The sequence below is a fragment of the Bacillus sp. GM2 genome, from assembly GCF_056155945.1.
The window spans coordinates 1,446,543-1,641,645 of sequence record NZ_JBRKSZ010000008.1 but is presented as its reverse complement, the minus strand read 5'-3'; the positions used below and the strand labels follow the sequence as shown (position 1 = coordinate 1,641,645).

Here is a 195,103-nt window from a genome sequence, read left to right as displayed (position 1 = left end):
CTCAAACCGACGTATTAATCGATTGGCTTGCTCCCTACTCATGCCTATGTGCTGAAGCCACTTATCAAACAAGCCATCATACTGATTTGTTCCTGAAAGTTCATCTCTCGCTTCCGTTAATTCTCTGCCTAGTTCTGTGTAAGCTTTTCCAACAATTTCTCGCATGTTATTTTCTTTCTTGCGTAGAAATGCTGCTGTGCTAATATCTAAATCTCCATAGTTAAACGTTTCGATTTCGTTCGTCATTCCAAAACCTCCTTCACAGGATAATACCCGCGACTTTTTAAAACCGCACAATAATTTCTAAATTTTTTCTTCCTTCACTTTTATAACGTGTATGACACACTCAATTTTGGGACATCATTTTCGAAATTTTTCCGCCCTCACTTATAACTGCGAAACCACTTTCGGATTGGCACACGTTTTTCTGTGTTCATTATTAGTTGCGTAGAAACCTTTCAGATCGGACATCGTTTTTAGACAAAAAAAAATAACCCCGCCTTAAAAGACGAGGTTAATTCATTACACATCGAGCTTGTCGTTTTTACTCGCTTTATTAAACTGTTCGATTACTACATCATCTACGTAGTCAAGATATACTTGCGTTGATTCTAAGTCGGCGTGACCTAGTATTTTTTGTAACGACCGAATATCGCCCCCGTTGCGCAGGTAATTGATTGCGAAAGTATGACGAAGACTGTGAATGCTCGCCCTGCACTCGTTTTTCAAATTCGCTAATTTAGCATACTTATCTGCCCGCTTTCTTAGATGATCCTTAGATACTTCCTCTCCGTATTGATTAACGAAGACTTTTCTCACGGCCCCAAAATATTCGGTTGTCTCTATGCGGAGCTGTTTTAGAATCTCCGCAACTTTGTCCGTCATGGGAACCATTCGATTCTTTCGGTTCTTATTAATCGCCCCCGGGAGCATGAGTACCTTATTTTCAAAGTCGATATCATCTGGATTAAGACCTTCCAACTCATTCGAACGAAGGCCGCATTTTAACGATACATAGAACGCTACGTAATCGCGGAAACCAGCATAAGTATCCTTGTCAATTACACCAAAGAAACGCCTTACTTGCGAATCGGTCAGGCTCTTTATTTTCGTTTGATCGACACGCAGTTTCGTAATTTTCTTGGCGGGGCTTTCGTTTATGATTTCTCGCTCCACCATTCGGCTAAATATCGACTTGATGCCGCCAAGCCTAATATTAATCGTAACTGGTGATAGCTTGCGTTGCTTTAACATTATCGTGATATAACTACGAAAATGATCTTCGCTAACAGACGTTACAGGGTCCGTCATACGAATCCCTGTTACTTCCGTAAATTCGTCGAAATATCTTCGATAGTCATTAATCGTTCGATCGCGGTAGTTCTCGGTTGTAAACACCAAAACCACCGCATCTAGAGCGTCTTTAACGGTCATATAAGACGGTCTTAGCTCCGTTTGACTTACATCGCGCCGGTACCTAACGCCTTGCTTTCGTCTAATTATCACCATACAAAAAAGCCTCCCGAAATATTATTCCGCAAGGCATTCGTAGAAGACTCGAACCAGTTCGATATAGGCGACACGAAATCCGCTAAAAACGTCATTCCGTTTCTTCCTAGACCGTGTCCTTCCGCTACACTTTTCGCTTTAACGGACCGTCGGAAAACGTTGATATGACGGGGTTAAAACGTGAAAACGCGCTCGGAGGGATTCGAACCCCCGGCAGACGTGGTACCGGAAACCACCGCTCTATCCAGCTGAGCTACGAGCGCACAATATGATTTTTTAACGTCAGCAATTTATATTATAAGGGCTGTTCTTTAAAAAGTCAATCACAATCTCTTGCTCGAAACAATGCAGGTTCAGATTATACTCGATTTCTTACTTCGTCCGTTGTTTTGACAAGGCAGAGAAGCAGCATGGCTACAGCGCAGTCTTTTCTCTCGTCCAGATAAAATCTGTGAGCGGCAACACCTCCGAGAAACCACCATAAAAGAAATACGATCAGCTTTGGTTTCTTCTTATTTTGGAACCCTGAACGCTCTTGTCCGCGTTCACATATATAACCGGCTTCCTTTTTTCCTATAAATTAAATTGAAGATCAATGGACTTAGACCCCATTTTTCTATACTTTCCTCTGTAAAGTTGATCTTTTGTTTGAATGTCCTTTAAAATGGGAAAAATAAACCCCAGTATGTCTTTTTAATGAAGGCGGCTTTTTGTTTGACCTTTATTGACCAAAAATGTATGATTAAACTACATACTTACCTTTTAAGGTGAAGGAGGAGCATTATGAATTTAATACCTACAGTCATTGAACAGACGAACCGCGGGGAAAGAGCGTATGACATTTACTCACGCTTGTTGAAAGACCGTATCATTATGCTGGGATCAGCAATCGATGACAATGTTGCGAACTCCATCGTATCTCAGCTTCTATTCCTTGAAGCCGAAGATCCAGAAAAAGATATCAGCATCTATATTAACAGCCCTGGCGGCTCTATCACAGCCGGCATGGCGATTTATGACACCATGCAGTTCATTAAACCTCAAGTCTCTACGATTTGTACGGGAATGGCGGCATCTATGGGTGCGTTCCTTCTCGCAGCCGGCGAGAAAGGGAAGCGCTACGCTCTTCCAAACAGTGAAGTCATGATCCACCAGCCGCTTGGCGGAGCGCAAGGTCAGGCAACAGAAATCGAAATTGCCGCGAAGCGCATTCTTTCATTGCGTGACAAACTGAACAAAATTCTTGCAGAGCGCACTGGACAACCGCTTGAAGTGATCGAGCGCGATACTGACCGTGACAACTTCAAAACGGCTGAAGAAGCAAAAGAATACGGCCTGATTGATAAAGTGCTCACACGCAATATCGACGCACAGAAGTAAACAGCAAAAAAAGCTGCCGAAGTCATCGGCAGCTTTTTTATGTTACCGTACCTCCGCTCATTATGTAAGAGTTTCTATAAATCCTTCCACTTTTTCTCGAGGACAGGGTAGTGATAATCATTCATGTTCCCGATCAATTCCGCGGGGCTCGCCGAAGCATGAATCAGCTGAAGGTGCGATTCATTCGAAAAGCCTTCTTGAACGCTGTATTCGAGCATTTTAAGAAGTGGGTCAAAATAGCCGTTCACATTGTAAAGTCCGATCGGCTTTTGATGAATGCCGATCTGGGCCCAGCAAAGCACTTCAAACAGCTCTTCAAACGTACCGAAGCCTCCGGGCATCGCGATAAAGCCGTCAGCTAATTCACTCATTTTCGCTTTGCGCTCATGCATGCCGCTCACTTCGATCAGCTCTGTCAGCTGCTGATGAACGATTTCCCCTGTAAAAAGTCCTTTCGGCATAACGCCGACAACTTCCCCGCCGTTTTTCAATACGGTATCCGCAATCACGCCCATCAATCCCATTCTCGATCCTCCATAAACAAGGCGAAGCCCCTTCTCGGCAATATAAACACCAAGCTCTGCAGCTTTCTTCTTGTACGCCGGGTCCGTCCCCATATTTGATCCTGAATATACGCATACCGTTTTCACTTTCGCTCACTCCAACTCCATATATTGATAAAAGCAATTAACATTGTACTATATATTGTTTGTTCCATGTGCGATAATATAATTGAATTTCTAAATGGGAGTGTAGACTTATGACAATCACAGACGCGGAGCAATGGACAAAGACATTTTATCGGAAAAGGGGATGGAGCGAATACGGACCTTTCATCCGGATGGGATTTTTAATGGAAGAGGCCGGTGAACTGGCGAGAGCGGTCAGGGCATACGAAATCGGAAGAGACCGTCCTGATGAAGCAAAACGGCCGGCTGCTGAACTGAAAAAGGAACTGATCGAAGAAATGGGCGATGTGATGGGGAATTTGATTATGCTTGCCGGCATATACGATGTTTCATTGGAAGACATGATGGATGCCCACCGCCGCAAACTGACGAAAAGATTTGCAGGAGAGCATCATGAAGATCAATGACCGCCTTTACGGCGAGGCAGATTTGGAGCCTGTGCTGACAGACCTCATTCATTCAAAAGCCGTTCAGCGTCTAAATGGGATTCACCAAGGCGGAGCATGCTTTCTCGTCAATCCCGCATGGAACATCAGCCGCTGCGAACACAGCATCGGGGTTATGCTTTTGATCCGCAGGCTTGGCGGAAGCCTTGAAGAACAAATTGCAGGTTTGCTTCACGATGTTTCCCATACGGCATTTTCCCATGTGGCTGATGATGTATTTAACATGGAAAACGAAGATTACCATGAACAGATGTTTCGGCAATGGGTCAAGTAATCTGATATCCCCTGGATTCTGGATACATACGGATTCAAAGATGAAGATATCTTATACGATGAAAAAAAATGGACGCTGCTGGAGCAGCCGGCTCCTTCATTATGTGCGGATCGCATCGATTACACGCTTCGCGACTCTTTAGCCTACGGGTTTGGCGACCAAGAAGAGATTCGACGATTTTTAGAAACCGGACTGACCGTTGTCGAAGGCGAAATCTGCTGCACTTCGACAGAGCACGCCGAATGGTTCACCCGCCTTTACTATCAAGAGGTAATTGACTTCTTTATGAATCCCCTCAATGTATATGCGCTCTGTACACTCAGCCAAATGCTGAAAAAGGCGCTTGACATGCGTATCATCACGGGACGCGATTTTTTCAAAACCGACACGGAACTGCTTGCGATGCTAAAGCAAAAAGCGTGCTTCCGGGAAACGCTTGAAAGGCTCAGTACAGCGAGCCAGAGCGTTAAGCAAGGAGACGAAGACGATTTTACTTTTCATCAAACTTTAAAGGTAAGATGGATCGATCCAAAAGTCGCCGTTAACGGAAGAAAAGTCCCCGCCTCCACACTTTCAAAAGACGTCCTTTTGATGAAAGAAACGGCAATAGCCACAATGAAAAAAGGCACATATGTAAAAGCCGCCGAATAAAAGCAACCGCCTGCTTCGGTCAGCCCGGAACAGGCGGTTTTCTTCAGTTATGTCACGTCAAATATTTGTTCAGGCCTGTCGACAAAATGCTTTTTGCCGATTTTATGAAACAGCCCTGTTTTATGAAGAAGCTCACGCGGCTGCTGCTGCAGCCCGACAATCATCACTTTGCCGTTTTGCTGGTGGACACGGTTGACGATCGTCATCAAGCTGCCTTCTGCGGAAGAATCCATGTAGTCTACTTTGTTCATAAGCAGGATGAGGAGTTTTGGCGGGTGGCCTTTGTCCAAAATTGAATCCTCCAATGAATTCGATGAGCCGAAAAACAGCGGGCCTTCAACAGAATAAATGCTGACAGAGCGGTGGAATTTCTTTTCTTCCGCTGCAGCAGCCGACTGGACGATCGATTCAGACACATCCTTTTTAATGCGGAACGATTTGCTCATTCTGACGATAAAGGTGATGATCGCCAGCAGGATCCCGGCCGCCACTCCAAATACAAGGTCCTGCCAAACCGTTAAAAGAAATGTGACGACAAGCACGGCAGAGTCGGAATTCTTAATTTTCAAAATGTTTACAAACTCTTTCCGCTCACTCATATTCCAAGCGACCACCATTAAAATCGGCGACATGCTTGCAAGCGGGATAAGGGAAGCGTATGGCGCAAACAAAAGCAGGACCAATAAAACAAACACGCCGTGCACGATCCCTGAAATCGGAGAAGCAGCACCCGTTTTAATATTGGTTGCCGTACGGGCAATCGCGCCTGTCGCCGGAATTCTGCCGAACAGCGGTGCGGCAATGTTCGCAACCCCCTGGCCGACAAGCTCTTTATTGCTGTCATGCCTTGTTCCCTTCATATTGTCTGCCACCATCGCGGAAAGCAGCGATTCGATTCCGCCGAGCATCGCAATCGCAAGAGCGGGAGGCAGCAGGTAAATGATTTTTTCCAATGACAATTCAGGAAATTGAAAGCTCGGCAAGCTGCGCGGAATTTCGCCGTAAGCTGAGCCGATCGTTACCACCTGTTCAGGAAACATCATCGTGGCCATGACCGTCGATACAAGCAAGCCTGCAAGCGCTCCCGGCACTTTCGGCAGAATCTTTGGCGTAAACAGCACAAAGAAGAGCGATACGACAGCCGTCAAAATGCTGTAGAAGCTGAGCGTGTTCAGGTTGATGACAACCTCTCGCATATTCATATAAAAACTCTCATGCTTCTCAACATTCCTCAAACCTAAAAACTTGGCGATTTCTCCGGTGAAAATAATCACTGCGATGCCGGCCGTAAACCCGATGATCACCGGCCGCGGAATAAACTTGATAATCTTGCCGAGTTTTAGCAGCCCTAATATGACGAGAATCACTCCGGCCATAAAACCGGCAATCAGCAGATTCTCAAATCCGTATTGGAGCACAATAGCGAACAGGATCGGAACAAAAGCGCCTGTCGGTCCGCCAATCTGGTATTTCGACCCGCCGAGAAGCGAAATCAAAATACCGGCGACAATCACTGTGTAAAGACCGTGTTCCGGTTTCACCCCCGAAGCTATGGCAAAAGCCATGCCAAGCGGAATTGCGACGACTCCAACGACCATTCCTGCTACAATATCTTTTTGAAACCGTTTAAGGCTGTATCCTTCAAATCTGCCTGAAAAACGTAACATTCAATCTATCCTCCCCATTTCCGAAAGCAAAACGTCTTCACGTGAATAACCATCTTCCACAACATCCAAACGGCCGGTCTTTGGATCAATCACCAATCCGTGCACCGGAACGTCTGAAGGCATCAGCGGATGATTCCGAACCATGTTCACGCTGTGGCTGACGCTGTCTTCAACGCTGTCAAAGCCCGTCATCCATGTGTCCAAGTCGATGCCTGAATGCTGCAGGAGTTCGAGACAGCCATCATCAATCCCCCGCTGTTTGGCCTTTTGAAGGATAGATGAAGCGTTCAGGCTTGCCATACCGCACTCATGGTGGCCGATCACGCAGACTTCTTCAGCCTGCAGCTCATAGACAGCCACAAGAATGCTGCGCATGACGCTTCCAAAAGGGTGAGAAACAACGGCCCCCGCATTCTTAATGATTTTTGCGTCTCCATTTCTTAACCCCATTGCATGATGGAGCAGTTCTAATAAACGCGTGTCCATACATGTCAAAATCACAAGTTTCTTCTCCGGAAATTTTGTCGTTTCATAAAACTCGTACCCCTTTTCCTCTACAAAAGACTGATTTCGCTTCAAAATGGAAGTTAAAATCGCCATTTCTCTCTCACTCCTTTTCATAGTCATATGACCTTGATATTGTTACAGCCGAATTATAGCACATGGTTTTTCGATTTGGATTCGAATCAAAAAATTCACTATAAATGTACTGAATATTTTAAAAAGTCTAATTTTATATCTTTCTAAAATAATAAAATCTACACTGTTCTTCACCTATAAAAATAGAACTGGAAGCAAAATAGAACATCTAATATTTGGATTTATAGTTATAAAAATGCATTAAAATAAATTAAAAAACTGAAATAAGTATCTATGATTTTCTAAACAACAATAATTGAGCTGATAGTCCTGCGTTTATTCGGAACAGACTTTGATTTTTATAGAAGCCGTTTTTCCTCTATAATAGAAGCAGATGATACGCGGAAGGAGAATGCAGATGAAACCGTTTGTATATGTCACAAAACCGGTCCCAAAAGAAATCGAAGAGATGCTCGCCGAACACTGCACATATGAAATTTGGACTTCGCGCGAGCGCATTCCCAGATCGACCCTGCTCGAAAAAATCAAGGAAGCAGACGGTCTTTTAACCTCAGGGACAAAAATCAACCGTGAATTATTATGCAATGCGCCGAAGTTAAAAATCGTCAGCAACAACTCCGTCGGCTATGACAACTTTGACATTGAAGCAATGAAAGAAAAATCGGTTATCGGCACTCACACACCATACATTCTTGACGGCACAGTCGCAGACCTCGCTTTCGGTCTGATCCTTTCCTCAGCGCGGCGAATCGCCGAGCTCGACCGCTACATCCGCGATGGAAAATGGACCAAATCAGAGGATGATGAAAGCTTGTTCGGATGCGATGTCCATCACCGGACGCTCGGCATCATCGGAATGGGACGAATCGGAGAACAAGTCGCCAAACGGGCGGCCTTGGGTTTTGATATGGAAGTGCTCTATTACAGCCGCAGCCGCAAACCCGACACAGAGAAAAAAACCGGCGCGGTTTATACGGGCTTTCATGAATTGTTGGAACGCTCGGATTTCATTGTTCTGATCACACCGCTCACAGATGAGACATACCGCCTTATCGGCGAAGCTGAATTCAAAAAAATGAAACCGTCATCCATTTTCATCAACATCTCCCGCGGCAAAACCGTTGACGAACAAGCGTTGATTCAAGCGCTGAAAGAAGGATGGATTAAAGGAGCCGGACTTGATGTATTTGAAAAGGAGCCGATTGAAAAAGACAATCCGCTCCTAAGCCTTTCCAATGTGACCCTCGTTCCCCACATTGGATCATCCACTCTTGTCACACACGTCAACATGCTGAAAAGCGCCGTCCAAAACCTGATTGACGGTCTTCAGGGCAGACAGCCAAAAGATATAGTCAAAGAACTGAGATGACGCACATTCTTACATTCAGGCCCGGAATGTTTTGCCGAGCTCGCGTCCTAAACCAAAATAGTGTCTAAAAAGATAAATTAAAGGCCCCCATTTTTGAGGATCGATGTGGTGTTCCCCTTTTATAATCGCTTCATGTGCGTGCACATGAAGCACTTTTGTTTCAATGACGGCAAAATACGGTGAATGTTCTGAAATGCGGATATTGACGGCTTCCGCTTCAATTTGAAGCGGACAATCGGCGACTCTGTCAGGTTTCACCGCCAGGGAATCTGCTGCCGTAAATCCGCCGGCTGCAAACTTTTCTTTAAGGTATGTAAAGCCGAGCCGCTTTTTTTCTTCCGGAACGCATCGTTTGCCGGTATAGGAAGCGAGCCGTTCTACATTGCTCCATAAAGATGAATCCGGCACATTGATGACACATCCGGCTTGTCTCTCTAAATTCTCCAATGCTTTGCCGCAGGTGCTGACGCCGAGTACGATCGAATCCCCAAGCGCCCAAGAAGAGGAAAGCGGGCTGAGATTCGTGGAACCGTCTTCGTTCAGCGTGCTGAGCAAAATGACGGGTGTTCCGTAGTATAAAATGCTTGGCTGAATAATTTTGCTGTTTAGATGCATATCGGTCTCCTCCTTTTATGCTTTTATTGTAATTCTCCAATATTTCAATTAACATCGAAGTATCGATTACATTTTAGGAGGAAGTGTCATGACCGTGAATCCGAATATCGCCGAGGTCGCCAAGCTTGTCACCGATCCGTCGCGGGCCGCGATTTTAACCGCATTGCTTGATGACCGGTTTTATACAGCTACCGAGCTGGCCGGATATGCGGGAATCAAACAGCAGACAGCAAGCTTTCACCTTTCCAAACTGCTTGACGCCGAAATGCTGACATGCCGGAAGCAAGGACGGCACCGCTATTACCGGCTCAAAGATGGCAAAGTTGCACAATCGCTGGAAACTCTGCTCAACATAGCCCCCCCTGCTGAAATTCGCTCTTTCCGGCAGTCAGCCGAAGATCGGGCGGTCAGAAAAGCGCGGACATGCTATGATCACTTGGCTGGATCGCTCGGCGTCACACTTGCGGAGCGGCTCGTGGAGATGGGCGTGTTGAAAGAAGAAGAGACGGCTTTTACCGTGACTGAAGAAGGAGAATTATTTTTGAAGGAACTTGGCATCGATGTTGGGGAAGTCAAAAAGAAACGGCGCTCTTTTTGCCATAAATGCCTGGATTGGAGTGAAAGGCGGCATCACATTGCCGGTGCCCTGGGCTCCGCACTGCTCGACGCTTTTATCCGCATGGGCTGGATCGAGCGGCGCCCGCGCACACGGGCCGTTGCAGTCACGCCCGCGGGCGCAAAGGAACTTTACCGCCTATTTCACATTTCCATTGAAAAGAACTGATGAAAAGCAGTTGGTTTTTTCTTCAAATCTTGACTGACATTCCGGGAGTCAAATAGGAAACCGCGGCGATCCGTTCCCGTCCTCGGGTTTCATGGAAAATTTACAATACTATAATGATTTCTGAGCATGTTTTGAGGTACAATTCAATATGATTACAGACGGAATAGAAATGAGGAAATGCAGCTGTTCAATCCCATGAAGGCACATTCTTCATGTTTATGCTATAAAGTCTAAAGATGGGGAGGACTTTATCCGTGAAAAAAATATTATCCACACTTGCGCTTGGGATTGTTCTCGCGCTCGGCTTTCTGGCGGGGAACCTTTTTACAAGCTCAGCTGAAGGGCCGCATGCAGAAAAAGGCAGCACCGTTCAGTCAAATGAGGTCATTAATACGTTTGAAGGTGTTGCAGACTATATCGTGAAATACGGCAGGCTGCCTGACAACTTCATCACAAAAGCAGAAGCGGCAAAATTAGGGTGGGACCCGCAAAAAGGCAATCTCGCAGAAGTAGCGCCTGGAAAAAGCATCGGCGGCGATATCTTTCAAAACAGAGAAAAGCTGCTTCCAGATGCGGCCGGACGCGTATGGAGAGAAGCCGACATCAACTATACATCGGGATTCCGGGGGTCAGACCGGATCGTCTATTCCAGCGACAGACTGGTTTATAAAACAACTGACCACTATAAAACGTTTACGAGAATGAGATGATCATATGAAACAAGTCACTTTAAACGGAGACAAGATCACGAGTGTATCAGACCTTCACCAAACATTAAAAGAACAGCTGGAGCTTCCGGACTACTATGGCGAGAACCTTGACGCGCTGTGGGATTGTCTGACCGGCTGGGTCGGCATGCCTTTGCTGATCGAGTGGAAGAATATCGAAAAAAGCCGGATTTACTTGGGCGATCAAGCCGAAGCATATTTGCAGCTTTTTCGCGAAGCCGAAGAAACTCTGGACGGCTTTCAGCTGAAAACAGAAGGATAAAACAGAAAACGAGCGGGCGCTGCAGACAGGCGTCCGCTTATTTAATTGATGCGCGCAGTGGTGCTTCAGTCAAAAAATGCTTGAACGAAAATGTTCTGGAAATCTCCGGCGTTCACATCTTCTTTCGTCAAACCGCTTCCGGTTTGCTTTGTGAAGTGATCCTTCGACAAAATTAACTTTCCGTCCTTTGTCAGCTTGGAAGCGAGCGGGTTTTTATTAAAGGGAGACGCTTCCTCATCGAAAATCGCATCCCGCACGCACGCAAGCGCCGCTTCATCGATTGGCGTCAGCGAAAATGCGTAGCCGGTCTGCCACCCCTCTCCCTTATCCATTTCAAGAAGGTAATCTCCTTTATCTGTCTTTGTTTTCCTGATACGGTAAGCTCCTGTTTTTGAGGTGATGGGTTCACCTGAGAACGGAACAGGGGCAAGCGGCAGGTTGATGCCGAATCCAGTATCAAGCAAATAGGTTTCATCGCTTTCCCGCAGAATAACGGCGACATGCGTTCCCGTCAGCGCCCACGCCTGCTCTTTTGCATTAAATACCGTTCCGCGGACCATGTGAACGGAAAAGCCGAGCTCTGTCAGCACATAGTAAAGAAAAGCGTTCAAATCATAGCATAAACCGCCCCTTTTATTGTTCAGCAAGGCTTCCGTCAGCTCTGTTTTCGTCATCGAAATCCGTTCGTTTCTTAAAACCGCGCCATTTTCAAATGGAAACTGCAAAGCCAGCAGCGATAAAAACTCGGGCAAGTCGGCAAATGTCACCTGCTGACCTGGCTTGTATCCAATCCTCTTAAACAGCGAATCGAGCATCGTCGTCATCGGTAATTCTCCTTCCGCTTATCAATGAGAAAAAGCCAAACCTCATAAAGGTTTAGCTTCTTTCTCTTGAACATATGCAGTCAGTGCATCAAGGGCATCTTGTTCATCGGATCCGTCAGCGATCAGCGTGACTTCCGATCCGGAGCTGACAGCAAGGCTCATCAGCCCCATGATGCTTTTGGCATTCACTTTTTTATCTCCCTTTTCCAGAAAAATATCTGATTGAAAACGGTTGGCTTCTTGAACAAACAATGCCGCTGGGCGCGCTTGAAGCCCTGTTTTTAAAAGAACTTCCACTTTTTGTTGAACCATACGATCTCCCCCATTCCCTATTTTAAAGAGACAGATTGTCCTGAACGCAGCTGCTCAGCTATTTCATCCAGTTTCCTAAGTCGGTGGTTGATGCCCGATTTGCTGATTTTTCCGCTCGACACCATTTCCCCGAGTTCCTTTAATGTTACTTCCTGATAATCAATGCGGAGCTGAGCGATTTCCCTCAGCTTTTCCGGCAGCGCATCAAGCCCGATTCTTTCGTCGATCAGCTTGATGTTTTCCACCTGCCGCAGAGAAGCGCCGATCGTTTTGTTTAAATTGGCGGTCTCGCAATTGACGAGCCGGTTGACCGAGTTTCTCATATCGCGCACGATCCGGACGTCTTCAAAGCGGAGCAGCGAATTATGCGCGCCGATCACATTCAAAAACTCGGTGATTTTTTCGGCTTCCTTCAGATACGTGATGTATCCCTTTTTCCGCTCAAGCGTTTTGCTGTTTAAATGGAACTGATTCATGAGCCTGCACAATGAATCATTATGCTCTTTGTACAGCGAAAAAATCTCGAGGTGGTAAGAAGATGTCTCGGGATTGTTGACAGAACCCCCGGCTAAAAATGCCCCTCTCATATAAGACCGTTTGCAGCATCGTTTTTTGACTAAGTCTTCGGAGATGTTTCTGGCAATGACAAAGTTGTCTCCGAGTATTTTCAAGTCCTCGAGAATCGGCTTGGCATTTTCGATCAGGCGTACGATGTAGACATTGTTTTTTTTCAGTCTCATTTTCTTTCGAACGAGCAGTTCAACGGAAACATCGTATTGTTTCTTCAGCAATGTGTAAATTCTTCTGGCGATGGCCGCGTTCTCGGTCTGGACGTCGAGAACCACTTTTCGGTTTGAGAAAGACAATGAACCGTTCATCCGAATGAGGGCAGAGAGCTCTGCTTTCGCGCAGCAATCCTTTACTTCAAGGTTTGTAAGTTCTTTTTTCGTTTCCGATGCAAATGACATATTATAGACACCCCCATTCCAAGGCCTGCTATTCTTTTAACAAATCAACAAGTAGCGAAGCGACTTTATGTGTATCATGACGGATCACGCCATTCTCGTATGTCACAATCTGATCTTTGATGACCTCAAGCCCCATCGCAGACAGATCATCAATATTAAACTGGACGGGCTGTGCCTGCTCCTTCGCATAGCGTTCCCGAATGTCGTCCGGGATTTCCTCATTGTTGACGAGGATCGTATCGATAAACGGACCGCCCATATGCTGGTTAAGCGCTTTTACATGGTCTGCCGCACTGTAGTACAGCGTTTCTCCCGGCTGGGTCATTACATTGCAAATATAAACTTTTTTTGCCGGGGCGTTTAATATCTCTTCCCTTATCTTCGGAACGAGAAGGTTCGGCAAGATGCTCGTATACAGGCTTCCGGGGCCGAGAATAATCAGGTCGGCGCCGCGGATCACGTCAATCGTTTCCGGAACGGGTTCGATTTTTTCAGGGGTTAAAAACACCCGTTTAATCCGCTTCCCGTAAGACGGAATCGTCGATTCCCCTGATATGATCTGTCCGTCATCCATTTCCGCATGAAGGACAACGCTGGTATTGGCCGCGGGCAGAACCCTTCCTCTCACATTTAAGACTTTGCTCATTTCAGTGACGGCGTGAAAGAAATCACCGGTTATATTCGTCATCGCCGCCAAAATCAAATTTCCCAATGAATGGCCGATTAAATCGCCGCCTTTAGAGAAGCGGTGCTGGAACAGGTCTTCAACAAGCGGTTCGACATCAGACAGTGCAGCGAGGACATTTCTGACGTCCCCCGGCGGGGGAATTTTCAGCTCGTCGCGCAGCCTCCCCGAGCTTCCGCCGTCATCTGCGACTGTCACAATCGCCGTGATGTCTACCGGCTGCTGCTTCAATCCTCTGAGCAGTACCGAAAGGCCAGTTCCTCCGCCAAAGATTGCGATTTTTTTCTGATCTGCCATGCTATTTTCTGCTTTTCTTCTCGATGTCCCGGTGAGTAACATGAGTATAGTAGTCCTTTTTAAAATAATCGGCAAGGTATTCAGCCAGCGTCACAGAACGATGCTGTCCGCCGGTGCAGCCAATCGCGATGACAAGCTGGCTTTTTCCTTCTCGCTTGTATGACGGAAGCATAAAGCTCAGCAGCTCGGTCAATTTTTCAAGAAACTTTTGCGTTTCGTTCCATTTCATCACATATGAAGATACTTCCTGGTCTTTCCCCGTCAGCGGCCTCATGCTGTCGATATAGTACGGATTGGGAAGGAACCTTACGTCGAACACTAGATCAGCGTCGATCGGCAATCCGTATTTAAACCCGAATGACATCACATTCACAGTAAAGGTATGTCCGTGATCTGCCGCAAAATGCTGGACGATTTTTTCGCGCAGGTCTTTCGGCTTCATATCGGATGTATCATAGATGATTTGAGAACGGCCTTTCAGCTCTTCGAGAAGCTCCCGTTCCGTTCGGATGCCCTCAAGCGGCAGGCCAGTTGTCGCAAGGGGATGGGACCTTCTTGTCTCTTTATATCTTGAAACGAGAACCAAATCCTTGGCATCTAAAAATAAAATTCGCGGGGTAATCCAGGATGTTTCCCCAATCTCGTCAAGCGCTTCAATCAGGCTGTCAAAAAACTCGCGGCCGCGCAAATCCATAACAAGGGCAACTTTGCTCATTTTTGAACTTGATTCCTTCATCAGCTCCAAAAATTTCGGCAGCAAAGATGGCGGCAGATTATCGACACAGAAAAAACCGAGATCTTCAAAGCTTTGAATCGCCACTGTTTTTCCTGCCCCTGACATTCCGGTTATGATCACAAGCTGTATATCATGGCCTCCATTCGCATTCATGCTTCTCTCCCCCTCTTATGTTTATTCGCCTTGCGGGTCGAGGCGATAGGACAGCAATTCAAAGTCAGGCGTATACGTAAAGGTGCCGTGAAGCAGTCCTTTGCCTTTCAGCATAAAATCCAGAATATGGACGTCGCCCGGCGCCATCGGCAGGCTCCCGACGTCTCCCGCCTGATGCCACCTGATGATGCCCTCTTCCGATTCTTCTACATGTTTACCTGTATAATGATCGGCGACGAATGTGAACATCATCCATTCAGATACGACCTGATCATTTTCTTTTATGATAAAGGTGAATATCCCTTTCAGCTGCGGGTTCAGCACATACAGGCCCGTCTCTTCGCGGTATTCCCTGATGACGGCGTCCCTGACGGTTTCCCCGCTTTCCATTTTGCCGCCGGGGGCTACCCACCAGCCTCGTCTGGGCTTTTGCAGCAACAGGACTTTATCACCTGATGTCAGCACACAATTCGTCACTCTTTGCAAAGTTGTCACCCATCCTTTTATTCCTTCAATTCTTTTTTCTATTATACCGTTTCCTGTCCCCGCTCACAATGAACATGCAGTTCCGCCGCGAAAATCGCTTTTTTCCGGACTGCTTTAAGGCTTTTTCCGGGTAAAACTTAAAGAAACGGCTTTTTCAGCGAATGGAAGCGCTTGCGAAAACCGTTCTTTTATTCTATTTTACAGCAAAAATGGACGTTTCAATATTGAAATTTGAACAACTTGTGAAATTTGTAAAAATTTCTCTTTAAGGAAAAATAAAACAAAAAAAGGACACGGATAAGATCATCCGTGCCAATAAAATTCATTATAAAAGGGGGTCAATTACTATACCCATCATAACGAATAATTGTTTCACTGGTGTTACAGGGCGGTTAAATCATGATGACGATAAAAATACGTTATTTTACAGCCTTTTCTTTCTCTTTCAGCTCTTCTATATAGTGCTGAACGCTCTGTGCGGCAATGCTTCCGTCGCCTGTTGCCGTTACGATTTGGCGAAGGGTTTTCTCGCGGATATCGCCCGCTGCAAAAATACCTTCGACTTTTGTTTCCATCTGTTCATTTGTCACGATGTAGCCCTCTTCATTTGTAATGCCGAGGTTTTTGAACGGCTCTGAAAGCGGGAGCATGCCGATGTAGATAAAGACGCCGTCAGTCCGGAACTCTTCTTCTTCGCCCGTGACCGTATCGACCAGCGTTACTTTGCCGACCTTTCCGTCTTTTTCATGAATTTCCTTGACCGTCTTATTCCAGAGAAAGTCGACTTTTTCGTTGTCAAACGCGCGCGCCTGAAGAATGCTTTGCGCTCTCAGCTTATCGCGGCGATGGACGATTGTTACTTTCGAAGCGAAACGGGTTAAGTACACGCCTTCTTCAACAGCGGAGTCTCCTCCTCCGACAACGACCAGCTCTTTGTTTTTAAAGAAGGCGCCGTCACAAACCGCACAATAAGAAACGCCGCGGCCGCCAAGCTCTTTTTCGCCAGGTACGCCGAGCTTCTTATATTCGGCGCCTGCTGTGATGATGACCGCGCGCGCTTTAAATTCTTTTGATCCCGCTTTGACGATCTTATAGTCTCCTTCATCGACGACTTCTTTAATATCGCCGTACGCATACTCAGCGCCGAACTTTTTCGCATGTTCAAACATTTTATTTGAAAGCTCGGGTCCCAGAATGCTTTCAAATCCCGGATAGTTTTCAACATCCTCCGTATTGGCCATCTGTCCGCCCGGAACGCCTCTTTCAACCATCAAAGTCGACAGGTTCGCCCTTGACGTATAAACGGCTGCCGTCATTCCCGCAGGACCTGCTCCTATAATAATGACGTCATACATTTTTTCTTCTGACACAATGTTCACTCCTTCATGAATCTTATGCTTGCAAGCAGTGCATTCCTGTTAAATAAGATTCCCTTCTTATAACTTCCTTACCCATATCCTATAAAATATCATGAATAATCGCTATTTTTTTGCTCACATAATAAAACAGGCTGAACAATGAAGTTCACACCTGTTTCTATAGATGCTCTTTTAATGTACGTTCATACTTTGAAAGCGTTCTGGGCGATATTTGGAAAATTTTAGCGGTTTCGGCTTTTGTCAAACGCTCCTGATGCTCCGTCTTCCAAATGTAATAGATCGCTGCCGCAAGCCCGCCGGCATTTTTCAGCTGAAGCCCGTAAGCCCTGATCTGCTGAATGACATGGAAAATCCAAAAGCACATGGCCTCCTGCTCCATCGCCGACTGATCCGCTTGTTCAATCGCTTTTGCAGTCCTGTAAGCAAGTAGCGCGTCTTTTGAATCAACGGCTGCACCGCTTTCCCCGTAAAGCACAAGTCTGACAAACTGATCTTCAAACGGCGTTTTTGCCATCTGTGAATCAAGCACCGCTTTCAGCTGGGCTTTTTCCCCTTTTCTTCCGCTGATATAGTACGCGGCAAGGCGCTCCTCAAGCGGCCGCTGGACAGGTTTCTTTTCCTTCCGTTCTTTCCACGGCTCCATGCGGGCGTCATCCGGATACTCTTCCTGCATCTTTTTCCATACAGACCGGGCAAATTGAGCGCGGCCGGTGTAGTAAGCTGAGCAGGCGAGCCAGTAATAAAAGGTCTCATCCCCTTCAAATCCCATGCGGTAGAGTGATTTCAGCCATTTATAGCCGAGATCGTATCTGCCGACGAGGGACAGCGTGGCGCCGAGCTTATACCTTTGCTCAAACAGCATCGGATAAACATTGGAAAGCTGTTCGGAAAGCGCCTCGACCTTATCGTCCCGTCGTTCATAGTGATAAAAAATAAGAAGATTGCAAAGCGCATGCAGGTTTCCATGGCTTTTTTCCAAGACCGAAAAAATCGTCGTTTTGGCTTTCTGAATGTCTCCGGCATAAAAATATGCCAGTGCAAGGTTGTTGTAAGCTGACCAAAACTCGGGGTAATCGGAAGTGATTTCTTCAAGCATCACGATCGATTCCTGAAGCTGTCCATTTTCCAGCAGTGATTTCGCCCGATCCTGTTTCAGAATCAAGTCGTCCTGATCAAACTGCGAATAGCCCTCATCTTCCTCTCCCATATCCAATAAATCAAGGAGCTCCGCATTTTCCTCGCTGAACTCGCCGTCCGGGTCTTCTTTTAAATAAGTCTCCGCTGCTTTATAGGCTTCGTGAAAAAGGCCGAGGTGCGCATAGTTGTTGGCTTTAAAATAATAACATTCAGTCATTTTTTCGTTGATGTTCGTCAGGATAAAGTCCAAAAGTTCATTTGATTGCTGGTAAAATCCCATTTCAGTGTAAATAACAGCAAGTTGGGACAGCATTCCCGTGTTTTCCGGTTCAAGAAAAATCGCTCTCTGAATGAGCTTGCTTGCGCGGGATAAATTGCGTTCTCTATATGCTTTGAGCCCTTTATGATAAAAATATTGCCCATCTTGGAACAGTTGGACAATTCTCGAATCTTTATGGTGTTCAGAAGTGTACTTTCCCACAGATACCCTCCATTTCAAACTATATACCGTGAGTAGTATAACATAGTTTCCAGCAGGCTTAATAGGCCAAAAACAAGTTTCGAGAAAATTCTCTTCATTTTCCACATATGGTTTTTTCACCATTTTATTCCTGACGTTTGGAGCACTGGAGCGCATAGGGCTTTCAGAAGGTTCAAGGTAGGTTTTATATCGGAAGTATGCTTCTTATTTTAACCAGGGCAAAATCTTTTTTTAGCACTAGATAGTGACGAATATACGTTCCCATTGTATGATCATAGAAAGGGGGTTCATCATGTGAAAAAAAGCGGATTAATACAATTGAAGCATTTCTCGGAAGAACATTCAGCTGCGCTTCTCGAATTCGAGCTTCCTGAAGAACAGCATCGATTTACCGCGCTGCCGAAAGAGGTTTTAAAACAGACGGACGGTCAGTTTCCAATCGTAATTTTAAACGAAGGCGAACCCGTCGGATTTTTTATCCTGCATGCGACCGAGAGGGTAAAAGACTATTCGGACAACCCGGACGCCATGCTGTTAACGGCGCTATCCATCGACAGAAAGCACCAGGGAAAAGGTTTTGCAAAAGAAGGAATGCTCAAGCTTCCTGCATTTGTCGCCAAGGAGTTCACCCATTGTCATGAAATCGTGCTGGTTGTGAACGTGAAAAACACCGCGGCCCAGCACCTGTATGTGAAAGCCGGATTTGCAGACACAGGGGAAAGAAAAATGGGGCCGATCGGAGAGCAAATCGTAATGAAATTAAACACGGGAAAACACCCAAAAGGCAGTTAGCTTTTTGGGTGTAAGCAATGCGCTTATGATTCAGAGCCTTCATAGCGCTCTTTCAGGACGCCAAGCACATCATCAAGCGGCAGGGACTGCTCCCTCAACAAAACGAGCAGATGGTAAAGAAGGTCAGCCGCTTCCCATCTCAGCTCTTCAGAATCCCGGTTTTTTGCAGCGATAATGACTTCCGCCGCTTCTTCGCCAACCTTCTTCAAAATCTTGTCAACGCCTTCACGGAACAAATATGTCGTATATGCGCCTTCAGGCATTTCAGCCTGCCGTTTAGCAATCACCGTTTCAAGTTCATTGATGATGTCAAAGCGGCCGCCATCAGTCTGTCTGATATGTTCGCCGGGCGAAAAACAGCTATAGCTTCCTGTATGACAGGCCGGTCCCGCCGGTTCGACCAGCACGATGAGCGCATCCTGATCACAGTCAAGCCTGATGTCTATCACACGCTGAATGTTTCCTGACGTCGCTCCCTTATGCCAGAGCTCTCCTCGCGATCTGCTGAAAAACCATGTCTCCTTCGTTTCCAGCGTTTTTTCAAACGATTCTTTGTTCATATAAGCAAGTGTCAGCACTTCCTTGCTCGCTGCATCCTGGACAATCGCCGGGATCAAGCCGGCTTCATTAAATGTCAACTCGTCTGCCTTGATCATCTTACATTCACCCCGCGCTCTTTTAAATAAGCTTTTACTTCTTTTACAGATGTTTCTTTGTAATGAAAGATAGATGCGGCAAGAGCCGCGTCCGCCCGCCCTTCTGCAAATGTATCATACATGTGGCCCGCATGACCTGCGCCTCCGGATGCAATGACGGGGACTGAAACAGCTTCTGACACAAGCTTTGTGAGCCTGCAGTCAAATCCGTTCTTTTCTCCGTCTGCATCCATGCTTGTCAGCAGGATTTCACCGGCTCCCCGCTGAACGGCTTCCTTCGCCCATGAGACGGCCTCAAGGTCCGTCTTTTTACGTCCGCCGTGTGTATAAACATAATACTGATCAGCTTCCGGATCGAATTTTGCATCAATCGCGACGACAATGCATTGAGAGCCGAAAAAGTCAGCGCCTTCCGTTATCAGCTCCGGACGGAGAACGGCAGCCGTATTAACGGAAACTTTGTCGGCTCCGGCCCGCAGGATCGTTTTCATCTCATCCAACCGATTGATGCCGCCGCCGACGGTAAACGGGATCGCCAGCTTGGCCGCCACTCTTTCAACGACATCAACCATCGTTTTTCTCCCCTCGTGGGAAGCCGAGATATCGAGAAAAACAAGCTCATCTGCGCCTTCATGATCATATACTTCAGCCAGTTCAACCGGGTCGCCGGCATCTTTCAATTCAACAAATTGTACACCTTTGACAACGCGTCCATCTTTTACGTCCAAACACGGGATGATTCGTTTTGTGATCACTTTGCCGCCACCCTTTCAAGCGCTTCAGCCACGGTAAATTGGTTGGTATAAAGAGCTTTTCCGACAATAGCGCCAGAGACGCCTTCCGCAGTCCGGGAAGCGAGCGCCTCAAGATCGTCGAGAGAGCTGACACCGCCGGAGGCAATGACTTGTTTGCCGGTTGCTCTGGCAAGCTCCACTGTACTGCTGATATTCGGTCCTGACAGCATTCCGTCAGTCGCAATGTCGGTAAAGATAAAAACTTCCGCACCTTCATTCGCAAGCTCGCGGCCAAGCTCTTCCGCTCTAACGGAGGAGGTCTCAAGCCATCCTTCAGTTGAAACAAATCCGTCTCTTGCGTCAAGACCGATTGCGATATGCCGGCCGTAAGCTTTCAGCATGTTTTTGACAAACTCGGGATTTGATACGGCCGAGCTGCCTAAGATCACCCTTTCAACACCTTGCGACAAGTAGTCATACACGTCTTTTTCGGTCCTGATGCCGCCGCCGATCTGCACTTTAACGTTGAGTTCATCAGCAATGCTTATGACGTGGCTGTCGTTCACTTTTTTGCCTTCCCTTGCCCCGTCCAAATCGACAAGATGAATCCAGTCTGCCCCCGCTTCAGCAAACCGGGAGGCCATATCCAGAGGGGAATGACCGTAAATCGTTTCTTTTTCGTAATCTCCCTGGATGAGCCTGACGCATTTGCCGTTTCTCATGTCAATGGCAGGGTATACAGTAAACTCGCTCATTTTTTCACCTCCTGTTCTTGTGTAAGCTGCTTGAAACGCTTTAAGATCGACATGCCGACCGCACTGCTTTTTTCCGGATGGAACTGGGCGCCGTATACATTGCCGAAACCGACGACAGCAGGTACACGCACACCGTATTCGGCGCTGGCAAGCAAAGCTTCCTCTTCGATTCCGCAGACATAATACGAATGAACGAAATACGCATACCCTTCTTTCGTCTTTGGCAAAAGCGGAGAGTCGCGGTGGACCGTGAGAAGATTCCAGCCCATGTGAGGCACTTTTAAGCGATTTCCCGCTTGATCACGGTCTTTCAGTTTAACGATTTTTCCTTTCAAAAGGCCGAGTCCTTTTGACGCCCCGCGTTCTTCGCTTTCTTCAAATAAAAGCTGCATACCGAGGCATATGCCGAGAAGAGGTTTTCCTTCACTTACGGTATCTTGAATAAATGTTTTCAGGCCGGTCTGGCTTAAAGTCTCCATCGCATCCCGAAAAGCTCCGACTCCCGGAAGGATATAGCTGTCCGCTTTCATAAGTTCATCCGGATGCTCGGATACGAAATAAGGAGCATCGATCCGTTCAAGCGCTTTAGAGACGCTGTACAGGTTTCCCATTCCGTAATCTATGACACCGATCATTTACAGCATTCCTTTCGTTGACGGAATTCCTTTGACCCGCGGATCGATCAATGTCGCTTCATCAAGCGCACGTCCCAGCGCTTTAAAAACCGCCTCGATCATGTGGTGGGTATTCGTACCGTAATGAACGATGACATGAAGATTCATTCGCGCTTCCAGCGCAAACTTCCACAAAAATTCATGGACAAGCTCTGTATCAAATGTTCCGACTTTCCGGCTCGGGAATTCGGCTCTGAACTCGAGGTGCGGCCTGTTGCTCAGATCAATCGCAACCTGGGCGAGCGCTTCGTCCATCGGTACCATGCTCGAACCGTAGCGTTTGATTCCTTGTTTATCTCCGAGCGCTTCCAAAAGCGCCTGTCCGAGACAAATACCGATATCTTCCGTCGTATGGTGGTCGTCGATTTCAACATCGCCTTTCGCTTCAACTGAAAGGTCAAACTGCCCGTGTTTTGTAAATAAATCGAGTATATGCGTCATAAACGGGACATCCGTTTGAATATCCGCTTTCCCTTCTCCGTCAATATGAAAGGATAATTTAATATCAGTTTCATTGGTTTTTCTTGCCCGTTCGGCTTTTCTCATCAGTCTTCCTCCCGGTTTCTGGATTCAATTGCTCTTGCATGTGCTTCAAGCCCTTCCAATCTGGCAAAGGCCGCAATTTTCTCAGCATTCGCGCGGAAAGCTTCCCTGCTGTAGGAAATGATGCTGGAGCGCTTTTGGAAGTCTGTCACATTTAGCGGGCTTGAAAATCTGGCTGTACCGTTAGTCGGCAGGACATGATTAGGGCCTGCAAAATAATCGCCCACCGGCTCTGAACTGTAGCGGCCCAGGAAAATGGCGCCCGCATGTTTGATCTGTCCCAGCAGCGCATCGGGTTGAACTGTTAAAATTTCCAAATGTTCAGGAGCGAGCTCATTGATGACGGAAACTGCTTCATTCATCGTCTCTGTAACATAGATCAGGCCATAGTTGTCAATCGACTGCCGTGCAATCTCTTTTCTCGGAAGATGTTCGAGCTGTCTGTAAACCTCTTTTAAAACGGATTCGGCAAGCGTCTCTGAATCGGTGACAAGAATGCTCGATGCCATCGCATCGTGTTCAGCCTGTGAAAGTAGATCTGCGGCGATTTCCCGGTAGTTTGCCGTACTGTCAGCGAGTATGGCGATTTCACTTGGACCCGCGATCATATCGATATCAACCTGGCCGAATACTTCCCGTTTAGCCAAGGCGACGTAAATATTTCCGGGTCCCGTAATTTTATCGACGGGGGTAATCGTTTCCGTTCCGTAAGCCAATGCGGCAATCGCTTGGGCACCGCCCATTTTGTAAATCTCTGTGACGCCAAGCTCGGCGGCAGCCGCCAGCACTCCCGCCGACAATTTGCCGTCTTTTCCCGGAGGTGAGGCAAGGACAATGCGATCGACGCCGGCAACAAGCGCCGGAATAACATTCATCAGGACGGATGATGGGTAAGCAGCCGTTCCGCCGGGCACGTACACTCCCGCTGAATCAAGCGGCGTGATTTTCTGGCCGAGCATCGTTCCGTCCTTGCGGTGGTAAAACCATGAAGATGCGAGCTGCCGCTCATGATATTCTTTAATGTTAAAAATCGCCGCCCGAATAATCTCGAGATCGCGTTTTTTGAGCGTGGTGTATGCTTCCTTGATTTCCTCTTCAGAAACGTGAAAGTCGGCCACATCCGCTCCGTCAAATTGCCTTGTGAATGCGGAAACAGCTGAATTCCCGTTCTTTTTCACTTCTTCGATAATGCCGCGGACTGCTTTTCTTTGTTCTTCCGTTCCGGCGTCAATGGTGCGCTTTAGTGAAACCGACGTATTTCCGCTGATGGATTTGATCTTCATTTTGCTTTTTCCCCTTCCACAATAAGAGAAAGTTTTGAAGCCATTTCATCGATGACTGCGTCTTTCATTCGGTAGCTGACAGGATTTACGATGAAACGCGACGTGATGTCGCAAATTTTTTCGGTTTCAACCAGACCGTTTTCCCTTAAAGTCTGTCCTGTTGATACGATATCAACGATTCGGCCGGCAAGCCCGATCAAGGGAGCGAGTTCAATCGAACCGTTGAGCTTGATGATTTCCACTTGTTCTCCCTGCTCCCTGAAGTAGCTTGACGCGACATTTGGATACTTGGTCGCAACCCGGGGCGCAACGCTGTCGGCCGCCGTCTCTGGCAGGCCGGCTACGGCAAGACGGCATTTGCTGATGTTTAAATCAAGAACCTCGTAGACATCGCGTTCTTCTTCCAGCAGCACATCTTTGCCGGCGATTCCGACATCGGCCACCCCGTGCTCGACATATGTTGTGACATCCATCGGCTTGGCGAGGATAAAGCGAAGGTTTTCTTCAGGCACTTGAATGATCAGCTTTCTCGAATCGTCGAATTCTTCAGGGAGCTGATAGCCTGCTTTTCGAAGCATATCGGCAGCTTCCTCAAATATCCGCCCTTTCGGCATCGCAATCGTCAATTCCTTACCCATGCTTCTCTTCCTTTCTGGCCCCGATAAAATAGGTCACGTTTTGAAAAGACTTTGTCATTTGGTCAATATCTCCGATTCCCGCTAAGTCCTGTATGACGACTTTTTTGCCTTTTCTTCGCTCTTCTTCGGCAAATTTGATCGCCTCTTTTCTCTGTTCCGTGCTGAAGATGACGACATCGATTTTTTCTTGCTCTTCCGCCGGCTTCAATGCTTCCAGCAGCCTGTCAGTCCTGATGCCGAAACCGGTTGCCGGAGCGGGTGAGTCGAAGCGGCCGAGAAGCTGGTCATATCTGCCGCCGTTTCCGATCGGAAAGCCGACGTTTTCAGCATAGATTTCAAACAAAACGCCGGTATAGTAGCTCATATGGCTGACCATGCCTAAATCGAGCTTAATGTCGTCCGTGCAACCATAGTCGCCGAGTGTCTCCCAAAGCGTCTTTAGTTCTGAAACTGCGTGTTTTCCTTTTTCAGAATCGATGATCGATGCCGCCTTGCCGCACGTTTCAATACCGCCTCTCAACTCCAAAAGCTCGAGCAGCCTGCTTTTATCAATTGAGGATAAATTGAGGGATTTTACATGCTCCCGGTAGCCGACATAGTTCTTTTCGTATAAATAGCGCCGCAGGACATGAGCCCTTTCTTCATTTCCTAAAACCTCCACAAACAGGGCGTCTGAAATTCCGACATGGCCGATCGAGATTTTAAATGAAGTCAGGCCGGCATTTTTAAGCGAAAAAATGACGAGTGCAATCACTTCTGCGTCAGCGCTTGTAGATCCATCGCCGATCAGTTCGACGCCGACTTGCTCAAATTCGGCGGCACGTCCGCCTTCACGCTCCTGTGCCCTGAACACATTTGCAGCATAGCCCACTCTGAGCGGGTGATCATCTTTGTGAAGTTTTGAGGCCGCTACCCTTGCGATCGGAGCCGTCATATCAGGTCTTAACACGAGCGTCTGCCCCTCCTGATCAAGGAGTTTAAACAACTGCTGATCCAATATGGCCGACTGCACACCGACCGTATCATAAAATTCAAGGGCCGGTGTCTCCATGAACTGATACCCCCACAAAGCCATCACCTCTGTTAATGAAGAGCGCACCTTTTTCTTTGTTTCGTAAAGCACAGGCAGCGTATCCCGCATGCCATGCGGTTTTTCAAACATAAACATCTGCACTTGCACCCCCATAACCGTTTGAAGGAAAATTCCGAATCCTTTAGTTCGCTAATATGATAATATGCTAACAGATAAAAGAATCAAAATCAACAGCCGTTCTTAAAATAGACTCCGGACTGTATGGGAAATGATAACTTTTATGTAATGAACATCTTGATGTTATAATATAAACGATCGCAAATCTTTGCCTTAACCAAACCAGCAAAGGGAAGACAGGAGACTCAGAATGAAATTTTTCAAAACTCTTTTTTTTATTTTTTTCGTAGCAGCTCTTATGACCGCCGTTCTTATACTGTTTTCTAAAGATGCGTTAAGCCCGTTAGCCGAAATGCTGCACAGCAGCCATAAGAATGCAGCTGACAATAAAGAAGTACATCAGCCGCTTGACGTCCCGCTGATCAACCAAATGGACTCGCCGAAGCTTTATAACGGCTGCGAAGTCGCCAGCCTGGCGATGATCTTAAACTACAGCGGATATCATGTCACAAAAAATGAGCTTGCCAATGAGGTGAAAAGAGTGCCTCTGCACTATGAAAGCGGCTTAAAGGGAAATCCTAACGACGGCTTTGTGGGAGATATGGAAAACGGACCCGGACTGAGTGTCTACCATGGCCCGATTTACGATTTGGCCTATTCATACGCAGGTACTAAAGCTGTCGATTTGACGGGAAGTGAGCCGGAGAAAATATATGAACAGCTGAATCAGGGAAGACCGGTTTGGGTTATCACCACTGTTCATTTCAGTCCAGTCAACGATATGGAAACATGGAATACGCCGTCAGGTAAAATCGATGTGACGTACAGCGTTCACAGTGTTGCCGTGACAGGCTATGATGAGGATTACGTTTATTTGAATGATCCGTACGGATATAAAAACAGAAAAACAGACAGAGAAAATTTTGAGAAATCATGGACACAAATGGGCAGTCAGGCGATCGTGATCGCCGCTTAAAAAGGCAGATTAACCCCTGCCTTTTTTAGTTCTTTCAACCCCTATTAAAATAAGCCTCTTTACCCTTTCATCACATCCAAAATACAGAAAAAAACCTCATTGCACGTGTTCAATTTACTGTTTTTTCATAATATTCAAATTATTTGTTTACTTTTCAGCAAGCTCGCATATATGATAGTACCGAAATAGGTGTCTCATCTTATTGCAAAAGGTCTAGAAATTGCTTTCATCTAAGGGAGACAAATCTGTTTTGAACAATATTTCATGAGGAGGATGAAAATGATGAAGAGATTAGCAGGTACGGTTATTTTGTCAGGTTTGCTCGTCTGCGGGTTTGGACAGGCTCTGCCCGAAAAAGCCTCGGCCGCCGAGGTCGTTCACAAAACGATCGTAGTCGAACAAGGACAAACGTATGACGGGAAAGGCAAGCGGCTGATTGCAGGTCCGGAGCTGGGGGACGGAAGCCAGCGCGAAGATCAAAAACCGATTTTCAAAGTGGAGAATGGCGCAACGCTCAAAAATGTCGTGCTTGGCGCTCCTGCTGCTGACGGTGTTCACACTTATGGTAACGCTTCTATAAGCAATGTTGTTTGGGAAGATGTCGGCGAAGATGCCCTGACTGTCAAAAGCGAAGGAAATGTCACGATTAACGGAGGATCAGCCCGGCTTGCCGCGGACAAAATCTTTCAGATTAATAAAGCGAGTACATTTACCGTGAAAAATTTCACTGCGGATCAAGGAGGCAAATTCATTCGCCAGCTCGGAGGCTCGACATTTAAGGCAGTGGTCAATATTGATAACTGCACGATTACAAACATGAAAGAGGCCATCTTCAGAACCGACAGCAGTACAAGTTCCGTTACGATGACAAATACAAGGTACTCAAAAGTCGGAAAGAAGTGGATCGGTGTGAAGCATATTACGGAAAGGAACAATCATGAATTTTAACTTTGATTGCAAATAAAGGCCCCCGTTCTTTATTCAGCGGGGGGCTCCAACCTTTTTTCCATTTCTTCTTTTGTATAGATCAGCCGCATCGGATTGCCGCCGACAAAAGCGCCCGGAGGCACATCTTTATGAACGAGCGTACCGGCGGAAATGACGGCGCCGTCTCCGATTTCGACGCCTGGAAGGATCGTCGTATTGGCTCCGATCATGACTTCATCGCCGATGACAACCTCGCCGAGCCGATATTCTTTTATTAAATACTCGTGCGCCAAAATGGTCGTATTGTAGCCGATCACGGTGTTACGCCCGACGGAGATCTTTTCAGGAAACATGATATCCGGCATGACCATTAAAGCAAATGAGCATTTCTCTCCGATTTTCATCCGCAAAAACGTCCGGTACATCCAATTTTTCATCCCAAGAAACGGCGTATAGCGCGCTGCCTGAATGACGATAAAGTTTTTGACCACTTTAAAAAATGGAACCGTCTGATAGATGTGCCATAAGGAATTGGAGCCGGACACCGGATAGCGCTTCGTTTTTCTCAAGCTTTCTCCACCTCAAGAATGCGAAGGAGATCGCTCATTTGCTGGAGCATAAAATCAGGCTCGTGTTTAGCCAGGCTTTCTTCTCCTTTAATCGTCCACGCAACGCCTGCTGTTTTCGTTCCGGCGTTCTTCCCTGCTAATATATCGTGGTAATTATCACCGATCATGATGGCTTCTTCCGGACGGCTGCCAAGCTTGGAAAGGGCGAGCAAAACAGGCTCGGGATCTGGCTTCGGCCGCTTGACGTCATCCAGCGTCACAACCGTCTCGAAAAAGGCATCAAGCCCCGTCAGTTTAAGCCCCATGATAACGGTGTCCCGCAGCTTTGTCGTGACAATCCCGAGCTTATACCCTTCTTCCGCGAGACGTTCCAGCGTCTCGTAAACCGTCTCATACTCGGTTACCAGTTCATCATGCATCTGATGATTAAATGTCCGGTACATGGTGATCATTTCTTCAGCCTTATCCTTTTGAATGCTTGAGAACGTTTCATAAAGGGAAGGTCCGATGAAAGCAAGGACATCCTCCCGTTTATAGCGTCCCGGTGCATAATGGTCGAGCGTGTGCAAAAATGAGGCGATGATCAGCTCATTTGTATTGATTAGCGTTCCATCCAAATCAAATAAAACCGTATTAACTTTCATACAAAGCTTCCTTTCTGCGAACGGAATAACCCGGCTTTCTCCAGATGCGCGAAATCGCGATCGTCAGCAGAATCGCGGTTACAAGCCTGATCAACAAAAGAGGCCAGACCGGAATGCCGAGCGGGATAAATACCAATGTGTCTTCCACAACCGCGTGACAGGCAACGAGAAAAATAAACGCGAGCGTTACATCTCTTTTGCTGACGCCGTCTTCTTCGACCGCTTTGATCATAACGCCGGCCCCATATGCAAGGCCGATCGTCAGCCCGGCAACCATCGTCATTGAGGTGTTCTCTTTCATGCCGAGCATTCTCGTCAGCGGTGCAAACCACTTTGAAAAAGTATGCAGCCAGCCAAGGTCTCTCATATATTGAATGATGATCATCAGCGGTATCACGATGGCTGCAAGCTGAAGGACGCCAAGACCCGCCTTGGTGACGGCTTCAAGCGCAATTTCAAGCCAGCCGGAAGGAGCGGCGCTTTTCGCAGAGATCAAGCCGTATTGGGCCGCATCCTGACCGCCGTGCCAGACAAGGTTAATGATAAAGGCCGAAAAAACGGCGAGGCCGATGCGCACAAGCAAAATAAGCCATATTTTAATTCCGACCCTTGATGCAACGGTCGATTCGATAATCAAATTGTGGCAAAACGACAGCATCACCGCTAAAATAAACACTTCTTTAACTGTCAAATCAAGCGTTAAAATCCCCGCAATTCCGGCATACAAGTTCAGCATGTTGCCGAGCACAAGCGGTATCGCCGCTTCCCCTGACAACCCGAAAATTCCCATCGCCGGCGTGATCAGCTTGATCAACCAGTCCATCACCGGTGTATGCTGAAGCAGGCTGACAATCAGCGTGACAGGAAAAATCACTTTTCCGAGTGTCCACGTCGTTTTCAGCCCCGCCACAGCTCCGGCTTTTAAAGTTCCCTTCATTGCTGTCTCCCCTTTGTAAAATCGCTACATCTCCTGATACCGTTTAATCTCTCGCCCTTTGAAACGTCTGTAGGCTATCAGCGCAGCCGCACTGAGGATCAGGACGATTGAAATCACCTGGGCGATGCGAAGGTTCGCCGTCAGCATCAGACTGTCCGTTCTCAGGCCTTCGATATAGTAGCGTCCCATCGAATACCAAATGACATAGATTAAGAACAGCTCGCCTCGCTTTAAATTCGCTTTTCTTAAAAGAAGCAGAACGACTACTCCCGTGAAGCTCCACAGCGATTCATACAAAAAGGTAGGCTGGTAGTACTGCCCGTCGATGTACATTTGATTGATGATAAAATCAGGCAGGTGGAGGTTTTCTAAAAACGCTCTTGACACCGCCTCACCGTGCGCTTCCTGGTTCATAAAGTTTCCCCAGCGGCCGATCGCCTGACCGAGCAGGATGCTTGGAGCAGCAATATCAGCCAGCTTCCAAAACGAAAGCCCTTTGACCTTCGCATAAATGATTCCCGTCAGTACGGCGCCGATCAGTCCGCCGTGGATCGCAAGGCCGCCGTTCCATATTTGAATAATTTGGTCCGGGTGTTCACTGTAATAGCCCCATTGAAAAATGACATAGTATGCCCTTGCACATAAAATCGCAATCGGGATCGCAAAAAGCACCAAATCGACAAAGGTGTCCTTATGCAGCCCCCTCCGCTCGCCTTCCCTGACCGCCAGCCACAAGCCCAGCAAAGCGCCAAGGCCGATGATAATGCCGTACCAATGGACAGCAATCGGCCCCAGGTGAAAAGCAATCGGATTTAAAGGTTCAATCGTTTCATTCATATTGTCAGCTCCTATTCTTCAAGCTCACCATCTTCAATCACATCCGCAAGCTTATGGGTAAATTGCTCAGCGGCATTCAGACCCATTCTCTTTAGTCTGAAGTTCATTGCGGCCACTTCGATGATGACGGCAAGATTTCTTCCCGGACGAACCGGAATTGTCAGCTTCGGAACGTCTGTATCAATAATTTTCATTGTATCTTCTTCAAGCCCTAAGCGGTCATACTGCTTTCCTTGCTCCCAAAGCTCCAGGCTCATGACAAGAGTAATCCGTTTAAAGCTTCTGACCGCCCCCGCGCCAAATAACGTCATGACATTGATAATACCAAGGCCTCTGATTTCCAGGAGATGCTCAATTAATTCAGGCGCGCTTCCGATCAATGTATCCTGGTCTTCCTGTCTGATCTCAACGCAGTCATCCGCTACAAGGCGATGGCCTCTTTTGACAAGCTCCAAAGCCGTTTCGCTTTTTCCAACGCCGCTCTTTCCGATAATGAGCACCCCGACGCCGTAAACATCGACGAGGACGCCGTGAATCGCAGTTGTCGGAGCCAGCTGGCTTTCAAGAAAATTCGTCAGACGGCTTGTCAGGCGCGTCGTCTTTAACGGGGATCGAAGCACAGGCACGCCGTTTTCTTCGGAAGCCTCGATGAGTTCAGGCGGAATCGGCAAATCACGGGAAAGGATGATCGCCGGTGTAATTCCCGTGCATAACGACAGCATCCGCTGCTTTTTTTCTTCCTCTGGAAGCTTTTCAAAAAAGGTAATCTCGGTCTTCCCAAGCAGCTGAACCCTCTCTTTTGGATAGTATGTAAAATAACCAGCCATTTCAAGGCCCGGTCTTGATAAATCGCTCATCGTAATCGGGCGGTTGATCCCTTCTTCTCCGCTGATGAGCTCAAGCTTAAATTTATCCATCACATCTTTTGTTCGAACTTTCGGCACGATTGATGCACCCTCCTCTTCTCAGATGAAGAACTAGACATTCAGCTTTATTCTATCACTTTCAAAATGAACCTAAAACATTTTTTGAAAATGGCCCCCCTTGACACTTCGGTGAAGTCTTCTTTTCCCGGGCTTTCTTTCAAAGCGAAAAATCAGTAGTATGTAAAGAGGAACGCGAAAAGGAAGTGAAGAACCGTTGAAATACAATATCCATGATACCACCGTGCTGAACGAAGACATTTTGACCCCGGAAGAAAAAGAGACATGGGTTCTTTATATGAAAGTACTGACCGCTGCCGGCCTGGGGGATGTCTCCGAATGGATGAAGCTCGATCTCAGCATGCCGCAAATGAAAGTTTTAATGCTTCTGAACAACCACGGCACACTGAAAGTCTCTGAAATCGCTGAAAAAATGGGCGCTTCCCTTTCAAATATGACCGGACTGCTCAGCCGCCTTGAACAAGCGAACTTCATCAAAAGAACACATTCCGAGCAAGACCGGAGAACAATTGTTGTTGAACTAACCGAAGATGCAAAGGGGATTTTTCGAAGCCTTTACAAAAAGGGCCACGAAAAGCTCAAAAAGGCGCTCCAGAAACTGAACGAACAGGAAAAAACCCAAGTGAATGAAGGCCTTACCATTCTTGAAAAAGCGTTAAAAGCTGACGATGAATAGACAAGCTGCCCGGAAAACGGCGCAGCTTTTTTTGTTGAAAAATTTCTTTTGACAAAATGTGTTTTTTTAAGGATGATTAAAATAGTTCACTCAAAGTGAATTATTCATTTTAAATTAATAAAAAAGGAGGATATATGGTGTGAACCAAAAGTGGGCCGTATTATTATTTACGATCGGCGTGTTTATGGCTGCTTTAGACAATGGCATCATTTCAGCCGCACTGACGACAATCAACGATTCTTTTCAAGTATCCCCCTCATGGGGAGCTTGGGGCATCACACTTTATACGCTCGGTTTGGCAGTCAGCGTCCCGATCGTCGGAAAGCTGTCTGACCGGTATGGACGTAAAAAGCTGTTTATCATCGAAGTCTTGCTGTTTGGCGCCGGTTCGCTGCTGGTTGCATTGAGCCAAAACTTCCCGATGTTTTTATTGGCAAGGCTGATTCAGTCGCTTGGCGGCGGCGGAATCTTTATTATCGGAAGCTCGCATATTCTCACTGCGCTGCCTAAAGAAAAACAGGGAACCGCACTGGGGCTTTTAGGTGCGATGAACGGCATCGCGGCAGTGCTCGGTCCGAATATCGGCAGCTTTATTTTGGATATGACCGGAAGCTGGCACTGGCTGTTTTTGATCAACCTTCCGATTGCCGCAGTGCTGATCATTCTCAGCGTTCCATTGATGAAAGAAACAAAAGGGGGAACACAGAAGCCGCTCGATCTGGCCGGAACTGTGCTGTTGTCTCTTGGGATTTTAGCTGTGATGTACGGAATAACGAATATAAACGGACAGCACATGTCTGCCGTCCTGTCCGACCCAAAGGTTTACTGTTTTCTTCTGATCGGCTGCGCGCTGTTTGCAGGACTCATCTTTTATGAAAAACGCATAGAACTGAAAGGCGGCGACCCGATACTTGCCTACAGCTTATTAAAAAACAAGGTGTTTCAATGGACGCTTTTTATCGGATTTTTATCCGGCGGACTCTTGGCAGCCGTTATTTTCATTCCTGCATATGCGGAACAATATTTGCATGTCGCTCCTGAAAAAGCGGGGTATTGGATGACGCCTCTGGCGCTGGCTTCAGGAATAGGAGCAGGGCTCGGCGGAATGCTCGCCGATCGGAAAGGACCGGTAAAAGCGGCATGGCTCTCGGGAATCATTTCGTTCGCCGGGTTTTTACTCTTATCCGTCTGGGTGACAGAGAAGTGGGAATTTGTTTTGGCAAGCATTATCGCAGGGGTCGGTTTTGGTTTTCTGTTTGGCGCGCCGTTAAATATGCTTGTATCAGAGGCAGCAAAACAGGATTACGGGACAGCGCTCGGCACATTATCGCTCGTCAGGCAGATGGGGATGACCTTGGCGCCCGCGCTGTATGCGGGATATATAACGGCCGGCTACGAAAATATCGGCACACATATCAAACATAAGCTGAATGATGCAGGGATGCCGATCAAGGGGTTTACAGGCGGTAAGTCGGACGTATCGCATCTGAACGAATCACTCAGCCAGATTTCCGACCCAAAAGTAAAGGACATCATAAGCGAAGCGATCCATGAAAGTGTGGGAACGGGATTTTTTAACCTCTACTTCACAGCCGCCGTCCTTTCCCTTGCCGTCATCGCTTCTGTCAGCATTTTATCGCTTTACAGAAAAAAACAAACCGACACGGCAACCCGTCTGAAAAAAGATGTGACAAACTAAAAAGCATTTGCTCCCCTTAGGAAAACAAATGCTTTTTACGTTCACAAATGAATACCGCCGCCAGCCAAAAGCCGATTACAGCAATTGGGAGGTTTTTTATACATGACGGCTCAAGTGTCGCTTGCTTTAACATCATGCCGGCCGGCGGAAGGCTCTCCGACAATTGCCGCCGGGCTGAGCCCGCCCCTGCTGTTTGGTCTATTAAAAAGGATTTCATGCCGTCATCTTTTGTCGTCAATTTCCACATCTGAGACCTGCTTTTGCCGCCGTATTGATCAGAAGCTGCGGCGTACCAGAAATAGGTTGTATTCGGCTGTAAATCCTTCCATGTCACTGAGGCCGTCTTTCCGCTTTTCACCGTTTTTGCTTTCCCAATTTCCTTGTTCGAAAAGACATTCAGCTCAAAATAATCGGTTTTAACCTTTTTCTTCCGCGGTTTCAGATCCGTTTTGATATTGAACTCGTCTTTCGGGCCGAATTGGTGCGGATCATAAAAATTATAGTCGTCGAGATATGGCGAATACGTTTTGACATGGATCGTGTCATGCTTCGGATCCACATGAAGAATTCTTAAATAACCTTGGCCTCCTTCAGGACCGCCCTGATAGTCGGCAAGCATTTGATACACCTTGCGATCCGGCTTGCCGTCCCCGTTATCATCAAGCCTGTCGACTTTTAAGTTGGAACTGTGATAGTGGCCGCTCAACACGGCGATCACATTCGGATTCCGCTTGATGATCTGTTCAAATATTTTCTCCCCGATTGGACTTCTGCTTCCGCTGACAAGCAAAAACTCGTGAAATGACAAAATCGCTTTTCGGTCGGGATGGCGTTTCAGAACATCATCTATCCACTGCAGTTCTTTTTTTCCGATTCCCCACCCCATCGACACCATGATATAGTCGTTTCCTCCGCTGGAAATGAGGTCGTAATGCCCTTTGTTATTCTGATAAGACCCGCCGTAATGCGGTTTTTGTTTAAAACGTCTTTCCCCGAAGTACTTGCCGAATTTCAAATAAGACCGGTCTTTATGGCTGACATCGTGATTGCCCGCCAGCACGCCGTAAGGAACTTGATTGTCGTCGAGGACTTTCATGAACTGATCGGCACGCTTCCATTGCAGCGGCTGATCCGCTTCATCCACAAGATCCCCCGTATGAAAGACGTACTGAATGTTCAGCTTGTCCTTTTGTTCGGCGATCCACTTGACCTGACGTTCAAAAATGTGCGGATAGCTTTCCGAATAATATTGCGTATCAGACATCCACACAAATGTATAGTCATGTTGCGAAAGCTGAATTTGATCCTGAATGATGATGCTCGCCTTGGATTGTCGGACATAATCGGCAGCTTTGATGCTTCCTTTGAGGGTAAAAGGTTTGTCATCCTTTGCAACATGGAATGTCAGCGTCTCCCACCTCTTGCTGGACCAATTCCAGACGAACATGGAGACTTTTCTGCCGGGAAGCGAACTCCCGCGCCACAGCACTTCCACCTTGTCGTTCGGCCCCGTATTTTCATCCACTTTGACATCAAAGCGATGGTACGGAAACTTTGTTGTTGATGACGTTTCAAAACCTTTTCCGTCAGGTGCGGACATGCCGCTGCGCTCTTCTTTTGTCAGCGCCTTTTCCCCGCTGACCGCAAAGCTTTGCGGAGGTTCCGTCACGCTTTCGTTCGCTGACACGTCAACATGCTCTTCGTCTTTTACAGTGTACTGAAACCCTTGATGGAATGACACTTTCATCTTATCTTTTGTCGGGTCCTTGACGCGGACGGCCAGCTTAGCCTGTGTGCTGCCGGGGGCATTTTTGACCTGGGCGGGCTTGTCCGGCTTTTCCTCTTTAATATAAAATGCCTTTTTCACGATTGACAGGTTGCCGGCGCTATCCTCCGCTTTTATTTTCAGTTCGTGCTTTCCCGCATCCAGGCCGGCAGAAGATATAAAATAGGGAAGCGCTATTTTTTTGCCGTCAAGAACGGCTTTTATGCTTTTCACACCGCTCCATTTATCGTGTGCGGCCGCATTGATCTCAAACGAACCTTTATACGTCCTGCCGTCTTTTAATGACGTTTTGATCTCAGGGCCTGTGTTATCGATCGTCACCCTGCGGATGAGCCTTTCTTCGCCATTCTCCGCTTCAACGATGTGCGGCCCTTCATCCCAGGCGCGTGTATGCCATTGACTGGCAAGCGATGTAAACTTGGCTTCCGGAATCGAAAAACGGAATTCATACCATTCGCGCGCCCCTGGACCGTCTCCGGCCGGAAGCTCGGCTTTCGGATCGTCGTACCGCTCATCGCGGATGGTGGTTCCATCCGCTAAGATAAGGCGGGGGTTCTTGAGGACAAAATCATCCCTGTTTTCTTCTGCAGACTGTTCAAATGGGGTTGACTTCGTGCCTGAACGAACTTTAATCGCAAACGGCTTTCCTTTTTTAAATTCCTCCGGAGAAACGGGAACCGTAATGGTCGTATACCGGCGGCGCGAATCGTCAAAAACTTTTTGAACCCTCCTGCCGATCGTTACAGCATTTTTAAAATACAGATTTGTTTGATTGACATCGAAGGCAAAGTAGGCTTTTTTTTCAAGCGCTGATTCACCTTTTTTTTGTTCAATTCCGTCAATCCGAATTGTCATTTCAGAAGGCGGCTTTTCTGATGTGGCTTTCAGCAGCATTTTTCCGGAAACGGTTCCGCCTTCGTTTACATTCAGCCTGAGTCCCTTCAAAATCCGCTGTTCAAGCGGTATCGTTTTCTTTTCAGTCGCCGTAACGTTTGATCCATCGCCGGCCCGCATATAGTATTCCACTTTTTCTTTGCCAATGAGCTCGGCAAAATAGATATTGTGGCGGTACAAACCGTCATTGCGGCTTTTTTCAACACGGACTTCAGTAAACGGCTCATCATCATTCATACGGTAGAAAAACTGCGCCTGTTTCACTTGCCGATTGTCTTTCATATCAGCTAAGAGCTGGATCGTTTCACCCGGTTTTACCGCTTGATGATCCGTCATATCATGGATCGCCGGCTTTTCTCTGTCAGGCATGACCGTCACCGTCTGTGAAGGAACCTGCGCCTTCAGGAGCGAACCAGGAGACGGTTTTTCTTCCCCGGCCGATATCATTTTCATATGCTTCGTTCCGTCCAGCGGATATCGATAAAGAAGCGCTTTATTTTTAGTGACATCGGTTTTATCCGGCTTGTTTTGATAACGGGCGGATGCGACCTCTTCCCCGCTGTTTGTACAGATGATCACTTCCCTCGGCGCCGTATTCGCCATGCCGCTCCCTTTGAGAACAGATAGCGATTTCCCTTCACGAAGGTGAACACCGTAATGCTGATTGAAGTCATCTTCTGTCAAATGCCCATTTGAGCGGTTTTTTACCCAAAACACGTGTGTTTGACCGGAAGGAATCGTCACATCATCGCGTTCAAAAGGCCAGACGGTGTCTGATTCCTTACCCTTTTCAGGATGTCTGTATTTAATTTTGTAACTGTTCAGATGAACAGCTTTATTGGTATTGTTATAAACTTCAATAAATTCATAGCCGTCCTTTGCACCGGTGTTTGACGTGTCGACAGCCATTTCCGTGATCAACAGCTCCGGAAACTTTTGTGTATCCGTACGTACGCCTTTCAGGGCGACAGTATACACATCCGTCTTCACAGAGGAACCACCGGCTTGAGCCTCAATGTAATACTTGACTTTGTCGGATGCTATGGATTCGCTTTCCAACTTGGCAATATAGCCGTTCTGTTTGCCCGGCTCCACTTCCATCGGAATCGCCCGATACGGCAATTCGTCATGCTGCTTGTAATACAGAATGACCGTGTCGGCGGCCGCCTCCGCGGAAAAATACAAGTCGTCTCCTTTTTTTACTTGTTCAACAGAAGTATGCCTGATGGCCGGTGAACGAGGCTGAATGCGCTCTTTTCCCGCCGCGGACGAAATCGGCATCTGTAAGGCAAAAAGCAAAACTGCGGCCAGAAACAAAAGGGTTTGGCGATTTCTGTACTTTTTCATCGTCTACCTCCCTTTCGTATTTTGCCTTTACAGATCATTTTTATGAAAGAGACATCCGTGCAAAAAAAAGAAGCCTGATGATTCATCAGACTTCAACTTATTTTTTGGACATCGGTTCGATAATTGCTTTTTGAATGAGCAAGTGGAAAACCGATAGGACGATCGACGCAAAAATGGCTGTCCCAAAGCCGTCCAGGTCAAAACTGTCCCCCATAATGGATGCGGTCATATAAAGAGTAATCGCATTGATGATAAATAAAAATAAACCTAACGTAATCACCGTGACAGGCAGCGTCAAAATCACCAGCACCGGCTTCACAAACATATTTAAGATCGATAAAATCAAGCTTGCCGTAATGGCTGCTCCGATGCTTCTGACGTGAACCGCATCAAAGTAACCGGCAATGACAATTAATAATAAGGCATTGACAAGAACGTTTATAATCCATCTCATCATCTGTTGACGTCTCCTTCATTCGGCACAAGGAATACCCAGACAATATAAATCAGCAGGACGGGAACTCCGGTCGAAAATATAAATAATAGAACCGTAATGATTCTCAGCAATGACGCATCCATATTTAAATATTCAGCAAGACCTCCGACGACCCCGGCAATCTTTCTGTCTGTTTCGGATCGAAATAGCCTTTTCATTGTATCACTCCTGTGTATGGTTTAAATGGATCGATCCTGTCTTCGATTCCAAAAACACGGTCATGCTATGATCATGATTTTGATTTGCTTTTAGGTACATTTCCTTCTGGATTGTCTCGTTTTTTTCCTTTAAAATTTCTGCATCTGAAAGATCATGAGACAGAGAACCGAGATTGCTTTTCAGCTCCGCTGTAACAGCGCAGTCCCGGGGAACATTCAACTCTACGCTTCCAGTCGTTGTTTTCACATATGCCGTCCGGCAGTGCGGATTTTTGACTGTTGCCGCGATATTGCCGTTAAAGCTCTGCAGGTCAAGCGCCTCGCATGAACCTTTAAGGTCGATCAATCCATTGATGGTTTCCGCTTCAATCTCTCCGCAAGTATGGTCGGCTAGTTTGATTTGTCCATTTGCAGTTTCCAATGAAGCTTTTCCTGCCGTGAGAGCAGAGAACGACAGCACGCCGTTCGTCGTTTTGGCGGACAGCTCTTTTACGTTTAAATGTTCCCCTCTGACCGGGCCGTTAAACAGTTTAAAGCGGATTTTGCCGTACTCTTTGTCCGGTATATAGACGGTAAGGTTGGTCTTCATCGTTTTTTTCTCGGTACGGATCATGAACTTATCGCCTTCCACACCGCAGTCGATATGCTGGAGAAAAGCCTGCCTTGCTTCATCCTGATTTTCAGCCCGGTACACTTTTGCCTGGCATTCGACTCTGATGTCGGAATCGCTCCATGGTACAAGGTTGACGCTGCCGTTGGCAAGCTGAATATCCAGAGTCGAAAAATCAGTGTCTTTAAACTGGAATATATGCTGGACATCGTACGAGTGCCCGAAATTCAAATCCAAGTCTGCTTCTTTTACTTTTTTTACAGCGGTATCAATCCATTCGAACAGTTTTGAACCGATCGAAGGCTTCGGTTCTTTTTTCTTTTCGCCGTAGAAGTCCTCCGAATCAATGACATCCTCAGACAGGGCTGTCACCTTGCTCTCGGTTTCCTTGTAGTCTTCTTCAAGTTTTTCGATCAGGATCAGCGCCTCTTTTGCAGACAGCTTTCCTTCCTCGACCAATTTTAAAATTCGTTCTTTCTCATGCTTCATGAAAAGCTCCCCCGTTCTCCTTCTTTTAGGCCTGAGTCAGCATTTTAATCCCTTGAACTACGTTCCAGACCACAATAATCAAACTGATGATCCCGAAAAAAACGAAACCTCCGATCATGAAAATGACCGCCAAATAACCGCCGTCACCAAAGATAAGCGTACCGCTTATCGCGCCTGCTGCCAATATGACTACGCTTATAAACGGAATAATATGCGAAATAAGCGAACGCATCGCATGCTTTTTCGTTTCTTGATCATCTGTTATAAAATACGCTGCGATTGGCAAAATAAGCGCGGCAAAAAAAACACTAAAATAACAAATTGAAGAAATCAGCGCGTTGTTTCTCGTCATACATAACACTCCTTATGATGTAAACCGTTCTTTGTGAGTCTAATGTACAGTGACCTTATACTTAGTTTACGTGTATCATGGCCTTTAGGTTACATTTTCATTCGATCGGCGTGCGTCAAACTTCGCAAATTGATTTTTTTAGATTTTATGAATAGATTCTTTTATTATAACCCTTTAAAATATGTGGCAAAGCCAATGAAAAGGAGCGAGCGTTATGAAACAGAAATCGGAAGTATACGCCTCATCCGCCTCCCAGCTTCTTAGTCTGATTCAGGAACAAAAAAGGATGAATCAGGAGATCGTGAACCGATTGGAATCGTTCAATTCCGCTCCTCCGCTTTCCAGCGAAATCCGCTATTTAAAGGTTCTGCTGAACAGCAGCAGCACCCATATTTTAAACAGTATGAGTGAAGCGACCAAACACATCAGCCGGACTGAACGTTAACCGTTTTCATGATATTTCAACCAGATTTCCGTCGGGATCTCTGATATAAACCGAAACGACCGGCCCTTCAGCGCCCATTCGCTCTGCGGGGCCTTCTTCAATTTTAATGGACAGCCCCTCCAGATGACGAATCACATCATCAATGCCGGCATTTGTATGAAACACAGGTCTGCGGAGCCGGGCATCGGGTGCTGTGCCTTCGGCTCAAACTATTTTCCGGCTTCGTGGAGGTTTATTTTTTGCCTGCCGAATGTCGCGCTTTTCTTCCTTCTCGAAAAGTGACCGCATTCAACCCCGGCACACGGCTGTAAAAATCACATGTCGCATCAATGTCTTTTACAGTCAGTACCAAATGATCCATGCGATCGATCTTCATCACCCCATCCCCCTTTATTGTTTGTTTTTTTACGTTATAACAGCTATTGAATAAAAGAGCAATGAAAATCTTTTTGAACAAAGCTTGCCGCGGATCATTCGGCCATTGAAAAAGCTGCCGACGTGACATCGGCAGCTTTTTCTTTACGGTCTGACAGCTTCTTTTTCTTTAAGCCGCTTCTTCATTCTGTTTTTGTCGCGTTCAATGATCGGTTTTAAATAACGGCCGGTATATGACCCTTCGACTTTCACGACTTCTTCGGGAGGTCCGGCAGCCACGATCATTCCCCCGCCGTCTCCGCCTTCAGGACCCAAGTCGATCAAATAATCAGCCGCTTTTATAATATCTAGATTGTGTTCGATTACAAGCACGGTATCTCCATTGTCGACCAGGCGCTGCAGAACGGCCAAAAGCCTTGCGATATCATCGACGTGCAGTCCTGTCGTCGGCTCGTCCAAAATATAAAGGGATCTTCCCGTTGAACGGCGGTGAAGTTCAGATGCCAATTTGACCCGCTGCGCTTCTCCCCCGGAAAGCGTTGTAGCCGGCTGTCCGAGCGTAATATAGCCAAGACCGACATCATAGAGGGTCTGCAGCTTGCGCTTGATTTTCGGGATGTTCTCAAAAAATTGAACGGCATTCTCGACCGTCATCTCAAGCACGTCAGAGATATTTTTGCCTTTGTACGTAACCTGAAGCGTTTCACGGTTGTATCTCTTTCCGTGGCAAACCTCACAAGGAACGTATACATCGGGCAGGAAGTGCATCTCGATTTTAATGATTCCGTCGCCTTTGCAGGCCTCACAGCGTCCGCCTTTGACGTTAAAGCTGAAGCGCCCTTTCTTGTATCCTCTGACTTTCGCTTCATTCGTCTGGGCAAACACGTCGCGGATGTCATCGAACACGCCGGTATATGTGGCCGGATTTGACCTCGGCGTCCGGCCGATCGGAGACTGGTCAATATCGATCACTTTATCGAGGTGCTCGATTCCTTTTATTTCTTTGTATTCTCCCGGTTTCGTCTTAGCCCGATGCAGCTTCTGAGCCAGCGTTTTGTGGAGAATTTCATTAACGAGCGTGCTTTTCCCTGATCCCGATACCCCGGTAACAGCTGTGAACACGCCGAGCGGAAATTTCACGGAAACATTTTTCAAGTTGTTTTCCTTTGCCCCTTTTACCTCGATAAAGCGGTTGTCAGGCTTTCTTCTCTCGGCAGGAAGAGGAATGAATTTTTTCCCTGAAAGATATTGCCCTGTCAGAGATTGATCATCGTTCATCACTTCTTCCGGCGTTCCGGCGGAGATCACTTCTCCCCCGTGTACACCCGCGCCGGGCCCGATATCGATTAAATAATCGGCGGCAAGCATTGTATCCTCGTCATGCTCGACGACGATCAATGTGTTTCCGATATCCCTCATGTTTTTGAGCGTCTCAATCAGGCGGTCGTTATCGCGTTGATGAAGACCGATTGACGGCTCATCAAGGATGTAAAGGACACCGGTCAGCCTTGAGCCGATTTGCGTTGCAAGCCTGATCCGCTGCGCTTCTCCCCCCGACAGAGTGCCGGCTGCGCGGCTGAGCGTCAAATAGTCAAGCCCGACATTGTTCAAGAATCCGAGCCTTTCTTCAATCTCCCGCAAAATGAGGTTGGCGATCTTCATGTCTTTTTCCGAAAGATCAAGTTCACGGAAAAATTGAAGGGCGTTAGCTACCGACATTTCGGTTATCTTACCGATGTGAAGGCCGTTAATCAGCACGGCGAGGGATTCCTTTTTCAGACGGTAGCCTTTGCATGAAGGGCACGGCTGATTAGCCATATATTTTTCCATCAGTTCACGAACGTAATCCGAGCTGGTTTCTTTATAGCGCCTTTCGATATTGCGGATGACGCCTTCGAACTCAATGTAGTTTTCCCGGACTTGTCCGAAGTCGTTTTCATATCTGAAATAAATCTGCTCGCCTCCGCTGCCGTAGAGGATTTTCTCAAGGTGGTGCTTCGGCAGGTCTCTGACCGGAATATCCATATCGATTCCATAGTGGCTGCATACCGCTTCAAGCAGCTTCGGATAATATTGGGAGCTCTGCGGTTCCCAAGGTGCAATCGCATTCTCCTTTAGAGACAGCTCATCGTTTGGAATGACGAGCTCTACATCGACTTCCAGCTTGGACCCGAGGCCGTCGCAGCTCGGACATGCGCCGAACGGGCTGTTGAAAGAAAACATCCTCGGCTCCAGTTCCCCAATTGAAAAACCGCAGTGCGGACAGGCATGGTGCTCGCTGAACAGCAGCTCTTCCTGCCCGATCACGTCGATGATCACACGGCCTTCGCCGAGGCGGAGCGCCGTTTCGAGCGAGTCTGTGAGACGGGCGGTTACGCCTTCTTTTATGACGATGCGGTCGACGACGACTTCGATCGAATGCTTTTTATTCTTTTCGAGCTCGATGTCCTCTGAGAGGTCGTTCATTTCGCCGTCGATCCGGACTCTCACATAGCCTTGTTTTCTGATTTGTTCGAGCACTTTCACGTGCGATCCTTTTCTTCCCGAGACGATCGGCGCAAGCACCTGGATCTTCGTCCGCTCGGGATAATCCAAAATTCTGTCCGTCATCTGTTCGATCGTTTGCGAGGTAATTTCAATGCCGTGAACAGGGCAAACCGGCTTTCCGATTCTGGCAAACAGCAGCCGGAGATAATCGTAGATTTCCGTCACCGTTCCGACTGTCGACCGGGGGTTCCGGCTCGTTGTTTTCTGATCGATGCTGATCGCCGGCGACAGGCCTTCAATCGCATCGACGTCGGGTTTGTCCATCTGTCCTAAAAACTGGCGGGCATATGCGGAGAGAGACTCGACATAGCGCCGCTGCCCCTCTGCATATATCGTATCGAACGCAAGGGATGATTTCCCTGATCCCGAAAGACCTGTCAAAACGACAAGCTGATCCCTCGGAATAGAGACATCGATATTTTTCAGGTTATGGGCCCTTGCACCTTTCACCTCAATTCGTTTCGTTGCCATTTTCTATTCATCCTTCCGATTTTAACTCTAGGAGCAAGTCGCGAAGCTCGGCGGCGCGTTCAAAGTCAAGCGCTTTTGCCGCTTCCTTCATGTCGCTTTCCATTTGAGCGATCACTTTTTCCCGCTCTTTCTTCGTCATCTTCGAAAGCTTCGGCTCCTCTTTCACTTGATATTCTTCCTGGTCTTCAGCAGCATGAGTTGCCCGGATGACGTCCCTGATCTTTTTGTTGATCGTTTTCGGCGTAATGCCGTGTTTCTCATTATAAGCCTCCTGCTGTTCGCGGCGGCGCTTCGTTTCATTGATTGCGATTTCCATCGAGTTGGTGATTTTGTCGGCATACATGATTACGCGGCCTTCGGCATTTCTGGCGGCGCGGCCGATCGTTTGGATGAGCGAGCGTTCGGACCGCAAAAAGCCTTCTTTGTCTGCGTCAAGAATGGCGACGAGTGAAACCTCAGGAATATCGAGTCCTTCCCTCAGCAGGTTGATGCCGACGAGAACGTCATGCTTGCCGAGGCGAAGGTCGCGTATGATCTCGATCCGCTCCAGCGTTTTAATCTCTGAATGCAGGTACGTGACCTTGATACCGATTTCCTTCAGATAATCCGTCAAATCCTCGGACATTTTTTTCGTCAGCGTCGTGACGAGGACGCGTTCATTCCGCTCGATTCTCTGCTGGATTTCACCGATCAGATCATCGATCTGCCCTTCAATCGGCCTTACCTCAATAATCGGATCGAGCAGCCCTGTCGGCCGGATGATCTGCTCTACCATTTCAGGCGTATGCTCAAGTTCATAAGGCCCCGGCGTAGCCGACACATACACGATGTTGTGAATGTGCTTTTCAAACTCTTCAAACCTGAGCGGACGGTTATCCAAAGCGGAAGGCAGCCTGAATCCGTGATCGACGAGAACCTGTTTTCTCGCCTGGTCTCCGTTGTACATTCCTCTGATCTGCGGTATGGTGACATGCGACTCATCTATGACCATCAGGAAATCATCCGGAAAGTAATCGAGCAGCGTATATGGAGTCGAACCTGCCGGACGAAGCGTCAAATGTCTTGAATAGTTTTCGATGCCCGAGCAAAAGCCCATTTCGCGCATCATTTCCAAATCGTATCTCGTCCGCTGTTCCAGACGCTGCGCTTCAAGGAGCTTGCCTTCTTCACGAAGCGCTTTGAGGCGCTCTTCCAGCTCCTCTTCAATGTTTATGATCGCTTTCTTCATCTTTTCTTCCCGGGTGACGAAGTGGGAAGCCGGGAAGATCGCGACGTGTTCCCTCTCCCCTAAAATTTCGCCAGTCAGGGCATCCACTTCCCTGATCCGTTCGATTTCGTCCCCGAAAAATTCAACTCGGACGCAGTGCTCATCCCTTGAAGCCGGAAAGATCTCGACGACATCGCCGCGCACCCTGAATGTTCCGCGCTGAAAATCGATGTCATTCCGCGCATATTGGATGTCAACGAGCTTTCTGAGCAGCTCATTCCGCTCGATTTCCATTTCCGTTCTGAGCGAGAGCACCATTTCCCTGTATTCCTCAGGAGAACCCAAGCCGTAAATACAAGAGACACTCGCCACAATGATGACATCTTTGCGTTCAAAAAGAGCAGACGTGGCAGAGTGCCTTAATTTATCAATCTCATCGTTAATGCTGGCATCTTTTTCGATAAATGTATCAGTCTGGGGCACGTAGGCCTCAGGCTGGTAATAGTCATAATAGCTGACAAAATATTCGACTGCGTTGTTGGGGAAAAATTCTTTAAACTCGCTGTAAAGCTGTCCGGCGAGCGTTTTGTTGTGGGCGATGACGAGAGTCGGTTTGTTGACTTCTTTAATCACGTTTGACATCGTAAACGTCTTTCCTGTACCGGTCGCCCCCAAAAGCGTCTGATGCTTTCTGCCTTCATTGATCCCTTTGACAAGCTGATCAATCGCTTTCGGCTGATCCCCCTGGGGCTGATAATTCGAGACTAATTCAAAGCGGTCTTTCACAAAAAAGCCTCCGTTTCTTTACGAAATCTTCCTGTTTATTATTTTAACACACCCGAAGCAAAAATACGAACTAAAGTTCGGTTTCTGTGTTTTCCCACAAAAGCCGGCCCTTCCTGATCTATCAAAAAACCCCTCCTTTTTGTCATCAAAAGCAGGGCTTCACGGTAATCATTCTTACGGTTTCTATGAGTCTTCCTTCTTTTCGCCCGCCTTTTTCGCCGCATAGAGCGAACCGGCCACGAGCGAGACGATATCAAGTCCTACAATAAAAAAGGTTTCCGTATAACCTTTTAAATATGAAGCGAATAACAGCGCTGCGGTCAGCGCAATCCCGACGTAATGGTTATAGGTCACCCTTGTAAAAAACAAGACAAGCAAGAAAGGAAATATCAGTGCAAAAACGGCTTTTGTAAACACAAAAACCCTCCTCACGTTTCTTGATCTTATTCGATTATATTAAAGAACAAAGAAACGGACAAACATGGACACTCATTCATTTTGTCCATTATCATGCCGCGTTATTCGGAATCAGACGTTAAAAGGCGAAAAAGAACGAGATTCCGGCGGCCAGGAGGTTCGGCATGGCGAAAACGGCGAGTGCGTTTGCCAGTTTGCCGTTCCACTCCCTGTGCTCCTTCGTTTCCGAATCGTGATTTCCCCTGAACCGATCACCGCTGACAAATACACCGGAGCATAAAGCAGACAGCAGAATCGCGCCTAGTCCGGCGGCTCCCGAAACTTTAAAAATCAACGTCCAATCCCCGGCCGCAGCCGAAATCAATACAGCTATCAAACAAACAAAAGCACCGGCGAGAAAAGCCTTTTTCATCAATCATTCTCCTTCAATCAGTTCTATCCATCATCCTAGCGGAACGTTTTGTAAAAGACAACCGAAAAGTTTCCCCAAAAGGAAAAGCAAAAGCGCCCGAAAAAGCGGCGCTTTATTAACATCAATTATTCTGTTTCTTGTGAGGCGGCTGCCTCGGCATGCTTCATCGCCGCATCCTCTTCTTTTACAAAGATGATGCCAAGCTCATGATGCTCTCCTTCATATGAAGCTCTTTGTTCAAAACGAATTTCATTGTTTAAACCGACGACTTCAAGTTTGAAGAAAGCACGGTTCTTCTGAAGCGCTTCGTAGAAATCCGCCGCGTTTTTCACTGCAGTCCCGTTGACCTTCGTGATGATTTCGCCGATCTTGAGACCGAGATCGGCTGCCGGAGTGTTCGGAATAATCCCGAGCACCACGAGCCCCTGGTCTCTCTTTGAAAAATGGAAAGGGGCGGAATTGTCGTTCATCCGCTGCTTCCAGGATAAAAAGGCCCTTCCTGCGATCGCTGCTCCGGCGGCAAGGGCGGCAAGCGGAGTCCACCATATGCTTCCGGCCGCGATCAGCAGAATGATGATGCCAAGCACGCTGATGCGCTTCGCTGTAATTTTAATGCTTTCAATCGGAAGCGATCCTTGAACCCTTTGGCCGAAGCCGATGAAATACGGAATCCACAAGAGCTCAAAGCCGCCGTTAAATGACAAAACAGGCCACCACGGAACAGATGATTCGATCGCATGTCCCGGAATAAGAATAAACAACGGCAGAAGCCAGGTTCTGCCCGCAATCTGCTGTCCGATCGGGAGACCCCTTGTGCTCATGACAATCGCAGGGGACGTTTTGATATGTGCCGTTTTATAGACAAGCACTCCTTCCGCCACCAACAGAAGTCCGAGCAAGACGGCAGCAGCCGACCAATTCGCGAGGGACAGCTGCGGCAGAAACGCGTCAAGCGCTCCGAAACCGGTGTATTCAATACATAAACCAACGACGATGCTCACGCCAAGCGTATATGCCGCTGACAGCAGACTCTGTCTGAAAGTTAAAGCTGCGGCAACGCTGACCGCCGCTATTAAAACCAGCATGCCCATCGGGAGATACAGCCCCAAGCCGAACGAAACAATGGACAGTACAAGTCCTGCCAGAAGTCCCTTGGAATATGTAAATTTGAACTCGTCATAAATATCTTCAATACGCGTATGGAACGTCTTTCTTTCACGTTTGATCCGGGCATAGCCGTAAGCAAGACTCATAATCATCATAAAATAGAAGAGCGGGTGCAAAAAGAACAATCCTGCTCCTTTTAAAAGTTCAATTAAGCTTTCTTCAACTGACAAGGGAACGTTCACCGCCTCAGCCAAGCATTTCAGGCCGCCTTCAACACGGCAGCTTTTTAACGTTGGATATTTTAAGGAAACCCAGCTTGTCTAAAGCGTCGGCACGAGGAAATGACGGGCGGCCGTTCAGGCGGGATGCCTGAGCCGTCAGCCGCAGAAACTTTCGTCATGATGCTTAAACGCCGGTGCTTTTCATGCGCATTCGTGACGACAAATGCTGGCACCTTTAGGCAAGCTGGTGCATTTTATTATTATTCTAACAAATAATAAAATGCTTGGGTATGGTAAACGTGAGGTTTATTTCTCCTGGCTCATCCAAAGCGTCACATTCGACAAAGAAAAATCTTTCAGGTAATGATTGACCTCGACATCAAGAATATCTCCTATCAGCTGCATTGACCGCTTGATGTCGGTCAGATTGATGCCGAGCCGCTTGTGGTTGTCCATCAAGTAGTTGAAATAAAGTTCCGCGCAATCCTCATTAATATCTTCCACACTTTCGACCGAAGTGTAGTTCACGAGGTATCTGCTGAACAGCATAAGCAATCCTACTGCCTTTGTAGCGGAAAACGTAACGTCTTGTGATCGAACTTTTAACTGCTCCACTAATTCATAGTATTTTTTCTCTCTCACAATACTTGCCCTTTTCAATCGTGTACCCCCATTTATTATTTATATATAAGAAAAGCGCTAGCGTCAGACGACTCCACCAACAGAGACGAAGAACGCAAACAGCGCTAACATTCTCCGCAAAAAAAATGCACACATTATAATTCTTGAAAAAGCTTTGGTTCTATATTAAAAAGTTTTCCTATGTTATACAACTTGCAAAAGTTACATTTTTACTGCATCTTTACATCCTTATAAAGTCTCCCATATACTTATGTTATCGGGTCAATTCTATTCATTATGAATGTTTTTTTTATGAAAAAGCAAAAATTTTAGGTAAAAAGATTGAGAATTTACTTTCTGAGAATAAAAAAAGTGAGGACATCCTGTGCCCTCACTTTTTGTTAAACAGCACTTTTAATGCGGCTTGCAGCTGAAGATCGTTCTTTTCATCCATCTTTTTCTCCTCAATCCGCAGGTTCATTGTATTTGCCGTTTTTTGGTCAATGATCCCTGTTTGCTTCAGCTTGTTTGCTGCCTGAAACGCCATGACGGCTTTTTTTGTGCTTTCATTGTAATAGCCGTCTTCCCGGCCGGGGACAAACCCGAGTCCTTTCAGCAGGAACTGCGCCCGCTTAATTTCATTGTTGTTCATATCCGGCTTGAGGGGTTCTTTCAGCTGTAAAGGCCCCGCCGAGAAATATGCAGGCTGCGTGACTGGAACGGTCGGCTGAATGCCCTGCTTATGGATCCAATTTCCTTTAGGTGTCAGCCATTTGTACAGCGTCAGCTTAATATTGCTACCGTCTCCCATCGGCACCGCCTGCTGGACGGTTCCCTTTCCAAAGGAAGGATCGCCAACCACGTCGTAGCCCTCGGCTTCTTTTAATGCGCCTGCAAGAATTTCCGAAGCCGAAGCGCTGCCCTTGTCCGTGATCACGCTCACAGGGTATGGTTTTTTCTCTTTTAATTTTGAGAAGTATTGTTTTTTATTTCCGTTTCTTTCGGCGATTTGTATATACGGATGATCTTTTGTCACAAAATGTTTTAAAATGTCTTCCACGCTTTGCAAGTACCCGCCCGGATTTCCTCTTACATCCAAAACGAGCCCTTTTATTCCCTTTTTCTCAAGCTTTTTCAGTTCAGCAGTAAAATCTTTTGCCGTATGTTCGGAAAAGGAAGATATTGCGATATAGCCGACAGGTTTATCCTGTACTTTCTTTATGGAAGCAAACACCGTTTCCAGCGGGATTTCATCGCGCTTAATCGTAAATGTCAGCTGGTCTTTCATTCCGGGTCGGTGAACTTTCAGTGTAACCGTCGATCCCTTTTTGCCTCTGATCTTTAATACGGCGTCATTCAAATCCATTCCGCTCATGGAATCGCCGTCGATGCTGATGATTTCATCGTTCGGCTTTAATCCGGCTTTCTCTGCCGGAGACTGTTTAAAAGGAGAAACGATAATGATTTTTCTGTCTTCCATTCCGATTTCTGCACCGATTCCTTCAAAAGAGGAATCAAGGGAATCTGAAAACCGCTTTGCCGTCTGTTTATCCATATAGACCGAGTATGGGTCATTCAATGTTGAAAGCATGCCCTGTATGGCTCCTTCCAACAGTTTTTCCCTGTCGACCTGCTCCACATATTCATTTGAAATCAGGTCATATGCTTTCTCAATTTTCTCCAATTCGTTTCTAGCGGTGCTTTTGGCTGCAGCTTCTTCAGCCGCTGATGCTTTTGAAACGACATCATGTAACGGAATCGGGCCGGCGCCTGTTACCAAGCCGCATAACAGGCTGAGCGCAATGATGAGCCGCACAATCTTCTGATTCATCCTATACCTCCTCTTCTGCCTGCACTATGTTTTGTTGCTTGATGTAGTATGCGCCAAAACCGCCCGTATCATGTAATCGATTTTCCATTCCACAGCAAAAAAAGCTGCCGGAGTGCTGGCAGCTTTCGCTTATATGGTCCTCACGCGCTTGATGATTTCTTCTGTCACATCATCCGTCGTACTTGAACCGCCGATATCAGGCGTTAAGTAGCCGCTCTTTAGAACGTCTTCAATCACGTCAAGCAATCTTGCACCGAGTTCTTCTTCCCCGAAATGATCGAGCATCATTTTTGCCGTCCAAATTTGGCCGATCGGATTGGCGATTCCTTTTCCGATGATGTCCGGAGCAGAGCCGTGCACAGGCTCAAACATAGATGGATATTTGCCGTTTACATTAATGTTGGCGGCCGGCGCCACACCTATGCTTCCCATAATCGCCGCCCCGATATCGGTCAAAATATCGCCGAATAAATTGCTGGCAACAATGACGTCAAGCTTCTCTGGCCTCGTTACAAAAAAGGCCGACAGCGCGTCAATGTGCTGCGAATCTGCGGTAATATCGGGGTAGTCTTTTGCCGTGTTCTCAAAGACTTCATCCCAAAAAGGCATTGAATAAACGATTCCGTTCGACTTTGTTGCGCTTGTGACATGCTTTTTCCGCTTAGCCGCCAACTCAAAAGCAAAGCGCATCGCCCTCTCCGCCCCTTTTCTTGAAAAAACGGCATTTTGAATGGCGATTTCATCTTCATCCCTGAAGATTCTGCCTCCGATCGAGCTGTATTCCCCTTCACTGTTTTCCCTGACGACAAGCAGATCGAAATCTTTTGGGTTGGCCAGCGGAGACTTGATTCCTTGCAAATATTTCGCAGGTCTAATGTTGATGACCTGTTCAAATTCGCGGCGGATTTTAATGAGCAGCCCCCACAGGGAAATATGGTCGGGGACAAGCTTGCTGTTTCCTACAGCCCCAAGAAAGATGCTGTCGAACTCTTTCAGCTGCTCCAAGCCGTCATCAGGCATCATTTCCCCGTGTTCCAAATAATACTCACAGCTGTATGGAAACTCCGTAAACCGAAATGAGAGTCCCCCGTGAACATCCGAAACCGCTTTCAAAACTCGTTGCGCAGCAGGTACGACTTCTTTCCCTACCCCGTCACCGGGTATGCTGGCAATGTTGAATACTTTCATTGGATCATCCCCTATTTCAAATTGTCGACTGTCGACAGTTGTCACTTTCATTCTATACCTTGTGTTATTTTCTGACAAGAATAAATTTTGAGAAAAACCCAGTTTGAATAACAAAAAGCCGATTCAGTCCATCTCCGGACGAATCGGCTTTCATTTTAAAGCGGTATATAATTGACCGGATCAACAGCATTGGATTTCGCGTTGTTCCAAAGGCCTTTATGAATTTCAAAGTGAAGATGCTGCCCGTAGGATTGGCCTGTATTTCCCATCGTTCCGATCACTTGTCCCTGTTCAACACGCTGGCCTGTCTGCACTTTAATTGAAGACATGTGAGCGTAGACCGTCTGATATGTTTGCCCGTTGATGTTATGGGTAATAAACACAACATTGCCGTAGCTGGACGAGTAATGGGCGTTATAGACCGTTCCGGCGGCGGCCGCATAAATCGGAACGCCTGAACCGCGCTTGGCGATGTCTACGCCGAAGTGATTTCCGAGCGAACGCTTTCCGAACCCGGAAGTAAATGTGCCGGAAGCAGGGCGGATAAAGCCTGAGCTGCTTGGTGCCGACGGTTTAGAAGAAGAGGCTTCCGATTGGCCGCTTGCAGCCCGGCGGCTCGCTTCAGCTTCCTGCTTTTTCCGATGCGCCTCTTCAGCTTTGATCGCTTCATCCTGACGCTTTAAAATTTCTGCTTCATTTTCGAGTGAACCAAGTTCTTCATGCGCATGATCTTTATCTTGCTTCACTTTTTTCATGACGTTTGCTTTCTCTTTTTGCTGCTTGTCGAGCGTCTTTTTTAAATCTTCCAGGTCTTTGAGCGCTTTTTCAAGGCTTTCAAGGTCCTTGCTCAGCTTAGTTTCCTTTTCCTCGACAAGCTGAAGATCGCGTTTTTGCTCTTCCATCAGGTCTTTATCAGCTTCTACAATTGTCGAAACCGCACCCGCGCGGCTGATGAAATCCCCGAAGCTTTTCGAGCCGAGAAGCACATCTATGTATTGAACAGAACCGCCGTTTTCCTGCATTGAGCGAACACGGTCTTTCAATATTTTATTGCGTTTCTCAATCTTTTCTTTAAGCTTTTTTATTTGCTTTTTCAGCTCTTCGATGCTTTTCTTTGTTTTATCGATTTCTTCATTTTTCTTTTCCAGCTTTTCATTCGTGTCCGTCATCTTACGGTCGATTTTCTCGATCTCGCTTCTCAGGCTTGCTTCCTTTGATTCAAGCTCTGAAAGCTCCTGTTTCGTTTTTTCGAGTTTTGACTCGTTTTCAGATTTTTTGCTTTGAACGTCGCTCTTTTTTTTCTCCAAGTCTTCATAAGCTAAAGCATGGTTGCTTTTTAAGGGAATCAGCACTGCCGACGATCCGAGCACAGCGGTCAGCCCCAGCGTCATTAGCTTTCTTTTCAACCTTGGTTCCTCCTTGCCTTCAGAATCAAGGGAGCCCGGCGCTTTGCAGGCATCCCAGCTTTAAACATGATACAACCGGCGAAAGCGCCGGTTTAAACTTTTAAGAATTTGCGAATCGACATCAAGCTTCCCCATACACCGATAACGGCTCCGATCAGCACCAGGATCGCTGAAATCTGGAAGACGAACGGATTGTACGGCAAGAGCTGTATGAAAGTGCCTTGAACTTTCGGAGCGATCCACTGAACGGCATGATGATACGTTCCGAGCAAAATAGCGATCGGAATGATAGAACCGCATACACCCAAGAGCAAACCTTCAATGAAAAATGGCCAGCGAATGAACCAGTTTGTCGCACCTACAAGTTTCATAATCTCGATTTCTTTGCGTCTCGCAAAAATCGTAATTTTGATCGTATTAGAAATTAAAAACATCGCCGTAAACAGCAGGCCGATGACCAATGCAATCCCGATGACTTTGGCGACATTGCTGATTTTAAACAAGCGGTCTACCTGCTCCTGTCCGTATGTCACCTTATAGACATTGGTCAGCTTCTCAAGCTTCTTGGCAGCTTTCGGTGTGTCTTGAGGGTCTTTTGTTTTTACGACAAATGCATCGTTCAGCGGGTTTTCCTGCTCGAACATCGCAAAGAATTTCCCGTCTTCCCCAAAGCTGTCTTTCAGGTTTTTGAGTTCTTCATCTTTAGATGAGTATTTGACACTGCTGATTTCCGGTATTTTCTTTATTTCTTTTTCCAATGTATTTTTTTGATCCTGGTTGGCCGTTAAGTCAACCAGCACTTTGACTTCGACTTCTTGTTCGGCTTTTAATGTCATATTGTATACGTTCAGCATGATGACCATGAACACGCCGACCAAGATAAGTGTAACTGTTACAGCACTGATGGATGCGAAAGTCATCCACGCGTTTCTCCCGAGAGATTTTAAGCTCTCGCGCAAATGCCGTCCGAGAGTTCTAATCATAAGAACCATACTCCCCTCTAGCTTCATCACGCACAATGACCCCGTCTTCGATTGCGATGACCCGTTTCTTCATGGTGTTTACGATTTCTTTGTTATGAGTCGCCATAACGACTGTTGTTCCGCGGTTGTTGATCTCTTCGAGCGTCTTCATGATTTCCCAAGACGTCTCAGGGTCAAGGTTTCCCGTCGGCTCGTCAGCGATCACGACATCAGGGTCGTTGACGATTGACCGCGCAATTGAAACCCGTTGCTGTTCTCCTCCGGACAGCTGATCAGGAAATTGCCTTGCTTTGTGCTTCAGCTGGACAAGATCAAGCACTTCAAGCACTTTTTTTCTGATCACCTCTGGGCGCTCCCCGATGACCTCTAAAGCAAATGCAACATTTTCAAACACCGTCAGCTTCGGCAGCAGTTTAAAGTCTTGGAATACAACGCCGATTTTCCTTCTGATAAAAGGAATCTCTTTTTCTTTGAGCTGCGCCAAATTTTTATTGTTTATGACAATCTTCCCTTTGGAAGGCTTTTCTTCGCGGTAAATCATTTTAATGAAGGTTGATTTTCCTGCTCCGCTCGGTCCTACAACATAAACAAATTCCCCGGGATATATAGAGATGCTTATTCCGTTCAGCGCCGAGACCCCGTTGGAATAAGTCTTATATACATCTTTTATTTCGATCATGTAATCACCTAATCTTTTATGTTTATACGGTCATACTCTTCGAAAGGGCCTGTCGTTTTGTGTCCCCTGCCAATTTCACGATAAATGGTATTAATTCAAGCCCTTTTTCAACAACACCCATTATACGTCAAGATTAGACAAAATGATATTACAGTTTTGTTTCAATGCCGACCTAAGTTATAGGAAAAACGCAAAATCAGCCAAAAAATTTGTACTTTGGGCCTTATTTAAGACAAAAGAACCCGTTAATTCCGTTTTCCCAATAGGCAAAAAGACCTTTTCAACAAAAAAAGAACCTTTTTCACCTGAACGTGAAGAAGGTTCTTTTCGCCTCCTGACTGGCAAGGCATGCTTACTTTTTCTCTGAAAGCCACTTCGCGACCGCTTCAGCTTCTTTTTCATCTACAAGATTGCCAGGCATTCCGCCGCGGCCGTTGACTACAATGTCCTTAATTTCGCTTTCCTTATACTTGCCGCCAACTTCCTTCAAACTCGGAGCGGAACCGCCGGCCAAATCCTTACCATGGCAGCCTGTGCAGTTTTGCTGGTAAATCTCTTCCCCGTCGGTTGCAGTTGCTTGCCCGCCTGTATTTTTCTCTTTGCTTTCGTTGTTATTGCCGCCGCAGGCAGCCAGCACAAAAGAAACAGCCATAAACAGAGTAAACAGCTTCATTTTCATTTTTTCAAGTCAGCTCCTTTAACAAGTCAACCTTTATTATAACCTCGATTATGCGCGTTTAAAACCCTCGCCAAGCACCTCTGAAGCATCCATCGCAATGACAAATGCAGACTCATCAATGTGTTTTACGAGTTGTTTCAGCTTTGTGAACTCGGTCTGGCCGACCACGCACATCAAAATAGGCCGCTCATCATCTGTATAGCCTCCGACCGCTGATATTTTCGTAATCCCCCTGTCGATTTTATTCAGTACCGCATGTCGAACTTCCTCTTCCCGGTTCGTAATGATCATCGCCATTTTGGAACGGTTCAATCCGACCTGGATGACATCGATGGTTTTGCTTGATATATAAACGCCAAGCATAGCATAAAGTCCCTGTTCGATGTTAAAAACAAACATCGCGGACAGAACGATCGTTCCGTCAATCAGCGCCAAACATTTGCCTTGCGACAGCCCGGTGTACTTATGAATGATTTGCGCGGCCAGCGCAGTGCCGCCTGTCGAGCCCCTTCCGAGAAAGACCATCCCGATCCCGACTCCGATGCCGACACCGCCGAAAATGGCGGCCAAGAGCGGATTCTCTGTCGCCGGAGCAATGTCCCGCGTCACGTATACGACAAACGGGAGAAAAACAGACCCGACAAGCGTCTTGATGCCGAATTTTCCTCCGAGTACCAGAACCCCGGCAATAAATAAAGGAATATTAAATGCCCATTGCACATAGGCGGCTTCAAAGCCGAACGATTGCAAAATGGTGCTGATGCCGCTGACTCCGCCGGCTGCAATCCGGTTGGGAAGCAAAAACATATTAAATGTCACAGCGACGACGGCTGATCCAAACAGGATATAGCCGTAGTCACGCAGCACCGTAAACAATTGATATCTCGTTTTGTCCATATTCATGTCTGTCATCCTCCGCACGATTCATTACCAATCGAGAGTATAGCATTTAGCATACTGTAAGTAAATAACAGCCAAATAACGTATTAATTGAATAAAGCGGCAGAGGGACAAAGCTTCTTACGGCTTAAGCTGCCCAGATTCAGGCAATTTTCCCCGCAAAAAAGGCACATCCTCACAATGTGGATGCGCCTTTCTTCAATTTAGGAAAGCTTGGAACGCAAATATGCGTCAATGAAAGAGTCAATGTCTCCGTCCATAACCGCCTGCACGTTCCCCATTTCCGTGTTGGTTCGATGATCCTTCACTAGAGAATACGGGTGGAAAACGTATGAGCGGATCTGGCTTCCCCAGCCGATTTCTTTTTGTTCGCCGCGAATTTCGTCCAGCTGTGCCTGCTGCTCCTCGATTCTGCGCTGATACAGCTTCGATTTCAGCATTTTCATGGCACGTTCGCGGTTTTTAATTTGTGATCGCTCTGTCTGACAAGTGACGATGACGCCTGTCGGCAAGTGGGTGATCCTGACGGCGGAGTCTGTCGTATTGACGTGCTGGCCGCCGGCGCCGCTTGCCCTGTACGTATCGACTTTAATATCTTCCGTACGGATCTCAATGTCGATTTCTTCGTTGAATTCAGGCATGACATCACAAGACACAAACGACGTGTGCCTGCGCCCTGAAGAGTCAAACGGAGAAATTCTGACGAGCCTGTGCACGCCTTTTTCGGCTTTTAAATAACCGTAGGCATTGTGGCCTTTAATCAGGAGAGTGACAGACTTGATTCCCGCCTCATCTCCTGGAAGGTAATCAAGGGTTTCCACCTTGAATCCGCGGCGCTCTGCCCACCTGGTGTACATTCTGAGAAGCATTGAACCCCAATCCTGTGATTCGGTGCCGCCGGCTCCCGGGTGAAGCTCAAGGATCGCATTGTTTTTATCATAAGGCTCGCTTAACAATAGCTGGAGCTCAAATTCATTAAACTGCTTTGTTAAGCTTTTCAGCTCGTTGACCAGTTCATTTTGCAGGTCCTGGTCAGGATCTTCTTTTAAAAGATCATGTGTCATTTGCAGTTCTTCATGAGACTCGCTTAAACTTTTGTACGTGTTGACATAGTCTTTTAACGCATTCGCTTCATTAATGATCGTCTGCGCTTTCTGCTGATCTCCCCAAAAGTCGGGGTCAGCCATCTGCTCGTCTAATTCGCTGATTCTTGCTTCCTTTGTTTCGAGGTCAAAGAGACCCCCTGAAGTCCGCTAACCGAGTAGCCATATTTTCAAGTTCCTGTCTGATTTCTGCCAATTCCATTATTCTTTCACCTCATCATATATTTCAGCCGATTCAAAATAAAAAGAGGCTAGCACCTCTTTTTATTCTGTTCTTCCGCAGCAGTTTTTATATTTTTTTCCGCTTCCGCAGTAGCAAGGATCATTGCGTCCGATATCCACCGCTTTGCGGACCGGTTTTTTCTTCGCTTGTTTTTCCTCATCGCCTTCTTTCGGCTGATGGGCTGTCGTCTGTCCTTGAATGACCTCTTCGCGCTCAAGGTTGTTTTCGATTTCAGCCTTCATGACGAATTTGGCTACATCATCTTCAATCGCCGCGATCATGTTTTCAAACATTGCAAAGCCTTCCATCTGATACTCGCGGAGCGGGTTTGTCTGAGCATAAGCGCGCAGATGAATTCCTTGCCGCAGTTGATCCATCGCATCGATGTGATCCATCCATTTCGTATCCACTTCGCGGAGAACGATGACTTTCTCAAATTCGCGCATTTGTTCAGAGCCGTACCGCTCTTCTTTCTCATCGTATTTCGTTTTGATGCGGTCGTAAATGAGCTCTGTAATCTCCTCGGGCTCTTTTCCGAAAATGTCGCTTTTCTCCACTCCACCTTCATCAAGGAAATTCGCATTTACAAGCTCCACAAGGCCGTCAAGATTCCACTCTTCAGGCAGATCTTCCTTCGGCGTATATGAAGCAACAGCCCGCTCGAGTGAAGCTTTAATCATATTTTCGACGATGGAGCGGAGGTTATCGGAATCGATGACCTCAAAGCGCTGTTTATAGATGACTTCGCGCTGCTGGCGGAGCACGTCATCGTATTGCAGAAGCTGCTTACGGGCATCAAAGTTGTTGCCTTCCACACGCTTCTGTGAAGATTCGACCGCTCTTGAAACCATCTTGCTCTGTATCGGCGTCGAATCGTCCATTCCGAAGCGGTCAAGCATCGCCATCGTCCGCTCTGCGCCGAAGCGTTTCATTAATTCATCTTCCATGGACAGATAAAATTGGGTGATACCAGGGTCCCCCTGACGGCCTGAACGTCCGCGCAGCTGGTTGTCAATCCGCCGTGATTCATGGCGTTCCGTACCGATGACGGCCAGTCCGCCAAGCTCTTTTACACCTTCGCCAAGCTTGATGTCCGTTCCGCGGCCCGCCATGTTGGTCGCGATGGTGACCGCGCCTTTTTGCCCGGCATCTTCGATAATCTGAGCTTCCCGCTCATGGTTTTTCGCGTTCAACACTTGATGCGGGATTCCTTTATTTTTAAGGAGCCTTGATATCAATTCAGATGTTTCAACCGCAACCGTACCGACAAGTACCGGCTGTCCGACCATATAGCGCTGGGCGACATCCTCTGCAACAGCTTTAAATTTTCCTTCCATGGTCCGGTAAATTAAATCCGGTCGGTCATCGCGGGCAATCGGCTTGTTGGTCGGAATCGTAACAACCTGCATGTTGTAGATGTTGCGGAATTCTTCTTCTTCCGTTTTTGCGGTACCCGTCATTCCGGCCAATTTTTCATACATTCGGAAATAGTTCTGGAAGGTGATCGTCGCGAGCGTCATGCTCTCATTTTGGATCTCAAGGCCTTCCTTCGCTTCAATGGCCTGGTGAAGTCCGTCGCTGTAGCGGCGGCCTTTCATCAAACGGCCTGTAAAAGAGTCGACGATAACGACCTGACCGTCTTCGACGACGTAGTCGACGTCTTTATGCATCGCCGCATGGGCTTTCAGCGCCTGGGCAATATGATGGTTTAAGGCGACATGGCGGACGTCAAACAAGTTTTCGATGCCAAATGCCTTTTCAGCTTTTGTCATCCCCTCTTCAGTCAGCTGAACGCCTTTTGTTTTCACATCGTATGTGTAGTCCTGATCCGCTTTTAGCGTGCGGACAAACGCATTGGCCTGAACATAAAGCTTGGTGGATTTGGCCGCTTGTCCAGAAATGATGAGCGGCGTTCTTGCTTCATCGATCAAAATGGAGTCGACTTCATCGATGACCGCAAAATGAAGCGGGCGCTGAACCATCTGCTCTTTATAAAGCACCATGTTGTCGCGCAAATAGTCAAAGCCAAGCTCATTATTCGTAGAATACGTAATATCTGCTGCATAGGCTTCACGCTTCTCGTCTTTTGACAGGCTGTTCAGGTTTAGGCCGACCGTCAGCCCGAGAAACTCAAAGATTTTCCCCATCTCTTCAGCGTCGCGGCTCGCCAGGTATTCGTTGACCGTCACGACGTGAACGCCTTTCCCTGACAGAGCGTTCAAGTAAACGGGCATTGTGGAAGTCAGCGTTTTACCTTCCCCCGTTTTCATTTCGGCGATATTCCCTTCATGAAGGGCGACGCCCCCCATCAGCTGAACCTTAAACGGAAACATGCCTGTCACGCGCCGGGAAGCTTCCCTGACAACGGCAAACGCTTCAACCAAAAGATCGTCAACCGTTTCGCCTTTTTCAAGGCGCTCTTTGAACTCGATCGTCTTTTGCTTCAAAGCTTCGTCTGAAAGCTTCTCTATATCTGCCTTGAGCGCATCAATCTCGTTCGCTTTCTTTTCATAACGGCTGAGCGTGCGTTTTGTCGGATCAAACACTTTATTTAAAATTCCAAGCATAGAATAACGCTCCTCTTTAATTTCCTTGTTTAAGCATGAGTAAACAGTAATTTTTATATATGCAATATCATATCATACCTTTTGTCATTTCCAAACAATTTACCGCGGGGGAACGGAAAAAATCCCCTCTGCGGAAGATCCGGGAGGGGACTCGATATATTTATTCGTTCGGCTCGATCAAACCGTATTTCCCATCGTTTCTTCGGTAGACCACATTGGTCAGATTGGTTTCGGCGTTCGTGAATACAAAGAAGCTGTGTCCAAGCATATTCATTTGTAAAATCGCTTCTTCATTATCCATCGGCTTTAAATTAAAGCGCTTTTGACGGACAACCTGCGGCTGTTCATCCTCAATGTCTTCCTGCACGGCCGTTCCGATGCCGTTTCCTTCTGCAAAAACATGCTTCGAAGAACCTTTTTCGCGGAATTTCCGGTTAACTTTTGTTTTATGCTTGCGTATTTGACGTTCCAGTTTGTTCGTTGCGAGATCGATTGCATTGTACATATCTTCGTGGTGAACTTCCGCACGGAGAGAGAGGTCTGTCATTGGAATTGTCACTTCCACCTTTGATTCCTGATCATTGTAGAATTTTAAGTTGACGTGAACAATCGCATCAACGTTATTTTCAAAATAACGCTCAAGCTTTCCAATCTTCTTCTCGACGTGTTCTCTTAACGCTGGTGTTACCTCAATATTTTCTCCTCTGACGTTGAACTCCATCAAAAGAACGCCTCCTTTATATTAAGGATATGTAAATATATTTCGTCTTTTCCCTGCTGAATTCCTGCATAAACGTAAAAATTATGTGAAAAATCCGTGAATTTTGACGAAGTTTGTCTCCTGCCATCTGAGCCCCTTTATTAAATCTTAAATATATTCACATGCGGATAAAATAAGAACAAAAAATAACGGCATACACCTGCAGAATCCTGACAGATGTATGCCATTAATGGATGACATAAGGTTTCATGCATTGGTGGATCGTTTTCATCCATTCCCGATAAAGCGGTAAAAAGTGATGGATCAAGTCATGCTGAAATTCAGCAGACGGATAATTGTAGTAGATCAAGCTGTCAAACTCACGGAAGACTCTGTCAAAAAAACGAATCGAAGATTTGGCACAGCTTGTCTCCAAAATCGACAGCAAAACAGCGTGCGACGAATCCAACTGAAAAAAAGCATAGATTAAATCGTTAAAAATCCGCTCTCCTTCTGTCTTCGCCAAATCTTGATTCGCTTCTATTAAATAGCAAAACCCCTCTTCAATCGTAAACAAAAGCTGATAATAAGTCGTTAAGAGCATGTAATCGTCGGTGCTTGTCAAAGCGATCACCTATTTGCGCTTGTCATAATATGTGCCGTCAATCGTCATGTTGGCGTACGGATTGATATAGGAATGATGCATGGCACGCTTCTGCTTCGCCTGAAGCAGCTCCTGCTTGACAGCCTGCTGCAGCCTTTTCAGTTCGGCCATGATCAATGGCTCCATATCCGTCACCTGCTGCAGCTGCCGCTTTTCCGTCTCAGAAAGAGGCGGCTTGATCTCGCGGATCAAGCCATCGCGTTTTTTAAGAAAATCTTCAATTGCCTGAACCAGCTCGTCGCTTTCCGGGGCGCCTTTTATTTGAGCGAGCATATGTTTTGTTTCGCTGTAGAGCAGCTCAATCTTTTCCATTATGCCAGTCCGCCCGATCCGAACCGGCCCTGCCGTTCAATTTGAAGCGCCTGCTTCCAGGCATCGCGTAAATCTTTGACATACCCTTCGACTTCCGCCACGATATCTTTGTCATTGTTAATGTTTGCTTCAATCAGGCGGCGGTGGATATACTCGTACATCGCCCCCATCGAAGCGGCCAATTCGACTTTCCGATCAAGGGTGATATTGAGCTCCTGTATAATGTTTTGAGCTTTGACAAGGTTCGTATTTTTCGTTTCCATATCCTCTTGTTCAATCGCCTGTTTCGCCAGCTTCATAAATTTAAGGCAGCCGTCAAATAGCATAAGCGTCAATTCTCCAGGAGTCGCCATGTTGATTGAATTTTGCTGATAAGCTGCATACGGATTGTTTAAAGCCATTGTTGATCCTCCAAATTACAATTATTGTCCAAGCAATTGCGCCAAGTATGTCGATTGTTCATTCATTTTTTGAATCGCTTTTTCCATCGCCGTGAACTTTGTATAATAGCGATTTTCGATTTGTGTCAGGCGGTTATTCATGGACGAAATATCAGATTCAACTGTATTCAAGTTTTTCCCGATTGTAAATTGATTGTTTGCCATTGCTGAATTTCCGGCTTTATCTTCAATCTGCTTCTTCGTATCGGTCAAAACCGTCTGAAGGCGTCTCATGATGCCTTTTTCATTGTAATTTTCCGTGCTGCTCGTTCCCGCCATAAAGAGGTTTGCCACACTGTCAGGGTCTTCTTTAATTTTCGCTTTCAGCTTTTCTTCGTTGATCTCTAAATGACCGCGCTGACTGTATACGCTTGATGTCGTAATTCCAAACTGAGTGAGCTGCAGCGATTCGCCGTTCACAGAGACATTCGAATAAAAATCTGTCCTCATTTGATTGGTGGCGCCGCTTAAAATCGTGTCGCCCCTTAACAATCCGCTTTTCGCTTTTTCTTCCCACAGCTCAATTTGCTTTTCCGTCATATCTTTTTTCTGTTCTTCTGTCAGCGGCGTATAGTCGCGGTATTTCTTTTCCGTGAGCTTGCCGTTGACCATATCGATCAGTTCGTTGTACTGTGTGACAAAGTCTTTAATCTTTTCATAAATCCCGTCAACATCAGTCGCTACATCAAGCGAAACGGGGCTGTTTGTCGTATTCTTCAACTGATATGTCACATTATTAACGGTAAAGTTGTTCGTTGTCTTCTCAATCTGCAATCCGTTGATGACAACTTCGGCGTTTTGGCCGGCTTGGCTGGCTGTCAGCTTGTTGTCGGCATCAAGCGCAAATCCGAGCTGATTGGACATAAAGCTCGCCGTCGCATCATCAGCTGCCTGTATGCTGCCCCCTGCGCCGGTTGCTTTTGATGTGAAAGCGATCGTTTCTACATATTCAGAACCGTTATAAATCTTTTCTTTCATAGCGGTTACGCCCAAATTTGATTTGTTGACTTTGGAAACGATGTCATCCAGCGTATCCGTGCTGCTGACGCTGATTTCAACTTTTTTCGCAGTCGTTTCTCCAGGTGCTGTCACTTGGAAAGTTAGCGTTTGATCGCTCCCGGTATACCCTGAAAGGCTGGAAGATTTATAGGTGGCCGCAGTCGCCAGCTTGTTGACTTGGATCGTGCCTGACGCCGCATTCGTGGTGCCTGTTGCCGTAACCGCCGACTCGTCAGAGCTTGTCACCTTTTTCGCGCCGTACGTGCTGGGACGGAGCATAAGGTTGATGGATTCCTGCAAATCTTTAATTTTCGTATTGATTTCACGATAGCTGTCGCGCTGCCATTCCAAAGTCTGTTTCTTTTGAGTAAGCTTATCAAGCGGGACGCGCTCCGTCTTCATTAATTTGCTGACAATGTCGTCTATATCCATACCTGAAGCTAATCCTGATATTCTGATCGCCATTTCTTTAACACTCCTGTTCTATGTAGTTTTATCGACAATTAATCCCATAAATTCCGCCATCGCCGCATAAAAATCGAGCCACTCCTTTGGCGGAATCTCGCGGACGACTTCCTCTGTCCGATTGTCCACGACCTTCACATAATACTCTCCCAATTTTTCGTGAAGCACAAACTGTAGGTGCACCTGCGACGGCTCCAAAAGGTTGTTTGCGCCTTGTATGGTTTTTTCAAGCTGAGCAAATGTAAATTCTGCAGCGTCCGTCTGCTGCGGGCGTTCCACAGCTTCATACTGTTTATTCAACATCTGTGTTTTGTAAGCATCAATAATGGGTTCTAAAGATGACAATCTATTGATCGACAATTTTCACCATCCCCTATGCTATGATCTAAAACTTATATCGGCTAAGGGCGAATGAGATTAAATATCTTTATGGAAAAAAATTATGAGAAAAGACAAAGTGGTTTAATTAAAAAAAAGAATCCCTGCAAAGGATTCTTGGATAAATGTAAAAAAGACCTTGGCAAAGGCCAAGATCTTTTTAAAATTAACGAAGCAACTGAAGAACGTTTTGCGGCTGTTGGTTCGCTTGAGCAAGCATAGCTTGAGAAGCTTGAGAAAGAATGTTGTTCTTTGTGAACTCGCTCATTTCTTTAGCCATGTCAACGTCGCGGATACGAGACTCAGCAGCTGTCAAGTTTTCAGAAGAAGCACCAAGGTTGTTGATTGTGTGCTCTAGACGGTTTTGTACCGCACCAAGTTTAGCACGTTGTGCAGATACTTGGCTGATCGCATTGTCAACGATTTTCAATTGGTCATTGAAACCAACATCTGGTTCAGTAGCTGCGTTATCAGCAAACTTTGTTACATTAATGTCACTTACTGAATGGCCAGCTGCGATTGTTCCGTCATCTTCTTTGATTCCAAGAGCGCCAGCACTCATATTTTCAATATTTACAGAAATTTGTTGTTTTGCGTTAGCTCCAATTTGGAAAATTAGAGATTTATTATCTGCCGCTGGGGCTGCTGGATCTGCTGGATCTGCTGGATCTGCTGGATCTGCTGGATCTGCTGGTGCTTTGAAAGTACCATCCAACAATTTTTTACCGTTGAATTCCGTACGTTCTGAGATGCCGTCAATTTCGTCTTTTAATGCTTTGATCTCGTCTTGGATAGCTGTTAAATCCTCAGTTTGTTGTGTTCCAGTGTTTCCAGCTTGAACAACTAGTTCACGAACACGTTGAAGGATTGAGTGAGTCTCAGTCAATGCACCTTCAGCTGTTTGGATAAGAGAGATGCCGTCTTGAGCGTTCTTAGAAGCCATTTCAAGACCGCGGATTTGTCCTCTCATTTTTTCAGAGATTGCAAGACCTGCTGCGTCATCTCCGGCACGGTTGATGCGAAGACCAGAAGAAAGCTTCTCCATGTTCTTTTGGCTTGCGCCGTTGTTTGCTGACAGACGGTTCAGCGTGTTAAGCGCTGCAATGTTGTGGTTGATTCTCATTGTGTATTTCCTCCTTGAAATGTGTTTGATTGCACGTCCATGTGCATGTTTGAAGCATTCAGGCTGTCCTTCCTGCTACATATTTTATATCGGAGGTGCCTTGAAATTGTTTATAGCAAAAATAAAAAAATCCTCACTTTTTTTGTGAGGATAATTTCGCAAGCAAATCGTTTGAGATGGAAGCGGCCCGACTGTTTTCTTCCTGGATCGCCAAATAGATTTCCTTGCGGTGAATTTCGATATGCTTCGGCGCGTCGATGCCGATTTTCACCTGATCTCCGTCAACGGATATGATTTTCACTTCGATATCGTCTCCGATTTGAATCGCTTCATTGAGCTTGCGGGATAAGACTAGCATGCTTCCCCTCCTATCGGCTGCTTTGTCAGATAAGAAGAGTCATGCAAAATCACTTGCTTGGCAAGCATCTTTCTGCGGTTCACCACTATCGGCGCCATCAAATTGGCCGTTGATTTCTCGAATGGCTCTTCGATCGTTAAAATCGCCATTACTTCAACGTCTTCGGCAGATTCGATTTCAAGAAGTTCAACCGTCGTTTCATCAAGATCAAAGCCATAATCTTTGAAAAAGACGAACGGACTGGCGACAATGAATGCCAGCTCTTCCGACTGCACCGACTGAAGGACGACGAACGGCGAATCCTCGGAAAGCGGCAGGATGACGAACTTCTTCTCCCCTGTAAATCCAGGCAGGCCGTTTTTAAACACGATTGTCTGTTCTTCTTGAATTTGCGTTTCTCCGTGATACTTTGTTTTAATGATCATCATTCACGATCCTTTGCTGAATTACTTTTGTTTTGGGTATTCCACATCTATTTTTACCTCCGGATATTGGAGCATGTCAACCTTCACACTGCCCGGCGTATAGTTAACAACCGGTTTATTCGGCGTTGCTTCGATGATAGGCTTGCGCGGCGTCGCTTCAATGATCACTTTAGCCGGTTCGTATGCGATTTTCACCCTGTCAAATGACGGCGTAAAATGAACGCCGATTTGAATCGGTTCAGGCTCGCTGTTCCGCCTCGCCTGGTCTGCAAGCGGATTGCCTTCGATTTCGATCCGCATCATTTCGTCTCCTTCTTCAGCGGTCCGTGCCATTCCGGCGAGCCAATCCTGATAGCCCTGCTGCGCCCCTTCTTCAATCCTTTTAAATATATGCTTTCTTTCTAACTCTTCCCAAGCTTTTGTCTGGTCAATCGTGAGCTTTGAAGGGGTGGTTGTAATCTTCAGTTCGGCCGGCGGCTGCTCGATTTTCAAGTCAGCGCGCGGCTGTTCCATTTTCAAATCTGGCGGCGTCGTTGTTAAACCGATGCGGCCGGGGATATTTTGCATGATCAGCCTAGGCATCTCCATTATGATATCCTCCTTTTGCTGAAAAAAAGCAACTCGGATAGAGTTGCTTTTATCTTAAAAAGTCAACCAGTGTCGGCTGAACGATTTTCGCATTTACGGCAAGTGCAGCTCTGTGAACCGATTGCTGTGTAATAAATTCAGTAATGATCTCCTCAAGCTCAACATCTTCGTTGTCTGACAATACCTTTGTCGCCGTCTCTTCCTGTTCGCTCAGCCGCGCATTGATCAATTCGAGCCGGTTGTAGCGCGCTCCGATATCAGACCGCTCATTGCTCATCTGATTGGAGAACTGGTCAATGTCTGAAAGGGCGTTTTCCATTCCTTCCATTGTTCCCGCTTTTAAGGCATTTTCGAGAGACTCAATCATTTCAAAGACGTTTTGTCCGCTGCTTGATTGTCCGCCGAAAGCCGAAATCGGATTTGAGTTTACATTTAAGGTTGCGTTTGGCGAAACATTGATGAGAACGTCAGAGCTGCTTGTATAGTTTTCAAAATTGTATGTGTAAGTACCATCGGCGTTTTTTGTGATCGGAGCGACGTCAGAGTTCGTTCCGTTAAAAAGGTAGCGGCCGTTGACCTGCGTATTGGCGATCTGAATCAGCTGGTCTTTCAGTTGGCCGATTTCGACCCCGATCGCATTTAATTCATCCTTGCCGTTTGTACTGTTTTGAGCCTTAACGGTCAGCTCCCTGATTTTCGCCATGATATCAATGCCTTCTGTAATGTTCGTTTCCGTGTTTTCAAGCCATGTAAAAGCTTGGGAGGCATTGCTTTGATATTGTTTAACCTGGGACAGCTGTGTATTGTACTTCAGGCTTTTCATCGCGACGACGGGATCGTCGGATGCCTTTGTGATCTTTTTTCCCGAAGAAATCTGGGATTGAAGCTTATCCAGTTTTCCATAGCTTGAATTGATGTAGCGCAAAGAATTTTTTGCAATCATCCCTTGGGTTACCCGCATGAATCTCTACCTACCTTCCCACGACACCCATGCCGTTAATAATCTTATCGAGGACTTCGTCCTGCAGCGTAATCATTCTCGCAGCCGCGTTATAAGCATGCTGGAATTGGATCATGTTCGACATTTCTTCGTCTAATGATACGGCGCTAACAGACTGTCTGTTCAATTCAGCAGTGTTTACAAGCGTTTCTGTATTTTTGGCCAGCCTGTTTGTTTCCTGAGCTTTTACGCCCATTTCACCGATGATGCCTGCGTAATAATCTAAAACGGTCGTCGTTTTGTCACCGATTTGAATTTTCTTGGTGAAGACATTAGCGAGATTTGTCGCGTTGGCGTTGTCGCTCGCTTCACCATTCAGCGATGCGGCGACTTTATCGCCTTTTGAATTCATGATCTCATCGGCTACTTTGATTTTGCCGGCGGCTCCCTTTGCAGGCTCAGCCTCTCCTCCGGTAAATTCAAAGAAAATGCCTCCCGGTTCTCCCGATGAAGTAAACCCGCTTTGATGGACTGCATTAAACTCTTTCGCAAAAGCAAGCGCCATCGTATCCAGATCTGCGAGCATTTCGGGATACAAACCTTTTTCTTCACCGTTTGACATATATCCGTAAGATTCGATTAAACCGAGCAGGGACCCTTTGCTAGTAAACGAATCGATGCCGATGTCCGTCCCGCCGAGGGAAACGCCCGTCACAAGGCCTGTATCGTTGTCGTAATTCACTTTGACAGTTTCAGTCGTGAAGTTTGGCCCGTCAAGAACCTTGCCCAGAGACTGGCCGTTTACGTCAAGGACTTCTATTGACACAATGCCTTCAGCGGTTGCGAGTGGATTGCCGCCGGTTTTCGCATAGCTGACTTTGATATTAACCATTGAAGACAGTTCATCAAGGAGCTGATCACGCTTATCGTACAAATCGTTCGGGAGATAGCCGTTCGGCTCGACTTTGGCGATTTGCTCGTTCAAGCTGTTCAGCTGGGACAAAAGCGAGTTAATCGTCATCACATTTTGATCAATCTGGTCGCCTAAATTTGATTGAACGGTTGTCAGCGATTCATACAGGGTTTTAAATGTCTCAGCGACCGCCTGCCCTTTTTGTGCAACAACAGAAGCAGCGCTCGGTTCGTGGGCGTTGTTCGTCAATTCCTGAATGGAATTCCAGAATGAATTCAGAACTTTGTTTAGTCCGGTGTCGTTCAGTTCATTCATAATCCCTTCCATTTGGTTAAAAGCGTCCACTTTTGCATTGTAATAGCCGGCCTTTGTATTCTGCGTCCTGTATTGATAGTCCAGAAAGCTGTCCCTAACCCTTTCAACCGAACCGATTTCAACGCCTGTACCCATCTGGCCTGCAAGTCCGACAGAGTCTCTTGATACGGACGGATAAGGGGTTGATGCTTTAAATGTAACACGCTGTCTTGAATACCCTTCGGTATTGGCGTTGGATATATTGTTTGCTGTCACGCTCAGAGCTGATTGCTGCGCGGACAAGCCTCTTTTTGCGATTTCCAGCCCTAAAAAAGTTGGATTTGTCATCTTTTTCACTCCGTTCTAAGCTTTTGAATCGAATAAAGAAAGCCGTTTTGTCCCGCCTGTCTGGTTTGGCTGCTGCTCTTTTCCGTAATTCGAACCGCCTTCATTCGGAAGGAGCATATCAAATGTAAGCGAGATAAATTGAAGCGACTGAAAAGTCAGCTGCTTGTTCAAATCGTTCACATCCTTCAAACGGGTGACGAGCTGTGAGAGCTTGGCATACAGCTGTTCCAGCACCTTTTTCTCGCCGCCCGCAGCTTTGCTGATACATGCGCTGATCGTCGCGTCCGAGCTGCCGATACAGCTTTTAGTTGCTTCAATGCGGGACTGCTCCGTTTGTTCAATGGCCTGCACATACTTTTGTTCTTTCGTCACGATTTCTGAAAGTGCCTTTATTTCGTTCGTCTTCAGCGCCTCCGTTTTTTGTTCCGACAGAGACAGCAGATGTTCATGCAGCACGCATAAGCGCTCCAGCTCTTCAATCACCCGTTTCACTGAACTGACTTCCTCCTTTTATTGCTGTTTATAAAAATTGACCATTTTTTCAGCTATGCCTTTGCCGTCAACTTTGTACGTTCCATTCTCCACGGCTGCTTTCAGCTGGGCAATTTTCTCCTGACGCTCCTTCATTAAATCAGGGCCTTTTTGCAGCTCCTTTGCTTTCGCGGAAATCTCAACTTTGTCTTCCGGCTGGGCTGCTCCCTGTGAAGAAGCTGTTTGTTTTTCAAATGATTTATGATAAGGATTAACAGGTTGTGTTCCATATTGGTTGATCTTCATGGGATTCCTCTCACTTTCCGCCATAGTTATCTATGATCATACTCATTTTATCGTCTGAGCTTCAAGTTAGTTTAGGGAATCAGTCATTTTTGGGCATAAAGGTATAGTACGTGCCTTTAGAACTATTATTTCTCTCTCTTTCAAGCTGCTCCAGCTGGTCTAATTGACTCATTTGCGATGCCAAATCCTGCTCGCATGACATGCAATAACGTCCTTCCCGAATAAGCGTGCCGCACCTTTCGCACGGATAGCCGAGATTCGGGAAATTAGAGATTTGAATGCGTTTCTGTCTAATAAACTTCAATATTAACTCTTCTTCGACACCTGTTTTTTCTACGATCTGAAACATCGTGGACTGCCGGTTTTCCTGTTTTTTCAGAAATTTATAAACAATTTCATACGCGCGCTCTTCTTCTTTCAAGCATGAAGCGCAAACGGTTTGAAAACTGCTTTTCATAAACAATGCGTTACATCTTGGACAATTCGCCAATTGACTCATAAACTTTGACCCCTATCCTTAAATTCTATTTTTTATATCGGCAGGGAAGAAAAATGATTTAGCTTCTAATTAATGTATATGATGATACAGATTTTGCTTCTCCGGATGTCATCAGGCAATCAGCGGCATGATGAAGGGTCGCTCCTGTCGTATACAAGTCGTCAATCAATATGACATCCAGATTCTTTACTGACCCCTTTTCGGTTCTAAAAACGGTTTTTGGCTTAATTCGCTCTTTCCTGCTTTTTTTGGATTGTTTTTCATTTTCGATTCTGATCAAGGGATGAATAACGGGTATTTGTAATAAGGAAGCAAGACGCTCCGCCTGATTAAATCCCCTCTCCGCTTTACGTTCTTCACTGAGAGGTATCGGAACTAAAACAGACGGGCTGCGGCGGAAGTATTGTTGAAAAGCGCTGATAAATGAAGGGGCAAAAGCGAAGACCAGTTCAGCATCACCTCTGAACTTAAAACGGGCAAGGACTTCTTTCATGAAAGTATTGTAGAGATAAACAGAGCGGTTTTGCCTCAAAAGAGAGCGGGTTAACGGATTGGCCTCCCATTTTGCGCAGTCACCGCACAGCTCTTCGCTCCCCTGTGGCCGTCCGCACTTAGGGCATACGGTTCCTTTGATCTCGATAAAGTTCTCTTTACATTCCCTGCATATTTTCTCTTCTGATCGTAAAAAGAAAAAAGAATGCCATGAGAGAGAATGTAAAAGAGGCGCTGCACAAATTAAACAATTCAGTTTATTCCCTCCCTCTTCGATTGCTTGCGCAAAGCGGGTTTTCATTCACCTTTCTGGCAGCTTCAGCCAAGGTGACAAGCATTGATGTATTCTTTTGTTTGTCAACGAGCTCTGCTTTTATGTAAGCCAGCTTCGACTGATCTGTTACATATTGCGGTTTTACTGCATTTAAAGCCAAGGCGAGCACATCCTCCCTGCACCTGCTGCACGTACAGCTCATGTGCAGCTGATCGATATACTGATCAAACAACTCTTCCAAAACAGCTTCTTTGGCGTTGACTAGCATCCGGCACCGCTCCTCATTTTATATTCATAGGTATACTTTACCATGAATATCAGACTAGTCAATCAACATTTCCTTTTTAGACATTTTATTCATGTTTTGAATATGACGTCGTGCCGCATTCATCGACTTTGTCCTGCCGTAATGAAAGAAACAGACGTCTCCATCTGTGTGCTCGGGATGCCTGCCGGCTCTTCCCGCCATTTGGACGAGGGCGCTTTCGGTAAAAACCGCCGACTCTGCCCCCAATACTCCAACCTGCGCTTTTTTGACGGTCACTCCTCTTTCCAAAATCGTTGTTGTCACGAGCACCTCAAGCTTACTTTCCCTAAACCGGTTCACTTTTTCATTTCTGTCAGGGTCATCGGCATAAACTCCTTCAGCGCGAAATGTTTCCTTTTTCAGCACACTGACCACAGATTTAAGAACAGGGACAGAGGGAACGAATAAAAAAACCGGTTGCTGCAGTTCTTGGTGCTTAAAAAGCCATTTTTTGAGGCGAAAAGGAACTTTTCTTCGTTTCAAACTCTTTACCAAATCAATGTAGGTTCAGGCAAGGGGCTGCGGTGGAATCTCGCGGGAATACGGACGGTGTCCAGCTTTCCGCTCTCAGCCCTTTTTTTCATATCTGCTGAAGGCGTGGCAGTTAAATAGATGTGAGCGCTTTGCCGTTTTGCCGATTTTTTAACAGCGTATTGCAGCGTGTTATCAATAGAATACGGAAAAGCATCCACCTCATCTATGATGATCACGTCAAATGCTTCTTTATAGCGGAGCAGCTGGTGGGTAGTTGAAATGATAAGCGGCGAGAGATTCCCAACGTCTGAGCTTCCTCCGTACAAAGCGGCAATTTCCACCCCTGGAAAGGCTTGGCGAAACCGCGGAGCAAGCTCGAGTACGACATCGGTTCTCGGAGTAGCGATACATACTGTCAAGCCGTTGTTCAGCGCGAATTCGATCCCTTGAAAGAGAAGTTCTGTTTTCCCCGACCCGCAAACCGCCCAGACCAACAGTTCTTCTTTTCTTCGTATAGCATTGATAATGGATTTGGCCGCTTTCTCCTGACCTGCTGAAAGCGCGCCTTTCCACTCCGTATGAACAGGCGCCCATTTATGGCTGACATGCATGTGCCAAGTCAACAGAGGCGTACAATCGCTCACCCTGCCCATCATGACGCAGGATCGGCAGTACACGCAGCATTTACTGCACCGATAGCAAGGATACCGGGCGAAAAATGAGCGTTCGTGCTGGCCGCACCTCAAACAAATAAAGCCTTTCTTCGTTTTTTTAATACCTTCCTCCGTTTTTATCAAGCCTTCTTGGATATGCCAATCAACGACGGATTCACGAAAAGGAAGTTCGCTTTTCAGAAGGTGGCGCTGCTCCAAACATGACCGCAATTCACGGGTATAGAATGCCGGTTGTTCGATGTGAATCACCTCCAATCTGCCATTTAGTATCTATCATCCATGGTTTCTTGTAAAACAGTCAAAATCTAAAAATCTCCCTTCAAAACAGTTGAAAAAAAAAATCTCCGTTTTGCAAAACGGAGATTGGCTTTTATACTGTATACCAGGCGATACCCATCGCTCCTTCACCAAGGTGAGTGCCGATCACAGGCCCGAAATAGCTTTTATAAAATTCGACATGTGCATATTGCTTCGACAATTCTTCGATTATTTGATCGGCTTCTTCTTCACGGTTGGCATGAATCACAACCGCTCTCAGCGGCTTTCCTTTCTCGGCATCTTCGCCAAAAAGCTCAAATAAACGGTTCATCGCTTTTTTTCTCGTCCGGATTTTCTCGTAGGGAACGATCAGCTTGTTCTCAAAATGCAAGATCGGCTTTACTTTTAAAAGGCTTCCGACAAAAGCCTGGGCGCCGCTCAGACGTCCTCCCCTTTGCAAATGTGAAAGGTCGTCAACCATAAAATAAGCCCTCATCGAGGTTTTCATATGATCCAAGTGGCGGATGATTTCCTCAGGAGCCGCTCCTTTTTCCGCCATCTCAGCCGCCTCGATCGCATAAAAACCCTGAGCCATGCAGCTGATTTCCGAATCAAACGGATACACTTTAATTCCTTCAAGCATACCGCTTGCTGATACAGCGCTGTTGAATGTTCCGCTGATGCCGCTGGAAAGGTGGATGCTGATGACCGCGTCATATGTTTCACCGAGTTTTTCATAGAGAGAAATCAACTCGCCGTAGGCGGGCTGGGAAGTCGTCGGGAGATTTTCGTGGGCTTTTACTTCTTTGTAATAGTCCTTCCAGCTCATATCGATCTCTTCCCTGTATGAAGTCTCTCCAAAGATCACATTGAGAGGTATCATATGAATATTGTAGCGGTCACGCAGGTCTTTAGGTATATATGCCGTACTGTCTGTTACTACTGCTGTTTTCATGAAATAAACCTTCCTTATGAAAGATACTCTTTTCTATTCTAAAAGAAAAAGCAGCTTTTTTCATTATAAAGTTTAATTTTCTGCCAAAAGAAAAGACCTGCCTTATGGCAAGTCCATCTTTATCTCATTTCTACCCAGCCGTTTTTAATGGCTACAACAACAGCCTGCGTTCTGTCGTTTACATTCATTTTTTGAAGGATGTTGCTGACATGGTTTTTAACCGTTTTTTCACTGATAAATAATGATTCGCCGATTCCGCGGTTGCTTTTTCCATCCGCCAGCATCTGCAGTACCTCGCATTCCCTTCTTGTGAGAATGTGAAGAGGTCTCCGGATTTCCGGATACACCTCATGCTGAGCGTGAGATGATACACCGCTTGTTGCAAGACGGCGGAATTCATTCACAAGATTGTGTGTAACCTTAGGATGCAGATAAGATCCGCCTTCAGCTACTACTTTCACGGCTTCGATCAGCGTATCGGCATCCATTTCTTTCAGCAGATAGCCCCGGGCTCCTGTTTTTAATGCATGTGTAACGTAGTTTTCGTCATCATGGATGGATAAAATAATAACCTTTGATTCCGGATACAAGTCGACCAGTTGTTTTGTCGCTTCTACTCCGTTCACATTCGGCATATTAATATCCATGATAACAACATCAGGATGGTAGTGCTCGACAATGCGAGCCGCTTCATCTCCGTCGTCTCCTTCGGCCACTACCTCAAAGGTAGGTTCGAAATCCAAAATCCGTTTGACACCTTCACGGAATAACTGATGATCGTCAATAATTACAATATTTACTTTAGTCACAAGCTACGCCTCCCCATTCTCATTGTTAAACACACCTCTTTTATGGTCAATATGTCTTTTGTCTCTATTTTACAATTATCTTTACAAAGACAGTGGAACTTTAATCAATATAAATGTCCCAAGACCTATTTTCGAATCGATTGTCATTGAGCCTTCGAGCAAATCGACTCTTTCTTTCATACCTAGCAGACCGAAAGATTTGTTCTTCTTGCCTTTTACTTCTTTTAAGTCAAAGCCGTTTCCATTGTCTTTGATAATCAGCGTCACAAAATCTTTTGTCACTTCTACTTTAACATGAATTTCAGTTGATTCGGAGTGTTTTAAGGCGTTTGTCACCGCTTCCTGTGCAAGCCGGAATAGTGCAACCTCAAACCGCGGTGCTATTCTTCTTTCTTCGGATTCTCCGATGCATTGGAAATGAATCTTTGCTTTTCCATGATAATCTTCGATCGTGTTCAAGTATTTTCTGAGCGTCGGTATCAATCCCAAATCGTCTAAAGCCATCGGCCTTAAATCATAAATGATTCTTCTGACTTCATAAAGAGCATTTCTGACGTTTTGCCGGAGGTTTTTAATTTCCTGAAAGCCTTCTTCTGTTCCTTTGTCTCTGAAGATGCGTTCGATCAGTTCAGATCTCATCATAACGTTGGCCAGCATTTGCGCAGGACCGTCGTGGATTTCCCTTGAGACCCTTTTTCTTTCTTCCTCCTGGGCTTCGATAATCCGCAGTCCGAAATCCTGCTTGGCCTGCGCATCTTCAAGGAGAACGCCGACCTGGCGCAGATCCTGATTTAAGTAGTTTAAGACGACGGTAATCTGACTGACAAGCCCTTCTGAACGCTCGATGATTTCTTGAAGCCCCAAAAGGCGCCGTTCCAGATCATCACGCTTCTCTCTCAGCTGCTTTTCCCGCTGCTGGATCATTGTCAGTTCAACCTGCAGTTTGTGGGCTTTTTCATAAGCTTCGCGAATCTCTTCTTCACTGAATTTATGAAAGTTTCTGCTGACCTCTGACAAGCGGTTCCGCGCATGGCGGGCATGCACTTCCAGCCTGTCTCCAAGATCGATGACTTCGTTGACCTGCTGTTTAATCTGTTTCAGCTCTTCTACCAAGCCTTCGTATTGCTGGCGGGACTGCTCTCCGATTTGAAAGACTTCATCCTTGCTCCCGTCAACCGTTTTTAACATCTTCATAATGATTGAATCTAAAACTTTGGAGTCCATTTTGGAAACGCTCACCCATTTTCCCTCCGTAACAGCATTGTCATTTAGTTTTATCATAAATTTCATTGAACTGAAATTCGTGTCGAATTATAATGAAAGAATGCGTATTCTGGTTTTTTTATGGTTACCGATCCATTTCTATTTAATCATAACAAAATACGCGCCAAAATTCTAAGTCTGTTCGATTTTTAGGAGAACAGCCGCAGGCTTGTCAGGAGGTAAGCAGGCATGCTGCAAAGCTATCTGACTGTTGCAGGTGAAGGGACCCATGAAATCGTGATTGAAAAATCCCGGTTTATATGCCACTTGAGCCGCGTCAGTACTGAAGAAGAAGCACAGAACTTTATCAACCACATAAAAAAGCAGCATTGGAATGCGACGCATAATTGCTCGGCTTACGTCATAGGAGAAAATGATCAAATTCAAAAAGCGAATGACGACGGAGAACCGAGCGGGACAGCGGGCGTACCGATGCTTGAAGTTTTGAAGAAACGCAACCTTAAAGATACATGCGCCGTTGTGACGAGGTATTTCGGCGGCATTAAACTCGGCGCAGGAGGATTGATAAGGGCTTACGGAAAATCCGTGTCAGAGGGGCTGAACCATGTCGGCGTTGTCGAACGAAAGCTGATGCGGGTCATGCACACCACTGTGAACTATACATGGATCGGCAAGCTTGAAAACGAGCTTCGCGAGTCCCCTTATCAAATAAAAGACGTTCACTATGCAGACGATGTCGAATTTGAAACGTATGTCAAGGAAAGCGAAAAACAGGCATTTACGGAATGGATAACCGAATTAACAAATGGCAAGAGTGAGAATAGAGAAGGCATTCAAGTCTATTTGGAAGAAGCTTTTAATAATTAAAGGAGAATCATCTTATGGCTGAGCGTATTAAAGTGAAAGTGCGGAAAAAAAAGAATAAAAAGAGAAGGCTGATTAAACGGTTTATAGTCCTTATGCTGCTCGCACTTCTCGCAGTCGGCGGAGTGGGCATATATAAAATTATAAACACGATTTCCGCGGCTGACGGCACTTATGATGAGCTTGAACGCGGAGAGAAGTCGAAGCTCAGGGACGATGTTGTTGATATTCAAAAAAAGCCGTTCTCGATTCTTTTTATGGGGGTTGAAGATTATTCGACAAACGGCGAGCACGGCCGGACGGATTCCCTGATTGTCGTGACGCTCGATCCTAAAAAGAAGTCGATGAAAATGCTGAGCATTCCGCGGGACACAAGGGTTCATTTGGCCAGCGACACAACCGGCACAAAAACAAAAATTAATGCGGCCTATGCAAAAGGCGGCAAGGATGAAACAATTGAGACGGTTGAGGATTTCCTCGGAATCCCGATCGACTACTATGCAACGGTCGATTTTGACGGGTTTAAAGATGTCATCGATGAAATCGGCGGAATCGATATTGACGTCCCTTTTGATTTCAGCGAAAAAAGCGATGTCTCCAAATCCAAGAGAATCTATTTTAAAAAAGGGAACATGCATCTAAATGGAGAGGAAGCTCTTGCCTACGCAAGGATGAGAAAACAGGATAAGCGGGGAGACTTCGGGAGAAACGACAGACAAAAGCAAATCTTAAAAGCCGTTCTTGATCAAATCTCAAAACCGCAAAACCTCGCTAAAATTGATAAAATAGCCCAAAAAGCAAGCAAAAACATTCAGACAAACTTCAAAATCACACAGGCTCTGGCGCTTCAGCAAATCTACAGCGGCTTTGCTGGTGATGATATAAAAACATTAAACATCACAGGAAAAGATCTTACGATCGCTGATGTTTACTACTTTGAGCCTGACCAGCAAAACCTGGCAAACGTGCAAAATGAATTGACCCATCATTTATACCCGGACTCAACCGCTGATTCGAGCGGAACATCGTCTGAATCTTCCGCACCCGCTGACGGGACAGACAGCTCAGCTGAATCGTCTGCTGCTTCTTCTTATTGATCGGCTCTGTTGAATGTGAAAATTCATAATCGAATAAAAATGAAGGGGAACTCTTTATATATTAAGGGTTCCCCTTTCTTTTGAAAAAGACAAATGATTGATAACACTTTGTTTTAAATAGTTATACTGTTTTTCGTTGGTATCTGAGAATGCCTCGTTTCTATTTGAGGGAACATCCATATACAGGATGTCTTCTTTGAATTGGGAAACCGTTAAATCATATCTTTTACCATTGATAACATTATAAAAATGCCACCCTTCAGGCAGCCTTGTTTTCCTTATTTCTCCACCTAATAGATCATTTACAATTAAGGCGGTTACGCCGCATTGTCCCTTTGCAGGGTTATCCTGACTCCATTTTGAACTTGAATCTGAAGACCAGGATTTATACAGTGCGTTCATTATTTGTTCGATCTGTCCAAGGTGATGATCATCCATAAAAAATCCTCCTTTTCATCGAGTTTTAGTTAGTCAACCAACCGCTTATGGGGCTTCCCGAAATGCGGTAATAATAAAACCCCTGGAATCCAGGGGTTTTTGTGCACATTAATTCCTCTTCACCATCCGCCTGTAAAACTTCGTAAAGGGCTTGTACTGCTCATTTACAAGGCCTGTCACTTCTGCGATGATCTGCATGAACAGGATTAAGCCGAAGATGATGAAGATGGACACCCAGAGCGTCGCGGTTTTTAAAAGAATGGCGCTCAGGCTGAAGACGACGCCAATTAAATAAATGACGATGACGGCTTTCCGATGGGACAGGCCAAAGGCCATCAGCCTGTGGTGAATATGCGATTTGTCGGGTGCCGAAATCGGCTGCTTGTTTAAAATCCGCCTGATGATCGCGAATGTCGTATCAAATATCGGCACTCCTAATATAATGATCGGAATGACGACGCTGAACAGGGTCACGCTTTTATACAGCCCAAGCAGCGACAGAACCGAAATCACATACCCCAAGAAGAGCGAGCCCGTGTCTCCCATAAAAATTTTCGCCGGATGGAAGTTATAGAACAGAAAGCCGACCGTACTTCCGATGACAACCAGCGATAGAGAGAAGATCAAGATTTTATCGGCAGAAAAAGCCATGACGGCAATCGTCGAAAGGCCGATGACGGATATACCCGCAGCCAGTCCGTCCAATCCGTCGATTAAGTTGATGGCATTTGTGATCCCGACGATCCATAAAATCGTCAGAGGATATGCGAGCCATCCCAAATCAAAGCGAAGATCCCAAAACGGAATCGATAAAAATTCCATTTTTAAGCCTGTACTGACGATGATGCAGGCTACTAATATTTGAACGATAAATTTAATTCTCGCGCTTAAATTATGTTTGTCATCTACAATGCCTAAAATGACAATCATAAAAGCACCGAGTGTAATTGCTGTTATTCTGTTTTCATAAAGGCCGCCGGCAAACGAACCGGTCAATACTCCTATAAAAATGGCTAAACCGCCCATTCTCGGCATTACTTTATCATGTATCTTTCGTTTATCCGGCTGATCCACGACCCCGGATTTGATTGCTAGACGTTTGACAAGCGGAGTAATAATTAAAACAGTAATGAGAGAGACAAAAAACGCAAGTACAGTGCGTTCATAAGACATAAGGAAGTCTCCTTTTTAAATGAAGTCTGGTCGTATTAAAGATCATACCTTTTCATTATACAATTTCATTATTTATTATAACAAGCTCCAGCCAAAAGAAACATCATGAATTAATATCCCCCGCCGCAAATTATGCATCTTTATTCAAGTTCAATTGATCAAGCATCGTTAAAAATAAATGATGCCAGTCTCTTTCACGTGCGATCTTTTTGCGCAGTTCCACATGGGAGACATCTACATGCGCAAGCTCCAGCTCTTTACACACCGCTGTAAATTTAGCGGGGTCGTTTCCTGTAAGATGACGGTAAACGTGTTCCTGTTCAACCTTTTTTGTTGAAGGGAGGTTCATGCCGGCGACAGGCTTACCGGCAGCCAAAAATTCAAACAGCTTTAAAGGGAATACCGCATTATTATATGGCGACGGTTTATACGGCATGATCCCGATATCCACTACATTCATATAAGACGGTACTTCCGACGGCGCAGCGGGCCCCGTCCAAATGACATTTTCTTCTTCAAGAAGCGCTTTAAAATCTTCGTCTCCGTTTGTCCCGTCAGGACCGACAAATAAAAACGTCCACTCTTTTTTGGTTCTGGCCGCTTCTTTGATGAGCTTAAAATCGAGCTTCGGCTTGATTCCGCCGATAAAGCCGAGGACGGTGCCTTCCCTTCCGTTTAATACATCCGCTTTTTGCTTATTTTCCGCAAACAAGCTGTATTCCACACCATTTTCGATTGTAAAAACCGGCTTTGTCTCTCCTTGAAGCCGGTCTGCTACGTTTTGGTGCAAATATTCAGAAGTGCAAAAAATCGTATCTGCAGCTTTAATGATTCTGCCTTCAGCTTCAAAAATAACCTTTTGCCTGAATCCTGAGACAAGGCTTTGGCTTCCGCTGATCGGCGCCGCCCACAGGTCACTGCAGTCATAGATGACCTGATCCCACTGATAAAGCGATGACAGCAGCGGAAAACCGGGGAATGTGTACCATAAGCACACCTTTTCCCCCTGAACGTCTTCTTTCAGCCGGTCAAGCAGCGGCTTCAGCTTGCTTTGATAAAAAACATCCTTGTAGCGGGCAAACCTGAATATTTTCTTTTTCAAAAAATCTTTGACTGCAAATTGCTTGATTCCGTTGTCAAGCAATGTAAAAGTTTCGCGGGAAGGATTTTCAGACGGACAGACCCAAATGACTTCCTTCGTCTCCTTGCGGCCGGCTAAAAACTCAGCAAGGCGGTGCCTTCTGTATCTTAGCTGATCCTGCCCCCATTCACCTGTCGCTACTATGACGTGTATGACTTGATCTGCTTTCACTTTCAATCACCTTTTCTGTCAATGCCGTTATAATCTTTTCATGACTGCGTTCTTAGCGTAATGGAAAAAGCACCATGTCGCTTTCATCAAGTGAAGGCGTTCGATTTCCCTGTACACATACCAGGTTTTTCGCGCCGCCTTCCACTTGTTTCTGGAGATCGATGTTTCAACGATGCGGTATTCGGCGAGGGGTTCGTTCAGACCGAATGCCTTGAATCCCCGCTTTAATACGGACAGCCATGTCGCCAAATCCTGACGGGTTCTTATATTCGGCATCCGGATATCACCCGTTTGCTCTCTGTCAATCATCACCGTCAAACAGCCGATAATCGTATTTTTTAATACATCATCATATGTAAGGCTGACGGGTGCATGAATGGTTTTATGAAGCGGTTCGCCGTCTTGGCTGATCAGCTCGTATGCCGTAAATGTGAAAGCATGCTGATGCTTCCTCATAAAGTCAAGCTGCTTATCCAGCTTTTCTGCTTTCCACAAATCATCGCTGTCCAAAAAGGCGACATAGCGCCCTTCGGCTTTGCTGAGCGCCGCATTTCGAGCCGCTGCAGCGCCTTGATTTTCTTTCAGAAAAATGGCATGGATCCGCTCATCATCTTCTTCATAGCGCTTCAAAATGTCTCTTGTCCCATCTGTTGAGCAATCATCGGCAATGATCATTTCCCAGTCGGAAAACGTCTGATTTAAGACGGACTGAATGGTTTTTTCGATAAATTCCTCCGCGTTATAGGAAGGCGTAATGACAGAGATTAAAGGTTTTTGCCTCGTCATGGTCCTGATCCACATCCCCAATTAAAAATTTAACGTTCTCTGAATACTTCCGGAACGACAATGATAAAAAACGACAGCGCTAAACCGATCAGTACGCCTAATACCGCTCTTTTTTTAGGCGACATGCCGGCAGCCTGGTTATCCAGCACGATCAAAGGCTCAATTTCTTCAGCAGCCTTCATATCAAGCTTGCTTGTTTCAAGCTCATACAAAAACCGCTGTTTGTCAACTTTGGAATCAGCGCTGACTGTTTCGTCTTCAAGCGCCTTAATATTCTTTTCAATGACTTCTTCTCTTTTTGAGAACAGCGCCTTATCGCCTTTCATATAGGCATCTTTAATTTTTCCTAAAGTATCCAATGTTTCCTGTTTATCAGGCCCTGTGTAGCTTAAGTTGAAAAGTGAATCCGTTCTGATTTCAATCGCCAGATCGTCTTTCAATTGCGCCAGATCCTCTTCCGGCATATCCGGGAAAATGTCCTTTAAAAAAGCTTCGTTTTTCAACAGCAGCGGCACTTGCTTTGCATTGTTGTACTTCGCTTCTCCATAGTTCCCGGTTGATATCGTTACAGTAGCCGTGTAATTAGATGGAGCAACGCTTCCCTTCGGCATAAAATAGCCGACAAGACCAAGAATAAGAGGAAGCGCAATAATCGCCACAATAAACTTTTTCACTCTACCAGCAATACGTTTGATTAAATTCATCACATGAATTTCTCCCTGTTTTTAAATTCGATTTTCAAAAATCACCTATACTGTTCGGTTTCATCCGTTCCGCAGACTCTAAAGGTATTAACCGTCGCAATCACAAGCGCGAGGAACACCCAATGGAAATATAAATTCGAGACGGAACTCGGACTGATGCTTGACACAAGGAAGGCGACGAGCGCGGCTGTCAAACCTTCAATAAGAAGCTTTGGCCGTCTTCCAAGCGATCTTTTATAATATCTGTAAAGCACGGTTATTAAATAAATGTACATCGTTAAATAACCGAGCATCATCACCACTCCAAAATTCGTCATGATCTCAACGAGCCAGTTATGAACCTCCACGACCCGGTCCGTATCGAACAGTGCATGATGCTCCAAATAATATGGCACATTGCCGGCGCCGACGCCAAATCCGTAAGTATCCAGCACATAATGCCCGGCGTTTTTCAACAAATTCGCCCTGGCGACATTGGATGGCAGCGGCTCGCTGAAATCGTGTGCGGTTTGCGGAGCCAAAAAGTATGTATAAAAAGCTCCGGTAATCTTTCCTGCAAACAGTGTGACAAAAGCGATACATCCTGCAGCTGCGGCGATGAGCGCCCATTTTTTAAGCACCTTCGGCAGCAAAATGAACACATAAACGGCAAGGCCGGCTATGACCCCCAGGATGCTGGCTCTTGATCCAGTCAGGAAAATCAAGTATGCCGAACAGAACGCAAGGAGCAGCCCCGCTATTTTTAAGTAGCTGTTTTTAATGTTTTTGAAAAAAGATAAATAAAAGAAAAAGCTGATGGACAGAAATGTCGCAAAGTCATTCTGGTTGAAAAAAACGGATGTCGGATAGTGCTGTTTATAGTGCGGCCCGTTATAAAGGGTCGAGCTCGGCAGGTGGTTTAACGTAAAGTGATTGTAAAACCCGATGACCATTAAAAATACGGTCATGACAAGCCATATGTAATAAAACGCGAGAATACGATCCATTTTTTGAAAAAACATGACAACCAGAAAAACAAAAAACATTCCCATTGCCAATAGGAACAGATATTTTATGCCATCAGTGGCAGACTTGACCCATAGCAGCGAAATCAGTCCATAGCAGAACCAAAACGCGAAAAACATCAGAATGCCTTTGACATGCACCTGCTTCCACTTTTCAAGGTGCTGGCTGCCTTTCAACATTTCCGCTATGAATAAGAATCCTGCCAGAATCAGAAGTATTCGATATGGAAACAGGCTGAAAAAGCCCAATTTAATCGCAAAAAAAGCATTGTTGGCAAAAGTTGCAGCGATGAGCAGATATAATACGGGCATCAGCAATTGCTCGGACGACAAATACTTCCGGAGCACAACGATCACAGCCAGCGCAATCAAAATTAGACACGCCAGCAAGATTTTTTTTGAATTGGACTGGGCCAATACAACGAATGCTAACCCTGCGGTCAATGCGGCGAGCCAAACCAGAACATTGACCGCGGAACGTTTGAGACTCATTTTTCCCCCTCCTTCCGCTTCTTTCTGGAAAAGGGCTGCCGACATCAGCCAGCAGCCAGTGATTTACGTATTCATTTCTTTTTTATAATATGAAATGGTCTTTTCCAGTCCTTCAGCAAGCGGCATTTTTGGTTCCCAGTTTAAGATTTTCTTTGTTTCTTCATTACACAGTGTGCTGTGGCGGATATCCCCCGGCCGTTCATCTTGATAAATCGGAGAAAGCTCAGAGTTCGTCGCTTTTTTCATCTCTGTAAACAGCTCATTGACCGTGATGGAAAAGCCGTTTGAAACATTTAAACAAACGTTTGATTGAGCTTTTAGCGCCTTTACGTTGGCAGAAGCTACATCACCGACATAAATAAAATCGCGTGATTGTTCTCCGTCTCCAAAAATTACCGGAGCCTTGCCGCTGGTCAGCAAATCGGAGAAAATCGATACAACGCCGCCCTCTCCTTTTGCATCCTGGCGCGGCCCGTACACGTTGCTGTACCGCAAAATGCAATACTCGGTTCCATATAGATCATAAGCCAGTTTTAAATAGTTCTCCACTGTAAGCTTCGTCAGCCCGTAGGGTGAGCCTGGGTTTGTTTGGTGACGGGTGTCGACAGGCAGGTAATCCGGATTTCCATAAACAGCCGCTGATGATGCAAAGACGATCTTTTTCACATTGCATTCACCAGCTGCTTTAATGATATGGAGCGATCCTCTGATATTGATGTTTTCATCATTTAAAAAATCGCTGACAGACTCCGCTACGCTTACTTGTGCAGCTAAATGAACAATATAATCGGGATCAATGCTTTTGATGACGTCGATGACTTCCGGCTTCGTGATATCCTGCTCATAAAAGTCAATTGGGAGACCGTCAATGTTGGAGCGGTGTCCCGTAGTTAAATTATCAAGAATTGAAACCCGGTAATTTTCTTTTAGAAGCTGTTCAGCAATATGCGAGCCGATAAATCCGCATCCGCCTGTCACTAGTACTTTTTCCATTGTTATCCCCCCGTTGTTTATACGTTGGTCAGGATTCCTTCTCCCTGTACTTCCGGCCGTCCGATTGAATGGTAGATCATGCCTTCGTTTCTCATTTGTTCAATTTCAAATATATTTCTTCCATCGATTAAGACGGGGTTTTTCAAAGCAGACTTAAGTTTGGCAATATCCATGTTCTGTACTTCCGGCCACTCCGTCAATATGACGCACGCATCCGTATCCTGAATCGTCTCATACAGATCTTCGCTGTAAACGGCTTGATCGCCGAGAAGCTTTTCTGCTTCAGGTACAGCAATCGGATCAAACGCTTTGACTTTAGCACCGAGGCTTCTCAGCATCGGAATGACATCCAGAGACGGCGCCGAGCGCATATCGTTAGTATTCGGCTTGAATGCCAGCCCAAGAACCGAAATGGTCATGCCGTTTAAATCGCCGAACACATCAAGGAGCTTTTGCACAATGTGGGCGCGCTGCTTTTGATTCGTCTCGATGACAGCTTCAATCAATTTAAAAGGATAACCGACTGACTTCGCGATTTGCAATAAAGCCATCGTGTCTTTAGGGAAGCAAGAGCCGCCAAAGCCGATTCCGGCTTTTAAAAATTTACTGCCGATTCTGCTGTCGAGTCCGACGCCTTCAGACACCTTGGATACATCAGCTCCGACCCTTTCGCAAATATTCGCGATATCATTAATGAACGAGATCTTTGTAGCCAAAAATGCATTTGCAGCGTATTTAATCATTTCTGCACTTTCAAGGTTAGACTTGACGATTTTCGTTTGAAATGGCTTATGAAGCTCTTCAATAATGGCAGCAGCCTTTTCGCTTGTCGCGCCGATGACTGCTCTTTCCATATTCATCGTATCGTAAATAGCTGTTCCTTCACGAAGGAATTCCGGATTCGACACGACGTCGAAAGGGAATTCCCCTTTTGAATTGCGTTCTATAATGGCTTGTACGAGCTTTCCTGTTCCAACAGGGACAGTGCTTTTGTTGACGATGACTTTATAGCCGTTCAGGTGCTTCCCGATCATTTCGGCAACGGATTTAACAAATGTCAGATCCGCTTCCCCTGTTTCCGACATCGGTGTACCGACTGCAATATAAATAATCTCAGCTTCTTCAATCGCTTTTGGAATATCAGTAGAGAAAAATAAGCGATTTTCGTTTACGTTTTTATCCACAAGTTCTTTTAGGCCGTTTTCATAAATCGGCATCACTCCGGCTGAGAGTCCTCTTATTTTTTCAGCATCAATATCGCAGCAGACAACCGAGTTTCCCACTTCGGCAAAACAAGTTCCAGACACCAGCCCGACATATCCCGTTCCAATGACAGCGATTCTTTTCAACATTATCATTCCCTTCTTTCAGCTGACCCTTCAAATCCAATAGCTTGATTTAGGTAATGATCTTTATCTCTTTCTATTGAAAAAATCTGGGTTTTTCGTTTTCCCAATCCTTATTTTTATTAGCTTAGACGCAAATAAATGGGTTTAAACAGTATTATATTCAACATTCATACGCATATTAACCGACAGACCCCAACTTAATTTTTGTTCTTGACAACATCCCCATACACATCCAGCAGCTTTCCGGCATTTTTAAAGGCGTCATAATCCTCGTGCACCGTTTGATACAGCTCTTCAGCGATGGCTTCTTGCCAATTGCCGCCTTCCAAATATCCCTTGACAGCTTCTGTTATGCTGGAAGCCGAGCGCGGCTTGATCAGCAGGTGTTCATGCTTTCCGAATAAAGACGGAACCCCCCCGACCGCCGTACAAAGCACCGGGACCTTGAGAGCGAGCGCTTCAATGACAACAGTCGGCATCCCTTCAGAATACGAAGGGAGCACAAACAGATCTGATGCAGCCAGATATTCTGATATCTCATGGTTTGCGACCTGCCCCGTCAATACTGCTTTTTCACCGGCGATTTGACGGATGTTCTGCTTCTCCGGTCCGTCGCCGATGAATACAGCTCTGTAGCTGTCATCAAGCTGCCTGACCGCTTCTGCCAGCTCGGCTACTCCCTTTCCCTTCACCAAGCGGCCGACGAACGTCAGCAACTTTTTGTCTTGCGGCAGGCCGAGTTTCTCCCTCAATTCAAGTGTTGAAGCGGAGGGCTTTTGAAACCGGTCCAGGTTGACTCCAATAGGAAGCACCGAGCTTTCAGCACCGGTCATTTCTTTCGTTTTGGCTTTCAGCGCTTCGCTGACAGCCAATACTTTTGCTGCGGAATGCACAGCTGTTTCAAATGCTCGAAAAGCGCCTTTGCTGTAATGGGGATAAATATTGACATCGCTTCCGTGCAAAGTCAGAACATAAGGAACCTTCAGCTTCTGTGAAACAACGGCAGCGGCACCCCCGGATGGCATCGCGAAATGGGCATGGATAAGATCCGGCGCAAGCCCGTGCTTCTCGATCGTCCTCAATACAGACTTTGCGATCCGGCGATGCGGCTGAGCCCATTTTAGCTGTCCAGGCAAAGCCGTATACGGCGGCCTGTAAACCGGGATGCCTTTTCTTTCTTCATATTCCGGGACTGTTCGCACTTGACGGTATTTTTTTTTCAGCAGCCTGAGAGGAGCAGGATTCACAGGCAATGGACATATGACCGTCACATCAACGCCCTGCATCTGCAGCGCCTGAACCTGTGTTTCATGAAAAACGCCTTCTCCCGGCCTTTGACTGCTTGGATAAACGCTGGTAATCCAAAGAACCTTCAATGATGAACCGCCCTTTCTGCTGTCATCTTCCTAATTGGGCCCTCATAGCCCGCCGATAAAATTTGCCGACCAGAAAACCGTAAAAAATCCCGCTGATCCCGACGGAAACTGCCAGCTGAAGCATGGCGCCGTGAAGCAGATGTCTGCTGCCGACGCTCAAGACAAGAGCCAGCAATGCCATGAGCAGCGTCAAGGCCAGCGGTTTTCCAACGGTTCTGAAATATTCGCCCAGCTTCAGCTGGATGACATATTTGAGCAGCCATCTGCCGATAAAGAAATTGACCAGGCTGATCGCTGCATATGTCCAGGCGGTGATCGTCAAATCATTCGTTAATACCGCCGCGTAAAGAGACAGCCCATAAAGGAGCATGATCCCGCTGTCCCAATAAAATGCCAGGTCTGCTCGCCCCTTCGCCAGCAAAACCGATCCGTTCGGATTCATCAGAACCCTGAGCAGCCCGACAATAGCGAGGATGTTCAGAACCGGTACGGCCTGCAGCCATTTTTCTCCGAAGACGACTTCAACAAATAAATCTGAAACAGTCGTCAGTCCGATCAGGAGCGGGAATGAAATCAGCGCGAGAAGCTTTGTCATATTTAAAAAGCCTTCGCGCAGTGTTTGGTTGTCCCCTTGATTCTTTGAGAAGACAGGAAACGCTACCCTTGTTACGATCGGATTGATTTTTAATACGGGAATCGTAATAATCTGATACGCCAGGTTATAGATTCCCAATGCTTCCGCACCGAGAAACCGCCCGATTAAAATCATGTCGATATTGGCGCCAAGCCTGTTTACAAGCCTTGAAGCAAGCTGAAACGCGCCGAACGAGAAAAATTCTTTCACTTCCCCCAATGCAAAGACGAAAGAAGGACGCCATTTTTTTAAATATACAGCAAAAAACATGATGCCTTTAACCGAATTAAGAAAAACTTGTGACAATGCATAGGCCACAATCGGATCCATCAGAAAAACCAAAACGAGCAGGAGCACAAAAGACAAAACGGTGACTCCCGCTTCTATTTTGCTCAGCACATTAAACTTCAGATCTTTTTGCAGCATATATTGATACTGCTGGCCGACCGGGGCGATTAAAAACATGACGGCCAAAATCCGCACTAGAAAAACAAGTTCGTCCCGCTGATAAAAGTCTGCGATGAACGGACTCAGGAAAAAGAGGCCGATAAACAAAAGGATGCCCGTTAGGATATTCAGCCAATACAAGGTCGATAATTGGCGTTCACTGATGTTCTCCTTTTGAATTAAAGCGGCCCCGAATCCCATATCGAGTACAATTTGTGTGAAAATCGTTACGGTGGTCAGCATTCCGACCAAACCGAATTCGGCAATTGTCATGATATTGCCGAGCAGTGCAAACTGTATAATTTGAATGACCGTGACGATCAAAGTTGAAACACTTGTCCATTTTGCACCGCTTAATATTTGTTTCGTAATGGTAGACATAGCATATTCCTAACTTCCTCGTATTATCTGGCTCCTTCGCCAGTCAATACTACTTTAATCGTTTTCAGCATAACCTTCAAATCGAGAAGAAACGTTAAATTCCGAATGTAATACAGATCGTGCACCAATTTTTCTCTCGGACTGATATCATAGCCTCCGTTCACCTGCGCAAGTCCCGTTAAACCCGGCTTAACGATTAAGCGGTTTTTAAATCCCGGAATTTCGTGGTGAAACTGAGCGGTAAACATCGGTCTTTCAGGCCTTGGCCCCACAATGCTCATGTCTCCGGCCAGCACATTGATCAACTGCGGAAGTTCATCGATTCTTGTTCTTCTTATAAAAGACCCGACTGCAGTGATGCGCGGATCATCCTTCTGAGCCCATTTCGCACCGGATTTTTCTGCGTCAATTCTCATAGAACGCAGCTTGATCACCTTGAAATGCTTCCCGTCTTTTCCGACGCGTTCCTGCCGGTATAACGGAGAACCCGGTGTTTCGATACAGATTAATATACAAAACAGCAGAATAAACGGCAGTGTAAGAGCGAGCCCAATCAAGGAAAGGACGATATCCATTATCCGTTTCATATATAAATAACGTACTGCTTTTTTAGATAGAGCACAGGAATAAGTTTGCTGGCTTGAATATTCATTGTACATTCTTAAACTTTTGTCGATACTCACTAGCATACACCTCGATTAGTATGTTACTGTTTGATCTATTCGTCAGTGTAGCATACGAACGTAAACACAATGTAAAGGAGTTATTAAAATTAGTAAATTCGTTGATTTTTTGTTAAAAATGCACCGCCTCCGTTTTATCTTTAATTTCACCAAAAATATCATACTATATAATAAAGACAAAACAAAGGCAGCATAGGCAATTTTTCGAAAAACGAGTTTTCTGTTTATATTTTAATAGTAAGCAACGATTCCGTCGTAAATCGCTTTAGCGCCTTTTTCTTTGTAAGTCGAGCTTTTGAGTTTTGTCGCATCGCTTACATTGCTGATAAACGCAAGTTCAACAAGGCAGCTTGGCATTTTTGATTCCCTGATGACATGGAAGTTGCCGATCTTTACACCGCGGTTTTTTGTATTCAATGCAACATAGAGACGGTTTTGAATCTCGGTTGCCAGCCGTTTGCTGTTGGCAGATTCATATGTTGTATAATAGTAGGTTTCTGTTCCGGAAGCAGCTGGCGTTGCCGAGTTTGCATGGATGCTGACAAACAAATCCGCATGATTTGACTGCGCTTTTGACACGCGCTGTGCGAGCGTCAGGTAAGTGTCGTTCGTTCTCGCCATAATTGGCAGAGCACCGCCGTTTGATAGTTTCGTATTAATTAATTTTGCAACATCAAGGTTCACGCTTTTCTCATATAAACCGTTGCCGACGGCACCGCTGTCTGTACCTCCGTGCCCTGCATCAATGAAGATTTTTTTGCCGACGATCGGATTCTTCAGCTGTGACACGACATTGGATTGAAGAGAAACCGTTCCGCCAAGCACAGTAAACGTCGTCATGTTTTTGGAACCGATCACTTCTCTTGTCGGTGTCGGCAAAGATGATGCATTCGTGAACATCATCGGACGGTTTTGCTTAGCCGCCAGAACAGATCCTGTTAATCCGTCGGCATACGCATAGCCGTTGCTGATGATTGCATTCTTGGCAGAAGAATAATATTTCTTGACGACATTGGCCGCGACTTCATAGCGGTTGCTGCCGCCGATCCGCGTCGGAGAAGCAAGCTGTTTGTAAACGCTGCTGGAGATGCTGACTTCACCGCCTACGACAATGGTCGATGTTGTTCCTTTGCTCTTCATCGCATTTTTTGTCGCTGTCGGTATGGAATTCGACGATGTTAAAAGAATCGGGATACCGTTTCTCGCGGCATATGCGCCGATCGCAAGGCTGTCAGCATAGGCCGTCCCGTTTGCGATGACAGCTTTCGAATTGCTCGGCAGCTTATTCGCAATATTCGCCGCAACCTCGTAGCGATTCGCTCCGCCGATGCGTTCGACAGATGACACACCAAGCTTTTTGATCTCGCTTACGACACCGTTTTGAACGCTGACGGTTCCGCCGATTACGATCACTTTGCTAGGTTTTAATTGACTGATTCGGTTTTTAGTGGCCGTTGGCAGTTTAGACGCTTCCGTTAATAGAACAGGCGCGTTGTTTCGATAGGCAAATGGAGTCGCTGAAAGGACGTCTGCATATGCCTTTCCATTTGCAACAATCACAGTGCTTGCACTTGTCCACCCCTGCTTGGAAACGTTCACCGCAACCTCATATCGGTTTGCACCGTCTAATCTTGTGACAGAGTTGGCCGCAAATACATTAGGCACAAACAAAAAGAACCCTAACAACAACATAGGTACAGCTTTAAGAAAAACCCTCAAAAAAATAACCTCCAAAAATGTAAATGTTATGTTTTCCCCTGAACATGAACAGAGGAGGCACTGCTGCCTCCTGTTCAAACTCTATTAATAGCTTGATAGAGTCGTATTTGGATAGTAGAAACTTAAAATCTTCTTGTAATCGTGCCCGGCAGCAGCTCTGGCATTTGCTCCGTACTGACTCATGCCGATGCCGTGTCCGAATCCTTTACCGCTGAGAGTAAAAGCGTTCGTATTGCTGGATACAGAAGCATACGTGCTCTTCATATTCATGCCGCCCAGCATCGATCTTAATTGAGTCGTCGTCACGGAAATCGTCGCTGTTTTTTCTGAAAGTTTTCCGTTTGATAGAACATAGCCATTTGATTTTTCTTTAACAAAGTAAGAAAACTTCACCTCTGCTGTTTTCGGCCGCTGACCGGCAGTTTTTGCGCTGCTCAGGGTCAGGCTTGAGATTTTCGTAATCTTAATAGATTCTGCACTAGGATATTTATTGGTAATAAACCAGCTTTTCAGTCCAGACAAATAGGCGGAGTTCGTTTCATTTGTCGTATTCCACCATGTGCCAGGGCTGCTCAGGTTTAAGCCGCTGGTATTGATCTGCGTCCTATTCAAGGAAATCGACCAGCTGTTTTGCGGGTCATATGTATCCGCTTTGGCAATTAAATATGGCACACTGCCGCCCCATACCTCTGCGCTTGCTTCCGTATATCCCCCGTTGCTTGACGAGTAAACGGCTGAAATCAAATTGCCGTTATATTTTAAAACTTGTCCTTTTGTGGCATTTACAACGCTGGATGTCTTCGAATTCCAGTCGTATCCTCCGTATACTTGAAACGCCTGCGTATCGGCCACTACTTTTCCTGCGGAACCGACCGAATAAGTTCTCGCCGCCACCGCTTGGGCTTTTAACGCTTCCGTCTGCCAGCTTGCCGGCATTTCGTGCGGCACAACACCTTTTAAATAATCTTCGAACGGAATGTTTTCGTTTATCGGCCGAACATATTTGCTTGATTCAATCGTAAACTTCATCTTGCCTAAATAAGGCCTTCCGTTGATGCTGATGGAATTTGACGTCGAATATTTTTTAGGTGATGCCGTAAATGACGTTCCAAGCGTTTTGACGGCTCTATTATTTTTATAGAGCACAAGCTTTCCGCTCGACACGTTAACAGAGTATCCGTCTCCGGTAAACATATCTGCCAGGCTATTTTTCAATGAATCCGTGATCGAGGTGGTCCCCCCAAGCAAAGCAAAAGACTGTGTTCCTTTTTTCGCGACTACATCTGCAACAGGAGTCGGCAGGCTGCCCGCTTGGACAAGCAGCAAAGGATGCTTTTGTTTGGCAGCAAGGACGGAACCGGCCAGCGCATCCGCAAAAGTCGTTCCATTAGACATGAAAACCTTTGATGCGTTCATGTTAAGCGTGTTGACAATGTTCGCTGACACTTCGTATCTGTTCGCTCCGCCGATGCGGGTAACAGCCGCTTTTTTCTTTAATGTGTTTTCAACGCCTGTGCTGACACTCAACGGACCGCCGACGATCGTAACCTTGCTCGGAATATTGTAATCGCTTCGGATTGTATTATTCCCTGAGAGCAGTATCGGATAACCGTTCATTGCCGCATAAGGCGCGATAGACAGAGCGTCGGAAAAGACTAAGCCGGTGGCAACAATCGCTTGGCTGTAGGACCCCATCCGGCTCGCGATGTTTTTGGACACATCATAGCGGTTGGCGCCGCCGATGCGGTCAATTGCCCCATACTTTTTCAGCGTGTTTTCAACATTTTTGGAAACGCTCGTTGTTCCCCCGATAATTAAGATATTATCAGGCTTCATCTTGGCAATTTGAGTTTCGGTTTTCGCCGTCAGCGTACCCGCATCCGTTAATAGAATCGGCGCATCGTACTTCTTTGCAAGCGGAGTTGCAGAAAGCGCGTCCGCAAAAGCGTCCCGATTGACAACCACGACAGTGCTCGGGTTCGTCCATCCGGCAGATGCGACATTGTTTGCCACATCGAAGCGGGTCGCCCCGCCGTACCGTTCTGTCGCGGCGATTCCCGAGCCCGGAATTTCGTATGCGCCGGTAATGCTGACATCAACGCTTGATTTATTGCCTAAATAATTGCTTAACTTTACCGAAATGGTTTTGTCGGCAGCCTGGGCAGATTGCGTAAACATCAGAGCTGCAGCAGTTACTGACGACAGAAGCAGAAGCTTCATCTTTTTCAAAACGTTATGAACCCCCTTGATTCAGCTATTTATTTTGTTTCGATGCTTTTCAGCTCCAAAACGCCATTTTCGCCTTTTGTATATTGGACTTCGACTTTTTTGCCTTCTTCAATGGAATTGACTTTGTCTTGAAGATCTTCACCGACTTGAAGCGTTGTTTCTTTGCCATCGATGTTCACCGCTATTGTGTGGCTGTCAGCCAACCCTGCAAATGAACCTTCTTTAGTTATGGTTTCTTCAGATGCCGCATTTTTATTGTCTGAGCTTGACTTGTCCTCCGATTGGCCCGAAGTGCCGCAGGCTGACAACAAAAGCAGCATTGATAATGTTAGAACTATGAGTTTTTTCATCTTCTTCACCTCTCCCTTTTTATCGACAAATTCCAACAGATTCTTTAATTATAGCGAAAAATTTTGCAGATTGATTGGTTTTTTTGAAACATTTTTCTAATGATTTCGTCTATCCAAAAGGACACATATAAGTTTTTGTTGTTTTCGAATTGTGAGAAACTTATAATCAAAGTAGACTATATAAAAGGTGAGGGCTATATGAGAGCTGAAAAGAGAAAGAAAAAGAAAAAAATTCTATATACCATTATCGCTTTGCTTGGAATTTTTGTCCTCTGCACAGGCAGTTATGCCTATTATTTATGGAATAAAGCGGCATCTACTGTGGCGAGTATTCATGAAAATATTAACAAGTCAAAAAAACGCGATTCAGAAGTTGATATTGATAACCATGACCCGTTTTCCGTGCTTCTCATGGGTGTCGATGAACGGGACGGTGATAAGGGGCGCGCAGACTCCCTCATTTATATGACGGTGAATCCGAAAACGAAAACGACTGAAATGGTCAGCATCCCGAGGGATACGTATACTGAAATTATCGGTAAAGGCAAATTGGATAAAATCAACCATTCATACGCATTCGGCGGTGTTCAAATGACGGTTGACACGGTTGAGAACTTTCTCGACGTTCCAGTCGATTATTTTGTTAAAGTGAACATGGAAAGTTTCAGGGATGTCGTAGATACGCTTGGCGGCATTACCGTGAACAGTACGTTCGCTTTCAAATATGACGGCTATTCATTCGGCAAAGGCGAGATTACGCTGAATGGAAAAGAAGCGCTCGCTTATACGAGAATGAGGAAAGAGGACCCGAACGGCGATTTCGGGCGCCAGAACAGACAGCGTCAGGTTATCGAAGGAATCATTAATAAAGGCGCCAATATATCATCCATTACGAAATTCGGAGATATGTTCAAAGTAATCGAAAACAACGTTAAAACGAATCTCACGTTTGACGATATGTGGGATATTCAATCCGGCTATAAGGAAGCCCGCTCAAAAGTCATTCAGCATGAGCTGAAAGGCGACGGCACAAAAATCAACGGAATCTATTATTACAAAGCCGATGAAAGTTCCCTGTCCGACATTACCGCCGAATTGAAAGAAAGCCTTAATAAATAAAAAAAGCTTCCTGAAAAGGAAGCTTTTTTTATTAATCTTTAAACATGTCAGGCCTCGCGCTTCGGTATCCGTACCGGTAAAGAAGCGCCTCCGCAATTCGCCGCGAAGCCTGTCCGTCCCCGTACGGGTTTGAAGCCCGGGACATTTTGCGATATTCATCTTGATCGGTCAACAGCTGTTTAGTCAGCTGATAGATCTTATCTTCTTCCGTGCCTGCCAGTTTAAGCGTCCCGGCCTGAACGCCTTCAGGGCGTTCCGTCGTATCGCGAAGCACGAGGACCGGCTTTCCGAGCGACGGCGCTTCTTCCTGCACCCCTCCCGAGTCGGTGAGGATGAAGTGAGCTTCAGCCGCAAAGTTGTGAAAATCGATGACTTCGAGCGGCTCTATCAGATGGACTTTATCCAAATCGCCGAAATGCTTTGCAGCCGCTTCGCGAACAGCGGGATTGAGATGAACGGGATAAACAACCTGTACGCCGTCAAATTCTTCGATGATCCGCCTGATCGCTTTAAACATGTTTTCCATCGGCTCCCCTAAATTTTCACGGCGGTGGGCGGTAAGCAAAATCATCTTGTCATTCCCGATTTTTTCAAGAACGGGATGTGAATAGCCGTCCCTCACTGTTGTGCGAAGTGCATCAATTGCGGTATTTCCCGTGACGAAAATCGTCTCCGGGTCTTTATTTTCGCGGAGCAGATTCTGTTCGGCCTGCTCTGTCGGCGCAAAATGAAGATCGGCAATCGATCCCGTCAGCTGCCTGTTCAGCTCTTCGGGAAACGGCGAGTATTTGTTTCCGGTTCTGAGCCCCGCCTCTACATGGCCGACGGAAATTTGGTGATAATAAGCGGCAAGACCTCCCGCGAATGTCGTTGTCGTATCACCGTGAACAAGCACAATGTCCGGTTTGATGGACTGAAACAGCTCGTCCAGCTTCACAAGCGCATTAGACGTAATTTCAGCCAGCGTTTGCCTTTCTTTCATGATATTCAAATCAAAATCAGGCTTTATGTTAAAAGCTTCAAGCACCTGGTCAAGCATTTGCCTGTGCTGGGCTGTAACCGTCACATAAGACTCAATGTCGGGGTATTTCCTTAATTCAAGGACGAGCGGCGCCATCTTAATGGCTTCAGGGCGCGTGCCGAATACTGTCATGACTTTTAGTTTCTTCATTTTTCTATCACCTGTTTTCTGTATGAACAGCTTTTTTACAAAGAAAGCTTTGCCTATATTTTTCTCGCAGGAGCCAGATTTCTTTTTAATACGTTTGTTATCTCAACATAAAACATATATTTATAAAACCGCAAACCTACCGATGGATAATGAGAATTCTCTTTATTATACAACATCTTTATGCTTTATACCTGTTTACACTTGTTTAAGAATTGTTTTTCTTATATGATGAGTTTGTAATTGTAATTTTCCGGGGTATATCATACATATATTCAGCATACTCTCCGCTTGCTAAGCGTATTTTTTCTGGCTGAGTAGAAAACATAGTTTAAGGAAGGTGTATTGAGTTGAAGAAAGTTCGTAAAGCCATAATTCCCGCAGCAGGCCTTGGAACACGTTTCCTCCCTGCAACGAAAGCGATGCCTAAAGAAATGCTTCCAATCGTTGATAAGCCAACCATACAATATATTATTGAAGAAGCTGTCGAAGCCGGCATTGAAGATATTATCATCGTAACAGGTAAAAGCAAACGAGCGATTGAAGATCATTTCGATTTCTCGCCGGAACTCGAACGAAACCTTGAAGAGAAGGGTAAAACCGAACTGCTTGAAAAAGTAAAAAAAGCGTCAAATCTCGCTGATATCCACTATATTCGCCAAAAGGAACCAAAAGGACTCGGGCATGCCGTTTGGTGCGCCCGAAACTTTATCGGGGACGAGCCGTTCGCAGTGCTCCTTGGAGACGATATTGTTCAAGCAGAAAAACCTGGTCTTCGCCAGCTGATGGACGAGTACGAAAAAACTCTCTCATCCGTTATCGGTGTTCAGCAAGTCCCTGAAGATCAAACACACCGCTATGGGATCATTGATCCTCTGACAAACGAAGGACGTCTATACCAGGTCAAAAACTTTGTTGAAAAACCAAAACCGGGCACGGCACCGTCTAACCTTGCGATTTTGGGACGGTATGTCTTTACTCCTGAAATTTTCATGTATTTAGATAAACAGCAAGTCGGCGCGGGCGGAGAAATCCAGCTGACAGATGCGATTCAGAAGTTAAACGAAATCCAGCGCGTATTCGCTTATGACTTTGAAGGCAAACGCTATGACGTCGGAGAAAAACTCGGCTTTATCCAGACAACTCTCGAATTTGCCATGCAGGACAGCGAACTGAAGGATTCTCTAATTCCATTTATCCAAGACCTTTTAGCAAAGGAAGAAATATAAAATTCCAAAATAAAACTGGCAGGGATTGGATCGCTGCCAGTTTTTTTATTAGTGTACAGAAGCAACACTCAGACTATGCTCATTATTATCGATAATAAACAGTTGAGTTTTTGTCCTAATTATATACCGGTTCTTGCTCTTATCTAAAATTACTTGATCATCTTTTAGCATTAAAGACTTGGGAGAAACTTTCTGAATATCGTGAAATATAACTGTAGTTGCCTTTTGATTTTCTAAAACATAACTTACATTTTCATACCTAAGATAATAGCCGTTCCTTCCATCTTCAAAGTTTTTTTTCGTTACCCCTTTTAAACCTTCCTTTAATACTGTCTCGTCTTTCCCTAGAAAAGAGAGTAAATACTCATAAGAAGCTTGAGCATTTTCATTGAAATACGGCTTAAAAGCGTTTACTAATAGGTTAGCTTTTGATTTTTCATTCCCCAGAGTAACACCATTTTTAGTAACAAAGTAATTTTTTTGATTGAAATTGATTTTTGCAACTTTTTTATTTTGAGAAATAAGGGTCACTTTTGTTCCAAATTTTAAAGAAACCTTAGTTTTGTGTTTCGCTTCTTTATCACTATATGTTTGAAGGTCTTCAGTTAACACATATCCAGTTTGATTTACCTTCGTAAAACGGCTTGTTTTTTGCTCTTGATGTTGTTCTGTTTTCTTTGCTTCATTTCCCGGAATAGCGCCAAAAGAAGCAATTGTTCGCAAAGGAGTGCTGATAAACATCGTTGCTGCTATTGCAACAAGCAATACAGACAGTATAGATATCTGTATAGCATTAGCAACAGTTTCTGACTTCTTCTCCTTTTTAGAAAAACGAGTTGTTTTCTCCTCTTTTTGTTTAAGCATTCTTTCTTTGACATGTTCAATTTGGTATTTTTTCTTTTCCTTTTTAGACAACTTATTGAACCAATCAACAAAAGCTTTATATTCTTTTACAACTTTTTTGGTTTCACCGAACATGCGCATTTCGCCATAGTGCATCCATGCAACACGGTCACACATTTTCTCAATTTGACTAATTGAATGGCTTACAAAGAAAATTGTTTTTCCACGCTCTTTAAATTCATTAATTCTGTCGACACATTTTTGATAGAATGTCTGGTCACCGACAGACAGTGCTTCATCAATTATTAAAATGTCAGGATCGATGTGAGCTGATATCGCAAAACCGAGGCGCGATTTCATCCCGCTTGAATAGCTTTTAACAGGCTGATTGATAAAATCCCCGATATCAGCAAACTCGACAATTTTATCATAAAGCTCATCAATCTCCTTGTTGGTCAGCCCCATCATCAAACATTTAAGCCGGATGTTGTCCTTCCCGCTCAACTGGTTGTTCAATCCAGCCGAAATTGCAATCAGGGAGGGCTGTCCATTCATCTCGATTTCACCTGTAGTCGGAGGAATAACTTTGGCAAGCAAATTCGACATCGTCGATTTACCAGAACCGTTTATCCCGACAAAACCGATGGTTTCCCCCTCATAAACATCAAAAGAGACATTTCGCACAGCAAAAAACCCTTTATCACTTTTATTAGGCAGGAACAGCGCTTTTACCTTATCAGATTGTTTCTCATAAAGCTGATACTGTTTTGAAACATTTCGAAACGAAACTTTTAGTTTCATCGTATATTCTCCTTACTTTATTAAAGAAAATCAACAAACTTGTCCCTGAATTTCATATGCAAGATGGACCCCACCGTCAACAGCAGTAATGTGAATACCCAGAAATACAAAGTATATTTTACATCTTGGAAAAACCAATCACCATTTAAAAAGCTGTTTCTAAAACCATCAATAATATAGTAAAGCGGATTTAATTTAATAATTGTTACCACATACGGCTTGTTTGCCAAACTGTGTGCCACATCCCAAAAGATCGGCAGGAGAAAAAACAAAAGTCTTGTCCCTGCTTGAAGCAAAAACTGATAATCCCTTACTAATACACTGATTGTTGAATTCAACAGACTGAATGAAAACATAAATGCAATCATACAGAACAGATAGTAAAAATATTGCAGCCAATGCAACGTGGGAAAAAATCCACTACCCATCAGAATCAGGACATAGATCAACGTCATCCCAAAGTAACTGAATAAATTTGAAGCAATTACAACCGCCGGCAGTGAGCTGACCGGAAAATTCATTTTAGACACTAAATTAATTCTTTTATATACACTGTTTGATCCATCAAGTATCGTTGGGCTAATAAAAAACCAAGGAATGATGCCCGCAAGCATCCAAATAATAAACGGATAGTGTTCGACATCTGCTCTAGCGCCTCTAATTCCTGCTCCAAAAACAAACCAATAGGCTAAAATTTGGATCAGCGGGTTTAGAAACTGCCAAACAACACCCAAATAGTTCATTTGATACGTTGACTTTGTTTCATAAACCGCAAGCCGCATAATGAGCGGAAGCGAAGAAAATACCTCTTTCAAAACTTTTATCATTGCATTCATTGGTTATCTTCCTTAAACTAATTTGATTTGGGGTTTTTTTGCTAAAGAAATTTAAAGTACCGCAGTTTATTGTAACAGATGTTGAAAATTTTTTCACATCAAAACAAAGTTAAGAACCTTCATTTAGCATTTTGGAACCAACTCTCCGCGATCCAAATACGAAAAAGGCTAAGTTACCCCTTAGCCTTTTCTTTAAGTATGCCTGAAAAACGTTAATTTGAAATCGTTTCAAAAAGTTTTTTCCAGTCTTTCAATAATCTCTCTTCACTAAACTTCTCAGTTATTTTAGCGGCTTCAACTGACATTCTTTCTCTCTTTTCACCGTCATTTAATAGCTCAATAATTACATCCGCTAGCTGATCAATGTTTCCTCTATCTACAATTTTCCCATCAACATCATTTGAAATAACATCTCTAGGACCATACTTGAAATTGTAGGAAACTGGAACACATCCAGCAGACATACTTTCCATTAAGGAGAGACATATCCCTTCATAATCAGAAGTTACTAAAGAGAGTGCTGATTCAAAAAATACGTTATAAACATCAACAGAAAAGCCTTTTAACAATACATTATTCTCTAAACCGAGCTCCTTGATTAAGTTTTTTAAATTTTGCTCCTCAGAACCCCGCCCATAAAATTCTAGTTTTGCATCCGGTATTTTATCAACAACTTTTTTAAATGCTTTTATGGCATGATCCTGATTTTTCATCTTCTCATATCTTGCCACAAAAACCACAGTACGAGAATCTCGTTGAGTATCTTTGGCAATTACCTTTGGGGCATGGTGCGGTATCGCAAAAAACTTGTCACTTGCACCAAATTGTGAAATTATATCATTCTTTTGTTCTTCTGTTAAAAACACAACTGCACTATAATCGTGAATATGATTAAAGAAGTCAATTTGTTCTTTTCTTATCGGACTGCCAATGGTATATGGTGCAGCAAAGTGATTGCTGTGGAATGTATAAATAACCTTTAAGTTTTGCAACTTACTTTCAATACTCTGCAACTGGACTCGATTAAAACCATATTCAGATATTAAGAACATTTTTTTCTCTTCAGTTAATACATAATTTAATAGCCAATAAGCTAACATCTCTTTTTCATTATTAAACTTCGCCTTGAAGCTGCCGTTTTCATCAAAGTAAATAATTTGGTTTGTTTTGTTAGTTTTTGGGTTTTTTGAAAAACTCAAATAGCAATTTCCTTTTTTGTTAAAAAGCAGAACCCTGGATGGTGTATTTGTTTGATAATCCATATACTCTACTTTTCTTACGTATCCCTTCGAATCAAACCATTCACGTTTCTCCCTGATAAAGTTAGGCAATAAGTGATCAATAAACAATAAATGCCCTTCTTCTTCCGAATACCATTTGAATTTTAAATAAAGTCCATCCTTATAGCATCTATAAACATTCTTCTTAACCTCGTCCTGAACCGCAACCGATCCATCCTGTTCAGGAGAATGGACGATTCCGACTCTCTCATCTCTCTGTGTATCATTAGCGAGTTCATTATATAGATAACGAACTGTAGTGTTGGGCTCGAGTTGATTATTATCTTCTAGGGAATTAATACATTCATCATAGTTAATGTACCATTCGTGTATTAATATATCATTTTTAATATTACTTTTTGATAGAACATTACTTCTTCTTAATACTGAGGTTGCTAAGCCTGTAGGTTTTGCTGGCAAACCGCCAAACATGAGCATGTAAACTTTATAGTCCATGGTTATCCACTCCAATTTTAGGTTCCACTAATACTGGTGATGAGTTCTCGATTTCTCGAAAAAGATTTCGCCATTTTTTTCCGATATTTTTTGTAGAGTATCTATCTACATTTATAATTGCTTGATTCCCCATCTTTTTTCTTTTTTCCGGATTTTCAATTAAAAAGTTTAGAGAATGAGCAAATTGATCAACATCACCGTTATCTACTAATATGCCATCTTCATTCATTCTGATTATTTCAGATGGCCCTTTAGGACAGTCAAAACTTACAACCGGTACTCCACACTGCATCGCTTCAACTATAACCATGCCAAAACCTTCGAAACGAGAACTGAGAGCATAGATTGAGGATTTCATCAATTCATTTTGAATATTATCAGTCGGTCCCATTAAGTAAACATGATTATAAAGATCTTCTTCTATAATGAGGTTATTCAAATTTTCTTTTTCCTGACCAATACCAAAGATTTTTAAATTCCATTCCGGATGTTTTGCAACAACTTGCTTAAAAGAATGAATTAATAGATCAAACCCCTTTTGTTCAACAAGTCGCCCTGCAGCTATAACCGTTTTGGATTCTAATGAAGATTGCATTGGATCTATATCAGGAATAGAATTCGTAACTTTTCTAATTCTGAGTTTTGTTCCTTTAAACAACTTCACATAATCGTGTGTATCATCATCTGTAAGTGTTAATAAATAATTTAAACGAGGGTAGTATTTGAGAATCGACCGTTGCATTCTGCTTGAGTAAACTGAAAAATTCAAATGCTCTTGTCCAACTAATATAACCCCTTTTGGCGCATGTTTAGCTGCAAATAAATTAAAGCTTGGCCTCGTTGTAATCAAAATTCCTTCCTTTATTGATTTAATAAACGTATAAAGTTTTATATCTGATAATAAAGAAAAGAAATGCCGAGCTTCTTCGTCCGGATGAATCATTTTAGATTCTTTATTTAAAAGATAATTACCCATCCTTGCTTTAAAACTCTTTCCTTTTTTATCCCATGTTGTCATATCGTGCAGTACAGTTATTTTTATACGGGGATCTATATAAAAGAACTCTTTCTTTTGCCTCTTAAATAGAGAAATAATTTCGACTGGCTCTCCTTGATCAACCAGATAATTTGCTGTATTCAAGACTGTTCTTACAGTTCCGCCCATTCCAAAGACATTCATAACCAAAAAATATTTTTTCATTATCTCACCCTAAAATATACGATCAATTATTTTTTTTGATGCAAGCCCATCATCGAATTCACAATACTTATTATAAAAATCTTTGTACAGATTTTTATACAGAAAACTAATCTGTTTTATATTATTTATTGACTTAAATAAATCCACTTCATTAGTAACAATCGGACCAGGAGCCTCTTTCCTAAAATTAAAATAAAAGCCTCTTAGAGCAGAAGAATATTTATTTATATCATAAGCAAAAAATATAATTGGTTTTCCGGAATTAGCAAAATCAAACATGACAGAAGAATAATCGGTTACAAGAATATCAGTAATTAAATAAAGATACTTAATATCATCATAGTTTGAAACATTATAAATCAGTCCTTCATATTTGCTTATTTGAGCACGAACTGCATCCCGGTAATGAAGCCGCACTAGTAGCACATATTCTTCACCGAACTTTTCAATAAAGTGGTCTAAATTAAATTTAAATTGAAATGGTTCATGTTGTTTTTTATTGTGGAAATCGTCATCTCTCCAGGTCGGCGCATAAAGGATAACTTTTTTATTTCTCGGAATCCCCAACTCTTCTTTTACAGAATTTGCGATCTTTTCTTTATTGGACACATAAAAAATATCATTTCTAGGATACCCTGTTTCCAATATATCTTTCTTAAAAGCAAAAGCACTCCTATACACAGATGAAGTAAAAGTATTTGGCGAAACAGTAAAGTCCCATCTACTATTTCTTCTAATAAGAGCAGGTGATGTATTTTCTTTATATGAAGGTGAATTCGGGCTAATATCGTATCCTAACTTTTTTAGTGGTGTTCCATGCCATGTTTGGATATGAACAGTCCCTTTACGCTTTCGATAAAAATCAGGAAAGTTACCATTGTTAACAAAATATTTTGCTTTCGCCATGTAATAAAAATACTTTAGTGAATTAGGTTTTACGATAACAGTGTTACTGTTTTCTGTTAACTTTTTGTTTATATTATTTAAAACCCACACGTACTTATATTGTTGGCCCCGTGTTCTCACTAACTCCTCATAAATTGCCCTAGGATTGCATGAATAGCTTTTCCCATGGAAACTTTGAAACACAATGATTTTATTATTAATAGGAAGACTTTTATTAAAAATTCTATAAACCACATTATAATTTTTAAATAATAATCTATTAATAATGTTATTATTTAGTTTTGCTCTATCTTCAAATGAAAATACGCCTTTTTGGGCATCTATATTAAGCTGGAGATAAATAAATTTGTTATCATCAATATGAACCTTCAATATGGCTAAATCAAAATTAATATCTCGTATTAGATCATTTAAAACATCACGATTTAAGAAGCTGCTAATGAATTCGAACGAATATTCCAAAATGGTATTGGATGTTTTCTCCAAGTTAATTGTTCCCGGGACAGTTATTTTTTCTGTTTTATTTGGAATCCGAAAATAGATAACGGACGAAAATTCACCTGTTAAGGTTTTTGCCATTTCCCCATTTGAAGGATTTACATTAAGAAGGCCGTTTAATATAAAAGAGTCTTTTTCAATTCTGTAATGTTGAATTTTTTTCTGAGCTGCCACTTTACGAATTAATAAAGATAAATCATTGTTTAATGTATAATAAGGCTTAACAGAAAAAAGTTCGTTTAAACTATTTTCCATAGTGTATTGTGGTAATTGAACAATTTTTTGTTTATGTTCGATGTCATCCAATACCTTTGATACACGATAACTATTGTAATTTGTTTCAATATAAATATCCCATATTCCCAGGCCTAGTTCTGCATCCTTCAACAGATTAGCTAAATTGATCTTAATGATATTTGTCTTTATCGGAATTTTCACCACTGAAAAATCTGATCTATTTCTAAAAAGTACAGATGAAACTTCCTCACCTATCGATTTATTTAATACTTCTCCATTGATGGTTAGATTTTCATCTTTAAAATAGACTTCATTCAATTCATAATGACTTTCTATATTCTTGATATATAATTCAAATGTCATTTCGGTTTTACGATTTACCGAGTGAAAAGAGATGGAATGATGGTTAATAAAAATGCTATCCTTCGGAAGCACACTTTTGTTTTTAATGTAGAGAGAGCTTGTATATTCTTCTCCTTTATATCTTGTTTTTATATATACAGATAATTTTGAGGATTTAAATAGAGACAAGACATCCCGAAGATTAATCTCTTTTTCAAAAAAGATTTGACCATTTGCTCTTATTAAATCCAAACTTTTTTCTAAAACTTGATGGTCTTTAGATTCCAATATAAAGGAAACTCCCTCGACCTCTTCTAAATCCTTAATATCAATTCCCCCGGCTACACCTCTTATTAAAAGTGCTCCATTTTCATTGATATGAATTTTTTTCAGCATATAAAATGGTTCTAGTGATGTCACACGAATAGATAGGTTTCCTTTAACCGTCGAATAAAGAATAATATTTCGTCCGAGTTCTTTTATTGACGATGATCTCATCTCCATTTTTGCTGTTAAACCATCATATACTCGATATTTATTATCCGATTCATTATTTAAAATATAGGCATCCCAAAGCCCTACTTGCCCAAAAACGCTTTTATCAATGGTGTATTGAATTGAAATTTCTGTATTGGATGCTACTGCCTCATCAGGGTTTATTAAGATTTCTTCTTGCGTAGACCTATTTTTCAATAAAAAAAGTAAATTATAGTAATCAGAAACATCCACAGTATCATTCATTTTCACATTCAATTTAATTACTTCATCAAAAAATGTAATTGAAAGCAGTGAACTCATCCGACTACCTTTGGGTTTCCACAACTTTTTAAGGAGCAAAATTTTCACCTCAGACCTTAGCTATTAATTGAAATAATTATTTGATCACGAGTTTGCTGTAGCGAAACAGAATAAGTTTGATAATCAAATTGACATGAAGACTGATTTTGATAACCAAAAAGTTTAACCGGAAAGTCTATATGATTATCAAATGCATTATATGTTCGAATAAACAAACGCCATCTCGAATTTCGTTCCATACATCTTAAAAACTCATCATCTAATTTAAATTGGAATATACCATCTATTACTTTCCCAATCAGAGAATGATATACATTTGGTTTATTAAGAGACTTTAATATAAAAAATGTTTTATTTACAAAATAATCCAACTCACTTTCGCTGCTTATAATTGCTCCCTCCAAATTTAATGAATCTTCAGATTTGTTTATTTCAGAAAGATAAACTTCCGTTTCAAAGGGTTGGAATATAAATGCCAGAGTATTATATATTGTGGAAAATGGTTTGAATTTATATAAAGTTTTGTTGTCATATTGATAATCTTCATTGAAATCTTTTCGCATCAGCTTTATTGGATAGTCTTTAACTTGTCCGTTATCCTCTAACCTTAAAAAAAGATCATATACCTCACTAGGGGACATAGCTTTTTTTAAAATCTCTTTCAAATTGGTTTGAAAGAGTAGGTTGTTGTTTACTTCATCTATTTCTATGTCGTATAGATGCTCATGTACATATTGGCCGTATTTATTAGACTTTGAACGTTTTTTAATGGAGAGAATAGGGTTAATGCCTTTCAAGTCGATTTCTCCACAGACCTCAATTTCAACCGTAAACAACTTTTCAGAAAAAGTTGTTTTGACTGCATTAACCACAATGTCATTGTTTCGTATCGAAAAAGTTAAAACTTTATCCTCGCTGCATCCTACCTCTAACCTGCTTAATTCATTATTTTTAAATTTATAACTCTGAGGAGACAGGTCAGTCCCGCAATATACAGGCGTTTGTTCTCCCGTATTCGAATTAAAAATAAACATCTCATAATCGCCTTCTTCATATAAATAAAGCGATTCTAAATCTATTAGTATTTCTCCCTGCTTGTTCTCATATTTCTGAAGAGATAAGCTTTTCGTTTGATCTAATTGATTGACAATTCTAACCGTGAATTCAGGTTGATTTTTTAAATTCAAATTAAAAAAGTTCATACTTATATGCTTTACATCATCAATAACCAATATTACTTATCCCCCAATACCCGATATAAACTATTTTTTTCGCTAAACTAAATAATTATCCAAACGCTCTCCACAAAAAACAACCAAAAAAGAAGTAACAGCTATCACTTCTATATGAAGAATTTCAATATTCTAATTAAACAAAATAATCTAAAATAAAATTAAAAAACAATCCAAAAAATTCTGTGGTAATCAAATATTCCTTTACTAATACCAATTCAACATTTTTTTACAGTGTTTAATAATGTCTTATGATATCATAAAAGAAGCTGAAAGTTAAGATCTTTAGGAGGTTGATTTTCAAAAAAACATGTCTAACGGTCGAGTTTTTGATTCACAAGGGGGTTATAAACTCCTATTTAAATCAAAAGTGCGAAAAACACACCTTAAACAGCACGAATGATCTATTGACAACACAAAGAAAAAAGAAGGCGGGAGCTGTTTCAAAGATAAAAATAATGCCTTTTGGACAAAAAAAATCCTGATCTTTTATAACTTAGTGACCGCATATAAAATAGGCACTATGTCATTAATCGTTCAACCAAGACAATTCTTAAATACTATTAGTCCCCTTATTTCTCTAGACATTTTTTCGATCTATTTCCAAAGAACTGCACCTTAGACATTCAACAAAAATCATCTGTTAGGCTACAAAGTGTTTTTTCCATGCTGCCAGCGAACTCAGTAAACACCTTACAATGATATGACTTGCTGCCGTCCAAATGCCACATGTAATTTAACCGATTCCACTTAGGATCGCTTTATATCCTTCTTCAACAAGTTTTATTCGTAACCGAAACGACTTCTGATTATAGAGAAATATCTATCTGAACGTCTTACGGTTTTCGCGGCTGAGTCATTCTCTTGAAAATTGAATAAAGCCAAGTTCTAAATGTTTCTCAATTTCTTGAATGATTTCTTAAAGCACAGAGCCAACAGATTCAAGCTGTACTCAAGTCGTCTGCAAAAAATTAAAAGACGATGGACAACTTCAAGCTAAAACAAGGAAATATTAACTGCCATATTACGATTGACTAGCTGAAACTTGTTATTTTCTTTTTTTTGTTTAGAATAAAAAGAAGGTATTAGTACAAAAGACCAAACAGAAACAGACTTTTAAATTAGCCGATAAACTTTTAAGGAGTTGCCAACAGTGTACAAATCATGCGATCAAGATAAAAAAACTATTGTTTCCTTTACAATGGTAAAGAACGAAGCTGATATTATAGAAGTATTTATTAGATACAATTTAAAGTTTCTCGATCATATGTTCATTTCAATTAATCGTCCGAATGATGAAACGAGAACAATATTACAAAATCTTTTAAATGAAGGGTTGCCTATAACACTATGGGAAGACGATGATCCGTCATTTGAACAAAATAAAAAGACCACTGAAGCATACCATAAAATTTCCAAGGAATTTAGTTTCGATGCAATAATTTTTTTAGACGCCGATGAGTTTATATATGGAGATATAACCGAACTCAAAGAAAATATCAAACAGGGTAATATATATCAAATGGATAGGCTTGAGTACGCTTATTTAGAAGACCTTTCGTTTAACGAAAACGTTTTAGAGAAGATACAGTATAGGAGAAAAAAATATCAATCTGCAAAGTCTCTAATTTGCCATGACAAAACAGATTATGAAAATTACAAAATAGGAAATGGAAACCATTACGTTTATTACAAGGGAAAGAAAAAAATAAATGATAAGTTAAACCTAAAATTGGCTCATTTCCCTTATAGATCAACCAATCAATTTATTAATAAAAATATTTTGAATTGGCTCTCTCTAATGTTTAACAATCCTACCCTGTTGCATGCTGAAAAAACCATTGGTGTCCATTGGAGAAATTCTTATAAATATCTGTTAGATAGAAATTTAAATCTGTCATCCAATGATTTATTCTCGTATCTTTATAAAACAAGTGATAAAGAAAGCTTTAAAGAGGAACTGATATTTGAACCCTTAAACACAAAAGATATTCATTTAAGATACACTACCCAAAAAAATGAAAAGTCATTACAATATATGCTAGTCAAGGATTTCGAGTCAGCTTTAAATAAAATATACGAATTGAGGAGTACACAGCTTAACTCTTTACCTAACAATGCAGCTCAACCCCAATCTACCACTTATGATAGTGGCTTTAACTATAGCGAAGTCAAATTATTAAACAATGCAAAGGTTTATGCCCAAGACACCCTTCCCCGAATTAGAAAAATAGGAAATGAAGTAGAACTATCGGGAGCTATTAAAGGGATCTCTAAAGGGAAGTCAGGTGAATATATTGAATTCCCAAAAGAGCTGGCACCGGATCGAAACTTTCAATACACCAATGTTTCTTCACATGGCAGTTTAGCATACTGGCAGGTACAACCCAATGGTCGGCTGAAATTATTAAGAGTCACAAATCAGAACGCTGATGATTTATCCTAGTATCCTTTTCATATTCGTTGGTTTGTTTGAAATTGATCAGGAAATAAAAATTCCCCTTTAAAAACACTAACAGTGTACTTAAAGGGGAATTTTTTTATATGGAAATTTGATAAGCATTGTCAATGTGAAAGATGAAGTTATGTTGTCCTCTAGATTTCAATAAGTTAAGGACGCAAAACAGACATATATCAACTTGCAGTCCTTTAATCTTCCATGAAATCATAATTAAACGACCTTAACCCGAAAGGAAAAACGGACTAAGGTCGTGAAGAAGTGTTTTTAATTGTAATGGCATTAAATTCACAAATTAAACAGGTATTACTTAAACTTGCTCAGAACAAACTTCTTTATAAAACATTTTCATTGCTTGTTGATTGTAATCTTCGTAGTTAAATCTCTTGAATCTTCTATTATAATTTAAATCTTTATTTAATGTACTACCCTCGTCTTCCGAGTTGTCTAAGACGAACTTTTCCATCTCAGAAAAAAGCCCATCTAAATTATTTGGAGCAAGCGTTCCATACCCATCTTCTAAAATACTTCTAGAACCTGCAATGTCTGTAGCAATTATGGGTTTATTTAGTACAAGCGTTTCTAACAACACCATTGGCTGTCCTTCATGATTAGAAGATAAAACAAAACAATCAGCTTTATTAATTAGGAAGAATGGATTTTTCATTTGTCCAGTGAATATAACACTGTCTGCTACTCCTAGTGTTTCAACTAGATCACTCAAAGTCTCCTTTAAAATACCGTCACCTATAATATAAAGCTTCATTTTCAAACTTTTATATTTATTGATCAGTTGAGAGAATGCTTTAATTAACTTCTCTTGATCTTTTTCAGGTGATAGCCTTCCCATGTTTACAAAATTGATTTCGTTATGTTTAGGAAGCCTAATCCCTTTCATACTAAATATTCCTGGCTTTTCTTCCTTTTGGATAATATGATCTTGGCCCTCATAGCTCTCGATAGAAAAACCATGATTTTCTACAGAATCTATAATCTTTTCCACATTTAAAGAGTTATGAACGTAAACCATCTTATTCGCATCAACATAATGTGCTAAATTTTCAGCATTTAAATCTCTAGTATGCTTTGCTACAGAAACGATTTTATTAAAACACTTATATAGAGAAAAGACTATACCTAACTTACGTTTGTGTTTATATTTTCCATTAATGATTTTTTCAGTCTCAGCTAGCATATCATTATGTTGGTATATACTCTTTTTAGAAAAATCCCCTAGAGCCATAACCATTGTCCAGAAAGGTACGTATCCACTAAAATCGATTGCTATATCGACCTTAACATTACCCAACATACGATTTATTTCTCTCCGAAAAATCTTTTCAGGGTTTCTTTTCGCTAGTTCCTCAGTGTATCCCCTTCTGTTCATCAATCCATGTAAATACCATTCTTTTATGGTTAAGTTCATACTTCCTACTCGATATACCCGCTTTGCCTTTGCATTTATCCTGCTTATATTGTAAGAAGATTCTTTATCATAGTTTCCTTTATCAATTACAACCACATTATACTTGTCGTAATCTATATTGTTTAACAAGTTTATAGCCGAGGATGTTATACCATTATTCAGGAAACCGCCACAGTAAATCAAAATGGTTTTTTTGTGAGGCTCTTTAACATCAAAGACACAGTCAGACTGTTCTTGTTTGCCTTTAAATATAATATCAACTACCTTTTGAGTAGCATCTCCCACTCTTTTGATGTAAATCTCATTCATTTCTTGATATACAGACTGATATTGTTCTTGTATAGACTCAATATCCTTAATACATTTTGCAAGCTCATCAGTTGTTTTACATATTGGGCCAGCTAGTGTATTAACGTCCAAGTACATTCCTCTTTTTTTCAGATACTGCTCTTTATCATACATAAAATACAGAATTGGTTTGTTGGTTGCCATATAATCAAAGAAAATACTTGAATAATCTGTTATCAGGATATCTACAAGTGATAATAACTCATTTGTATCTATACAATCTGGAATACATTTATTCATTAATTGTTCATCATGTTCAATATATTTAAATAAAAGGGTATGCACCTTTAATACGAGCTGATAATCGTCTGGAATCTTTTCATTCAATTCCGAAATATGATTGAATAGCTCTTCATTAATGTTGGAAACACTTCCTACTTCTCCCCTCCAGGTAGGTGCATACAAGATAACCTTTTTATTAGGATCAAGTTCTATAAAGTTTTCTAAAGTTTTTCTAAGTTCTTCTTTATCTGTATTAAAGGTCAAATCCATCCTCGGATAACCTTCCTCAATAATTTCCCCATTATAAATACCTGCTAAGTCGTGGGAATCAATTAATTTCTCCGAAGTGAATTGATTTGGAGACAAGATATAGTCGCTATGCAAAAAGTTCCTTTGAATATTTTTATGTTGGCCAATAGGCCCCTCCATATCCTTTCCAAGGGTTTTAAGGGGGGTTCCGTGCCACGTATTGATATAGATTTGACCCTCTTTCTTTTGAAAGTAGGTAGGAAAGGTAACGTTATTGATTAAATACTTTGCTTTAGTCAAATATTTAATATATTCCTCACTATGAACTTTAACAAATCTTACATTTTTCAAGCCTTTATACTTTTGGGCATAAGGATTGTCCTGATCATTTAAAGCCCATATATGGGTGAAATTTTTGTATTCTTCATTGTTTATTAAATGCTTAAATATTGCAAATGGATTGTCATTCATTGCTTTTCCATGATAAGATTCGTAGAAAATAATATTTTGATCAATTCTATTCTTCTTGAAATTCCTTGCGAATTTAACAGTGCGTTTGAATTTTTTATTGTTGGTGTAAGTTTTAAAAGGCTCTAATAAAAACTTCGCCCTTCTTTTAGCTATTTTTAATTTCTTATTCATTCCAAGCTCCTCTATTTTCTTACTTATTTTAAAGGTGAATTTATTAGCAAATCCCATACACAAGAAAATTAATTTTTAGGTGATTAAACTTGACTTAATCATCTTAATTTTAATACCTCTCACAAAGTTTCTAAAAAGGAAATATCAAGGAGTAAATCTTTTCCCTACAGTTTTATACATGACAACCATAATAGCATAAGTTTCTCTAAAAGTTAAGAATCTTTGGCAGCCACTAAGAGGGCTACAATACATTAACAATTATAAGAAAGCCATTGCAATAATACAATGGCTTTGAAATGGTCATTAATGGAGATTTTTATTCGAAAATTCTATTCACCACTTTTTCAGAAGAATTGCCCGTCTCCAGGTAACAAAACTTTTCATAAAAAGGCTCAAAAATGTCAGGCAGACGATAGTCAGATGTCTCTGTTTCCTTGATTTTCTCAATTACTTCCTCAGTCGTTTTGACCAACGGTCCTGGTGCTTCTTGTTCAAAGTCAAAATAAAAGCCGCGCAGCTTGTCACGATAGGTTTCAATGTCTGGAACGAAGAAAATCATCGGACGCTTCAAATTTGCGAAATCAAAGAATACTGAAGAGTAATCTGTAATTAACAAATCAGATACCATATAAAGTTCGCGAATATCTTCGTATGATGAGAAATCATATGCGAATCCTTTGTACGGCGATAGGTCAAAGTTTTCCGCGACTAAATAGTGCATTCTTAAAACGATGACATAATTATCGCCGATCTCCTCTCGCAGCTTTTCCAAATTCAAATCAAGGTCGAATTTGTATTTTCCTTTTTTATAGAACTGATCGTCCCGCCATGTCGGTGCATATAAAATGACCTTTTTATCTTCGGGGATATTCATTTTTCTCTTTATGGCCTTCATCGTTTCCGGGCGGTTGTCCGTATACAGAAAGTCATTCCTCGGATAGCCGGACTCAATCATTGTTTTGTTAAATTGAAAAGCGCGGGCAAAGATTTCGGTTGAATAGCGATTCGGGGAGATTAAATAGTCCCACTTCGATGCTTCTTTAGTGAAATTTTGCTTGTACTTCTCAGTGTTGGTGCCCGGCATGTGCACTTCTTCCATATCGACGGCAAGCCTTTTCAGCGGAGTCCCGTGCCATGTCTGCACATATGTCGTGTGCTTTGGTTTTGGGATCCACAAAGGAAGCCGGCTGTTTACAACCCAATATTCGGCCCTTGCCATGGCGAACAGCCACTTCAGCGTGAATCGGTGAATATAAGGGACATTTTTTTCTTCAAAAATTTCTGTATAACTCGGATTTACACTCCATATTAAGTTGTATTCCGGATGATGTTCCTTCATATATTCGTAAATTGCTCTCGGATTGCAGCTGTACTGCTTACCGGCAAAGCTTTCAAAAATGACGGTTTTCTTTTTAACAGGGAGTTTGCCGGCCAGTCCAAAAGTAAAATAGTATGCTCTCTTCACCATGCCCGAAATCTTTTTCTTTGCTTTATTCTTGCCTTTGCGTATGACTGACATCAGCCTTTTTCCTTTTCCTTTGGCAAAATAAACCGCACGGGTTTTGATCGTATAGTCATTCATTCTTAGACGCATACCCCGTTTTCGCTTCTGCGGATAAATGTGAAAACGAGCCGGTCCTTTTTTTGTGTCAACAATTGAAAAACTTTCTATATCATCTATAAGCTTGAATGCCCTGCTTTTTATAGCGATTTCCTCCCCTGTTGCAGCATCTTCACCTACGTATTCTATATAAAACTTAAAGAAAGCAGGCATCCTGTTCTCCTCATACAGCTTTTTCAGATCGATTTCCGCCTCAAATCCAACGGCATGATCAGAAGAATCAGCTGACAAATCGACGCGCTGAACGCCTTTTAAAGGGAAATTGAAAACCCTTTCTTTATCGTTTTGGCTAATTTCCTTTAAAACCAGCTTTCTGCTTTTTACGATTGAACGTTCTTCAGCATCCAGCAGAAAAGTATAGCCTTCAATCATTAGTTTTCCGTCGGAGCTTAACTTAATGCTGTCCGGTTCAGCCACTGCTTTTCTTCGTAAAACATCAAGAGCGAAGTGGCCTTTTCGGGTCTTATACGGAAGATAAATGAACTGATTGGCTCGATCCTTATGCCAAGACAGCTCTAGCGGTTTTGATGCTGTGTATATCCTCTTTTTGCATTGATTTTTTTCATTATTTTCATAAAGTACATAAAAATCGATGACCGTTTCGTCTATCATCAGGTTAGATAGGGTATCTAAAGATATTTCCGCTGCTTTTAACTGCTCTGAATCGCTTATTTTGTTACAAGTTGCACGCGTCTCTTTTTTCGTATTGCGGTTAACTGCCAAAACATCGAGATGATCAAGAGAGACAGAACTTTCGAACACAAAATAGAGGCGAGAATCATTAATTTTTATTTCCCGCAGCTGAAATTCTATCGGAATTGCACTATCCATAAAATCAGTCTACTCCTCTTTTTTTATTCAAAAGCAAAGCTGTTCATACTTATTATATTAAAATGACTCGTATACGAAACAAAAAGCACTTCTTATTTTTTTAAGAAGTACTTTTTGAATTTTTATTAAGCTGAGCCGAATTAAAGGTTTGCGATTTCCTCTTTGATCTTCGTCGTGGAAATCCCTTCGGTTCTCGGAAGGTAAACAACCTCGCAGTAATCCTTCAGGAAGTCGAATTTCCCTTCCCAGTCATCCCCCATGACAAATACATCGATGTCATGATCGATCACATCTTGTACCTTTTGATCCCAGTTTTTTTCCGGGATGACTTCGTCTACGTAGCGGATCGTTTCAAGAATGAGCTTGCGGTGCTCATAGCTGTGATATGCTTTTTTCTGCTTTTGAAGATTGAATTCGTCAGTCGAAATCGCTACGACGAGATAATCCCCCAATTGTTTTGCCCGTTCCAATAACTTGATATGTCCCCAATGTAATAAATCAAACGTTCCATATGTGATGACTTTCTTCATTGTCATGCGCTCTCCTTTCTAATCTTAAGGCGAAAAGCTATATTGATATATCAAAAACACTCGATAAGTTACATTCATTCCACAGGTCTTTACTGATCATTCATTATAGCACATCGCCTATCAAACGTTAAGTATTCTTTAAGGTTAATGCAATTCCAAATTTTATCTAAAAAAATCGAACCTTTTCTGAATAAGACGTAAAAAATCTTAATCTAATGTAAAGATATTGTTAAGCTTTTATGAATGATCTATGCTAAAATATACGTTAGACCTCCTGAATTTATGGGCTGGTCTCTTAAACTTCGACTTTCATACATTCGTATATACTTACACTTCTTAAACCGGAAGGAGGAAAAAAACTATGCTGCAAACGGAAACGGTTCATCATCTTGCATATGTTAACGGGGATTTGCCCGGATTTTTGAATCATCTTGAAAAATCCTTTATCGACCGCAATGAGGGGGCATTTATCGCAACGGTAAACCCTGAGATCGGGTATGCGGCTGCAAAAGACAAGGATTATTTTAAAACAGTTTCATCTGCTGACTTTATCCTGCCGGACGGAATCGGCATCGTCCTGACGTCAAGGCTGATCAACAGCAGATTAAAATCGAGGATCGCGGGGTACGATGTATTTATCAACCTTCTCAGCTTGGCTGACCGCAAAAAGAAAAGGGTCTTTTTATACGGGGCCAAGCAGGAGGTTATTCAAGCTGTTGCAGATCGGCTTTCAACCGAATATCCCGGAATTGAGCTGGCCGGATACTCACACGGCTATGTCAAAGACAAAGGCGAAGTTGCGAAGCAAATCGCGGCTGCCAAGCCGGACATGGTTTTTGTCGCTCTCGGATATCCTCATCAGGAAAAGTTTATTTATGAACATAAGCATCTATTTCCTCAGGCGATTGCGATCGGCATCGGCGGGAGCTTCGACGTGTTCAGCGGAAAAGTGAAAAGGGCGCCGAAAATGTTCATCAAGCTGAATCTTGAATGGATGTACCGCCTGCTGACCAATCCGACAAGGTGGAAGCGCATGCTGAACATCCCGAAATATGTCTTCTCCGTTCTGAAAGAGGAAAGAGTTCAAAAACAGCGGCACTACTATCCGGAGCAGATCAAAGAGCAATCTAAAATCGATTTGTAGAAAAGAGTTTGGGTAACGAATGAATATACGTTCTTTATTGGTTATGGTTTACTCGGCCGGTCTCGCTTTGACCGGTTTTATTTTCAGATTGGTAAAAGCGCGCGACAGAGCTGTATTGCTTGTTTCCTTTCCGGATAATGCGCGCGCGCTGCTTGATGAGTATGTCAGCAGCAGCCGGCCGTTTGAAATGGAAGTCCTCTATACAAGGCACGCCGTTTCCCTTGCAGATGAATATCCTTCCGTTCGATCGCAAGTGATCAACGAGAAAAATCCGATTCATCTCATAAAAGCCGTATACCGAATGTTCAGGTGTAAATTCGTGTTGACGGATAATTATTTTCTGCTGACAAGTGTTTTGAATAAACGCCCTCAGACGACATGCATTCAAATTTGGCATGCGTCCGGCGCTTTGAAGAAGTTCGGACTCGAAGATATCGGAAACCGCTATCGATCCGCCGGCGATATCAAACGGTTTAAAAAAGTGTATCGTTCATTTGATCATATCGTTGTCGGCTCGGAAAAAATGGCGGATATTTTCAAGCGGTCATTCGGCTTGGGAGATGACCGTTTTTTGCGGACGGGTGTTCCGTTAACTGATGAGTATTTTCATGCCGGAAGACAAACAGCGGACCGTCCGGACCAAAAGGTTATTCTGTATGCGCCGACATACAGGGACTATTGTTTGACGTCCGTTCGTCTCCCTTTCTCTAAGGAGCAGCTCTCCGGGGAACTGCAGGGAGAATTTTTGCTGCTGGTCAAACTGCATCCGGCCGTGCGGGAACAGATTGCTTTTGAAGAGCACGAAGGGCTGATCAAAGACGTATCAGACGTTCCGTTAAAGGATTTGCTGATGGAAAGCGACATCCTGATTTCCGACTACTCGTCGGTCGCCTTTGAGTACGCTTTGTTAAATAAACCGATTTTGTTTTTCACGTATGATATGGCAGAGTATAATGAAAAACGCGGACTGATCGATGATTTTGAAGCAGTCATTCCCGGCAAAGCCTGCATGGACAGCGAAATGCTGCTGAAAGAAATCAAAGAAATGTCCGATACAAAGGAAGAGATCAAGAAGTTTGCGGAAGAGTGGCATCAATATTCAACAGGTGATGCCAGCATGCGCCTGTTGAACTTTATGAGCGAGCATATGACGGCAAATGAAAAAAGACCGGCCGGTTCCTAATGGAACATGGCCGGTCTTTTTATGATGATTACCGATAAACCGGCACATCATAGTACAGCGTATATTGATCGAGCAATGTATACAGACTGTACATTCTCCCCACCTGCTTACAAGCCCATCCGACATCTGTCGCATATTGGTGAAGGGCATTCGGAGACCATCTCATTTTATAGAGGGTGTCCTGTTTGTAAGTCGGGTGGTGAATGTATTTTTCACCGATGAATTTGGCTCCGCCCATAATGGCGGCCTCAGGTGTGAACCACCCTTGTTCATAGGCGTATTTTGCGCCGTAGTAAAGCGGGTTGCTGTCGTAAGCCCCGACGCCGTACATATTGTAAACCTTTTTGCCGTTGAACATCGTTCCTTTAGCCAACTCGGAAGTTCCGTTGCCCGTCTCAAGGAGCGAGTGTGAAATGAGGTACAGTTCATTGATGCTGTATGCTCTCGCCGCGTCGATGAACGCTTGCCCTTTGCCTGTCAAAACCCCTTTATTATAAAGGATTTTTGCATTGACCTCGGCAGCATTCAATCCGGCCGTTTGCGACAGTTTTAAAAATTGGAAGTATGCCGAGCTGTCTTGTGTGAAATTTTCCGGATTGACATATTTCTCGACTTCATCCCTGCTGGCATTTCGCCAATTCATTCTGATTTTTGCCCAGCCGTTTTCCTGGGAGATGATGTTGACTTTATCCCCTTTTTGCAGCTGTCCGATGATGTTGCCGCCTGTCACAAGGGGGCTTGACCTGATATTCAGCAGATCAGCCGTGACGGTTTGGTTCGCCGTATTGATGTAGCTCAATGAAACATAAGCCGGCGCATCCGTTTGCGGGCTGACTTTCATCTGTTTATCGATCATCTGGCTGAGCGTGATTCCGTAGTCAGTCGTTGTGATTTGCGGGCCGTTTTTCACTTTGACGACATTCACCGGCCAGCCGTAATTCGTTTTAATCCGATTGGCGGCAGCAACTGCACGGTCTTTCCTTGTAAATTGTTCATTGATTGAGATGTGAAACAGGCTGACCGACTTTGTTTGATAAGTTGCGCTGACATTGTTCTTCTTAAAGACATTCAGTCCCTTGTCGAGATCTGCTTTGCTTGTGATCTGACCTGTCGTCACCCGGTACTGCCTGTAGCCGTACTCACCCGTTTGTTCAATCTTGCCCGGTATACTCCGCTTGCTGAAAAATTCGAGCGCATGCTGTAATTTCTTCGAGCCGATCAGAGCTTCCGAACTCAGTTTGTAGCGGCTGTCATACTGGCCGGTCTTGACGGCCTCTGCGTGAATGCCTGTTTCTTTAAAGAAATTGAGCGCCTTCGTCACTTTGTCCTGTCCGTATACGGATTCCGTTGTCAGCTGATAATGGCTGTACACTTTTTTTCCTGTTGGTCCAGCCGTTCCCGCCGCACCGTTTTTCTTAAAGAATTCCAGTCCTTTATTGATTCGCGCTTGGACGGCTGTTTCACCGGACGCGATCCGGAAGCGGCTGACGGTCGTGCTGACGGCGCTTTGGGCGGAAGCCTGAATGTTTTTGTTTTTAAAAAACCGGATACCGTCGTTTGCTTTCTTTTGATCTGAAACCGGGACGGAAACGATTCTGAAAGATGTCTGCTTTCTCCCTGCCTTTGCAGCAGTATAACGCCACGTTTTCTTTTTAAAAAAGGCGTCGACTTTTTTAAGGTTTTGACTGTCTACGCTTTTCATGCTGACGATCCAGAAACGCGTGCCTTTTACCTTTTCCGTGCTTGAGGTGAGACCGGTATTCTTTTTAATTTGGCCGGCGGCATTTTTCGCGGTCTTTTCGTCATTAAAATATCCCGATTTCACATTGTAAAGCTGCGCCGGGTGACCGGCGGCTTCATATGCCCCTTTGACCTTGAGCTCTTTTTCAAACTGCTTCAGCAGATTTTTTGCGTTTGTTTCGCCTTGTATCGCACCTGTCACAATTTTATATCTTGGCTGTTGTTTCTTTACTGTTTCTATCGTTCCTTTAAGAGCGGTTTCTTTTTCAAATTGGACAAGCAGGCTTTTCGCTTTGCTCTCATCTGCGATTTCTGCAGAATAAAGCTTGACGATCGCTTGTCCCGCTCCGTATGGTGCATACGACGCTTTGAGGCCGGTCGCTTTTTGAAAACGATCGAGGATGGCTTTCGTGTTGTCTTCGCCTTCGATTCCTCCGGTGGCAACCTTCACGTATGCTTCCCTGTTCCCTGCAAGTGTATAGGTTGCTTTCAGACCGGTTTCTTTTTCAAATTGGAGCGCCCATTCCTTGGCTTTTTCTTCACCGGCAAATTCCTTTGATACCGCTTTGGAAAACGGTTCTTTTTTTCCAATCGGACCATAGGACGCCTTCAAACCGGTTTCTTTTTCAAACTGCAAAAGCAGATTTTTTGCTCTGCTCTCCCCTTCGACACCTTCTGATGTCAAAACGTATGTTGTGCCGTTTTTCCCTGAAGGTTTGACCTCGGCTTTCCATCCCGTGTCCTTTTTCAGTTGTTCGGCTGCTTTGAGCGCTTCGCTTTCGCTATTAAACTCTTTTGCTGTTTCAATTTTGTAGACGGAAGTATCGGTATATGCTGCTAAAGCAGGAATTGCCGGGACTGCCGTATGTACGAGCAAAATGATTGCAGCAAAAATAACGGTTTTTCTAATGTTTTTCACATTCTTTACTCCCCTCGCCTATGAGCCTCCCAATTTCTAAAACTTGCTTTCTCTTTTTATCGGCGAGCCGGATTATTTTTTTACAATAAAAAAGCTTAACGGCCTTTTTTTGCAGACCGTCAAGCTTTTTATATGTGTGACACGATTAGTTCACATGTTCCTTCTATTGTAAAGTCATTGGTTTCCGCCGGCAGGATAAAATTTGTCCCTTTGCTGATCGGAAATAATTCGCCGCCCTGAGTGAGCTTTCCTTCTCCTTCAATCACGCTGCACAGGAGGAAAGGGGCATCCTGGGTCAGCTCAGCGGCACCGTCGATCTCCCATTTATATACGGAGAAATATTCGGCTTCAACAAATGTCTTAATGGTAATGCCTTTTTGAGTTTCTGTCGATTCGTCAACATAGCTGTCTACATGCGGTACTGTTGTGACATTGATCGCCTGTGTCAGGTGAAGTTCGCGCTTTTCTCCGTTTTGATCGGTCCGGTCATAATCATATACCCTGTACGTCGTATCGGAGCTCTGCTGTGTCTCCAAAACGACCGTCCCCTCGCAAAGAGCGTGAATCGTGCCGCTTGGCACATAATAAAAATCGCCCGGTTTGATTTTGATCCGCCTTAACAGGTTGTCCCAATCACCGCTGTTGATCATGGTGACCAGTTCAGTCCGCGTTCTCGCCGTGTGGCCGTAAACGATCTCTGCTCCTTCTTTGCAATCGATGATATACCAGCATTCTGTCTTACCGAGTTCCCCGTTTTCGTGCTCTCCTGCATAATAGTCATCCGGGTGGACTTGAACGGAAAGGTCTTGATTGGCATCAAGTATTTTCGTTAACAGCGGGAAACGGTCCCCCTCTGCACCTCCAAACAATTCACGGTGTTCGTCCCAAAGCTCGGCAAGCGTTTTTCCTTTGTAAGGACCTGAAGCAACGATGTTCGGACCGTTTGGATGGGCGGAAATGGCCCAGCATTCACCTGTCAAATCGGAGGGAATGTCATAGCCGAATGACTCGCGCAAAACCGTTCCCCCCCAGATTCTCTCTTTAAACTCAGGCTGCAGAAATATCGGTGATTGAGTCATGTTGCCATCTCCTCCCTTAATTCACGATAGTCTTATGTAAATAAAACGCTTTCTTTTATTGATAGACATGTATGTTGAAATATAAACCTTTTCATATTCATTATGACGTTATCTCGATAGAAGTCAATGCCGGAAAGGAAAAACAGAAGCCCTCTTCAGGCTTCTGCTTGTGATGATGCAAGCTCAATAATCCGCTGGTTTGAGCTTCCTCTGTAAAGAAGCGTCAAGTCCCTTTTTTTGAGTTCGAACGGGCCGTCTACCAGGACATCGCAATAGGCCAGCAAGGCGCTGTGCTTTTCATTCTTCAAGATTTGTTCGTACGTATAGCCGCTGTAAAGCCAGATGTCCTTTTCGGAATGCTGCTTAATTTTTTCTGACAGCTCGATCAGTTCGCCTGCATGCAAAAGCGGCTCCCCTCCTGAATAGGTGACGTTTGTAAGCGGGTTTTTCATAATTTCCTCGAATACTTCGTCTACACTCATATCAAATCCGTTATTGATATTCCAGCTTTGTTTATTATGGCAGCCTTCACACATATGCGGGCAGCCCGCTAAAAACACGACTGTTCTCAGTCCTTCTCCGTCTACGATGCTGTCATGGATAATATTCATCACTTTCATAGATGCTTCACTCTGTCCTTTTCTTCTTGTCTTTTCGCCGAATTCCACTTTGACATATCTCCGACTAAATATCCTGTAATCCGTCTGATTCGTTCGATCAAAGCCTCATCCCGGTTTTTGCACTGCGGGCATTCATTATCTATGATTCCGGTAAATCCGCACGCCTTGCAGTGGTCGACAGGATGGTTGATCGAGGCGTAGCCCATGCCTGACCGGCGCATGGCGGTCACAAGCATGTCCATCGCTTTAATGTTTTTTTTCGGGTCTCCGTCCAGCTCGATGTAGCTGATGTGCCCTCCATTGCACATTAAGTGGAACGGCGCTTCTTTTCTGATCTTTTCGACCGCAGTCAGCTTATAGTGAACAGGGATGTGAAACGAATTCGTATAGTACACCCGGTCTGTGACATTGCGGATCGAACCGAACTCCACTTTGTCTTTTTTGACAAATTTCCCTGAAAGCCCTTCTGCCGGCGTAGCGATCAAGGAAAAGTTCAATTTGTGTTTTTCTGTGGCTTCATCGGCCTTATCTCTCATCGACTGGACGATTTTTTTGCCGAGTTCAAACGACTCCTCGCTTTCTCCGTGATGTTTTCCGGTCAATGCAGTCAAAGCTTCAGCCAGCCCGATAAATCCGATGCTCAATGTTCCGTGCTTTAGCACATCCTCGAGCGTGTCCTCAGGTTCAAGCTTCTCGCTTTCATGCCAGATGCCTTGTGAATACAGGAATTTAAAGTCCTTTGCTCTTTTTTTGCATTGAAAGGCGTACCGTTCAAGCAGCTGTTGAATCGTTAAATCCATGTAGCGGTTTAACAAGGCAAAAAACTGTTCAACGTTTTCGCTGAGCAGCGCTATTTTCACAATGTTGATCGAGGTGAATGACAAATTCCCTCTGCCGACGCTGTTTTCTTTTCCATGAATATTGGACATGACGCGCGTTCTGCATCCCATATAAGCGATTTCGCTTTCCGGCGTTCCGTCATAAAAAGGTTTGTTCACGGGCGAGTCGATAAAGCTGAAGTTCGGAAACAGCCTTTCAGCGCTCGTTTCCAATGCAAGCCGGTACAAGTCATAGTTAGGGTCTGTTTGATCAACGTTCACGCCTTCTTTCATTTTGAAGATCTGAATCGGAAAAATCGGCGTCTCACCTTTGCCGAGGCCTGCTTTTGTCGCCTTAAGAATATTTTTGATCAAAAGGCGGCCTTCCCTTGACGTATCCGTGCCGTAATTAATGGAAACAAACGGCACCTGGCCGCCGCCCCTCGAATGCATGCTGTTGGCGTTATGTATAAATGCTTCGCACGCTTGGTAAGTTGTGTTGTCCGTTTCTTCCCACGCTCTTTCCCTTATCTCTTCTTCTGTCAAAGTTGTCGGGTATTGTTTGATTTTCGCAAGATGCTTTTCGTACGTTTTGCGGACGTAAGGCGCCAGGTCGTAATCGAACATTGGGAATGACTGGCCGCCATGCTGCATATTTTGATTCGATTGAAAAATGATAGATGCGAGTGACAATGCGCTCATAATGTCCTTCGGTTCCCTGAGGGAGCCGTGGCCAGTGTGGAATCCCTCCTTTAACAGCCGGACCAATGGTATCTGACAGCAAGTCGTTGTCCCGCTCGGCATATAGTCTAAATCGTGAGGGTATATAAAGTTGTCATCGACTGCTTTCTTGATTTCCGGCGACATTAAGTAATGGAGCGCATAATGTCTGGAACTTTCGGATGCAAACCGGCTCATTTGCCCCATCGGGGAGCGGCCGTCTACGTTGGCATTTTCCTGCATAATATCGTGATTTCCATACCCGACGATATCATGAAATGTTTCTGTCAATTGCAATAATCCCTGTTCTTTAAAGCCTGTTGTCATCCTAATCTCTCCTAAAAAGTAGCATATATAGTGTTTGTTCATCCAACAGACACTATATATTGATATTAGCACAGATTATGTTCGTCAAATTTAGCAATTTGGTGACGTTTCAAAAACGGTCATAAAAAAACGCCCCGGACAAATGTCCCGGTGCGTCAGCGGCGAAATTACTTGTAATCGATCGTCATTTGTTTCGGAGGTTTTCTTTGTCTTGTCCGTTTTTCGATCCAGACGGTTGCAAGCGGCGTCAGGAGCGAGGTGACAATGACGCTTGTCGCGATGATCGCGGTCGCTGAATCAGCCACCGGCGCAAACATGGGGTTTGCATCGGCAAGCGCATACGGCACGGCTACCGCAGCCCCGGCCGTTGATGATGCCGCGACGCCCGCGACGCCGTCTCCTCTTGCGACAAAGCGGTCCAGCAGGTATAGAGAAGCACCCGAGAGAACGACGACTGATACGCCGACAACAATGCCTAAAAGGCCGGATTGGATCAACATTTTAAAATCGAGCGTGTTTCCCAATGAAAATGCGAAGAATGGAATGATCGCCGGTACGACTTTTCCGAACAAATCGCGCAATTCAGGGTCAAGGTTTCCGAGAATGCAGCCGAGTAAAAACGGGATGACGGTTGCAGCCAGCGTCTCCCAGGGAAATGCCGCGAGCCCTGTCACACCGAAAGTGACCATCGTCATAAACGGGCCCGATTCCGTGCTGATAAAGGCGAAAGCACCGGCGTCTTCCTTTCTTCCCATATGGTTCATTAACGCTAAATACAGACCGCCGTTCGTTTCATTCATAACGGCTACAATAGCAAGCACTGACAGTCCGGCAAAAAACCCGCTTTGAATGCCTTCGTCTGGAATGAACTGCGCTGCGATCAAACCTAATAATGCGGCAATGACGACTTTGCCGATCAGAAGCGTCAGTCCCTTCCTCGCAATATATCCTGAAGAACGAAAATCTATTGTTGCACCAACGCAAAAGATAAATACTCCTAAAATCGGCAGCGTTCCGGTAATCAGGGCGCCTGTAAATCCGCCGAAAAACTCCGCAGTTCCCGGAGCAAACGTATTCAGCGTTGCGCCCAGAAAGAGCGGAATGATCATCATGCCGCCCGGCACACGTTCAATCGTTGCTTTAATTTTCATCATTTTTTCTCCCATTCTAGAAATTAATGAAAAAGCAAAGCTGTCGATCTTGCAAAATCTGAAGTCTTTTCACGCTGCGCACGCTTTAATTCTGCCGAATCCGCCGCTGAAAGATACGCTGGAGATCCGCTTCTGACACTTTGTTCAGCTGGCTTCCCACTCCAACTGCCAATGCTCCGGCATCGAGCCATTTCTCCACATCGCCCGGATGGATCCCGCCTGTTGGTATGAATCGAACCTTCGGAAAGGGGCCGGCGAGGTTTTTCATGTAAGGAATCCCGGAAGTCCCCCCTGGAAACAGCTTAAGAACCCGAAAACCCTTTGAGACCGCTTCCATAATTTCGCTCGGTGTTAATACGCCGGGAATAAAAAATGTATGCAATGAGGCGGCTTCCTCAGCCAATTTTTCCGAAAAGCCCGGACTGACGATGAATTTTGCCCCCGCTGCCGCGGCTTCCCTCGCCTGTTCGCTTTCAACCACCGTTCCGGCTCCGACAAGAAGGCCGTCTTTTCCTGCAAATTTTTCAATCAGCTCAGACGCTCCCGGCGTCGTATATGTGATTTCAATCGCAGTAATTCCTTTGTCGACCAATCTGTGAATGCTTTCCTCAGCAGCTTCCTTACTGCCTGCGCGGACGACCGCGATCAGCCCGGCCCCGGCCAGCTGTTCTTGCACTTTTCCGATCATAGACATTTCCATTACGGTCAACCTCCTGTTTTTTGGTTGTTTACCTCTATAGCCATAAAAGCTTTCAATTGATCCCTTGACGGCAGACCGTCCATATCACCCGGAGCCATGACGGCCAGCGCTCCGATCGCATTTGCCCTCTGAACTGCTTCTTCCAGCGGCAATCCGTCTAATAGACCGCTGATCATACCGACGGCAAAACCGTCACCAGCGCCAACGGTATCAACAACCTTCTTCACCTGATAACCCGGTACATAACCCTCTTTGTCATGTGTCCGGTAATAAGCTCCCTCTTTTCCAAGCTTGATGACAATTACCTTGACCCCCTGCATCACATAATATTTAGCGATATCCTCGGGAGAATTGCAGCCTGTCAGGAGTTTTCCTTCATTGATCCCAGGCAGAAACCAGTCTGCCTGCGCGGCGATCTCATTAATCGTGTGAACCATTGTCTGCTGGTCCGGCCAAAGCTGGAAGCGGAGATTCGGGTCAAACGAAATCGTCTTTCCGTCTTTTTTCATCTGGTGAACGGCGTGGCGGGCGAAGCCCCGCATTTCCCTTGAAAGGGCAGGAGGTATGCCTGTCACATGCATATGTTTGGCTCCTTTGAAATAATCTGCCGGGTAGTCATCAATGCTCATCGTGCTTGCGGCTGATCCGCTGCGGTAATACGTGACATCAGGATCCCCGCTTTCAACCTTTGACTTGAGCAGGATGCCTGTCTGCCGGTCTGCACTGCGTTTGACTTCAGAGATGTCGACGCCTTCTTTTTTCAATTCATTTAAAATAAAAGTTCCAAGCGAATCGGCGCCGACCTTGCTCATCCAGCCGACTCGAAAGCCCAGGCGCGACAGTCCGACGGCAACGTTTGTTTCCGCTCCGGCAAGAGCCTTGGAAAACGAAGAAGCCTCATCCAGTCCGCCTGTTTCATTTGCGTAAAACATAGCCATCGATTCTCCGAATGTCATCACATCAAGCGACATGATTTCACACTCCTTTCGAAATGGTACCGGTTTCAAAAAAAGTTGCAGAAAAACACTCTCCCCTAAATTATCGGGTGTATGAGTGTTTCCATTTGACGAGTTCTACAGCGACTGTCTGAGAACAAGCTCCGCCTCAAGCTGAATCGTCTGCGGAGCACTTTCATCTCCTTCAATCCGTTTGATGATCCGCTCCATGGCGGCCCTGCCCATTTCATGCGACGGCTGGGCGATGGTCGTAATGCCCGGACCGATCAATTTATACCATTCCGTATCATCAAATCCGGCAATTCCGACGTCTTCCGGAATTGAGATGCCAAGCTCATAAAGGCAGCTGATAATTTTCAGCATCAGAAGCCCGTTGTTTCCAAGAATGGCTTTTTTCCCTTCTTTCATTTCCAAAAAGCTTTTGACGGACTGTAAAAGAGATTCTTTGTCCTTTACATCTGCCTCATATACAAGGGGATTGCCGCCGGCATTGCGTTGAAGCGCGATTTCTGTATAGGCGGAAACCCTTTCCTCCCTTGGACTGATCCCTTTAATCGGCTCGGTAAACAGACCGACCTGGGCATAGCCTTTGTCATACATGAGATTGACGATTTGACTTGTCACTTCGCGGTTGTTCGTTGTAACTGTATCGATCTTGAGCCCGGGCACTTTCCGGTCAACGAGCACAATCGACACATCCTGGCTGATTAAATCCATGAGCACATCGTTGTTTCTTCCCGTTGTATTCATAATCAGCCCTTCAATGTAATGCGCGTTCAGCTTGTGCAGCATCTCCCGTTCTTTTTCAGGACTGTTGTCCGTGTTGCAGACCATGATGCTGTACCCGTACTGATCGCAAACCTCTTCCACCCCTCTCAAGGTGGCAACTGAAAACGGGTTTGTAATATCCGCGACCAAAAATCCGATAACCTTGCTTTTTTTCACCTTCAGCCCCTGCGCCATCTGACTGGGGCGGTAATGAAGCTCCTCGATTGCTTTTTTGATGCTTTTCACCTTTTTCGGTGAGATGGCATCAATCTTCCCGTTGATATAACGGGAAACCGTTGATTTTGATACGCCTGCATGTGCGGCTACTTCATTGATGGTTACTTTCGCTGTTTGCTTATCCTTCATTCAAGTACTCCTATGACCTTATGATTTGAAACCGATTTCAAAAACTTTATACCATCAGCATATCACATCATTTAAAATTTGGAAGAGTATTTTTAAATTTTTCAAGATTGAGCTTGACAATATTCAGAAAAAAACGAAAAGACTGTTGACGGTTTCCATTATTTACTTTAGAATTCATGTTTGAAACCGTTACCAAAAACTTTGGGCCCTTCATTCAAGTTAGTCTAAAAACGTCCAATTCAAGGAGGAGAAGGTATGGAAAATCGTTATTCTGTTCATCCAGAACAAGCGAAACGATTCACAACCGCAGAGCTTCGTGAGCATTTTTTAATAGAGTCATTGTTTGTTGAAAACAAACTGAACATGGTGTATTCGCATGAAGACAGAGTCGTGATCGGCGGGGCTGTTCCAGTGAAGGAGTCCATCGCGCTCGATGCCGGTGATTTTTTAAAAACGGACTATTTTCTGGAACGGCGCGAAATCGGGATTGTGAATGTCGGCAAGCCCGGTGCGGTCAAAGTCGGTGATGAAGAATACGTACTGGAGCACAAAGATTTTCTTTATATCGGCCTGGGAAATAAAGACGTTTCCTTCTCAAGCTTGAATGAAGGCGGAGCCAAGTTTTATTTCATCTCAGCGACGGCACATCAAAAGTATCCGGTGCAAAAAGCTTCGCTTTCAGAGCTTCCATACGATCATTTAGGAGAAGAAGCCTCTTCAAATGTCCGCAATCTATACAAAGTGATTCACGCAGATGGCATCCAAAGCTGCCAGCTGATGATGGGCATTACGTTTCTTGAACCCAATAACACATGGAACACGATGCCGGCGCATGTTCATGACCGGCGGATGGAGGCTTATCTGTATCTTGACCTTGCTGAAGATGCAAAGGTGTTTCATTTCATGGGCGAACCGACGGAGACAAGGCATCTTGTCGTCGGCAACGAACAGGCAGTCATTTCACCCGCGTGGTCTGTCCACTCGGGCTCAGGCACATCCAACTACTGCTTTATATGGGCGATGGCCGGAGAAAACTACACATTTAAGGACATGGATGCTGTCCCGATGAATGTCATACGGTAAGGGCGTGAACGTGAGATGGGATATCTTGAATCGTATTTTTCACTTGAAGGCAAAACGGCGCTTGTCACAGGCCCGGGAACTGGAATCGGCAAAGGAATTGCCGAAGCGCTGGCAAAAGCGGGAGCGGATATCATCGGCACTTCACATACGAGCGGACTTGATGAAACAAAGCGGCTGATCGAAGAAGCCGGCAGAGCGTTTACATCTTATCAGCTTGATATGGGCAGCCTTGACGAGGTGGAGGCCTTTGCAAAAGAGGTGCTTGACCGTCATCAGATTGATATTCTCGTCAATAATGCCGGGACGATCCGCAGAGAAAAAGCGGCTGATTTTTCCCGGGAGAACTGGGAAGCGGTGATCAATGTCAATTTGAACAGCTTATTTTTGCTGACGCAGGCTGTCGGCCGGCAGATGATTGAGCGAAAGCAGGGGAAAATTATCAATATTGCCTCGCTTCTTTCATTTCAAGGAGGCATTCTCGTCCCTGCATATACGGCAAGCAAGCATGCAGTAGCCGGATTGACGAAGTCTTTTGCCAATGAATGGGCGGCGTACAATGTCCAGGTCAATGCAATTGCGCCGGGCTATATCGCAACGAACAATACAAAGCAGATCCGCGAGGACCAAAACCGCAATGCCGAAATCTTAAAACGGATTCCGGCCGAGCGCTGGGGTCAGCCGGATGACATTGCCGGCGCCGCCGTATTCCTTTCGGCGCCGGCGTCCGATTATGTGAATGGACATGTGCTGGCGGTCGATGGCGGATGGCTGGCAAGATAATGCGCCGAAAAGGCTGCCGGTAGCTCGGCAGCCTTTATCATCGCTATGGCTTCAAAATCACTTTAATGCAATCATCTTCATGGCCGTTGAACAATTGGTAAGCGCGGCCGGCTTCTTCAAGCGGAAGCTGATGCGTAATGATTTCCTTCGGATCAAATTGATTCTCTTCGATCTTCTTGTAAATCTTAGGCATCAAATGGATGACCGGGGCCTGCCCCATTTTCAGCGTAACATTTCTGGAAAAGAACGCGCCGAGCGGAAACATATTATAATTGCTTCCATATACCCCCGTAATCTGTACGGTCCCGCACTTTCTGACTGCCTTTGTAGAAATTTGAATCGGTCCGAGCGTGCCGCCCTGAAGCTTCAGTTTTTGCTCCAGATACTCAAGCGGAGATTTTTTGCCGTCCATCCCCACGCAGTCGATCACGACATCCGCCCCGCCTTTTGTAATCTCCTTTAAATGCTCGCCCATGTCAGGATATTTTGTAAAGTCAAATACTTCGACGCGGTTTAACGCTTCAGCCTGCCTTAGACGGTAGTACAAGTAGTCTACTGCAATAACCCGCTTCGCCCCTTCCATCCAGGCAAACTTCTGCGCCATTAATCCGACCGGTCCGCAGCCGAGGACAATGACGGTGTCTCCCTTTTTGACGCCAGCGTGAAGCACACTCCAATACGCGGTTGGCAGGACGTCTGATAAAAACAGGAGAGACTCGTCCTCCATCTCGCATGATTCAGGGATGACAAACGGCGTGAAGTTCCCAAACGGCACTTTTAAATATTCGGCCTGTCCGCCAGGGTGGTTTCCGAACTTTTCCGAGTAGCCGAAATATCCGCCTGAATCATAATGGGGATTGGCATTATCGCACTGGCTTTCCAGCTTGTTTTCGCAATAAAAGCAATGTCCGCATGCAACGGTAAACGGGATGACGACCCGGTCCCCTTTTTTCACTTTTGTTACATCAGGTCCTGTTTCTTCTACAATTCCCATCGGTTCATGGCCAAGCTGGAAGCCTTTCGGAAGAGGAAAATTCCCTTGATAAAGATGGAGGTCTGATCCGCAAATCGCCGTAGAAGTAATTCTGACTACGATATCATCGCTTTTTTCAATTTTGGCGTCCTCCACCTGGCTGACTTCAACATGCTGAGGCCCTTGAAACGTTACAGCTTTCAAATCGTCACACTCCCATTATCGTTCAGTTGACTTTAGTGTGAGATAAACCCGGGTTCTTATTCAGTTTTTTAAACAAACGTTTCATTAACCGTCATGCAGAGCGGCCATGATTCATACATAGAAGAAAACGGAGGTGTTGGGATGCTGCTGCAAATACTAGTCGGAGGGCTGGTTGTTTTCGTTATTTTCTTTCTCGTGTTTCGGGCGATCAGAACGGGTAATCTGCCGCGCCATGACGATTCGCAGCCAGAAGACGGAGAAAACAGAGATCAGCTATGATCGGCTGGCCTCCTCACACAAAAAAGGATGGGGCCATACCCATCCTTTTGCCTATCGTTCTATCGGCTGCGTGTCAGTTCCCGTGATTCCGCCGTGCCTGTTCCGTAAATCCTGCTCGATTTCTTCAAGGCTTTTGCCTTTTGTTTCTGTTACTTTAAAGAAAACGAACAGGAAGGCCGCGATTCCGATGGCCGCATAGCACAGGAACAGGTAACTGATGCCCATCGCTTCCATGAGGACCGGAAAACTCAATGTCACAATTAAGTTCCCTGCATGAAGCATTAAAGTCGATACTCCGGTTCCCACCCCTCTGACATGAAGGGGGAACAGCTCAGGCAGCATCACCCAGACGATCGGCCCCCAGCTGACGGCAAATACGACGATAAACACACCTAAACAGATGACAGTCGTCCATGCCGCACCAGCGGTATTGCCAAAAAAGATATTGGTGAAAGAAAGCACGATCAAACTGATGACCATGCCGGCATTTCCAAATAATAAAAGCGGCTTCCGGCCAATCCTGTCAATAAAGCGGATCGCCACAAGCGTCATCAGAACATTGACCGTACCGATGCCGACTGTCCCCAAAATGGCTGCCGAATCTTCAAATCCGACATTCGTAAACGTTTTTGGGGCATAGTAAATAATCGTGTTGGTTCCAATAAATTGCTGGAGAAACGCCAGTCCGACTCCTGCGATTAACGCCGGGCGCACCCACGGTTCCAGCAGCTCTTTCAAGCCCCCCTGATCCTGCTTTTCCGCTTCCTTAATTTCTTTGACTTCCTGGTCGACCTGCTTTCCTCCCCTCATCTTGGACAAAACCCGTCGCGCTTTCTCTTCTTTTCCTTTTGTTAAGAGCCAGCGCGGGCTTTCCGGCATGAAAAAGATACCGATTAAAAGGCCGATTGACGGAATAAGGGCCAATCCCAGCATCCAGCGCCATGCGCCTGCATCACTAAATGCATAGTTGATCAAATAAGAGAGCAGAATCCCGATCGTAATCATCAGCTGATTTAATGAAGAAAGCGCGCCCCGGGATTCCTTCGGAGCAAGCTCTGAAAGGTACAAAGGAACGATGGTCGTTGAACAGCCGACTGCAAGGCCGAGCACGATCCTGAAAGCCACCATATATTCCGTGCTTGGCGCCAGGGCCGTTCCGAGCCCCCCGATGCAATACAGCACAGCCGCTGACATAATCGCCCTTCTTCGGCCGAAGCGGTCTGTCAGCCTGCCTGACAAACCCGATCCGAAAATCGCCCCGATTAATATTGCGCTGACAACCAGCCCTTCTGTAAAGGCATTGAGCCCAAGTTCATCTTTCATAAACAAAATCGCCCCGGAAATGACGCCTGTATCATAACCGTAGAGCACACCGCCCAAGGCTCCAAAAAAATAAAGCCAGGCATTCGATCTTTTTCCCTTCATCACAGTATATCCTCCTCCAAGGCTCGTCTTTTATAACCTTTAACCTTGTCTTGCTTTCTTCAAACCTCTAGAAACTCGGAGTACCATTAAAAGGAATTTAAAAATATGAAACATTTTATCTGTTATATCGTCTTATTATAGGCGGCAAAATGATCAGTCCCGCGGAATTTCCAGAGAATCCCCATATGCAAAACAGCAAATATATTGTAAAATCCAAGATTGGGAAACTATTTTTTATTAAAATTTAGACTTATTCAACAATTGTACGTTTCAATATAAATAAAAGAGGAGCTTATACATGCTACGATCGCAGCGAACGAAGAAAAAGAGACTAAGAAAATGGGTGAAATACTCACTGTTTTTCATTGCCTTAATCCTGACGGCGACGGCAGCCGCAGGCGGCTATGCGTACTATAAAGTGGCGAACGCCTCCAAAGATGCGCAAGTCACCCTTTCCAGAGGTGAACAGTCCGTCAAGCGGATTAAAGAGTTCAACCCTAAAAAAGATAACTTCTCCATCCTGTTGATGGGGATTGATGCCCGTCCCGGACAAAGCATGGACAAAGAACGAAGCGATGCGATGGTTCTTGCCACGTTCAACAGAAAAGACAAATCGGTGAAACTATTGAGCATCCCGCGGGATTCCTATGTCAACATCCCCGGACGCGGCTACGATAAAATAACGCATGCCCACTCATTAGGCGGGCGCGACCTCAGTACAGAAACCGTCGAAAACCTGCTCGACATTCCGGTTGATTACGTCATGGAAGCCAATTTTTCAGCTTTCAAGGAAGTAGTTGATGAACTCGGCGGTGTACCGATCACGATCAAAGAAGACTATATTGTCCGGCAGATTAAAAAGGATACGAAAGGCAAAGTCAACCTTCAAACAGGCGAGCAGACGCTGGGCGGAGAAGAAGCCCTCGCTTATGTAAGAACGAGAAAAGCCGATACGGACTTGAAGCGCGGCGAGCGCCAGATGGAAGTCATCAAATCGATTATCAACAAATCCAAATCGCTTACTTCCATTCCGGCTTACGACGATATCCTTGATACAGTCGGAAAGAACGTATCGATGAACTTGTCGCTGAATGATGCAATCGGACTGATCCCGTTTATGACGTCCATTCAAACGGTCGATACCCTTCAATTGAAAGGGAGCGATTATCAACCGGGCAAAGTCTACTATTTCCAGCTTGATCAGGAAAACCTCAACGAAATTAAGCAGGAATTAAAACAGCAGTTAGATGTATAATTAGAAAAAGGATGAATCATATTCATCCTTTTTCTGTTTTAATGAAACTCAATATTTACTATTGAAAAAATCTAAATTTAGGTTTAGCCTTTTACATAACATGTCCTTTTAGGGAATACTGCCGAAGAGAGCTGTTTTTCGCCTCACGAAAAACGGCAAACTGCTCTTACAGGAGGTTATCTTTACATAATGAGATTAATTGCGATCGATTTAGACGGGACTCTTTTAAATATCGAAAGCAAAATATCCGCAGAAAACCGGGCCGCTATCAAAAAGGCGCTCATTTCAGACTGCATCGTAACCATTTGCACGGGACGGGCCACATTTGACGTAAAAGCGCTTCTGAACGATTTGGATATTCCGATTATCGCTGCAAACGGGGGAACGGTCCACGATTTCAACTATAAACTCCTAAGCAGAACGCTAATGGACAAGGAAGCGGGAAAAAAGGCCGCCCAATACTTAACAGATCATCAAATCTATTTTGAGGTTTATACGGACGATGCGCTGCTTTCTCCTTTTGACGGAGAACAGAAACTTAAAGCAGAGCTCGATATCGTCACAAGCGCCAACCCTGATGAAGACAGGGATACGCTTTGGCAAGGCGCACTGACTCAGTTTAAACAATTCGGCATCAAACCCGTCCCCGACATTCGCGAGATTTTTAACGGAGACGAACATATTTATAAGCTGTTGTGCTTCTCATTTGATATGGAAAAGCTGAAGAAAGCAAAAGATGATCTTTCTGCCTTTCCAAAACTGGGACTCACTTCTTCCGGAAGACATATCATCGAGATTCTGCCTGATGAATCCGGCAAAGGCCGCGCTTTAAAAGAGCTGGCCCGCCACTATGGAATCGAGAAAAAAGACATCTACGCGATCGGCGACAGCCCGAACGATCTGTCAATGTTTGAGGAAGCCGGCCATCGGATCGCGATGGGCAATGCAATCGATGAGCTAAAGCATATCAGCACCTTTATCACGAAAAGCAATGACGAAAACGGCGTCGCTTATTTCATTAACAAACTGCTGGAAAATGAATATCAATAAATAAGAAAACCGCTCGAGTCCATCTTCGAGCGGTTTTTTTGCTGTTTCTGCTACTCAATTCTGACGCTTCCGGCGTATTTATCTTTCCAATAGGCGCTCGTCTCCATATCTGCTGTCGTTACACCGGCAGACAAGGTGACAAGAACGACCTGGCCGTTTCCGATATAGATGGCGGGATTCATAACAGTGGTTCCTTTAAAGAAGACGATGTCTCCAGGCTCAAGCTCCTGTTTGGTAATTTTCTTACCCGTGCTGTATTGTTTGTCAGCATACCTCGGAAGCTCCACTCCTGCCGCCGTTTTGTAGACATATTGGATAAACCCAGCCGTATCAAAGCCTTCTTTAGGCGATGTGCCGCCTTTTTGATAACCGACTTCGCCGATATGCCTGATGGCTTCGGATACAATCGGATTTTTTGGCAGGGACATGTTATCAAAACGTCTGACTCCTGTGAACTTCTTCTGCCAATAGGAAGCCGACAAGTAGGATATCGTCACTTTATTTGAACGGCTCGCATGGATAAACCGCCCGCCCCCGGCATAGATGCCGTTATGGGATATTCCCGGTTTGTACGTATTGCTGAAAAACAAAACATCACCCGGCCGGATATCTTCAAGCTTCACCTTTTGACCGACAGCCCATTGCTGTTCAGCCGACCTTGGCAAATAAACGCCGAGCACCTCTCTGAAGACGTATTGGGTCAACCCCGAACAGTCAAATCCGAGATCCGGAGAGTTGCCTCCAAATACATAAGGAACACCGACATAGCTTTTTGCTTTTTGAACGACAGGATCCATCGAAATCTCAGGCTCTTTTGTGATCCTTTTCGCTTTAAAATACCCCGAGCTCCAGTAAGAGCTGCCTTCAAGCTTTGTCACGACAACCCCGTTTGATTTTGTGCTGTGGATGATTTGATCATTTCCCAAATAGATGGCGACATGGGTCGGTCCGTCCGATTCCAGCTCGGCATTCTTGAAAAAGACAAGGTCCCCCTTTTCGAGCTGCTGACGGCCGACACTGCTCCCAAGAGTCGATTGTTCCTTTACCGTTCTCGGAAGCGTAATATCGAGCGATTGAAACACATATTGCACAAAGCCTGACGAGTCAAACCCCGTTTTCGGCTTCTCTCCGCCGTAGCTGTATTTCGCACCCTCAAGCTGTCTGGCAGTTTCCGCTATTTTCTCGCCGATCGTATCGGCGCGTACATCATTGTGATTCGTTAAAAATAAAGACATCCAAAGCACCGCAATTCCACAAAACAAAACCAACTTTTTGTTTGCCGCTTTTTTTATCAATTGATCTGTTCCTCCTCTTCTTTCCTCTTTCATCGTCATTCAACTGGGATATTTAAAGGACTTTTTTTGCATGTACAGCAGCGTCATAGCGAGAAGAAACGCTCAGCACAGCATGATCAGCTTTTTCACCTAAGCGCGGATTAAAAAGATGAAGGGAAATATTCTAAAGAGGTCATGAACATGAGGTGCGGTTCCCATCCCGAATTGGTAAGGTGATGCATTTTCAAATTTTGCTTCAGTCGAAATTTGTCAGTTTTTATTCCCTTCAAAAGAATACAATAAACATGAACCCCAAAACCATGTATATATCCTCCTGATTTTCTATAAAACTTTATACACTGACCGGTTAAGAAAATTGTCGTGTTTCCCTTTCAAACCGGCCGCTTTTCACAGGTCTTTTATAACCGGGATCAGCACACAAATAAGAGAGCGCCGGCGGCACTCTCTTTTGCACTGTTATTGCTTGTTTTCTGTTGTTTGATCCTGCTGATTCACTTTTTGGATCTCCGTAGAGATTTTAGCTTTTTCATCGTTTGACAATTCATCAGAATACTTGAAAGCAGACATGAATGCAATGATCAAAACTAAACCTACGAACGGCCAAATGGCTCTGACAAATTTCATTTGTTCACCACTCCGTTTTTATTATTTTTCAGCTTTTCCGCATGATCGACTTCAAACGTTAATTTTCCGTTCTCTTCTTTCCAGTCGAGGTTTGTTCCTTTTGTCAATTGACGGAAGATCGCTTTTCGTTTTAAGAAGTCGCTCTTGCCTAAAGGCGTCGGCGTTGCTTCGCGAATGTTGAGAGGCGTTACCTCAAAGCGCCCTTTGCCGTCATTCATTAAATGGTATTGTACAAGCGCGCTGTCCCGTGTTCTTGACCAGCCCTGATCAAATACAAAGTTGCCGAGGCTGTAGAAAATCACAGTACCGTTATACACTTCGATCGGTTCGAGAACATGGGGATGAGCGCCGATGATGACATCTGCTCCGGCATCTGCAATCGCCTTGGCCAGATCCTTCTGTCTGTCGTTCGGTTCATTGTCATATTCTTGTCCCCAGTGCACATGGACAAGGACAAGATCCGCTTTTTTCGATGCTTCCGCAATCATTGGAATAAAGATTTTCGGACTGAGCGGCAGCACTCCGCCTCTGTTCTTTTTGGCTGTAAAGTTCTTTGTGTAGACGTCTGTAAAACCGAGCGTTGCAATTTTTACGCCGTTCACATTCTGATAGGATACGTGCTGTTTCGCGTCTTCAAGATTATTTCCTGCTCCGACAAGCTCCAGATTCTCATTTGAAAATTTATTGAGCGTATCCTTCAAACCGTCTTCCCCGTAGTCCATCGCATGGTTGTTGGCAAAATTCAGTACGCTGAAGTTCAGCTTTTTCAATGTTTCGACTGATTCTTGATTCGTTTGCAGATGGATGTTCTTTTCTGCCTCTTGATAGTCCTTTGCATTGGTTACAGGGTTTTCAAAGTTTCCTGTGATAAAATCTGACACATTAAAGTACGGCTTCACATTTTTGAAGACACTTTCCGAACCGTGCAAGTTTGTCACTTTTTCTACGTTTCTTCCCATCATGATATCGCCCACAAAAGTAGCTGTAAGCTTGGCATCTTCTTTTTTGTCCATTTGCGAAGGAGTTTTGGCGCTTCCGACCCAAGTAAAGACAAACATTAAACAGAAAATAACGGGCAATACGATAAAGACGTGCTTGTTTGTTTTCTTTTTCTCCTGCTTCGTAAGCTTCAGCAGTTTTTCCTGAAAGTTCAGTTGTTTTTTCATCGATTTGACACACCTAACTTTAGATTAGATAGTAAGCATACATAATGACGAATGTTGCTCCGCTCAATAAAAGCGTACTTCCAAGCGTAATCGTTAATCCCTGTCTTTGAATGGTATTCGCGATCAGCCCCGGCACGATAATTCCGATTCCCCTGAATTCGGCAATCTCAAACGGCATCACCGGATATATAAAATCAAAACCGATTTTCAAAAGAATTCCCGCAATCAGCATCGCTGCGAATTTTCTGCGTCCATATAGAATCATAATTTTGGAAAGTCCGAATTTCACGATGACATACGTCAGCAAACTGACAAAAAGAACGAGCAACATGAAAATCGGCTGATTGAACACAAGTCCCAAATAACCCGGTACGACGAGGCCGGCTGGTACAATTCCCGTTTTCTCTGCAAAAATCAAACTGAGTAAGACTCCTAAAATGAGGGCGATATATAAATCTGATCCAAACATTGTGTTTTCTTCCTCCTAGCTAACGAGCTGCTTAATCTTGTAATCTTGTATTTTTTCAATGAGAGGCTCCGCTGCTCCGTGGATATTTCCGACTCCGTAAATGACGCGGCCCTCAAGCTTGTTTTTCAGCATGAACATGATTTCTTCCGTTGATTTGTGCTCAAAATCAAACAGCTTGTCCGCAGGAATTTTGCCTGCTTCATATGCTTTGACGATCGGCTCTGTTGTTTCTCCAATCAGCACAAGTTCACTTGCTTCAATATAAGGAAGGACATCTTCCGCAAACTGCTGTGTTCTGTCTACCCTGTCGGCGCGGCAGTTCATAATGACGATCGGCTGATCCGTAGGATAGCCTATTTCTTTTACACGCTTCCATATGTTTAAAGTCGAAGCTGCGTCATTGGCCGCAAAACCGTTGACGAAATGTCCGGGGTTTTTGGCGTTCATCAGCGGCAGAATTCTCATGGCTCCCGGATCAGGCGGCGCATTCAGCATGCCTTTAAAGGCGGTTTCTTCGTCAATGCCCAACGCTTGAGCTACACCGAGCGCAAGAGACGCATTATCAGGGAATACCATGTACTCAAACTGTCTGAGGTATTCATCTGTTATTTTAGAATTGTCTGCGACGATGACTTTTGTGTTCCTTTCTTTTGCAATTTGCTTAAAGAAATCGGTATACTGACTATCAGTAATAACCAAATGTCCATTATAAGGAATGGTTGCTGTGAATGCTTCTGCGATTTCATCCAAAGTCGGTCCCATCACATCCATGTGATCCTCCAGCACGTTCACGATCACGCCGATATTAGCCTGAAGCAATTCTTCCTGAAAGATGATTTGGTAATCAGGATTAACGGCCATGCACTCACTGACAATCGCATTGGCCCCTCTTTCCACCGTTTCTTTCATAACCTCCTTCTGCTCTCCGATATTCGGCCCTTGCGGCTTTCTTTTGATCGGCTTCTCTTCCGGTGTGTCCCAATAAATCATCCTTGCGTCTGTCCCGGTTGTTTTTCCTACTGTTTTGTAGCCTGCCTCGATTAATATCCCTGTTGTTAATCTTGTCACCGTGGACTTTCCGCGTATCCCGTTGATGTTCACTCGGACAGGCAGCGCATCGATGTTTTGCTGGTGGCGCCTTTTTTCATAAATGCCGATCCCAACAACGATCACACAGGCTAATAGCATTACCCACATTGTTTGTCTACATCTCCTTCTTGGAATCTGATATGTAAATTCATTCATCAGTATATAGGTTCACTATGAAATCACAATCGGCATTATGTAACAGAAGACGACGAAATTTTCCGTGACAAAGATCACCTAGTCCGAGTCAATAATGCCTATCTTTTTATTGATATTTTTGGTAATCGAAAGTTCTTAATTCCTATCAGTTTTTTGTCAGCGTTTTAAGTATGCGCTTTCAAAATTCGACATTATGATTTTTGTACTTTTCTCCCTATTTCTGATGAAAGATTGAAGGATGGATTCAGGGTCTCTTTTTCCCCCGGCTGAAATCCCCTATAAATGGGATGTCAACCGGGATATCCCCTTTCTTTTTGTATTTTCGCTCTTTTCCAACAGGTTAAAAAGTCACCAATATTCCCTCTTCAAAACAAATGCGTCCTATGACAATCAGATCACCTATTAAAAAATGAAAATCTCTTTAAGCATAAAGCGGGATTCATTAACAAATCCAAATTTTTTGTGAGCCGTTCGATTCACCTTATTTCTTTAGATTTTAGGTTAAAATCCTAAGATTTAAAAAGCCATTAATTTTTTTCAACGATAATTCATCAAACTTTAACATTTTTAATTTTTCTTATTATTCTCATTGTTACTGTAGTCGCCAATTTATGCCGAATGAAGGTTATTTTCTATTCAACATACTTGTATATGTCTCTATATCCCAACCCGGCTAAAAATTTTAGCGCCCGGACTTTTTTATTGAGATTTTAAAAGGATCATGATAATCTTTATGTAAACGGTTACATAAATGGAGAGGAGAAGTCTTTTTTGGCTACGATTAAAGACGTCGCACTTGCTGCAAAAGTATCTGTCGCTACGGTTTCCCGGGTATTAAATGAGACGGGATACGTCCATGAAGACACGAGGACACGCGTGTTAAAAGCGATGGAAGAACTGAATTACCACCCGAATGAAGTGGCCAGGTCTCTCTATAAAAGGGAGTCCAGACTGATCGGACTGCTGCTGCCGGATATCACAAACCCGTTCTTTCCTCAGCTTGCGCGCGGCGTTGAAGATGAGATCCACCGCCTCGGCTTTCGGCTCATCTTCGGAAACAGCGATGAAAATTTGGAAAAAGAGCTTGATTATTTGCAGACGTTTAAACAAAATCATGTGGTCGGAGTCATTTCAGCGACCAATTATCCGGATGCGCCAAATTATCAAGACTTGTCCATGCCGATTGTCTTCCTTGACCGGACGGGCGAGAATGCGCCGGCTGTATTCGCGGACAGCCGCGAAGGCGGCAGAATCGCTGCGGCTGAAATGGTCAGGAGAAACGCGAAACGAATTACGCTGATTAAAGGACCGGCCCACCTTCAGACTGCAAGAGACCGTTTCAACGGAGCGCTGGAGATGCTAAGCGGTGCCGATATCGATTTTCATGTTATGAAAACCGAGACATTTTCATTTCCGGAAGCCCAAAAACGGGCAGCGGAGCTGTTTGCCTCCTATCCGGAAACAGACGGCGTAATCGCAAGCAATGACATTGTGGCGACAGCCGTTTTGCATGAAGCCTTAAAACGGAAGATCAAAGTTCCCGACGAACTGCAGATTATCGGCTTTGATGACATTCCGCAAAGCGAATTGCTTTTCCCCTCTTTATCAACGATCAGGCAGCCCGCCTATGAAATGGGAAAAGAAGCGGCAAAACTGCTGCTGAGATTAATGAAAAATGAATATATTGAACAATCGGCAGTGCAGATGCCGGTTGCCTTTATTGAAAGACAAACGACAAGAAAGGCGGAATGACAATGAGTAAAATATGTGTGATTGGCAGCTCTTCGATGGATTTAGTTGTGACATCGCCTAAGCGGCCGGCTGCCGGAGAAACGGTGCTTGGCGAATCTTTTAAAACGGTTCCGGGCGGAAAAGGCGCCAACCAGGCAGTGGCTGCGGCCCGGCTTGGTGCAGAGGTCCATATGATCGGCTGCGTCGGCGATGATCATTACGGAAAAGCCATCCTCGACAATTTTCAAGCGAATGGTGTTTTGACAGACTATGTGGAACCGGTTACAGGTCAGGAAAGCGGCACCGCACATATCGTTCTCGCAGACGGCGACAACAGTATTATCGTCGTCAAAGGGGCAAATGACCATGTCACACCTGAATACGTTCAAAAAGCGCTGCCTGCGATTAAACAGGCAGACATCGTTCTGATTCAGCAGGAGATTCCGGAAGAAACCGTCGATTATGTCAGCGGACTGTGCAGCTCACTCGGCATTCCTCTCCTGCTGAATCCGGCACCAGCTCGTCCGCTTCGCCCGGAAACGGTCGAACTTGCGGCCTACATTACGCCAAACGAGCATGAAGCTTCGGTACTGTTTCAGGGCATGTCCCGGGAGGAAGCGTTAAAGCGCTATCCGGAAAAGCTGTTCATCACAGAAGGAAAAAACGGAGTCCGCTATCACAATGGTCTGGAAGAAAGGATCGTCCCTTCATTCCCTGTCAATGCAATTGATACGACGGGAGCCGGAGACACCTTCAATGCGGGATTGGCCGTTGCGCTTTCCGAAGGACAAAGCATCGAATCTGCCTTGCGCTTTGCGAACCGGGCGGCTTCCCTCTCGGTTTTGAAATTCGGCGCGCAAGGCGGCATGCCGAAACGGGATGAAGTGGAGCGTGAATTGTCATGAAAAAACACGGGATTTTAAACAGCCATATCGCAAAATTACTGGCCGATCTCGGACATACCGACACCGTCGTCATCGCGGACGCCGGCCTGCCCGTTCCTCCCGGCGTCCCCAAAATCGATCTTGCGCTGACATTGGGTACGCCCGGATTTCAAGAGGTCACAAAGCTCATCGCCGATGAAATGGCCGTCGAAAAAGTGACGGCAGCCGAAGAAATAGAAAGCGTCAATCCCGGTCAAGCCGCATTTTTAAAAGCTGAATTTTCAAACCAAAAAATTGACTATATCCCGCACGAAGCATTCAAAAAAGCGACGAGCCACGCAAAAGCGGTCATTCGCACAGGGGAAGCAACACCTTATGCAAATTGCATCTTGCACGCGGGAGTGATCTTTTAGATGTTTACATTCTACATCTGGAAAGAAGGGATAGCCCATGCATATTAAAATGAAGGACATTTATAAAGCTTTTGGCCAAAACCAGGTGCTGTCCGGCGTTTCTTTCGAACTTCAGGAAGGTGAAGTCCACGCTTTAATGGGAGAAAACGGCGCCGGAAAGTCGACACTCATGAATCTGTTGACTGGACTTCACAAGCTGGACAGCGGAACGATCGAAATCGACGGAAAAGAAACGTATTTTTCAGATCCAAAGAAAGCCGAACAGAACGGCATTGCCTTTATCCATCAGGAGCTGAACATTTGGCCTGAAATGACCGTATTGGAAAATCTGTTTATCGGCAGAGAGCTTTCTTCCAAACTTGGATTTTTAAATAACAAGAAAATGAAAGCGCTAGCAAAAGAGCAGCTTGAAAGACTCGGAGTCTCGATTTCTCTTGAAAAAGAAGCCGGAGACTGTTCCGTCGGCCAGCAGCAAATGATCGAAATCGCAAAAGCCCTTATGACAGACGCGAAAGTGATCATCATGGATGAACCGACGGCAGCGTTGACAGAAAGAGAAATTGAAAAACTGTTCGGCGTCATTAGAGCATTAAAGAAAAACGGCGTCTCCATCGTCTATATATCCCACCGCATGGAAGAAATCTTCACGATTTGCGACCGGATCACGGTGATGCGCGACGGAAAAACGGTCGACACGAAACGGATTCCCGACACCAACTTTCATGAAGTGGTGAAAAAGATGGTCGGACGGGAGCTGACCGAACGCTATCCTGAAAGACAGCCAAATCCGGGACGCGTCGTTCTCGAAGTCAAGCAGGCATCCAAAAAAGGCGTCTTCCAAAATATCAGCTTTACCGTCCGCTCCGGCGAAATCGTCGGGATTTCAGGACTGATGGGTGCCGGGCGCACCGAGCTGATGAGGGCGATTTTCGGGCTCGATCCGCTTGATTCGGGAGACATTTTCATCGAAGGCAAAAAAGCGACGCTCAAAAAACCGAGCGATGCCGTTCAAAAAGGAATCGGTTTTATTACTGAGAACCGCAAGGATGAAGGACTTGTGCTCGACACGTCCATCAGGGAAAATATCGCCCTTCCGAATCTCGCCAGCTTTTCACCGAAAGGATGGATTGACAAAAAAAGCGAGCAGGAATTTGTCGACCTTCTGATCAAGCGGCTGACGATCAAAACGAAATCGCCGGAAACCCACGCGCTAAACCTTTCAGGAGGGAACCAGCAAAAAGTGGTCATCGCCAAATGGATCGGAATCGGTCCTAAAGTGCTGATTTTGGATGAGCCGACGCGAGGCGTCGATGTCGGCGCGAAAAGGGAGATTTATCAGCTGATGAACGAGCTGACAGACCGCGGCGTCGCGATCGTCATGGTCTCTTCAGAGCTCCCCGAGATTCTCGGGATGAGCGACCGCGTGCTTGTGATCCATGAAGGAACGCTAAGCGGTGAGCTATCAAGAAATGATGCCACGCAAGAACGAATTATGACACTCGCTACAGGAGGGCGGTAACATGAAAACTCAACCGGCTGTGAAAAAAAGCCTTAATGTCGATTCTGTAATGCAAAAGCTCGGTCCGTTTCTCGGCCTGATTATTCTCGTCGTCATCGTATCAGTATTAAACCCGAGCTTTTTAGAACCGTTAAATATTTTAAACTTGTTAAGACAAGTCGCCATTAATGCGCTGATCGCGTTCGGCATGACCTTTGTCATTTTGACCGGCGGAATCGACCTTTCCGTCGGAGCGATTTTGGCGCTGTCGAGCGCATTGATCGCCGGCATGATCGCCGGCGGCATCGATCCTGTTTTTGCCGTCATCATCGGCTGCCTGATTGGAGCCCTGCTCGGCTTGGTCAACGGGCTGTTAATCACGAAGGGCAAAATGGCCCCGTTCATCGCAACACTTGCGACAATGACGATTTTCCGCGGATTGACGATGGTTTACACAGACGGCAATCCGATTACAGGGCTCGGCAATCACTACGGCTTCCAGCTTTTCGGACGCGGCTACTTTTTAGGCATCCCCGTCCCTGCGATAACTATGGCGGCCGCCTTTATCATCCTCTGGGTGACCCTTCACAAAACGCCTTTCGGCCGCCGCACGTATGCAATCGGCGGAAATGAAAAAGCGGCCCTGATCTCGGGCATTAAAGTTCCGCGCGTCAAAATGATGATTTATTCTCTTGCCGGCCTATTATCCGCGTTGGCTGGAGCCATCTTGACGTCACGGCTAAACTCAGCCCAGCCGACGGCAGGCACTTCCTACGAACTCGACGCCATTGCCGCGGTCGTATTAGGCGGTACAAGCCTTGCCGGAGGAAGAGGACGAATTGCCGGCACACTCATCGGCGTGCTCATCATCGGAACGTTGAATAACGGCTTGAACCTGCTTGGCGTCTCTTCCTTTTTCCAAATGGTCGTCAAAGGTGTCGTCATTTTGATCGCAGTCCTGCTGGACCGCAAGAAATCCGCTTAAGGAGGGCTATACTGATGAAAAAAACATTAACGGTTTTCACCGCATTGGCGCTTCTGTTTCTGTCCGCCTGCTCGCTGGAGCCGCCGGAATGGGCAAAGCCAAATAAAGAAAAAGGAACCGATATCAAAATCGGTTTATCTGTCTCGACTTTGAAAAACCCGTTTTTCGTTTCATTAAAGAACGGAGTTGTCAAAGAAGCAAAAAAACAAGGGATTGAAGTGATTGTCGTCGATGCACAGGATGATTCAGCAAAGCAGACGAATGATGTCGAAGATCTTCTGCAGCAAGGCGTTGACGCTTTATTGATCAATCCGGCCGACTCCTCCGCCATCTCAACGGCAGTCCAATCGGCCAATTCGCTTGGCATTCCGGTCGTCACCCTTGACCGCTCCGCCGAAAACGGAAAAGTAGAAACGCTCGTCGCTTCAGATAACGTAAAAGGCGGGCAAATGGCAGCGGACTTTATCGTACAGCAGCTCGGCAAAGGCGCAAAAGTGGCTGAACTTGAAGGCGTCCCCGGTGCATCGGCAACAAGGGAACGGGGCTCAGGGTTTCATAAGACCGCTGATGACAAGCTGAATGTGATCGCCAAGCAAACAGCCGACTTTGACCGGACAAAAGGGTTGAACGTTATGGAGAACCTTCTTCAAGGAAATCCTGATATTCAAGCGGTTTTCGCCCATAATGACGAAATGGCGCTCGGCGCGATTGAAGCGATCAGAAGCTCAGGGAAAGAGATACTTGTCGTTGGCTTCGACGGCAATGAAGATGCGGTTAAAGCGGTTCAGGCCGGAGATATGTCGGCCACGATCGCCCAGCAGCCTGAATTGATCGGCAAGCTCGCCGTACAAGCGGCCCGCGATATTTTGAACGGCAAAAAAGTTGAAAAAACGATACCCGCACCGCTCAAACTGGAAACGAAAAAGTAACTACAAAATCAGACCTCTTCATAAATGGAGGTCTGATTTTTTTTTGGCCATCTCCATAAAAGCTTTTGCCGCCCGGCTCAAATAGCATGTTTCCGGATAAGCAAACACAAGCGTCCGGGACGGATCGGATTGCAAAGGAACATCCGCATGACCATCCGGGGCACGACCGTGACCCCCATTCCGTGTTCAACGAGAGATTGGGCGGTTTCAATGCTGCTTGTTTTGAAGGTCACTTTCGGTTGAAACCCTTCCTCCGCACATAAATCAAGTACCATTCTACGGAAGCCGTAGCCTTCTTTTAATAAAATAAACGGCACATCCTCGGCCGTTTTCAAAGCAAGGGGGTTTTTTTCGGCATTCGACCGGACCGAAATGATGAGCTTCCGCAATTGGCCGGTCATCCAGCTCTCCCTTTCATTTGGAATCGCCAAAAAAAGCGGCTCGGTCAGTATCGGCCGGATCGCGAGCCTGTCATTTTCAATCGGCAAAGGGAGAATCGACAGGTCCACCGATCCGTTTTCCGTCATTTTTTCCAATGCCGCCGGCGAGTCTTCTATCTGCTGAACCTGTACGTTCGGATGCTTTTTCAGAAAGGCTTTCAGGAGCGGCGGAAGAAGATACCCTCCCGTGACAGCGGGAACGCCGATCGATAATTCCGTCCCCATTTCCTCGAGCTGATCGCGCATTTCACACAGCAGTTCATCTCTTGACCGCAAAATATCCTGCGCTTTTCGGATGAAGCGCATCCCTTGAGGAGTCGGCGAGACCCCCTCTCTGTTTCTGTAAAACAGCGGAAAGCCGAGCTCGCTTTCCAGCTTTTTTATTTGCTGGCTCAGTGAAGGCTGAGCGATATGCAGGCTGGCAGCCGCCTTTGTAAAACTGCCTTTTTTGAAAATCTCTGCCGCGTATTCAAAAAGTCTCATATCCAATTCCCGCACCCCCATAGTTTCCGCCTATCATTTTCAAACATTTTATATCTTAGACTGATGGCTGTCGACTCCCCTAATATAAATACATAGCCGATAGGAGGATGATACAAATGAAAACTAGCGCGCAACGGCAATTTTCAAAAAATCCGGAGCAATATCGAGATGAGCCGCTGTTCTCATCGGGAAAAGATCTTGATGCCATGGTCAGCTGCCGGAATCTGAACGGCGGTGAAACCCTGCTTGATATCGGAACCGGAGCGGGACATACGGCCATTGCCTTTTCGACTTTTGTCAAACATTGCACAGGAATCGATATTACAGAAAAAATGGTTCAAACCGCGGCTCAATTTGCCAAACAGAAAAATGCTGAAAATGTGGTTTTTCTTCAAGGCGATGCAGCACAATTGGATTTTGCAGACGAGTCCTTTAATATTGTCACATGCCGGTATGCAGCCCACCATTTCCCGGAGATCAGCCGGGCCATGCAGGAAATAGCGCGCGTCTTGAAAAAAGGCGGCTCCTTTCTCCTCATCGATCATTGTGCTCCGGAGGACGAAGCTTTAGACCGATTTATAAATCGGCTCAATCAATTGAGAGACCCGTCACACGTAAGGGAATATTCAGAGAGCGAATGGCAGAAGCTGTTTAAAGAGAACGGACTTGATTTTGCCATCCGGGAGAGATGGAATCTTCCGATCGATTACGAGAGCTGGCTTCGAAGAGGCGCCGTACCTGAACAAAGAAAGGCAGCCATCCATGCCCATTTGTCAGAACCGTCCCAGTCGTGCCGTGACATGTTTAACATCGTCCACGGTGAAAACGGGCATCCGGTGTCTTTTTGTCTGAAAGCGGTATTGATTGCCGGAATGAAAGCATAAGCAAAACGGCCCGCTGGATTCCGGACTTTTTCACCGTCACCTCTCAGCATACGCAACAGTATTTTTAAGGAAGCAAGCGAACGCAAAAAAGCCCCCTTTTCAAAGAGGGGGCTTTTTCATTTACTCGGGATTGCCTTCGGCCGCTTCGATTCCGGCTGCAAGATCATGTTTATTGAGATCCGCTTTAAAGAAATCTTGCGTATTCGGCAATCTGAGATTCATATTGAGTTTTTGAGAAATTTGCACCGTGCATTCTTCGATTTCATAATCGAAAACGTGTCCGCCGACATTGCGGTCTTCATCAATAAAGTGAAGATGGAAGCCGGAAACTGCGATTCCGTTGGCATATTGCGGCGTCCAAAAGCCGACGATCGTCCCTTTAATATCATTAAAATCAAAGATCGGCTGCGATTTTACCGCATCGACCATCGGCACGTACGGTTTTTCCTGCAGTTCAACCGTTCTCGTTTTGACTTTCTTAAAGATTCCGTCCATGCGGATCGCGTAAAACAGGTTTTCACTCGGCATGATCCGTTTCATTTCTTCCTCGAACGCCTTAAGCGGCATCCGCTGCTTGATTTCGTGATAAATATCCGGCCGGAAGAAAGCGAGCGAGCAAAACGGAGAACAATCGCTTCCTTGAACAGGATAGGCTTTGCCATCGGAACGAAGACGGTAAAACTCACCGTCGAAACCGATCAGCTCACCGTCGAGCCGGTTGAATGTTCCGATCCCGAAGTCTCCGTAATCCTTTGCTTCAGACATGTAAAAATCCCCGTCATAAATCCCGTCCAATAACGATATCATCGTTGAGACCTGAAAGACCTGGTCGAGGTTCTTGTCAACGGGCTGAACCACTTTTTGTTTGCTTGCACTTTTCATTTTCCTCTTTTCACTCCCTTGATTTTGTTTGTTATGACTGGACTTGCTGTGATCAAGATTGCTTAGAGGCTTGTTTACTAAAATGTTCCTCAAAGTTTTTTGGAAAACGCTGATCAGCCAAATGAACGTTGTCGCTGTAATCAACCGGAATATCAATGACAACCGGACCCTCTGCATCAAGACCAGCTTTAAGCACCTCTGCCAATTCGTCTGGCGAATTGACCCTTAAACCTTTTGCTCCAAAGCTTTCAGCATATTTTACAATATCGATTCCGCCGAAGTCGACTCCGGACGTCCGCTTGTATTTCATCTCCTGCTGAAACGCAACCATATCGTATGTGCTGTCATTCCAGACAATGTGAACGATCGGCGCTTTCAATCTGACCGCTGTCTCAAGCTCCATCGCGGAGAACAGGAAGCCTCCGTCCCCGGAAACAGACACGACTTTCTGTCCCGGATTGACCAGTGTTGCTGCGATCGCCCACGGCAAAGCAACGCCCAGCGTCTGCATGCCATTTGAAGTCAGCAGTCCATACGGACGGTATGTGCGGAAATATCTCGACATCCAAATCGCATGGGAGCCGATGTCGCAAGTCACTGTTATATCATCGCTCAGCAAATCACGCAAATCGCGAACGATTTGCAGCGGATGAACAAGATCCGTTTTTGTTTCTTTAGGCGGCTCGCTTTGCTCCTCCAGCGCTTTCTTCAAATAATCAAGTACAGGTGCAAATGATTCATCGATGGAAACCGGCAAAGAATCATGTTCAATATGGTTTAATGTCTCTGCGATATCGCCGATCAGCTCAATTTCAGGCTGATAGTCATGATCGATATCGGCTTGTATTTCATCAAGATGAATCACGCTGCGCTCGCCTTTTCCGTTCCAAAAGACGGGGTCGTATTCAATCGGATCATAGCCGACCGTCAAAACGAGATCCGCTTTTTCCAACAAAATATCTCCGGGCTGATTGCGGAATAATCCGATCCGGCCGAAGTACTGGTCTTCTAAATCGTGAGACAGCGTACCCGCTGCTTGGTATGTTTCAACAAACGGCAGTTTCACTTTTCTCAGCAGACGGCGGACCGCTTCAATCGCTTCAGGTCTTCCGCCTTTCATCCCTACAAGCACGACGGGAAGGTTCGCATTGTGAATTTTGGCGATAGCCGCGCTGATCAGTTCATCCGGAGCCGCGCCCAGCTTCGGCGCCGGCATGGTTTTCACCGGCTTGGCAGTTGCCGGACCGGCCGTAACGTCCTGCGGAAAGCTGAGAAACGCTGCCCCGGCCTGTCCGGAAGCTGCCGCTCTGAATGCATTGGTTACCGCCTCAGGGATGTTGTTCGCATCTTCCACTTCTGCGCTATATTTTGTAATCGGCTGAAACAACGCCGCATTATCCATCGATTGATGAGTTCTTTTGAGACGATCCGCTCTTTTTACAGCACCCGCCAGGGCAACAACCGGATCTCCTTCTGTATTGGCTGTTACAAGACCGGTCGCTAAATTAGACGCTCCCGGACCCGAAGTCACCAGGCAAACACCGGGCTTTCCAGTCAATCGTCCGACTGCCGCCGCCATAAATGCTGCATTCTGCTCGTGACGACAAACAATCAGTTCAGGCCCCTTGTCTTTCAATACGTCATACACCGCATCGATTTTCGCTCCCGGAATACCGAAAACATGAGTGACACCTTGCTGAATGAGACTATCCACCACAAGCTCTGCTCCTCTTACAGTAAGAGTTTCATTTTTAGCGGCTACATTTTTCAAAGCCCTCACTCCTCCATTTTCATTCGTTTACAATGAATTTTTAATAAAATTATTGTATTATTAAATATACATCTTGTGGAAATTGTTTTCCAATACTTCTTTGTCTTACAATTAATATGTAAAACGACTGAAATCGCATTCAGAAAGGAATGAGTGAATAATGGAGCTGCGCCATCTTCGTTATTTTATGGTTGTTGCCGAAGAACTGCATTTCGGAAAAGCAGCTCTTCGGCTGAACATGACTCAGCCTCCGCTCAGCCAGCAGATTAAACAGCTAGAAAGTGAAATAGGCGTCACCTTGCTGAAGAGGTCAAAAAGAGCCGTCAGGCTGACGGCGGCAGGCGGGGTCTTTTTAAAACAAATCAAGGAAGGACTTTCCCAGATTGATCAAGCCGTCGACATGGCTCAGCGGACGGCCCGCGGGGAGCTGGGCAGACTCGTGATCGGCTTTGTCGGCTCCGCAACATACGAGATCATGCCTCCCATCATCAGGGAATACCGAAACCGGTACCCGTCCGTCCAGATTGATCTTCGGGAGCTTTCAACCCCCAATCAGGTCGAAGCACTGCTAAACGGACACATTGACATCGGCGTGCTGCATCCCCCGTTGGGAAACGACGAGCTAAAGTCATACACAGTGAAGAAAAGCCACTGTGTCCTTGCACTTCCGAAACACCACCCGCTGACAGAAAAACCCCGGGTATATTTGAAAGATCTTGAAGACGAATCGCTGATCGTCATTGCCAAAGAAGCGTGGCCCTCTTTATACACGGAATTTAATTTCTTGTGTGAAAAAGCCGGGTTTATCCCCAACATCGCCCAGGAAGCTACAGAATACCAAATGGTGATCGGCCTCGTGACAGCCGGAATGGGAATCGCCGTTGTGCCTACAGCGGCTAAACGATTATTTAACCTCGATGTTGTATACAAAGAAATCGAAGACTTTCCCCTTCGCGCAGAATGGATTACCGCACATCGAAAAGACAACCGCAATCCGGCGCTTAAGCATTTCATCGAAATCTCGGATCAATACTCATAGCCGGATAGAAAAAAACCCGTGGACAAATCCTCCTTGTTCACGGGGTTTTTTTCTCATATTGACGTTTTCGCGTTTTGAAAACGGAGTTAACTGCCGATTGCCGCCCCATCGCTTCTCGGATCGCTTCCCCCTCTCAGGAAACCTCGATCATCAATCTCGATGATGCCGGCATGACCCATCACACCGTCAAAGTCGCCGACAATGGTTACATGATGCCCATGCTTTCGCAGTTTTTCAATCACTTCGGGCGCCACTCTGCTTTCCATTCTTACACCTTCCACCCGTTCTCCCCATGTTCTGCCCCACACCCATCTCGGTTCATGAACGGCGGTTTGCGGATCCATCCCGTAATCTATCATTCTCGTGATAAGAGCCGTCTGCGTCTGCGGCTGTCCTTCTCCCCCCTGCGTTCCGTAAAGAAATTTCGGCTTGCCGCCTTTGAACGCCATGGCGGGCATCAGCGTATGAAAAGTTCTTTTTCCCGGCTCCAGTGAATTGACATGGCCGGGATCAAGCGAGAAAAACGACCCTCTGTTCTGCAAAATGACACCGGTATCTCCAGCTGTCACACCTGAGCCGAATTCGAAATACAAACTTTGAATAAACGAAACAGCATTCCCGTCTTCATCTACTGCTGCAGCATAAGCCGTATCGCTGCCGAGCGGCTGGCTCTCCGCCTGAAGAGCCGGCAGTCCGATTTTTGCGGCCAGCTCCCGCGCATACCCTTTGTCAAGCAGGCGCCCCAGCGGAATTTGGGAAAATGCCGGGTCAGTCAATACTTTATTGCTGTCGGAAATACTTAATTTCAATGCTTCGATGAGCAGATGATAATACTCGAAAGAACCGTGCTCGATCATGCCAAAGTCGTAGTTTTCCAAAATATTCAATGCCATAAGACCGGTAAATCCTTGTGAATTCGGAGGCATTTGATAGATCGCATATCCTCTGTATGTAGAGGAAAGCGGAGACACCCATTCCCCTTGATGCCGCTCGAAATCTTCCAGGGTCAAGATGCCTCCGTTGTTTTGCAAATAGGCTGCTGAAGCTTGGGCAATTTCCCCTTTATAAAAGGCGTCTCTTCCTTTCTCAGCGATCATCGCCAAAGTGCGCGCGAGCTCTTTTTGCACAAAGCGCTCACCTGGAGAGGGCGGGTTTCCTCCCGGAAGATAAATATCTGCAGTGATCGGCATACCGGAAAGCCACTCGGCGTTTTTCACCGTGTTTTGACATTGATCCGGCGAGACCGGGAAACCCTTTTCTGCATACATGATCGCCGGCTTCAGCACCTCCCGAAGTGATAAACGGCCGTATGCCGCCAGTATTTCGGCCCAGCTGTCCGCCATCCCCGGCACGGTAATCGCACTGCTCATGCCCCTGACCGGAATGGCGCGCTCTCCTTTATACTGATTCCGGTCCGCTTTCCGCCCCGACCGCCCGCTGCCATTGTATCCTTTGATCTCACCGCTTCCATTGTGATACATCAGCCAAAAAGCATCCCCTCCGAGTCCTGTCATATGCGGATAGACAACAGCAAGGCACGCGCTTACTGCCACAGCCGCGTCAAACGCGTTTCCTCCCTTCTCCATGATGCTGTGCCCTGCAAGCGAAGCGAGATAATGAGGACTGACAACCATTTGTTTCGAACCGATCTTCAGCTTCTCCATAGCTCCCTTCCTTTCTTTCAAGCATCCATTTGTCTTTGAAGTATAGTGGCCCGTTTAAAGAGGCGCTACTTTCAGGGAAGAAAAACTAACATCCTTTTTCAATAAGTATTAAAAAAACGTTAAAATGATTCATATCGAAACCTGTATTATGATACAATTTACAAAATGTTCATTTTCAATGCGATTGACAAGCAATTTCGCATGATAATGACCAAACAGAAAGGAAGGGACATTTGTGAGCCTCGACTACCATATGCCAAATTTAATTCTTGATGAAACGGATAAAAAAATCCTTTCGATCTTGCATGAGGAAGGAAGAATCTCTTATACGGATTTAGGAAAACGCGTGGGACTTTCAAGAGTTGCCGTACAGACGCGGATCAACAACTTGATTGAAGAAGGCATCATCGAAAAATTCACAGCCGTCATCAATCCGGTCAAGGTCGGGATTCACGTATCGGTGTTTTTCAATGTTGAAGTCGAACCCCAATATTTAGAGGCTGTTGCCGTTACTTTGGAAAGAGAGCCCGCCGTGACAAGCCTCTATCATATGACAGGGCCGAGCAAACTGCATATGCACGGCATTTTCGCAAATGATCAGGAGATGGAGGAATTTTTGACGAAGCGCCTGTACCCTCTGAAAGGCGTTGTAAGCGTCGACTGCCAGATGCTCATTAAACGATATAAGAGCCGAATGGGAATGAAGCTTTAACTGAATAGGAGGAAACGCGAAATGAAGCACCCTTACCGGGAACTGATCATCGCAATGACAAGAACGGGGATATTGGGATTTGGCGGTGGACCCTCCGTTATCCCGCTGATCCGTCATGAAGCCGTTTCGAAGTTCAAATGGATCGATGATGATGAATTCGGGGAAATTTTGGCGATTGCCAATGCGCTGCCCGGACCGATCGCGACAAAAATGTCGGCATATTTAGGTCATAAAGTCAAAGGTGTTCCGGGCGCTGTCGTGGCCACAGCGGCTCATATCTTGCCGACGTGCGCTGCGATGGCCGCCTTGTTCGCAGCCGTTAATGTGCTCAGCCACTCCAAAATCGTAAGCGGCATGATCGGCGCTGTTACCCCTGTCATCGCTGTCATGCTCGGCATCATGGCTTACGAATTTGGGCAAAAAGCATTGAAAGGCTTCGGCTTGCTTGCCGGCGTGCTTTTCTTTATTCTTGCGTTTTTGGGTCTTCAGGTGTTTTCCATCCATCCCGGCATCATTGTCATCCTGTTTTTAACATATGGCGCGTTCCACTTTAAATTAAAAAGAAAAACGGCCCGGGAAAAGGATAAGGGAGTGTCCGCTTCATGATCATTTTTTATTTGTTTTGGGCTTTCTTTATTGCAAATTTATTGGGCTACGGGGGCGGTCCGGCTTCAATTCCGCTTAATTTTGAAGAAGTTGTTCAGCATTTTCACTGGCTGTCAAAAGAGGAATTTTCAAACATGCTTGCGCTCGCAAACGCACTGCCCGGACCGATCGCGACAAAAATCGCCGCTTATGTCGGCTACAGTGTGCTCGGATGGCCCGGTGTCTTCATTGCTCTTGCCGCAACTGTACTGCCTTCGGCCATCGCGCTCGTTTTGCTGCTCAAACTGATCGGCCGCTACCGCCAGTCGCCGGTCGTCAAAGGAATGACTTTGGCGGTTCAGCCGGTTATCGCTGTGATGATGCTTCTTTTGACATGGGAAATCGGCGGTGACGCAATCCGGTCGATCGGCATGGTTCAATCACTTGTCATCGCGCTGATCTCTTTGGCGGCCTTGACGAAGTTCCGCGTCCATCCGGCTTTCCTGATCGTGGCCGCCTTCGCATACGGCGGGCTTGTCATTCCGCTTTTGTAGAAAGCGACGTCCGGCCGCTTTCTATCGATGATATAAAAAATCAGCGCCGCATAACCGGCGCTGACATTTTGGCTGACGGGCTTTTGTGAACAACCTTTCACAGCAGGCCCATCAGCTTTTTCTTTTTGACGGGACGGGGTGTATCTTTATGAATCTCCCGGTTTTCCAAGAGAAGGCCCGCGTTTTTTATAAACACGTTTAAGAAATCGCGGCCGTAATCGTTTTCCACTGCATCAAAAAAGAAAGATCGGGTCGTGAGGTTGTGGGCGTCTGATGCGATAAAATGGACAAGGTTCGCTTCAAGAAAGCGGCGGGCGAGCCGTTTGACGCTTCTGCCAAAGCGGCCTGTAAGACTTGAACATGTCAGCTGGACGCACGCACCGTTCTTGACAAGGCGGTACAGCAGATCGGGATTCTCCATCAATTCAAGGTTCCGCTCGGGGTGTGCGATAATCGGAATGTAACCATTTAACTGAAGATCGAACAGCAGCTTTTCGGCATACCGCGGAACATGGTGGTAAGGAAGTTCAATCAGCAAATACTTTGTGCCGGCGAGGCTGAGCAGTCTGCCGCGTTCAAGATCACGCTTCAATTCACCGTACAGGCGGATTTCCTGTCCGGGAGAAATGAGCACCGGGATGTTTTCCTTTTGCACCCGCGTCTTTAAACCCGAAACAGCTGCAAGAATGGCCTCTTTTTGGTGTTCGTATACACCGTTTCGGTGGTGAGGTGTGGCGATAATCGTATGAATCCCTTGACGGGCGGCTTGTTTAGCCATTTCTACACTGTCATTCATACATGCTGCCCCATCATCAATGTCCGCAAGAATGTGGCAATGAATATCGATCATAGGCGACCTCCCCGTGTTTTCCCGTTTTAGAGCGTATGGTCTTTACCGACAAAGCTTTCCAGCTTCCGGGCTTGTCCTTTTTTCGGTTTTACATACAGAATATTTCCCAACACGTGAATGTTCAGCTCTTTTTCGATGTCTTCTTCATTTCGAACGGTATTTTTCAAAAGCTCGAGCAAAAATGCAAGCCCTGCGCCAAACAGCAGGCCGAACCCTGTAGAAACGGCGATGTTGAACTTCTTATTCGGGCTGACGGGAGCAGGCGAATGTTCGGGGTTTGCTTTCGCAACAAGGCTGACTTCGGTATTTTCACCCATAATGCCGTCAATGTCCCTTTGGAATACGGCGACGACCGTGTTCGCGATGTCCGCCGCCTTGGAATAATCCTTGTCAGTCGCGGAGATACTGACAATCTGTGATTCATTTTCGCTGATAACCGTAATTTTTCCCTTCAGGTCTTCAGCCGTTTCCGGCAGGTTAAGTTCGTCTTTAACCCTATTTAAGATGATCGGGCTTTTCATAATGACGTTATAAGTGTTGATAAGCTCAAGGTTGGTCTGAATATCGGTGAAGTTCGACGTTTGACGGCCGTTGATGAGGATTTGGGCGGATGCCTGGTAGACGGGTGTGAGCCAATAAAAGTTGACGGCAGCGCTGGACAGAGCGGCCGCAATGGTGATCAGTGCGATCAGAACGAATCTTTTTTTCAAAACGATGAACACATCTTTAAAGCCGATATGATCTCTCATAAAAGCCTCCCTCTAGGATTCGCGTATTTATTTAAATTTTCAGCAAATTAAACACCTCCCTTTGATTATACATGGTTCTTTCGTTTCCGAAAGAAATGAATCCTGACAAATAACGGGAGATACCGGGGAAATCGCGTCTTTATATGGTATTAAATATCGACTTTTGCAGGACCTGCGCGCTTTTTGCTGAACGAAAAAGTGTGCAAACCGCAGTTTGCACACCTTTTACGTCGTATATCCATTTTTGATATGAAGAATGAGATCTTCAAGAAGTTCTTTCGTCGTTATGTCTTTTGATTTTTCACCAATGTCATACGCATGCATAAGAATTCTCAAAAATTCTTCCTGATTCAATTCCTTGTCATCCATATCCTTTTCCTTTCAGATTCCATAAATTAAAACATTTCTGATTATATTTCAAATTATATGATGTAAAGAATCGATTTGCCATAGTCTATTACATTATTCGACAGCCAACCGTTTTTATGTCCTTTTCCTGAGAAAATCTTTTTTGGACGGGTTGATTAAGCTATAATAGAGAGATTGGAAACTTTTTAAAAGCCATTCGGTTAGGAGCGATAGACATGCTTCAAGACATGATTTCAAAAACGGTTGTGATGGATGCAGCTGAACAGTTTAAGCATGTACTGCCGTGCACAGAAGCTAACATTCAACTCATGAAAAAAGCCCTTATTTTATACAGACAGGATTCCGTCTATCGGGTCAAGCCGATGAGCGGGCATACGGTCAGCGCTTACGTTCAGGATGTGGTCCCGGTAAAGGTCTTCATCGACCTCGCCGACGTTAAAAAAAGCAGCTGTTCCTGCCCTGCTCAAAACATCTGCCGGCATGTGCTTGCCGTTTACTTATATTTATATGCACAATATGATCGATTGGGAACGTTTACGGAGTTTTGGAAAGAAGCGCAAAAACGGCGCGAAAACAGGGATATTCTCGGACAGCTTCAGCGCGGAATGAAGCCCCGCAGCCACACGCTCGATCAATGGACATCGTTTTTCAAAACGGAGTTCAGACGATGGGAAGAGCATACGCCTAAAAACCAGCAAACGATGCAATACCTTTACTACGGGTATTTTTCAGCTTTAAAAAAGCGGACGCCTGCGGAGCCGGAGCTGAAAAAAATGTACCAAATCCACGCGTCTCTTGCGACATGGCTTGCCATGCATTTGCTCGTCGAGAAAGGGCGCATCGATCCTGAAAAAGATTTTTACTCGCTGAATCCTTATATCGAACAGCTGATGGATACGATCTACAGCTCGATCGATGAACTGAAAACATATGCGCTATCGTTCTCCCTTGACCCGTTTTTAGAAAAAACCCCCGGCGTGATTCGGGAACTGCTGCTCAAGAAAGACATTTTCCAGTATGAAAGGCTGCGGATTTTCGGGGAAATCTGGAGTGCCCTTCTGTCCCGGCCAACCTGGCTGAAGCGGGAGCTCGATGTGCTCAACGACCTGGAGCCGTCGCCTGAAATACAATTCGGCAGGCTGCATCTTGAATTTCTGCTGAAAAACGACGATGTGATTCTTGATCAAGCCAGATCGTTTTCACCTGAGATTCTTCCTTATACATTTCAATGGCTCAGCGTCATGACCGCCAAAAAAGACTGGAAGCGTCTTAAAAAATGGTATGAACACCTTGAGCAGCTTGCAGCCGGCTTCTGCAGACTGGATAAGCCGTACCGGGAAATACGCGATGTTTTAAGCGAACTCTTCCTGTTTCTGAGCGATTACAGCAAAAACGCAAAAGAAGAGCATGTATATGAACGGTATTGCAAAAAGTGCCTTCCTTATACCTTTACTGAATACAGCCATTTTTTATATAACAAAAACCGCTTTACGGAGTGGATGGAGATCCACAGCCTTGTCGGTTTTTCAATCTCTGAGATCGGGCAGAACGCCTTGAAAGATATCGCAGCAGCGGCTCCTGAAGCATTGATTCCTTCCTATCACAGAGAAATTTCCGGGCTGGTTGAACAAAAAAACCGCTCAAGCTACAAAGAAGCCGTCAAACAATTAAAAAAGCTGCGCACCCTTTATAAAAAATCGAAAAAACAGGATGTCTGGAACCGGTTTATGGAGCAGTTTTCAGCCCGCTATAAACGGCTGAGAGCCTTCCAGGAGGAACTTAAGAAAGGAAAGTTGATCGATGGCGAGTCTTAAGGAAATCGTGATACATGTCGAACAATCAGAAGACTATACATTCATTTTATCTTGTCATGACGGGGATCATCAGTTTCTTACGCGGAATGAAATGGAAAGGTATTTGTTTCAGTGGCACGAATCGTCTTTTTACGGAACGTTTCTCGAAGATGCCGGTTTAGAGACTCCGGCGGTTCTGCTGTCTCCGTGGATGGCGGTCGAATTTCTCGGTAAAAACTCATTTAATTCTTACAGCGACATCAATCTCACCGAGGAAACCGAACCTTTGATGAAAACAGCTTCCACCATTTATGAGTTTATCGCAGATGAAGATTTTCTTCCCGACTATGAAGCATGGAAGCAAGAGGTGCTGCGCTGGAAAGATAAAGAAGGGATTTTGGAAGGCTATACAGCTGAATGGTTTTCACACGCTGTCGAAGACTACATCAACTACAATGACGAGTTAAAAGCAAAATGGGAATCGATTGTCGCACATTCTCCAGCCGTTACCACATTTCAGGGACACTTTCTCGATGAAGACGATTTTCTTGAAACGATCGGCTGGCATGAAAACCCTGTGCCGTTTACCGTCGGACTCCGTTTAAATGAACCTGATTTTGACGGAGACGATTGGAAAATCGAACTGTTTTTGCGCGACAAAAAAAGCGGAGCCATTCAGTTCTTTGAAGGCTTGAACAGGCTGAAAAAATCGTGGCACACATACGCTGATAAAATCGCCCGCGAACAAGACAGATTCCGCCAAATCGTGCCGTGGCTGACGATCGACTCGGGAACGACGCTTTTAACGGAAGAGGAAGCATGGATCTTCCTATCCGAAGCAAGCGAAACTCTTGTCAGCATGGGGATTGAAATTTTGCTGCCGTCATGGTGGCAAATCGTCAGAGACAGCAACATGCTGCTGAAAGCGAAAGTGTCATCGGCTCCCCGCGGCGAGTCTTTTGTCGGAATGAATGCATTGATGGACTTCAACTGGCGTTTTGCTACGAACGGAATCGAACTCACAGAAGAAGAATTTGAGCAGCTTGTCGCCAATAAAAGACGGCTTGTCAACATACGCGGGCAGTGGATTAAAATCGATCCGAATTTTATCAAACAAATGAAAAAGCTGATGGAGCGAGCAGAAACAGAGGGGCTTCATATGTCTGACATCCTGGCGCGCGAGCTGACGGAGCGGAGCGAAACCCGCGAGGATGATGATCTGTTCGATGCTTCCGCATTCAGCGAGGTGCGGTTTGAACTGTCTTATCAGCTGAAAAACATGATCAGAAAGCTGAGCCATCGCGATGATCTCCCGTCATACCCGGTCAGCAAATTTTTTGACGGAACGCTCAGGGCTTATCAGGAAGACGGTTTGAACTGGCTGATCTTTCTCAGAAACTGCGGCTTCGGCGCCTGCCTGGCAGACGATATGGGTCTTGGAAAGACCATCCAGATGATCGCCTATTTCGCCTATTTAAAAGAACAGGGACAACAAATGCCGTCTCTCATCATTGCGCCGACTTCCGTCCTCGGGAACTGGCAGCGCGAACTCGAGACCTTCGCGCCCGGCCTGACGGCGGCGCTCCATTACGGGCCAAAACGCCCTAAAGGTGAAGCATTTCAGGAATGTTACAAAGATGCAGATATCGTCTTGACATCATACGGCCTCGCCCAATCCGACTTTGACGATCTCAGCAGCGTCGCCTGGAACTGCATCTGCCTTGACGAAGCCCAGAATATTAAAAATGCGCACACGAAACAATCCCGTTCAATCAGAAAGCTGAAAGGCATGCATCATATCGCGCTCAGCGGGACTCCGATGGAAAATCGCCTGACGGAGCTGTGGTCGATCTACGATTTCATGAACAAAGGCTATCTCGGAAGCCTTGGCAGCTTCCATAAGCGTTTTGTCCTGCCGATTGAAAAAGACCGCGACGAAAAACGGATCGAACAGCTCCAGCAGCTGATCAAACCGTTTTTATTAAGACGGACAAAGCAGGACAAGGAAGTCGCGCTCAACCTGCCTGAAAAACAGGAAGAAAAAGAGTTCATCCCGCTCTCCGCAGAACAGGCCTCACTATATGAACAGCTTGTCAAAGATACGTTTGAACATATGTCAAGCCTCGCCGGAATGCAGCGTAAAGCTCTCATCTTAAGCATGCTCGGCAAGCTCAAACAAATCTGCGGCCACCCTGCCCTTTACTTAAAAGAGACCGGGAGCGAGCTCCTGAACGGAAGGTCAGTCAAGCTCGAAAAACTGCTGGAGCTGACGAAGACAATTCGCGAAAGCGATGAAAGCTGCCTGATTTTCACCCAATATCTCGGGATGGGAGATATGATGAAACGCCTGCTCGAGAAATCATTCGGCGAACCGGTCAAGTTTCTGAACGGCAGTTTATCCAAGCTTGAACGGGACAAAATGGTGGAGCAGTTTCAGAACAAGGAATTTCCGATTCTGATCTTATCATTAAAAGCCGGGGGCACAGGCCTCAATTTGACGGCCGCCAATCACGTCATCCATTACGACAGATGGTGGAATCCCGCGGTTGAAAATCAGGCGACAGACCGCGCCTACAGAATCGGACAGAAACGGTTCGTCCACGTTCATAAACTGATCACCACCGGCACAATTGAAGAAAAAATCGACCACATGCTCGAATCGAAGCAATCGCTGAACGATCAAATCATCCAAAGCGAAAATTGGATCACCGAACTTTCCGAGCATGAACTCGAGGAGCTATTTACCCTGAACGCTTCGGCTATTACGGGTTAAATAAAACAGCTGTCTGAAATAGACAGCTGTTTTTTATGTTAATGACAGTCCCAATTATACAATACGTTTGAAAAGTCCTTATTCTTTAAATCATCAGGCCTTATAAAAAAATTGGCAATCCCGACATCTCCCCACATCGCGTCAATGTTCTCATCAGAATCAATTTGCAATAGCAGAACGGTATAATCCGGATAATCGCCTTCCCGCGGATCATATTGCGTGAAGGCTGCGTAGCCCCCGATTTTATGGGAGAAGCCGTCGTACATTTCATGGTATTCTTCGAACACCGTTTCCTCTTGATCGCCGAATTGCTCAAAGAATGTCCAAGCATCCGTTCCCGCGTATCGCTCAAATTGAAAGTCGGACGCAGAGACAAGTTCAGACCCTATGTCAGGTGTGAGTGAGGCTTCGCATCCAATCGGAAAGGCCAGCTCATCCTCAAGCTTCACAAACGAAAAATCGTCGACAAGCTCGTCTTCATTTTCGATGACATTCTCAAAATACTTGATGCAAAAACTCGACTGTTCACATGGATCATCAAAATTCAATCCGTAAACATCATCACTGACAGAGATAAAAAAAAGCAGAATACCGGATTCCGGGAAATTCTCAAGACGGGGCATGTCTGAAAAATTAATTTGCGCAAGCAGTTTCATCGGCTTTCCCTGTGAATCGACAGGATACTTTTCAGACTTTGGAAAATAAGGATCGCCGGCCAGTTTGCTTTCATACCGGCCTGTTTTTCCTTTTCTCGCGTCCAGCTTCAAAAAATCCCGCACTGATTGTTCAAATTGCCCGCGGTATCGGGCCATTTTTTCGGGTAATTGAAACGGCTTTTTCATACTTATCATTCTCCTTTTGACCGGGTGACTCTTTAAAATGCGGAGGTTACCTATTTGAGCTTATTTCTCTTCATATAATCAAGAACGGATTGATATTCTTTATTCGCATCACTAAACATGGCATAGTTTTTCGCTGTTGAAAACCATTCAAGCGTTGAAGGCACTCTCCCTTGAAGGCTGCTTTCAAGATCTGTCTGTTGGACAGGCGACAGCTTTCCTTGCTGAAGCGACCGTTCGATCGCCTGATCTAAAGCATCGCTGACCAATTGTTCTAAATCAGCCCCCGAAAAATGGCAAGTCTTTTTGGCAATTTTCAGTACATCAATCTGATCATGCGGCTTGCCGGACAGCTTTAAATTTAAAATGTCGACACGTTCTTCTTCAGATGGAGGCGGCATAAATACCATCTTATTCAATCTGCCGGGACGGCGTAAGGCAGGATCTAAATACCACGGTGTATTCGTTGCACCGATCACATACACACCGTCATTAAACGACCCTAAACCATCTAATTCTATCAGCAACTGATTGACCAGCACCCTGTCATGATGCTGGCTCATTCCCTGCCGATTCCCCCCGATCGAATCAAGCTCATCAATAAAAAGAACGCAAGGACTGTTATCACGCGCTTTTTCAAAAATATCATGCAGATTATGTTCACTCTGCCCAACATACATGGACAATATCGCTTGAAGCTCCAAGTGTATAAAGTTTGCTTTGATCTCGCCGGCAATCGCTTTCGCGATAAATGTTTTTCCGCATCCCGGCGGGCCAAACAGAAGAAGACTTCCCCCCGTCGCTTTTCCAAACGCTTTAAAATACTCAGGATTTTGCAAAGGCAAAATAAAGTCCATGTTGATTTTCTTTTTAATGTCTTCTAATCCGCCGACATCAGCAAAAGTTTCACAGTGTTGTTCTAATTCGGTTAAAGCATGTTGATGTTGATCAAACTGAATGACTTTCACCTTTGCGCGTTTTTCCGTGTCATCCCTCTTCATATTTATCCTTCCTATCTATGATTTGTACCGGTTAAGATCCTTTTCATCACTTTATAGTTCGCCTTGGAACCCGCATGTTTTTCCAGCTGGGCCTGATCTTTCTTTTTGATTCCGCTTCTTTCAATATGTATTCCTTTCCGCTGCAGGAGCTGATCAAGTTCGTCAGCTTTATTGTAAAACTCGTCGGACAAGGCGGCATCGATTTTTTTTCCGTCATTTAACGTCAGATCATACTTCAGGTAAAGTGCGCCTTTTAACCCTTTTTGATAATAGGCATGGACAGAAGTGACATCTTCCATATCGTAATGTTTGGTGCTGGAAATTAGCCCTTCTCTCATGACAATGCTGTTTTTCCCGATATTTTGATATTGAAAAAAAGCATTGCATAGCAGCGTCAGCCCTACCACTAGAAGAATCAAGGATAAAGGAAGCTGCAAGCGCCCCTGATAGCCTTTGGAAATTATCACTTTTCTAACGGTGTAAGGTATACAAATCAAGGTCAGCAGCAGGCTGTAAAATATGCTTACATCAGAGCAAAAAAGCAAGTTGTCGGAAGCCGCCAGCATTTTCATTTGAAGATTCCCAAATCGGTCATACAAAGACATCGTGCCGACAAAACTGAGCAGTCCGAAAAAAACAAAAAATAGAGTTCCCGGTTTATCTTTATGTATTTCCATTATTTCCACTCTTTCATTCATTTAAAATATCAATCTGTATAAGAATGATATGATCCCTATCACAATGATCAGCAATACAAAAAGGATCCAAATCGGTGTGTACCCCAAAAATGTGAGGACCGAACTACCTCGCATCTGTTCGGGCAATTTTCGCTGCATGAGGGCTCCCGCCAGCCCGTTCATCATATAAGGTGTACTGTAGACGAGAAACAGGTATGGAATCATCAGCCACTTGAAGACCAATGTCACAATGACTAGAAGCGGCCAAAACAACACCGGTTTTTTAACACGCAGCTTCTCATGGAAGCGCCTGACTTTCAACGGGTATTTCATAAACCAAAAATTACACATGTTGTATAACGCTAAATTGGGTACAATCCCTGGATTGTTCGGATTGATTTGTAGAGCTGTTTTGTTTAAAGTCAAGGCTTGTGCATAATCTCCTCTTCTATGCGCCGCAGAAGCGGCCATTCCCGTGATCATGGCATCATCGGCATTTTGGGCAAGCGCTCTGTCTGAACACGCCCTTGATAATCCATCCTCAAAAAATACCGCCAAAATTTCACTGTATACGACAAGAGAAAATGGATCGTCAGGTTCTAATTCCACTGCCTTTTCTATATAAAAACGCGATTTTTCATACTCATTTTTATCATGGAAAAGAAATTGAGCGTGCATTGCATAAGTGTAGTGATAATCAGGGTACTCAGAAATCATTAATTCATTTATTTCCTCATGCTCTTCGTACATTCCCAATTCATAGTATGCAAGAGTCAAGACAGCCAAAATTTCAAAGTTCATCGGATCTAAATTTAAAGCCTCTTTTGCAAACTGTACCGCTTTTTCATATTCTTTCGCATTAAAATATATATTTGAAAGCAATTGATAGCCTTCGTGTGAGTCGGGGTAATTGGATAAAAACTGCTCTGCTTCCTTCAAGGCTTCCTTTGTTTTCCCCCACTTTGAAAGCCGCTCTGCTTTCTCATACATTATGCTCATTTGATTATCCAAATCGATCACCTGTTATTTACTCTTTTTCAATGAGTTCTAGTATCTTTTTCTAAATTCGAGGATTTAAACTAATGATAAAGTCACCTTCCATTCTTGGAATTTGAAATAATAGTTAAATAGTAACAAACATCACCATATCAAACAATGAATAAAAAGTAACGAAAATATACCTCATAGTTCACGAGTCAGCGTTAAAATAAATAAAGGCCGCCGACAATGTCGGCGGCCCGCGGATCAATAACATCTGCTGCTTAACCGCACTCCTTCAATCGTTACGCTGCCGTGTACCGGCATCACGCCGATTTGAAAGGATGTACGAATTAAACCGGTTTGACTTGCTGTTCAATCAGCTGATTCAGGATGTGAGCGACGCCATTTTCATCATTAGTGAGCGTCACCTCATCAGCCATCTCTTTAATGTCTTCGCGCGCATTGCCCATGGCAAAGCTTTTCCCCGCGATCTTCAGCATCGAAAAATCATTGAGGCTGTCTCCGACGGCAGCTGTTTCCTGAAGGGTAATGCCGAGCTTGCGCGAAAGCTTTTCCAACGCCAGCCCTTTTGACGCCTGAAGATGCTCAATTTCAAAGTTATGCTCGGCTGAAGTGACAAGCGTAATATCTTGCGCATCTTTAAATCGCTGCCAGCCTGTTTCCAGTTTTTCTTTATGAAAAGAAAAAGCTAATATGTTATATACATTGACATCTTTTCCCGCTAAAAACAGGTCGGTATAGGAGCTGATGTACGCATATCCGTTTTGGCTGAGCTGCTGTTCAGCCGCGAGTTCCAGCCTTGAAAGATCGGCCCCGGGATTTGCGCTTTTCAAGCGGTCCAGCTCAATGTCAAGCAGCTCGCGGCCGTTTTGCGGCGTGAAGATCGCTTCATCGCTGAATACCTCATAATAGTAATTCTTTTCTTCAAGCCATTGAAGAATTCCTTCCGCCCGTTTCCGGTCAAGCGGCACCGAGTGGTAAAGGCGCCCTTCAGGATCATGAATCACCGCTCCGTTGGCACTGATAATCCATGTTTTAATACCTGTCGGCTCAAAAATCGTTTGAACATCGAAGGATGCTCTCCCCGTGGCAACTACTACTTCAATCCCGTGTTCCCGCGCTTTTTTAATCGCATCGATGTTTTCTTTTGAAATCTTGCTTTCACTGTTTAACAACGTCCCGTCTAAATCGACCGCAATCATTTTCATCTGCTGTTTTCCCCCTTAAGTATCGTGATGTTCAGCCACGAGCAGCTCGACATCATGTTCATCAAGCAGTTTCTGAAACGGTTTCGGCGGCAGCCGGTCTGTAATGAGAAGGTCGATGTCACTGAGTTCAGCATACCGGTAAAAATCCGTTCTCCCGATTTTCGAATGGTCGGCAAGCGCTATGACTTGTTTCGCTTGAGAAATAATTTTCCGTTTCACCATTCCATCCTCCTCATGGGCGATTGTAAGCCCGTGTTCGGAAATCCCCACCACGCCGATCAGCGCTTTATCAACATGATAGCATGACAGCTTTTCAATGACGGAGGCGCCGTACAAAAAGCGGTGCTCTTTTTGAAGCTTACCTCCAAGCAGGTGGATATCAGCACCTTTTCTTGAGGAAAGAACCTCCGCAAGGTTAATCGAATTGGTGATGATCGTGCAATTGACATCCGGCAAATGCTCGGCGCATGATTGGACTGTCGTGGAAGCGTCCAAAATCATACGGTCGCCTTCTCTGATTAAAGAAGCGGCTGCTTTTCCGATCATGCTTTTCTCTTCGGAAACCATGCCCAGCCTGCCAGAATAGTCTTTGACCTCATCATGAACGGTAGGCAGAATCGCCCCTCCCCTTGTTCTGATAATAGCGCCTTGCTCCTGCAATTTGACCAGATCCCGCCTTGCCGTATCTCTTGAAACTCCGAATAAAGAACATATTTGTTCAACGGAAATCCGTTTATGCTCTTTTAAATAGTCAATGATGGAAATTAACCTTTCCTCTTGATACACTCGATCATTCCTTCTTTACACAAGTAAAATTCATTATTTATAAGTGATTATAAGCGATTACACAGAACAAATCAAGAACACATAAGTAATGATAAGCAAAAATAAAGCCTGAGGCCGGTTTCCCGGTCCTCAGGCTCGCATGCTAAAATGAAAATGTTCCATATTGAGAGTGCCAAATTTCACGAAACGCATGGATATCGCGGTCTGCAGCCGGATGATCAGCCAAATGGATGGCTTAAAAGCTCAGGGCTGATTGTCGCCTCATGGCTCCCCGCTTCCATGACGGCAAGAATTTGACGGTTATGTTTAAAGCTTGCCGCAAGCACTTTGCAATTTAAACGGTATGTGTTAAATAAGCCGACAATCGTTTTGACAACGCCCGCCCCATTACCATACTCTTGATCAATACGATTGACATACGGCGCGACATAGGAGGCGCCGGCTTTTGCGGCCAAAACAGCCTGTGCAGCGGTATAAACCGTTGTCCCTGTGGTCTGGATGTTTTCAGCCGCGAGCTCTCTGATCGCGTAAAGTCCTTGAGCCGTCACCGGAATTTTCACCGACACGTTTCCATCCAGCCAGTTATAGAGCGCCTTCGCCTGATCGGCCATATCCCGCCAATGGTCGGCGATCACTTGGGCATGGAGAGGCAGATGCTCGGGAAGGAGCCGCCGAATATCTTGAATCTGCTGTTTAAAGGGCTGCTTTTCCCTTGCAATCAGCGCCGGGTTTGTCGTGACGCCGCCAGCGGGAAATGAATCCAGCAATCCTTCAATCTCCGGTATATGCGCTGAATCAATCAGCATGTTCATCATCGCTTCCCCCTCGTATTTTAATGCATGACCTGCCCTCCGGTTACATTGATCGATTGACCCGTCATATAGGATGCCTGGTCAGAAGCGTAAAATAGGATGGCATTGGCGATGTCATCATACGTACAGCCCCGTCCGAGCGGCACTTTTTCGGTGTACACGCGCTCTACTTCGCTCTCTGGAATGCCGAGCTTTTTCGCGTATTGCGGGATCAAGCTTTGGAACATCGGCGATTTTAACAAATTCCCCGGCATAATGCTGTTCACGCGAATGTTGTGTTCGGCAAGATCAAGCGCAAGGCTTTGAGTGAGACCGACGCCTCCAAATTTGGAAGCTGAATAAGCTGTATTATGTTTGCTGCCGACTTTTCCCGATTTGGAGTTGATTTGAATGATTGACCCGCTTCCCTGCTCAATCATGACCTTTGACGTTTCCCTCGCGCAAAGAAAATACCCGGTCAAATTGACTTCGATGGTCCGTTCCCAGTCTTCAAGCTCAAAATCTGTGATCTTATTGCTTTTGGCGATTCCCGCACTGTACACCATCACATCGATTTTATTGAATTTCTCCGTGACCCTGCCGATCATTTTTTCCACATCGGCTTCCTTTGTAAAATCCGCTTGAATCCACAGCGATTTGACCCCGTATTGACCGGCTGCATGTTCAGCCGTCCTTTCGGCGTTCTCGCCGTTGATGTCTGCGACCGCGATGTCATATCCCGCCTCTGCCATGCGGTAGGACAGCGCTTCTCCGAGACTTTGGCCGCCGCCGCATATCAATGCCACTTTTCCTTTATTTATCTCCATATTGCACCCGCTCCTTATGAGAATCTTTTAACTTGAATACAGTCTCCTGCTGAAACCTCCGGCAGTTGTTCTTTTCGTTCAAGGTACAGCGTTCCCGGCAGCTCGGCCGAAGCTGATCCGTCAAATTTCAGCGTAATATGCCCGAGATTCGCCAGGTTCTGCCGAACGGCGCCGCCAACGGCTGTGATTTTGTATGACTCGCCGCCCAGTATGAGCTCATCGCCTTCATTGAAGTCGCCTTCTACAGGCTTTATATCAATTGATAAGCAATAATCTTTCAATTCATCCGGAGCACCTTCGCCGAATAATATAAGCATCTTTTCATCTGAAAATGCTGTTGCTTGAGCTCCGATTCTGTTATTTTTGTTTCATACAGCATGACCATAATTCTCCCTCCTTAAGAAAACCTCAGCTGTCATACATGCCAAAGCTGGCCAGCCAAGCAATGAAAACGGTTGGCGCCCCCGTCAAAAAACGCGAATACAGTACCGACGGCACCCCGACTTCAACCGTTTCGACTTCCGCTTCCGCAAGACCCAGGCCGACCGGAACAAAGTCGGCAGCTGCTTGCGAATTGATCGCAAATAACGCCGGCAGCGCCAAATTCGGCGGAATGTTTCCTTTGCCGATCTCGACGCCGATCAGCGAACCGACAACTTGTGCAATCACCGCCCCAGGTCCAAGAAACGGGGAAAGCAGCGGAAATGAACAAACAAGCGAGATTAATAGCAATCCGGGCAGTGACCCTGCAAATGGTGATAAATATTTGGCAAAAATGTCTCCGATGCCTGACTCTTTAATGATGCCGATCAACAGAGCCACAAAAGCCATGAACGGAAGAATTGTTTTGATAACGGTTTCAATTGCTTCCCGTCCCGCTTGATAAAACGTGCTGACGACCGATCCCATGGCCATCCCGATTGTCGCCATCATCCCTTTCGGTGACTGCTGTTCACTAATTTTTTTCTCTGTGCTATAATGGTTTTGTTTATTTTGCATTTGTTTTTCTTCTGGAATATTAGACTGTTCAGGCTCCTCCACAGCTCCCAGCAGTTTAATATTCTCTTTTTTTACTCCGGAAACATATATATCTTCTGTAATATGGGCGGCAAGCGGCCCGCTTTTCCCGGTCGTCATCACATTGATCGTCGGAATTCGCTTTTGCGGATAAAGTCCGCAGCGCAGCGTCCCTCCGCAGTCGATGATCACAGCGGCCATTTCGCTTTCGGGTACTGTCGTTTTAAAGCCGTCGACCAGTGTGCACCCCGTCAGCTCAGCTAAATGATCCGCAAAATCGGGTTTGTTTCCGCCGGTGACGTACACGATTTTATTTCTCTCTTCATCAGGCGTGATCACCAGAGGCCCGCCAAACCCTCCCGGCCCTTTTAAAACTTCAACCGAACGATAGGAACTCATCTGTAAACCGCCTTTCTTATTTAAGATCAATCGAATCTTTTAAGGCAATGCCCTGCTGTTTCGCGACATAAGCCGTTGTCATATCCGTTACCCAGCCCCTGAGAAAGTTTGTCACAATCCCGACCAGAAGATAGCGGAGAGCGAGCTCGGTCGTTTCATGCCCCAGCGTCGTAATTCCTGCGGCAATCCCGAGGAAAACAAACAGCTCGCCCGGATTCACGTGCGGGAAAAGTCCGTTATGCGTATGACAGGAATAGGATGCAGCCGCATAATAGCTCGGTTTGTATTTTTCAGGCAAGAACCTGCCAAGCGACAGCGTCATTGGATTTGCAAGCATGAACGTACCAATGACAGGCAAAACCATGTATCTCGTTAATGGATTTTTTCCCGACTTCCTCGCGAGCGCTTCGACGCGCTTTTCTCCTATCAGGTGTATCAGGGCATTCATGGCAACAAGCAGCATAATCAATAAAGGAACGATGTCTGTAAGCATACTGACAAACACTTCTCCGCCATGTCTGAATAAGTCCATAAACTTTTCCGCAAGCCATGTTACGTTTTTCATAATTCACCTCTTTTTTTGATTTGAAAGCTCATCAGTTTTTGAAACCGTGTTTTCTTCTGCGGGACATCACCCCCTTTCGTGATGATGTCGAATGTCTTCAAGGCATCTTCAATTGCGAGCCGTGTGAGGCGGTCGTGCCGGACAAGCTCCGCTTGTCCGATCTTCAGCAAATACTTTCCTTCAAACCCTTTTAAAGGCCTGATTCTTGAAAAGACGGTGACACCTTGCATTTTTGACGCCTTCAAAATTTTATTGCGCTTGTCAATGACAAACAGGACGACCGTTCCGGCTCTGAATAATCCGGTCTTCCTTCCGACCGCGACTCTTCCCATACGTCTGTATGCGGCGAATGTTCGATTGAAATGCCTGATTTGCAAAAAACCAAAAATACTTTGGAGAAGCCATGCAGCTCCAAGGGCGATGATAAAGTAAATGATCATAATTGGTTTCTTACCTCCTCGGCAATTTCTCTGGCTGTTTCGGCAGTTGTCACCAAAATATTAATATAACGGCCTTTTGCAGCCCCGATAATAGAAGGGACTTTTTCATGGGATTCGGCAAGACCGATGGAATACTCCAAATTCCTTAACCGGTTGATGTCTATCGCGATGGTTCTGTCATGAATCTTTGTTTCTACCAATGCTCCCGACCGATCAAAGAAACGCGAGCATATATCTCCGACCGCCTGTTTTTCTTCAAGGCGCTCGATATCCTGATCGCCGTAAAATCCGGTCCAGATCATATTTGAAGAACTAAGCGGCGCTCCGATCCCGACGGCTGCCACAGTAAGGCCGTTCCACAGACTTTCTATTTTTTTGAAATAGTGGGACTTGACGATTTCCTCTTTCGTTTCTTTTTTTTCGACAACGGCTGCCGCGTCTATAAAGTAGGGCGTGCCTCCAAAGTCACCCGCAATGCTGTACACGATGCTGTTCACGTGATATTTCGTATCCATGGCGCCCGGACCGCCGACAAGCGGCACAAATGAAGCGCTCCGTTTTTTGACGCCGTGAAACTCCCCGATCATTCCCGCCATCGTCGTCCCCCATGCGAAGCCTACCGTATCTCCGTCTTTCACGACGCGTTTTAAGATTTCGGCACCGGCTTTGCCGACGAGTTTCTTCTTGTCTTCAGCTGTTTGTTCCGGTTTTGCGTCGCATATGTAAACTTCTTTAAGCCCGAGCAGCTGTTCGAGCTCCCGTTCCAAATCATAGTGTGTCCCGATATGGTCATCGATCGTGATTTTAACGATTCCTTCCTCGCGCGCTTTTTTCAGCATGCGTCCGACGGTTGTTCTGTATATCCCTGTTGCGTTTGCAATCTGGCTCTGTGTCATATCCTCTTCGTAGTACATTTTGCAGACTTTGATCAGAAGGCGTTTATCATCCTTCATTTCCATAAGATCACCCTTTACTTTTGCACATATGTGCAAACATTGATCATTTGTTGTTGTATTCGCTTACATTATACATACGGAATTTTTGGGCGTCAATTTAAATTTGTCTATTTTTTGTCTAAAATAAAAAAACCGGTCATTTAAAACCGGCCATACAGGGGGATAAAAAAGGGGATATTGATTGATTTTTTTTAAGAAAGGCGTTTATAGAAGGAATCTTACGGTTTAAGCTTCCGCCGGCTCATGGGCTTTTCGGCTTTCTCCCAAAAATCTGACTGATCGGGCGACAACTTCTGTAATAAAAACGCGCTCGCCTTCTGAATTGACGTATTGGCGAGTCTGGATTCTTCCGCTCAGCCCGATGATGGAGCCTTTTTCGCAATATTCGGCTGTGTTCACGGCAGTTTTGCGCCACAGGGTGCAATTGACAAAGTCCGCTTCAATTTCGCCTGCTGCATTTTTGAAAGGCCTGCTGACAGCCAGCGTCACATTTGCAACAGGGACACCGTCAGATGTGTACCGAAGTTCGGGATCTTTTGTCAAACGCCCGACCAGCATGATCTCATTAAACATTTCGTCCCTCCCTTCCTGTTCGGGTATCCCCAGTTTATAAGAGATCGGTATTTAAGCAAAATCATCATAAAAGAAAAATAACCCGGAAAAACCCGGGTTCGCGTCATAATTTTTGTTTCTTTCTGCCATTAATTAAAAAAATCATCTCATTATTATTTGAGAAATAAGTATTTTACAGAAACTAAAAAAAACAGGAGATGCCAGCCACCGCTCTGAGTATACGCGGACATATGAGCCCCCGTCCCAAGCATACAAACGGAATGACAACTCTTTCTGTTTAATCGTTACTTGAAATTCGTATATTTCCATTCTGTCTTTTGTTTCATAGCGAAACACGATGCCTTCATTGGCATACGTGCTGATCTCGTGCTTTTTGTTCCCGGCTGAAAAGCAAATCATAGGCATATATTGACGGCAGTCAGCAGCTGGATTGCTTGCGATCACAAATACTTCTTTTAAGTAAAAATGGTTCATAAGTCACCTCCTGCTCAATATCACCTAAAGTATAAATAAAAATAAAGCATTATAAAATACTTTTTGCAAAATTTAAAATACGAATATGCTCCTATTGCATAAACAAACCAGGGTCAAGAGTTCTTCCAAGCGAATGTGCTATAATGGTTATACAACTATGGAAGCTTGTGAGGTGATACTAGTGAAAACCTTTAGGCTTATTGATTTAAAAATAGTCCGCCAGGATGAAACTTCAAAGCGGCTCGAGGAGTTCCCGCTGATCGACGGCCTTATCATTAATAAAGAAGACGGAGAAAACCACTGGATGGTTGAGGGGCTGGTTTCGAAAGAATACCGGTATTTTTTCGAATACCTCCTTCAGGAAGGCAAAGAAGTGAAAACATATGTAACGATCACGAAAAAAAGCAACCGCCCCGCACAGCTGTTAGCGAAGGTCAAAAAGATCACGGTACTAGGCGAGCATGTTTCCGTCTTATTGGACGGCAAAATGGTCAGCTCAAAGCTGAGGAAAGGCTCCGACAAGATTTTGGAAGATTTAATGAAAGAAGGATATTCCGGAGACCGGCTTCTTGAAGCATTTAAACAAAATATATAGAAAAGGCTGTCTTCGCCGACAGCCTTTTCGCTATAGCTCTAAGAGCGTTTCGTCTGATCTTTTAACAAATCCCGTATTTCCTTAAGCAATTCTTCCTGGGGATCAGGAGCAGCTTTTTCTTCTTCGGCATCTTTCTTCTTCAGCTTAGAGATATAACGGATAAATAGAAAAATGGAAAACGAAATAATAAAGAAATTGACGATCGACTGAATGAATAGCCCGTATTTAATTTCGGCATCAACAAATGTGAACGAGAGCGCTGAAAAATCCAGGCCTCCTAGCAGAAGACCGAGGAGCGGCATCATTAAATCATTGACAAGCGAAGTCACGATTTTTCCAAAGGCGCCTCCTATGATGACCCCGATTGCAAGATCGATTACATTTCCCCGAATCGCAAAGCTTTTAAATTCTTTCCACATGAATGATCACCTTTTCGCTTTTATGATAAAAAAACAAAATGGGCTTTTACGAAAACCCATTTTGCTACATTATTCCTGTTTTTCGCCAAGAGAAAACATCAATTCGGCTTCACACACCACTTCGCCGTCCACTTTCGCGACTCCTTTTCCTTTGCCGATGGAACCGCGGAAACGAAGCACTTCAAGCTCAAGATGGAGCTGATCGCCCGGTTTGACCTGCTTTTTGAAGCGGCAGCTGTCAATTCCCGCAAAAAACGCGAGCCTTCCGCGGTTTTCTTCCTTCATCAAAAGCGCCACGGCACCCACTTGCGCAAGCGCTTCAACAATTAAAACGCCAGGCATCACCGGATAATCCGGAAAGTGTCCGTTAAAGAATTCTTCATTTACTGTCACATTTTTATAACCCGCTGCCCGTTTTCCTTCCTCTACCTCTGTCACACGGTCTACCAGCAGAAAGGGATAGCGGTGGGGAATGATTTCTTTAATTTGCTGAGCATCAAGCATCGCCTTGACATCTCCTTTTTCGAAAAATATGTATAGAATGATATGTCAGTGCCTTATTCTGTACATCTGGAAGTATATTATGAAACGGAATCTTTTTCAACAAAAGATGAGAGACAACGCTGAAAATGAAAATAAAAAGAGCCTGAACCAAACGTCGTTTGGCCGGCTCCTGTTTTGCTGTGTTAACGTACTGAATTGATCAGCCCCATCATTTGATCGCCCATCGTGATGGCGCGGGAATTCATTTGATAAGACCGCTGCGAAGAGATCAGATCGGTCATTTCCTTCGATACATCGACATTTGATGATTCGAGGAATCCCTGTTTTAGAGAAATGTCCTGCCGCCCCGCTCCGTTCAGATTGATTAGAGCCGTTGCTCTCAATTCATCGCTGACAGAAAAAAGATTGCTTCCTTCTTCCGTAAGAGCCTGAGGTTTGACAGCCCGGACGATTCCCAGGTTAAAACGCAATGGCGCTTCACCCTGATTGTCTGACGAAACAGTGACACTTCCCGAACCGTCGACTTTGATGTGTTTATAGCGCTGGTTGAAGCTGATGGGATTTCCGTTTTCGTCAAGAACGGCATGCCCTTCTTTCGTCACCAGCTGCATCTGGTTGGCGTTACCAGCCGCAGGCGTCAGGTAAAATGCTCCGTCTCTTGTATATTGCACTTCCCCGTCGACATTGACCTGGAAGTACTGATAAGGAGAAGTCAGTGCAATATCAAGATCGCGGCCCGTCTCCTTAAGGCTTCCCTGTTTATGTGTCAGCCGGTCGGTCATGACGGCTCCGACGCCGAGCCGAAGTCCGGACGGCGTCTTTCTGCTTGCCGCTACTTCATTATTTTTCTCGTTTACCTGTTCAATCTGCTGCCTGATCAGCTCCGAAAAGCTCGTGTTTTTCGCCTTATATCCCGTTGTATCGGTATTTGCAAGATTATGGCTGATATTATCAATTTGTTTTTGCAGTTCAAACATTGTGTTTGAAGCCGTGATCATGGATCTAAGCATCGTTTTTCCACATCCTCCATTTACGCTGATCGCGATCGGTCATTTATCCGATCCTTCCAATCTCATTGGCCGCCTTTTCCATGCTTTTATCATAAGCTTGAAGAACTTTTTGGTTGGCTTCAAACGAGCGGTAGGCAGCAGTCATTTCCGTATAGGCTCTCGTCACGTCGACATTCGACCGTTCCGTCATCCCCTGCTTGACAGAATAAGTGACTTCGGGGTTGCCGACTGCGCTTGGCAGCGCCTCACCGTTTTCAGTACGATACAGATCATCGCCTTCTCTTGCTAAATTTCTCGTATCGAGCGCGATTCTGACATCGATCCTTCCAAGGTTTTGGCCGTTTTCAGTCACCGTTCCGTCCTCAGCGACTTGAAAATTCTCGCTTCCCACCGTAATCGGCCGGTTTTCCGTTGAAAGGACGAGTCGGCCGTTTATTGTCAATTGATTATTTTCATTTAAAGAAAAACGGCTGCTTCTTGAATAGCGTACATCCCCATTTTCAAGCCGAACCGCGTAGAAAAGTGCTGCTTTATCGTTTGTTTCCCCGTTGACCGGAACTTCGGTTTCGCTGATTGCGATATCTGTCGGCTCATTCGTGCTTTGCAGATCGCCCTGCGAGAATTGAGGCTTCAGTTCCTGCATGTAAACTCCTGTATTGATAGAACCGATCGGCGTCTGTGTTGAAAACGAACGCGAAGCGCTGCCTGCCTTGACAGAATCGGATTCAATCCGGCTCAAAAGCATTTCCGGGAAAGAACGGATTGATCCTTGGTCTTCTTTATATCCCGGCGTATTTGCATTCGCGATATTATTCGTCAGCATCTCTGTGCGGCGCTGCTGGGTGATCATTGCTGAAGTCGCTGTATAAAGTCCTTTTAACATCATTTCACCTCAAATAAGTGTCATGCTCCAGAGTTTCCTATCGAAAAAAACCTCTTTTGCGAAAGGCTTGCAATTTATATTTGCTAATACAGAACATTTGTTCTATAATGGTATTCAAACATACTACTCTTTTTATCGGCAGCCATTCGGTTCCTTTAAAGCATTTCACATAAAAAACCTCATTCTAAAAAAGAATGAGGCTTCTGATCAGCTCAGTTTGCGCTTAGGAAGCTTGTCCATGTTATCAAGCATGACACCCGTACCGACTGCCACACAATCCATCGGATTTTCGGCAACGAGAACCGGCACTTTCAGTTCTTCGGCAAGAAGCTGGTCAAGACCGTTTAACAATGCGCCGCCTCCTGTAATGATAACGCCTCTGTCGATAATGTCGGCTGACAGCTCAGGCGGCGTTCTTTCGAGCACCTGCTTGGCAGCCTGTACAATGACAGATACAGATTCGCGCAGCGCTTCTTCCACCTCTTTGCTCGTTACCGTAATGGTTCTCGGCAATCCTGTGACCATGTCGCGGCCGCGGATGGAAATTTCCTCGTGACGTGCGTCTGGGAAAACAGTTGCGACTTTAATCTTAATGTCTTCGGCTGTCCGTTCGCCTATGAGCAGCTTGTACTCGCGTTTGATGTAATTCAAGATTTCAAGATCAAACTTGTCCCCAGCCATTTTAATAGAAGAGGCGGTGACAATATCGCCCATTGAGATGACTGCGATATCTGTCGTTCCACCGCCGATATCAACTACCATGTTTCCGCTTGGCTGGAAAATATCCATTCCCGCTCCAATTGCGGCCACCTTAGGCTCTTCCTCCAAATAGACATGCTTTCCGCCGCTTTTTTCGGCAGCTTCTCTGATAGCCTTCTGCTCCACAGAAGTAATATTTGTAGGGCAGCAAATCAGCATGCGCGGCTTTGAGAAAAGACCTTTTACATTCAGCTTGTTAATGAAATGCTTCAGCATGGCTTCCGTTACTTCAAAATCGGCAATGACGCCGTCTTTTAATGGACGTATCGCAACAATATTCCCAGGTGTACGTCCTACCATTCTCCTTGCTTCTTCACCGACAGCGAGCACTTTCCCATTGTTTTTGTCAAGAGCAACGACTGATGGTTCATTTAAGACAATACCTTTTCCTTTGACATGGATCAGCACATTCGCTGTACCAAGGTCAATACCAATATCCCTTGCAAACATCTATCTATATCCTCCTCGAAATCTGTTTCACAGCAATGTCCACATTCTGCCCTAATTATATATTTTATCATAAATATTAGAAAAAAAAGAGAGCTTATTAAAGTTCTTCATAAAATTTTTGTGGCTTTTTACGGAGGATACCGGGAATTTCTGATAAACGCTGCTCGTTTCTGAGCCATTATTCCTTATTGCACGGGTTCTCTTTCAAAGATTTCCTCTTTCTTGTATTTTAGTTTTGTCGCTTCTCCGCCCCGCAAATGTCTGATTGATTTATGATAATCAAGAATTTCTTTTACTTCATTGGCCAGGTCAGGATTAATTTCAGGCAGCCTTTCTGTCAAATCCTTGTGAACGGTACTTTTGGAAACACCAAACTCCTTCGCTATCACACGAACCGTTTTTTTCGTCTCCACGATGTACTTCCCTATCTTGATTGTTCGCTCTTTGATGTAATCGTGCACACCACTCGACCTCCCTAAAATGGATGTGAGAAGTGTGAAATGAGATCCGTCTTGTGAAAAAATTCGCTATTTGCGCAGCTTCTTCGTTTTATGCTTTTCCAAGTAGAATTTTGAAATACTCCCACGATCCCTCACCTCAAACACTCTCTTTGTTAGGTTTGTATCAGTGTATTAGCATTTAAATGGGATTATGCTAAAAACTCAAGGAGGACAAGGGGTTTCTCTGATAATTTTATTTCGGGCTTCAAAAATTTTAACTTTACACTAATCTTGGCTTCCGGTAAAATGAATAAAGTTTATTATTTACCTAGGTAACTATTTTGAAGGAGTCCGGGAATGGAACATATCAATCGAAAGATTATTCACCAGCTCAATCAAAGCACGCGGATGGTTGCTAAAAAAACGAATGAACAGCTCGAAGGATACGGCCTTTACGGTTCACAGTGGTCGATCCTATACTGTCTTCACACCTGCGGACCGATGACGCAAAAAGACATTTGGACTTACTTGCACGTCGAGGCGCCGACTGTGACGAGAACCGTCAGCCGCCTCGAAAAAAACGGCTGGGTAGAACGGATACAGGGCGATGACAAACGGGAAAAAGTCGTCAAAATGACAGAAGAAGCCAAAATTAAATATGATGACATTCAATTAAAAATGCAAGAATTTGAAGAGGAAATCCTTTCCGTATTTGAAGAACGGGATAAAAAAACATTTCAAAGGCTGTTAAATCAATTATTAGAAGGACATCAGGAGGAGTTGTAGCCTATGAAGCAAGCTGAACCCATTTGGACCAGGGATTTTATCATGGTCGTTTTGATTAATTTATTTATATTCGTCTATTTTTACGCACTGTTGACCGTGCTTCCGGTCTATGCGATGCAGGAGCTCGGCGGCTCCGAGTCAGAAGGCGGCCTTTTGATCAGCGGCTTCATGCTGTCCGCGATTTTTGCGAGGCCGTTTTCGGGAGCCGTTATTGAACGTTTTGGCAAAAAAAGAATGGCGCTCATCAGCGTCGTGCTGTTTACTTTGGCATCATTTCTTTATATCTTCATTCATGATATCTACCTGCTGCTTGGCATTCGCTTTTTCCAAGGCATTTGGTTCAGCATCATCACGACGGTGACGAGTGCAATTGCAGCCGATTTAATTCCGCCGGCCCGCCGCGGGGAAGGTTTGGGCTACTTTGCCATGTCGATGAATTTGGCGGTTGTCATCGGTCCGTTTATCGCGTTGAACCTGCTGGATAAAATGAGTTTTTCCGATCTGTTTATTTTATTTTCAGGAATCGTCACTGTGGCCATCCTCTGCACGGCACTGGTCCGGATTCCTAAAGGAAACGACATCCGTTCGGCTGTGTTCAGGTTGTCTTTTTCCAACATGTTTGAAAAGGGCGCGATTCGGATTGCCACGGTCGGATTGTTCGTGTCGTTTTGTTATTCAAGCGTCATTTCCTTCATCTCTGTTTATGCCAAATCTCTCGGCCTTATTGAAGCAAGCAGCTATTTCTTTATGGTGTTCGCGGTGACAATGATGATCACGCGGCCGTTTACGGGAAAACTGTATGATAAAGTCGGCCCCGGAGTCGTCATTTATCCGTCCATTATCATTTTTTGCGCCGGGCTTTTCCTGCTTGCTTTTACAAACAGCAGCGGGATGCTTTTGCTATCCGGAGCTGTCATCGGCATCGGCTACGGATCTATCACGCCGTGCCTTCAGACCTTGGCGATTCAGGCTTCGCCGCCTCACCGGAGCGGCTATGCAACGGCGACTTATTTTACGCTGTTTGATACCGGGATCGCAGTCGGATCCTATGTTTTCGGGTTGGTTGTGGCACAAGCCGGTTTTTCAAACATCTATTTATTCTCAGGCGTTTTTGTGCTCATCAATCTGTTTCTGTATACATGGAGCCAAAAATCCGCACTCGCAAAGGGGAAGCGGGATATATCAATGGCTGAATAAGCCGTTCAACCTCGCCGGGCCGGGATTGCCCGGCTTTTTTCATGCAGGCTGATACAGTCCGATCTGTCATTTAATGAAACTTTTGCAAAATCAAATACGTCTCCTAACTGTCTGACCAAAAACTACTACTCTATTAAAAAGGTGATTTTTTGAACTATTGGCTTTTTACACGCATTCATCAATTATCAAACCACAACCACATCCTGGACAGCGCTATGATTTTGATTACAGAAAAAGCAATTTACATGTATGCGCTCATTTTGCTTTTGATCTGGATCTTCGGAAACCGTTCTTATAAAATAAGCGTTCTTCAGGCAGGTGTGACGGGTATTCTCGGATTGGCGGCAAATTATTTGCTGTCATTGGTTTACTATGAGCCGAGGCCGTTTGTCGCTCACCATGTGGACGTATTGATTCATCATGCTGCCGACGCCTCATTTCCCAGCGATCATACAACCGGGGCGTTAGCCATTTCGATCGCTTTTTGGCTTTATCATCGGAAAATTGGAAGCTGCCTGATTGCTTTCGGGTTATTGACGGGCTTTTCCCGTATTTGGGTCGGACACCACTACCCTGTTGACGTTTTAGGCAGCATTTTGGTCGCTTTATTTGTATCACTCGTTATGTTTAGATTCTCAGCGTATGTACAGCCGCTTTTTGAACGGATCATCTCACTCTACGAATCGATCTTGCGGAAATTGCGGAAAGCCGTATCCAGAACGGCATAAGAAAACACCCGAATCTCATGATTCGGGTGTTTTTCATTTCCTTTCCTTAACCTTTTAAGGCTTCGGTTAACGGCGGAACAATTTGTTTTTTGCGGGATACAACGCCTTTCAGTGTCGCTGTGTTGTCTGACAATGTGACATTGAACGCTTTTTCCACTGCTTGTGCAGCTTGTCCTGAAGCGACGACAACCGAGTCGTTTGTTAAAATGTCGGTTACGACAAACACAAATAAATCCAATCCTTTTTCAGACACCACTTTTGCAAGTTCTGCGTCAACTTCCTCTTTGCGGGAGAGAACGTCGTTTGTATCAACAGTGTTAACTTGCGCGATCTCCACTTTATGGCTTCCCATCGTAAACTCTTTTGCGTCAAGAGAGAGAAGCTGAGGAATCGTTTTTGCGCTCAAATCAGCTCCGGCCTTCAGCATATCGAGTCCATAGCTGTCGGCATCAACGCCGGCAATCGCAGCCAATTCTTTTGCAGCTTTGACATCTTCGTCCGTGCAAGTCGGAGATTTGAATAAGAGGGAATCTGAGATGATCGCCGACAGCATCAATCCTGCGATATCTTTTTTAATTTCGACGCCGTTTTCTTTATAGAGTTTGTTTAAGATCGTTGCTGTGCAGCCTACAGGCTCTGCGCGATAATACAGAGGGTCGCTCGTTTCAAAATTGGCGATCCGGTGGTGATCGATGACTTCAAGCACGCGAACTTGATCCAGGTCATCGACGCTCTGCTGGCGCTCATTATGGTCAACCAGAATCACGCTGTCAGTTTCATTCGCAACAGTGTTCACAAGGCGGGGTACTTCTGCATTAAATTTCTCAAGCGCGAATTCGGTTTCGCCGTTGATTTCGCCGAGGCGGACGGGTTCTGCGTCCATGCCGAGCTCCTTTTTTAATTCGGCATATGCAATCGCTGAACAAATCGTATCCGTATCCGGATTTTTGTGGCCAAAAATAAGTACTTTACTCATGATATAACTCCTTACTGTTGTTTTTATAGTAAGCTTACCTGACAATAAAAAAATCTGCAAATCTGTCACTTATTTTAATATTTACGGAGTGTTTTGTCATTTTAAAAAATAAAAAAAGAGCCGTTTCGGCTCTTTTCAGACCGTTGACAAAACAGGTCGGATTTTAAAAATCCGACCTGTTTTTGTCCATTTTATTCTATTATTTCGATCAGAAGGCTGGCGGTTAGGACCTTTCCAGGTCCAATTCGCCAGCTTTTTCAGATTCATGGCAGCGAAAACAAGCATCGCCTGCATGGACAATTTTTTCTTTCCCCGTAAGGTTGTCCAGCGCAAGCCATGCTTATGTTTTAAATCGGCAAAAACTCGTTCGATCGTCTCTTTACGTTTGGCATAGATTTGTTTATTCTCTTCCGTATGCCGAAGATGATCAGCTTCGTCTAAATGATCCTGCCAGATATGTCTGTGAATCATCTTTCGATGATCTCTACTTTCTGTACACGTATGTAGTAATGGACATTGTTTACATCGATTTGGATCTGAAGCATACTCTCGATAACCTTGCCGATTGGTTGTGCGATAGGAGAGAATATGGTCTTGCGGGCAGATATAGACATCATAAAATTCATCGTAAACATACTCGTGTTTTCTCATGAATCCTTTTTTGGTTTGCGGACGCGTGTAAGGCATAACAGGGCGAACGTTTTCTTCATGAAGAAATTTTGCGATAACCGGTGTTTTGTATCCGGCATCAACTGCGACCGTATGAGGCTTGGCGACGCGCTCTTTCACTTGTTGAAACAGGGTCGTGAACACTTGGCTGTCATGAATATTGGCAGGCTCAACAACCGTCCCCAGCACAAATCCGTTCCGGTCACAAGCTGTATGAAAACCATAAGCAAAAAGGCGTTCCCGTTCACCCTTTACAAAATAGCCGCTCTCAGGATCTGTTGTACTTTCTTTTATTTCTCGTTCTTCTGAGCATTGCCTGGGCTTTAAGGGCTTTTTGCCGTTGGCTTCGCGATCGGCATTAATTTCTTGATCTAACTGTTCCTGATAAGCTCTTGTTTCTTTTCTTACGATCTTTTTCACAAACTTTTTCTTATTGGCATTCGCTTTGACATGTGTGCTGTCGATGAAGGCAACCGAAGGATCGACGAGGCCGAGATCCATGGCCTGACGTAAAATCCTATAGAAGATTGTTTCAAATAGGTCTGTGTCATGAAAGCGACGTTCATAGTTTTTACTGAAGGTTGAAAAGTGAGGGATTTTTTCAGAGAATCCATATCCAATAAACCAGCGATAGGCTACATCAGTTTCGATTCGCTTAATGGTTTCGCGCATGGAGCGATGACCAAACACGTATTGAATGAGCACCATTTTAATCAGTACAACAGGATCAATACTTGGACGCCCTTTTGAAGAATAAAGAGGGGCAACTTTTTGATAAATAAATGAAAAATCAATGGCTTCTTCCATCTTCCTGACCAAATGGTCTTCAGGTACAAGCTCACTTAAGGCAACGACTTCAAGCTGTTCACGCTGATCTTTAGAGTGTTTGGTCAACATGGTAAAACCTCCAAAAATTAGATTCCACACACATTTTAACAAAAAAAGCTTGTCGATCAAGCCACTTTTTTGTGACTTTGTCGACAAGCTGAAAAGAGCCGTTTCGGCTCTTTTTATTCTCCATAATCAGGTGTATTGTGGCTTCGTTTTGGAGCGGGCTTCAAGACCGGTTTTTCTCCATATGCGACAGGGCCGCTCTCGTAGTGGAATTCCGCTCCGTCCGGCGCCTTCCCTTTCAGCCAATCAAACTGCGCGCTTTCTTCTCCATCCGAGAAATTGTATAAAGTATGCGCAATGTCTTCTTTTTCATTTTCATCCGGAACCGTGCCGGGCACGATGACGCCTTCTTTTTCTTCCAACTCTTTGATCGCGGCGATCCACTGGTTTTGGTGCATCGTGTCTCTTGCCAAAAGAAAGCCGAGCATATCTTGTACACCTTTGTCATCCGTCATTTCGCGCAGCCGCGCGACTTGCAGTCTGCCTTGCGATTCAGCGTTGACATTTGCGCGCAGATCGGCCAGAAGGTTGCCGCTCGCTACGATATAGCCTGCATTCCACGGAACGCCGGTGCTGTTTTCAGGCATGGCTCCCAGTCCCGAAACGATCGCATGGTGAGGGTTCATTCCGCCCATAATGGCGCCGATGACAGGATCGTCTGCGGCTTTTTCCTGCTCGTAAACCGGAGCGTCTTCAAGCAGGCGCGCGATCATCGTCGCAATCATTTCGACGTGTCCGATTTCTTCTGCCGCCGTGTCCATGAGCAAATCTTTATACTTTTCATTTCCCCTTGTATTCCACCCTTGAAAAAGGTATTGCATGGCCACAGATATTTCTCCGTACTGACCGCCGAGTATCTCCTGCATTTTCTTGGCGAAGACAGGATCGGGCCTTTCAGGTTTCGCAGGGTACTGCAGCACTTTCGTATGCTTGAACAAATCAGATCACTCCTCCGTTTTTTGTATCCTCGTTTTTGATTTAGCCGAAAAGGGAAATCATAAAACCGTACAACAGGTTCGGGATGTGCTTAAAACAGGTCAAAATTCGAACCAAAGGAGAGCTGTTCTATGATAAAAAATACTTCTCACCGCCCTTTTCCACTGCCTGAAGGACCGTGGATGATGACGCAAACATGGAATCATGTATTATTTGCCCATTGGGCTGTCGATCCTGAAGCCATTCGCGGACAAATACCGGCGGCCTTGGAATTGGAGACATTCAACGGAAAAGCGTGGATCGGCATTTTGCCTTTTCTGCTGACAAATATGCGGCCCCGTTTTTTGCCGCCCTTTCCTTTCATCAGCAGCTTTCCCGAGCTGAATGTCCGGACATATGTATCATATAAAGGTGTACCGGGCATTTATTTTTTCAGTCTTGACGCCGCTTCGCGCTTAGCCGTCGCCGGCGCGCGCACAATGTTCCACTTGCCTTATTTTCACGCCGGGATAAACTTTGTAAAAGAAGAAAACCATATTGAATTTTCCAGCAGAAGGCATGATTCAAAAGCGGCCTTCCGCGTCAGCTACCGCCCGCTGTCAGATTCCTTCACCACCCAAAAAGGGTCCATCGAATACTGGCTGACTGAAAGATACCGCCTGTACACCACGTACAACAACCGGGTCTACTATGAAGACATTCATCATTCTCCATGGGCGCTGCAGCGGGCCGAAGCCGAAATCCGACAAAACACGGTGCCCGGAGCAAGCGGTCTCATATTGCCTGATACCGCTCCGCTTCTCCATTACGCCAAACGGCAGCACGTCTTATTTTGGTCTTTGCAGCGGGACCGGTGATGAAATCCGCGTATCTATTCTGATTGATTGGAAAACAGTTGCACCAATAGATGCATTTTTTAAAAATTACGGGCTTGAATCTTGAAAAGAAATCTGTTACGATCTCAGTAAGTAATCAATCAATAACAAAATGAAGGGAGGCGGCATATCATAAGACAGAGTAAGGAAAACCGAAAGGAGCAAATACTTGAAGCTGGATTAGAGATGTTTGCAGAAAAGGGATATTATAATACCACGACAGCACTCATTGCTGAAAAAGCCGGTATTTCTCAGCCCTATATATTTAGGTTTTATAAGACGAAGGAAGAGTTGTTCGTTGCCGCGCTCGATCGGGCCTTTGAAAGAATCCTCCAAACGTTTCAAAATGTTGAATCCAGCTCCGAACAGATCGTAGCAAACATGGTCAAAGCATATGAAGAGTTGTCTGTATCACACCCTAATGAAATCGCCTTGCAGGTCATCGGACTCTCCGTTACGGAGGAATCGATCAGGAATTGTTCAAAAACAGGCTTATCACGTATTAGAAACTATACGCTGGAAAGGTTCCGGGAAGCGAATGTTCCGAATGCAGAGAGGGAAGTTACGACTTTCCTGGCAAGAGGGATACTTTGCAACATTTCCTATTTCTTGGATTTGCCGGAGATCATGCACGGCCAAACAGAATAAAATAACCGATTTGTTTCGGTTTTTTTATTTAAGCATTTGTTATTGATTGATTAATAACTAACCCGAGGGGGAATTTTCAATGGAAAAAGCAATTGTTTTAGGCGCAACAGGCGGAACAGGTCAAGCCATAGTTTCAGAATTGCTGTCAAGAAATATTCCGGTTATCGCTTTCGGCCGTTCTGAAAATAAACTAAAGAATCTCATAAAAGAACATCATTCAACACCGCTATTAACATATCAGCTTGGCGATGTCTTTGATGCGCAGACCATCAGTGAAGCAGCAAAGGACGCAGATGTGATATTTCAATGCGCCAATGTTCAATATCATGAAATGGCGGATAAACTCCTGCTTCTCGGTGAAAGTGTAATGAAGGCTGCAAATATTTTAGGCAAGAAAATCGTGATTGTGGATGGAATATATGTTTACGGCCGACAAATTGCCAAAGGAGACGAAAATCATCCGAAACAGCCCCATACAAAAAAAGGAAGGATTAGAGTGGATTTTGAAAACTTAATATTCGATAAGAAATGGAAAAATGCCAAACCATTAATCGTCAGACTGCCGGACTATTATGGAAAAACTTCGCAAAATTCTTATTTACAGCCTACATTAACCGGAATGGCAGCAAATAAACCAGCTGTTTTTATCGGCAATCTAAAAACCCCCCGGGAGTACGTATATTTGCCTGATGCCGCAAAAATGATTGTGGAAATCGCAAGTAAAGACGATTCTTACGGTGAAAACTGGAACATTCCCGGCGCCGGACTGATTTCAGGTAAAGAAATTATAAAAATCGCACGTCAAATTACCGGCAATAATAAATTAGTCATACCATTAAATAAGCTTGCCATTCGTGTAAGCGGATTATTTGATCCAGTAATGAAAGAAGTAGTAGAAATCATGTACTTAACTGAAGAAACATTCATTCTAAACGGGGAAAAATATGAAAAGAGAGTAGGAAAAATTCCCGCGACACCTTATCAAGAAGGGCTGAAAGAAACATTGAAATGCTTAATGAAAACTTAATCTAAAGTTAAGTTATTGATCAATCACTAAAATATTGCACTATAAAAAAGGAAGAGCTGAAAACGCTCTTCCTTCAACCTGTTTAAGCCGGTTTTGAAATTTCGCTTAATGCTTCTCCCGCTTTCTCATCCGCATTTGAGACGGAGAGATCCCCCAAAGCAACGATTCCAACGAGACGTCCATCTTCAACAATCGGCAGCCTGCGAATTTGGTGTTCCGCCATCAGATCTCCTGCCTCTTCAGCCGACATATCCGGGCGCCCGGTCACCATCCGTGTGCTCATGATATCCCGAGCAGCTGCGTCTGTTTCATTTTCGGCTACACATCTGATGACGATATCCCGGTCCGAAACGATCCCCGTCAAATTTCCGTTCTCGCAGACTGGAATTGAACCCACATTGTAATCACGCATCTTTCCGGCAATTTCCGCAATCGGAGCAGAAGGTTCACAGCATTCAGCATTGGTTGTCATGATGTCCTTTAGTTTCATTCGGAATTCCTCCTTTACTGGGGTTATTATGTGCTTTTCCGATATCCCCCGGGCTTAAACCTATTTAAAAGAGCCTTTCCTTTTCATATATCGTTTTTTATCCTTCAATAAATCGCCGGTCCACCCTTTCTTTCTCAAATACCAGTACACAAGGACGGTAGAAACGGCAATTAAAATCAGCGAAAATAAATAGCCGTACTTTAATGAGAGTTCAGGCATGACTTCGAAGTTCATTCCCCACAGGGCGCCGAAAGCCGTCATCGGTGTAAAGATCGTCGTGAAAATCGTCAGCGCTTTAAAGATTTCATTGCCTCTGTGGGATGTCACCACTTCCTCGGAATGGAGCAAATAATTGATTTCATTCGCGTACTCTTTGATCAATGACATGCCTCTGTCGATTTCGTAAAACGTCCTGCGCTGTTCGATTTCATCAAACGATTTGCTTAAAAAAGTTTCTTTAAGACCCATTGCTACCTTTTTCATCGATAAAATTAAACTTCTTATGACGAGCAGTTCGTGACGCCGTTTATGAATCAGTTCAATGATGCTTTTATTGTTGTCATGGTGAAATCCCCATCTTACTTTTCCAAGGTGAACTTCAAAGTGCTCAAGTTCCTTTAAATACATTCTCATCAGTTCGCCTAACAGGATCAGAAACACTTCTGGGGCATCTTTGCATCGCTTCAAATGTTGATCGATCGGCCTCCTGTTTGCATCTTCAAATTGCGAGATATCTAAATTCATTGTGAAAAAATAGTTTTTCGTTAAGTAAAAATGAAATGCTGTCCGGTTTTGTTGAACTTCCGCTTCCTGGTCGTAAATATATGAACCGTAGATCGCTTCCTTGCCTTGAACGGCAGCATTGATATCAATGCAATTGATATTGGCCGAAGGAACGCCTTGAAACCAGTTTCGGCATTCCGGCCAATGATCGGGCTGGATCAGCCCTTGTGCTGTCGCTTTTTCGTGAGGGCCGAGCTGATACCATGTCCAACCCTCTCCCTGAAAAACTCTCATATTTCGTCTCCTCCTCTTCCGGCCCATTCGTTTTATATTTCTTTGCCCGCCCTCGGCATAAATAAACATCATGTTTGCCGCGCTGCGGCACGTGGTATGAAGCCAGTATGAGTTTTTCATAGAAAAGGAGGTGGCGCCTTCTTTTTGAGAAGGCGGGGCATTGGAATTATTGAAGCTGATTGCAGTGGCAGGATTAATCGCATTAACGGGCTTTTTCGTCGCGGTCGAATTCGCCATCGTCAAAGTAAGGCGGACAAAGATCGACCAATTGATCATTCAGAAAAAAAAGGGCGCGCTTGCCGCAAAAGAAGTGACCTCACACCTTGACGAATACTTGTCAGCCTGCCAGCTTGGAATCACCGTAACGGCATTGGGCCTCGGCTGGCTTGGTGAACCGACGATGCAGACCTTGCTGCATCCCCTTTTCTCAAAAATGGGCTTGAACGAGTCGGTGACACATATTCTTTCATTTTTGGCCGCTTTTTTATCGGTCACTTATCTCAATGTTGTGATCGGAGAGCTGGCGCCAAAAACGATCGCCATTCAAAAAGCGGAAACCGTTACGCTGCTTTTTGCACAGCCGATGATCTGGTTTTATAGAATCATGTTTCCTTTTATATGGCTGCTCAATCATTCAGCCCGCATGATCACAAGTCTGTTCGGCCTGAAGCCGACTGGTGAACACGAATTGGCCTATTCGGAGGAAGAGCTGCGAACGCTTTTATCTGAAAGCTATCAAAGCGGGGAGATTAACCAGAATGAATTGAAATATGTAAACAATATTTTTAAATTCGACGAACGTACGGCAAAAGAAATTATGGTGCCCCGCAATGAAATGACCGTCCTGTCTCTTGACGACAGTTTAAAAAAAGCGAAGCAGCTCATCAAAGAAACGAAGCACACCCGCTTCCCCGTCATGGAGGAAGACAAAGATCACATCACCGGAATGATCAATATAAAAGAACTGCTGCTGGCGGAGCTTGCAGGGGAATTTTCTTTAGAAACAAAATCGCTAAAGCCATATATCCATCCGGTTATCCATGTGATTGAAACGATTCCCGTCTACCAGCTGTTCGTCAAAATGCAAAAAGAGCATACACATATGGCGATTCTCGTAGATGAGTATGGCGGAACATCCGGCCTTGTGACGGTTGAGGATATCGTCGAGGAAATCGTCGGCGATATTCGCGATGAATTCGATACTGAAGAAGTATCTGCTGTTCAGAAACTGGAAGATGACCATTACATCCTCAGCGGTAAAGTACTGGTCAGCGATGTAAACGACCTGCTCGGAATTCATTTATCAGATGAGGAGATTGATACAATCGGCGGCTGGATGCTGACGCAGAATATTGAGAGCAAGCCCGGAACGGCGATCGAAAGTGAAGGGTACCGTTTCAAAGTAAAAGATATGGACGGACATCGAATCGTTGCAGTTGAGGTTGAAAAAACCGCTTAATCCCCCTTTCAGCCTCTCCCTGTCCGCTTTTCTCCCTAAAAACCATGTGAGGAAATCTGACATATTCATCATGATATCTCCCTTTTGTCACTATAATGAAAGAAAAAGAGATCTGCTCTCAATCTAAATGACTACGGAGGAATGAAACATGCAGATGGGGGATACAGTATTTATGTTCTTTTGCGCTTTGCTCGTATGGCTGATGACGCCGGGCATCGCTTTATTTTACGGAGGACTTGTCAGGAGCAAAAATGTGCTCAGCACCGTTATGCACAGCTTATCTTCAATTGCCATCGTTTCTATCATATGGATTTTGTTCGGCTATTCGCTCGCTTTCGCTCCCGGAAACCCATTGATCGGGGGTTTGGATTGGATCGGACTGCAAGGTGTCGGCTTTGAACCCAATGCCGATTATTCGGAGACGATCCCGCATACGCTTTATATGATGTTCCAATTGACATTTGCCGTTCTGACGACTGCGATTATTTCCGGAAGCTTTGCGGAGCGCATGCGCTTTCCTGCCTTTATTCTTTTTTCGGTGCTCTGGGCGGTTTTCGTTTACTCGCCAGTCGCCCACTGGGTATGGGGCGGAGGCTGGCTTGACGAGCTGGGAGCGATTGATTTTGCCGGCGGCAACGTCGTTCACATTTCTTCCGGTGTAGCCGGCCTTGTCGTTGCGATTGTTCTCGGCAAGCGGAAAAATATCAGCGATACCGCCCCTCACAACCTCCTTCTGACCTTGCTCGGAGCGACTTTGATCTGGTTCGGATGGTTCGGGTTCAACGTCGGAAGCGCGCTAACGATCGATGAAGTCGCCATGACCGCTTTTATCAACACGAATACGGCTGCGGCCGCGGGGCTGATCGGCTGGATTTTGGCAGAATGGCTGATCAATAAAAAGCCGACGATGCTCGGCGCCGTCTCGGGAGCGATCGCGGGACTTGTCGCGATTACACCGGGCGCAGGCTTTGTCACACCTTTCTCATCCGTATGGATCGGGCTCATCGGTGGAATTGTCTGTTTCTGGGGCGTGTTTTCACTGAAGAAAAAATTCGGCTACGATGATGCGCTTGATGCCTTCGGACTTCATGGGCTCGGCGGAACATGGGGCGGAATCGCGACGGGCTTGTTCGCGACGACTTCAGTCAACGCAGACGGTGCCAACGGGCTTTTTTACGGAGACATCAGTCTCCTTTGGAAACAGCTGATTGCGATTGCCGCAACATATTTATTTGTCGCAATCGTCACATACGCTATTATTAAGATAGTCAGTATCTTCTTTAAACTCCGTGCCTCAGAGGATGAAGAATCATTGGGCCTCGATCTGACGCTGCACGGCGAAAAAGCGTATCAAGATTAATTTGTCAGGAGTGATGGTATGAGCGGTCAAATGTATAAGGTGGAAATTGTAACTCGTCCTACAAACTTTGAAAAGCTGAAAACGGAGCTGGCCAAAATCGGGGTAACGTCCATTACGTTTTACAATGTACACGGATGCGGCCTGCAAAAAGGGCATACAGAGCTTTACCGCGGGGTCAAACGCGAAAGCAATGTATATGAAAGGTTGAAAGTCGAAATCGTCGTCAGCAAAGTGCCTGTCGAAAAGGTGGCCGAGACGGCGCAAAACGTCCTGAAAACCGGGGAACCCGGTGACGGCAAGATCTTCATATACGAAATTAAAAACACCATCAACATCCGCACAGGCGAGGAAGGTCCTGACGCTTTATAAAAAGATCGAAGCTCCCGGCTGGAGTTAAGCCGGGAGCTTTTCTCATGTTATAAAACGGCGTCAATAACACCGTATGCCTTCGCTTCGTCCGCATCCATAAAGTAATCGCGTTCCATGTCGGCTTTTAGTTTTTCAATGGGCTGGCCCGTTCGTTCGTGAAAGAAGCGCTCGATTTTTTCCCTCAGTTTGATGATCCGCTTCGCTGAAATCTCCATGTCTGTCGCCTGTCCTTTGACGCCGCCGAGCGGCTGATGGATCATGATTTCGCTGTTTTTGAGCGCATACCGTTTGCCTTTTGCTCCGCCGGCGAGGAGAATCGCTCCCATGGAAGCGGCCATTCCGACGCAGATCGTGCGGACATCCGGCTTCACATAATCCATCGTATCCAAAATCGCATATCCCGCGGAAGTTGATCCGCCCGGGCTGTTGATATAGATCGAAATGTCTTTTTCATTGTCTTCGGCTGACAAAAACAGCAACTGGGCGGTGACCCGATTGGCGAGGTCATCGTTGAATTCAGAACCGATCATAATGATCCGGTCTTTTAAAAGTCTGGAAAAAATATCGTACGATCTTTCACCGGCAGCCGTTTTCTCAATGACGTAAGGAATGGTGTTCATAGCCTTTTTCCTCCTAGGCAGCACACCTCATCATGCTGACGCAAGACGGCTGTGAAGCGCCGAAAAGCCATGTCTGTTTGGCAAATTCGAGCAGATCATCGGGGTTGTGATACAATATCGCCCGAACAAGCAGGCCAATGTGTTCATCATCCCCGTCCGCCGCGTCCCTTTGCAAAACATCCGGAGAAAGCCTTTTTAATCGCTGACGCGATCTGAATAAAAGCGACTTGACGGATGATTCGGGCTTACCGAGCGCCTCGGCGATTTCGTGCAGCTGAAAGGAAAACACATCTTTGAGCAGAAAAATCGTTAATTGCTTCGGCGTTAAAATACCGGAAAGCTGTTTCAGCAGGTGCTCAAAGTCATCGGCCGCCTGCATGCGCTCTGCCCGCCCGTCTTCCAGATTGTCTTCAGACAGAAAGCTTTCGCGCTTCCTTTTTCTGAGCAGGTCAATCCATTTATGCTTGGCAACCGTCTTTTGATAAGCATGTGAGGCGTCTGTTCGATTGATTTCTATTAACTTCAGGATGGTGTCCTGGACTAAATCCTCAGCATCCCATTTATCACCTGTCATTCTCATGCAATACTTCATCAGCGCTTGCTGTTCTAGCTCATTCATGAATGCATTCACACTCCTTAAAAGAGGCCTCTTACTTAATAAACGGCTGGCTCTGCAAATTTGATACGGGTTTTTTATGATTGTAACAAAAAAAGGCGCCTATCGTATTTGATAGGCGCTCTGAGGGAAGCGTGCCTTATGACTGGCTTGAATCGTCAGACTGGGTTCCGTCTTGATTTTCTGATCCTTCAGACGAATCTTCCCGTTTGGTTTTGTCGTCTTTTCCACCTGTTTGATCTTTCGTTTTGTCTTCTGTTTTTGGCTTTTCTTCAACAGAAGGCTGAGCAGGTTCCTTCATTTCAGCCGCTTGTTCCTCCACTGCTTTTTCAATGCTGGAGACCGGCTTGTCCATGAAATTCAACGGGTTTAGCGCAACACCGTCTTTGCGAATTTCAAAGTGCACATGGTTTCCGCCTTCTTCATTGTAAAGGTTTTTGCCTGCTTTTCCGATGACTTGATTTTGTTCAATCTTGTCACCTTGTTTGACGCTTACTTCAGAAAGAGACTGATACACAGTTGATAAACCATCTTCATGTTCAACTTCAACAACGTAGCCCAGTACAGGGTCTTTTGCAGCTTTGATAACCGTACCGCTTAGAGATGCGGAAACATCGAATGTTTTTCCGTCTTTCTCAGCCAAGTCGATACCTTTGCTCATGCTGTACGTGTTATTATAGTTTACAAGTGCTGCTTCTTTCTCTTCTTTAGTTGCGTCAGTTTCAAAGAACTTTTTAACGACAGAAACATTTTCAGAATCAGCAACCGGCATTGCGACATTTTCGACTGGTTTGCCTACTTCAACCGCGTCATCCCGGTTATCATAGGCTGATTTCTTGCCATCGTCTGCAAGCTGGTCTTTTACATCGTTGTTAGAAGCCGATTGATACCAAAGAACGGCGGTTAATACAACGACGGCACTTGTCAAATAGATGGCCGGAAATACCCAGCGTTTACGAAAAAACTGTTGCAGCTTTGTGATTTTGGAAGTACGATTCTTTTCTTCCTCTTTCATTACTCATCACCTCAGCAACATTCTGAACACTTTTCAGAAAATATATACATTTACAAAAAACTTTTTTTCAAATTAGTCTGCACCGGCTGCTTCGTTTTTATGTAAAAACCGCCCTAAAACTTGAAATTTCATCAATGTGCATGATAACGGAAAAAACGCCGAAGATATAACATATGAAGAAAGGACAGAGAGAATGAAACTACGGATCGCCAATCGGGAAGACCTTCCCGCAGTAGTCGATATTTACAACTCCACCATTGCGTCGCGAATGGTTACGGCAGATACAGAACCCGTCACACCTGAAGAAAGGCTGAACTGGTTTTTGAACCATACCGAGGCAAGGCCTCTTTATATTGTCGAAAATGAACAAGGGGATATCGCCGGCTGGATCAGCTTCGAATCCTTTTACGGAAGGCCCGCCTATAACAAAACCGCCGAAGTCAGCATTTACCTTCATGAAGACCACCGCGGCAAAGGGGCGGGTTCAGCGGTGCTTGAAAAAGCGCTTGAAGCTGCGCCAAAGCTTGGAATCCGTTCTTTAATGGCGTTTATTTTCGCCCACAACGAGCCGAGCATCAAGCTTTTCAAAAAATACGGCTTTACCGAGTGGGGACACTTTCCCGGAATCGCCGAGATGGACGGAATCCGGTACGATTTAAAAATATTAGGAAAAGAATTGAATGAAGCCTGATCATCATGGCACAAAAAAAGAGCTGTCATGCAGCTCTTTTTTTCTTTCATCATTCAGCCAGCCTGCGCCTTCTGATCTCTTCTTCATTTAAAAATTCCAAAAAGCTTCTCATCACAGTAAACGGCTCTTCCTTGACCGCCCGAACGTAGCGGCTTTTCCGTTCATCGGAAAGCACTTCGCTTGTTTGCATCCGTTCCAAAATATATTTCATCACCGATTGCTGAACATTTCTTTTTTGGTAAGACGACTCTCTGAACAGCGCCATGCCGAAAGCTGCTGCTGCGGCAGCGCAGCCGATTTTTATCATTGAATCGGTTCCATAGGATGCCTGCCCCCAAAAAGAGGAAAGATAAACCAATGAAGCAACAAGCAGCGGAATCGCGATAAAAAGAAATATCAGCCTTTTCTTTAAGAACGGCGCCGCCACATGCTTGAGGTTATCCATTTCTTCTTTCATAAAAGCCGGCATTTGCTGGAAACGTTCCATATCCATAATCAATCCCTCCCGTTTTAGTTAAAGAGGCGTTGTTTCGCTGATTAAATCACGCTTTTTATATGTATATCGTAACTTAGATCGAACATGTTTTACAGTTTTTTGCCTTTCCCCTTTTTATTAGGAACTTTCCGT

At 45.0% G+C, this 195,103-nt stretch carries 189 protein-coding genes, 1 tRNA gene and 6 pseudogenes; 49 read left to right on the top strand and 147 right to left on the bottom strand.

What is annotated here, in order from left to right:
- The 4 genes and pseudogenes from ACVC9U_RS22870 to ACVC9U_RS22855 form a co-directional block, all read right to left on the bottom strand.
- Window positions 1–246, bottom strand: a pseudogene (locus ACVC9U_RS22870) (hypothetical protein); the annotation flags it as partial.
- Between the two features lie 276 nt (window positions 247–522).
- Window positions 523–1,509 (bottom strand): tyrosine-type recombinase/integrase, encoded by a 987-nt coding sequence (locus ACVC9U_RS22865; protein ID WP_441391613.1) that lies wholly within the window; start codon window positions 1,507–1,509, stop codon window positions 523–525.
- 187 nt (window positions 1,510–1,696) lie between these two features.
- A tRNA-Arg gene (locus ACVC9U_RS22860) sits at window positions 1,697–1,772 on the bottom strand.
- Window positions 1,773–1,867: 95 nt separating this feature from the next.
- Window positions 1,868–2,008, bottom strand: coding sequence for an NINE protein (locus ACVC9U_RS22855; protein WP_237562646.1), 141 nt, complete (start codon window positions 2,006–2,008; stop codon window positions 1,868–1,870).
- A 284-nt stretch (window positions 2,009–2,292) separates the two neighbouring features.
- On the opposite strand from ACVC9U_RS22855, the gene clpP reads away from it, so the two are divergent.
- The gene (clpP, locus tag ACVC9U_RS22850) at window positions 2,293–2,889 is read left to right on the top strand and encodes an ATP-dependent Clp endopeptidase proteolytic subunit ClpP (protein ID WP_003185550.1); all 597 of its coding nucleotides are present in this window, start codon (window positions 2,293–2,295) and stop codon (window positions 2,887–2,889) included.
- A 74-nt stretch (window positions 2,890–2,963) separates the two neighbouring features.
- On the opposite strand, the gene ACVC9U_RS22845 is transcribed toward clpP, so the two are convergent.
- Window positions 2,964–3,539, bottom strand: a complete 576-nt coding sequence (locus ACVC9U_RS22845) for an LOG family protein (protein WP_065644290.1) — start codon at window positions 3,537–3,539, stop codon at window positions 2,964–2,966.
- A gap of 110 nt (window positions 3,540–3,649) precedes the next feature.
- On the opposite strand from ACVC9U_RS22845, the gene ACVC9U_RS22840 reads away from it, so the two are divergent.
- Together ACVC9U_RS22840 and ACVC9U_RS22835 are read left to right on the top strand one after the other, a co-directional pair.
- Entirely contained in the window at window positions 3,650–3,985 is a 336-nt protein-coding gene (locus ACVC9U_RS22840; protein ID WP_020453047.1) for a MazG nucleotide pyrophosphohydrolase domain-containing protein, read from the top strand.
- Window positions 3,972–4,949 (top strand): annotated as a pseudogene (locus tag ACVC9U_RS22835) (HD domain-containing protein). The gene ACVC9U_RS22840 and the pseudogene ACVC9U_RS22835 overlap by 14 nt, the downstream one beginning before the upstream one ends.
- 47 nt (window positions 4,950–4,996) lie before the next feature.
- Here ACVC9U_RS22835 and ACVC9U_RS22830 read toward each other — a convergent pair.
- Together ACVC9U_RS22830 and ACVC9U_RS22825 are read right to left on the bottom strand one after the other, a co-directional pair.
- A complete protein-coding gene (locus ACVC9U_RS22830; protein ID WP_048350577.1) occupies window positions 4,997–6,616 on the bottom strand; it encodes a SulP family inorganic anion transporter in 1,620 nt (539 codons plus the stop codon).
- Window positions 6,617–7,216, bottom strand: coding sequence for a beta-class carbonic anhydrase (locus tag ACVC9U_RS22825; protein ID WP_020453050.1), 600 nt, complete (start codon window positions 7,214–7,216; stop codon window positions 6,617–6,619).
- A gap of 397 nt (window positions 7,217–7,613) precedes the next feature.
- Here ACVC9U_RS22825 and ACVC9U_RS22820 point away from each other — a divergent pair, with 397 nt between their 5' ends.
- Complete coding sequence (locus ACVC9U_RS22820) at window positions 7,614–8,585, top strand: 2-hydroxyacid dehydrogenase (protein ID WP_020453051.1); 972 nt, start codon at window positions 7,614–7,616, stop codon at window positions 8,583–8,585.
- Window positions 8,586–8,600: 15 nt separating this feature from the next.
- Here the strand turns inward: ACVC9U_RS22820 and ACVC9U_RS22815 are convergent, their stop codons facing one another.
- Complete coding sequence (locus tag ACVC9U_RS22815) at window positions 8,601–9,200, bottom strand: flavin reductase family protein (protein WP_048350578.1); 600 nt, start codon at window positions 9,198–9,200, stop codon at window positions 8,601–8,603.
- Window positions 9,201–9,288: 88 nt separating this feature from the next.
- Here ACVC9U_RS22815 and ACVC9U_RS22810 point away from each other — a divergent pair, with 88 nt between their 5' ends.
- The 3 genes from ACVC9U_RS22810 (at window position 9,289) to ACVC9U_RS22800 (ending at window position 10,974) form a co-directional block, all read left to right on the top strand.
- A complete protein-coding gene (locus tag ACVC9U_RS22810) occupies window positions 9,289–9,984 on the top strand; it encodes an ArsR/SmtB family transcription factor (protein ID WP_441391609.1) in 696 nt (231 codons plus the stop codon).
- 254 nt (window positions 9,985–10,238) lie between these two features.
- Entirely contained in the window at window positions 10,239–10,694 is a 456-nt protein-coding gene (locus ACVC9U_RS22805) for a ribonuclease (RefSeq protein WP_048350580.1), read from the top strand.
- 4 nt (window positions 10,695–10,698) lie between these two features.
- A complete protein-coding gene (locus ACVC9U_RS22800) occupies window positions 10,699–10,974 on the top strand; it encodes a barstar family protein (RefSeq protein ID WP_020453055.1) in 276 nt (91 codons plus the stop codon).
- A gap of 65 nt (window positions 10,975–11,039) precedes the next feature.
- On the opposite strand, the gene ACVC9U_RS22795 is transcribed toward ACVC9U_RS22800, so the two are convergent.
- The 8 genes from ACVC9U_RS22795 to ACVC9U_RS22760 all read right to left on the bottom strand — a co-directional run bounded on the left by ACVC9U_RS22795 (window position 11,040) and on the right by ACVC9U_RS22760 (window position 18,432).
- Window positions 11,040–11,798 carry an arylamine N-acetyltransferase family protein gene (locus ACVC9U_RS22795; RefSeq protein ID WP_326336060.1) on the bottom strand — a complete coding sequence of 253 codons (759 nt, stop codon included), beginning with the start codon at window positions 11,796–11,798 and terminating at the stop codon, window positions 11,040–11,042.
- A 42-nt stretch (window positions 11,799–11,840) separates the two neighbouring features.
- Window positions 11,841–12,110: an HPr family phosphocarrier protein gene (locus ACVC9U_RS22790; protein ID WP_003185574.1), complete on the bottom strand. Its 270-nt coding sequence runs from the start codon at window positions 12,108–12,110 to the stop codon at window positions 11,841–11,843.
- A gap of 17 nt (window positions 12,111–12,127) precedes the next feature.
- The gene (whiA, locus tag ACVC9U_RS22785) at window positions 12,128–13,078 is read right to left on the bottom strand and encodes a DNA-binding protein WhiA (RefSeq protein ID WP_003185576.1); all 951 of its coding nucleotides are present in this window, start codon (window positions 13,076–13,078) and stop codon (window positions 12,128–12,130) included.
- Between the two features lie 28 nt (window positions 13,079–13,106).
- Window positions 13,107–14,060 carry a gluconeogenesis factor YvcK family protein gene (locus ACVC9U_RS22780; protein ID WP_003185579.1) on the bottom strand — a complete coding sequence of 318 codons (954 nt, stop codon included), beginning with the start codon at window positions 14,058–14,060 and terminating at the stop codon, window positions 13,107–13,109.
- A 1-nt stretch (window position 14,061) separates the two neighbouring features.
- A complete protein-coding gene (gene rapZ / locus ACVC9U_RS22775) occupies window positions 14,062–14,949 on the bottom strand; it encodes an RNase adapter RapZ (RefSeq protein WP_048349949.1) in 888 nt (295 codons plus the stop codon).
- A gap of 21 nt (window positions 14,950–14,970) precedes the next feature.
- Complete coding sequence (locus ACVC9U_RS22770; RefSeq protein WP_142238573.1) at window positions 14,971–15,444, bottom strand: 8-oxo-dGTP diphosphatase; 474 nt, start codon at window positions 15,442–15,444, stop codon at window positions 14,971–14,973.
- Window positions 15,445–15,854: 410 nt separating this feature from the next.
- A complete protein-coding gene (trxB, locus tag ACVC9U_RS22765) occupies window positions 15,855–16,805 on the bottom strand; it encodes a thioredoxin-disulfide reductase (RefSeq protein WP_020453061.1) in 951 nt (316 codons plus the stop codon).
- 166 nt (window positions 16,806–16,971) lie between these two features.
- Window positions 16,972–18,432: a tetratricopeptide repeat protein gene (locus tag ACVC9U_RS22760; protein ID WP_441391605.1), complete on the bottom strand. Its 1,461-nt coding sequence runs from the start codon at window positions 18,430–18,432 to the stop codon at window positions 16,972–16,974.
- Window positions 18,433–18,726: 294 nt separating this feature from the next.
- Here ACVC9U_RS22760 and ACVC9U_RS22755 point away from each other — a divergent pair, with 294 nt between their 5' ends.
- Entirely contained in the window at window positions 18,727–19,224 is a 498-nt protein-coding gene (locus ACVC9U_RS22755) for a GNAT family N-acetyltransferase (protein WP_161517571.1), read from the top strand.
- Between the two features lie 23 nt (window positions 19,225–19,247).
- Here the strand turns inward: ACVC9U_RS22755 and hisIE are convergent, their stop codons facing one another.
- From hisIE to ACVC9U_RS22715, 8 genes are read right to left on the bottom strand one after another with little or no spacing between them, the layout of a single operon-like run.
- Entirely contained in the window at window positions 19,248–19,880 is a 633-nt protein-coding gene (gene hisIE, locus ACVC9U_RS22750; protein WP_105979691.1) for a bifunctional phosphoribosyl-AMP cyclohydrolase/phosphoribosyl-ATP diphosphatase HisIE, read from the bottom strand.
- Window positions 19,877–20,635, bottom strand: a complete 759-nt coding sequence (hisF, locus tag ACVC9U_RS22745; RefSeq protein ID WP_441391602.1) for an imidazole glycerol phosphate synthase subunit HisF — start codon at window positions 20,633–20,635, stop codon at window positions 19,877–19,879. The genes hisIE and hisF overlap by 4 nt, the downstream gene beginning before the upstream one ends.
- Complete coding sequence (hisA, locus tag ACVC9U_RS22740; protein ID WP_075751482.1) at window positions 20,632–21,369, bottom strand: 1-(5-phosphoribosyl)-5-[(5-phosphoribosylamino)methylideneamino]imidazole-4-carboxamide isomerase; 738 nt, start codon at window positions 21,367–21,369, stop codon at window positions 20,632–20,634. Before hisA ends, hisF begins: the two co-directional genes overlap by 4 nt.
- The gene (gene hisH / locus ACVC9U_RS22735; RefSeq protein WP_441391600.1) at window positions 21,366–22,004 is read right to left on the bottom strand and encodes an imidazole glycerol phosphate synthase subunit HisH; all 639 of its coding nucleotides are present in this window, start codon (window positions 22,002–22,004) and stop codon (window positions 21,366–21,368) included. The genes hisA and hisH overlap by 4 nt, the downstream gene beginning before the upstream one ends.
- On the bottom strand, window positions 22,005–22,589 hold the full coding sequence (hisB, locus tag ACVC9U_RS22730; RefSeq protein ID WP_441391598.1) for an imidazoleglycerol-phosphate dehydratase HisB: 585 nt from the start codon (window positions 22,587–22,589) through the stop codon (window positions 22,005–22,007).
- A complete protein-coding gene (gene hisD / locus ACVC9U_RS22725) occupies window positions 22,589–23,869 on the bottom strand; it encodes a histidinol dehydrogenase (protein ID WP_441391596.1) in 1,281 nt (426 codons plus the stop codon). The genes hisB and hisD overlap by 1 nt, the downstream gene beginning before the upstream one ends.
- On the bottom strand, window positions 23,866–24,507 hold the full coding sequence (hisG, locus tag ACVC9U_RS22720; protein ID WP_065644281.1) for an ATP phosphoribosyltransferase: 642 nt from the start codon (window positions 24,505–24,507) through the stop codon (window positions 23,866–23,868). Before hisG ends, hisD begins: the two co-directional genes overlap by 4 nt.
- Window positions 24,500–25,675: an ATP phosphoribosyltransferase regulatory subunit gene (locus tag ACVC9U_RS22715; RefSeq protein WP_075751486.1), complete on the bottom strand. Its 1,176-nt coding sequence runs from the start codon at window positions 25,673–25,675 to the stop codon at window positions 24,500–24,502. The genes hisG and ACVC9U_RS22715 overlap by 8 nt, the downstream gene beginning before the upstream one ends.
- 232 nt (window positions 25,676–25,907) lie before the next feature.
- On the opposite strand from ACVC9U_RS22715, the gene ACVC9U_RS22710 reads away from it, so the two are divergent.
- Together ACVC9U_RS22710 and ACVC9U_RS22705 are read left to right on the top strand one after the other, a co-directional pair.
- On the top strand, window positions 25,908–26,633 hold the full coding sequence (locus tag ACVC9U_RS22710; RefSeq protein ID WP_023856363.1) for a C39 family peptidase: 726 nt from the start codon (window positions 25,908–25,910) through the stop codon (window positions 26,631–26,633).
- 279 nt (window positions 26,634–26,912) lie between these two features.
- Window positions 26,913–27,581 (top strand): pectate lyase, encoded by a 669-nt coding sequence (locus ACVC9U_RS22705; RefSeq protein ID WP_081320859.1) that lies wholly within the window; start codon window positions 26,913–26,915, stop codon window positions 27,579–27,581.
- 29 nt (window positions 27,582–27,610) lie between these two features.
- Here ACVC9U_RS22705 and ACVC9U_RS22700 read toward each other — a convergent pair whose 3' ends face one another.
- Genes ACVC9U_RS22700 through hprK form a run of 5 tightly spaced genes read right to left on the bottom strand, consistent with a single transcriptional unit; the run spans window position 27,611 to window position 31,491 of the window.
- Complete coding sequence (locus ACVC9U_RS22700) at window positions 27,611–28,129, bottom strand: acyltransferase (RefSeq protein WP_095292106.1); 519 nt, start codon at window positions 28,127–28,129, stop codon at window positions 27,611–27,613.
- Window positions 28,126–28,773: a pyrophosphatase PpaX gene (gene ppaX / locus ACVC9U_RS22695; RefSeq protein WP_025810719.1), complete on the bottom strand. Its 648-nt coding sequence runs from the start codon at window positions 28,771–28,773 to the stop codon at window positions 28,126–28,128. Before ppaX ends, ACVC9U_RS22700 begins: the two co-directional genes overlap by 4 nt.
- Window positions 28,763–29,710: a nucleoside recognition domain-containing protein gene (locus tag ACVC9U_RS22690; RefSeq protein ID WP_020453076.1), complete on the bottom strand. Its 948-nt coding sequence runs from the start codon at window positions 29,708–29,710 to the stop codon at window positions 28,763–28,765. Before ACVC9U_RS22690 ends, ppaX begins: the two co-directional genes overlap by 11 nt.
- Window positions 29,711–29,734: 24 nt before the next feature.
- Window positions 29,735–30,547 (bottom strand): prolipoprotein diacylglyceryl transferase, encoded by an 813-nt coding sequence (lgt, locus tag ACVC9U_RS22685; protein WP_020453077.1) that lies wholly within the window; start codon window positions 30,545–30,547, stop codon window positions 29,735–29,737.
- Between the two features lie 11 nt (window positions 30,548–30,558).
- Window positions 30,559–31,491, bottom strand: coding sequence for an HPr(Ser) kinase/phosphatase (hprK, locus tag ACVC9U_RS22680; RefSeq protein ID WP_023856368.1), 933 nt, complete (start codon window positions 31,489–31,491; stop codon window positions 30,559–30,561).
- 196 nt (window positions 31,492–31,687) lie between these two features.
- Here hprK and ACVC9U_RS22675 point away from each other — a divergent pair, with 196 nt between their 5' ends.
- Together ACVC9U_RS22675 and ACVC9U_RS22670 are read left to right on the top strand one after the other, a co-directional pair.
- On the top strand, window positions 31,688–32,167 hold the full coding sequence (locus tag ACVC9U_RS22675) for a MarR family transcriptional regulator (RefSeq protein ID WP_023856369.1): 480 nt from the start codon (window positions 31,688–31,690) through the stop codon (window positions 32,165–32,167).
- Window positions 32,168–32,306: 139 nt separating this feature from the next.
- Window positions 32,307–33,866, top strand: coding sequence for an MFS transporter (locus ACVC9U_RS22670; RefSeq protein WP_048349945.1), 1,560 nt, complete (start codon window positions 32,307–32,309; stop codon window positions 33,864–33,866).
- A 16-nt stretch (window positions 33,867–33,882) separates the two neighbouring features.
- Here ACVC9U_RS22670 and ACVC9U_RS22665 read toward each other — a convergent pair whose 3' ends face one another.
- From ACVC9U_RS22665 to ACVC9U_RS22645, 5 genes are all read right to left on the bottom strand, one after another.
- Complete coding sequence (locus tag ACVC9U_RS22665; protein ID WP_048349944.1) at window positions 33,883–37,893, bottom strand: lamin tail domain-containing metallophosphoesterase family protein; 4,011 nt, start codon at window positions 37,891–37,893, stop codon at window positions 33,883–33,885.
- A 97-nt stretch (window positions 37,894–37,990) separates the two neighbouring features.
- Window positions 37,991–38,350 carry a phage holin family protein gene (locus tag ACVC9U_RS22660; protein WP_048349943.1) on the bottom strand — a complete coding sequence of 120 codons (360 nt, stop codon included), beginning with the start codon at window positions 38,348–38,350 and terminating at the stop codon, window positions 37,991–37,993.
- Window positions 38,347–38,547 carry a PspC domain-containing protein gene (locus ACVC9U_RS22655; protein ID WP_003185633.1) on the bottom strand — a complete coding sequence of 67 codons (201 nt, stop codon included), beginning with the start codon at window positions 38,545–38,547 and terminating at the stop codon, window positions 38,347–38,349. The genes ACVC9U_RS22660 and ACVC9U_RS22655 overlap by 4 nt, the downstream gene beginning before the upstream one ends.
- A 4-nt stretch (window positions 38,548–38,551) precedes the next feature.
- Complete coding sequence (locus ACVC9U_RS22650; RefSeq protein ID WP_048349942.1) at window positions 38,552–39,646, bottom strand: DUF4097 family beta strand repeat-containing protein; 1,095 nt, start codon at window positions 39,644–39,646, stop codon at window positions 38,552–38,554.
- Between the two features lie 25 nt (window positions 39,647–39,671).
- Complete coding sequence (locus ACVC9U_RS22645; RefSeq protein ID WP_048349941.1) at window positions 39,672–39,998, bottom strand: membrane protein; 327 nt, start codon at window positions 39,996–39,998, stop codon at window positions 39,672–39,674.
- Window positions 39,999–40,212: 214 nt separating this feature from the next.
- Between ACVC9U_RS22645 and ACVC9U_RS22640 the strand changes: the two genes are divergently transcribed.
- Complete coding sequence (locus tag ACVC9U_RS22640) at window positions 40,213–40,443, top strand: hypothetical protein (protein WP_048349940.1); 231 nt, start codon at window positions 40,213–40,215, stop codon at window positions 40,441–40,443.
- Window positions 40,444–40,449: 6 nt separating this feature from the next.
- On the opposite strand, the pseudogene ACVC9U_RS22635 reads toward ACVC9U_RS22640, so the two are convergent.
- From ACVC9U_RS22635 to degS, 37 genes and pseudogenes are all read right to left on the bottom strand, one after another.
- Window positions 40,450–40,819: pseudogene (locus tag ACVC9U_RS22635) on the bottom strand (VOC family protein).
- 143 nt (window positions 40,820–40,962) lie between these two features.
- On the bottom strand, window positions 40,963–43,836 hold the full coding sequence (gene uvrA / locus ACVC9U_RS22630) for an excinuclease ABC subunit UvrA (RefSeq protein ID WP_441391590.1): 2,874 nt from the start codon (window positions 43,834–43,836) through the stop codon (window positions 40,963–40,965).
- Window positions 43,837–43,843: 7 nt separating this feature from the next.
- A complete protein-coding gene (uvrB, locus tag ACVC9U_RS22625) occupies window positions 43,844–45,829 on the bottom strand; it encodes an excinuclease ABC subunit UvrB (protein ID WP_003185651.1) in 1,986 nt (661 codons plus the stop codon).
- A gap of 183 nt (window positions 45,830–46,012) precedes the next feature.
- Window positions 46,013–46,246, bottom strand: a complete 234-nt coding sequence (locus ACVC9U_RS22620) for a CsbA family protein (RefSeq protein ID WP_020453089.1) — start codon at window positions 46,244–46,246, stop codon at window positions 46,013–46,015.
- Window positions 46,247–46,364: 118 nt separating this feature from the next.
- On the bottom strand, window positions 46,365–46,658 hold the full coding sequence (locus ACVC9U_RS22615) for a DUF5316 domain-containing protein (RefSeq protein WP_145651236.1): 294 nt from the start codon (window positions 46,656–46,658) through the stop codon (window positions 46,365–46,367).
- Window positions 46,659–46,783: 125 nt separating this feature from the next.
- Window positions 46,784–48,019 carry a PDZ domain-containing protein gene (locus tag ACVC9U_RS22610; protein ID WP_441391587.1) on the bottom strand — a complete coding sequence of 412 codons (1,236 nt, stop codon included), beginning with the start codon at window positions 48,017–48,019 and terminating at the stop codon, window positions 46,784–46,786.
- 273 nt (window positions 48,020–48,292) lie between these two features.
- Window positions 48,293–48,646, bottom strand: a complete 354-nt coding sequence (gene swrA, locus ACVC9U_RS22605) for a swarming motility protein SwrAA (RefSeq protein ID WP_003185659.1) — start codon at window positions 48,644–48,646, stop codon at window positions 48,293–48,295.
- 352 nt (window positions 48,647–48,998) lie between these two features.
- Window positions 48,999–50,438 carry a carboxy-terminal processing protease CtpB gene (gene ctpB / locus ACVC9U_RS22600; protein ID WP_009329656.1) on the bottom strand — a complete coding sequence of 480 codons (1,440 nt, stop codon included), beginning with the start codon at window positions 50,436–50,438 and terminating at the stop codon, window positions 48,999–49,001.
- Window positions 50,439–50,567: 129 nt separating this feature from the next.
- Window positions 50,568–51,626 (bottom strand): tartrate dehydrogenase, encoded by a 1,059-nt coding sequence (locus ACVC9U_RS22595; protein WP_003185664.1) that lies wholly within the window; start codon window positions 51,624–51,626, stop codon window positions 50,568–50,570.
- A gap of 155 nt (window positions 51,627–51,781) precedes the next feature.
- Complete coding sequence (locus tag ACVC9U_RS22590; RefSeq protein WP_441391585.1) at window positions 51,782–53,032, bottom strand: murein hydrolase activator EnvC family protein; 1,251 nt, start codon at window positions 53,030–53,032, stop codon at window positions 51,782–51,784.
- Between the two features lie 92 nt (window positions 53,033–53,124).
- Entirely contained in the window at window positions 53,125–54,015 is an 891-nt protein-coding gene (ftsX, locus tag ACVC9U_RS22585) for a permease-like cell division protein FtsX (protein ID WP_011198348.1), read from the bottom strand.
- Complete coding sequence (ftsE, locus tag ACVC9U_RS22580) at window positions 54,008–54,694, bottom strand: cell division ATP-binding protein FtsE (protein ID WP_003185670.1); 687 nt, start codon at window positions 54,692–54,694, stop codon at window positions 54,008–54,010. The genes ftsX and ftsE overlap by 8 nt, the downstream gene beginning before the upstream one ends.
- Before the next feature lie 352 nt (window positions 54,695–55,046).
- On the bottom strand, window positions 55,047–55,373 hold the full coding sequence (cccB, locus tag ACVC9U_RS22575; RefSeq protein ID WP_003185673.1) for a cytochrome c551: 327 nt from the start codon (window positions 55,371–55,373) through the stop codon (window positions 55,047–55,049).
- Between the two features lie 48 nt (window positions 55,374–55,421).
- A complete protein-coding gene (locus ACVC9U_RS22570; protein WP_003185675.1) occupies window positions 55,422–56,276 on the bottom strand; it encodes a YitT family protein in 855 nt (284 codons plus the stop codon).
- A 200-nt stretch (window positions 56,277–56,476) separates the two neighbouring features.
- Window positions 56,477–57,578 (bottom strand): peptide chain release factor 2 gene (prfB, locus tag ACVC9U_RS22565; RefSeq protein WP_097366454.1). Its coding sequence is split into 2 segments (ribosomal slippage): window positions 56,477–57,505 and window positions 57,507–57,578, totalling 1,101 coding nucleotides; the frame shifts between segments, so codons are not numbered across the junction.
- 62 nt (window positions 57,579–57,640) lie between these two features.
- Window positions 57,641–60,166 (bottom strand): preprotein translocase subunit SecA, encoded by a 2,526-nt coding sequence (gene secA, locus ACVC9U_RS22560; RefSeq protein WP_003185681.1) that lies wholly within the window; start codon window positions 60,164–60,166, stop codon window positions 57,641–57,643.
- Window positions 60,167–60,326: 160 nt separating this feature from the next.
- Window positions 60,327–60,887, bottom strand: coding sequence for a ribosome hibernation-promoting factor, HPF/YfiA family (gene hpf / locus ACVC9U_RS22555; RefSeq protein WP_009329664.1), 561 nt, complete (start codon window positions 60,885–60,887; stop codon window positions 60,327–60,329).
- Window positions 60,888–61,113: 226 nt separating this feature from the next.
- Entirely contained in the window at window positions 61,114–61,491 is a 378-nt protein-coding gene (locus ACVC9U_RS22550) for a DUF8042 domain-containing protein (RefSeq protein ID WP_003185684.1), read from the bottom strand.
- 9 nt (window positions 61,492–61,500) lie between these two features.
- Window positions 61,501–61,842 carry a flagella biosynthesis regulatory protein FliT gene (gene fliT / locus ACVC9U_RS22545; RefSeq protein ID WP_003185686.1) on the bottom strand — a complete coding sequence of 114 codons (342 nt, stop codon included), beginning with the start codon at window positions 61,840–61,842 and terminating at the stop codon, window positions 61,501–61,503.
- Window positions 61,842–62,243: a flagellar export chaperone FliS gene (gene fliS / locus ACVC9U_RS22540; RefSeq protein ID WP_003185688.1), complete on the bottom strand. Its 402-nt coding sequence runs from the start codon at window positions 62,241–62,243 to the stop codon at window positions 61,842–61,844. Before fliS ends, fliT begins: the two co-directional genes overlap by 1 nt.
- A 21-nt stretch (window positions 62,244–62,264) precedes the next feature.
- Window positions 62,265–63,746, bottom strand: coding sequence for a flagellar hook-associated protein 2 (locus ACVC9U_RS22535; RefSeq protein WP_009329667.1), 1,482 nt, complete (start codon window positions 63,744–63,746; stop codon window positions 62,265–62,267).
- An 18-nt stretch (window positions 63,747–63,764) separates the two neighbouring features.
- Window positions 63,765–64,106: a flagellar protein FlaG gene (gene flaG / locus ACVC9U_RS22530; protein WP_011198350.1), complete on the bottom strand. Its 342-nt coding sequence runs from the start codon at window positions 64,104–64,106 to the stop codon at window positions 63,765–63,767.
- A 184-nt stretch (window positions 64,107–64,290) separates the two neighbouring features.
- The gene (gene hag / locus ACVC9U_RS22525) at window positions 64,291–65,247 is read right to left on the bottom strand and encodes a flagellin Hag (RefSeq protein WP_326336071.1); all 957 of its coding nucleotides are present in this window, start codon (window positions 65,245–65,247) and stop codon (window positions 64,291–64,293) included.
- Window positions 65,248–65,380: 133 nt separating this feature from the next.
- A complete protein-coding gene (gene csrA / locus ACVC9U_RS22520; protein WP_003185697.1) occupies window positions 65,381–65,605 on the bottom strand; it encodes a carbon storage regulator CsrA in 225 nt (74 codons plus the stop codon).
- Complete coding sequence (gene fliW, locus ACVC9U_RS22515; RefSeq protein WP_025807162.1) at window positions 65,599–66,030, bottom strand: flagellar assembly protein FliW; 432 nt, start codon at window positions 66,028–66,030, stop codon at window positions 65,599–65,601. The genes csrA and fliW overlap by 7 nt, the downstream gene beginning before the upstream one ends.
- 21 nt (window positions 66,031–66,051) lie before the next feature.
- Window positions 66,052–66,618: a DUF6470 family protein gene (locus tag ACVC9U_RS22510; protein ID WP_048350279.1), complete on the bottom strand. Its 567-nt coding sequence runs from the start codon at window positions 66,616–66,618 to the stop codon at window positions 66,052–66,054.
- Between the two features lie 49 nt (window positions 66,619–66,667).
- The gene (flgL, locus tag ACVC9U_RS22505; RefSeq protein WP_003185705.1) at window positions 66,668–67,579 is read right to left on the bottom strand and encodes a flagellar hook-associated protein FlgL; all 912 of its coding nucleotides are present in this window, start codon (window positions 67,577–67,579) and stop codon (window positions 66,668–66,670) included.
- Between the two features lie 10 nt (window positions 67,580–67,589).
- Window positions 67,590–69,113, bottom strand: coding sequence for a flagellar hook-associated protein FlgK (gene flgK / locus ACVC9U_RS22500; RefSeq protein ID WP_057957825.1), 1,524 nt, complete (start codon window positions 69,111–69,113; stop codon window positions 67,590–67,592).
- Window positions 69,114–69,128: 15 nt separating this feature from the next.
- On the bottom strand, window positions 69,129–69,605 hold the full coding sequence (locus ACVC9U_RS22495) for a flagellar protein FlgN (RefSeq protein WP_048350277.1): 477 nt from the start codon (window positions 69,603–69,605) through the stop codon (window positions 69,129–69,131).
- An 18-nt stretch (window positions 69,606–69,623) separates the two neighbouring features.
- Window positions 69,624–69,890, bottom strand: coding sequence for a flagellar biosynthesis anti-sigma factor FlgM (gene flgM / locus ACVC9U_RS22490; RefSeq protein WP_003185713.1), 267 nt, complete (start codon window positions 69,888–69,890; stop codon window positions 69,624–69,626).
- Between the two features lie 79 nt (window positions 69,891–69,969).
- Entirely contained in the window at window positions 69,970–70,389 is a 420-nt protein-coding gene (locus ACVC9U_RS22485) for a TIGR03826 family flagellar region protein (protein WP_048350276.1), read from the bottom strand.
- A 58-nt stretch (window positions 70,390–70,447) separates the two neighbouring features.
- A complete protein-coding gene (locus ACVC9U_RS22480) occupies window positions 70,448–71,182 on the bottom strand; it encodes an amidophosphoribosyltransferase (protein WP_011198352.1) in 735 nt (244 codons plus the stop codon).
- Window positions 71,139–71,423, bottom strand: a complete 285-nt coding sequence (gene comFB, locus ACVC9U_RS22475) for a late competence protein ComFB (RefSeq protein WP_003185718.1) — start codon at window positions 71,421–71,423, stop codon at window positions 71,139–71,141. Before comFB ends, ACVC9U_RS22480 begins: the two co-directional genes overlap by 44 nt.
- Before the next feature lie 54 nt (window positions 71,424–71,477).
- A pseudogene (locus tag ACVC9U_RS22470) lies at window positions 71,478–72,859 on the bottom strand (ATP-dependent helicase ComFA).
- Between the two features lie 121 nt (window positions 72,860–72,980).
- Entirely contained in the window at window positions 72,981–73,823 is an 843-nt protein-coding gene (locus tag ACVC9U_RS22465) for a DegV family protein (protein ID WP_003185726.1), read from the bottom strand.
- A 119-nt stretch (window positions 73,824–73,942) separates the two neighbouring features.
- The gene (gene degU / locus ACVC9U_RS22460; RefSeq protein ID WP_003185730.1) at window positions 73,943–74,632 is read right to left on the bottom strand and encodes a two-component system response regulator DegU; all 690 of its coding nucleotides are present in this window, start codon (window positions 74,630–74,632) and stop codon (window positions 73,943–73,945) included.
- An 81-nt stretch (window positions 74,633–74,713) separates the two neighbouring features.
- Window positions 74,714–75,871 (bottom strand): two-component sensor histidine kinase DegS, encoded by a 1,158-nt coding sequence (gene degS / locus ACVC9U_RS22455; RefSeq protein WP_003185733.1) that lies wholly within the window; start codon window positions 75,869–75,871, stop codon window positions 74,714–74,716.
- Between the two features lie 213 nt (window positions 75,872–76,084).
- On the opposite strand from degS, the gene ACVC9U_RS22450 reads away from it, so the two are divergent.
- Together ACVC9U_RS22450 and ACVC9U_RS22445 are read left to right on the top strand one after the other, a co-directional pair.
- A complete protein-coding gene (locus ACVC9U_RS22450) occupies window positions 76,085–76,723 on the top strand; it encodes a YigZ family protein (RefSeq protein ID WP_003185736.1) in 639 nt (212 codons plus the stop codon).
- 14 nt (window positions 76,724–76,737) lie between these two features.
- Window positions 76,738–77,817 (top strand): LCP family protein, encoded by a 1,080-nt coding sequence (locus ACVC9U_RS22445; protein WP_048350275.1) that lies wholly within the window; start codon window positions 76,738–76,740, stop codon window positions 77,815–77,817.
- 54 nt (window positions 77,818–77,871) lie between these two features.
- Here the strand turns inward: ACVC9U_RS22445 and ACVC9U_RS22440 are convergent, their stop codons facing one another.
- From ACVC9U_RS22440 to ACVC9U_RS22375, 14 genes are all read right to left on the bottom strand, one after another.
- Window positions 77,872–78,255: a YunG family protein gene (locus ACVC9U_RS22440; RefSeq protein ID WP_048350274.1), complete on the bottom strand. Its 384-nt coding sequence runs from the start codon at window positions 78,253–78,255 to the stop codon at window positions 77,872–77,874.
- A gap of 108 nt (window positions 78,256–78,363) precedes the next feature.
- Window positions 78,364–79,428, bottom strand: coding sequence for a glycosyltransferase family 4 protein (locus tag ACVC9U_RS22435; RefSeq protein WP_043926700.1), 1,065 nt, complete (start codon window positions 79,426–79,428; stop codon window positions 78,364–78,366).
- A gap of 130 nt (window positions 79,429–79,558) precedes the next feature.
- The gene (tuaH, locus tag ACVC9U_RS22430; RefSeq protein ID WP_048350272.1) at window positions 79,559–80,740 is read right to left on the bottom strand and encodes a teichuronic acid biosynthesis protein TuaH; all 1,182 of its coding nucleotides are present in this window, start codon (window positions 80,738–80,740) and stop codon (window positions 79,559–79,561) included.
- Between the two features lie 27 nt (window positions 80,741–80,767).
- The gene (tuaG, locus tag ACVC9U_RS22425; RefSeq protein ID WP_048350271.1) at window positions 80,768–81,526 is read right to left on the bottom strand and encodes a teichuronic acid biosynthesis protein TuaG; all 759 of its coding nucleotides are present in this window, start codon (window positions 81,524–81,526) and stop codon (window positions 80,768–80,770) included.
- A gap of 29 nt (window positions 81,527–81,555) precedes the next feature.
- Window positions 81,556–82,230, bottom strand: a complete 675-nt coding sequence (gene tuaF, locus ACVC9U_RS22420) for a teichuronic acid biosynthesis protein TuaF (protein ID WP_048350270.1) — start codon at window positions 82,228–82,230, stop codon at window positions 81,556–81,558.
- Between the two features lie 41 nt (window positions 82,231–82,271).
- Complete coding sequence (gene tuaE / locus ACVC9U_RS22415; protein WP_061576471.1) at window positions 82,272–83,726, bottom strand: teichuronic acid biosynthesis protein TuaE; 1,455 nt, start codon at window positions 83,724–83,726, stop codon at window positions 82,272–82,274.
- Window positions 83,727–83,789: 63 nt separating this feature from the next.
- A complete protein-coding gene (locus ACVC9U_RS22410) occupies window positions 83,790–84,719 on the bottom strand; it encodes an NAD-dependent epimerase/dehydratase family protein (RefSeq protein WP_003185747.1) in 930 nt (309 codons plus the stop codon).
- A gap of 17 nt (window positions 84,720–84,736) precedes the next feature.
- A complete protein-coding gene (gene tuaD / locus ACVC9U_RS22405) occupies window positions 84,737–86,068 on the bottom strand; it encodes a UDP-glucose 6-dehydrogenase TuaD (protein ID WP_011198356.1) in 1,332 nt (443 codons plus the stop codon).
- Window positions 86,069–86,265: 197 nt separating this feature from the next.
- Window positions 86,266–87,444, bottom strand: coding sequence for a teichuronic acid biosynthesis protein TuaC (gene tuaC / locus ACVC9U_RS22400; protein WP_017473891.1), 1,179 nt, complete (start codon window positions 87,442–87,444; stop codon window positions 86,266–86,268).
- A 22-nt stretch (window positions 87,445–87,466) separates the two neighbouring features.
- Window positions 87,467–88,906: a teichuronic acid biosynthesis protein TuaB gene (tuaB, locus tag ACVC9U_RS22395; RefSeq protein WP_003185752.1), complete on the bottom strand. Its 1,440-nt coding sequence runs from the start codon at window positions 88,904–88,906 to the stop codon at window positions 87,467–87,469.
- A 23-nt stretch (window positions 88,907–88,929) separates the two neighbouring features.
- Window positions 88,930–89,589 (bottom strand): sugar transferase, encoded by a 660-nt coding sequence (locus ACVC9U_RS22390; protein ID WP_003185754.1) that lies wholly within the window; start codon window positions 89,587–89,589, stop codon window positions 88,930–88,932.
- Between the two features lie 231 nt (window positions 89,590–89,820).
- The gene (locus tag ACVC9U_RS22385; protein ID WP_011198357.1) at window positions 89,821–91,308 is read right to left on the bottom strand and encodes an N-acetylmuramoyl-L-alanine amidase; all 1,488 of its coding nucleotides are present in this window, start codon (window positions 91,306–91,308) and stop codon (window positions 89,821–89,823) included.
- An 84-nt stretch (window positions 91,309–91,392) separates the two neighbouring features.
- The gene (locus ACVC9U_RS22380) at window positions 91,393–93,537 is read right to left on the bottom strand and encodes a SpoIID/LytB domain-containing protein (protein ID WP_441391571.1); all 2,145 of its coding nucleotides are present in this window, start codon (window positions 93,535–93,537) and stop codon (window positions 91,393–91,395) included.
- A gap of 29 nt (window positions 93,538–93,566) precedes the next feature.
- Entirely contained in the window at window positions 93,567–93,887 is a 321-nt protein-coding gene (locus tag ACVC9U_RS22375) for a hypothetical protein (RefSeq protein ID WP_020453135.1), read from the bottom strand.
- Window positions 93,888–94,085: 198 nt separating this feature from the next.
- Here ACVC9U_RS22375 and tagU point away from each other — a divergent pair, with 198 nt between their 5' ends.
- Window positions 94,086–95,006 carry a polyisoprenyl-teichoic acid--peptidoglycan teichoic acid transferase TagU gene (gene tagU / locus ACVC9U_RS22370; RefSeq protein ID WP_009329682.1) on the top strand — a complete coding sequence of 307 codons (921 nt, stop codon included), beginning with the start codon at window positions 94,086–94,088 and terminating at the stop codon, window positions 95,004–95,006.
- A gap of 31 nt (window positions 95,007–95,037) precedes the next feature.
- Here the strand turns inward: tagU and wecB are convergent, their stop codons facing one another.
- Entirely contained in the window at window positions 95,038–96,177 is a 1,140-nt protein-coding gene (gene wecB, locus ACVC9U_RS22365; protein ID WP_009329683.1) for a non-hydrolyzing UDP-N-acetylglucosamine 2-epimerase, read from the bottom strand.
- Between the two features lie 347 nt (window positions 96,178–96,524).
- Between wecB and galU the strand changes: the two genes are divergently transcribed.
- The gene (gene galU / locus ACVC9U_RS22360; RefSeq protein ID WP_009329684.1) at window positions 96,525–97,403 is read left to right on the top strand and encodes a UTP--glucose-1-phosphate uridylyltransferase GalU; all 879 of its coding nucleotides are present in this window, start codon (window positions 96,525–96,527) and stop codon (window positions 97,401–97,403) included.
- A 48-nt stretch (window positions 97,404–97,451) separates the two neighbouring features.
- On the opposite strand, the gene tagH is transcribed toward galU, so the two are convergent.
- The 6 genes from tagH to ACVC9U_RS22330 form a co-directional block, all read right to left on the bottom strand.
- Window positions 97,452–99,047: a teichoic acids export ABC transporter ATP-binding subunit TagH gene (gene tagH, locus ACVC9U_RS22355; protein WP_016885707.1), complete on the bottom strand. Its 1,596-nt coding sequence runs from the start codon at window positions 99,045–99,047 to the stop codon at window positions 97,452–97,454.
- A 20-nt stretch (window positions 99,048–99,067) separates the two neighbouring features.
- Window positions 99,068–99,883, bottom strand: coding sequence for an ABC transporter permease (locus ACVC9U_RS22350; protein ID WP_009329686.1), 816 nt, complete (start codon window positions 99,881–99,883; stop codon window positions 99,068–99,070).
- Window positions 99,884–100,095: 212 nt separating this feature from the next.
- Window positions 100,096–101,619 carry a glycosyltransferase gene (locus ACVC9U_RS22345; RefSeq protein WP_009329687.1) on the bottom strand — a complete coding sequence of 508 codons (1,524 nt, stop codon included), beginning with the start codon at window positions 101,617–101,619 and terminating at the stop codon, window positions 100,096–100,098.
- Entirely contained in the window at window positions 101,609–102,820 is a 1,212-nt protein-coding gene (locus ACVC9U_RS22340) for a glycosyltransferase family 4 protein (RefSeq protein WP_016886516.1), read from the bottom strand. The genes ACVC9U_RS22345 and ACVC9U_RS22340 overlap by 11 nt, the downstream gene beginning before the upstream one ends.
- A 9-nt stretch (window positions 102,821–102,829) precedes the next feature.
- Window positions 102,830–105,601 (bottom strand): CDP-glycerol glycerophosphotransferase family protein, encoded by a 2,772-nt coding sequence (locus ACVC9U_RS22335; RefSeq protein WP_441391566.1) that lies wholly within the window; start codon window positions 105,599–105,601, stop codon window positions 102,830–102,832.
- 56 nt (window positions 105,602–105,657) lie between these two features.
- Window positions 105,658–106,833, bottom strand: coding sequence for a hypothetical protein (locus ACVC9U_RS22330; RefSeq protein ID WP_441391564.1), 1,176 nt, complete (start codon window positions 106,831–106,833; stop codon window positions 105,658–105,660).
- Between the two features lie 1,153 nt (window positions 106,834–107,986).
- Between ACVC9U_RS22330 and ACVC9U_RS22325 the strand changes: the two genes are divergently transcribed.
- Window positions 107,987–109,279: a glycosyltransferase family 2 protein gene (locus tag ACVC9U_RS22325; RefSeq protein WP_441391562.1), complete on the top strand. Its 1,293-nt coding sequence runs from the start codon at window positions 107,987–107,989 to the stop codon at window positions 109,277–109,279.
- 322 nt (window positions 109,280–109,601) lie between these two features.
- On the opposite strand, the gene ACVC9U_RS22320 is transcribed toward ACVC9U_RS22325, so the two are convergent.
- The 3 genes from ACVC9U_RS22320 to tagD all read right to left on the bottom strand — a co-directional run bounded on the left by ACVC9U_RS22320 (window position 109,602) and on the right by tagD (window position 115,160).
- A complete protein-coding gene (locus ACVC9U_RS22320) occupies window positions 109,602–112,178 on the bottom strand; it encodes a glycosyltransferase (protein ID WP_016885704.1) in 2,577 nt (858 codons plus the stop codon).
- Window positions 112,179–112,494: 316 nt separating this feature from the next.
- Complete coding sequence (locus tag ACVC9U_RS22315) at window positions 112,495–114,630, bottom strand: CDP-glycerol glycerophosphotransferase family protein (RefSeq protein ID WP_003185782.1); 2,136 nt, start codon at window positions 114,628–114,630, stop codon at window positions 112,495–112,497.
- 140 nt (window positions 114,631–114,770) lie between these two features.
- Window positions 114,771–115,160, bottom strand: coding sequence for a glycerol-3-phosphate cytidylyltransferase (gene tagD / locus ACVC9U_RS22310; protein WP_011198365.1), 390 nt, complete (start codon window positions 115,158–115,160; stop codon window positions 114,771–114,773).
- A gap of 364 nt (window positions 115,161–115,524) precedes the next feature.
- Between tagD and ACVC9U_RS22305 the strand changes: the two genes are divergently transcribed.
- Complete coding sequence (locus tag ACVC9U_RS22305) at window positions 115,525–116,304, top strand: WecB/TagA/CpsF family glycosyltransferase (RefSeq protein ID WP_025806137.1); 780 nt, start codon at window positions 115,525–115,527, stop codon at window positions 116,302–116,304.
- Between the two features lie 19 nt (window positions 116,305–116,323).
- Window positions 116,324–117,487: a CDP-glycerol--glycerophosphate glycerophosphotransferase gene (locus ACVC9U_RS22300; protein ID WP_003185786.1), complete on the top strand. Its 1,164-nt coding sequence runs from the start codon at window positions 116,324–116,326 to the stop codon at window positions 117,485–117,487.
- A gap of 28 nt (window positions 117,488–117,515) precedes the next feature.
- Here ACVC9U_RS22300 and ACVC9U_RS22295 read toward each other — a convergent pair whose 3' ends face one another.
- The 8 genes from ACVC9U_RS22295 to ACVC9U_RS22260 form a co-directional block, all read right to left on the bottom strand.
- Window positions 117,516–120,146, bottom strand: a complete 2,631-nt coding sequence (locus ACVC9U_RS22295; protein ID WP_441391559.1) for an N-acetylglucosaminidase — start codon at window positions 120,144–120,146, stop codon at window positions 117,516–117,518.
- A 128-nt stretch (window positions 120,147–120,274) separates the two neighbouring features.
- Complete coding sequence (manA, locus tag ACVC9U_RS22290) at window positions 120,275–121,225, bottom strand: mannose-6-phosphate isomerase, class I (RefSeq protein ID WP_441391558.1); 951 nt, start codon at window positions 121,223–121,225, stop codon at window positions 120,275–120,277.
- 155 nt (window positions 121,226–121,380) lie between these two features.
- Window positions 121,381–121,845: an anaerobic ribonucleoside-triphosphate reductase activating protein gene (gene nrdG, locus ACVC9U_RS22285; protein WP_003185792.1), complete on the bottom strand. Its 465-nt coding sequence runs from the start codon at window positions 121,843–121,845 to the stop codon at window positions 121,381–121,383.
- Window positions 121,842–123,710 carry an anaerobic ribonucleoside triphosphate reductase gene (locus ACVC9U_RS22280; RefSeq protein ID WP_003185794.1) on the bottom strand — a complete coding sequence of 623 codons (1,869 nt, stop codon included), beginning with the start codon at window positions 123,708–123,710 and terminating at the stop codon, window positions 121,842–121,844. Before ACVC9U_RS22280 ends, nrdG begins: the two co-directional genes overlap by 4 nt.
- Before the next feature lie 167 nt (window positions 123,711–123,877).
- Window positions 123,878–124,861 (bottom strand): 2-keto-3-deoxygluconate transporter, encoded by a 984-nt coding sequence (kdgT, locus tag ACVC9U_RS22275; protein WP_075751513.1) that lies wholly within the window; start codon window positions 124,859–124,861, stop codon window positions 123,878–123,880.
- Window positions 124,862–124,946: 85 nt separating this feature from the next.
- A complete protein-coding gene (locus tag ACVC9U_RS22270) occupies window positions 124,947–125,561 on the bottom strand; it encodes a bifunctional 4-hydroxy-2-oxoglutarate aldolase/2-dehydro-3-deoxy-phosphogluconate aldolase (RefSeq protein WP_075751514.1) in 615 nt (204 codons plus the stop codon).
- A gap of 5 nt (window positions 125,562–125,566) precedes the next feature.
- Window positions 125,567–126,532 carry a sugar kinase gene (locus tag ACVC9U_RS22265; protein WP_075751515.1) on the bottom strand — a complete coding sequence of 322 codons (966 nt, stop codon included), beginning with the start codon at window positions 126,530–126,532 and terminating at the stop codon, window positions 125,567–125,569.
- A 102-nt stretch (window positions 126,533–126,634) separates the two neighbouring features.
- A complete protein-coding gene (locus tag ACVC9U_RS22260; protein WP_075751516.1) occupies window positions 126,635–127,651 on the bottom strand; it encodes a LacI family DNA-binding transcriptional regulator in 1,017 nt (338 codons plus the stop codon).
- A 255-nt stretch (window positions 127,652–127,906) separates the two neighbouring features.
- Here ACVC9U_RS22260 and kduI point away from each other — a divergent pair, with 255 nt between their 5' ends.
- Together kduI and kduD are read left to right on the top strand one after the other, a co-directional pair.
- On the top strand, window positions 127,907–128,734 hold the full coding sequence (gene kduI, locus ACVC9U_RS22255) for a 5-dehydro-4-deoxy-D-glucuronate isomerase (RefSeq protein WP_020453163.1): 828 nt from the start codon (window positions 127,907–127,909) through the stop codon (window positions 128,732–128,734).
- 15 nt (window positions 128,735–128,749) lie between these two features.
- Window positions 128,750–129,514 (top strand): 2-dehydro-3-deoxy-D-gluconate 5-dehydrogenase KduD, encoded by a 765-nt coding sequence (kduD, locus tag ACVC9U_RS22250; protein WP_075751517.1) that lies wholly within the window; start codon window positions 128,750–128,752, stop codon window positions 129,512–129,514.
- Between the two features lie 43 nt (window positions 129,515–129,557).
- Here the strand turns inward: kduD and ACVC9U_RS22245 are convergent, their stop codons facing one another.
- Window positions 129,558–130,691, bottom strand: coding sequence for a zinc-dependent alcohol dehydrogenase (locus ACVC9U_RS22245; protein ID WP_075751518.1), 1,134 nt, complete (start codon window positions 130,689–130,691; stop codon window positions 129,558–129,560).
- A 141-nt stretch (window positions 130,692–130,832) separates the two neighbouring features.
- On the opposite strand from ACVC9U_RS22245, the gene ACVC9U_RS22240 reads away from it, so the two are divergent.
- Entirely contained in the window at window positions 130,833–130,970 is a 138-nt protein-coding gene (locus ACVC9U_RS22240; RefSeq protein ID WP_167564563.1) for a hypothetical protein, read from the top strand.
- 51 nt (window positions 130,971–131,021) lie between these two features.
- Here the strand turns inward: ACVC9U_RS22240 and ACVC9U_RS22235 are convergent, their stop codons facing one another.
- Complete coding sequence (locus ACVC9U_RS22235) at window positions 131,022–132,395, bottom strand: sugar porter family MFS transporter (protein ID WP_441391555.1); 1,374 nt, start codon at window positions 132,393–132,395, stop codon at window positions 131,022–131,024.
- A 298-nt stretch (window positions 132,396–132,693) separates the two neighbouring features.
- On the opposite strand from ACVC9U_RS22235, the gene ACVC9U_RS22230 reads away from it, so the two are divergent.
- The gene (locus ACVC9U_RS22230) at window positions 132,694–133,650 is read left to right on the top strand and encodes an LCP family protein (protein ID WP_003185816.1); all 957 of its coding nucleotides are present in this window, start codon (window positions 132,694–132,696) and stop codon (window positions 133,648–133,650) included.
- 189 nt (window positions 133,651–133,839) lie between these two features.
- Entirely contained in the window at window positions 133,840–134,700 is an 861-nt protein-coding gene (locus tag ACVC9U_RS22225) for a Cof-type HAD-IIB family hydrolase (RefSeq protein ID WP_441391553.1), read from the top strand.
- Between the two features lie 50 nt (window positions 134,701–134,750).
- Here ACVC9U_RS22225 and ACVC9U_RS22220 read toward each other — a convergent pair whose 3' ends face one another.
- The 5 genes from ACVC9U_RS22220 to pgsB all read right to left on the bottom strand — a co-directional run bounded on the left by ACVC9U_RS22220 (window position 134,751) and on the right by pgsB (window position 139,451).
- Complete coding sequence (locus ACVC9U_RS22220) at window positions 134,751–135,995, bottom strand: C40 family peptidase (protein ID WP_003185824.1); 1,245 nt, start codon at window positions 135,993–135,995, stop codon at window positions 134,751–134,753.
- A 456-nt stretch (window positions 135,996–136,451) separates the two neighbouring features.
- Window positions 136,452–136,619: a hypothetical protein gene (locus tag ACVC9U_RS22215; RefSeq protein WP_003185826.1), complete on the bottom strand. Its 168-nt coding sequence runs from the start codon at window positions 136,617–136,619 to the stop codon at window positions 136,452–136,454.
- The gene (locus tag ACVC9U_RS22210; RefSeq protein WP_069500817.1) at window positions 136,616–137,785 is read right to left on the bottom strand and encodes a CapA family protein; all 1,170 of its coding nucleotides are present in this window, start codon (window positions 137,783–137,785) and stop codon (window positions 136,616–136,618) included. Before ACVC9U_RS22210 ends, ACVC9U_RS22215 begins: the two co-directional genes overlap by 4 nt.
- Window positions 137,786–137,804: 19 nt before the next feature.
- On the bottom strand, window positions 137,805–138,254 hold the full coding sequence (gene pgsC, locus ACVC9U_RS22205; protein WP_441391550.1) for a poly-gamma-glutamate biosynthesis protein PgsC: 450 nt from the start codon (window positions 138,252–138,254) through the stop codon (window positions 137,805–137,807).
- A gap of 15 nt (window positions 138,255–138,269) precedes the next feature.
- Window positions 138,270–139,451, bottom strand: a complete 1,182-nt coding sequence (pgsB, locus tag ACVC9U_RS22200; RefSeq protein WP_069500818.1) for a poly-gamma-glutamate synthase PgsB — start codon at window positions 139,449–139,451, stop codon at window positions 138,270–138,272.
- An 819-nt stretch (window positions 139,452–140,270) separates the two neighbouring features.
- Here pgsB and ACVC9U_RS22195 point away from each other — a divergent pair.
- From ACVC9U_RS22195 to rbsB, 6 genes are read left to right on the top strand one after another with little or no spacing between them, the layout of a single operon-like run.
- Window positions 140,271–141,251, top strand: coding sequence for a LacI family DNA-binding transcriptional regulator (locus ACVC9U_RS22195; protein ID WP_020453172.1), 981 nt, complete (start codon window positions 140,271–140,273; stop codon window positions 141,249–141,251).
- Between the two features lie 2 nt (window positions 141,252–141,253).
- A complete protein-coding gene (gene rbsK, locus ACVC9U_RS22190) occupies window positions 141,254–142,135 on the top strand; it encodes a ribokinase (protein WP_075751521.1) in 882 nt (293 codons plus the stop codon).
- Window positions 142,132–142,527: a D-ribose pyranase gene (gene rbsD, locus ACVC9U_RS22185; protein WP_017473880.1), complete on the top strand. Its 396-nt coding sequence runs from the start codon at window positions 142,132–142,134 to the stop codon at window positions 142,525–142,527. The genes rbsK and rbsD overlap by 4 nt, the downstream gene beginning before the upstream one ends.
- A 37-nt stretch (window positions 142,528–142,564) precedes the next feature.
- Entirely contained in the window at window positions 142,565–144,046 is a 1,482-nt protein-coding gene (locus tag ACVC9U_RS22180) for a sugar ABC transporter ATP-binding protein (RefSeq protein ID WP_075751522.1), read from the top strand.
- A gap of 1 nt (window position 144,047) precedes the next feature.
- On the top strand, window positions 144,048–145,010 hold the full coding sequence (gene rbsC / locus ACVC9U_RS22175) for a ribose ABC transporter permease RbsC (protein ID WP_075751523.1): 963 nt from the start codon (window positions 144,048–144,050) through the stop codon (window positions 145,008–145,010).
- Window positions 145,011–145,024: 14 nt separating this feature from the next.
- Window positions 145,025–145,939 carry a ribose ABC transporter substrate-binding protein RbsB gene (rbsB, locus tag ACVC9U_RS22170; RefSeq protein WP_020453176.1) on the top strand — a complete coding sequence of 305 codons (915 nt, stop codon included), beginning with the start codon at window positions 145,025–145,027 and terminating at the stop codon, window positions 145,937–145,939.
- Between the two features lie 18 nt (window positions 145,940–145,957).
- On the opposite strand, the pseudogene ACVC9U_RS22165 reads toward rbsB, so the two are convergent.
- Window positions 145,958–146,868, bottom strand: a pseudogene (locus ACVC9U_RS22165) (LysR family transcriptional regulator).
- A 110-nt stretch (window positions 146,869–146,978) separates the two neighbouring features.
- On the opposite strand from ACVC9U_RS22165, the gene ACVC9U_RS22160 reads away from it, so the two are divergent.
- Window positions 146,979–147,746 (top strand): class I SAM-dependent methyltransferase, encoded by a 768-nt coding sequence (locus tag ACVC9U_RS22160; protein WP_075751524.1) that lies wholly within the window; start codon window positions 146,979–146,981, stop codon window positions 147,744–147,746.
- 120 nt (window positions 147,747–147,866) lie between these two features.
- Here the strand turns inward: ACVC9U_RS22160 and budA are convergent, their stop codons facing one another.
- Both budA and alsS read right to left on the bottom strand, forming a co-directional pair.
- Window positions 147,867–148,628, bottom strand: a complete 762-nt coding sequence (budA, locus tag ACVC9U_RS22155) for an acetolactate decarboxylase (protein ID WP_020453179.1) — start codon at window positions 148,626–148,628, stop codon at window positions 147,867–147,869.
- A 52-nt stretch (window positions 148,629–148,680) separates the two neighbouring features.
- Window positions 148,681–150,399, bottom strand: a complete 1,719-nt coding sequence (gene alsS, locus ACVC9U_RS22150) for an acetolactate synthase AlsS (RefSeq protein ID WP_020453180.1) — start codon at window positions 150,397–150,399, stop codon at window positions 148,681–148,683.
- A gap of 160 nt (window positions 150,400–150,559) precedes the next feature.
- Here alsS and alsR point away from each other — a divergent pair, with 160 nt between their 5' ends.
- Window positions 150,560–151,438: an acetoin biosynthesis transcriptional regulator AlsR gene (alsR, locus tag ACVC9U_RS22145; protein ID WP_075751525.1), complete on the top strand. Its 879-nt coding sequence runs from the start codon at window positions 150,560–150,562 to the stop codon at window positions 151,436–151,438.
- A gap of 86 nt (window positions 151,439–151,524) precedes the next feature.
- On the opposite strand, the gene ggt is transcribed toward alsR, so the two are convergent.
- Entirely contained in the window at window positions 151,525–153,102 is a 1,578-nt protein-coding gene (ggt, locus tag ACVC9U_RS22140; RefSeq protein WP_059230830.1) for a gamma-glutamyltransferase, read from the bottom strand.
- 253 nt (window positions 153,103–153,355) lie between these two features.
- Between ggt and ACVC9U_RS22135 the strand changes: the two genes are divergently transcribed.
- Genes ACVC9U_RS22135 through ACVC9U_RS22125 form a run of 3 tightly spaced genes read left to right on the top strand, consistent with a single transcriptional unit; the run spans window position 153,356 to window position 154,953 of the window.
- Complete coding sequence (locus tag ACVC9U_RS22135) at window positions 153,356–153,814, top strand: Lrp/AsnC family transcriptional regulator (protein ID WP_154495561.1); 459 nt, start codon at window positions 153,356–153,358, stop codon at window positions 153,812–153,814.
- 21 nt (window positions 153,815–153,835) lie between these two features.
- On the top strand, window positions 153,836–154,420 hold the full coding sequence (locus tag ACVC9U_RS22130) for a chromate transporter (protein WP_065644240.1): 585 nt from the start codon (window positions 153,836–153,838) through the stop codon (window positions 154,418–154,420).
- On the top strand, window positions 154,417–154,953 hold the full coding sequence (locus tag ACVC9U_RS22125; RefSeq protein WP_065644239.1) for a chromate transporter: 537 nt from the start codon (window positions 154,417–154,419) through the stop codon (window positions 154,951–154,953). Before ACVC9U_RS22130 ends, ACVC9U_RS22125 begins: the two co-directional genes overlap by 4 nt.
- 97 nt (window positions 154,954–155,050) lie before the next feature.
- On the opposite strand, the gene ACVC9U_RS22120 is transcribed toward ACVC9U_RS22125, so the two are convergent.
- The 3 genes from ACVC9U_RS22120 to ACVC9U_RS22110 all read right to left on the bottom strand — a co-directional run bounded on the left by ACVC9U_RS22120 (window position 155,051) and on the right by ACVC9U_RS22110 (window position 156,921).
- Window positions 155,051–155,803 carry a tyrosine-protein phosphatase gene (locus ACVC9U_RS22120; RefSeq protein ID WP_075751526.1) on the bottom strand — a complete coding sequence of 251 codons (753 nt, stop codon included), beginning with the start codon at window positions 155,801–155,803 and terminating at the stop codon, window positions 155,051–155,053.
- A gap of 26 nt (window positions 155,804–155,829) precedes the next feature.
- Entirely contained in the window at window positions 155,830–156,552 is a 723-nt protein-coding gene (locus tag ACVC9U_RS22115; RefSeq protein WP_441391544.1) for a YveK family protein, read from the bottom strand.
- A 225-nt stretch (window positions 156,553–156,777) separates the two neighbouring features.
- On the bottom strand, window positions 156,778–156,921 hold the full coding sequence (locus tag ACVC9U_RS22110) for a YwzD family small protein (protein WP_020453188.1): 144 nt from the start codon (window positions 156,919–156,921) through the stop codon (window positions 156,778–156,780).
- A gap of 215 nt (window positions 156,922–157,136) precedes the next feature.
- Here ACVC9U_RS22110 and ACVC9U_RS22105 point away from each other — a divergent pair, with 215 nt between their 5' ends.
- Together ACVC9U_RS22105 and ACVC9U_RS22100 are read left to right on the top strand one after the other, a co-directional pair.
- Complete coding sequence (locus ACVC9U_RS22105; RefSeq protein WP_441391542.1) at window positions 157,137–158,735, top strand: SWIM zinc finger family protein; 1,599 nt, start codon at window positions 157,137–157,139, stop codon at window positions 158,733–158,735.
- Window positions 158,722–161,487 carry a DEAD/DEAH box helicase gene (locus ACVC9U_RS22100; RefSeq protein WP_075751529.1) on the top strand — a complete coding sequence of 922 codons (2,766 nt, stop codon included), beginning with the start codon at window positions 158,722–158,724 and terminating at the stop codon, window positions 161,485–161,487. The genes ACVC9U_RS22105 and ACVC9U_RS22100 overlap by 14 nt, the downstream gene beginning before the upstream one ends.
- A 38-nt stretch (window positions 161,488–161,525) precedes the next feature.
- On the opposite strand, the gene ACVC9U_RS22095 is transcribed toward ACVC9U_RS22100, so the two are convergent.
- From ACVC9U_RS22095 to ACVC9U_RS22025, 15 genes and pseudogenes are all read right to left on the bottom strand, one after another.
- Window positions 161,526–162,329: a YwqG family protein gene (locus tag ACVC9U_RS22095; RefSeq protein ID WP_441391540.1), complete on the bottom strand. Its 804-nt coding sequence runs from the start codon at window positions 162,327–162,329 to the stop codon at window positions 161,526–161,528.
- A 50-nt stretch (window positions 162,330–162,379) separates the two neighbouring features.
- The gene (locus ACVC9U_RS22090; RefSeq protein ID WP_075751531.1) at window positions 162,380–163,327 is read right to left on the bottom strand and encodes an ATP-binding protein; all 948 of its coding nucleotides are present in this window, start codon (window positions 163,325–163,327) and stop codon (window positions 162,380–162,382) included.
- 11 nt (window positions 163,328–163,338) lie between these two features.
- Window positions 163,339–164,004 carry a hypothetical protein gene (locus ACVC9U_RS22085; RefSeq protein WP_075751532.1) on the bottom strand — a complete coding sequence of 222 codons (666 nt, stop codon included), beginning with the start codon at window positions 164,002–164,004 and terminating at the stop codon, window positions 163,339–163,341.
- Window positions 164,005–164,025: 21 nt separating this feature from the next.
- Entirely contained in the window at window positions 164,026–165,015 is a 990-nt protein-coding gene (locus ACVC9U_RS22080) for a tetratricopeptide repeat protein (protein WP_142238574.1), read from the bottom strand.
- Window positions 165,016–165,335: 320 nt separating this feature from the next.
- Entirely contained in the window at window positions 165,336–166,214 is an 879-nt protein-coding gene (locus ACVC9U_RS22075) for a Cof-type HAD-IIB family hydrolase (RefSeq protein WP_075751534.1), read from the bottom strand.
- A gap of 15 nt (window positions 166,215–166,229) precedes the next feature.
- On the bottom strand, window positions 166,230–167,000 hold the full coding sequence (locus ACVC9U_RS22070; RefSeq protein ID WP_020453196.1) for a DeoR/GlpR family DNA-binding transcription regulator: 771 nt from the start codon (window positions 166,998–167,000) through the stop codon (window positions 166,230–166,232).
- Between the two features lie 218 nt (window positions 167,001–167,218).
- The gene (locus ACVC9U_RS22065) at window positions 167,219–167,812 is read right to left on the bottom strand and encodes a transaldolase family protein (protein WP_441391538.1); all 594 of its coding nucleotides are present in this window, start codon (window positions 167,810–167,812) and stop codon (window positions 167,219–167,221) included.
- 20 nt (window positions 167,813–167,832) lie between these two features.
- Window positions 167,833–168,618 (bottom strand): sorbitol-6-phosphate dehydrogenase, encoded by a 786-nt coding sequence (gene srlD / locus ACVC9U_RS22060; RefSeq protein ID WP_075751536.1) that lies wholly within the window; start codon window positions 168,616–168,618, stop codon window positions 167,833–167,835.
- A 14-nt stretch (window positions 168,619–168,632) separates the two neighbouring features.
- Window positions 168,633–169,003 (bottom strand): annotated as a pseudogene (locus tag ACVC9U_RS22055) (PTS glucitol/sorbitol transporter subunit IIA).
- Between the two features lie 23 nt (window positions 169,004–169,026).
- Window positions 169,027–170,034: a PTS glucitol/sorbitol transporter subunit IIB gene (gene srlE / locus ACVC9U_RS22050; protein ID WP_048350526.1), complete on the bottom strand. Its 1,008-nt coding sequence runs from the start codon at window positions 170,032–170,034 to the stop codon at window positions 169,027–169,029.
- Window positions 170,035–170,050: 16 nt separating this feature from the next.
- A complete protein-coding gene (srlA, locus tag ACVC9U_RS22045) occupies window positions 170,051–170,599 on the bottom strand; it encodes a PTS glucitol/sorbitol transporter subunit IIC (protein ID WP_441391537.1) in 549 nt (182 codons plus the stop codon).
- Window positions 170,596–171,039 (bottom strand): transcriptional regulator GutM, encoded by a 444-nt coding sequence (locus tag ACVC9U_RS22040; protein WP_075751537.1) that lies wholly within the window; start codon window positions 171,037–171,039, stop codon window positions 170,596–170,598. The genes srlA and ACVC9U_RS22040 overlap by 4 nt, the downstream gene beginning before the upstream one ends.
- Entirely contained in the window at window positions 171,036–171,998 is a 963-nt protein-coding gene (locus tag ACVC9U_RS22035; RefSeq protein WP_441391536.1) for a sugar-binding transcriptional regulator, read from the bottom strand. Before ACVC9U_RS22035 ends, ACVC9U_RS22040 begins: the two co-directional genes overlap by 4 nt.
- Window positions 171,999–172,220: 222 nt before the next feature.
- The gene (gene ssb / locus ACVC9U_RS22030; RefSeq protein WP_048350529.1) at window positions 172,221–172,568 is read right to left on the bottom strand and encodes a single-stranded DNA-binding protein; all 348 of its coding nucleotides are present in this window, start codon (window positions 172,566–172,568) and stop codon (window positions 172,221–172,223) included.
- 141 nt (window positions 172,569–172,709) lie between these two features.
- Window positions 172,710–173,042 (bottom strand): hypothetical protein, encoded by a 333-nt coding sequence (locus ACVC9U_RS22025; RefSeq protein WP_441391535.1) that lies wholly within the window; start codon window positions 173,040–173,042, stop codon window positions 172,710–172,712.
- 181 nt (window positions 173,043–173,223) lie between these two features.
- On the opposite strand from ACVC9U_RS22025, the gene ACVC9U_RS22020 reads away from it, so the two are divergent.
- Window positions 173,224–173,637, top strand: coding sequence for a YwpF-like family protein (locus ACVC9U_RS22020; RefSeq protein ID WP_020453206.1), 414 nt, complete (start codon window positions 173,224–173,226; stop codon window positions 173,635–173,637).
- A 38-nt stretch (window positions 173,638–173,675) separates the two neighbouring features.
- Here the strand turns inward: ACVC9U_RS22020 and mscL are convergent, their stop codons facing one another.
- The 6 genes from mscL to spoIIID form a co-directional block, all read right to left on the bottom strand.
- Window positions 173,676–174,056 (bottom strand): large conductance mechanosensitive channel protein MscL, encoded by a 381-nt coding sequence (mscL, locus tag ACVC9U_RS22015; protein ID WP_075751538.1) that lies wholly within the window; start codon window positions 174,054–174,056, stop codon window positions 173,676–173,678.
- 69 nt (window positions 174,057–174,125) lie between these two features.
- Complete coding sequence (fabZ, locus tag ACVC9U_RS22010; RefSeq protein ID WP_003185902.1) at window positions 174,126–174,560, bottom strand: 3-hydroxyacyl-ACP dehydratase FabZ; 435 nt, start codon at window positions 174,558–174,560, stop codon at window positions 174,126–174,128.
- A gap of 182 nt (window positions 174,561–174,742) precedes the next feature.
- Window positions 174,743–175,570 carry a flagellar hook-basal body protein gene (locus ACVC9U_RS22005; RefSeq protein ID WP_441391534.1) on the bottom strand — a complete coding sequence of 276 codons (828 nt, stop codon included), beginning with the start codon at window positions 175,568–175,570 and terminating at the stop codon, window positions 174,743–174,745.
- Window positions 175,571–175,613: 43 nt separating this feature from the next.
- Window positions 175,614–176,453, bottom strand: coding sequence for a flagellar hook-basal body protein (locus tag ACVC9U_RS22000; RefSeq protein ID WP_075751539.1), 840 nt, complete (start codon window positions 176,451–176,453; stop codon window positions 175,614–175,616).
- Between the two features lie 207 nt (window positions 176,454–176,660).
- Window positions 176,661–177,662: a cell shape-determining protein Mbl gene (mbl, locus tag ACVC9U_RS21995; RefSeq protein ID WP_003185909.1), complete on the bottom strand. Its 1,002-nt coding sequence runs from the start codon at window positions 177,660–177,662 to the stop codon at window positions 176,661–176,663.
- 185 nt (window positions 177,663–177,847) lie between these two features.
- The gene (spoIIID, locus tag ACVC9U_RS21990) at window positions 177,848–178,123 is read right to left on the bottom strand and encodes a sporulation transcriptional regulator SpoIIID (protein WP_003185911.1); all 276 of its coding nucleotides are present in this window, start codon (window positions 178,121–178,123) and stop codon (window positions 177,848–177,850) included.
- 336 nt (window positions 178,124–178,459) lie between these two features.
- Here spoIIID and ACVC9U_RS21985 point away from each other — a divergent pair, with 336 nt between their 5' ends.
- From ACVC9U_RS21985 to ACVC9U_RS21975, 3 genes are all read left to right on the top strand, one after another.
- Window positions 178,460–178,888: a MarR family winged helix-turn-helix transcriptional regulator gene (locus ACVC9U_RS21985; protein ID WP_441391533.1), complete on the top strand. Its 429-nt coding sequence runs from the start codon at window positions 178,460–178,462 to the stop codon at window positions 178,886–178,888.
- A gap of 3 nt (window positions 178,889–178,891) precedes the next feature.
- On the top strand, window positions 178,892–180,085 hold the full coding sequence (locus ACVC9U_RS21980) for an MFS transporter (protein WP_075751541.1): 1,194 nt from the start codon (window positions 178,892–178,894) through the stop codon (window positions 180,083–180,085).
- A gap of 149 nt (window positions 180,086–180,234) precedes the next feature.
- Window positions 180,235–180,813: an undecaprenyl-diphosphatase gene (locus ACVC9U_RS21975; protein ID WP_020453212.1), complete on the top strand. Its 579-nt coding sequence runs from the start codon at window positions 180,235–180,237 to the stop codon at window positions 180,811–180,813.
- A gap of 46 nt (window positions 180,814–180,859) precedes the next feature.
- On the opposite strand, the gene ACVC9U_RS21970 is transcribed toward ACVC9U_RS21975, so the two are convergent.
- The 3 genes from ACVC9U_RS21970 to ACVC9U_RS21960 form a co-directional block, all read right to left on the bottom strand.
- Window positions 180,860–181,789 carry a manganese-dependent inorganic pyrophosphatase gene (locus ACVC9U_RS21970; protein WP_075751542.1) on the bottom strand — a complete coding sequence of 310 codons (930 nt, stop codon included), beginning with the start codon at window positions 181,787–181,789 and terminating at the stop codon, window positions 180,860–180,862.
- 135 nt (window positions 181,790–181,924) lie between these two features.
- Window positions 181,925–183,355: an IS1182 family transposase gene (locus tag ACVC9U_RS21965; RefSeq protein WP_016886315.1), complete on the bottom strand. Its 1,431-nt coding sequence runs from the start codon at window positions 183,353–183,355 to the stop codon at window positions 181,925–181,927.
- A gap of 113 nt (window positions 183,356–183,468) precedes the next feature.
- Entirely contained in the window at window positions 183,469–184,290 is an 822-nt protein-coding gene (locus ACVC9U_RS21960) for a manganese catalase (protein ID WP_075751543.1), read from the bottom strand.
- Window positions 184,291–184,419: 129 nt separating this feature from the next.
- Between ACVC9U_RS21960 and ACVC9U_RS21955 the strand changes: the two genes are divergently transcribed.
- The 3 genes from ACVC9U_RS21955 to ACVC9U_RS21945 all read left to right on the top strand — a co-directional run bounded on the left by ACVC9U_RS21955 (window position 184,420) and on the right by ACVC9U_RS21945 (window position 186,838).
- Window positions 184,420–185,145 (top strand): YqjF family protein, encoded by a 726-nt coding sequence (locus ACVC9U_RS21955; protein ID WP_441391532.1) that lies wholly within the window; start codon window positions 184,420–184,422, stop codon window positions 185,143–185,145.
- 150 nt (window positions 185,146–185,295) lie between these two features.
- Window positions 185,296–185,811 (top strand): TetR/AcrR family transcriptional regulator, encoded by a 516-nt coding sequence (locus tag ACVC9U_RS21950; protein ID WP_075751545.1) that lies wholly within the window; start codon window positions 185,296–185,298, stop codon window positions 185,809–185,811.
- 79 nt (window positions 185,812–185,890) lie between these two features.
- Entirely contained in the window at window positions 185,891–186,838 is a 948-nt protein-coding gene (locus ACVC9U_RS21945) for an SDR family NAD(P)-dependent oxidoreductase (protein WP_075751546.1), read from the top strand.
- Window positions 186,839–186,920: 82 nt separating this feature from the next.
- Here the strand turns inward: ACVC9U_RS21945 and ACVC9U_RS21940 are convergent, their stop codons facing one another.
- Together ACVC9U_RS21940 and ACVC9U_RS21935 are read right to left on the bottom strand one after the other, a co-directional pair.
- Entirely contained in the window at window positions 186,921–187,328 is a 408-nt protein-coding gene (locus ACVC9U_RS21940; protein WP_075751547.1) for a CBS domain-containing protein, read from the bottom strand.
- 60 nt (window positions 187,329–187,388) lie between these two features.
- A complete protein-coding gene (locus ACVC9U_RS21935; protein ID WP_441391531.1) occupies window positions 187,389–188,345 on the bottom strand; it encodes a magnesium transporter CorA family protein in 957 nt (318 codons plus the stop codon).
- Window positions 188,346–188,505: 160 nt separating this feature from the next.
- Here ACVC9U_RS21935 and ACVC9U_RS21930 point away from each other — a divergent pair, with 160 nt between their 5' ends.
- From ACVC9U_RS21930 to ACVC9U_RS21920, 3 genes are all read left to right on the top strand, one after another.
- Entirely contained in the window at window positions 188,506–189,804 is a 1,299-nt protein-coding gene (locus ACVC9U_RS21930; protein ID WP_075751549.1) for a hemolysin family protein, read from the top strand.
- Between the two features lie 148 nt (window positions 189,805–189,952).
- Complete coding sequence (locus ACVC9U_RS21925; RefSeq protein ID WP_075751550.1) at window positions 189,953–191,164, top strand: ammonium transporter; 1,212 nt, start codon at window positions 189,953–189,955, stop codon at window positions 191,162–191,164.
- 18 nt (window positions 191,165–191,182) lie between these two features.
- Window positions 191,183–191,533 (top strand): P-II family nitrogen regulator, encoded by a 351-nt coding sequence (locus ACVC9U_RS21920; RefSeq protein ID WP_003185936.1) that lies wholly within the window; start codon window positions 191,183–191,185, stop codon window positions 191,531–191,533.
- A gap of 47 nt (window positions 191,534–191,580) precedes the next feature.
- Here ACVC9U_RS21920 and ACVC9U_RS21915 read toward each other — a convergent pair whose 3' ends face one another.
- The 3 genes from ACVC9U_RS21915 to ACVC9U_RS21905 form a co-directional block, all read right to left on the bottom strand.
- Window positions 191,581–192,153 (bottom strand): ATP-dependent Clp protease proteolytic subunit, encoded by a 573-nt coding sequence (locus tag ACVC9U_RS21915; RefSeq protein WP_003185937.1) that lies wholly within the window; start codon window positions 192,151–192,153, stop codon window positions 191,581–191,583.
- 13 nt (window positions 192,154–192,166) lie between these two features.
- Window positions 192,167–192,772 carry a sigma-70 family RNA polymerase sigma factor gene (locus tag ACVC9U_RS21910; RefSeq protein WP_075751552.1) on the bottom strand — a complete coding sequence of 202 codons (606 nt, stop codon included), beginning with the start codon at window positions 192,770–192,772 and terminating at the stop codon, window positions 192,167–192,169.
- Window positions 192,773–192,908: 136 nt separating this feature from the next.
- Window positions 192,909–193,784 (bottom strand): M23 family metallopeptidase, encoded by an 876-nt coding sequence (locus tag ACVC9U_RS21905; RefSeq protein ID WP_075751553.1) that lies wholly within the window; start codon window positions 193,782–193,784, stop codon window positions 192,909–192,911.
- 193 nt (window positions 193,785–193,977) lie between these two features.
- Here ACVC9U_RS21905 and ACVC9U_RS21900 point away from each other — a divergent pair, with 193 nt between their 5' ends.
- Window positions 193,978–194,475 (top strand): GNAT family N-acetyltransferase, encoded by a 498-nt coding sequence (locus tag ACVC9U_RS21900; protein ID WP_075751827.1) that lies wholly within the window; start codon window positions 193,978–193,980, stop codon window positions 194,473–194,475.
- 49 nt (window positions 194,476–194,524) lie between these two features.
- On the opposite strand, the gene ACVC9U_RS21895 is transcribed toward ACVC9U_RS21900, so the two are convergent.
- Window positions 194,525–194,968 (bottom strand): YwnF family protein, encoded by a 444-nt coding sequence (locus tag ACVC9U_RS21895; protein ID WP_075751554.1) that lies wholly within the window; start codon window positions 194,966–194,968, stop codon window positions 194,525–194,527.
- Between the last annotated feature and the right edge of the window lie 135 nt (window positions 194,969–195,103).

What these genes read in the sequence shown, in the direction of transcription:
- ACVC9U_RS21980 (WP_075751541.1), top strand. Translation starts at nt 178,892, where the DNA reads ATGAAGCAAGCTGAACCCATTTGGACCAGGGATTTTATCATGGTCGTT.
- secA (WP_003185681.1), bottom strand. Translation starts at nt 60,166, where the DNA reads ATGCTTGGAATTTTAAATAAAGTGTTTGATCCGACAAAACGCACGCTC.
- ACVC9U_RS21945 (WP_075751546.1), top strand. Translation starts at nt 185,891, where the DNA reads ATGGAAAAAGCAATTGTTTTAGGCGCAACAGGCGGAACAGGTCAAGCC.
- ACVC9U_RS22160 (WP_075751524.1), top strand. Translation starts at nt 146,979, where the DNA reads ATGAAAACTAGCGCGCAACGGCAATTTTCAAAAAATCCGGAGCAATAT.
- ACVC9U_RS22095 (WP_441391540.1), bottom strand. Translation starts at nt 162,329, where the DNA reads ATGAAAAAGCCGTTTCAATTACCCGAAAAAATGGCCCGATACCGCGGG.
- ACVC9U_RS22840 (WP_020453047.1), top strand. Translation starts at nt 3,650, where the DNA reads ATGACAATCACAGACGCGGAGCAATGGACAAAGACATTTTATCGGAAA.
- ACVC9U_RS22335 (WP_441391566.1), bottom strand. Translation starts at nt 105,601, where the DNA reads ATGAGTTCACTGCTTTCAATTACATTTTTTGATGAAGTAATTAAATTG.
- ACVC9U_RS22830 (WP_048350577.1), bottom strand. Translation starts at nt 6,616, where the DNA reads ATGTTACGTTTTTCAGGCAGATTTGAAGGATACAGCCTTAAACGGTTT.
- ACVC9U_RS22280 (WP_003185794.1), bottom strand. Translation starts at nt 123,710, where the DNA reads ATGACAACAGGCTTTAAAGAACAGGGATTATTGCAATTGACAGAAACA.
- alsR (WP_075751525.1), top strand. Translation starts at nt 150,560, where the DNA reads ATGGAGCTGCGCCATCTTCGTTATTTTATGGTTGTTGCCGAAGAACTG.
- rbsB (WP_020453176.1), top strand. Translation starts at nt 145,025, where the DNA reads ATGAAAAAAACATTAACGGTTTTCACCGCATTGGCGCTTCTGTTTCTG.
- ssb (WP_048350529.1), bottom strand. Translation starts at nt 172,568, where the DNA reads ATGTTTAATGAGATCATGCTGGTCGGGCGTTTGACAAAAGATCCCGAA.
- nrdG (WP_003185792.1), bottom strand. Translation starts at nt 121,845, where the DNA reads ATGAAAGTGATGAATATTATCCATGACAGCATCGTAGACGGAGAAGGA.
- tuaG (WP_048350271.1), bottom strand. Translation starts at nt 81,526, where the DNA reads ATGACGAGGCAAAAACCTTTAATCTCTGTCATTACGCCTTCCTATAAC.
- ACVC9U_RS22040 (WP_075751537.1), bottom strand. Translation starts at nt 171,039, where the DNA reads ATGATCATTTACTTTATCATCGCCCTTGGAGCTGCATGGCTTCTCCAA.
- csrA (WP_003185697.1), bottom strand. Translation starts at nt 65,605, where the DNA reads ATGCTAGTCTTATCCCGCAAGCTCAATGAAGCGATTCAAATCGGAGAC.
- ACVC9U_RS22235 (WP_441391555.1), bottom strand. Translation starts at nt 132,395, where the DNA reads ATGAAGGGAAAAAGATCGAATGCCTGGCTTTATTTTTTTGGAGCCTTG.
- tagD (WP_011198365.1), bottom strand. Translation starts at nt 115,160, where the DNA reads ATGAAGAAAGTCATCACATATGGAACGTTTGATTTATTACATTGGGGA.
- ACVC9U_RS22300 (WP_003185786.1), top strand. Translation starts at nt 116,324, where the DNA reads ATGAATATACGTTCTTTATTGGTTATGGTTTACTCGGCCGGTCTCGCT.
- ACVC9U_RS22790 (WP_003185574.1), bottom strand. Translation starts at nt 12,110, where the DNA reads ATGGTTCAACAAAAAGTGGAAGTTCTTTTAAAAACAGGGCTTCAAGCG.
- ACVC9U_RS22435 (WP_043926700.1), bottom strand. Translation starts at nt 79,428, where the DNA reads ATGTCTTATGAACGCACTGTACTTGCGTTTTTTGTCTCTCTCATTACT.
- comFB (WP_003185718.1), bottom strand. Translation starts at nt 71,423, where the DNA reads ATGCTAGTCAACGCCAAAGAAGCTGTTTTGGAAGAGTTGTTTGATCAG.
- hisG (WP_065644281.1), bottom strand. Translation starts at nt 24,507, where the DNA reads ATGGGTAAGGAATTGACGATTGCGATGCCGAAAGGGCGGATATTTGAG.
- ACVC9U_RS22115 (WP_441391544.1), bottom strand. Translation starts at nt 156,552, where the DNA reads ATGAGAGATCATATCGGCTTTAAAGATGTGTTCATCGTTTTGAAAAAA.
- lgt (WP_020453077.1), bottom strand. Translation starts at nt 30,547, where the DNA reads ATGAATGAAACGATTGAACCTTTAAATCCGATTGCTTTTCACCTGGGG.
- ACVC9U_RS22795 (WP_326336060.1), bottom strand. Translation starts at nt 11,798, where the DNA reads ATGACGACGATGCTCGATTCGCTGTTTAAGAGGATTGGATACAAGCCA.
- ACVC9U_RS22340 (WP_016886516.1), bottom strand. Translation starts at nt 102,820, where the DNA reads ATGAAAAAATATTTTTTGGTTATGAATGTCTTTGGAATGGGCGGAACT.
- mbl (WP_003185909.1), bottom strand. Translation starts at nt 177,662, where the DNA reads ATGTTTGCAAGGGATATTGGTATTGACCTTGGTACAGCGAATGTGCTG.
- ACVC9U_RS22660 (WP_048349943.1), bottom strand. Translation starts at nt 38,350, where the DNA reads ATGATGAGATGGATTATAAACGTTCTTGTCAATGCCTTATTATTAATT.
- ftsE (WP_003185670.1), bottom strand. Translation starts at nt 54,694, where the DNA reads ATGATCGAAATAAAAGATGTATATAAGACTTATTCCAACGGGGTCTCG.
- ACVC9U_RS21895 (WP_075751554.1), bottom strand. Translation starts at nt 194,968, where the DNA reads ATGGATATGGAACGTTTCCAGCAAATGCCGGCTTTTATGAAAGAAGAA.
- ACVC9U_RS22025 (WP_441391535.1), bottom strand. Translation starts at nt 173,042, where the DNA reads ATGAACCATTTTTACTTAAAAGAAGTATTTGTGATCGCAAGCAATCCA.
- hpf (WP_009329664.1), bottom strand. Translation starts at nt 60,887, where the DNA reads ATGGAGTTCAACGTCAGAGGAGAAAATATTGAGGTAACACCAGCGTTA.
- srlD (WP_075751536.1), bottom strand. Translation starts at nt 168,618, where the DNA reads ATGGAGATAAATAAAGGAAAAGTGGCATTGATATGCGGCGGCGGCCAA.
- hisIE (WP_105979691.1), bottom strand. Translation starts at nt 19,880, where the DNA reads ATGATCAAGGCAGACGAGTTGACATTTAATGAAGCCGGCTTGATCCCG.
- uvrA (WP_441391590.1), bottom strand. Translation starts at nt 43,836, where the DNA reads ATGGCAACGAAACGAATTGAGGTGAAAGGTGCAAGGGCCCATAACCTG.
- ACVC9U_RS22640 (WP_048349940.1), top strand. Translation starts at nt 40,213, where the DNA reads ATGAAACAGAAATCGGAAGTATACGCCTCATCCGCCTCCCAGCTTCTT.
- budA (WP_020453179.1), bottom strand. Translation starts at nt 148,628, where the DNA reads ATGAAAAGTGCAAGCAAACAAAAAGTGGTTCAGCCCGTTGACAAGAAC.
- ACVC9U_RS22440 (WP_048350274.1), bottom strand. Translation starts at nt 78,255, where the DNA reads ATGGATGATCATCACCTTGGACAGATCGAACAAATAATGAACGCACTG.
- ACVC9U_RS21970 (WP_075751542.1), bottom strand. Translation starts at nt 181,789, where the DNA reads ATGAGTAAAGTACTTATTTTTGGCCACAAAAATCCGGATACGGATACG.
- ACVC9U_RS21985 (WP_441391533.1), top strand. Translation starts at nt 178,460, where the DNA reads ATGGAACATATCAATCGAAAGATTATTCACCAGCTCAATCAAAGCACG.
- rapZ (WP_048349949.1), bottom strand. Translation starts at nt 14,949, where the DNA reads ATGAATGCGAATGGAGGCCATGATATACAGCTTGTGATCATAACCGGA.
- tuaE (WP_061576471.1), bottom strand. Translation starts at nt 83,726, where the DNA reads ATGAGTCTCAAACGTTCCGCGGTCAATGTTCTGGTTTGGCTCGCCGCA.
- ACVC9U_RS22180 (WP_075751522.1), top strand. Translation starts at nt 142,565, where the DNA reads ATGCATATTAAAATGAAGGACATTTATAAAGCTTTTGGCCAAAACCAG.
- ACVC9U_RS22810 (WP_441391609.1), top strand. Translation starts at nt 9,289, where the DNA reads ATGACCGTGAATCCGAATATCGCCGAGGTCGCCAAGCTTGTCACCGAT.
- ACVC9U_RS22065 (WP_441391538.1), bottom strand. Translation starts at nt 167,812, where the DNA reads ATGAACATGCTGATTGATTCAGCGCATATACCGGAGATTGAAGGATTG.
- ACVC9U_RS22210 (WP_069500817.1), bottom strand. Translation starts at nt 137,785, where the DNA reads ATGAAAAAACAACTGAACTTTCAGGAAAAACTGCTGAAGCTTACGAAG.
- ACVC9U_RS22090 (WP_075751531.1), bottom strand. Translation starts at nt 163,327, where the DNA reads ATGAAGAGGGATGACACGGAAAAACGCGCAAAGGTGAAAGTCATTCAG.
- ACVC9U_RS22035 (WP_441391536.1), bottom strand. Translation starts at nt 171,998, where the DNA reads ATGGAAATGAAGGATGATAAACGCCTTCTGATCAAAGTCTGCAAAATG.
- flgL (WP_003185705.1), bottom strand. Translation starts at nt 67,579, where the DNA reads ATGCGGGTAACCCAAGGGATGATTGCAAAAAATTCTTTGCGCTACATC.
- ACVC9U_RS22485 (WP_048350276.1), bottom strand. Translation starts at nt 70,389, where the DNA reads ATGAGTCAATTGGCGAATTGTCCAAGATGTAACGCATTGTTTATGAAA.
- ACVC9U_RS22230 (WP_003185816.1), top strand. Translation starts at nt 132,694, where the DNA reads ATGCTACGATCGCAGCGAACGAAGAAAAAGAGACTAAGAAAATGGGTG.
- ACVC9U_RS22705 (WP_081320859.1), top strand. Translation starts at nt 26,913, where the DNA reads ATGATGAAGAGATTAGCAGGTACGGTTATTTTGTCAGGTTTGCTCGTC.
- pgsC (WP_441391550.1), bottom strand. Translation starts at nt 138,254, where the DNA reads ATGTTTGGATCAGATTTATATATCGCCCTCATTTTAGGAGTCTTACTC.
- whiA (WP_003185576.1), bottom strand. Translation starts at nt 13,078, where the DNA reads ATGTCATTTGCATCGGAAACGAAAAAAGAACTTACAAACCTTGAAGTA.
- ACVC9U_RS22410 (WP_003185747.1), bottom strand. Translation starts at nt 84,719, where the DNA reads ATGGAAAAAGTACTAGTGACAGGCGGATGCGGATTTATCGGCTCGCAT.
- ACVC9U_RS21920 (WP_003185936.1), top strand. Translation starts at nt 191,183, where the DNA reads ATGAGCGGTCAAATGTATAAGGTGGAAATTGTAACTCGTCCTACAAAC.
- ACVC9U_RS22125 (WP_065644239.1), top strand. Translation starts at nt 154,417, where the DNA reads ATGATCATTTTTTATTTGTTTTGGGCTTTCTTTATTGCAAATTTATTG.
- ACVC9U_RS22690 (WP_020453076.1), bottom strand. Translation starts at nt 29,710, where the DNA reads ATGAAGGGAACTTTAAAAGCCGGAGCTGTGGCGGGGCTGAAAACGACG.
- ACVC9U_RS21965 (WP_016886315.1), bottom strand. Translation starts at nt 183,355, where the DNA reads ATGTTGACCAAACACTCTAAAGATCAGCGTGAACAGCTTGAAGTCGTT.
- tuaB (WP_003185752.1), bottom strand. Translation starts at nt 88,906, where the DNA reads ATGTCTACCATTACGAAACAAATATTAAGCGGTGCAAAATGGACAAGT.
- ACVC9U_RS22645 (WP_048349941.1), bottom strand. Translation starts at nt 39,998, where the DNA reads ATGACGAGAAACAACGCGCTGATTTCTTCAATTTGTTATTTTAGTGTT.
- srlE (WP_048350526.1), bottom strand. Translation starts at nt 170,034, where the DNA reads ATGAGTTCCTATCGTTCGGTTGAAGTTTTAAAAGGGCCGGGAGGGTTT.
- ACVC9U_RS22260 (WP_075751516.1), bottom strand. Translation starts at nt 127,651, where the DNA reads ATGAAGGATAAGCAAACAGCGAAAGTAACCATCAATGAAGTAGCCGCA.
- ftsX (WP_011198348.1), bottom strand. Translation starts at nt 54,015, where the DNA reads ATGATTAGAACTCTCGGACGGCATTTGCGCGAGAGCTTAAAATCTCTC.
- clpP (WP_003185550.1), top strand. Translation starts at nt 2,293, where the DNA reads ATGAATTTAATACCTACAGTCATTGAACAGACGAACCGCGGGGAAAGA.
- ACVC9U_RS22345 (WP_009329687.1), bottom strand. Translation starts at nt 101,619, where the DNA reads ATGGACTATAAAGTTTACATGCTCATGTTTGGCGGTTTGCCAGCAAAA.
- ACVC9U_RS22820 (WP_020453051.1), top strand. Translation starts at nt 7,614, where the DNA reads ATGAAACCGTTTGTATATGTCACAAAACCGGTCCCAAAAGAAATCGAA.
- ACVC9U_RS22005 (WP_441391534.1), bottom strand. Translation starts at nt 175,570, where the DNA reads ATGCTTAGATCCATGATCACGGCTTCAAACACAATGTTTGAACTGCAA.
- ACVC9U_RS22480 (WP_011198352.1), bottom strand. Translation starts at nt 71,182, where the DNA reads ATGAAAACCCGCTTTGCGCAAGCAATCGAAGAGGGAGGGAATAAACTG.
- pgsB (WP_069500818.1), bottom strand. Translation starts at nt 139,451, where the DNA reads ATGTGGGTAATGCTATTAGCCTGTGTGATCGTTGTTGGGATCGGCATT.
- tagU (WP_009329682.1), top strand. Translation starts at nt 94,086, where the DNA reads ATGAGAGCTGAAAAGAGAAAGAAAAAGAAAAAAATTCTATATACCATT.
- ACVC9U_RS22800 (WP_020453055.1), top strand. Translation starts at nt 10,699, where the DNA reads ATGAAACAAGTCACTTTAAACGGAGACAAGATCACGAGTGTATCAGAC.
- ACVC9U_RS22100 (WP_075751529.1), top strand. Translation starts at nt 158,722, where the DNA reads ATGGCGAGTCTTAAGGAAATCGTGATACATGTCGAACAATCAGAAGAC.
- ACVC9U_RS22465 (WP_003185726.1), bottom strand. Translation starts at nt 73,823, where the DNA reads ATGAAAACAGCAGTAGTAACAGACAGTACGGCATATATACCTAAAGAC.
- ACVC9U_RS21935 (WP_441391531.1), bottom strand. Translation starts at nt 188,345, where the DNA reads ATGAGAGTTTTTCAGGGAGAGGGTTGGACATGGTATCAGCTCGGCCCT.
- ctpB (WP_009329656.1), bottom strand. Translation starts at nt 50,438, where the DNA reads ATGAATCAGAAGATTGTGCGGCTCATCATTGCGCTCAGCCTGTTATGC.
- kduD (WP_075751517.1), top strand. Translation starts at nt 128,750, where the DNA reads ATGGGATATCTTGAATCGTATTTTTCACTTGAAGGCAAAACGGCGCTT.
- ACVC9U_RS21905 (WP_075751553.1), bottom strand. Translation starts at nt 193,784, where the DNA reads ATGAAAGAGGAAGAAAAGAATCGTACTTCCAAAATCACAAAGCTGCAA.
- ACVC9U_RS22865 (WP_441391613.1), bottom strand. Translation starts at nt 1,509, where the DNA reads ATGGTGATAATTAGACGAAAGCAAGGCGTTAGGTACCGGCGCGATGTA.
- ACVC9U_RS22715 (WP_075751486.1), bottom strand. Translation starts at nt 25,675, where the DNA reads ATGTTTATGTTTGAAAAACCGCATGGCATGCGGGATACGCTGCCTGTG.
- ACVC9U_RS21925 (WP_075751550.1), top strand. Translation starts at nt 189,953, where the DNA reads ATGCAGATGGGGGATACAGTATTTATGTTCTTTTGCGCTTTGCTCGTA.
- cccB (WP_003185673.1), bottom strand. Translation starts at nt 55,373, where the DNA reads ATGAAAATGAAGCTGTTTACTCTGTTTATGGCTGTTTCTTTTGTGCTG.
- ACVC9U_RS22240 (WP_167564563.1), top strand. Translation starts at nt 130,833, where the DNA reads ATGCTGCTGCAAATACTAGTCGGAGGGCTGGTTGTTTTCGTTATTTTC.
- ACVC9U_RS22710 (WP_023856363.1), top strand. Translation starts at nt 25,908, where the DNA reads ATGAAATTTTTCAAAACTCTTTTTTTTATTTTTTTCGTAGCAGCTCTT.
- ACVC9U_RS22665 (WP_048349944.1), bottom strand. Translation starts at nt 37,893, where the DNA reads ATGAAAAAGTACAGAAATCGCCAAACCCTTTTGTTTCTGGCCGCAGTT.
- fliW (WP_025807162.1), bottom strand. Translation starts at nt 66,030, where the DNA reads ATGATCATTAAAACAAAGTATCACGGAGAAACGCAAATTCAAGAAGAA.
- rbsK (WP_075751521.1), top strand. Translation starts at nt 141,254, where the DNA reads ATGAGTAAAATATGTGTGATTGGCAGCTCTTCGATGGATTTAGTTGTG.
- ACVC9U_RS21910 (WP_075751552.1), bottom strand. Translation starts at nt 192,772, where the DNA reads ATGAATGAGCTAGAACAGCAAGCGCTGATGAAGTATTGCATGAGAATG.
- ACVC9U_RS22270 (WP_075751514.1), bottom strand. Translation starts at nt 125,561, where the DNA reads ATGGAAATGTCTATGATCGGAAAAGTGCAAGAACAGCTGGCCGGGGCC.
- ACVC9U_RS22105 (WP_441391542.1), top strand. Translation starts at nt 157,137, where the DNA reads ATGCTTCAAGACATGATTTCAAAAACGGTTGTGATGGATGCAGCTGAA.
- ACVC9U_RS22265 (WP_075751515.1), bottom strand. Translation starts at nt 126,532, where the DNA reads ATGTCGCTTGATGTGATGACATTCGGAGAATCGATGGCTATGTTTTAC.
- ACVC9U_RS22375 (WP_020453135.1), bottom strand. Translation starts at nt 93,887, where the DNA reads ATGAAAAAACTCATAGTTCTAACATTATCAATGCTGCTTTTGTTGTCA.
- manA (WP_441391558.1), bottom strand. Translation starts at nt 121,225, where the DNA reads ATGACTCAATCACCGATATTTCTGCAGCCTGAGTTTAAAGAGAGAATC.
- rbsC (WP_075751523.1), top strand. Translation starts at nt 144,048, where the DNA reads ATGAAAACTCAACCGGCTGTGAAAAAAAGCCTTAATGTCGATTCTGTA.
- ACVC9U_RS22615 (WP_145651236.1), bottom strand. Translation starts at nt 46,658, where the DNA reads ATGAAAAAGGCTTTTCTCGCCGGTGCTTTTGTTTGTTTGATAGCTGTA.
- ACVC9U_RS22825 (WP_020453050.1), bottom strand. Translation starts at nt 7,216, where the DNA reads ATGGCGATTTTAACTTCCATTTTGAAGCGAAATCAGTCTTTTGTAGAG.
- ACVC9U_RS22815 (WP_048350578.1), bottom strand. Translation starts at nt 9,200, where the DNA reads ATGCATCTAAACAGCAAAATTATTCAGCCAAGCATTTTATACTACGGA.
- wecB (WP_009329683.1), bottom strand. Translation starts at nt 96,177, where the DNA reads ATGAAGAAACTAAAAGTCATGACAGTATTCGGCACGCGCCCTGAAGCC.
- hisD (WP_441391596.1), bottom strand. Translation starts at nt 23,869, where the DNA reads ATGAAGATCAAATCCATCAGCGGAAATACGTCGGTTTCACTAAAGCGC.
- kdgT (WP_075751513.1), bottom strand. Translation starts at nt 124,861, where the DNA reads ATGAAAATTAAAGCAACGATTGAACGTGTGCCGGGCGGCATGATGATC.
- ACVC9U_RS22780 (WP_003185579.1), bottom strand. Translation starts at nt 14,060, where the DNA reads ATGGCAGATCAGAAAAAAATCGCAATCTTTGGCGGAGGAACTGGCCTT.
- hisH (WP_441391600.1), bottom strand. Translation starts at nt 22,004, where the DNA reads ATGATCGGTGTCATAGATTACGGAATGGGAAACCTGTACAGCGTCTCT.
- ACVC9U_RS22350 (WP_009329686.1), bottom strand. Translation starts at nt 99,883, where the DNA reads ATGAATGCAATGATAAAAGTTTTGAAAGAGGTATTTTCTTCGCTTCCG.
- ACVC9U_RS21940 (WP_075751547.1), bottom strand. Translation starts at nt 187,328, where the DNA reads ATGAAACTAAAGGACATCATGACAACCAATGCTGAATGCTGTGAACCT.
- fliT (WP_003185686.1), bottom strand. Translation starts at nt 61,842, where the DNA reads ATGGAAAAGATTGAGCTGCTCTACAGCGAAACAAAACATATGCTCGCT.
- ACVC9U_RS22135 (WP_154495561.1), top strand. Translation starts at nt 153,356, where the DNA reads ATGCCAAATTTAATTCTTGATGAAACGGATAAAAAAATCCTTTCGATC.
- hisB (WP_441391598.1), bottom strand. Translation starts at nt 22,589, where the DNA reads ATGAGAAAAGCCGAACGGGCAAGAAAAACCAATGAAACTGATATTAAA.
- ACVC9U_RS22450 (WP_003185736.1), top strand. Translation starts at nt 76,085, where the DNA reads ATGCTGCAAAGCTATCTGACTGTTGCAGGTGAAGGGACCCATGAAATC.
- ACVC9U_RS22215 (WP_003185826.1), bottom strand. Translation starts at nt 136,619, where the DNA reads ATGAAATTTGTCAGAGCCATTTGGCCGTTCGTAGGTTTAGTTTTGATC.
- srlA (WP_441391537.1), bottom strand. Translation starts at nt 170,599, where the DNA reads ATGAAAAACGTAACATGGCTTGCGGAAAAGTTTATGGACTTATTCAGA.
- fabZ (WP_003185902.1), bottom strand. Translation starts at nt 174,560, where the DNA reads ATGCTTGATGCTCAGCAAATTAAAGAAATCATTCCCCACCGCTATCCC.
- ACVC9U_RS22535 (WP_009329667.1), bottom strand. Translation starts at nt 63,746, where the DNA reads ATGGCGATCAGAATATCAGGATTAGCTTCAGGTATGGATATAGACGAC.
- mscL (WP_075751538.1), bottom strand. Translation starts at nt 174,056, where the DNA reads ATGTGGAAAGAATTTAAAAGCTTTGCGATTCGGGGAAATGTAATCGAT.
- tuaF (WP_048350270.1), bottom strand. Translation starts at nt 82,230, where the DNA reads ATGAATTTAATCAAACGTATTGCTGGTAGAGTGAAAAAGTTTATTGTG.
- ACVC9U_RS22510 (WP_048350279.1), bottom strand. Translation starts at nt 66,618, where the DNA reads ATGGAGATGCCTAGGCTGATCATGCAAAATATCCCCGGCCGCATCGGT.
- ACVC9U_RS22110 (WP_020453188.1), bottom strand. Translation starts at nt 156,921, where the DNA reads ATGGATGACAAGGAATTGAATCAGGAAGAATTTTTGAGAATTCTTATG.
- rbsD (WP_017473880.1), top strand. Translation starts at nt 142,132, where the DNA reads ATGAAAAAACACGGGATTTTAAACAGCCATATCGCAAAATTACTGGCC.
- ACVC9U_RS22120 (WP_075751526.1), bottom strand. Translation starts at nt 155,803, where the DNA reads ATGATCGATATTCATTGCCACATTCTTGCGGACATTGATGATGGGGCA.
- fliS (WP_003185688.1), bottom strand. Translation starts at nt 62,243, where the DNA reads ATGGCTTTAAACAATCCGTATGCAGCTTATCAGCAAAATTCAATCAAC.
- ACVC9U_RS22595 (WP_003185664.1), bottom strand. Translation starts at nt 51,626, where the DNA reads ATGAAAGTATTCAACATTGCCAGCATACCCGGTGACGGGGTAGGGAAA.
- ACVC9U_RS22000 (WP_075751539.1), bottom strand. Translation starts at nt 176,453, where the DNA reads ATGTTAAAAGGACTTTATACAGCGACTTCAGCAATGATCACCCAGCAG.
- hisA (WP_075751482.1), bottom strand. Translation starts at nt 21,369, where the DNA reads ATGAGCGAGTTTACTGTATACCCTGCCATTGACATGAGAAACGGCAAA.
- tagH (WP_016885707.1), bottom strand. Translation starts at nt 99,047, where the DNA reads ATGAAACTAAAAGTTTCGTTTCGAAATGTTTCAAAACAGTATCAGCTT.
- ACVC9U_RS21900 (WP_075751827.1), top strand. Translation starts at nt 193,978, where the DNA reads ATGAAACTACGGATCGCCAATCGGGAAGACCTTCCCGCAGTAGTCGAT.
- ACVC9U_RS22225 (WP_441391553.1), top strand. Translation starts at nt 133,840, where the DNA reads ATGAGATTAATTGCGATCGATTTAGACGGGACTCTTTTAAATATCGAA.
- kduI (WP_020453163.1), top strand. Translation starts at nt 127,907, where the DNA reads ATGGAAAATCGTTATTCTGTTCATCCAGAACAAGCGAAACGATTCACA.
- ACVC9U_RS22075 (WP_075751534.1), bottom strand. Translation starts at nt 166,214, where the DNA reads ATGAAAATGATTGCGGTCGATTTAGACGGGACGTTGTTAAACAGTGAA.
- ACVC9U_RS22320 (WP_016885704.1), bottom strand. Translation starts at nt 112,178, where the DNA reads ATGAATAAGAAATTAAAAATAGCTAAAAGAAGGGCGAAGTTTTTATTA.
- ACVC9U_RS22085 (WP_075751532.1), bottom strand. Translation starts at nt 164,004, where the DNA reads ATGGAAATACATAAAGATAAACCGGGAACTCTATTTTTTGTTTTTTTC.
- flgM (WP_003185713.1), bottom strand. Translation starts at nt 69,890, where the DNA reads ATGAAGATCAACCAATATGGAACACAACCTGTTAATCCTTATCATAAA.
- ACVC9U_RS22570 (WP_003185675.1), bottom strand. Translation starts at nt 56,276, where the DNA reads ATGAATATGGACAAAACGAGATATCAATTGTTTACGGTGCTGCGTGAC.
- flgK (WP_057957825.1), bottom strand. Translation starts at nt 69,113, where the DNA reads ATGACAAATCCAACTTTTTTAGGGCTGGAAATCGCAAAAAGAGGCTTG.
- ACVC9U_RS22655 (WP_003185633.1), bottom strand. Translation starts at nt 38,547, where the DNA reads ATGAAAAGGCTATTTCGATCCGAAACAGACAGAAAGATTGCCGGGGTC.
- ACVC9U_RS21915 (WP_003185937.1), bottom strand. Translation starts at nt 192,153, where the DNA reads ATGAACACCATTCCTTACGTCATTGAGAAAACGGCTGCCGGTGAAAGA.
- ggt (WP_059230830.1), bottom strand. Translation starts at nt 153,102, where the DNA reads ATGGAGAAGCTGAAGATCGGTTCGAAACAAATGGTTGTCAGTCCTCAT.
- ACVC9U_RS22315 (WP_003185782.1), bottom strand. Translation starts at nt 114,630, where the DNA reads ATGGATAGTGCAATTCCGATAGAATTTCAGCTGCGGGAAATAAAAATT.
- ACVC9U_RS21955 (WP_441391532.1), top strand. Translation starts at nt 184,420, where the DNA reads ATGATAAAAAATACTTCTCACCGCCCTTTTCCACTGCCTGAAGGACCG.
- ACVC9U_RS22130 (WP_065644240.1), top strand. Translation starts at nt 153,836, where the DNA reads ATGAAGCACCCTTACCGGGAACTGATCATCGCAATGACAAGAACGGGG.
- ACVC9U_RS22445 (WP_048350275.1), top strand. Translation starts at nt 76,738, where the DNA reads ATGGCTGAGCGTATTAAAGTGAAAGTGCGGAAAAAAAAGAATAAAAAG.
- ACVC9U_RS22650 (WP_048349942.1), bottom strand. Translation starts at nt 39,646, where the DNA reads ATGAAGCATGAGAAAGAACGAATTTTAAAATTGGTCGAGGAAGGAAAG.
- ppaX (WP_025810719.1), bottom strand. Translation starts at nt 28,773, where the DNA reads ATGAAAGTTAATACGGTTTTATTTGATTTGGATGGAACGCTAATCAAT.
- hag (WP_326336071.1), bottom strand. Translation starts at nt 65,247, where the DNA reads ATGAGAATCAACCACAACATTGCAGCGCTTAACACGCTGAACCGTCTG.